The organism is Achromobacter sp. T5-5 (genome assembly GCF_055397965.1).
In genome coordinates this window covers 5,530,044-5,755,439 of record NZ_AP027919.1, presented here as the reverse complement: position 1 = coordinate 5,755,439, position 225,396 = coordinate 5,530,044, and the positions used below count along the sequence as shown (strand labels likewise).

Annotated in this window: 201 protein-coding genes, 2 tRNA genes and 1 pseudogene (1 of these 204 cut by a window edge); 125 read left to right on the top strand and 79 right to left on the bottom strand. The window is 67.0% G+C overall.

Going from position 1 to position 225,396, the window contains the following annotated elements:
- Nucleotides 1-136 precede the first annotated feature (136 nt).
- The gene (locus tag ACZ50Q_RS25955; protein ID WP_464079953.1) at nt 137-1,027 is read right to left on the bottom strand and encodes a cobalamin-binding protein; all 891 of its coding nucleotides are present in this window, start codon (nt 1,025-1,027) and stop codon (nt 137-139) included.
- 40 nt (nt 1,028-1,067) lie between these two features.
- A complete protein-coding gene (locus tag ACZ50Q_RS25950; protein WP_464079952.1) occupies nt 1,068-3,113 on the bottom strand; it encodes a TonB-dependent receptor in 2,046 nt (681 codons plus the stop codon).
- Nucleotides 3,114-3,564: 451 nt separating this feature from the next.
- On the opposite strand from ACZ50Q_RS25950, the gene metH reads away from it, so the two are divergent.
- Nucleotides 3,565-7,338: a methionine synthase gene (gene metH, locus ACZ50Q_RS25945; protein ID WP_464079951.1), complete on the top strand. Its 3,774-nt coding sequence runs from the start codon at nt 3,565-3,567 to the stop codon at nt 7,336-7,338.
- On the opposite strand, the gene iaaH is transcribed toward metH, so the two are convergent.
- Nucleotides 7,339-8,796 (bottom strand): indoleacetamide hydrolase, encoded by a 1,458-nt coding sequence (gene iaaH / locus ACZ50Q_RS25940; RefSeq protein WP_464079950.1) that lies wholly within the window; start codon nt 8,794-8,796, stop codon nt 7,339-7,341.
- Nucleotides 8,797-8,943: 147 nt separating this feature from the next.
- On the opposite strand from iaaH, the gene ACZ50Q_RS25935 reads away from it, so the two are divergent.
- From ACZ50Q_RS25935 to ACZ50Q_RS25920, 4 genes are read left to right on the top strand one after another with little or no spacing between them, the layout of a single operon-like run.
- On the top strand, nt 8,944-9,666 hold the full coding sequence (locus tag ACZ50Q_RS25935) for a FadR/GntR family transcriptional regulator (protein WP_464079949.1): 723 nt from the start codon (nt 8,944-8,946) through the stop codon (nt 9,664-9,666).
- Nucleotides 9,666-10,703: an L-idonate 5-dehydrogenase gene (locus ACZ50Q_RS25930; protein ID WP_464079948.1), complete on the top strand. Its 1,038-nt coding sequence runs from the start codon at nt 9,666-9,668 to the stop codon at nt 10,701-10,703. The genes ACZ50Q_RS25935 and ACZ50Q_RS25930 overlap by 1 nt, the downstream gene beginning before the upstream one ends.
- Before the next feature lie 51 nt (nt 10,704-10,754).
- On the top strand, nt 10,755-11,966 hold the full coding sequence (manD, locus tag ACZ50Q_RS25925) for a D-mannonate dehydratase ManD (protein ID WP_092579931.1): 1,212 nt from the start codon (nt 10,755-10,757) through the stop codon (nt 11,964-11,966).
- Nucleotides 11,954-13,504 carry a mannitol dehydrogenase family protein gene (locus ACZ50Q_RS25920; protein ID WP_464079947.1) on the top strand — a complete coding sequence of 517 codons (1,551 nt, stop codon included), beginning with the start codon at nt 11,954-11,956 and terminating at the stop codon, nt 13,502-13,504. Before manD ends, ACZ50Q_RS25920 begins: the two co-directional genes overlap by 13 nt.
- 1 nt (nt 13,505) lies before the next feature.
- Here the strand turns inward: ACZ50Q_RS25920 and ACZ50Q_RS25915 are convergent, their stop codons facing one another.
- Nucleotides 13,506-14,276, bottom strand: coding sequence for a class I SAM-dependent methyltransferase (locus ACZ50Q_RS25915; protein WP_464079946.1), 771 nt, complete (start codon nt 14,274-14,276; stop codon nt 13,506-13,508).
- 90 nt (nt 14,277-14,366) lie between these two features.
- On the opposite strand from ACZ50Q_RS25915, the gene ACZ50Q_RS25910 reads away from it, so the two are divergent.
- Nucleotides 14,367-15,191 (top strand): helix-turn-helix transcriptional regulator, encoded by an 825-nt coding sequence (locus tag ACZ50Q_RS25910; RefSeq protein ID WP_464079945.1) that lies wholly within the window; start codon nt 14,367-14,369, stop codon nt 15,189-15,191.
- Nucleotides 15,192-15,212: 21 nt separating this feature from the next.
- Here the strand turns inward: ACZ50Q_RS25910 and mutY are convergent, their stop codons facing one another.
- Complete coding sequence (gene mutY / locus ACZ50Q_RS25905) at nt 15,213-16,295, bottom strand: A/G-specific adenine glycosylase (protein ID WP_464079944.1); 1,083 nt, start codon at nt 16,293-16,295, stop codon at nt 15,213-15,215.
- 227 nt (nt 16,296-16,522) lie between these two features.
- Between mutY and ACZ50Q_RS25900 the strand changes: the two genes are divergently transcribed.
- The gene (locus ACZ50Q_RS25900; RefSeq protein WP_464079943.1) at nt 16,523-20,137 is read left to right on the top strand and encodes an indolepyruvate ferredoxin oxidoreductase family protein; all 3,615 of its coding nucleotides are present in this window, start codon (nt 16,523-16,525) and stop codon (nt 20,135-20,137) included.
- Nucleotides 20,138-20,167: 30 nt separating this feature from the next.
- On the opposite strand, the gene glpK is transcribed toward ACZ50Q_RS25900, so the two are convergent.
- On the bottom strand, nt 20,168-21,694 hold the full coding sequence (gene glpK, locus ACZ50Q_RS25895) for a glycerol kinase GlpK (protein ID WP_464079942.1): 1,527 nt from the start codon (nt 21,692-21,694) through the stop codon (nt 20,168-20,170).
- On the bottom strand, nt 21,681-23,135 hold the full coding sequence (locus ACZ50Q_RS25890) for a DHA2 family efflux MFS transporter permease subunit (RefSeq protein ID WP_464079941.1): 1,455 nt from the start codon (nt 23,133-23,135) through the stop codon (nt 21,681-21,683). Before ACZ50Q_RS25890 ends, glpK begins: the two co-directional genes overlap by 14 nt.
- Nucleotides 23,136-23,233: 98 nt before the next feature.
- On the opposite strand from ACZ50Q_RS25890, the gene ACZ50Q_RS25885 reads away from it, so the two are divergent.
- From ACZ50Q_RS25885 to ACZ50Q_RS25870, 4 genes are all read left to right on the top strand, one after another.
- Nucleotides 23,234-23,422 carry a DUF3460 family protein gene (locus ACZ50Q_RS25885; RefSeq protein WP_092579915.1) on the top strand — a complete coding sequence of 63 codons (189 nt, stop codon included), beginning with the start codon at nt 23,234-23,236 and terminating at the stop codon, nt 23,420-23,422.
- Nucleotides 23,423-23,438: 16 nt separating this feature from the next.
- On the top strand, nt 23,439-24,329 hold the full coding sequence (locus ACZ50Q_RS25880) for a segregation and condensation protein A (protein WP_076518667.1): 891 nt from the start codon (nt 23,439-23,441) through the stop codon (nt 24,327-24,329).
- A gap of 34 nt (nt 24,330-24,363) precedes the next feature.
- Nucleotides 24,364-25,218, top strand: coding sequence for a pantoate--beta-alanine ligase (gene panC / locus ACZ50Q_RS25875; RefSeq protein WP_464079940.1), 855 nt, complete (start codon nt 24,364-24,366; stop codon nt 25,216-25,218).
- A 130-nt stretch (nt 25,219-25,348) separates the two neighbouring features.
- Entirely contained in the window at nt 25,349-25,807 is a 459-nt protein-coding gene (locus ACZ50Q_RS25870; RefSeq protein WP_464079939.1) for a response regulator transcription factor, read from the top strand.
- Between the two features lie 83 nt (nt 25,808-25,890).
- On the opposite strand, the gene ACZ50Q_RS25865 is transcribed toward ACZ50Q_RS25870, so the two are convergent.
- Entirely contained in the window at nt 25,891-26,673 is a 783-nt protein-coding gene (locus ACZ50Q_RS25865; protein WP_092579909.1) for a copper resistance protein NlpE N-terminal domain-containing protein, read from the bottom strand.
- 202 nt (nt 26,674-26,875) lie between these two features.
- Between ACZ50Q_RS25865 and ACZ50Q_RS25860 the strand changes: the two genes are divergently transcribed.
- The 7 genes and pseudogenes from ACZ50Q_RS25860 to ACZ50Q_RS25830 all read left to right on the top strand — a co-directional run bounded on the left by ACZ50Q_RS25860 (nt 26,876) and on the right by ACZ50Q_RS25830 (nt 38,452).
- On the top strand, nt 26,876-27,724 hold the full coding sequence (locus ACZ50Q_RS25860) for a prepilin peptidase (RefSeq protein ID WP_464079938.1): 849 nt from the start codon (nt 26,876-26,878) through the stop codon (nt 27,722-27,724).
- Nucleotides 27,725-27,827: 103 nt separating this feature from the next.
- Nucleotides 27,828-28,521, top strand: a pseudogene (gene coaE, locus ACZ50Q_RS25855) (dephospho-CoA kinase).
- Entirely contained in the window at nt 28,518-29,270 is a 753-nt protein-coding gene (gene zapD / locus ACZ50Q_RS25850; protein ID WP_092579905.1) for a cell division protein ZapD, read from the top strand. Before coaE ends, zapD begins: the two are co-directional and overlap by 4 nt.
- 133 nt (nt 29,271-29,403) lie before the next feature.
- Complete coding sequence (locus tag ACZ50Q_RS25845) at nt 29,404-30,669, top strand: MdtA/MuxA family multidrug efflux RND transporter periplasmic adaptor subunit (RefSeq protein WP_464079937.1); 1,266 nt, start codon at nt 29,404-29,406, stop codon at nt 30,667-30,669.
- A 12-nt stretch (nt 30,670-30,681) separates the two neighbouring features.
- Complete coding sequence (locus ACZ50Q_RS25840; protein WP_464079936.1) at nt 30,682-33,780, top strand: MdtB/MuxB family multidrug efflux RND transporter permease subunit; 3,099 nt, start codon at nt 30,682-30,684, stop codon at nt 33,778-33,780.
- On the top strand, nt 33,777-36,890 hold the full coding sequence (locus tag ACZ50Q_RS25835) for a multidrug efflux RND transporter permease subunit (RefSeq protein ID WP_464079935.1): 3,114 nt from the start codon (nt 33,777-33,779) through the stop codon (nt 36,888-36,890). The genes ACZ50Q_RS25840 and ACZ50Q_RS25835 overlap by 4 nt, the downstream gene beginning before the upstream one ends.
- Nucleotides 36,887-38,452 (top strand): efflux transporter outer membrane subunit, encoded by a 1,566-nt coding sequence (locus ACZ50Q_RS25830; RefSeq protein WP_464079934.1) that lies wholly within the window; start codon nt 36,887-36,889, stop codon nt 38,450-38,452. Before ACZ50Q_RS25835 ends, ACZ50Q_RS25830 begins: the two co-directional genes overlap by 4 nt.
- A 75-nt stretch (nt 38,453-38,527) precedes the next feature.
- On the opposite strand, the gene ACZ50Q_RS25825 is transcribed toward ACZ50Q_RS25830, so the two are convergent.
- The gene (locus tag ACZ50Q_RS25825) at nt 38,528-39,946 is read right to left on the bottom strand and encodes an amidase (protein ID WP_464079933.1); all 1,419 of its coding nucleotides are present in this window, start codon (nt 39,944-39,946) and stop codon (nt 38,528-38,530) included.
- Nucleotides 39,947-40,008: 62 nt separating this feature from the next.
- Nucleotides 40,009-41,241: an amino acid ABC transporter substrate-binding protein gene (locus ACZ50Q_RS25820; protein WP_464079932.1), complete on the bottom strand. Its 1,233-nt coding sequence runs from the start codon at nt 41,239-41,241 to the stop codon at nt 40,009-40,011.
- Nucleotides 41,242-41,401: 160 nt separating this feature from the next.
- Here ACZ50Q_RS25820 and ACZ50Q_RS25815 point away from each other — a divergent pair, with 160 nt between their 5' ends.
- From ACZ50Q_RS25815 to ACZ50Q_RS25795, 5 genes are all read left to right on the top strand, one after another.
- Complete coding sequence (locus ACZ50Q_RS25815; RefSeq protein WP_464082039.1) at nt 41,402-42,286, top strand: LysR family transcriptional regulator; 885 nt, start codon at nt 41,402-41,404, stop codon at nt 42,284-42,286.
- An 89-nt stretch (nt 42,287-42,375) separates the two neighbouring features.
- Entirely contained in the window at nt 42,376-43,368 is a 993-nt protein-coding gene (locus tag ACZ50Q_RS25810) for a branched-chain amino acid ABC transporter permease (protein WP_346518490.1), read from the top strand.
- A gap of 9 nt (nt 43,369-43,377) precedes the next feature.
- Nucleotides 43,378-44,259, top strand: coding sequence for a branched-chain amino acid ABC transporter permease (locus tag ACZ50Q_RS25805; protein WP_464079931.1), 882 nt, complete (start codon nt 43,378-43,380; stop codon nt 44,257-44,259).
- Between the two features lie 10 nt (nt 44,260-44,269).
- Nucleotides 44,270-44,977, top strand: a complete 708-nt coding sequence (locus ACZ50Q_RS25800) for an ABC transporter ATP-binding protein (protein WP_346518492.1) — start codon at nt 44,270-44,272, stop codon at nt 44,975-44,977.
- A 1-nt stretch (nt 44,978) separates the two neighbouring features.
- Nucleotides 44,979-45,722, top strand: a complete 744-nt coding sequence (locus tag ACZ50Q_RS25795) for a branched-chain amino acid ABC transporter ATP-binding protein (RefSeq protein ID WP_464079930.1) — start codon at nt 44,979-44,981, stop codon at nt 45,720-45,722.
- 46 nt (nt 45,723-45,768) lie between these two features.
- On the opposite strand, the gene ACZ50Q_RS25790 is transcribed toward ACZ50Q_RS25795, so the two are convergent.
- The 4 genes from ACZ50Q_RS25790 to ACZ50Q_RS25775 all read right to left on the bottom strand — a co-directional run bounded on the left by ACZ50Q_RS25790 (nt 45,769) and on the right by ACZ50Q_RS25775 (nt 50,020).
- Nucleotides 45,769-46,731, bottom strand: coding sequence for a Nudix family hydrolase (locus tag ACZ50Q_RS25790; RefSeq protein WP_464079929.1), 963 nt, complete (start codon nt 46,729-46,731; stop codon nt 45,769-45,771).
- Complete coding sequence (locus tag ACZ50Q_RS25785; RefSeq protein WP_464079928.1) at nt 46,724-47,590, bottom strand: ATP-binding protein; 867 nt, start codon at nt 47,588-47,590, stop codon at nt 46,724-46,726. Before ACZ50Q_RS25785 ends, ACZ50Q_RS25790 begins: the two co-directional genes overlap by 8 nt.
- A 5-nt stretch (nt 47,591-47,595) precedes the next feature.
- Entirely contained in the window at nt 47,596-48,822 is a 1,227-nt protein-coding gene (argJ, locus tag ACZ50Q_RS25780; protein WP_464079927.1) for a bifunctional glutamate N-acetyltransferase/amino-acid acetyltransferase ArgJ, read from the bottom strand.
- Nucleotides 48,823-48,979: 157 nt separating this feature from the next.
- Nucleotides 48,980-50,020: a hypothetical protein gene (locus ACZ50Q_RS25775; RefSeq protein WP_464079926.1), complete on the bottom strand. Its 1,041-nt coding sequence runs from the start codon at nt 50,018-50,020 to the stop codon at nt 48,980-48,982.
- 78 nt (nt 50,021-50,098) lie between these two features.
- Between ACZ50Q_RS25775 and ACZ50Q_RS25770 the strand changes: the two genes are divergently transcribed.
- Entirely contained in the window at nt 50,099-50,332 is a 234-nt protein-coding gene (locus tag ACZ50Q_RS25770; RefSeq protein WP_464079925.1) for a hypothetical protein, read from the top strand.
- Nucleotides 50,304-51,851 (top strand): hypothetical protein, encoded by a 1,548-nt coding sequence (locus ACZ50Q_RS25765; protein WP_464079924.1) that lies wholly within the window; start codon nt 50,304-50,306, stop codon nt 51,849-51,851. Before ACZ50Q_RS25770 ends, ACZ50Q_RS25765 begins: the two co-directional genes overlap by 29 nt.
- Nucleotides 51,852-51,947: 96 nt before the next feature.
- Here the strand turns inward: ACZ50Q_RS25765 and ACZ50Q_RS25760 are convergent, their stop codons facing one another.
- Together ACZ50Q_RS25760 and ACZ50Q_RS25755 are read right to left on the bottom strand one after the other, a co-directional pair.
- Nucleotides 51,948-52,442: a MarR family winged helix-turn-helix transcriptional regulator gene (locus ACZ50Q_RS25760; protein WP_092579889.1), complete on the bottom strand. Its 495-nt coding sequence runs from the start codon at nt 52,440-52,442 to the stop codon at nt 51,948-51,950.
- A complete protein-coding gene (locus ACZ50Q_RS25755) occupies nt 52,435-53,355 on the bottom strand; it encodes an alpha/beta hydrolase (RefSeq protein ID WP_464079923.1) in 921 nt (306 codons plus the stop codon). Before ACZ50Q_RS25755 ends, ACZ50Q_RS25760 begins: the two co-directional genes overlap by 8 nt.
- A 338-nt stretch (nt 53,356-53,693) precedes the next feature.
- On the opposite strand from ACZ50Q_RS25755, the gene ACZ50Q_RS25750 reads away from it, so the two are divergent.
- From ACZ50Q_RS25750 to ACZ50Q_RS25670, 17 genes are all read left to right on the top strand, one after another.
- Nucleotides 53,694-54,857, top strand: coding sequence for an ABC transporter substrate-binding protein (locus ACZ50Q_RS25750; protein WP_464079922.1), 1,164 nt, complete (start codon nt 53,694-53,696; stop codon nt 54,855-54,857).
- A gap of 184 nt (nt 54,858-55,041) precedes the next feature.
- The gene (locus ACZ50Q_RS25745) at nt 55,042-55,962 is read left to right on the top strand and encodes a branched-chain amino acid ABC transporter permease (RefSeq protein ID WP_076518685.1); all 921 of its coding nucleotides are present in this window, start codon (nt 55,042-55,044) and stop codon (nt 55,960-55,962) included.
- Nucleotides 55,963-55,964: 2 nt separating this feature from the next.
- The gene (locus ACZ50Q_RS25740) at nt 55,965-56,927 is read left to right on the top strand and encodes a branched-chain amino acid ABC transporter permease (RefSeq protein ID WP_092579883.1); all 963 of its coding nucleotides are present in this window, start codon (nt 55,965-55,967) and stop codon (nt 56,925-56,927) included.
- Complete coding sequence (locus ACZ50Q_RS25735) at nt 56,924-57,721, top strand: ABC transporter ATP-binding protein (RefSeq protein WP_464079921.1); 798 nt, start codon at nt 56,924-56,926, stop codon at nt 57,719-57,721. The genes ACZ50Q_RS25740 and ACZ50Q_RS25735 overlap by 4 nt, the downstream gene beginning before the upstream one ends.
- Complete coding sequence (locus ACZ50Q_RS25730) at nt 57,721-58,425, top strand: ABC transporter ATP-binding protein (RefSeq protein WP_092579881.1); 705 nt, start codon at nt 57,721-57,723, stop codon at nt 58,423-58,425. The genes ACZ50Q_RS25735 and ACZ50Q_RS25730 overlap by 1 nt, the downstream gene beginning before the upstream one ends.
- Before the next feature lie 327 nt (nt 58,426-58,752).
- Entirely contained in the window at nt 58,753-60,738 is a 1,986-nt protein-coding gene (siaA, locus tag ACZ50Q_RS25725) for a biofilm regulation protein phosphatase SiaA (RefSeq protein ID WP_464079920.1), read from the top strand.
- 23 nt (nt 60,739-60,761) lie between these two features.
- Entirely contained in the window at nt 60,762-61,301 is a 540-nt protein-coding gene (gene siaB / locus ACZ50Q_RS25720) for a biofilm regulation protein kinase SiaB (RefSeq protein ID WP_076518690.1), read from the top strand.
- Between the two features lie 36 nt (nt 61,302-61,337).
- Nucleotides 61,338-61,712 carry a biofilm regulation phosphoprotein SiaC gene (siaC, locus tag ACZ50Q_RS25715; protein WP_464079919.1) on the top strand — a complete coding sequence of 125 codons (375 nt, stop codon included), beginning with the start codon at nt 61,338-61,340 and terminating at the stop codon, nt 61,710-61,712.
- Nucleotides 61,712-62,509 (top strand): biofilm regulation diguanylate cyclase SiaD, encoded by a 798-nt coding sequence (siaD, locus tag ACZ50Q_RS25710; protein WP_092579874.1) that lies wholly within the window; start codon nt 61,712-61,714, stop codon nt 62,507-62,509. Before siaC ends, siaD begins: the two co-directional genes overlap by 1 nt.
- A gap of 38 nt (nt 62,510-62,547) precedes the next feature.
- Nucleotides 62,548-65,124, top strand: coding sequence for a sensor domain-containing protein (locus ACZ50Q_RS25705; RefSeq protein WP_464079918.1), 2,577 nt, complete (start codon nt 62,548-62,550; stop codon nt 65,122-65,124).
- 1,205 nt (nt 65,125-66,329) lie between these two features.
- Nucleotides 66,330-68,681 (top strand): bifunctional salicylyl-CoA 5-hydroxylase/oxidoreductase, encoded by a 2,352-nt coding sequence (locus tag ACZ50Q_RS25700; protein ID WP_464079917.1) that lies wholly within the window; start codon nt 66,330-66,332, stop codon nt 68,679-68,681.
- Nucleotides 68,678-69,469 carry an SDR family NAD(P)-dependent oxidoreductase gene (locus ACZ50Q_RS25695; RefSeq protein WP_464079916.1) on the top strand — a complete coding sequence of 264 codons (792 nt, stop codon included), beginning with the start codon at nt 68,678-68,680 and terminating at the stop codon, nt 69,467-69,469. The genes ACZ50Q_RS25700 and ACZ50Q_RS25695 overlap by 4 nt, the downstream gene beginning before the upstream one ends.
- Before the next feature lie 42 nt (nt 69,470-69,511).
- Entirely contained in the window at nt 69,512-70,369 is an 858-nt protein-coding gene (locus ACZ50Q_RS25690) for an enoyl-CoA hydratase family protein (protein ID WP_464079915.1), read from the top strand.
- Between the two features lie 2 nt (nt 70,370-70,371).
- On the top strand, nt 70,372-71,541 hold the full coding sequence (locus tag ACZ50Q_RS25685; RefSeq protein WP_464079914.1) for an acyl-CoA dehydrogenase family protein: 1,170 nt from the start codon (nt 70,372-70,374) through the stop codon (nt 71,539-71,541).
- Nucleotides 71,542-71,604: 63 nt separating this feature from the next.
- Nucleotides 71,605-73,245, top strand: coding sequence for an AMP-binding protein (locus ACZ50Q_RS25680; RefSeq protein WP_092579864.1), 1,641 nt, complete (start codon nt 71,605-71,607; stop codon nt 73,243-73,245).
- 26 nt (nt 73,246-73,271) lie between these two features.
- Nucleotides 73,272-73,712, top strand: a complete 441-nt coding sequence (locus tag ACZ50Q_RS25675; RefSeq protein WP_092579862.1) for an acyl-CoA thioesterase — start codon at nt 73,272-73,274, stop codon at nt 73,710-73,712.
- Between the two features lie 48 nt (nt 73,713-73,760).
- On the top strand, nt 73,761-74,168 hold the full coding sequence (locus tag ACZ50Q_RS25670) for a RidA family protein (RefSeq protein WP_076518700.1): 408 nt from the start codon (nt 73,761-73,763) through the stop codon (nt 74,166-74,168).
- A gap of 114 nt (nt 74,169-74,282) precedes the next feature.
- Here ACZ50Q_RS25670 and ACZ50Q_RS25665 read toward each other — a convergent pair whose 3' ends face one another.
- Entirely contained in the window at nt 74,283-75,263 is a 981-nt protein-coding gene (locus ACZ50Q_RS25665) for an AraC family transcriptional regulator (RefSeq protein ID WP_092579860.1), read from the bottom strand.
- Nucleotides 75,264-75,556: 293 nt separating this feature from the next.
- Between ACZ50Q_RS25665 and ACZ50Q_RS25660 the strand changes: the two genes are divergently transcribed.
- The 6 genes from ACZ50Q_RS25660 to ACZ50Q_RS25635 are packed head-to-tail and all read left to right on the top strand — an operon-like array spanning nt 75,557 to nt 81,341.
- The gene (locus tag ACZ50Q_RS25660) at nt 75,557-76,735 is read left to right on the top strand and encodes an ABC transporter substrate-binding protein (protein WP_092579858.1); all 1,179 of its coding nucleotides are present in this window, start codon (nt 75,557-75,559) and stop codon (nt 76,733-76,735) included.
- A 32-nt stretch (nt 76,736-76,767) separates the two neighbouring features.
- Nucleotides 76,768-78,012 carry a dienelactone hydrolase family protein gene (locus tag ACZ50Q_RS25655; protein ID WP_464079913.1) on the top strand — a complete coding sequence of 415 codons (1,245 nt, stop codon included), beginning with the start codon at nt 76,768-76,770 and terminating at the stop codon, nt 78,010-78,012.
- Between the two features lie 9 nt (nt 78,013-78,021).
- Entirely contained in the window at nt 78,022-79,377 is a 1,356-nt protein-coding gene (locus ACZ50Q_RS25650) for an aromatic ring-hydroxylating dioxygenase subunit alpha (RefSeq protein ID WP_092579854.1), read from the top strand.
- On the top strand, nt 79,368-79,901 hold the full coding sequence (locus ACZ50Q_RS25645) for an aromatic-ring-hydroxylating dioxygenase subunit beta (protein WP_076518705.1): 534 nt from the start codon (nt 79,368-79,370) through the stop codon (nt 79,899-79,901). The genes ACZ50Q_RS25650 and ACZ50Q_RS25645 overlap by 10 nt, the downstream gene beginning before the upstream one ends.
- On the top strand, nt 79,898-80,509 hold the full coding sequence (locus tag ACZ50Q_RS25640; protein ID WP_464079912.1) for a cysteine hydrolase family protein: 612 nt from the start codon (nt 79,898-79,900) through the stop codon (nt 80,507-80,509). The genes ACZ50Q_RS25645 and ACZ50Q_RS25640 overlap by 4 nt, the downstream gene beginning before the upstream one ends.
- A gap of 13 nt (nt 80,510-80,522) precedes the next feature.
- Complete coding sequence (locus ACZ50Q_RS25635) at nt 80,523-81,341, top strand: SDR family oxidoreductase (protein WP_092579850.1); 819 nt, start codon at nt 80,523-80,525, stop codon at nt 81,339-81,341.
- A 32-nt stretch (nt 81,342-81,373) separates the two neighbouring features.
- Here the strand turns inward: ACZ50Q_RS25635 and ACZ50Q_RS25630 are convergent, their stop codons facing one another.
- Complete coding sequence (locus ACZ50Q_RS25630) at nt 81,374-83,170, bottom strand: DUF342 domain-containing protein (RefSeq protein ID WP_464079911.1); 1,797 nt, start codon at nt 83,168-83,170, stop codon at nt 81,374-81,376.
- Nucleotides 83,171-83,441: 271 nt separating this feature from the next.
- Between ACZ50Q_RS25630 and ACZ50Q_RS25625 the strand changes: the two genes are divergently transcribed.
- Nucleotides 83,442-84,194, top strand: a complete 753-nt coding sequence (locus ACZ50Q_RS25625) for a lytic transglycosylase domain-containing protein (RefSeq protein WP_092579846.1) — start codon at nt 83,442-83,444, stop codon at nt 84,192-84,194.
- A gap of 33 nt (nt 84,195-84,227) precedes the next feature.
- Here the strand turns inward: ACZ50Q_RS25625 and hemL are convergent, their stop codons facing one another.
- The 3 genes from hemL to ACZ50Q_RS25610 are packed head-to-tail and all read right to left on the bottom strand — an operon-like array spanning nt 84,228 to nt 86,997.
- Nucleotides 84,228-85,505, bottom strand: coding sequence for a glutamate-1-semialdehyde 2,1-aminomutase (hemL, locus tag ACZ50Q_RS25620; protein ID WP_076521920.1), 1,278 nt, complete (start codon nt 85,503-85,505; stop codon nt 84,228-84,230).
- Nucleotides 85,506-85,510: 5 nt separating this feature from the next.
- Nucleotides 85,511-86,176 (bottom strand): thiamine phosphate synthase, encoded by a 666-nt coding sequence (gene thiE, locus ACZ50Q_RS25615; RefSeq protein ID WP_092579844.1) that lies wholly within the window; start codon nt 86,174-86,176, stop codon nt 85,511-85,513.
- Nucleotides 86,173-86,997, bottom strand: coding sequence for a hydroxymethylpyrimidine/phosphomethylpyrimidine kinase (locus ACZ50Q_RS25610; protein ID WP_092579842.1), 825 nt, complete (start codon nt 86,995-86,997; stop codon nt 86,173-86,175). The genes thiE and ACZ50Q_RS25610 overlap by 4 nt, the downstream gene beginning before the upstream one ends.
- A gap of 139 nt (nt 86,998-87,136) precedes the next feature.
- Here ACZ50Q_RS25610 and ACZ50Q_RS25605 point away from each other — a divergent pair, with 139 nt between their 5' ends.
- The 6 genes from ACZ50Q_RS25605 to ACZ50Q_RS25580 all read left to right on the top strand — a co-directional run bounded on the left by ACZ50Q_RS25605 (nt 87,137) and on the right by ACZ50Q_RS25580 (nt 91,446).
- Nucleotides 87,137-87,301 (top strand): rubredoxin, encoded by a 165-nt coding sequence (locus tag ACZ50Q_RS25605; protein ID WP_003814980.1) that lies wholly within the window; start codon nt 87,137-87,139, stop codon nt 87,299-87,301.
- A 144-nt stretch (nt 87,302-87,445) separates the two neighbouring features.
- Entirely contained in the window at nt 87,446-88,033 is a 588-nt protein-coding gene (locus ACZ50Q_RS25600; protein ID WP_076518712.1) for a YqgE/AlgH family protein, read from the top strand.
- Nucleotides 88,026-88,427: a Holliday junction resolvase RuvX gene (ruvX, locus tag ACZ50Q_RS25595; RefSeq protein WP_076518713.1), complete on the top strand. Its 402-nt coding sequence runs from the start codon at nt 88,026-88,028 to the stop codon at nt 88,425-88,427. The genes ACZ50Q_RS25600 and ruvX overlap by 8 nt, the downstream gene beginning before the upstream one ends.
- Nucleotides 88,428-88,448: 21 nt before the next feature.
- Nucleotides 88,449-89,369: an aspartate carbamoyltransferase gene (locus ACZ50Q_RS25590; protein ID WP_464079910.1), complete on the top strand. Its 921-nt coding sequence runs from the start codon at nt 88,449-88,451 to the stop codon at nt 89,367-89,369.
- Nucleotides 89,366-90,709, top strand: coding sequence for a dihydroorotase (locus ACZ50Q_RS25585; protein ID WP_464079909.1), 1,344 nt, complete (start codon nt 89,366-89,368; stop codon nt 90,707-90,709). Before ACZ50Q_RS25590 ends, ACZ50Q_RS25585 begins: the two co-directional genes overlap by 4 nt.
- Entirely contained in the window at nt 90,706-91,446 is a 741-nt protein-coding gene (locus ACZ50Q_RS25580) for a lysophospholipid acyltransferase family protein (RefSeq protein ID WP_464079908.1), read from the top strand. Before ACZ50Q_RS25585 ends, ACZ50Q_RS25580 begins: the two co-directional genes overlap by 4 nt.
- A gap of 28 nt (nt 91,447-91,474) precedes the next feature.
- On the opposite strand, the gene ACZ50Q_RS25575 is transcribed toward ACZ50Q_RS25580, so the two are convergent.
- Nucleotides 91,475-92,368, bottom strand: coding sequence for a LysR family transcriptional regulator (locus ACZ50Q_RS25575; RefSeq protein WP_464079907.1), 894 nt, complete (start codon nt 92,366-92,368; stop codon nt 91,475-91,477).
- A 214-nt stretch (nt 92,369-92,582) separates the two neighbouring features.
- On the opposite strand from ACZ50Q_RS25575, the gene ACZ50Q_RS25570 reads away from it, so the two are divergent.
- Genes ACZ50Q_RS25570 through ACZ50Q_RS25545 form a run of 6 tightly spaced genes read left to right on the top strand, consistent with a single transcriptional unit; the run spans nt 92,583 to nt 97,521 of the window.
- On the top strand, nt 92,583-93,257 hold the full coding sequence (locus ACZ50Q_RS25570) for an RraA family protein (protein ID WP_464079906.1): 675 nt from the start codon (nt 92,583-92,585) through the stop codon (nt 93,255-93,257).
- Nucleotides 93,254-94,471, top strand: coding sequence for an aminotransferase class I/II-fold pyridoxal phosphate-dependent enzyme (locus tag ACZ50Q_RS25565; RefSeq protein WP_464079905.1), 1,218 nt, complete (start codon nt 93,254-93,256; stop codon nt 94,469-94,471). The genes ACZ50Q_RS25570 and ACZ50Q_RS25565 overlap by 4 nt, the downstream gene beginning before the upstream one ends.
- A 51-nt stretch (nt 94,472-94,522) precedes the next feature.
- On the top strand, nt 94,523-95,350 hold the full coding sequence (locus tag ACZ50Q_RS25560; RefSeq protein ID WP_076518720.1) for an ABC transporter substrate-binding protein: 828 nt from the start codon (nt 94,523-94,525) through the stop codon (nt 95,348-95,350).
- 28 nt (nt 95,351-95,378) lie between these two features.
- Nucleotides 95,379-96,080: an amino acid ABC transporter permease gene (locus ACZ50Q_RS25555; RefSeq protein WP_076518721.1), complete on the top strand. Its 702-nt coding sequence runs from the start codon at nt 95,379-95,381 to the stop codon at nt 96,078-96,080.
- A 2-nt stretch (nt 96,081-96,082) separates the two neighbouring features.
- The gene (locus tag ACZ50Q_RS25550; RefSeq protein WP_076518722.1) at nt 96,083-96,799 is read left to right on the top strand and encodes an amino acid ABC transporter permease; all 717 of its coding nucleotides are present in this window, start codon (nt 96,083-96,085) and stop codon (nt 96,797-96,799) included.
- Entirely contained in the window at nt 96,796-97,521 is a 726-nt protein-coding gene (locus tag ACZ50Q_RS25545; protein WP_464079904.1) for an amino acid ABC transporter ATP-binding protein, read from the top strand. The genes ACZ50Q_RS25550 and ACZ50Q_RS25545 overlap by 4 nt, the downstream gene beginning before the upstream one ends.
- Before the next feature lie 69 nt (nt 97,522-97,590).
- Here the strand turns inward: ACZ50Q_RS25545 and ACZ50Q_RS25540 are convergent, their stop codons facing one another.
- The 8 genes from ACZ50Q_RS25540 to mpl all read right to left on the bottom strand — a co-directional run bounded on the left by ACZ50Q_RS25540 (nt 97,591) and on the right by mpl (nt 106,292).
- Nucleotides 97,591-98,424, bottom strand: a complete 834-nt coding sequence (locus ACZ50Q_RS25540; protein WP_464079903.1) for a symmetrical bis(5'-nucleosyl)-tetraphosphatase — start codon at nt 98,422-98,424, stop codon at nt 97,591-97,593.
- A complete protein-coding gene (gene lptG, locus ACZ50Q_RS25535) occupies nt 98,421-99,599 on the bottom strand; it encodes an LPS export ABC transporter permease LptG (RefSeq protein ID WP_076518725.1) in 1,179 nt (392 codons plus the stop codon). Before lptG ends, ACZ50Q_RS25540 begins: the two co-directional genes overlap by 4 nt.
- A gap of 94 nt (nt 99,600-99,693) precedes the next feature.
- The gene (mtgA, locus tag ACZ50Q_RS25530; RefSeq protein ID WP_464079902.1) at nt 99,694-100,416 is read right to left on the bottom strand and encodes a monofunctional biosynthetic peptidoglycan transglycosylase; all 723 of its coding nucleotides are present in this window, start codon (nt 100,414-100,416) and stop codon (nt 99,694-99,696) included.
- 5 nt (nt 100,417-100,421) lie between these two features.
- Nucleotides 100,422-101,285 (bottom strand): shikimate dehydrogenase, encoded by an 864-nt coding sequence (gene aroE, locus ACZ50Q_RS25525; protein WP_092579828.1) that lies wholly within the window; start codon nt 101,283-101,285, stop codon nt 100,422-100,424.
- Nucleotides 101,282-102,154, bottom strand: coding sequence for a TonB family protein (locus ACZ50Q_RS25520; RefSeq protein ID WP_076521921.1), 873 nt, complete (start codon nt 102,152-102,154; stop codon nt 101,282-101,284). The genes aroE and ACZ50Q_RS25520 overlap by 4 nt, the downstream gene beginning before the upstream one ends.
- A gap of 96 nt (nt 102,155-102,250) precedes the next feature.
- Nucleotides 102,251-104,170: a ribonuclease catalytic domain-containing protein gene (locus tag ACZ50Q_RS25515; protein WP_464079901.1), complete on the bottom strand. Its 1,920-nt coding sequence runs from the start codon at nt 104,168-104,170 to the stop codon at nt 102,251-102,253.
- A gap of 75 nt (nt 104,171-104,245) precedes the next feature.
- On the bottom strand, nt 104,246-104,845 hold the full coding sequence (locus ACZ50Q_RS25510) for a YqiA/YcfP family alpha/beta fold hydrolase (RefSeq protein WP_464079900.1): 600 nt from the start codon (nt 104,843-104,845) through the stop codon (nt 104,246-104,248).
- 76 nt (nt 104,846-104,921) lie between these two features.
- On the bottom strand, nt 104,922-106,292 hold the full coding sequence (gene mpl, locus ACZ50Q_RS25505; RefSeq protein WP_464079899.1) for a UDP-N-acetylmuramate:L-alanyl-gamma-D-glutamyl-meso-diaminopimelate ligase: 1,371 nt from the start codon (nt 106,290-106,292) through the stop codon (nt 104,922-104,924).
- Nucleotides 106,293-106,389: 97 nt separating this feature from the next.
- Between mpl and ACZ50Q_RS25500 the strand changes: the two genes are divergently transcribed.
- From ACZ50Q_RS25500 to ACZ50Q_RS25440, 13 genes are all read left to right on the top strand, one after another.
- Nucleotides 106,390-106,923 carry a TlpA family protein disulfide reductase gene (locus ACZ50Q_RS25500; RefSeq protein WP_464079898.1) on the top strand — a complete coding sequence of 178 codons (534 nt, stop codon included), beginning with the start codon at nt 106,390-106,392 and terminating at the stop codon, nt 106,921-106,923.
- An 89-nt stretch (nt 106,924-107,012) separates the two neighbouring features.
- Nucleotides 107,013-107,447 carry a type II 3-dehydroquinate dehydratase gene (gene aroQ, locus ACZ50Q_RS25495; RefSeq protein WP_076518732.1) on the top strand — a complete coding sequence of 145 codons (435 nt, stop codon included), beginning with the start codon at nt 107,013-107,015 and terminating at the stop codon, nt 107,445-107,447.
- An 88-nt stretch (nt 107,448-107,535) separates the two neighbouring features.
- Nucleotides 107,536-107,994: an acetyl-CoA carboxylase biotin carboxyl carrier protein gene (accB, locus tag ACZ50Q_RS25490; RefSeq protein WP_076518733.1), complete on the top strand. Its 459-nt coding sequence runs from the start codon at nt 107,536-107,538 to the stop codon at nt 107,992-107,994.
- Nucleotides 107,995-108,003: 9 nt separating this feature from the next.
- The gene (gene accC, locus ACZ50Q_RS25485) at nt 108,004-109,350 is read left to right on the top strand and encodes an acetyl-CoA carboxylase biotin carboxylase subunit (RefSeq protein ID WP_464079897.1); all 1,347 of its coding nucleotides are present in this window, start codon (nt 108,004-108,006) and stop codon (nt 109,348-109,350) included.
- A gap of 111 nt (nt 109,351-109,461) precedes the next feature.
- On the top strand, nt 109,462-110,394 hold the full coding sequence (prmA, locus tag ACZ50Q_RS25480) for a 50S ribosomal protein L11 methyltransferase (protein ID WP_464079896.1): 933 nt from the start codon (nt 109,462-109,464) through the stop codon (nt 110,392-110,394).
- Between the two features lie 24 nt (nt 110,395-110,418).
- A complete protein-coding gene (locus tag ACZ50Q_RS25475; protein ID WP_464079895.1) occupies nt 110,419-111,747 on the top strand; it encodes a DUF3426 domain-containing protein in 1,329 nt (442 codons plus the stop codon).
- 12 nt (nt 111,748-111,759) lie between these two features.
- Nucleotides 111,760-112,701 carry a carbohydrate kinase family protein gene (locus ACZ50Q_RS25470; RefSeq protein WP_464079894.1) on the top strand — a complete coding sequence of 314 codons (942 nt, stop codon included), beginning with the start codon at nt 111,760-111,762 and terminating at the stop codon, nt 112,699-112,701.
- Nucleotides 112,702-112,918: 217 nt separating this feature from the next.
- On the top strand, nt 112,919-113,422 hold the full coding sequence (locus ACZ50Q_RS25465) for an outer membrane lipoprotein (RefSeq protein ID WP_076518737.1): 504 nt from the start codon (nt 112,919-112,921) through the stop codon (nt 113,420-113,422).
- 396 nt (nt 113,423-113,818) lie between these two features.
- Nucleotides 113,819-114,058 carry an acyl carrier protein gene (locus tag ACZ50Q_RS25460; RefSeq protein ID WP_008159625.1) on the top strand — a complete coding sequence of 80 codons (240 nt, stop codon included), beginning with the start codon at nt 113,819-113,821 and terminating at the stop codon, nt 114,056-114,058.
- On the top strand, nt 114,036-115,223 hold the full coding sequence (locus ACZ50Q_RS25455) for a D-alanyl-lipoteichoic acid biosynthesis protein DltD (RefSeq protein WP_076518738.1): 1,188 nt from the start codon (nt 114,036-114,038) through the stop codon (nt 115,221-115,223). The genes ACZ50Q_RS25460 and ACZ50Q_RS25455 overlap by 23 nt, the downstream gene beginning before the upstream one ends.
- Nucleotides 115,220-115,393 (top strand): hypothetical protein, encoded by a 174-nt coding sequence (locus ACZ50Q_RS25450; RefSeq protein ID WP_092579810.1) that lies wholly within the window; start codon nt 115,220-115,222, stop codon nt 115,391-115,393. The genes ACZ50Q_RS25455 and ACZ50Q_RS25450 overlap by 4 nt, the downstream gene beginning before the upstream one ends.
- Before the next feature lie 7 nt (nt 115,394-115,400).
- The gene (locus ACZ50Q_RS25445; RefSeq protein ID WP_076518739.1) at nt 115,401-116,528 is read left to right on the top strand and encodes an MBOAT family O-acyltransferase; all 1,128 of its coding nucleotides are present in this window, start codon (nt 115,401-115,403) and stop codon (nt 116,526-116,528) included.
- A gap of 16 nt (nt 116,529-116,544) precedes the next feature.
- Entirely contained in the window at nt 116,545-117,993 is a 1,449-nt protein-coding gene (locus ACZ50Q_RS25440) for a D-alanine--poly(phosphoribitol) ligase (protein WP_464079893.1), read from the top strand.
- 72 nt (nt 117,994-118,065) lie between these two features.
- Here the strand turns inward: ACZ50Q_RS25440 and ACZ50Q_RS25435 are convergent, their stop codons facing one another.
- From ACZ50Q_RS25435 to ACZ50Q_RS25415, 5 genes are all read right to left on the bottom strand, one after another.
- On the bottom strand, nt 118,066-118,626 hold the full coding sequence (locus tag ACZ50Q_RS25435) for a YggT family protein (RefSeq protein WP_464079892.1): 561 nt from the start codon (nt 118,624-118,626) through the stop codon (nt 118,066-118,068).
- A gap of 189 nt (nt 118,627-118,815) precedes the next feature.
- The gene (locus ACZ50Q_RS25430; RefSeq protein ID WP_092579804.1) at nt 118,816-119,523 is read right to left on the bottom strand and encodes a histone H1-like DNA-binding protein; all 708 of its coding nucleotides are present in this window, start codon (nt 119,521-119,523) and stop codon (nt 118,816-118,818) included.
- A 352-nt stretch (nt 119,524-119,875) separates the two neighbouring features.
- Nucleotides 119,876-121,075 carry a ribonucleotide-diphosphate reductase subunit beta gene (locus tag ACZ50Q_RS25425; RefSeq protein ID WP_076518742.1) on the bottom strand — a complete coding sequence of 400 codons (1,200 nt, stop codon included), beginning with the start codon at nt 121,073-121,075 and terminating at the stop codon, nt 119,876-119,878.
- Between the two features lie 20 nt (nt 121,076-121,095).
- Complete coding sequence (locus tag ACZ50Q_RS25420) at nt 121,096-124,023, bottom strand: ribonucleoside-diphosphate reductase subunit alpha (protein ID WP_092579802.1); 2,928 nt, start codon at nt 124,021-124,023, stop codon at nt 121,096-121,098.
- A 306-nt stretch (nt 124,024-124,329) separates the two neighbouring features.
- On the bottom strand, nt 124,330-127,836 hold the full coding sequence (locus tag ACZ50Q_RS25415; protein ID WP_464079891.1) for an indolepyruvate ferredoxin oxidoreductase family protein: 3,507 nt from the start codon (nt 127,834-127,836) through the stop codon (nt 124,330-124,332).
- Between the two features lie 129 nt (nt 127,837-127,965).
- On the opposite strand from ACZ50Q_RS25415, the gene ACZ50Q_RS25410 reads away from it, so the two are divergent.
- From ACZ50Q_RS25410 to ACZ50Q_RS25400, 3 genes are all read left to right on the top strand, one after another.
- A complete protein-coding gene (locus ACZ50Q_RS25410) occupies nt 127,966-128,415 on the top strand; it encodes an Lrp/AsnC family transcriptional regulator (protein WP_008159001.1) in 450 nt (149 codons plus the stop codon).
- A gap of 278 nt (nt 128,416-128,693) precedes the next feature.
- Entirely contained in the window at nt 128,694-129,200 is a 507-nt protein-coding gene (locus ACZ50Q_RS25405) for a hypothetical protein (protein ID WP_464079890.1), read from the top strand.
- 98 nt (nt 129,201-129,298) lie between these two features.
- Complete coding sequence (locus ACZ50Q_RS25400; protein ID WP_464079889.1) at nt 129,299-130,498, top strand: MFS transporter; 1,200 nt, start codon at nt 129,299-129,301, stop codon at nt 130,496-130,498.
- A 137-nt stretch (nt 130,499-130,635) separates the two neighbouring features.
- Here the strand turns inward: ACZ50Q_RS25400 and gltX are convergent, their stop codons facing one another.
- Entirely contained in the window at nt 130,636-132,042 is a 1,407-nt protein-coding gene (gene gltX / locus ACZ50Q_RS25395) for a glutamate--tRNA ligase (protein ID WP_464079888.1), read from the bottom strand.
- A 127-nt stretch (nt 132,043-132,169) separates the two neighbouring features.
- Between gltX and ACZ50Q_RS25390 the strand changes: the two genes are divergently transcribed.
- Nucleotides 132,170-134,611, top strand: a complete 2,442-nt coding sequence (locus ACZ50Q_RS25390) for a bifunctional acetate--CoA ligase family protein/GNAT family N-acetyltransferase (RefSeq protein WP_464079887.1) — start codon at nt 132,170-132,172, stop codon at nt 134,609-134,611.
- Between the two features lie 21 nt (nt 134,612-134,632).
- On the opposite strand, the gene ACZ50Q_RS25385 is transcribed toward ACZ50Q_RS25390, so the two are convergent.
- The 6 genes from ACZ50Q_RS25385 to yjgA all read right to left on the bottom strand — a co-directional run bounded on the left by ACZ50Q_RS25385 (nt 134,633) and on the right by yjgA (nt 139,657).
- A complete protein-coding gene (locus tag ACZ50Q_RS25385; protein ID WP_464079886.1) occupies nt 134,633-135,325 on the bottom strand; it encodes an isochorismatase family protein in 693 nt (230 codons plus the stop codon).
- 9 nt (nt 135,326-135,334) lie between these two features.
- Nucleotides 135,335-136,171 carry an ABC transporter permease gene (locus tag ACZ50Q_RS25380; protein ID WP_076518753.1) on the bottom strand — a complete coding sequence of 279 codons (837 nt, stop codon included), beginning with the start codon at nt 136,169-136,171 and terminating at the stop codon, nt 135,335-135,337.
- A gap of 3 nt (nt 136,172-136,174) precedes the next feature.
- The gene (locus ACZ50Q_RS25375) at nt 136,175-136,990 is read right to left on the bottom strand and encodes an ABC transporter ATP-binding protein (RefSeq protein ID WP_076518754.1); all 816 of its coding nucleotides are present in this window, start codon (nt 136,988-136,990) and stop codon (nt 136,175-136,177) included.
- Nucleotides 136,990-137,994, bottom strand: coding sequence for an ABC transporter substrate-binding protein (locus ACZ50Q_RS25370; RefSeq protein WP_092579790.1), 1,005 nt, complete (start codon nt 137,992-137,994; stop codon nt 136,990-136,992). The genes ACZ50Q_RS25375 and ACZ50Q_RS25370 overlap by 1 nt, the downstream gene beginning before the upstream one ends.
- 414 nt (nt 137,995-138,408) lie before the next feature.
- The gene (locus tag ACZ50Q_RS25365; RefSeq protein WP_464079885.1) at nt 138,409-139,086 is read right to left on the bottom strand and encodes an alpha/beta hydrolase; all 678 of its coding nucleotides are present in this window, start codon (nt 139,084-139,086) and stop codon (nt 138,409-138,411) included.
- A gap of 19 nt (nt 139,087-139,105) precedes the next feature.
- Nucleotides 139,106-139,657 carry a ribosome biogenesis factor YjgA gene (yjgA, locus tag ACZ50Q_RS25360; protein ID WP_092579786.1) on the bottom strand — a complete coding sequence of 184 codons (552 nt, stop codon included), beginning with the start codon at nt 139,655-139,657 and terminating at the stop codon, nt 139,106-139,108.
- Between the two features lie 58 nt (nt 139,658-139,715).
- On the opposite strand from yjgA, the gene pmbA reads away from it, so the two are divergent.
- The 12 genes from pmbA (at nt 139,716) to erpA (ending at nt 150,851) form a co-directional block, all read left to right on the top strand.
- The gene (pmbA, locus tag ACZ50Q_RS25355) at nt 139,716-141,080 is read left to right on the top strand and encodes a metalloprotease PmbA (protein WP_464079884.1); all 1,365 of its coding nucleotides are present in this window, start codon (nt 139,716-139,718) and stop codon (nt 141,078-141,080) included.
- 188 nt (nt 141,081-141,268) lie between these two features.
- Nucleotides 141,269-142,363 (top strand): type 2 periplasmic-binding domain-containing protein, encoded by a 1,095-nt coding sequence (locus tag ACZ50Q_RS25350; protein ID WP_464079883.1) that lies wholly within the window; start codon nt 141,269-141,271, stop codon nt 142,361-142,363.
- Between the two features lie 254 nt (nt 142,364-142,617).
- Nucleotides 142,618-143,772, top strand: coding sequence for an ABC transporter substrate-binding protein (locus ACZ50Q_RS25345; RefSeq protein ID WP_076518760.1), 1,155 nt, complete (start codon nt 142,618-142,620; stop codon nt 143,770-143,772).
- Between the two features lie 167 nt (nt 143,773-143,939).
- Nucleotides 143,940-144,821: a branched-chain amino acid ABC transporter permease gene (locus tag ACZ50Q_RS25340; protein ID WP_076518761.1), complete on the top strand. Its 882-nt coding sequence runs from the start codon at nt 143,940-143,942 to the stop codon at nt 144,819-144,821.
- 3 nt (nt 144,822-144,824) lie between these two features.
- The gene (locus ACZ50Q_RS25335; RefSeq protein WP_076518762.1) at nt 144,825-145,700 is read left to right on the top strand and encodes a branched-chain amino acid ABC transporter permease; all 876 of its coding nucleotides are present in this window, start codon (nt 144,825-144,827) and stop codon (nt 145,698-145,700) included.
- Nucleotides 145,693-146,481 carry an ABC transporter ATP-binding protein gene (locus ACZ50Q_RS25330; protein ID WP_092579778.1) on the top strand — a complete coding sequence of 263 codons (789 nt, stop codon included), beginning with the start codon at nt 145,693-145,695 and terminating at the stop codon, nt 146,479-146,481. Before ACZ50Q_RS25335 ends, ACZ50Q_RS25330 begins: the two co-directional genes overlap by 8 nt.
- A complete protein-coding gene (locus ACZ50Q_RS25325) occupies nt 146,478-147,188 on the top strand; it encodes an ABC transporter ATP-binding protein (protein WP_464079882.1) in 711 nt (236 codons plus the stop codon). The genes ACZ50Q_RS25330 and ACZ50Q_RS25325 overlap by 4 nt, the downstream gene beginning before the upstream one ends.
- Nucleotides 147,189-147,509: 321 nt before the next feature.
- The gene (gene rplM, locus ACZ50Q_RS25320) at nt 147,510-147,938 is read left to right on the top strand and encodes a 50S ribosomal protein L13 (protein WP_008163100.1); all 429 of its coding nucleotides are present in this window, start codon (nt 147,510-147,512) and stop codon (nt 147,936-147,938) included.
- 9 nt (nt 147,939-147,947) lie between these two features.
- Entirely contained in the window at nt 147,948-148,340 is a 393-nt protein-coding gene (gene rpsI / locus ACZ50Q_RS25315) for a 30S ribosomal protein S9 (RefSeq protein WP_008163098.1), read from the top strand.
- A 196-nt stretch (nt 148,341-148,536) separates the two neighbouring features.
- Nucleotides 148,537-149,601 carry an N-acetyl-gamma-glutamyl-phosphate reductase gene (gene argC, locus ACZ50Q_RS25310; protein WP_464079881.1) on the top strand — a complete coding sequence of 355 codons (1,065 nt, stop codon included), beginning with the start codon at nt 148,537-148,539 and terminating at the stop codon, nt 149,599-149,601.
- Nucleotides 149,602-149,643: 42 nt separating this feature from the next.
- Nucleotides 149,644-150,393 (top strand): DUF6776 family protein, encoded by a 750-nt coding sequence (locus tag ACZ50Q_RS25305; protein WP_464079880.1) that lies wholly within the window; start codon nt 149,644-149,646, stop codon nt 150,391-150,393.
- An 86-nt stretch (nt 150,394-150,479) separates the two neighbouring features.
- A complete protein-coding gene (gene erpA, locus ACZ50Q_RS25300) occupies nt 150,480-150,851 on the top strand; it encodes an iron-sulfur cluster insertion protein ErpA (RefSeq protein ID WP_006226695.1) in 372 nt (123 codons plus the stop codon).
- A gap of 87 nt (nt 150,852-150,938) precedes the next feature.
- On the opposite strand, the gene ACZ50Q_RS25295 is transcribed toward erpA, so the two are convergent.
- Nucleotides 150,939-152,018, bottom strand: coding sequence for an anhydro-N-acetylmuramic acid kinase (locus tag ACZ50Q_RS25295; protein ID WP_464082038.1), 1,080 nt, complete (start codon nt 152,016-152,018; stop codon nt 150,939-150,941).
- Between the two features lie 206 nt (nt 152,019-152,224).
- Nucleotides 152,225-153,634, bottom strand: a complete 1,410-nt coding sequence (locus ACZ50Q_RS25290) for a peptidoglycan DD-metalloendopeptidase family protein (protein ID WP_464079879.1) — start codon at nt 153,632-153,634, stop codon at nt 152,225-152,227.
- 258 nt (nt 153,635-153,892) lie between these two features.
- On the opposite strand from ACZ50Q_RS25290, the gene tyrS reads away from it, so the two are divergent.
- From tyrS to nrdR, 4 genes are all read left to right on the top strand, one after another.
- Nucleotides 153,893-155,122, top strand: a complete 1,230-nt coding sequence (gene tyrS / locus ACZ50Q_RS25285; protein ID WP_092579774.1) for a tyrosine--tRNA ligase — start codon at nt 153,893-153,895, stop codon at nt 155,120-155,122.
- A gap of 72 nt (nt 155,123-155,194) precedes the next feature.
- Nucleotides 155,195-155,848 (top strand): YbhB/YbcL family Raf kinase inhibitor-like protein, encoded by a 654-nt coding sequence (locus tag ACZ50Q_RS25280; protein WP_464079878.1) that lies wholly within the window; start codon nt 155,195-155,197, stop codon nt 155,846-155,848.
- A gap of 301 nt (nt 155,849-156,149) precedes the next feature.
- The gene (gene glyA, locus ACZ50Q_RS25275) at nt 156,150-157,400 is read left to right on the top strand and encodes a serine hydroxymethyltransferase (RefSeq protein WP_076518772.1); all 1,251 of its coding nucleotides are present in this window, start codon (nt 156,150-156,152) and stop codon (nt 157,398-157,400) included.
- 206 nt (nt 157,401-157,606) lie between these two features.
- Nucleotides 157,607-158,086, top strand: coding sequence for a transcriptional regulator NrdR (gene nrdR, locus ACZ50Q_RS25270; RefSeq protein WP_076518773.1), 480 nt, complete (start codon nt 157,607-157,609; stop codon nt 158,084-158,086).
- A gap of 39 nt (nt 158,087-158,125) precedes the next feature.
- On the opposite strand, the gene ACZ50Q_RS25265 is transcribed toward nrdR, so the two are convergent.
- On the bottom strand, nt 158,126-159,088 hold the full coding sequence (locus ACZ50Q_RS25265) for a GlxA family transcriptional regulator (protein ID WP_092579768.1): 963 nt from the start codon (nt 159,086-159,088) through the stop codon (nt 158,126-158,128).
- A 20-nt stretch (nt 159,089-159,108) separates the two neighbouring features.
- Nucleotides 159,109-159,672, bottom strand: coding sequence for a cysteine hydrolase family protein (locus tag ACZ50Q_RS25260; RefSeq protein WP_464079877.1), 564 nt, complete (start codon nt 159,670-159,672; stop codon nt 159,109-159,111).
- A gap of 179 nt (nt 159,673-159,851) precedes the next feature.
- Between ACZ50Q_RS25260 and ribD the strand changes: the two genes are divergently transcribed.
- From ribD to ACZ50Q_RS25235, 5 genes are all read left to right on the top strand, one after another.
- Nucleotides 159,852-161,003 carry a bifunctional diaminohydroxyphosphoribosylaminopyrimidine deaminase/5-amino-6-(5-phosphoribosylamino)uracil reductase RibD gene (ribD, locus tag ACZ50Q_RS25255; protein WP_464079876.1) on the top strand — a complete coding sequence of 384 codons (1,152 nt, stop codon included), beginning with the start codon at nt 159,852-159,854 and terminating at the stop codon, nt 161,001-161,003.
- A gap of 842 nt (nt 161,004-161,845) precedes the next feature.
- A complete protein-coding gene (locus tag ACZ50Q_RS25250; RefSeq protein WP_369825613.1) occupies nt 161,846-163,762 on the top strand; it encodes a PrkA family serine protein kinase in 1,917 nt (638 codons plus the stop codon).
- A gap of 12 nt (nt 163,763-163,774) precedes the next feature.
- The gene (locus ACZ50Q_RS25245) at nt 163,775-165,034 is read left to right on the top strand and encodes a YeaH/YhbH family protein (RefSeq protein WP_092579764.1); all 1,260 of its coding nucleotides are present in this window, start codon (nt 163,775-163,777) and stop codon (nt 165,032-165,034) included.
- Nucleotides 165,031-166,584 (top strand): SpoVR family protein, encoded by a 1,554-nt coding sequence (locus ACZ50Q_RS25240; protein ID WP_464079875.1) that lies wholly within the window; start codon nt 165,031-165,033, stop codon nt 166,582-166,584. The genes ACZ50Q_RS25245 and ACZ50Q_RS25240 overlap by 4 nt, the downstream gene beginning before the upstream one ends.
- 132 nt (nt 166,585-166,716) lie before the next feature.
- Nucleotides 166,717-166,807: transfer RNA gene (locus ACZ50Q_RS25235), tRNA-Ser, on the top strand.
- Nucleotides 166,808-166,908: 101 nt separating this feature from the next.
- On the opposite strand, the gene ACZ50Q_RS25230 is transcribed toward ACZ50Q_RS25235, so the two are convergent.
- The 6 genes from ACZ50Q_RS25230 to ACZ50Q_RS25205 all read right to left on the bottom strand — a co-directional run bounded on the left by ACZ50Q_RS25230 (nt 166,909) and on the right by ACZ50Q_RS25205 (nt 177,179).
- Entirely contained in the window at nt 166,909-167,904 is a 996-nt protein-coding gene (locus ACZ50Q_RS25230; RefSeq protein WP_464079874.1) for a hypothetical protein, read from the bottom strand.
- A 95-nt stretch (nt 167,905-167,999) separates the two neighbouring features.
- Entirely contained in the window at nt 168,000-168,443 is a 444-nt protein-coding gene (locus tag ACZ50Q_RS25225) for a hypothetical protein (RefSeq protein ID WP_464079873.1), read from the bottom strand.
- A gap of 173 nt (nt 168,444-168,616) precedes the next feature.
- Complete coding sequence (locus ACZ50Q_RS25220; protein WP_464079872.1) at nt 168,617-175,426, bottom strand: autotransporter outer membrane beta-barrel domain-containing protein; 6,810 nt, start codon at nt 175,424-175,426, stop codon at nt 168,617-168,619.
- Between the two features lie 169 nt (nt 175,427-175,595).
- Nucleotides 175,596-175,907, bottom strand: coding sequence for a hypothetical protein (locus ACZ50Q_RS25215; RefSeq protein ID WP_464079871.1), 312 nt, complete (start codon nt 175,905-175,907; stop codon nt 175,596-175,598).
- 97 nt (nt 175,908-176,004) lie between these two features.
- The gene (locus ACZ50Q_RS25210; protein ID WP_464079870.1) at nt 176,005-176,766 is read right to left on the bottom strand and encodes a polymorphic toxin type 44 domain-containing protein; all 762 of its coding nucleotides are present in this window, start codon (nt 176,764-176,766) and stop codon (nt 176,005-176,007) included.
- Nucleotides 176,767-176,951: 185 nt separating this feature from the next.
- Nucleotides 176,952-177,179, bottom strand: a complete 228-nt coding sequence (locus ACZ50Q_RS25205; RefSeq protein ID WP_464079869.1) for a hypothetical protein — start codon at nt 177,177-177,179, stop codon at nt 176,952-176,954.
- Between the two features lie 223 nt (nt 177,180-177,402).
- Between ACZ50Q_RS25205 and ACZ50Q_RS25200 the strand changes: the two genes are divergently transcribed.
- The 3 genes from ACZ50Q_RS25200 to ACZ50Q_RS25190 all read left to right on the top strand — a co-directional run bounded on the left by ACZ50Q_RS25200 (nt 177,403) and on the right by ACZ50Q_RS25190 (nt 180,366).
- Nucleotides 177,403-178,332: an NUDIX hydrolase gene (locus ACZ50Q_RS25200; protein ID WP_464079868.1), complete on the top strand. Its 930-nt coding sequence runs from the start codon at nt 177,403-177,405 to the stop codon at nt 178,330-178,332.
- Between the two features lie 82 nt (nt 178,333-178,414).
- Nucleotides 178,415-179,299 carry a carboxylating nicotinate-nucleotide diphosphorylase gene (gene nadC, locus ACZ50Q_RS25195; protein WP_464079867.1) on the top strand — a complete coding sequence of 295 codons (885 nt, stop codon included), beginning with the start codon at nt 178,415-178,417 and terminating at the stop codon, nt 179,297-179,299.
- Between the two features lie 80 nt (nt 179,300-179,379).
- Nucleotides 179,380-180,366, top strand: coding sequence for a tripartite tricarboxylate transporter substrate binding protein (locus ACZ50Q_RS25190; protein WP_464079866.1), 987 nt, complete (start codon nt 179,380-179,382; stop codon nt 180,364-180,366).
- Nucleotides 180,367-180,424: 58 nt separating this feature from the next.
- Here ACZ50Q_RS25190 and ACZ50Q_RS25185 read toward each other — a convergent pair whose 3' ends face one another.
- Entirely contained in the window at nt 180,425-181,102 is a 678-nt protein-coding gene (locus tag ACZ50Q_RS25185; RefSeq protein WP_464079865.1) for a tellurite resistance TerB family protein, read from the bottom strand.
- A gap of 183 nt (nt 181,103-181,285) precedes the next feature.
- Between ACZ50Q_RS25185 and ACZ50Q_RS25180 the strand changes: the two genes are divergently transcribed.
- Entirely contained in the window at nt 181,286-181,684 is a 399-nt protein-coding gene (locus tag ACZ50Q_RS25180; RefSeq protein ID WP_076518787.1) for an OsmC family protein, read from the top strand.
- Nucleotides 181,685-181,781: 97 nt separating this feature from the next.
- Here ACZ50Q_RS25180 and fabI read toward each other — a convergent pair whose 3' ends face one another.
- From fabI to gloB, 3 genes are all read right to left on the bottom strand, one after another.
- The gene (gene fabI / locus ACZ50Q_RS25175) at nt 181,782-182,567 is read right to left on the bottom strand and encodes an enoyl-ACP reductase FabI (protein ID WP_464079864.1); all 786 of its coding nucleotides are present in this window, start codon (nt 182,565-182,567) and stop codon (nt 181,782-181,784) included.
- A 117-nt stretch (nt 182,568-182,684) separates the two neighbouring features.
- Nucleotides 182,685-184,103, bottom strand: a complete 1,419-nt coding sequence (locus tag ACZ50Q_RS25170) for a transglycosylase SLT domain-containing protein (RefSeq protein ID WP_092579664.1) — start codon at nt 184,101-184,103, stop codon at nt 182,685-182,687.
- Between the two features lie 7 nt (nt 184,104-184,110).
- Nucleotides 184,111-184,932: a hydroxyacylglutathione hydrolase gene (gene gloB, locus ACZ50Q_RS25165; RefSeq protein WP_092579662.1), complete on the bottom strand. Its 822-nt coding sequence runs from the start codon at nt 184,930-184,932 to the stop codon at nt 184,111-184,113.
- Between the two features lie 19 nt (nt 184,933-184,951).
- Between gloB and ACZ50Q_RS25160 the strand changes: the two genes are divergently transcribed.
- The 7 genes from ACZ50Q_RS25160 (at nt 184,952) to ACZ50Q_RS25130 (ending at nt 192,000) form a co-directional block, all read left to right on the top strand.
- The gene (locus tag ACZ50Q_RS25160; protein ID WP_464079863.1) at nt 184,952-185,731 is read left to right on the top strand and encodes a class I SAM-dependent methyltransferase; all 780 of its coding nucleotides are present in this window, start codon (nt 184,952-184,954) and stop codon (nt 185,729-185,731) included.
- A gap of 80 nt (nt 185,732-185,811) precedes the next feature.
- Nucleotides 185,812-186,273, top strand: coding sequence for a ribonuclease HI (rnhA, locus tag ACZ50Q_RS25155; RefSeq protein WP_464079862.1), 462 nt, complete (start codon nt 185,812-185,814; stop codon nt 186,271-186,273).
- Between the two features lie 199 nt (nt 186,274-186,472).
- Nucleotides 186,473-187,549 (top strand): efflux RND transporter periplasmic adaptor subunit, encoded by a 1,077-nt coding sequence (locus ACZ50Q_RS25150; protein ID WP_092579656.1) that lies wholly within the window; start codon nt 186,473-186,475, stop codon nt 187,547-187,549.
- A 33-nt stretch (nt 187,550-187,582) separates the two neighbouring features.
- The gene (locus tag ACZ50Q_RS25145; RefSeq protein ID WP_464079861.1) at nt 187,583-190,681 is read left to right on the top strand and encodes an efflux RND transporter permease subunit; all 3,099 of its coding nucleotides are present in this window, start codon (nt 187,583-187,585) and stop codon (nt 190,679-190,681) included.
- Nucleotides 190,682-190,687: 6 nt separating this feature from the next.
- A complete protein-coding gene (gene dnaQ, locus ACZ50Q_RS25140) occupies nt 190,688-191,413 on the top strand; it encodes a DNA polymerase III subunit epsilon (RefSeq protein ID WP_464079860.1) in 726 nt (241 codons plus the stop codon).
- Nucleotides 191,414-191,473: 60 nt separating this feature from the next.
- Nucleotides 191,474-191,548: transfer RNA gene (locus ACZ50Q_RS25135), tRNA-Val, on the top strand.
- Nucleotides 191,549-191,832: 284 nt separating this feature from the next.
- Nucleotides 191,833-192,000: a hypothetical protein gene (locus tag ACZ50Q_RS25130; RefSeq protein ID WP_464079859.1), complete on the top strand. Its 168-nt coding sequence runs from the start codon at nt 191,833-191,835 to the stop codon at nt 191,998-192,000.
- A gap of 25 nt (nt 192,001-192,025) precedes the next feature.
- On the opposite strand, the gene ACZ50Q_RS25125 is transcribed toward ACZ50Q_RS25130, so the two are convergent.
- From ACZ50Q_RS25125 to ACZ50Q_RS25105, 5 genes are all read right to left on the bottom strand, one after another.
- Nucleotides 192,026-192,508 (bottom strand): YaiI/YqxD family protein, encoded by a 483-nt coding sequence (locus ACZ50Q_RS25125; RefSeq protein ID WP_464079858.1) that lies wholly within the window; start codon nt 192,506-192,508, stop codon nt 192,026-192,028.
- Between the two features lie 5 nt (nt 192,509-192,513).
- The gene (locus ACZ50Q_RS25120; protein WP_076518797.1) at nt 192,514-192,780 is read right to left on the bottom strand and encodes a hypothetical protein; all 267 of its coding nucleotides are present in this window, start codon (nt 192,778-192,780) and stop codon (nt 192,514-192,516) included.
- Between the two features lie 41 nt (nt 192,781-192,821).
- Nucleotides 192,822-194,318 (bottom strand): TAXI family TRAP transporter solute-binding subunit, encoded by a 1,497-nt coding sequence (locus ACZ50Q_RS25115; protein WP_464079857.1) that lies wholly within the window; start codon nt 194,316-194,318, stop codon nt 192,822-192,824.
- Between the two features lie 2 nt (nt 194,319-194,320).
- Nucleotides 194,321-195,529 (bottom strand): sodium/glutamate symporter, encoded by a 1,209-nt coding sequence (gene gltS / locus ACZ50Q_RS25110; RefSeq protein WP_464079856.1) that lies wholly within the window; start codon nt 195,527-195,529, stop codon nt 194,321-194,323.
- Nucleotides 195,530-195,670: 141 nt separating this feature from the next.
- On the bottom strand, nt 195,671-196,189 hold the full coding sequence (locus ACZ50Q_RS25105) for a GNAT family N-acetyltransferase (protein WP_464082037.1): 519 nt from the start codon (nt 196,187-196,189) through the stop codon (nt 195,671-195,673).
- 219 nt (nt 196,190-196,408) lie between these two features.
- On the opposite strand from ACZ50Q_RS25105, the gene ACZ50Q_RS25100 reads away from it, so the two are divergent.
- Nucleotides 196,409-197,455, top strand: a complete 1,047-nt coding sequence (locus ACZ50Q_RS25100) for a glycosyltransferase family 2 protein (RefSeq protein WP_092579640.1) — start codon at nt 196,409-196,411, stop codon at nt 197,453-197,455.
- Between the two features lie 2 nt (nt 197,456-197,457).
- A complete protein-coding gene (locus tag ACZ50Q_RS25095) occupies nt 197,458-199,041 on the top strand; it encodes an ArnT family glycosyltransferase (protein ID WP_464079855.1) in 1,584 nt (527 codons plus the stop codon).
- Here the strand turns inward: ACZ50Q_RS25095 and ACZ50Q_RS25090 are convergent.
- Entirely contained in the window at nt 199,001-199,396 is a 396-nt protein-coding gene (locus ACZ50Q_RS25090) for a GtrA family protein (protein ID WP_076518803.1), read from the bottom strand. The genes ACZ50Q_RS25095 and ACZ50Q_RS25090 overlap by 41 nt on opposite strands.
- Nucleotides 199,397-199,432: 36 nt before the next feature.
- Here ACZ50Q_RS25090 and ACZ50Q_RS25085 point away from each other — a divergent pair, with 36 nt between their 5' ends.
- Entirely contained in the window at nt 199,433-200,263 is an 831-nt protein-coding gene (locus ACZ50Q_RS25085) for a ChbG/HpnK family deacetylase (RefSeq protein ID WP_464079854.1), read from the top strand.
- Nucleotides 200,264-200,272: 9 nt separating this feature from the next.
- On the opposite strand, the gene ACZ50Q_RS25080 is transcribed toward ACZ50Q_RS25085, so the two are convergent.
- Nucleotides 200,273-201,136 carry a LysR family transcriptional regulator gene (locus ACZ50Q_RS25080; protein WP_076518805.1) on the bottom strand — a complete coding sequence of 288 codons (864 nt, stop codon included), beginning with the start codon at nt 201,134-201,136 and terminating at the stop codon, nt 200,273-200,275.
- A 110-nt stretch (nt 201,137-201,246) separates the two neighbouring features.
- On the opposite strand from ACZ50Q_RS25080, the gene ACZ50Q_RS25075 reads away from it, so the two are divergent.
- A complete protein-coding gene (locus tag ACZ50Q_RS25075) occupies nt 201,247-201,708 on the top strand; it encodes a multidrug/biocide efflux PACE transporter (protein WP_464079853.1) in 462 nt (153 codons plus the stop codon).
- 4 nt (nt 201,709-201,712) lie between these two features.
- Here ACZ50Q_RS25075 and ACZ50Q_RS25070 read toward each other — a convergent pair whose 3' ends face one another.
- Nucleotides 201,713-202,600 carry an alpha/beta hydrolase gene (locus ACZ50Q_RS25070; RefSeq protein WP_464079852.1) on the bottom strand — a complete coding sequence of 296 codons (888 nt, stop codon included), beginning with the start codon at nt 202,598-202,600 and terminating at the stop codon, nt 201,713-201,715.
- Nucleotides 202,601-202,716: 116 nt separating this feature from the next.
- Nucleotides 202,717-203,604: a LysR family transcriptional regulator gene (locus ACZ50Q_RS25065; protein ID WP_092579627.1), complete on the bottom strand. Its 888-nt coding sequence runs from the start codon at nt 203,602-203,604 to the stop codon at nt 202,717-202,719.
- A gap of 136 nt (nt 203,605-203,740) precedes the next feature.
- On the opposite strand from ACZ50Q_RS25065, the gene ACZ50Q_RS25060 reads away from it, so the two are divergent.
- Both ACZ50Q_RS25060 and ACZ50Q_RS25055 read left to right on the top strand, forming a co-directional pair.
- Entirely contained in the window at nt 203,741-204,145 is a 405-nt protein-coding gene (locus ACZ50Q_RS25060; protein WP_076518809.1) for a CidA/LrgA family protein, read from the top strand.
- The gene (locus ACZ50Q_RS25055; protein WP_464079851.1) at nt 204,135-204,827 is read left to right on the top strand and encodes an LrgB family protein; all 693 of its coding nucleotides are present in this window, start codon (nt 204,135-204,137) and stop codon (nt 204,825-204,827) included. The genes ACZ50Q_RS25060 and ACZ50Q_RS25055 overlap by 11 nt, the downstream gene beginning before the upstream one ends.
- 8 nt (nt 204,828-204,835) lie before the next feature.
- Here the strand turns inward: ACZ50Q_RS25055 and ACZ50Q_RS25050 are convergent, their stop codons facing one another.
- On the bottom strand, nt 204,836-205,480 hold the full coding sequence (locus ACZ50Q_RS25050) for a LysE family translocator (RefSeq protein WP_076518811.1): 645 nt from the start codon (nt 205,478-205,480) through the stop codon (nt 204,836-204,838).
- Nucleotides 205,477-206,400: a DMT family transporter gene (locus ACZ50Q_RS25045; protein ID WP_464079850.1), complete on the bottom strand. Its 924-nt coding sequence runs from the start codon at nt 206,398-206,400 to the stop codon at nt 205,477-205,479. The genes ACZ50Q_RS25050 and ACZ50Q_RS25045 overlap by 4 nt, the downstream gene beginning before the upstream one ends.
- A gap of 186 nt (nt 206,401-206,586) precedes the next feature.
- Between ACZ50Q_RS25045 and ACZ50Q_RS25040 the strand changes: the two genes are divergently transcribed.
- From ACZ50Q_RS25040 to fusA, 4 genes are all read left to right on the top strand, one after another.
- Nucleotides 206,587-208,002 carry an aminotransferase-like domain-containing protein gene (locus ACZ50Q_RS25040; protein WP_092580012.1) on the top strand — a complete coding sequence of 472 codons (1,416 nt, stop codon included), beginning with the start codon at nt 206,587-206,589 and terminating at the stop codon, nt 208,000-208,002.
- A 37-nt stretch (nt 208,003-208,039) separates the two neighbouring features.
- The gene (locus ACZ50Q_RS25035) at nt 208,040-208,384 is read left to right on the top strand and encodes a protein tyrosine phosphatase family protein (protein WP_076521927.1); all 345 of its coding nucleotides are present in this window, start codon (nt 208,040-208,042) and stop codon (nt 208,382-208,384) included.
- Between the two features lie 99 nt (nt 208,385-208,483).
- Entirely contained in the window at nt 208,484-208,948 is a 465-nt protein-coding gene (locus tag ACZ50Q_RS25030; RefSeq protein ID WP_076518813.1) for a universal stress protein, read from the top strand.
- Nucleotides 208,949-209,187: 239 nt separating this feature from the next.
- A complete protein-coding gene (fusA, locus tag ACZ50Q_RS25025; RefSeq protein ID WP_076518814.1) occupies nt 209,188-211,299 on the top strand; it encodes an elongation factor G in 2,112 nt (703 codons plus the stop codon).
- A 22-nt stretch (nt 211,300-211,321) separates the two neighbouring features.
- Here the strand turns inward: fusA and ACZ50Q_RS25020 are convergent, their stop codons facing one another.
- Nucleotides 211,322-212,266: a DMT family transporter gene (locus ACZ50Q_RS25020; RefSeq protein WP_464079849.1), complete on the bottom strand. Its 945-nt coding sequence runs from the start codon at nt 212,264-212,266 to the stop codon at nt 211,322-211,324.
- Nucleotides 212,267-212,511: 245 nt separating this feature from the next.
- Between ACZ50Q_RS25020 and ACZ50Q_RS25015 the strand changes: the two genes are divergently transcribed.
- Nucleotides 212,512-212,982, top strand: a complete 471-nt coding sequence (locus ACZ50Q_RS25015; RefSeq protein ID WP_092579617.1) for an Lrp/AsnC family transcriptional regulator — start codon at nt 212,512-212,514, stop codon at nt 212,980-212,982.
- A 10-nt stretch (nt 212,983-212,992) separates the two neighbouring features.
- On the opposite strand, the gene ACZ50Q_RS25010 is transcribed toward ACZ50Q_RS25015, so the two are convergent.
- Nucleotides 212,993-213,802: an alpha/beta fold hydrolase gene (locus ACZ50Q_RS25010; protein ID WP_464079848.1), complete on the bottom strand. Its 810-nt coding sequence runs from the start codon at nt 213,800-213,802 to the stop codon at nt 212,993-212,995.
- A gap of 141 nt (nt 213,803-213,943) precedes the next feature.
- Between ACZ50Q_RS25010 and ACZ50Q_RS25005 the strand changes: the two genes are divergently transcribed.
- Nucleotides 213,944-214,441 (top strand): YbaK/EbsC family protein, encoded by a 498-nt coding sequence (locus tag ACZ50Q_RS25005; RefSeq protein WP_464079847.1) that lies wholly within the window; start codon nt 213,944-213,946, stop codon nt 214,439-214,441.
- Between the two features lie 31 nt (nt 214,442-214,472).
- Here ACZ50Q_RS25005 and ACZ50Q_RS25000 read toward each other — a convergent pair whose 3' ends face one another.
- From ACZ50Q_RS25000 to ACZ50Q_RS24955, 10 genes are all read right to left on the bottom strand, one after another.
- The gene (locus ACZ50Q_RS25000; protein WP_464079846.1) at nt 214,473-215,285 is read right to left on the bottom strand and encodes an ABC transporter ATP-binding protein; all 813 of its coding nucleotides are present in this window, start codon (nt 215,283-215,285) and stop codon (nt 214,473-214,475) included.
- Complete coding sequence (locus ACZ50Q_RS24995) at nt 215,282-216,325, bottom strand: FecCD family ABC transporter permease (RefSeq protein WP_464079845.1); 1,044 nt, start codon at nt 216,323-216,325, stop codon at nt 215,282-215,284. Before ACZ50Q_RS24995 ends, ACZ50Q_RS25000 begins: the two co-directional genes overlap by 4 nt.
- A complete protein-coding gene (gene ybgF, locus ACZ50Q_RS24990; RefSeq protein WP_092579607.1) occupies nt 216,325-217,014 on the bottom strand; it encodes a tol-pal system protein YbgF in 690 nt (229 codons plus the stop codon). The genes ACZ50Q_RS24995 and ybgF overlap by 1 nt, the downstream gene beginning before the upstream one ends.
- An 85-nt stretch (nt 217,015-217,099) precedes the next feature.
- Nucleotides 217,100-217,600, bottom strand: a complete 501-nt coding sequence (pal, locus tag ACZ50Q_RS24985) for a peptidoglycan-associated lipoprotein Pal (RefSeq protein WP_076518821.1) — start codon at nt 217,598-217,600, stop codon at nt 217,100-217,102.
- A gap of 31 nt (nt 217,601-217,631) precedes the next feature.
- Complete coding sequence (gene tolB / locus ACZ50Q_RS24980) at nt 217,632-218,954, bottom strand: Tol-Pal system beta propeller repeat protein TolB (protein WP_076518822.1); 1,323 nt, start codon at nt 218,952-218,954, stop codon at nt 217,632-217,634.
- A gap of 16 nt (nt 218,955-218,970) precedes the next feature.
- A complete protein-coding gene (gene tolA / locus ACZ50Q_RS24975) occupies nt 218,971-220,143 on the bottom strand; it encodes a cell envelope integrity protein TolA (RefSeq protein WP_464079844.1) in 1,173 nt (390 codons plus the stop codon).
- 39 nt (nt 220,144-220,182) lie between these two features.
- A complete protein-coding gene (tolR, locus tag ACZ50Q_RS24970) occupies nt 220,183-220,644 on the bottom strand; it encodes a protein TolR (protein ID WP_076518824.1) in 462 nt (153 codons plus the stop codon).
- The gene (gene tolQ / locus ACZ50Q_RS24965; RefSeq protein WP_056327907.1) at nt 220,644-221,324 is read right to left on the bottom strand and encodes a protein TolQ; all 681 of its coding nucleotides are present in this window, start codon (nt 221,322-221,324) and stop codon (nt 220,644-220,646) included. Before tolQ ends, tolR begins: the two co-directional genes overlap by 1 nt.
- Nucleotides 221,325-221,326: 2 nt before the next feature.
- Nucleotides 221,327-221,749, bottom strand: coding sequence for a tol-pal system-associated acyl-CoA thioesterase (gene ybgC / locus ACZ50Q_RS24960; RefSeq protein WP_464079843.1), 423 nt, complete (start codon nt 221,747-221,749; stop codon nt 221,327-221,329).
- Between the two features lie 81 nt (nt 221,750-221,830).
- The gene (locus tag ACZ50Q_RS24955; protein ID WP_092579597.1) at nt 221,831-223,561 is read right to left on the bottom strand and encodes a proline--tRNA ligase; all 1,731 of its coding nucleotides are present in this window, start codon (nt 223,559-223,561) and stop codon (nt 221,831-221,833) included.
- Between the two features lie 65 nt (nt 223,562-223,626).
- Here ACZ50Q_RS24955 and ACZ50Q_RS24950 point away from each other — a divergent pair, with 65 nt between their 5' ends.
- The 3 genes in view from ACZ50Q_RS24950 to ACZ50Q_RS24940 are tightly spaced (each overlapping or abutting the next) and all read left to right on the top strand, a layout consistent with a single transcriptional unit that may run on beyond the window.
- Nucleotides 223,627-224,199: an RNA pyrophosphohydrolase gene (locus ACZ50Q_RS24950; protein WP_056327909.1), complete on the top strand. Its 573-nt coding sequence runs from the start codon at nt 223,627-223,629 to the stop codon at nt 224,197-224,199.
- Nucleotides 224,180-224,866, top strand: coding sequence for a response regulator (locus tag ACZ50Q_RS24945; RefSeq protein WP_076518827.1), 687 nt, complete (start codon nt 224,180-224,182; stop codon nt 224,864-224,866). Before ACZ50Q_RS24950 ends, ACZ50Q_RS24945 begins: the two co-directional genes overlap by 20 nt.
- Nucleotides 224,867-225,396 carry the 5' end (the start) of a sensor histidine kinase gene (locus tag ACZ50Q_RS24940; protein WP_231952249.1) on the top strand. It continues 1,003 nt past the right edge of the window, so only the first 530 of its 1,533 coding nucleotides appear in the window; it begins with the start codon at nt 224,867-224,869; its stop codon lies off the right edge, out of view.

Below are 225,396 nucleotides of genomic sequence, written 5' to 3'. Positions count from 1 at the left end.
GGTGCTTCAAAGGGCGGGCGCGCACGATGCGAGGCCCGCGGGGGACTGGCTGTTGGTGCACGAATGATAAAGCAGGACGCGCAAGGGCAGGACAGGCCCCCGCCCGGCGCGTTCCACTATTTGCGGATCGCGCGCGTCAGCGCACCCGGTCCAGGTCGGCGCAGAGGGACTCGGCCGCGTCGATCAGCCGCGGCCCGGGCCGGTACAGCGCGTCGGCGTCGATGCCGTAGACGTGGCCCTGGCGCGCCGCCGGCAGGCCCATCGCCTGCCATGCGGCCAGGTTCGCCCGCGTGTCTTCAGGCCCGGCAACGCCGGCCAGCACGACCTCGGGCCGCGCCGCGAGCACGCCTTCCAGGTTGACCTGCGGCGCCACGATGGACGCCTGGCCAAAGACGTTGACGCCGCCGCACAGGCGCAGCGCGTCGCTGACGATGCTGGCGTCGTTCAGCGTGTAGATGGGATTCAGGCCCGCCTGCACGAAGACGCGCACCGGCCGGCGGCCGGCATAGCGCGTCTTCAGGGCGTCCAGCCGGGCGCGCAGGTCGCGCGCGGCCGCGTTGGCCACGGTTTCGGTGCCGAACAGGACGCCCATGCGCTCCACCGCGCCAGGTATGGCCGCCAGCGTCAGGGGATCGCTGTAGAAGACCGGCACGCCCAGCTTGTCCATCACGCGCGCCAGCGGTTCGGCGGCGCCGGGCTGCCAGGCGATCAGCAGGTCGGGGCGGGCGGCCGCCACGCGTTCGGCGTCGGGCTGCGTGCCGTCGCCCAGGACGGGCAGCGCGCGGGCGGCGGGCGGATAGTCGCTGCCCCGCACGGTGCCCACGAGGAAGTCGCCCGCGCCGGCGGCGTAGGCCAGTTCGGTGGCGTGGGGCGCCAGCGTCACCGCGCGGCGCGCGGGCGATTCAAGCGCGACGTTGCGGCCGCGGTCATCCTGGACCTGGATGGCCGGCGCGCCGCGCGCGAGCGCCGGGCCGAGCGCCAGCATCAGCGCCAATCCGGCGGTCGTCAGGACGCGGTAGGAGGTCATGCGGCGGCTCCGTCGGGTTGGCGCAAGCGCCGGGCAGCAATCAATAGCGTAGCGTGAGCGACGCGTAGAAGTTGCGGCCGGGGGCGGGGTACAGGCTGTAGTTGGCGACCGGACCCAGCATTTCGAACGAGGCGTTGCCGCCGCGGATGCCGTACGTGGCGTACTGGCGGTCGAAGATGTTGTTCACGCCCACCGCGGCTTCGATGTTGCGGGTGAACTTGTACGCCAGCTTGGTGTTGAACAGCACGTACGCGTCCAACTGCTTGTCGAACTGGTTGGCCTGGTCGTTGTCCATGCGCGACTTGCCCACGTATTGCGCCGACACGTTCCACAGGAAGGCGTCAGTGGGGCGCCAGGTCACGCCGGCGTTGGCCAGCCACTTGGGCGCCAGCGGCACGGTCTTGCCCGCGAGGTCCACGCCGGCGTAGGTGCCGGAACGGAACTGCGCTTCCATCCAGGTCAGGTTGGCGTCCAGGGTAAGGCTGCTGGAGATGGCGGTGTGGCCTTCGAGCTCGATGCCCTGGCGGCGCGTCGGATCCAGGTTGGTGTTGGCGCCGGTGCCCGGTCCCCACAGGCCGTCGGCCAGCGGGTTGTACTGGATCTCGTTGGTCAGGTCATAGTGGAAGTACGACAGGCGCGCGCTGCTGGTGGCCGACTGCCAGGTGACGCCCAGTTCCTTGTCGATGGAGGTCTGGGGCGCCAGCGGCGACTGGACCGACAGCAGTTCGTCGGCGTTGGGCAGGCGGAAGCTGCGGCCGACCTTGCCGTACACGCCGAAGCCGCCGGACAGGTCCTGGCGCACGCCCAGTTGCCAGGCGGTCAGGTGATTGCTGCGATTGGACGGCGTGCCGGAGCCCGAGATCACGTCCAGGTCGTCGGACGCATACTGGCGGCGCACGCCCATCGTCACGTAGGTGCTGTCCGTGGCGCGGATCTGGCCTTCGGCGAACAGGCCGTACTGGTGCTGGCGCGACTGCCATTGCGACGGCTCGAAGTCGTAGTACGCGTTCTGGTCGGCGGTGGTCTTGGCTTCCTGCGCGTCGGCGCCGAAGACGATGCTGTGGCCGCCATTGATCGGCAGGCGGTAGCGCACGCTGGCGATGTTCTCTTCCAGCTTCTGGTCGCGCAGCGTGTCGCCGAAACCGTCGTAGGTCAGGCCGCTGAGCTTCTTTTCGCGGGTCGACAGGTCCGAGTACAGCACGCCGGCGCCGATGGCCTGTTCGAGCTGCAGGCCGAAGGTGGTGGTCGTGGTCTTGACGTAGTCGACGTCGTTCTTCGAGCCGCGCGGATCGTCCTGGTATTCGTTGACGCCGGTGAACGGGTTGATCGTGCGCGGGCCGGGCAGTTCCAGCTTCTGCGTGGTGGTGCGGCCGTACAGGCGGATCGAGCCGTCGTCGTGGCGGAACGTGATGCCGCCGCCGCCGCCTTCGCGGCGCTCGCCGCTGTTGTCGCGGTAGCCGTCGCTGTGCAGCGACTGCATGTAGGCGTCCACGCCCACCTTTTCATTGTTCATGGAGACGGCGGCGTCGTACTGGCGCAGGCCGTAGCTGCCGAAGGTGGCGGTGGCGCGGGCGGTCACCGGCTCCTTCGTGAAATCGGACTTGGTGATGATGTTGATCACGCCGCCGGTGGTGCCGCCGCCGTACTGCACGGAGCCGCTGCCGCGCACGATTTCGATGCGTTCGACCTGGTCCAGGGGCACCACGCCCAGGCTGGGCGCCGACAGGTCGTTGGTGTTCTGCTTGACGCCGTCGATGAGGATCAGCGTGTTGCTCGCGCCGGTGATGCCGAAGCCGCGCAGGTCCACGATGGCGTTGTCGCTGGAGCTGGTGGTGTTGATCAGGTTGATGCCGGCCTGCGTGGACAGCAGATCCTGCATCGTGCGGGCGCTGCTGGCCGCAATGTCCCGGGCGGTGATGACCGAAATCGACACCGGCAGCGTGCGGCCGTCGGTGGGCACGCGCTGGGCGGTGACGGTGATGCTGTCGAGCTCTTGCGGGGCGGGAGCGGTTTGCTGGGCGGCGGCGATGGCCGGAGCGGTACAGAGCAGGGCGCCGGCATAGCGCCGGATGGAGCGGACTTTCATCTACTTGACCTCGAAGCGACCCGCGACCCCGCAGGCCATTCACGATGGGGAGGATGCCCAGGCGCCGGGCGGGCCGTGAGGCCGCGTGGCGTGGGAGAGGCATCCTGACGAGCGAACTGGCCGGTATCGGGCTGCCATGGGCGCATCTGCGCGCATGGGGACCGTTGCGGGGGCAGCACAGGCTGGACATGGGGAGCTGCCGGGCGCCTTCTGGGCGGCGCGGCGGCCCCGGGGGGCGTCTTCCTGTTTCCCGTTTACCTTTCGCGCGCGGCGGGCAAGTGTTGCGTCCTTGCCCGGCCTGGTGCGCCGAAAGCACCGGTTCGGGGCCGAAACTGTATCACCGTGAGGCGCGCGAAGGCCCATTTTGTTACGATCAGGGCTTGTTTTTCCGGCGTTTTTCGCGTTTTAGCCACATCTGCGCTGCCGTGGCCAACCCCCTTTGGACCTGATCGTGTCGTATCCCCGCCTGCCGTACCCTCCCGAAGCCTATACCCGCGGCGGCGACTTTGCCCGCCTGCTGGGCAAGCGCATCCTGATCCTGGACGGCGCCATGGGCACCATGATCCAGCGCTACAAGCTGGGCGAAGCGGACTTCCGCGGCGAGCGCTTCGCCGACCACGGCAAGGACGTGAAGGGCAACAACGAGCTGCTGTCGCTGGTGCGCCCCGACGTCATCTCGGAAATCCACCGCCAGTACCTGGAAGCCGGCGCCGACGTCATCGAGACCAACACCTTCGGCGCCACCACCATCGCCCAGGGCGATTACGACCTGCCGGAACTGGCCTACGAACTGAACCTGGAGTCGGCCAAGCTGGCGCGCCAGGCCTGTGACGCCTACAGCACGCCCGACAAGCCGCGTTTCGTGGCCGGCGCGCTGGGCCCGCAGCCCAAGACGGCGTCCATTTCGCCGGACGTGAACGACCCGGGCGCGCGCAACGTCACCTTCGACGAGCTGCGCGTCGCTTACATCGAACAGCTCAACGGCCTGCTGGACGGCGGCATCGACATCGTCCTGATCGAAACCATCTTCGACACGCTGAACGCCAAGGCCGCCATCTTCGCCACCGAGGAAGTCTTCGAGCAGCGCGGCATCCGCCTGCCGGTGATGATCTCGGGCACCGTGACCGACGCGTCCGGCCGCATCCTGTCCGGCCAGACGGTCGAGGCCTTCTGGAACTCGGTGCGCCATGCGCGCCCGGTCACCATCGGCCTGAATTGCGCGCTGGGCGCCGCGCTGATGCGCCCCTACGTGGCCGAGCTGTCCAAGATCTGCGACACCTACGTCTGTGTGTATCCCAACGCCGGCCTGCCCAATCCCATGGCCGAGACGGGGTTTGACGAGACGCCGGCCGATACCTCGGCCCTGCTCGAGGAATTCGCGCGCGCCGGGCTGGTGAACATGTCGGGCGGCTGCTGCGGCACCACGCCGGACCACATCCGCGCGATTGCCGAGAAGGTCACGGCGCTGACGCCGCGCGTCGTGCCCGAAATTCCGGTCAAGACCCGGCTGTCGGGCCTGGAGGCCCTGAACATCGACGAGGACACGCTGTACGTCAACGTGGGTGAACGCACCAACGTGACGGGCAGCAAGATGTTCGCCCGCCTGATCCGCGAAGAGAAATACGACGAGGCGCTGGCCGTGGCCCGCCAGCAGGTCGAGAACGGCGCGCAGATCATCGACATCAACATGGACGAGGCCATGCTGGATTCGGTGGCCTGCATGCACCGGTTCCTGAACCTGATCGCCTCCGAGCCCGACATCGCGCGCGTGCCGGTCATGATCGACAGCTCCAAGTGGGAAGTCATCGAGACCGGCCTGAAGTGCGTGCAGGGCAAGGCCGTGGTGAACTCCATTTCCATGAAGGAAGGGCTGGAGCCCTTCCGCCATCATGCGCGCCTGTGCCGCCGCTACGGCGCCGCCGTGGTGGTGATGGCGTTCGACGAACTGGGCCAGGCCGACACGCTGGAGCGCCGCAAGGAAATCTGCGGCCGCGCCTACCAGATCCTGGTCGAGGAAGAGGGCTTCCCGCCCGAAGACATCATTTTCGACCCGAACGTCTTTGCGGTCGCCACCGGCATCGACGAGCACAACCACTACGCCGTGGACTTCATCGAAGGCACGCGCTGGATCCGCGAAAACCTGCCCTACGCCCGCATTTCCGGCGGCGTGTCCAACGTCAGCTTCTCGTTCCGCGGCAATGAGCCGATGCGCGAGGCCATCCACACCGTGTTCCTGTACTACGCGGTCAAGGAAGGCATGACGATGGGCATCGTCAACGCCGGCCAGCTGGGCGTGTACGCCGATCTGGATCCCAAGCTGCGCGACCTGGTGGAAGACGTGGTGCTGGACCGCGCCGAGCCGGTCGGCAAGACCGATCCCGACGACGAGCGCACGCCCACCGAACGCCTGGTGCAGTTTGCCGACACCGTGAAGGGCTCGGGCGCCAAGAAGGAAGAGGACCTGGCGTGGCGCAATGCCGACGTCGAGCAGCGCCTGTCGCACGCGCTGGTGCACGGCATCACCGCCTTCATCGTGGAAGACACGGAAGAGGTGCGCCAGAAGATCGCGGCGCGCGGCGGACGGCCCATCGAGGTGATCGAAGGCCCGTTGATGGACGGCATGAACGTCGTGGGCGACCTCTTCGGCGAAGGCAAGATGTTCCTGCCGCAGGTGGTGAAATCCGCGCGCGTCATGAAGCAGGCGGTGGCGCACCTGATTCCCTTCATCGAAGAAGAAAAGCGCCAGATCGCGGCGGCCGGCGGCGACGTGCGCGCCAAGGGCAAGATCGTCATCGCCACCGTCAAGGGCGACGTGCACGACATCGGCAAGAACATCGTGTCGGTGGTCCTGCAGTGCAACAACTTTGAAGTCGTGAACATGGGCGTGATGGTGCCCTGCGCGCAGATCCTGGAAAAGGCCAAGGAAGAGAACGCCGACATCGTCGGCCTGTCCGGCCTGATCACGCCCAGCCTGGAAGAGATGGCGTACGTGGCATCCGAGATGCAGCGCGACGAGTATTTCCGCAGCCGCAAGGTCCCCCTGATGATCGGCGGCGCGACCACCAGCCGCGTGCACACCGCCGTGAAGATCGCGCCCAACTATGAAGGCCCGGTCATCTACGTGCCGGACGCCAGCCGTTCGGTGGGCGTGGCCACCAACCTGATGTCGGACCAGTCGGAAGCGTACCTGGCCGAACTGGCCACGGAATACGAAGACGTGCGCCGTCGCCACGCCAACCGCAAGGCCACGCCCATCCTGCCGCTGGCCGAGGCGCGCGCCTCGCGTCCGGCGATCGACTGGGACAACTACACGCCGCCGCGCCCCAAGTTCATCGGCCGCCGCACCTTCAAGAGCTACGACCTGGCCGAGATCGCGAAGTACGTGGACTGGGGCCCGTTCTTCCAGACCTGGAGCCTGTTCGGCCCGTTCCCCGCCATCCTGGACGACAAGGTGGTGGGCGAGCAGGCGCGCAAGGTCTTTGCCGACGGCCAGGCCATGATGAAACGCATCGTCGAAGGCCGCTGGCTCACCGCCAACGGCGTCGTCGGCTTCTATCCGGCCAACAGCGTCAACGACGAAGACATCGAGGTCTACAAGGACGAGACCCGCAGCGAAGTGCTGTTCACGTACCGCAACCTGCGCCAGCAGGGCGCCAAGCGCGAAGGCGTCAGCAACAAGTCGCTGTCGGACTTCATCGCGCCCAAGTCCAGCGGCAAGCTCGATTACATCGGCATGTTCGCGGTCACGGCCGGCCTGGGCATCGAGAAGAAGGAAGCGGAATTCGAGAAGGCGCTGGACGACTATTCCAGCATCATGCTCAAGTCGCTGGCCGACCGGCTGGCCGAAGCCTTCGCGGAATGCCTGCACGCGCGCGTGCGCCAGGACCTGTGGGGCTACGCGCCCGACGAGGCCCTGTCCAACGAGGACATGATCGCCGAGAAGTACGTGGGCATCCGTCCGGCGCCCGGCTATCCGGCCTGCCCGGAACACGTGGTCAAGACCGACATGTTCCGCGTGCTGGACGGCGAGGACATCGGCATGATGCTGACCGACAGCTACGCCATGTACCCGGCGTCCAGCGTGTCGGGCTTTTACTTCAGCCACCCGCAGTCGCAGTACTTCAACGTCGGCATCATCGGCGAAGACCAGCTCGAAGACTACGCCCGCCGCAGCGGACGCAGCATCGAGGACCTGAAGCGCACGCTGGCGCCGAATCTGGGCTAGTCAGCGATCCGGCGCGGGGGGCGCGGCGATGCGCCCCAGTATCGATTCGATGGCCACGCCGATGGCGAGCACCTTGCGGTCCTCGCCCGGCAGGCCGTCGACCTCCAGCCCCACGGGCAGGCCCTGCGCGGACAGCCCGGCGGGCACGCTCAGGCCGGGCAGGCCCGCGTTGCTGCCGGGGTCCACGTTGCGCGCCAGTCGGGCAAAGGTCTCGAAACTGCTGGCCTCGGGCGCCGCGGCGGGCGGCGGGACCGGCACGGTCGGAAACAGCAGGCCGTCCAGCGCATGTTCCTTGAAGGCGCGGCGGTAGACGTCGATCAGTTCGCGGCGGCCGGTCGCGATGGCGCTTTGGTACAGCGGTTGCAGCGCCAGGATCTGCCCGTCGGGCGTGGGCAGCACGCCCGGCACGATCAGGTTGTCGAAGATGCCCTTCACGTCGGGGCTGGAAATCTGCGCCACCAACGCTTCGAAGCTCACCCCCACGTGGTAGCGCGCCAGATAGGCCGTCAGGTCGGGCTTCTGCTCGTACAGGCACAGCGGCATGCCCACGGCCGCGTTGGCGGCGGGCAGGTCGGGCATGTCCAGCTCCACCAGCGTCACGCCCGCCGCGCGCAGCCGATGCAACGCGTCCTGCGCGATCGCTTGCACCGCCGGGTCCAGATCGGCCCAGAAATAGCGGGCCAGGCCCAGCCGGATGTTCGCGGGCGGCAGGGGCGCCAGCGGCTGCGTCTGGCCGGTGAGCACCGCGTCCAGCAGCACGATGTCCGCCATGCCGTTGGCGATGGGGCCCGGCGTGTCGCGGGTATGCGAGATCGGGGTGATGCCTGCGCCGTCGTAGCGGCCCACGGTCGGGCGAAAACCGGCCGCGCCGTTCACCGAGGCCGGCAGGCGGACCGAGGCGCCGGTGTCCGTGCCCAGCGCGGCGGGCGCCAGTCGCGCGCCTACCGCCGCGCCGCTGCCGGATGACGACCCCCCGGCGATCAGGCGGGCATCGTAGGCGTTGCGCGTGCCGTCGCCGTGCGGGCCGGGGAAGGCCGTGTTGTAGCCGGACACGCCGAACGCCAGTTCATGCATGTTGGTCTTGCCCAGGATGACGGCGCCGGCTTCGCGCAGGCGCTGCACGACGGGCGCGTCCTGGGCCGGCCGGAAATCTTTGAGGGCCGGGGTTCCCGCCGTGTTCGGCAGGCCCGCGACGTGGATGTTGTCCTTGATCGCGATGGGCACGCCGCCCAGCGGACCCTTGCCGGGCGCCGCGTCGTAGGCGCGCGCCTGCGCCAGCGCGCCCTCGCGGTCGACGGTGATGAAGGCGTTCAGATCCTGGCGGGCGTCGATGCGGTCCAGGCACCCCTGCGTCACCGCAAGGCTGGTGAGGCGGCCCTCGCGGATCAGCGCCGCCGCTTCGGCGACGGTCAGGTCCGCCAGGGCGGACGGCAAGGGCAGGTCGGTCGTGCTGGGCATGGGATTTCCTGGGGCTGTCGGTCGACCCGTATCTATACAAGGTCGATGCCGTCGCTGTCGAGGGCGCACGCCGGGCCCATAGTGGTAAACCATGATGGTGGAAATTGGTGGACCAAATACGATTTGGTCTAACCAATTTGAGGCACCATGACGCTGCAACCGCTCACCAAGCCCGACGTCCCGGCCGCCCGGTCCGCGCCAGATCGCGGGTACGTCCGGCTGGCCGCCCAGATCCATGCGCTCGTGGCCCAGGGCGAATTCGCGGCGGGCCAGCGCCTGCCGGCCGAGCGCGCGCTGGCCGAACGCTTCGACGTCAGCCGCACGTCCGTGCGCGAGGCCATCATCGCGCTGGAGCTGCAGGGCGTGGTGGAAGTGCGCGGGGGCTCGGGCATCTATGTCTGCGAGCCCGGCGCCAACCGCCCGCCCGCCTTGCAGGAGCCGGGCGCCGGCCCCTTCGAACTGCTCCGCGCCCGCTGCCTGATCGAATCTGAGATCGCCGGGCTGGCGGCGTCCACGCGCAGCGACGCGGACCTGGACCGCATCTTCGAGGCGCTGACTGCCATGCGCGACCGCATGACGGACAAGGCCGCCAACGCCGAGGCCGACCGCCGGTTCCACCTGGGCATTGCGCAATCCACCGGCAACAGCGTGCTGCTGGCGACGGTGACGTCGATGTGGGACCAGGCTCAGGGACCGGTCTGGGAAAAGATCGAACAGCATTTCCATACACAGGCCTTGCGCCAGGCATCGCAGGCGGATCACCAGCGCATCTTCGGCGCGCTGGTGGCCCGCGACGCGCCCGGCGCCCGGCAGGCCATGCGCGATCACCTGGAACGGGTGATCGGCGAATTCGCGCAGGGGTGGCGCTGATGCTCAATTGCATGATCCACGGGGCGCAGGACCTGCGCCTGGACGAACAGGACCCGCAGCCGCTGGAGCCGTCGCAGGTGCGCGTCGGCATCAAGGCGGTCGGCATCTGCGGGTCGGACCTGCATTATTTCCGGCACGGCAGGGTGGGGGATTTCGTCATCCGCGAGCCGCTCACGCCGGGCCACGAAGCGTCCGGCCAGGTGCTGGAGGTGGGCGCGGCGGTCACGGCGGTCAAGCCGGGGGACCGCGTGGCGCTGGATCCGGCGCGCACCTGCGGCGTGTGCCGCTACTGCCGCCAGGGCGACGCCAATCACTGCGAATCCGTGCATTTCTTCGGCAGCGCCAGCCGCTATCCGCACATGCAGGGCGCGATGCGCGAAGAGGTCATCGTGCAGGAACGGCAGTGCGTGCCGGTGCCGGATTCCCTGTCTTTCGAGCTGGCCGCCTTTGCCGAGCCGCTGGCGGTCGCCCTGCACGCGGTGCGCAGCGCCGGGTCGCTGCTGGGCAGGACGGCCATGGTGGTCGGCGCCGGCCCCATCGGCGCGCTGATCGTGATGGCCGCGCGCCTGGCGGGCGCCAGCCACGTCATCGCCGTGGACATCGTGGACCAGACGCTCGCGGCGTGCGCCCGTGTGGGCGCGACGCGCACCATCAATGCGGCCGCGGACCCGGGTGCGCTGGATGAACTGGCCGCGGGCAAGGGCTCGGTGGACGCGTGCTTCGAGGCTTCCGGCAGCTACGCGGGCCTGGCGAGCTGCGTGCGCGCGGCGCGCCCGCGCGGCGTGGTCGTCACCGTCGGTACGCTGAGCGGCAGCAGCGAGGGCTGCCCGTTCAACCAGATCATGGTCAAGAGCCTGTCCTGCATCGGCAGCTTCCGCTTCGTGGACGAATACGCGATGGGCGTGGATTGCCTGGGCCGCGGCCTGCTCGACGTGTCGCCGCTGCTCACGGCGGCGATGCCGGTGGCGCGCGTGCATGACGCCTTTGCGCTGGCGGGCGACCGCCAGCAGGCGATGAAAGTGATGGTGACGTTCTGACCCGTCGGCCGCCGCGCGCGGCCATTCCCTCCATGTAGCCGGAAGTCCACGATGAAGATTACGAATGCACGCGTGATTGTCTGTTCTCCGGGCCGCAACTTCGTGACCCTGAAGATCGAAACCGACCAGGGCCTGACCGGCATCGGCGATGCGACGCTGAACGGACGCGAACTGGCGGTGGCCGCCTACCTGACCGAACATGTGATTCCCTGCCTGATCGGGCGCGATGCGCATCAGATCGAGGACATCTGGCAGTACCTGTACAAGGGCGCCTACTGGCGGCGCGGGCCGGTCACCATGACCGCCATCGGGGGCGTGGACACGGCGCTGTGGGACCTGAAGGCCAAGGCCGCCGGCCTGCCGCTGTACCAGTTGCTGGGCGGCAAGAGCCGCAGCGGCGTGATGGTCTATGGCCATGCCAACGGCTCGGACATCGAGCACACCGTCGACGAGGTGCTGCGCTACGCCGACATGGGCTACCGCGCCATTCGCGCGCAAAGCGGCGTGCCCGGGCTGGAAAAGGTGTATGGGGTGGGCCGCGGCGCCCTGTTCTACGAGCCCGCCGACGCCGACCTGCCCAGCGAGCACGACTGGTCCACCGAAAAATACCTGCGCCATGCGCCCCAGCTGTTCGAGCGCATCCGCGAGAAACTGGGCTTTGAACACCATCTGCTGCACGACGTGCACCACCGCCTGACGCCGATCGAGGCGGGCAGGCTGGGCAAATCGCTCGAGCCCTACAGCCTCTTCTGGATGGAAGACGCGACGCCTGCCGAGAACCAGGAAGCGTTCCGGCTGATCCGCCAGCACACCACCACGCCGCTGGCCGTGGGCGAGATCTTCAACACGATCTGGGACTGCAAGGACCTGGTGCAGAACCAGCTCATCGACTACATCCGCACCACCGTGGTCCACGCCGGCGGCATCACGCACCTGCGGCGCATCGCCGACCTGGCTTCGCTCTACCAGGTGCGCACCGGCTGCCATGGCGCCACCGACCTGTCGCCCGTCTGCATGGGCGCGGCGCTGCATTTCGACCTGTGGGTGCCGAACTTCGGCATCCAGGAATACATGCGCCATACCGAGGAGACGGACGCGGTGTTCCCGCACGCGTACACGTTCGACCAGGGAATGCTGTATCCAGGCGACGTGCCGGGGCATGGAGTGGAGATCGACGAGGCGCTGGCCGCCAAATATCCCTACCGGCGCGCCTATCTGCCGGTGAACCGGCTGCAGCACGACGGGACGCTATGGAACTGGTAGGCCAAGGCAGCCGCCTGGGCGCCGCCGCGCTGCCCGGCCTGCCCGCGCAGGTGGCGCATCCGGGCTATGACCGGTCGGCGCTCCGTACCGGCATCGTGCATCTGGGCCTGGGCGCGTTCGCGCGCGCGCATCTGGCGGCGGTGAACGACGCCGCCTTGCGCGCCGGGGCCGGTCCGGACTGGGGCGTCTGCGGCGTGTCCCTGCGCCACGCCGACACGCGCGACGCGCTGGCGCCGCAGGACGGCCTGTACACGCTGGCCTTGCGCGACGCGGATGGCGGCGGCGCGCCCCGGCAGCGCCTTGCCGTGATCGGCTGCCTGCGGGAGATGCTGGTGGCGCCCGAGCAACCCGGCGCCGTGCTGGAACGGATTGCCGCGCCGGACACGCGCATCGTCAGCCTGACGGTCACCGAGAAAGGCTATTGCCACGATCCGGCCAGCGGTCGGCTGGACCTGGCCCATCCCGACATTGCGCACGACCTTGCGCATCCGGCGTCGCCCCGCAGCGTGATCGGCTTCCTGGCATACGGCCTGCAGCGCCGCCGCGCGGCGGGCCGCGCGCCGCTGACGGTGATGTCGCTGGACAACCTGCCGGCCAACGGCCGCCTGCTGCGCGCGCTGGTGCTCGCGTTCGCGGCGCGGGTCGACGCGGCGCTGGCCGACTGGATCGCGTCGGCGTGCGCGTTTCCGTGCTCGATGGTCGACCGCATCGTGCCCCGCACGACCGACGCGGACCGGCACGACGTGGCGGCAACGCTGGGCGTGCGCGACGCCTGGCCGGTGATGGCGGAGCCCTATCTGGAATGGGTGGTCGAAGACGACTTCGTGGCGGGCCGGCCGGACTGGGCCGCGGGCGGGGCGCGCTTCGTGGCCGACGCCGCGCCCTTCGAAACGCTGAAGCTGCGCATGGTCAATGGCGCGCACTCCGCGCTGGCCTACCTGTCGGTGATGGCGGGCTGGGCCACCGTCGATGAGGCGATGGCCCAGCCCGCCATGCGGCGTTTCCTGAGCGAATTGATGCGGCAGGAGATCGAGCCGACGCTGCCGCCGCTGCCCGGGCTGGATCTGGCGCAGTATCGCCACGGGCTGTTGCAGCGGTTCGCCAACCCCGCGCTTCGCCACCAGACGCGGCAGATCGCTATGGACGGCTCGCAGAAGCTGCCGCAGCGCCTGCTGGGCACCGTGCGGGACCGGCTGGCGGCGCAGGCGCCGATCCCGGGGCTGGCGCTGGCGGTGGCGGGGTGGCTGCATTTCCTGCGCGGATCGGACCAGGCCGGACGGGCTTACGAGATCCAGGATCCGATGGCCGAGGCGCTGGCGGATCGGCGCGCGCGGGCGGACGAGGCGGCGCGTCAGGCGGGCGAGGGGCCGGCGGCGATGCTGGCGTGGGCGGGCGCGATGACGGGCCTGGAACCGGTGTTCGGCGACCTCGGCCAGGCGCCGCGCTTTGTGCAGGCGCTGGCGCAGGCCGCGCAGTCCCTGCGCAGCCTGGGCGTGGCGGGGACCCTGTCCGCCGGGTATCCGCCGCCGCCGGGTTGAATCAGGCCGGTTTTTTCACCACGATCGTCGCCGTGTCGCTGGTGAAGGAAGCGTCGTCGCGCACCTCGAAATGCGCGCGCACCACGTCCGGCGCAATCTCGAACATGTGGCGCAGGGCGGCTACCAGCGTGTCGGGCGTGCGCATGCGCGTGACCCAGGACTGGAATTCCAGCGGCAGGCGGCGCGGCGCCAGTTCCTGCAGCGTGAAGCCCGCCTCGGTCAGCATGCGGGTCCACTCGGCCACCGAGTAGTCGCGCACGTGCGAGGTATCGCGCAGCACTTCGATGGTCTGCAGCCAGGTGTCCAGCAGCGGCTCGCCCGGCGACACCACGTCGGCAAACACCGCGGTACCGCCCGGCTTGAGCACGCGGAAGGCTTCGCGCAGGCCGCGCCCGGCGTCCTGCCAGTGATGCGTGGAATAGCGCGACATCACCAGGTCGAACTCGCCGTCGCCGAACGGCAGGTACTCGGCCTTGCCCTGACAGGTGACCAGATTGCCGAACCCGCGCTTGGCGGCTTCGGCCGCGACCACGTCCAGCATCTGTTGCGACAGGTCGTAGGCGGTCACGTGCGGGACCTGCGGCGCGACGTGAAAGCTCACGTGGCCGCCGCCACAGCCCAGGTCCAGCACGCGCGCGCCGGGGTGCCGGCCGGCGATGGCGGCCATCTGCAGCAGGTCCTCGCCCTGCGCGTGGACGGCGCTGGTCAGGTAGGCGGCGGCGCGGGGGCTGAATTGGCGATCGACGGCGGCGTCGTGGGAACTGGCGGTCATGGGAAATCCTTGTTTCTGGCGTGCGGAAGGGGTGCAGGCGCTAAGATAGGCGGGCCCGTATACACGTACAAGCCCATTGCTTATCCTGGTATGACTACTTCCCCCCAGCCCGCCATTCCCGGCCAAGATGGCGCTCACCTGCGCCGGCACGCGCTGGGCGAGTTCGTGCGCAGCGCGCGCTCGCGCATCACGCCGCAGATGGCCGGCCTGCCCGAAGGCTCGCGCCGCCGCACGCCGGGGCTGCGGCGCGAAGAGGTGGCGCAGCTCTGCGGCATCAGCGTCACCTGGTACACCTGGATCGAGCAGGGCCGCGAGGTATCCGTGTCGCCGTCGGTGTGGTCGCGCATCGCGGGCGTGCTGCAACTGGCGCGCGCGGAGCGCGCCTACCTCTTCGACCTGGCCGACTGCGCCGATCCCCAGCATGCCCGCGACGACGCGGGCGGCGCGCCAGGGCCGCTGCAGGAATGCGTCAACGCGATCGACGCGCCGGCCTATGTGCTGGACCGCGCCTGGAACGTGCTGGCCTGCAACGCGCCGCTCATCGACCTGTTCGACAACTGGCCCGAGCGCGCCCCCGAGCCCAACCTGCTGCGCTACATCTTCCTGGATCCCGCCGCGCGCGAATTGGTGGTGGACTGGGACCAGCGCGCGCGCCGCGTGGTGGCGGAGTTCCGCGCCGACGCGGGCGCGCACCTGGACGAGCCGGCGGTGCTGTCGCTGCTGGACAGCCTGAGCCGCCAGAGCGTGGTGTTTTCACACTGGTGGACGCGCCATGCGGTGGTCGAGCGCGAAGGCGGCCTGCGCGAATTCCAGCATCCGCGGCGCGGCCGACTGGCGTATCAGCAGATCACGTTCCGGCTGGCGACGCATCCGGACTTGAAGCTGGTGATGCTGTTGAGCGGGGCGGGCGAGTGACCGTCGGCCGGTGTCTGACACCTAGGCCGCATCTTCCTCGCCGAACAAGCTGTCCTGCATCCCGGCGTCCACCAGCCCCTGCAACAGTTTCTTGACCGGCGCGGGCAGCGCCATGGTTCCCAGCTTGTGGGCCGGCACCCAGCGCTGCGGCAGCGCCGATTCACGCACGCCGACCGCCCGCACGGGCACGAGCCACGGGCGGATGTGCAGCCGGTAATGCGTGAACGTGTGCGCAAAGGCGGCCAGTTCGAAGCGCTGTTCGGGCTCCAGCCCCAGCGCGCGCGATGCGCTGTCGGGATCGCCCGCCACGTCGAATTCGGGCAGGCTCCACAGCCCGCCCCAGATGCCGGGCTCGGGACGCTGCTGCAGCAGGAAGGCGCCCCGGTGCCGCAGCACCAACATACAGGTCTCGCGTTCGGGAATGGCCTTGCGCGCCTTGGGCGTGGGCAGCTCGGCCTGGCGGCCCTCGCGCCGCGCGACGCAGGTGTCGGCCACCGGGCAGCGGTCGCACGCGGGCTTGCCGCGCGTGCAAAGCGTGGCGCCCAGGTCCATCAGCCCTTGCGTGTACGCCGCCATGTCGAGCCCCGGCGCGGCATCCACCTGCGCGTGCGCCAGCGCCCACAGGCGTTGCTCGACCTCGCGCTTGGCCGGATCGCCCGCGATGCCGAAGTGCCGGGTGAAGACGCGCTTGACGTTGCCGTCCAGGATGGGCGAACGCTCGCCATTCGAGAACGCCGCAATGGCCGCGGCCGTGGACCGGCCGATGCCGGGCAGGGTGGCGATGGCCTCGGCGGTAGGCGGAAAGCGTCCGTCCCAGTCGCGCACGATCTCCTGCGCGCAGCGGTGCAGGTTGCGGGCGCGCGCGTAGTAGCCCAGCCCGGCCCAGTACGGCATCACGTCTTCCTGCGAGGCGGCGGCCAGCGCCGCGACGTCCGGGAAGCGTTGCAGGAATCGTTCGTAATAGGGGATGACGGTGGCTACCTGCGTCTGCTGCAGCATGATCTCGGATAGCCAGATCCGGTAGGGATCCCGGGTGTTTTGCCAGGGGAGATCGTGGCGGCCGTGCTGGCGCTGCCAGGCGACGATGCGAAGGGCGAAGTCCATGCGGGCAATTATCGCATCGCCCTATTGCCCGGCCGGGGGCCAGCGGTTACAACCGAAAGGACCCGCGCCTGCCGGCCCCGTTTTCGGGGCGGCAGGCGCGGCCAGCGCGATTCGGCCCGAAGAAGCGCGAACGCATCAGGACTTCACTTTCACGGCCCTTGTTGGCCCGCGCGCGTTCTTTGGGGCGCCGCGAGAAGCTGGTGGGGGCATCAGAGCTTGGAGTAGACATGAATGCCCCCCTTACGCCCGCCGTCCGCGCGGCGCTCGAATCCGTCCAGCTCGACGACAAATACACCCGGGAATCCGGCCGCGCCTGGATGAGCGGCATCCATGCCCTGGTGCGCCTGCCCATGATGCAGCGGGTGCGCGACCTGCGGGCGGGCTTGAACACGGCCGGCTTCGTGTCGGGCTACCGGGGCTCGCCGCTGGGCGGCGTCGACCAGAACATGTGGAAGGCGGCCGCGCACCTGAAGGCGCACCACGTTGAGTTCCAGCCCGGCATCAACGAAGACCTGGCCGCCACCGCCGTGTGGGGCACGCAGCAGGTCAATCTGTTTCCCGGCGCGAAGTACGAAGGGGTCTACGGCATGTGGTACGGCAAGGGCCCGGGCGTGGACCGCTGCGGCGACGTCTTCAAGCACGCCAACGCGGCCGGCACCTCGCGCCACGGCGGCGTGCTGGTGGTGGCGGGCGACGATCACCCGGCCAAGTCCTCCACGCTGCCGCACCAGAGCGATCACATCCTCAAGGCCTGCATGATCCCGGTGCTGTTTCCGTCCAGCGTCCAGGAAGTGCTGGATTACGGCCTGCATGGCTGGGCGATGAGCCGCTATGCGGGCGTGTGGGTGGGCATGAAGTGCATCACCGACATCGTCGAGGTGTCGGCATCGGTCGATGTGGATCCGCATCGCGTGCGCATCGCGATGCCCGAGGATTTCCTGCTTCCGCCCGACGGCCTGAACATCCGGTTGCCCGATACGCCGCTGCAGCAGGAAGCGCGGCTGCTGGACTACAAGCTGTATGCCGCGCTGGCCTATGCCCGCGCCAACGGGCTGAACCGCGAACCCTGGCACGTGCCGCAGGCCGATGCGCGCTTCGGCATCATGACTTCGGGCAAGGCCTACCTGGATACGCGCCAGGCGCTGGCGGACCTGGGCCTGTCCGAAGACGTGTGCCGGCGCATCGGCCTGCGGCTGTTCAAGGTGGGCATGGTGTGGCCGCTGGAATCCGCGGGCACGCAGCAATTCGCCGAAGGGCTGGACGAGATCCTGGTGGTCGAGGAAAAGCGCCAGGTGCTGGAATACCAGTTGAAGGAAGAGCTGTTCAGCTGGATCGGCAGCGGCAAGAAGATTCCCCGCGTGGTGGGCAAGTTCGACGACAAGGACGGCGGCGAATGGTCGGTGCCGCAGGGCAACTGGCTGCTGCCCGCGCATTACGAGTTCTCGCCCGCCATGGTCGCCAAGGCGATCGCGGCGCGCCTGCTGCGCTTTGACCTGCCGGACGACGTGCGCGCGGGCATCGAGGCGCGGCTGGCATTCATCCGCGCGCGCGAGGAGGCTTTGGCGCGCCCGCGCGTCGTCGAAGAGCGCAAGCCCTGGTTCTGTTCGGGCTGTCCGCACAACACGTCGACGCGCCTGCCGGAGGGCTCGCGCGGCATGGCCGGCATCGGCTGCCACTACATGGTGAGGTGGATGGACCGCAGCACCGACGTCTACACGCAGATGGGCGGCGAGGGCGTGCCGTGGCTGGGCCAGGCGCCATTCACCACGGAAAAGCACGTCTTCGCAAACCTGGGCGACGGCACGTATTTCCATTCCGGACTGCTGGCGATACGCGCGGCCGTGGCGGCCAAGGCGCCCATCACCTACAAGATCCTCTTCAACGACGCGGTGGCCATGACGGGCGGGCAGCCCGTGGACGGCCCGATCAGCGTGCCGATGATCACGCGCCAGGTGGCGGCCGAGGGCATCGAGAAGATCGTGGTCGTGACCGACGATCCTGGCAAATACCTGGACGTGTCCGATCTGGCGCCGGGCGTGCCGGTGCGCCACCGCGACGAACTGGACGCGGTGATGCGCGAACTGCGCGAACATCCCGGCGTGTCGGTGCTGGTCTACGACCAGACCTGCGCGACCGAAAAACGCCGCCGCCGCAAGCGCGGCGCATATCCCGATCCGGCGCGGCGCGTGGTCATCAACGAACGGGTGTGCGAGGGCTGCGGCGACTGCTCCACGAAATCGAACTGCCTGTCCGTGGAGCCGCTGGAAACGGAGTTCGGGCGCAAGCGCAAGATCAACCAGTCCAGCTGCAACAAGGATTTCTCCTGTCTGAAGGGCTTTTGCCCGAGCCTGGTCACCGTTGAAGGCGGCAAGCTCAGAAAGCCGGCCGCGCTGGCGCAGGCGGGCGGCGCGCCCGACGAGGACGTGCCCCTGCCGCGTCTGCAGAACCTGGCGCAGCCCTATGGCGTTTTTATCGCGGGGGTGGGCGGCACGGGGGTGGTGACCATCGGCCAGCTACTGGGCATGGCCGCGCACCTGGAGGGCAAGGGCTGTTCGGTGCTGGACATGGCGGGGCTGGCGCAGAAGGGCGGCGCGGTGTTTTCGCACGTCGTGCTGGCCGGCACGCCCGATCACCTGCTGAACACGCGGGTGGCGATGGGCGAGGCCGATCTGTTGCTGGCCGGCGACCTGGTGGTGGCGACGAGTGCCGACGCGATGGCCAGGGTGAGCCCCGGCCGCACGCGCGTCCTGCTGAACAGCGAGACCGCGCCGACAGCGGCCTTCGTGTCCAACCCGTCCTGGACGCTGCCGGGGACCTCGCTGACGGCGGATCTGCGGGATGCCTGCGGCAAGGACAATCTGGACGCGGTGGATGCGGCGGCGATGGCGGTGGTGCTGCTGGGCGACGCCATCTATTCGAATCCGCTCATGATGGGCTATGCCTTCCAGAAGGGCTGGATTCCGCTGTCGCGCGAGGCGCTGTTGCGCGCGATCGAGCTGAACGGCCAGCAGGTGGCGGCCAATCTTGCCGCGTTTGCGTGGGGCCGGCGCGCGGCGTACGAGCCGGCGGCGGTGGCGCGCCTGATGGCCACGGGCGGGGTGCCGCCCGCGCCGCCGGAGGACATCATCGAGATCACGCGGCCGCGCGCGCCGGGCCCGGTGGTCGACCTGAAACAGCCCGCCGGGGAACTGGCGCAGGTGGTGGCGGTGCGTAAGGCGTTCCTGGCGCAGTATCAAAACGACGCCTACGCGAAGCAGTACACGGATCTGGTGGACAAGGTGGCGCATGCCGAGCGCGAGGCCACGGGCACCAGCCGGCTGGCGCTGGCGGTGGCGCGCTATTACTTCAAGCTGATGGCGTACAAGGACGAGTACGAGGTGGCCCGGCTGTATTCGGACGGCGAGTTCCTGAAGCGGGTGGGCGAGCAGTTCGAAGGGGACTGGAAGCTGCGCTTTCACCTGGCGCCGCCCGTGTTGGCGCGGCGCGACAAGGACGGGCATCTGGTGAAGCGGGCGTATGGGCCCGGGATGCTGAAGGTGTTCCGGGCGCTGGCCCGGATGCGGTTCCTGCGGGGGTCCCGGTTCGATCCGTTCGGCTATACGCAGGAGCGGCGGGCCGAGCGCGAACTGATCCGCGAGTACCGCGAGACGATGACGGCGATCCTGTCGAAGCTGAACCGGGGGAATCTGGATCGGGCGGTGGCGTTGGCCAGCGTGCCCGAAGAGATCCGGGGATACGGGCACGTCAAGGAGGCGTCGATGGCGCGGGCGGAGGCGATGCGGGAGGAGTTGTTGAAGGACTTCAGCGCAAGGGTGGTGGCGATCGGGGTGCGGGCGGCCTGATGGCCGCCGCCGCCCGTCTTCCCCCCGCCCCTACTTCCCCGCCCCTGCGGACCAGCCTTTCGACAGTTCCACCGCCTGGCGCCAGCGTTTCATGCGGGCGTCCCTGACGGACTGGGGCCAGGTAGGTTCGAACGTGCGTTCGGCGTGCCACTTCGAGGCGAATTCGTCCTGGCCGGACCAGAAGCCGACCGCCAGGCCCGCCAGGCCGGCCGCGCCCAGGGCGGTGGATTCGGGGACGCGGGGGCGCACGACCGGCACGCCCAGGATGTCGGCCTGCATCTGCATCAGGAGGTCGTTGCGGGCGGCGCCGCCGTCCACGCGCAGCTCGGTCAGCGCGATGCCGCTGTCGGCGTCCATGCAGGTCAGCAGTTCGGCGCTTTGCAGGGCGATGGATTCCAGCGTGGCGCGGGCGATGTGGGCGCGGGTCGTGCCGCGGGTCAGGCCCACCAGGGTGCCGCGGGCGTAGGGGTCCCAGTGCGGGGCGCCCAGGCCGGCGAAGGCGGGGACCATGAAGACGTCGTCGGTGTCCGAGACGCTGGCGGCCAGGGATTCGATGTCTTCGGACCGCTGGATGATGCCCAGGCCGTCGCGCAGCCATTGAACCGCGGCGCCGGCCACGAAGACGCCGCCTTCCAGCATGTAGGCGGGTTTCCATTTGTCCTGGCCGGGTTGGGGCAGGCCCCAGCCGACGGTGGACAGCAGGTTGTTCCTGGACTGGACGGGCTTGTCGCCGACGTTCATCAGCATGAAGCAGCCGGTGCCGTAGGTGTTCTTGGCCATGCCCGGCGTGAAGCAGGCCTGGCCGAACGTGGCGGCCTGCTGGTCGCCCGCGACGCCGGCGATGGGCACGGAGCCGCCCAGCCATTCGGGCAGGGCGTCGCCGACGATGGCGCTGCTGGGCGCGATCTGGGGCAGGACGCTGCGCGGGATGTCCAGCAGCGCCAGGATGTCGTCGTTCCAGTCCTGCGTGTGCAGGTCAAAGAGCATGGTGCGCGAGGCGTTGCTGGGGTCGGTGCTGTGGACGGCGCCGCCGGTCAGTTGCCAGATGAGCCAGGTGTCGACGGTACCGAAGGCCAGCTCGCCGCGTTCGGCCATGCGGCGCGCGCCGGGCACGTGCTCCAGCAGCCATGCCAGTTTGGTGCCCGAGAAATAGGCGTCGACGACCAGGCCGGTGCGCGCCTGCAGGAAGTCGCCGTGGCCGTCCTGGCGCAGCTTGTCGCACAGGGGCGCGGTGCGGCGGTCCTGCCAGACGATGGCGCGGGCCAGCGGGCGGCCGGTGGCGCGTTCCCAGATGAGGGTGGTTTCGCGCTGGTTGGTGATGCCGATGGCGGCGATGTCGGCCGCCGTGGCCCCGGCATTGCGCAGGGCCTCGCGGGCGACGTCGAGCTGGCTGTGCCAGATCTCGTTGGCATCGTGTTCGACCCAGCCCGGACGCGGGTAGTGCTGGCGGAATTCGCGTTGGCCGACGCCGCGGACCACGCAGTCGCGGTCGAACACGATGGCCCGGGAGCTGGTCGTGCCCTGGTCCAGGGCTAGGACAAATTCATTCGTCGTCACTGTTTTTCGCGCCGTTCAGGTGTGCCCCGGCCAGCGGGTCGAGGCGTCTAAAGGAGAAGGTCGATGCCATGCACAGCAGGCCGATGACGACAAAGCCCGCGACCACGTCGCTGACGGCCAGCGTTTCGGCGCCGCGCAATGACATGCTGATGTTCAGCGTGACCGCGGCCACCCCGACGCCCAAGGTGATGCCCAGTTGCTGCGCCATCGCCGAGAAGCTGCTGGCGCGGCTCATTTTGGAAGCGGGGATGTCGGCATAGGTTAGCGTATTTACCCCCGTGAACTGCAACGACCGGAAGAAGCCGCCCACCAGCAGGATGGCGATCATCAGCCACACCGGGGTGGCCGCATTGAAGGCGCCGCAGACGATGATGAAGGCGCCCGTCAGCAGCGCGTTCAGGGTCAGCACGCGCCGAAAGCCGAAGCGCTGCACGATGGGGGTGGCGACGAATTTCATCAGCAGCGCGCCGGCGGCGCTGGCGAAGGTGATGAGGCCGGCCGAAAACGGCGTGAGGCCGAAGCCCACCTGCAGCAGCATGGCCAGGAGGAACGGCGTGGCGCCCACGGCGAAGCGGCACAGGTTGCCGCCCAGGGTGGAGATGGCGAAAGTGGGGATCCGCATCAGGGACAGGTCGATGATGGGATGCTCGACGCGGCGGGCGTGCACGCCATAGAGCAGGCCGCAGACGATGCCCACGGCGATCAGGCCCAGCAGCAGGGGCAGCGGCATCACGTCGCGGCCGATGGCCTCGAAGCCGCTGACCAGCGTGGCCAGGCAGGTGGCGCTGAGCAGGAACCCGATCCAGTCCAGCCGGGGCGTCCCTGTTTCGCGGATCTCCGCGACAAAGCGCAGCACGAGGCAGATGCCCAGGATGCCGATCGGGATGTTGATCAGGAAAATCCAGTGCCACGACATATACGTGACCATGAAACCGCCCAGCGGCGGGCCGATCACGGGCCCCAGCAGCGCCGGAATCGACAGGAAGGACATGGCCTTGAGCAGGTCGTGCTTGGGAACGGTGCGCAGCAGGATGATCCGTCCGACCGGCACCATCATGGCGCCCGCCATGCCCTGGACGATGCGCGCCAGCACGAGCTGCGGCAGGTCCTGCGACAGGGCGCAGGCGACGGAACTGAGGGTGAACAGGCCGATCGCGGCGATGAACACCCGCCGGGCGCCGTAGCGGTCGGCCGCCCAGCCGCTGATGGGCACGAAGACGGCGACGGCCAGCAGGTACGAGGTGATGGCCACGTTGAGCCGCACCGGGGTGGATCCCAGCGCCCGGGCCATGGCGGGCAGGGCGGTCGCCACCACCGTGGCGTCCAGCATCTGCATGAAGAGGGCGCACCCGACAATGAAGGGGATCATGCGCGCCGCGCGTACCGCGTCCGGGGATGAAGGCGGGACGGGGCGGGCTGCGGCGGCGGATTCTGCGGGCATGTCGGAAGGCGGCGATGGGAGCCTGACGATTGTAACGCCGGGGATCGGGCCGCCGTGAAGTAAACTCGGGGCATCCGAAACCCACTGAAATTGGTGCCATGGCAACCAACTACGAATCCGAGATCACCCAGTTCCTGAAGGACTACAAGAAATCCCATCCTGGCACCGAAGAGCGCCAGCGCGAGGGACGCGCCCGCCTCTGGGACAAGCCGCAGGACCAGGAACTGCTCGAAGGCTTCCGCGCGGCCCGCGTGCCGCAACGGCCGTACGTGTATCAGGCAGACTGATACCCTTGCGGCAAACATGGTCCAGACCCCCTCGGTGCCGGGCGATGCCCTGGCCAAGCTAGTGGAACCGTCCGTCGACAGCACGCCCGACACCATCGACAGCGTGGCGTTCGCGCGCCTGTATGGCGAGCCGCTGTTCCAGATGCCGACGGACCTGTACATCCCGCCCGATGCGCTGGAAGTCTTCCTCGAAGCCTTCGAAGGGCCGCTGGACCTGTTGCTCTACCTGATCCGCAAGCAGAACTTCAACGTTCTGGACATCCCCATGGCGGATGTCACGCGGCAGTATCTGTCGTATGTGGACCAGATCCGCATCACCAACCTCGAACTGGCCGCCGAATACCTGCTGATGGCGGCCATGCTCATCGAAATCAAGTCGCGCATGCTGCTGCCGGTCAAGAAGACCGACACCGGCGAAGAGCCCGAGGATCCCCGCGCCGAACTGGTCCGCCGCCTGCTCGAATATGAGCAGATGAAGCTGGCCGCCCAGAAGCTCGACAAGCTGCCACAGCTGGGCCGCGATTTCGTCAGCAGCCAGGCCGTGGCCGACCTGAGCGTCGAGCGCGCGCTGCCCGACGTCAGCGTGGACGACCTGCGCGCGGCCTGGGCCGACATCATGAAGCGCGCCAAGCTGAACCAGCACCATCACATCACGCGCGAGCAGCTCTCGGTGCGCGATCACATGACGCACATCCTGCGCCGGCTGAACGACGTGCGTTTCATGGAGTTCGGCGACCTGTTCATGGAGCGCATCCGCGAGGGCGCGCCCGCGGCGGTCGTCGTCGTGCATTTCATCGCCATGCTGGAGCTGGCGCGCGAATCGTTGCTGGAGATCACGCAGGCGGAGCCGTATGCTCCGATCTACGTGCGCCTGGCCTACACCAGCGTGGCGGCGGTCGCGGCCTGATCCTATCGGGCTGCCACCCACCCCGGAGAGTCCCTTGAAAGTCGTACACACCATCCAGGAATTGCGGGATCACCTGCGCGGCCAGAACCGCGTGTCGTTCGTGCCCACCATGGGCAACCTGCACGAAGGCCACCTTGCGCTGATGAAGCTGGCGCGCCAGCACGGCGATCCCGTCGTCGCCAGCATTTTCGTGAACCGCCTGCAGTTCGGGCCGAACGAGGATTTCGACCAATATCCCCGCACGCTGGCCGCCGACATCGAAAAGCTCGAAGCGGCCCGCGACGTCTATGTGCTGTTCGCGCCCAACGAGCGCGAAATGTATCCCGAGCCGCAGAGCTACCGCGTGCAGCCCCCGGACGACCTGGGCGACATCCTGGAAGGCGAGTTCCGCCCCGGCTTTTTCGCGGGCGTCAGCACCGTCGTGCTCAAGCTGTTTTCCTGCGTGCAGCCGCGCGTGGCGGTCTTCGGCAAGAAGGACTACCAGCAGCTCATGGTGGTGCGCAACATGTGCCGCCAGTTCCAGCTGCCGGTCGAGGTGCTGGCCCACGAGACCGTGCGCGCGGCCGACGGCCTGGCGCTGTCGTCCCGCAACCGCTACCTGACCGACGCCGAGCGCGCCGAGGCGCCGGCCCTGTACGCCGAGCTGCAGGAGATCGGCCGCCGGCTGGCCGCGGGCGAACGCGACGCCGCCGCGCTGGAACGCGAAGCCGCCGACCGCCTGACGCGGCGCGGCTGGAAGGTGGATTACGTGGCCCTGCGCCGCCAGCGCGACCTCAAGCGCCCCGAGGCCGCCGACCTGCAGGCCGGCGAACCCGTCGTGGCGCTGGCCGCCGCCAAGCTGGGTTCCACGCGCCTGATCGACAATCTGGAACTGGCCTACACGGCCTGATTTCCCGGCCGAATTACCCGGCCCGCCGGGGAGGGGCGTTTTCATCCGCCCCTGTCAGAATTGCCAGCTTACGCATAGCGCGCTGGCGGCGCAGACTGCTTGCAATCCTCCGTTGCAAGCGAGTCGCCCCATGCTCTCTCCCCATCCAGATCTCGACACCGTCCTGTCCTCCCTGACCGCCCGCGAACGCCAGATCGTGGAGTACGTGGCGGCGGGCCGCGCCAACAAGGTCATCGCCATTGACCTGGGCATTTCCCTGCGCACGGTAGAGGCCCATCGGGCCCGCATCTTCGCCAAGCTCGACGCCCGCAACGCCATGCAGCTTGCCTGCCGCCTGTGCGCGCATGCCCGATCGGGCGCCTCGCCGGTGCCGGGGGCGCAACGCGCAGCCCACCACCCGCTGCCGCCGCCGGACCGACCGGCCCTGGATACCCGGGTCCTGCACGAGCCCGTCCGCGCCTACGACCCCTGTCCGCCTGCGCCGCCCGGTCCGCCTACGCCGCCCGGTTCGCCTGCACCGCCCGATTCACCTGCACCGTCGGGCCCGCAACGCGCAGGCGCGCATCCGCCCGAATGGAGCCCAAAATGAATCCGGGCCTGGCGAACATGGCGTCCGTCAGGCCCGGGCTATCTTGTGCCGGCAATGCGGCGGTCAGTTGTCGCGACGAGGCATCAAGGGCACTTGGGCGCCGGGGCGCTGGCCAATTCGTCGATCGGGTCCAGATCCGGCTGGCGGGTCAGGTTGTAATTCAGGTTGGGAGTCTGGCCGCCGATGGACCGCACGCGCAGCACGTTGTTGGCCGCGACCACGAATTCCACGCGGACGTTGCCCTGGCCGTCCATCAGGATGACGCGGGGCGGGCGTTCGTCGGTGGCGTCCCAGCAGCCCTGCTCGGATACCGGGGGCCCCTTCTTGGGGTCGTTGTCCAGGTAGGCCGTGCGGCCGCGCCAACGGCCGTTGGGCGCCAGGGTCAGCGTCACGCGCTGCGCCGTGCACTGCATGGCCGGCGAAAAACACGGCAGGGTGCCCATATAGGTCTGGGGCTGCGGCACCAGGCTGTGCGTGATGCCGCTTTGCGCCGGGGCGGGGGCCGCGGCCGCCGGGGCCGATGCGCCGCCGGAGCCGCCCGCGCCGGTGTCGGCGCCTTCGGGCATGGCCTGGCCGTCTTCGGTGGTCTGGCCGGCCGGGACGGCCTGCTGATTCTGGTTCTGTTGACGGCGCGCGTCGGGCTTGAGCTCGATCTGCACCTGCGACGGGGCGCGGATGACGCTGCGGTAACCCGCGCCGGAGCCCTGATACTGCGCGTCGGTGACGGTGCTTTCGGGGGGCAGGTCGTAATAGCCTTCGGCTTTCTGCTTGGCGCAGCCCGATACGCCTACCACGGTGCCCGCTAGCAGCAGCCCCATGACGCTGAGTTTGCGGGAGCGGGAAACGATGTCGACGCGCGCGGCCATGGCAGCTTATCCGTGAATTGAGTCTGTCTCCGATTTTACGCACTTATGCGAAGATTCGATACGTTCCCCTAAGCCGTTCCAGGATATCGCCGGCGCTTATGCACAAATTACGACATGGCCGCGGGCGGCCACTCATCCCTTGCGCCATCGCCGGCAAGGCGGATGGGCAGGCGCGTCCAAACCTGCAAACGGCGTGACCGCGATGTGGCAAGTCTTCGACATGCCTGCGGGCGTCTTCATCGGCGTGGCCGCGCTGGCCGGCCTGTTCGTCGGCAACTGGCTGACGGTGCTGACCCATCGGCTGCCACGCATGATGGAACGCGAATGGCAGGCGCAGTGTCTGGACGCCATGGGCAAGCCGCGGCCCGCGGACCGCTATGGCCTGCTGTCGCCGGCCTCGCATTGTCCTGCCTGCAAGGCGCCGGTCACCGGCGTGGGACGGATCCCGGTGCTGGGCTGGCTGCTGCTGCGCGGGCGGTGCGTTGCCTGCCACGCGCCCATCGGGTGGCGCTATCCCGCCATCGAACTCCTGAGCTGCGCGCTGTTCGCGGCCTGCGCGGTGCGCTTTGGCGCGACGCCGATCGCCCTGGCGGCCATGGGCCTGTCGGCGGCCTTGGTGGCGCTGGCCTGGATCGACCTGGAATCGACGCTGCTGCCCGACGTCCTGACCCAGCCGCTGCTGTGGGCGGGCCTGCTGGTCAATTTGTTCGGGGCGTTCACCAGCCTGCAGACCGCGGTGATCGGCGCGGTGGCCGGCTATCTGTTCCTGTGGGTTATCTTTCATGTGTTCCGTCTGCTGACCGGGCGCGAAGGCATGGGCCAGGGCGACTTCAAGCTGCTGGCGGCGCTGGGCGCATGGTTCGGCATCGAAGCCTTGCCCATGCTGCTGCTCAGCGCGTCGCTGGTGGGCGTGCTGATCGGCGGGGCGCTGACCCTGGCCGGCCGCGCCAGCCGCGGCCAGCCCTTGCCCTTCGGACCGTATCTGGCGTTGGCGGGCCTGGTCATGCTGCTGCTGGGCGGCGACCAGGGCGTGCTGGGGTTCATGCGTTAGACGTGAACCCGGCAGACGTGAACCCCGGCAGACGTGAACCGAATGGCCTGCGCGCCGGACTCGGCAAGGCAGCCGCCATCAACGCAAACTGAGGAAAGGCAGCATGTTCAAGATCGGTCTTACGGGCGGCATCGGATCGGGCAAATCCCGCGTGGCGGACCTGTTGGCGCAGTGGGGCGCGGCCCTGGTCGATACCGACGCGATCGCGCATGCGCTCACCGCCGCGGGGGGCGCCGCCATGCCGGCCATCGAACGCGAATTCGGTCCGCAGGCGCTGACGCCCGAGGGCGCGCTCGACCGCGCCTGGATGCGCGCGCAGGCGTTCGCCGACCCGCAGGTGCGACGGCGCCTGGAGGCCGTGCTGCATCCGGCCATCGGCCGCGAGACCGAGCGCCAGGCCGCCGCCGCGCGCGGATCGTATCTCGTCTTCGTGGTGCCGCTGCTGGTCGAGTCCCTGGACCGTTGGCGCTCGCGCGTGGATCGTATCTGCGTGGTCGATTGCGATCCCGATACGCAGGTGGCCCGGGTGCGTCAGCGCAGCGGGCTGACGGAGCCTGACATCCGGCGTATCATGGCGGCACAGGCTGCGCGGGCACGCCGGCTGGAGGTCGCCGATGACGTCATACTCAACGACGCCACGACAACGCCGGACCAGTTGCGCGCGCGGGCGTTGATCCTGCATGACCGCTGGCTGGCGCTGGCGGCCACGACGGGCCGGTAAGCCAGCGGCTGCCGGCACCCCTGAAAATTCTTGGCCCCGCCGGCCAACCACTGATAGGGCCTGTAAAACAGCGTGATCGTCTACGAATATCCCTTCAATGAGCGCATCCGTGCTTATCTGCGGCTGGAATACCTGTTCGACAGGCTGTTCTTCTTTGCTCGCGAGGGTGACTCACGCCAGCATCAGGTTGCCGTCACGTCACTGTTCGATCTGCTCGATGCGTGCGAACGCACCGACGTGAAGGGATCGGTGTTGCAAGACCTCGAACGCCAGCGCCTTGCGCTGGTCGGCCTGCGCGATCATCCCGGCGTGGCGCAGGACGCGCTCGAAAGCATGCTGCGCGATCTGGAAAGGGTGGCCGGCGCGCTGGCCGCGCCCGGCAAGACCGGCCAGTCGCTGCGCGAAAACGAATGGCTCACCAGCCTGCGCGGCCGGCTGTCGGTGCCGGGCAGCGCCACGCAGGTGGACATGCCTTCCTACTATGCCTGGCAGAACAAGTCCGAGGCCGCCCGGTGCGCGGACCTGCAGGCCTGGGTGTCGCCCTTCGTCCCGCTCTATGACGGCCTGACGCTGGCGCTGCGCCTGTTGCGCGAGTCCGGGCGCAAGACCGACATCGTCGCCGAGCAGGGCGCCTACCAGCAGATGCTGGGCGGCAAGCAGTTCCAGCTCCTGCGCGTTTGGGTGGATCCCACGCAAGGGGTCTTTCCCGAGATCAGCGCCAATAAGTACATGATCTGGATACGTTTTTCCACTCAGGATGGGGAGTTCAAGCCCCAGCAGGTGGCGCGCGACGTGCCTTTCGCGATGACCCTGTGCAGTTCGTAGGCGCAAGTTACGCACGGTTTCGCTGCCCGGATAGCTGTTGCGGGTAGTTTCAGCCTGAGGGCCCCGGGCGTCGAAACCGGGACGGTCTAGTAGACAATACGGCTTTCCTTCCGAGTGTGCCGGAACCGTTTCCATGTCCGATAGCCGTCCTGTATCCCCATCCGCCCGCTGGAGCCGCCGCCGCATCGTCGGCCTGGTCCTGCTGCTGCTCGTTGTTGCGGCAATCGCCTGGATGGTGCTGCGGCCTTCGGCCAAGCAGGGCGGGCCTGGCGGGCGCCCCGGCGGCAGGCCGCCCATGGCGGCCATGGCCAACATGCCTGTCCCGGTTCGTATCGCCACCGCCACCCAGCAGGACATCGACATCTTCCTGCGCTCGCTGGGCACCGTCACCGCCTACAACACCGTCACCGTCAGAAGCCGCGTCAGCGGCGAGCTGGTGGACGTTGCTTTCCAGGAGGGCCAGCAAGTCAAGGCCGGCGACCTGCTGGCGCAGGTCGATCCGCGCGCGTTCCAGGTCGCCCTGGACCAGGCCCGCGGCACGCAGATGCAGAACCTTGCGCAGCTTGAAAACGCCAAGCGCGACCTGCAGCGCTACCAGGCCCTGTACAAGCAGGACTCCATCGCCCGCCAGCAGGTCGATACCCAGGCCGCGCTGGTGCGCCAGTACGAGGGCGCGGTCAAGAGCGACCAGGCCAACGTCGACAACGCCAAGCTGCAGCTCGACTACGCGCGCATCACCGCGCCCATCAGCGGGCGGCTCGGCCTGCGCCAGGTCGACCGCGGCAACCTCGTGTCCAGCTCGGACACCAACGGCCTGGTGGTGATTACCCAGACCCAGCCGATTTCCGTAGTGTTCACGCTGCCTGAAACCCAGTTGCCCGACGTGCGCGCCGAACTGGCCGCCGGCAAGACGCTGGCGGTCGATGCCTATGACCGGGCCGACACCCGCCGCATTGCGACGGGCACCCTGGAAACGCTGGACAACCAGATCGACGTCGCGACCGGGACGCTCAAGCTCAAGGCCCGGTTCGACAATACCGACGACGCGCTTTTTCCGAACCAGTTCGTCAACGTGCGGCTGCACGTCCTGACCCGCAAGAACGTGACCGCCATCCCGACGGCGGCCGTCCAGCAGGGCTCGGCCGGCGCGTTCGTGTTCCTGGTGCAGCCCGACGACACGATCGCGGTGCGCCAGGTGAAGCTGGGCGCCATCAACAGCGGCATGGTCGCCGTCAATGAAGGTCTGCAGCCGGGCGACCGCGTCGTCACCGAAGGCACCGACCGCCTGCGCGCGGGCGCCAAGGTGGAAATCGTGGGCGGCGCCCAGGTCATTCCCGCCACCCGCGACAAGACGCTGGGCGCGGGCGCGCCGGCCGGCACCACGCCCGCCTCCAAATAAGCCGAGAACGCCGTGAGCCCGTCGCGCCTTTTCATCCTGCGCCCCGTGGCCACCACGCTGTCCATGGTGGCCATCCTGATCGCGGGCCTCATCGCCTACCGGTTCCTGCCCGTTTCCGCATTGCCGGAAGTGGACTACCCGACGATCCAGGTCGTGACGCTGTACCCCGGGGCCAGTCCCGACGTGATGACCTCCCTGGTCACCTCGCCCCTGGAGCGGCAGTTCGGCCAGATGCCCGGCCTGAACCAGATGTCGTCCACCAGTTCGGGCGGCGCGTCGGTCATCACGCTGCAGTTCAACCTGACCCTGCCGCTGGACGTGGCCGAGCAGCAGGTGCAGGCGGCGATCAACGCCGCCTCGAACCTGCTGCCGTCCGACCTGCCGGTGCCGCCCACCTACAACAAGGTCAACCCCGCGGACGCGGCCGTGCTGACGCTGGCGATCACCTCGCCCACCATGCCGCTGCCGCAGGTTCGCGATCTGGTCGACACGCGCGTCGCGCAGAAGCTGTCGCAGATTCCCGGCGTGGGCCTGGTCAGCGTGGCGGGCGGCCAGCGGCCGGCCGTGCGGGTCCAGGTGAACCCGCAGGCGCTGGCGGCCAATGGCCTGTCGCTGTCGGACCTGCGCACCGCCATCGTCGGCGCCAACGTCAACCAGCCCAAGGGCAACCTGGACGGGCCGCAGCGCTCCACCACCATCAACGCCAATGACCAGCTCAAGTCGCCCACCGACTACAACAGCCTGATCATCGCGTACAAGAACGGCGCGCCGCTGCGCCTGGCCGACGTGGCGCGCGCCGTCGAAGGCGCGGAAGACACCCGGCAGGCCGCGTGGGCTGGCGACAAGCCCGCCATTCTGCTGAACATCCAGCGCCAGCCGGGGGCCAACGTGATCGACGTGGTCGACCGCATCCAGGCGCTGATGCCGCAACTGCGCGCCGCGCTGCCGGCCACGCTGGACGTGGCCGTGGTGTCCGACCGCACCCAGACCATCCGCGACTCCGTCGCCGACGTGCAGTTCGAGATGCTGCTGGCGGTGGGGCTGGTGGTCATGGTGACCTTCATCTTCCTGCGCAGCCTGACGGCCACGCTGATCCCCAGCGTCGTCGTGCCGCTGTCTTTGGTGGGCACGTTCGGGATCATGTATCTGGCGGGCTTTTCCATCAACAACCTGACGCTGATGGCGCTGACGATCGCCACGGGCTTCGTGGTGGACGACGCCATCGTCATGATCGAAAACATCGCGCGCCACATCGAGGAAGGCGAGAAGCCGATGCAGGCCGCGCTCAAGGGCGCCTCGCAGATCGGCTTCACGCTGATCTCGCTGACCCTGTCGCTGATCGCCGTGCTGATCCCGCTGCTCTTCATGACGGAGGTCGTGGGCCGCCTGTTCCGCGAATTCGCGATCACGCTGGCGGTGGCCATCCTGATTTCGCTGGTGGTGTCGCTGACCCTCACCCCCATGATGTGCGCGCGCCTGCTGCGCCCGGAATCCGAGACCCGGCACGGACGCTTTCACCAGGCCACGGGCGCCTTCATCGACCGCGTCATCGCCGCGTATGACCGCATGCTGCAGGTCGTGCTGCGCCACCAGACGCTGACCCTGGTGGTGGCGGTGGCCACGTTCGCGTTGACCGTGCTGCTGTACCTCGTGGTGCCCAAGGGCTTTTTCCCGCAGCAGGACACCGGTCTCATCCAGGCCATCACGCAGGCGCCGCAGTCCATCTCCTTTGCCGCCATGTCCGAGCGCCAGCAGGCCGCCGCTCGTCTGGTGCTGGAAGATCCCGACGTGCAGGCCGTGTCGTCGTTCATTGGCGTGGACGGCAGCAACGCCACGCTCAGCGCCGGCCGCATGCAGATCGCGCTGAAACCCCAGGCCGAGCGCAGCAGCGACCTGCGCGCCGTGATGGCCCGGCTGCAGGAGACCCTGAACCGCCAGGACGGCCTGACCGTCTACATGCAGCCGGTGCAGGACCTGACCATCGAAGACCGGGTTAGCCGCACGCAGTATCAGATGACCTTGTCCAATCCGGACCTCAAGGTCCTGAGCGAATGGACGCCCAAGCTGGTCGACCGCCTGCGCAGCGTGCCCGGGCTGATGGACGTCACCGACGACCTGCAGGACGACGGCCTGCAGACCTGGGTCGAGATCGACCGCGACGCGGCCTCGCGCCTGGGCATCACGGCCGCCGTCATCGACGAGGCGCTCTACAACGCCTTCGGGCAGCGGCTGATTTCCACGATCTTCACGCAGTCCAACCAGTACCGGGTGGTGCTGGAGGTGCAGCCGCAGTTCCAGATGTCGCCCAGCGCGCTGGGCCAGATCCACGTGCCCACGTCCTCGGGGGCGCAGGTGCCGCTGTCGTCCGTGGCGCACATCAGCGAAGGCAGGACGGTGCTGGCCGTCAACCGGCTCGACCAGTTCCCCATGGTGACGGTGTCGTTCAACCTGGCGCCGGGCGCGTCGCTGTCCGATGCCGTGCAGAACATCGTGGCGGCCGAGGCCGAGATCGGCATGCCGGCCGGGGTGGAAACGCGCTTCCAGGGCGCGGCGCTGGCGTTCCAGAATTCGCTGTCCAGCACGCTGTGGCTGATCCTGGCCGCCGTGGTCACGATGTACATCGTGCTGGGCGTGCTGTACGAAAGCTACATCCATCCCATCACCATCCTGTCCACGCTGCCGTCCGCGGGCGTGGGGGCGCTGCTGGCGCTGCTGATCAGCGGCACCGAGCTCGACATGATCGGCATCATCGGGATCATCTTGCTGATCGGCATCGTCAAGAAAAACGCCATCATGATGATCGACTTCGCGCTGGACGCCGAGCGCAAGCGCGGCCTGTCGCCCCGCGAGGCCATCCACGAGGCCGCGCTGCTGCGCTTTCGGCCTATCCTGATGACCACGCTGGCCGCGCTGTTCGGCGCCTTGCCGCTGATGCTGTCCACCGGCACGGGCGCTGAATTGCGCCAGCCGCTGGGCCTGGTCATGGTGGGCGGCCTGCTGCTGTCGCAAGTGCTGACGCTGTTCACCACGCCGGTCATCTACCTGATGTTCGACCGCATGTCCCGCCGCTGGCGCGGCGCCGCGTCGGCGCCCGCCGGAGACGCCCGATGATCCTGTCGGCCCCGTTCATCGTCCGGCCGGTGGCGACCACGCTGCTGAGCCTGGCGGTCGTGATGGCCGGCATGCTGGCGTTTTTCCTGTTGCCGGTGGCCCCGCTGCCGCAGGTCGACATCCCCACCATTTCCGTGTCGGCCAGCCTGCCCGGCGCCAGCCCCGAGACCATGGCGTCCAGCGTCGCCACGCCGCTGGAGCGGTCGCTGGGCAGCATCGCGGGCGTCACCGAAATGACGTCGCGCAGCTCGCAGGGCTCCACCCGCATCACGCTGCAGTTCGACCTGTCGCGCGACATCAACGGCGCCGCGCGCGACGTGCAGGCGGCCATCAACGCGGCGCGCTCGCTGCTGCCCACCGGCCTGCGCAGCAATCCCACGTATCACAAGTCCAATCCGTCCGACGCGCCGATCATGACCCTGGCGCTGACGTCCGGCACGCTCAGCCAGGGCCAGCTCTACGACCTGGCCTCCACCATCGTGGCGCAGAAGCTCTCGCAGGTGGACGGCGTGGGCGAAGTCACGGTCGGCGGCAGTTCGCTGCCCGCCGTGCGTGTCACGGTGTTGCCTGGGGCGCTGGCCAACCAGGGCGTGTCGCTGGACGAGCTGCGCGCCACGCTGGCCAATGCCAATGCCAACCGGCCCAAGGGCGTGCTCGAGAACGACCGCTACCACTGGCAGATCATGGTCAGCGACCAGCTCAGCCGGGCCGAGCAATACCGGCCGCTGATCGTGGCCTGGCGCGACGGCAGGCCGGTGCGCGTATCCGACGTGGCCAGGGTCGAGGACTCGGTCGAAGACCTCTACCAGACCGGCTTCTACAACGACCGCAACGCCATCCTGATGGTCGTGCGGCGGCAGGCGGACGCCAACATCATCGAAGCCGTGGACGCCGTGCGCGCGCAGCTTCCGGTGCTGCAGGCGCTGATGCCGGCCGACGTCAGCATGACGGTCGCGCAGGACCGTACCCCCAGCATCCGCGCGTCGCTCCACGAGGCCGAGCTGACGCTCGTCATCGCCGTGGGACTGGTGGTGCTGGTGGTGCTGCTGTTCCTGCGCCGCTGGCGGGCGGCCATCATCCCCAGCGTGGCGGTGCCGGTGTCGCTGATCGGCACGTTCTGCATCATGTACCTGTGCGGCTACACGCTGAACACCATCTCGCTCATGGCCCTGATCGTGGCCACGGGCTTCGTGGTGGACGACGCCATCGTGGTGCTCGAAAACATCATGCGGCACGTCGAGCGCGGCATGTCGCCGATGCGCGCCGCGCTGCGCGGTTCGCGCGAGGTGGGCTTCACGGTGCTGTCGATGAGCCTGTCGCTGGTGGCGGTGTTCATCCCCATCCTGCTGATGGGCGGCGTGGTCGGACGCCTGTTCCGCGAGTTCGCCGTGACCCTGTCGGCCGCCATCCTGGTGTCGCTGGTGGTGTCGCTGACGCTCACGCCCATGATGTGCGCGCGCCTGCTGCGCCCGGAGCCCAAGGATGAGAAGCCGCAGGGCCGCCTGGCGCGCTGGTCCGAGCGCGCCTTCGAGTCCATGCAGGACGGCTATCGCATGTCGCTGGGCTGGGCGCTGGCGCACGGCCGCCTGATGATGCTGACCCTGGCGGTCGCCGTAGGCCTGAACATCTACCTGTACACCGTGGTGCCCAAGGGCTTCTTCCCGCAGCAGGACACCGGCCAGCTCCTGGGATTTTTCCGCGTGGACCAGGGCACGTCGTTCCAGGCCACGGTGCCCAAGCTGGAGGCGCTGCGCAAGGTGGTGCTGGCCGACCCGGCCGTGCAGAGCATGACGGGCTACGCGGGCGGACGCGGCGGCAGCAACAGCAGCTTCATGCAGATCCAGCTCAAGCCCCTGGAAGAACGCAAGGTGTCGGCCGACGTGGTCATCAACCGCCTGCGCGCCAAGCTGCAGAACATGGCGGGCGCGCGCATGTTCCTGGTGTCGCAGCAGGACATCCGCATCGGCGGACGCCAGAGCCAGGGGTCCTACGACTACACCCTGATGTCCGGCGACCTGCAACTGCTGCGCACCTGGATGCCCAAGGTGCAGCAGGCCATGGCCACAATCCCGGAGATCACCGACGTCGACGCCGACGTCGAGGACCGCGGCCGTGAGATCAACCTGGTCATCGACCGGGAAGCCGCGACGCGGCTGGGCATCAGCATGGCCACCATCTCCACGGTGCTGAACAATTCGTTCAGCCAGCGCCAGGTGTCGGTCATGTATGGGCCGCTCAACCAGTACCACGTGGTGCTGGGCGTGGACCCGAAGTTCGCGCAGGACATCCAATCGCTGCGCCAGGTCGAGGTCATCACGGCGGACGGCGCGCGCGTGCCGCTGTCGGCGTTCACCAAGCTCGAAAACGCCAACGCGCCGCTCAGCGTCAGTCACCAGGGCCTGTTCGTGGCCGACACCATCTCGTTCAGCCTCGCGCCCGGCGTGTCGCTGGGGCAGGCGACGGCCGCCATCGACAACGCCGTGGCCCGCATCGGCCTGCCGTCCGACCAGATCCAGGCGGGCTTCCAGGGCACCGCCGCCGCGCTGCAGGAAACGCTGGCGCAGCAGCCCTGGCTGATCCTGGCCGCGCTGGTCACCATGTACATCGTGCTGGGCATCCTGTACGAGAGCTTCGTCCATCCGCTCACCATCCTGTCCACCCTGCCGTCGGCGGGCCTGGGCGCGCTGCTCGCGCTGCTGCTGGTGCGCTACGACTTCACGCTGATCGCGCTGATCGGGGTGTTCCTCCTGATCGGCATCGTCAAGAAGAACGCCATCATGATGGTGGACTTTGCGCTGGACGCCGAGCGCCACCACGGCATGACGCCGCGCGACGCCATCTTCCAGGCGTGCCTGACGCGCTTTCGCCCCATCATGATGACGACCATGGCGGCCATCTTCGGCGCGCTGCCGCTGGTGCTGGCCACCGGCGCGGGCGTCGAGATGCGCCAGCCGCTGGGCATTACCATCGTGGGCGGTCTGGTGCTGAGCCAGATCCTGACGCTGTACACCACGCCCGTGGTCTATCTTTACCTGGACCGCTTCCGCCTGTGGGCCGCGCGCCGGCGCGCTTCGCGGGGCGGGAAATCCGCTTCCATCGAACACACATGATCCGTACCAAGCCGTTTCACCACGCCTGCCTTCCCCGCGCCGCGGCCACGATTGCGCTGTGCGCGCTGCTGGGCGCCTGCGCGGTCGGGCCCGACTACCAGCGCCCGGCGCTGGACGTGGGCGCCGCCTACAAGGAAGGCCAGGTCGAAGTGCCCGGCTGGAAACCGGCGCAGCCGCGCGACCAGGCCGAGCGCGGCGAGTGGTGGAAAGTCTATGACGACCCCGTCCTGAACGGGCTGATGGACCGGCTGAACGCGTCCAACCAGACCATCGCCCAGGCCGAGGCCAACTACCGCCAGGCGCTGGGACTGGTGCGCGGCGCGCGCTCGGGCTTTTATCCCACCGTCGGGGCAGGGGCGGGGATGACGCGCGCGGGCAGCGGCGGCCAGAGCGGCTCGTCGTCCGGATCGGGCAGCAGCGTGTACAACCAGTATTCGGTCACGGGCAGCGTGAGCTGGGAGCTGGACCTCTGGGGCCGCGTGCGCCGCAGCGTCGAATCCTCGGAAGCCAGCGCGGCCGCCAGCCTGGCCGACCTGGGCGCGACCCGCTTGAGCGCGCAGGCGGCGCTGGCCCAGACCTATCTGCAATTGCGCGTGCTGGACGAGCAGAAGCGCCTGCTGGACGCGACCGTGGCCGCCTATGAAAAGTCCTTGCAGCTCACGCAGAACCGCTACGAGGTCGGCGTTGCGGGCCAGGCCGACGTGGCCGTGGCGCGCACGCAGCTCGAAAGCACGCGCGCGCAATCCATCGACCTGGACTGGCAGCGCGGGCAGTACGAGCATGCGATCGCCGTGCTGATGGGCCAGGCGCCGTCGCAGTTCAGCCTGCCGCCGGCGGTCTTCGCGCTGAAGCTGCCGCAGATACCGGTCGGCCTGCCGTCCGAGCTGCTGGAGCGCCGTCCCGACGTGGCGGCCGCAGAGCGCCGCGCCGCCGCCGCCAATGCGCAGATCGGCGTGGCGCAGTCCGCCTGGTTCCCGAGCCTGATCCTGTCGGCCGACGGCGGTTTTCGCAATGGCGAGTTCGCCGAGCTGCTGACCGCGCCCGCGCGCTTCTGGTCCCTGGGCCCGGCGCTGGCCTTGACGATCTTCGACGGCGGCGCGCGCGAGGCCCAGGTCGAACAGGCCCGCGCGTCGTACGACGCGCAGGCGGCGGCCTACCGCCAGGCGGCCCTGACCGGCCTGCGCGAGGTCGAGGACTACCTGATCCAGCTACGCGTGATGGAACAGGAGCAGATCGTGCAGCGCCGCGCGCTGGAATCGGCGCGCGAATCGCTGCGCCTGATCCAGAACCAGTACAAGGCCGGCCTGGTCGACTACCTGAGCGTGGCCGTGGTGGACGCCACGGCGCTCAACAGCGAACGCAACGCCCTGAGCCTGCTGGGCGACCGGCTGCTGGCCAGCGTCAACCTGATCGTCGCGCTGGGCGGCGGGTGGGAAGGCCTGCCGGCGGAGCAGACCGCGCGCGCGGACGCGGCGCAGACCCCGGGGCCGCAGGCTTCCGGGTCGCAGAGTCTCCCGGCCCAGTCCCCCCCGGCCCAGTCCGCCGCGCCCCGGTCTCCCTAGTTGCGGCGGTCAAGGCTCCGCACGGGCATCCCGATGCGCTGACGCCAGGCCGCCGGCCGTGCGATCCGCGCCGTCCTACAGTCCGACCGCCTTCAAGTCCGGCCGCTGGCGGTGCCAGTCGGTCACGGCCTGGAACGCCATGCCGATCCTGCCGAGCACGCCTTCGTCATTGGGCTTGCCCAGCAATTGCACGCCCAGCGGCAGGCCGTTAGCGGTGAAACCCGCGGGCAGGGCCAGGCCGGATGCATTGACGTAGTTGCCGGCGCGCGTGAAGGCGGCCAGCGGCGTGGCCGCCTCGTCGACCTCTTCCAGCCTGCGCGCGCCGAAGGGCGCGCTGGGGGTGAGCACCGCGTCGAAATCACTCATCCAGTCCAGCCAATCCCGGCGCGCCTGCGCGTGCGCCTGCAGCGCGGCGATGTAGTCCGCGGCCGACAGGCCCTTGCCCGACAGCACGCGGGCGCGCACGTACTGGCCGATGGGCTGGGCGGAATCTTCGATGTAGCCGCGGTGGACGGCATAGGCCTCGGCGGCGATGATCTGGCCGTTGCGCTGCATCATCTCGCGGAAATCGAAGGGGAAGGGCGTCTCGGACACATCGGCACCCAGGCCGGCCAGCACGCGGCGCGCGTCGTCCAGCGCGGACAGCGCGTCGGCGTCCACGGCGATTGGATGCTGGGATGAGGGCATCAGCGCAATGCGCACGCCACGCAGCGGTTGCGCGCCATTGGCGAGTTCGCGGTACCGGAAGGCAGGTATCCCCAGCGTCAGCGGATCGTGCGCGTCGGGGCCCGCCATCAGGGCGGTAAGCAGCATCGCGTCGCGGGTGTCGCGCGTCAGCGGGCCGATGGTGTCCAGCGTGGTCGACAGCGCCACCGCCCCGTGCAGGCTGATCAGCCCGCGCGTCGTCTTGAGTCCGGTAACGCCGTTCAGGGCCGCGGGTATCCGCACCGAACCGCCCGTGTCCGAACCCAGCGCGGCGGGCGCCAGTCCAGCAGCCACGGCTACGCCGGATCCGCTGGACGAGCCGCCCGGAACACGCCGCTGCCGCAGATCCCAGGGATTGCGCGGCGTGCCCATGACGGGGTTCGTGCCCCAGCCGCCGAATGCGAATTCGACCATGTGGGTCTTGCCCAATATCACCATGCCCGCATCCAGCAGGCGCGCGACGGCGGTCGAGGTCACGCCGCTGCGGCGATCGCGCCAGGCCTCGGATCCGGCCGTGGTGACCTGGCCCTGGATCTCGCACAGATCCTTCACCGCCACCGGCACGCCGTCCAGCGGGCTGAGCAGGCCGTACCCGGCGCGGCGGCGCGCATCGGCGGCCTCGGCCAGGCGCAGGGCCCCGGCGCTGTCCACGCTGACATAAGCGCCCAGCGCAGGATTCGCCTGGTCGATGCGGTCCAGGAAGTGGCGCGTCAATTCCACCGAGCTGTAGAGGCCCTTGGCCAGGCCGTCCGCCAGTTCGCCCAGCGTGGCAAATGCAATTTCAGACATGTTTTCCTCGGGTTGATGTGCCGGCCGCGCATGCGGCGCACGGCCGGCTGCGCTACGTGCTGCTAGCGCTTGTTCCAGTCAGGGGTGGGGTAAACAGGTTTCGCGGTAGCGACGTCCGCCGGCCATACGGGCACCATGCCCTTGCCGGGCAGCAGTTGCACCACCGGGAACGGCATCAGCAGTTGCTTGCCGGTGTCGTCGATGGCATAGGGGCCGGCCATGACCGTGAGCTTGCCCGACAGGTCCAGCGACGCCTGCTTGAGCGCCGCGGCGTCCGTGGTGGCGGCCTTCTTCACGACCTCTTCCGTGATCGCGCCCGCGCCGTAGGCCAGGGCCGTCTGGAAATCGGGCGGGAACTCGGCCTTGGGGAAGCGCTGGTCGTAGGCAGCCGCGAACTGCTCGCGGCTCATGCCCGCGTTCACGTTCCAGTTGATCGCCGGGTGATAGTTGGTATGGCTGTAGATGTAGTTGGCGTCTGCGCCAATGGCCTGGAACTGGGGCGTCGACGCGTACACCATGAAGACGTACGGGAAGTTGATGTCCAGCTGCTTCATCTGGCGCGTCATGCTGATCAGGTCGCCCTCATAGGACGTCGGCACCAAAGCCTCGGCGCCCGCCGCGCGCGCCTTCTGCAGGATCGTGCTGAAGTCCTTCTGGCCCTTTGGGTACTTCTCGAACATCACGACCTGCATGCCGTTCTTGGTCGCCTGTTCGCGGCCGCCTTCGGCCAGGCCCGCCGGGAACGGTTCGTCGGAATACAGCAGCGCCACTTTCTTGACGCCCTGGTTGGCAGCCAGTTCCATGTTGGCGCGCAGCATGGCGGACACCGGCATCTGGGTGCCGGACACCATGTTTTTGAAACCCTGCTTGTAGAGATCGTCGCTGGCGGCCGACCACACCATCATGTACTTGCCCAGCCGTTCGGTCACCGTGGCGGCCGCAGCCGTCAGCGTGGAGCCGAAGGGCGCAAACACCAGATCGACTTTTTCATCGACAATCAGGCGTTCGTAGACGCGGGTGACCATCTGCTTGTCGCTGCGGTCATCCAGCTTGACCAGCTCGACGGGGTATTTCCTGCCCTTGATGTCGATGCCGCCGCGGCGGTTGACGTCGTCCACCCACAGCTCCACGCCGCGCACGCCGGATTGCGACGCGAGAGCGAAGCTGCCGGTGGACGAGACGGTCATGCCCACGCGGATCTTGTCCGAGTTCTGGGCGGCGCCCGTGGCGGGGGCCAGGACGGCGATGGCCATGGCCAGTGCCGGCAAACGGAACAACCAGGATTTAACGTACATGGGATGTCTCCAATCGTTATAGATTCTGGGCCCTCTTCCTGCCGCGTAGCAGGGATCGATAACCCGGTATTGGGCAATAATTGCCCAATACGCGACACAGCGTATAACAAATAGGCATGGAGCGCACGCCTTGAATAAATTGAACTATCGTCAGACCGAAATGCTGTGGGCCATCGTCATGGCCGGCTCGATCAGTGGTGCGGCCCGTCTCTTGAATATTTCGCAGCCGGCGGTCAGCCGGATGTTGGCCCACACCGAAAAAGCCATGGCCGTGACGCTGTTCGAGCGGGTTCGCGGGCGGCTTCGTCCAACCCCGCAAGTGCATAGCCTGTTTGAGGAAATCGAGAAAACCCAGCGCATGATGCAGCGGGTCAACGACCTTGCCGATGCGTTGTCCGAGCACGGCACGGGCGTGCTGCGCCTGGCCTCCATTCCCAGCCTGGCGCAGTTTCTGGTGCCTCGCGCCGTGGCCCGTTTCCAGCAGCAGCATCCCGAACTGCTGCTGCGCCTGAACACCTCGGTCCTGCCCAGCCTGATCACCGATGTGCTGCAGGGCGAAGCCGAGCTGGGGCTGGTGGTGATGCAGGCCGATCATCCCTTCCTGACCTCCCAGCCTCTGCATGTAGGGCGCATGGTGGCGGCCATTCCCAAGGCCCACCCGCTGGCGGGCCGGGATTCCGTCAGCCTGGCGGATCTCTCGCCGCATCCTCATATCGTGGTCGGAACTCGCATGCCGTTCGGCATGCTGGTGCTGGGCGCTTTCGAGCAGGCCGGGTTGCCCTGCAGGATGTGCGCCGATGTCCCGTGGAGTCAGCTTGCGTGCGCGCTGGTCAATGCCGGGGTGGGCATCGCCATCGTGGATGAATTCACGGTCATGCAAAACACCATGCCGGATGTCGTGATCGTGCCGCTGCAGGAGTGCATTCCCCTGAATATCTCGGCCGTCTATGCCAGCAACCGGGAACCGTCGCAGATCGCCATGCAGTTCATCAAGGAGCTGCGCGAGGTTCTGGCGGAGGCATTTCCTGCTGCCGATAAGGGTTAATCCTTAACTTGCAGTTATGGTTTGAACTGTTCATAATCGCCTCCAAATAGAGCGGCCATCCACCCCGAGACGGCCCGGAGGAAGACATCATGAGCAGCAGTCCCGCCCTGGCGGCGGGCGCGGCTTCGCATCGCGCGCAGGATCTGCGCGCAGTGCGGTTGCGCACCCGCATCGCAGTGACCCTCTTTGCCGCTCTGGCGGCTGGCCTGGCCGTGATTCCCATGGCGACCTCGAACATCTCGTTCGCGTTCTACCTGATGCTGTGGATCACCATGGCCAGCGCCATGAACATCTGCGTGGGATTCACCGGCTATCTGCCGTTCGGATACGTGGTGTTCTACGGCGTGGGCTCCTACGCCACCGGCATCTGCTACAAAATCCTGGGCTGGCCCATCCTGCCGTCGCTGCTCGCAGCAGGCGGGACTGGCGTGGCGATCGCGCTGCTGCTGGCGCCGACGCTACGCCTGCGCGGTGTGTATTTCGGGATCGTGAGCCTGGCGCTCGCCACCATCGTCAAGCTGGTCATTTCCAACCTGCCGCAGTCGTTCACGGGCGGCAGCATGGGCATCATCCTGTCCAACGCCAACAATCCCACGCACAGCTATTACGCGATGCTGATCGTCATGGGCGCGACGCTGGCCACCGTTACCTGGCTCTCCGTGTCGCGGCTGGGCCGCGCGCTCAAGGCCATTCGCGATGACGACGGCGCGGCCGCGTGCGTGGGCATCCACGTTCCCAATACCCGCCTGAAGGCCTGGCTGCTGGCCGCCCTGTTCCCGGCGCTGGCCGGCGGCATCGAGGCCTGGTACACCAACGTCGTCGACCCGGAGTACGCCTTCCACGTGCTGATCACGGCAAAGAGCATCATCTATGCCATGGCGGGCGGCTTCGGCACCATCCTCGGGCCCGTGGTCGGGACGCTGGCGCTGCTGGGCGTCGACCACCTGATCTGGCAGAAATTCCCCGTGGTGAACCTGCTGCTGCTGGGCCTCATCATCGTGTTGCTGATGCTGTTCCTGCCGCGCGGCATCGTGGGCAGCCTGATCAAACGCAAGCCGCAATTGCGCCGCTACATCGCCTGAGGAACCGCCATGACCGGACTGCTTATCCAAGGCCTGATCAACGGCCTGATCCTGGGGGCCATCTACGGCCTGATCGGCGTGGGACTCAACGTCGTCTTCGGCGTGCTGCGCGTGGTCAATTTCGCGCATGGCGAGTTCCTGGTGCTGGGCGCCTATTTCGCCTTCTTTCTGCTGGAGTACGCGGGCGTCAATCCGCTGGTGGCGCTGCCGCTGGCGTTCGCCGCGTTCTTCCTGGCCGGCTACCTGCTTTATTTCGTGCTGATCCCCAGGCTTTCCAAGGCGGACGACCCCGAGATCAGCTCGCTGCTGCTGATGTTCGGCGTGTCGATCATGCTGGGCGCGCTGATGCTGCTGGCGTTCGATGCCGATGCCCGCTCGCTGCCTTATGAGATCGAGCCCGTCTTCCTGAAGTTCGGTCCGGTGCTGATCCCCACGGTGCGCCTGGTGGCGCTGGTCATTGCGCTGGCGATCATCGCGGCGCTGACGGTGTTCCTGTACCGCACGCAACTGGGCCGCGCGCTGCGCGCCATCATCATGAACCGCGATGCGGTCCGCATCGTGGGCATCAACGCCGAGCGCCTGTCGGCCGTGGCTTTCGGCCTGGGCGTGGGCCTGGCCGCGGCCAGCGGCGTGCTGGTCGCCATGGTGTTTCCCGCATTCTCGCCCTTCATGGGCAACGACTACACGCTGATCGGCTTCATCGTCATCGTGCTGGGCGGGCTGGGGCATCCGGTGGGAGCCCTCGTGGGCGCGCTGCTGTTCGGCGTCACCGAGCAGGTGTCGGTGGTGTTCTTCAATCCCTCCATCGCCACCATCTGCGGTTTTGCGCTGATGGTAGCCATGATCTTCTTCCGGCCCAGCGGCCTGTTCGGCCGCCAGGCCCTGCGCTAGGGGAACGCGCATGCTGAAAGTCACGAATCTCAAGAAGCGCTTCGGCGGCCTGGTGGCGCTGCAAGGCGTGGACATGCACGTGCCGCGGGGCTCGATCCTCGGCATCATCGGCATGAACGGGTCGGGCAAGACCACGATGCTCAACTGCATCAACGGCATCTACACCCCGGACGAAGGCAGCATCGAGCTCGACGGCAAAGAGATTGGCGGGCGCCAGATCCACGAGGTGGCCCGGCTCGGCGTTGGACGCACCTTCCAGGTGCCCCGCATATTCCGCCAGCTGACGCTGCTGGACAATCTGGAGGTCGCCCAGCAGCAGACTGGCCGCGGCGCCGAAGAGCGCTACGCGCAATCCGAATACTGGCTGCACAAGGTGGAACTGCACCGTCTGCGGCACAACTATGCCGAGGAACTCTCGGGCGGCCAGCAAAAGCTGGTGGAGCTGGCGCGGATCATGGTCGCGCGGCCCAAGGTCGTGCTGCTGGACGAGCCGTTCGCGGGCGTCAACCCGGCGCTCGCGCAGCTTCTGATCTCGGTCATCCGCGAACTGCCGACCGAGCACGATTGTTCGGTGGTGCTGGTGTCGCACGACCTCACATCCATCTATCAGCTGTCCCACCACATCATCGTCATGAACGAAGGCGCCATCCTGAGCCAGGGCAACGCCGATCACGTGCGCGCCGACCCGCGGGTGGTCGAAGCCTATCTGGGAGCCTGACATGAACACCGCGATACTCGCGCTGGAAGACGTGACCGTCGCCTATCACGGCGACATCACCATCTTGAACCGCATCAACGTCCAGGCGCGCGAGGGCAAGGTCACCGGCGTGATCGGCCCCAACGGCGCCGGCAAGTCCACGGTGCTCAAGACCCTGTTCGGCTTTCTGCCGCCGCGCACCGGCCGCATCACCCTGCGCGGCAAGGACATCAGCGCGCAGCCCTCGCATGAGCGCGCCAACCACGGCGTGGCTTTCGTCCCGCAGCATCGCAGCCTGTTCGGCGAACTGTCCGTGCACGACAACCTGCTGCTGGGCTGCTGGCCGTTTCGTGGCGACAAGGCGCGCGTGCGCCGGCGCATCGATTCGGTCTATGACCGCTTTCCCATCCTGGCGCAGAAGCGCGACGATCCCGTGTCCAGCATGAGCGGCGGCCAGCAGCGTTTTGTCGAATTCGGCCGGGCGCTGCTCATCGAGCCCTCGGTGATCCTGCTTGATGAACCCACGGCGATGCTGGCGCCCAAGATCTCCAAGGAGATCTATGCGCTGATCCGCGGCTTTGCCGACGAAGGCATGACCGTGGTTCTGGTGGACCAGAACGTGCGGCGCTGCGCCGAAGTGTCCGACTACATGTACATCCTGGAACTGGGGCGCAACAAGGCGGAAGGCTCGCGCGAGGCGTTCGCGGAAGAGGGCGGCGGCCTGCGCGAGATGGTCGCCTCGTGGATGGACTACAAGATCGACTGAAGCAAGGCGGGCGGGACGCGCGGCGCCCGCCCTGCCGGAAACGGCATCAGATGACGCCGCGTATTCCGGCGATGCCGTGCGCGCCGTGCCGCAGCGCCTGCGAAACCGTCTGCGTGGATTGCCCGCCCAGCGCGAACACCGGAATGCCGGCGTCGCGGTTGCCTTCGACGAAACCGTCCCAGCCCAGGGTCGGCGCGCCGGGATGGCTGGGCGTATCCAGCACGGGGCCGAGCACGGCGAAGTCCGCGCCCAGTTCGCGGGCATGGACCACCTGCGCGTTGTCGTGCGCGGACACGCCGACCAGGGCGGTCTTGGGCAGTTCGGGACGCGCGGACAGGCGCAGGGCGTCCGCCGTGCGCAGGTGCACGCCGTCGGCCTCATTCCACCAGGCGACGGGATGGATGCTGTTGACCAGCACGCGCGCGCCGGCGGCGCGGCAGCGTTTCAGCACCTGTTGCAGCACTTCGTGCAGCGAGCTGGCGCCCACGCCGTCCGGCCATTGCGGCTCGCGGAACTGCACCAGCCGCACGCCGCGAGCCAGCGCCGCGTCAAGCCGGCCCAGGAACGGCGCGATGCCCGCGCGCGAGCCGATGGCGCTGATGCCGTAGGTGGTGGGCAACTGCAGCCAGCGCAGCGGAGGAAGGGTGGCGGGCAACAGATCTCCCACCGATGCCGCGTTGGCGGGGTCCACCCACTCCAGGCGCTGGTTCTCCAGGCTTTGCGGGTCGCCTTCCCAGCCGGTCACGTGGCAGAACGCCAGCCGCACGGTGGTGTGCGGGTAGGCGTGGACATAGGTGACCCAGGGGCGCGATTGCGTGACGCGGATGCCGATTTCTTCCTGCAGTTCGCGCGCCAGCGCCTGCAGCACCGTTTCGCCGGGTTCGAGCTTGCCGCCGGGCAGCTCCCACCAGCCCGACCAGGGCTTGCCTTCGGGGCGCTGGCCCAGCAGCAGCTTGCCGTCGGGGCGCAGGATCAGGCCGGCGGCGACGTCGACGATCTTCTCAGACATGGCGGGCCGCCCAGTCGCGCGCGAATTGATAGGCCACGCGGCCCGAGCGCGAGCCGCGCTCGATCGTCCATTGCAGCGCCTCGGTGCGCGACGGCTCGATGTGCGCCTCGGGGCAGCCCAGTTCGCGCAGCCAGTGGTACACGATGTCCAGGTAGTCGTCCTGCTTGAACGGATAGAACGACAGCCACAGGCCGAAGCGCTCGGACAGCGAGATTTTTTCCTCGACGGTTTCGCCGGGGTGGATCTCGCCGTCGGGCTGGTGCTTGGCCTGCAGGTTTTCGCTCATGTATTCCGGCATCAGGTGGCGCCGGTTGGACGTGGCGTAGATCAGCACGTTGTCGCCCGAGGCCGACACCGAGCCGTCCAGCACCGACTTGAGCGCCTTGTAGCCGGGCTCGCCTTCCTCGAACGACAGGTCGTCGCAGAACACGATGAAGCGCTCGGGCCGCGCGGCGACCAGTTCGACGATGTCGGCCAGGTCGCCGAGGTCGGACTTGTCGACTTCGATCAGGCGCAAGCCGCGGTCGCCGTAGGCGGCCAGCATGGCCTTGACCAGCGAACTCTTGCCCGTGCCGCGCGCGCCGGTCATGAGCACGTTATTGGCGGGCTTCTTTTCAAGGAACTGCAGCGTGTTGCGGTCGATGGTGGCCTTCTGGCGCTCGATGTGCTGCAGGTCCTGCATGTCGATGCGCGCCACGTGGCGCACGGCGTCCAGCCAGCCGCGCGCGCCGCGCTTGCGCCAGCGGAACGCGTGGGCCGTCCAGTCGATCTCGGGCGGGGCCGGCGGCAGGAAGGCTTCCAGTTGCGCCAGCACGCGCTCGGCGCGCTGGATGAGGGTGGTGAACTCGGTGGCCGTCATGTCGATCAGGAGCGGTAGTCGGCGTTGATCGACACGTATTCGTGGGAGAAGTCGCAGGTGTAGACGGTGTCGCTCACCTGGCCGCGGCCCAGCGCGATGCGCACCGAGATCTCGGCCTGCTTCATGACGCGCTGGCCGTCGGCTTCCTGGTAGTCGGGGTTGCGGCCGCCGTTCTTGGCCACCAGCACGTCGTCCAGCCACAGGCGGATGTTGGACACGTCCAGGTCGTCGATGCCGGCGTAGCCGACGGCGGCCAGGATGCGGCCCAGGTTGGGGTCCGAGGCAAAGAAGGCGGTCTTGACCAGCGGCGAGTGCGCCACGGCGTACGCGACCTTCAGGGCCTCTTCGGTGGTGCCGGCTTCTTCGACGCGGATGGTCATGAACTTGGTGGCGCCTTCGGCGTCGCGCACGATCTTGGTGGCCAGATCCAGCGCGGCGGCCGTCAGGGCTTCGCGCACGGCGGCGTAGGCGGCATCCGATTCGCTGTCGATGTTGACGCCCGACTTGCCGGTGGCGGCGATGATGAAGGAGTCATTGGTGGAGGTGTCGCCATCGACCGTAATGCGGTTGAACGAGGCGTCGGCGATTTCCACGGCCAGCTTGCGCAGCAGGGGCTGGGCGATGCCGGCGTCGGTGGCCAGGAAGCTCAGCATGGTGGCCATGTTGGGCCGGATCATGCCGGCGCCCTTGCTGATGCCGGTGAAGGTGACCGTCTTGCCGCCGATCTGGACCTGGGCCGAGGAGATCTTGGGCAGCGTGTCGGTGGTCATGATGCCGTGGGCGGCGCTGGACCAGTGGTCGGCGGCCAGGTCGGCGATGGCGGCGGGCAGGCCGGCGACCAGGCGGTCCAGGGGCAGCGGTTCCAGGATGACGCCGGTGGAGAACGGCAGGATCTGCGCGGCCGGCACGCCCAGCAGCTTGCCCAGCGCGTCGCAGGTGTCCTTGGCCTTTTGCAGGCCCTCTTCGCCGGTGCCGGCGTTGGCGTTGCCCGTGTTGATGACCAGCGCGCTGATCGGGCCGCCGGCGGCCAGGTGGGCCTGGCAGACCTGCACGGGGGCGGCGCAGAAGCGGTTGCGCGTGAAGACGCCCGCCACGCTGGTGCCTTCGGCCAGGCGGAACACCGTCAGGTCGCGCCGGTTGGCCTTGCGGATGCCGGCCTCGGTGACGCCGATTTCTACGCCGGCAACAGGAAAAATTTCGGACTCGGAGGGGATCTGCAGATTAACGGCCATGACTTCGTCTCTTGGAGTGAGCGGGACGGAACCGCCGCCAGGCACGGCGGCGTGCGGGAAAGCTTCGTATTATCCCACCGGATCCGGGGGCGGGGGCCGGCCCCCTCGGCAACCCGAGGGGAGCCGCGTCCGGCCCGCGTGCGGGCCGATGGCCGCGTCAGGGGCCGATGCGCATCGCGGCCACGTCCAGCACCCCGGCTTCCCGGTTGCTCAGCACGCTGCGCACCGTGCCGTCGGGCGCCTGGAGCACGGACTTGCCCGCCGGAACGTCTTCGCCGCCGGCACGGCGCGCCGAGCGCCCGCGCGAGGGCGAGAACAGCAGGTCGCCCGGCTGCGCGCCCTGCAGGCGGGGGCTGGCCGCCAGCACGCGCGTGCCGGGCGGATAGGTCATCTCGCCCAGCACGGTGTCGCGAGCCGCGAGACCTTCGAATCCCAGCATCCGGCGCTGGCCGTCCAGTTGCAGGTCGACCTTCAGCAGCGGAATCTGCGCCACCGTCATGGAATCGCTGCCCTCGGTGCGCAGCAGCCAGCGCGGGGCCGTGCCGGTCTTGTCTATCGGGGTGCCGCGGGCGGCCGCCTCGACTTTCAGCCAGGCGCCGGCGGGCACCGGCTGCTGGTCCAGCGTATTGCCGACGGCGAGGTGGCAGCTGGAGAACTGGGGATGGCCGTCATGCAGCACGAATTCGATGCGATGGCCGTGGGCGCAGAGCCAGCCCTCCAGCGCCTGGTCGCGGGCGATCTCGGCCGACAGCGTTTCGGGCTGCTTGGCGGTGGCGGGGTAGCGGAACAGCCGCGTGGCCGCGACGCCCTGGATCAGCGCGGGATGGGCGTCGGGAAAGACCGCCCGGTCGAACGAGGCCAGGTCGCCCGGCGCGCCCAGGCGCAGCGTGGTGCCGGCGGGCATTTCCACCCCCGCCAGTTGCGTGGGCTGGGCCAGCACCGTCTTGCGGGCGTCGTCGGCCTGCGCGTCTTGCCGGGCCGCGAACCACTGGCTGAATTGCTGATAGGGAAAGAGGGCGCCGACGACGGCCAGCAGGGCCATCAGCAGGGGGCCCGCGCGCCGGTGGTCGGCCAGCCATTCGCGCGCGCCGCGCGAGGTGGCCAACACGGCCAGCCAGGTCAGCAGCGTGGAGAGGCAGGCCAGCGAGACCGCCATCAGCACGTAGAAATTACCGCCAGGTAAGGAAACCGGAATCATGGCGGCAATTATGCGGCATTACCGGCCCATCCGCCGCACGCCTGCGCGCGCGCCGCGCCCGCTTTGCGCAGGCTGTCCGTGACCCTGCCGGAACCGGATTCGGCGCGCCTGATGCTGCACCGCGTCGTGCCGCGGCACGGCGCGAAGAAGGCTTGTCCGGTGTACGGGAAAGATCTACAACAAAAATCGCCACGGCCTGCGCACGTGCAGGAGCTGTTCTCGCTATTTCGTCAACGCCGCGGTGGCCACGGCATGGCGCCTGCCTCCAACAAGGAGAATGTCGATGAAGCGCAGAACTTTCCTGACCGGTAGTGCCACATCCGTTGCAGCGCTATCCGCGCGGCCGGTCCTGGCGCACTACGAAACCCCCGTCAATGCACCGCCTGCCCCCGGAGAACTGGCGGCCACCGCAGCCCGCCTGCGTGCGCAATTCATGAAGGACTTCGAACCCGCCTACGTGGAAAACGTCATCATCCCGCATTTCCTGGTCAGCGTTTTCGAGGGCGAGCGGTCGTTTCTTCCCATGATCGATCTTGCGCTTTCCAAGGAGAACGCGCTGCCGAACGATCTGTGGGGGCTCTTGAGCCAGACCTGGCGGCCGGCGCCCGCCGATGGCGTGACGGTATTTCTGCAGGGGCTGGAGAAGCGAGGTCCCGACAATCGTCGCAAGCGCATCTACATGTCGGCGGTGACCCCCGATCTCTACCGCGAAAAATACGGCGACAAGGTCAAGGGCTTTTTCGACGGCTTCCTGTCCGACTCCAATGCGGGGCGGCCCTTGATGCGCAAATACCTGGACTCGTTCTGGGACCTGTATTGGGACCTGCACCTTGGCGTCTCGCACGACCAGATCCCCCAGCGCGTTCGCCAGATAGGCGAAAGCTTCAATACGGTCCTGGCCTATCGCGATCCCACGCAGCGCATCGTCTACGAGAATTACATGACGGTGCGTTCGCACCTGGACTTCCTGAAAGCGTGGATCGACGAACGACTGGCCGATATCGCGTCAGGCAAGACGAAAGCGCCGGAAAAGACATTCGCCTGGTACTGGATGAAGAACGGCGAGGACAGTCCCTACTTCAATCGCAAAGACGTGGTTTTCGAGTGCTTCCACAATTTCGTCGCGTTCAGCCAGTGGGGCAATACCCTTTACAACATCATGCTCCGGCTCGCTGCCGATGTCGGAGACCCGACCGTCAAGACCGCCTTCGGCAAGGTGATGCAGGGCGAGCCCGACAATGCGCGGGGCGCGCCGTTCGCCCCGCTCGAGGCATTCGTGATGGAGCTTTTCAGGCTGATTTCCCCGAATGGCGGCAGCATTTCCGCGCTGGGTGAAACGCGGACGCCGCAGTTCGATCGGCACGGTTACATCGTCAGTCCGCATACGTCGACAAGCCTCGACCCGGTGCATTGGACGAACCCCGACAAATTCGATCCCTCGCGGTATGCGACCGCGCCCACCAGTTCGGACATCGACGAGGCGCGGGCCAAGCAGATCGGCTTTGCCAAGTGTCCCTTCGATCTGACGTCGTTCAAGGTCAAGGACGGCCGCGCGGTGTCGCTGGACAACAGCGGGTTTGGGACGGTTTTCGGGGTCGCGGATGGCAAGCCGATGCCGGTCTGTGACTACGCGGGCTTCGCGCCCTTTGGCTTTGGATACCGCCGTTGCCCCGGCGAGCAACTGACGATCCAGGCCTTCGAGGACTTTCTGCGCAAGGTCTGGAAGGACAAGATCGAGTTCAAGAAGCTCAATATCGCCAATCCGGAGCCGCTGCCCATCGGCCCCACCACCGTCATTGGCGACGATATCGGCTTTCAGCGGGCGGCATGATCGACGCGCCGGGCCGGCCGCGGGGCGCAAGCCGCCGGCGGCCGGCGGCCCGGCGCATGCGGCATCCGGCATCCAGCATCCGGCCCCGCGCCGCGATCACTCCTTGTCGGATTTCGACCGGGTGGCGACCACCTGCAGCTTCAGTTCGCCCAGCGCCTGGAACAAGGCGTTGCGGCTGCCCTCGGGCAGGTCGGCGAACATGGATTTGACCCAGTTTTCATGGGCCCGCGCCATGCGCGCGAAGCTCTTCTTGCCTTGCGGCGTCAACTTGATCAGCGAGCTGCGGCGGTCGGACTCCACCTTGGTCCGCACCACCAGGCCTTCCTTTTCCAGCTGGTCGGTAATGCCGGTGATATTGCCGTTGGTCACCATCATGTGGCGCGACAGCTCGCCCATCTTCATGCCTTTGGGTGCGCGCTGCAATTGCGCCATCAGGTCGAAGCGGGGGAGGGTGGTGTCGAATTCGTTGCGCAGGCGGCTGCGGATCTCGCCTTCGATGAGATTGGCGCAGGTCAGCATGCGCAGCCACAGGCGCAGCGCGTGGTGGTCGTCGGGCGCGGCGCGCGATTCCAGGTCGGGAGTGTCAGTCATGGCTCGGAAGATTACCGGGAATGCGTGGGCTGGAGGGCGCCAGACCCATCTGTTCGAAGATGGCCAGGGTCAGCGGGCTGGTCGGATCGTTGAGCGTCAGGACGATATCAAAATGGTTGGTGCCTGGCATCGGGACATACCTGCCGGGAAAGCCGCGCTCGCGCCATGCGGCGAGATAATCGTCGCTCTGGCGCTTGAATTCGTCGGTCTCGGATTCGCCGTAGCTGACGATCAGCGGGCAGCCATTTGGCGGCAAGTGCAGCGCCGGGCTGTTGCGGATGGCGTCCGCCTCGCTCATGCGCATCCATTCGTTGATGTGGGTATGCACCAGCGGGCGCAGGTCGAACAGGCCCGACAGGGGCGCCGCGCCGCGGACCACGCCGGGGGGGACGTCGTAGCTGGCATGCCAGCCGCCGGCCAGCAGCGCGCCGACCAGGTGGCCGCCCGCCGAGCTGCCGCAAACGTGGATGCGCGCCGGGTCGCCGCCGTATTCGGCGATGTGGCGGTACACCCAGGCCAGCGCGCGCCGGTTCTGGTCCACGATGCGGTCCAGGGTAACGGCCGGCGCCAGCGAATAATTCACCGACACGACCACGGCGCCCGCCTGCGTGAATGCCGGCGCCATGCCGCTGGATTCGTTTTTGGAGAGGAGCCGCCAGTAGCCGCCGTGGATGAACACGAAGACGGGCGCGCCGGGCTTGCCGGGCGCGCCGCCCGCGGCTGGAAATATGTCCAGCAGCTCGTCGGGATGATCGCCGAACGGCACGTCCAGCGCGCAGTCCAGCGTGCGGCGCGCGGTGGCGCTGTCGTCGGCGTATTTCTTGAGTATCGGCTGGATGTCGGGTACTGTCGCGCGAGCGTTGTACTGGACGTCCAGTTCGGCGCGGTCGTAGTTGCGGTAGAGAGTGACCATGGCGGTAGGTTCGTGGTTCGGGCTCGCGGGCTGGGGTTGCCGGGGAAGGCTTGCACATTAACGCGTTTGGACCAGAAATCTCGGACCAAAGACCGTTAGTAAAAACCCTTCGGTAAAAACCCTAGACTTGTTTTGCCGAATACTTTAAACCTAAACTATGAACCACGCCAGCGTTCCCCCTGCTGCATGACGGGACCGCGGCGTTGCAGGCAAAGTACCTTGCCCGCACCGGCCTGACGGCGGCGCAAAGGCGCCGGCCGGCCGGGCATAGAAGTCGTTCGCATCGCACCTTCAAAAAGAACACCCTCTGCGCGGGCTCGCGCACGGAGCACACCACCATGCGTTTGATCACTTCCTTCCTGGCTGCCGCCGCCCTGGTTCCGGCAATGGCCTGCGCCGATACCATCAAGGTCGGCATCGCCAACGACATTTCGGGCCCGTTCTCGGCGCTGGGCGCCGAGGCCCGCGACGGCTTCAACCTGGCCATCAAGCAGTTGGGCGGCAAGCTGGGCGGACAGCCCGCGGAATTCCTCCAGACCGACATGGGCGGCAATCCGGATCAGGCCCGCCAACTGGTCACGCGCTACATCCAGCGCGAGAAAGTCGATTTCTTCACGGGCCCCATCGGCTCGAACGTGGCCCTGGCCGTCGGCCCGGCGCTGTTCGCCGCCAAGGTGCCCTACCTGTCCAACAACCCCGGCCCCAGCCAGTTCGCCGGCGCGCAGTGCAACAACTACTGGTTCGGCACGTCGTACCAGAACGACGCCTTCCACGAAGCGGCGGGCAAGGTCGCGGCCGACCGCGGCTTCAAGAAGATGTTCATCATGGCCCCGGACTATCCGGCCGGCAAGGATGCGCTGACCGGCTTCAAGCGCGGCTACAAGACCGCGCCGGGCGACGAGGTCTACACCAAGCTCGGCCAGATCGACTACGCCGCCGAAATCGCGCAGATCCGTGCGGCCAAGCCGGACGCCGTCTACATCTTCCTGCCGGGCGGCATGGGCATCAACTTCGTCAAGCAGTTCGTGTCCGCCGGCCTGTCGCAAAGCGTCAAGCTGATCGGCCCGGGCTTTTCGGCCGACGAAGACGTGATCCAGGCCGTGGGCGACCCCATGCTGGGCATGTACAACACGGCGCAATGGGCGCATGACCTGGACGTGCCGCAGAACAAGGTCTTCGTCGACGCCTTCCGCAAGGAATACAACGGCCGCTACCCGTCGGTCTACGCCGCCCAGGCGTACGACGTGATCATGGCCATGGATGCGGCCGTCAAGCAGGCCGGCGGCAAGGCCTCGGACCGCGACGCCATCGTGAAGGCGCTCGAAAAGGCCGATTACCCGTCGGTGCGCGGCAGCTTCACCTACGGCAAGAACCACTACCCCATCCAGGCCTACTACCTGCGCGTCGTCGAAAAGGACGGCAGCGGCCGCATCACCAACAAGCTGGTGGGCAAGGTCTTCGACAAGTACCAGGACGTCTACGTCGGCGACTGCAAGATGTGACCCCCCCGAAGCGCTGCGCGCTTCCCCCCAGGGGGCGTCGCAGCGGACCGGCAAAGCCGGATCCGCGCGACCCCGCTTGGGGGCGGCGGCTCGTGCGCGGGGGTGATGTGCCGCTGATGCAGATTCAGATGGCTTTGGTGACCGGCGCTCGTCTTCGGCGACGCGCGGCAAGGGGGATGTTTTCATGACGTTTACGCTGATCGTCGAGCAATTGCTGAACGGTCTGCAGTTTGGGTTGATGTTGTTTCTGATCGCGGCCGGGCTGACCCTGGTGTTCGGCATCATGGACATCATGAATCTGGCTCACGGCTCGCTCTACATGGCAGGCGCCTATGTCGCCGCCGAAACGATGCAACGCACGGGTTCGTTCACCGCCGCCGTTCTGGTGGCCGCGGTCGCCACCGGACTGGTGGGCGTCGTGCTGGAACTCTCCCTGATACGCCGCCTGGCGCTGCGCGACCACCTGGCCCAGGTGCTGGGCACCTACGCCGTCATCCTCATCGCCAATGACCTGGTCAAGATGATCTGGGGCCCGGCGCCGGTCATGCTGAACATGCCCGCGATGCTGTCCGGCCCCGTGCGCCTGCTGCCCGACCTGATGTACCCCGCCTACCGCCTGATGATCATCGTCTTCGGCGTGGCCGCGGCCGTGGGCCTGTACTGGTTCGTGACGCGGACCCGCGCCGGCGTGCTGGTGCGCGCGGGCGCCTCCAACCGCCAGATGGCCACCCTGATGGGCGTGCGCGTGCCGCTGCTGTTCCTGGGCGTGTTCGTGCTGGGCGCCATGCTGGCCGCGGTGGCCGGCGCGCTGCTGGGGCCGATCACCTCGGTGCAGGTGGGCATGGGCGAGGAAATCCTGATCCTGGTGCTGGTGTGCATCGTCATCGGCGGCATCGGGTCGATCCGCGGCGCCTTCGTCGGCGCACTGCTGGTGGGCATGGTCGACACCGCGGGACGGGCCTTCCTGCCGATGCTGCTGCGCCAGGTGTTTTCTCCGGCCGTGGCCTCCAGCGTCGGTCCGACGCTCGCGGCCATCGCCATTTACGTATTGATGGCGGCAGTGCTGGTGTTCCGGCCCTCTGGCCTCTTTCCGGCGCGGGGCTGACCATGAGAACCAAACTCTGGACCGTGGTCCTGCTGGCGGCGTTGGCGGTGTTCCCGCTGGTGGCGCCGATGCTGGGCCTGGACTTCTACATTTCCTTCGTGCGGCGCGTGCTGATCTACGCGCTGGCCGCGACCAGCCTGAACCTGATCCTGGGCTACGGCGGCATGGTGGCGCTGGGCCACGCGGCGTTCTTCGGCGCGGGCGCCTATGCGGTGGGCATCCTGGCCATGTCGGGCGTCACGTCGGCGCTCGTCTCCTGGCCCGTGGCGATGCTGCTGGCGGGCGTGCTGGCCTGCATCACGGGGGCGATCTCGCTGCGCACCCGCGGCGTGTACTTCATCATGATCACGCTGGCGTTCGCGCAGATGCTGTTCTACATCTTCATCTCGCTGCGCCAGTACGGGGGCGAAGACGGGCTGAACCTGCCTGGCTACTCCAGCCTGCCCGGCATCGACCTGGCCAATGACGTCAGCTTCTATTACCTGGTGCTGGTGCTTTTCGCGCTGCTGATGTGGGTCTTTGGCCGCGTCGTCGCGTCGCGCTTCGGCATGGCGCTGCAGGGTATCCGCGAGAACGAATCGCGCATGGAATCCATGGGATATCCGGTCTACCGCATCAAGCTCATGGCCTTCACGCTGAGCGGCGCGGCGGCCGGGCTGGCGGGCGCGCTGCTGGCCAACCACAACCTCTTCATCTCTCCCAGCCTGATGCACTGGACCCAGTCGGCCAACCTGCTGATCATGGTGCTGGTGGGCGGCATCGGCCTGCGCTATGGCGGCGTGGCCGGCGCGGTCGTGATGCTGACGCTGGAAGAAGTGCTGCGCCTGTGGACCGAATACTGGCACCTGCCCCTGGGCGTGCTGCTGCTGTGCGTGGTGTTCGGCGCGCCGCGCGGCCTGGTCGGCCTTTTCGGGCCGCTGTTCAGCGGGCGCGCTGCCCCGCAATCCGGCAAGGTGGGCTCATGAGCAATCCGATGAATGCCACGACCCGCGCCGCGGGCGGCGGAAAGCACGCCCTGCAGGCGCGCGGACTGGTGCGCCGCTTTGGCGCGCTGGTGGCGACCGACAATGTATCGCTGTCGCTGGAGCCAGGCGAGATCCATGCCCTGATCGGCCCCAACGGCGCGGGCAAGTCCACCCTGATCCACCTGCTGTCGGGCACGCTGGCCGCCGACTCGGGGACGCTGGAGGTCGACGGCCGCGACGTCACCGCCATGAACGCCCACCAGCGCGTGGCGGCGGGCATGTCGCGGTCCTACCAGATCACCAATATCTTCAAGCAGTCCAGCGTGCTGGATAACCTGGTGCTGGCCGTCCAGGCCCATGCCGGCAGCAGCTTCCGCTTCTGGAAGCCCCGCGCGGCGGAATCCGCGCTGTATGAACAGGCGCGCGAGCTGGCCCGGGAATGCGCCATCGACGCCAGCCTGCTCGGCCGGGCGGCGGGCACCCTGCCGCACGGCGAGCAGCGCAAGGTGGAATTCGCGCTGGCGCTGGCCGCGCGGCCCAAGGTGCTGCTGCTGGACGAACCCATGGCCGGCATGGGGCCGGATGAGACCGTCCGCCTGACCGAACTGATCGAATCCATGCGGGGACGCGCCGCGATGCTGCTGGTTGAACATGACATGCAGGCGGTGTTCCGCCTTGCTGACCGCCTGTCGGTGCTGGTGTACGGCCGGGTGATCGCCTCGGGCACCCCGGACGAGATCCGCGCCAATCCGGAAGTGCGCCAGGCCTACCTGGGCGACGAGGAGACCGCGTGATGCTGACCATCGAATCGGCCAAGAGCGGCTACGGCGCCAGCCAGGTGCTGTTCGGCGTGGACCTGGAAATCGGCGCGGGGCAGGTGGTGACCCTGCTGGGCCGCAACGGCATGGGCAAGACCACGCTGCTGCGCACCCTGTTCGGCCAGTTGCCGCTGCGCGGCGGCAAGATCCACTTCGCGGGCCAGGACATCAGCGGCTGGAGTTCCGACCGCATTGCGCGGGCCGGCGTGGCCATCGTGCCCGAAGGGCGCCAGTGCTTTCCCAACCTGACGGTGCGCGAGCACCTGACGGCGTTCGTGGCGGCGCGCAATCCGGATATCGGCGAACCCTGGACGCCCGATCGCGTGTTCGAACTCTTTCCCCGGCTGGCCGAGCGGGCCCGCAACATGGGCAACCAGTTGTCGGGCGGCGAACAGCAGATGCTGGCCATCGGCCGCGCGCTGGTCACCAACCCCCGCCTGCTGATCCTGGACGAGGCCACCGAGGGGCTGGCGCCGAAGATCCGGGAAGAAATCTGGAACTGCCTGGCGCGGCTGCGGCAGGCGGGCCAGACCATCCTGGTCATCGACAAATATGTCGAAAGGTTGCTCAGCCTGGCGGACCGCCACGTCATCCTGGAACGGGGCAAGGTGGTCTGGACCGGCGATTCGGCGTCGCTCGACGCCGACCGCGGCCTCTGGGAACGCTACCTGGGCGTGTAGCGGGGGTGTTATGAGGTGTAGTAATTAAGCCGCAACCCGGCCCCGAAGTCGTAACAGGCCATGACATAAATCGCAATAAATCAAGATATATATTGCTTGCGTGCAACTTAAGGTGTCTCGAACGCATCCAGACGTTTGCACCTGTATCAATAAACCCCACTGCCATCTACACTAGCCGCGCCGGTATGCCATGGGTGCGCCGGCCATCAGGCTCATGGCTCATAAGGCGGGGCACAAGCACGGGCAGCGCGCCTTTACGGCCAGCGCGGCAGCCTGTGTCCCCTTTTTCGCGCGTGACAACGCATCAGGCTGTCAGGAAGACTTTGCATGGCGAAATGGGGTTTGCGCAGGAAATCATTAATGGCGCTGCTGTTGGCGTGCCTGGTCGCCCTGGCGCCGGCCGCGCTGATCGGCTGGCAGGTGCTCGATGGCGTGCGCGAGCACTTCGGCCGCGCCTTTGCCGACAATTTCACGCAGCTCAACCGCCAGCGCGTGCTGGCGCCGGTGTCGCGCGAACTGGCGCTGTCGCAGCGCCTGGCCGACAGCGAGGTCACGCGCCGCTGGCTGCGCAATGAAAACGATCCTGCCGCGCGCGAGCTGTTCTTCCGCGAGGCCGACGGTTACCGTCGCGATCTGCTGGGCGGCGCCTACTTCATTGCCAGCGCAACCTCCGGCAATTACTACTTCAATGACGACAAGCCCCTGTCCGAGGCGCCGCGCTATACGCTGAGCCCCAGCGCGGCCGACGACGGCTGGTTCTACGCCACGCTCAAGTCGCCCGCACGCTACAACATCAACGTCAATCCCGACCTCAAGCTCAAGACCACCAAGGTCTGGATCAACGTGCAGATCCGCGATGGCGACAAGGTCATGGGCCTGACCGGCGCCGGTCTGGACGTGGGCGGCTTCCTGAAGGAATTCGTCAACAGCGGGCAGCCCGGCGTCACGCCCATCATCGTGGACGAAGCGGGCGCGATCCAGGCGCACATGAACCCCGCGCTGATCGCCTACAACTCCGGCGCGTCCGGGGCCGGCGGCAAGGGCACGGTGTTCAACCTGCTGGACGGAGGCGAGGGGCGCGCCGAACTGCTGTCCGCCATGCACGCCGCCCAGGCGGACCCGCAGTCCGTGCAGTCGGCCTGGGTGAAGATGGACGGCGTGCGCCAGCTCGCGGCCGTGGCGTACATGCCGGAACTGCACTGGCACGTGATGACCGTGGTCGACCTGGGCGCGGCCCGCGTGCTGGACACCGGCTGGCTGTGGCCGGCCGCGATCGGCCTGGTGGTGCTGTTCGCCGCCATGCTGCTGTGCTTTGGCTTTGCCATCGAACGCCTGATGCTGCGACCCTTGCGGCGCCTGCAGCAGTCGGCCCGCGCCATCGCCAACGGCAGCTACGACGTGCGCCTGCCGCCGGGCGGCCAGGACGAGATCGGCGACCTGAGCCGCGCGTTCGGCGTCATGGCCGACAAGGTGCGCAAGCACACGGCCGAACTGGAGACCAAGGTGCGCGAGCGCACCTCGGAACTGGAGGACGCCAACCGGGCGATGGCTGCGGCGCACAAGAAAATCGACGATTCCATCGACTACGCCAGCCTGATCCAGCGCGCGATCCTGCCGGACCGCCAGCTCACCCAATCGCTTGGCGCCCACCATTTCGTGCTGTGGAAGCCGCGCGACGTGGTCGGCGGCGATTTCTACGTGTTCCGCTCGGACGGCGCCAATTGCCTGCTGGGCATCATGGATTGCGCGGGCCACGGCGTGCCCGGCGCGCTGATGACGATGCTGGCGCGCGCCGCGATCGACCTGGCGATCACGGAAGTCGGACCGGGCGATCCCGCCGGCATTCTGACGCGCACCGACAACGCCATCCGCGCCATGCTTGCGGACGCGCAATTGCCCCGGGCCCTGGCCACCAACACTGATGCGGGGCTGGTATATATTGACCGCCAAGCCGGGAGCTTGCTGTACGCAGGCGCCAAGATCAGCCTGTACGCAAGCGACGGCGAAAGCCTGCGCGAAGTGCCCGGCGGCAAGCGCGCACTGGGCGACAAGCGTATGGGGGTTTACGAGAACATAGCTTTGCAGATGGAGCCGGGCTGGACGTATTACCTGGCCACCGACGGTTTCCTCGACCAGGCGGGCGGCGAGCATGGGTTCGGCTTTGGCAACACGCGCTTTGCCGAAATGCTCAAGACGCACGCGCGCCGGCCGTTAACCGAACAGGCGGCGGCGTTCAGCCAGGCGCTCGCCGAGTACCAAGGTGGCCGGCCCCAGCGCGACGACATCACCTTGCTGTCTTTCCGTTTCGAATAATCGTTATCAAGGCGGTACCCTCCATGAATGCCTCCGATCTCTACGCGTTGGGCGCGCGATTCGACCAGAACCGGACCCTGCTGTGTTTCAACGGGCCGATCTCCCGCAGCCTGATCGAGGAAATTGGCAATGCGCTGAAGAACTACCTGAACGCAGAGCATGTCCGGCCCGCCGAAGCGATGGACGTGTTCTCGGTCTACATCGAGATGATCCAGAACATCCGCCAGTATGCCGCGCTGAACGGCGACGTGGATGCCTCGGCCACGGTGGTGATCGGCCGCCGCGACGAGAGCCGCTACGTGGTGTCGGCGGGGAATCTGGTCGATGCGCAAGACGGCCACAGCCTGGTCGCCCGCATCCAGGAACTGGCCGCGCTGGACAAGGCGGCCCTGAAGGCCGAGTACAAGGCACAGCTCCACAAGCCGCGCACGCAGGGCGTGGCGTCGGGCGCGGGGCTGGGTCTCATCGACATTGCGCGCCGCGCCGGCGCTCCGCTGGAAGCCAGCCTGACCCCCGCCGCGCAGCCGGGCAAGGCCTTCTTCAGCCTGAGCGTCGTGGTCTGAGGGCGTGCGCTCAAAGGATTATTTTCGGAGTATTTGATGAAAGACCTGAACATTCCCGGGACCCAGTCCACGCCCGCCATCGCCGCCGACGCTGCCGCCGGCGTGCTGGCGATGCGCGGCGACTCCTACCCCGAGAATTCCTTCGAACTGTTCGGCCCGGTCATTGAATGGGTCGAGACCTATGTGCAGGCCAGCGACGTGCCGCTGAAGCTGGAGCTGGAACTGCTGTACCTGAACACCAGCAGCATCAAGTCCGTCATGGACATCTTCGACGTGCTGGAGGCCGCGCACCGCAAGGGCCGCGAGGTCGGCGTGACCTGGTTCTACGACATGCGCAATGAGCGCGTCGGCGAACTGGCCGAAGAATTCAAGGAAGACTGCACCTTCCCGTTTTCGGTGGTTGGCCGATAATGAAGCCGGGCGCCGCCGAACTCGATCAGCGTATCACCGCATTGCTGGCGGACCCGGCCCATGCCGGCCATCCGCTGCGCGAAGCGCTGGAAGCGCTCTGGCGGCACACCGAAGAGCAGATGGCGCGCATCCAGCGCGTGACCCAGCTTTCGGACGCCTACCAGAGCATGGCGCACGAGCGCGAACTGGGCCTGTGCGACCAGTTCGACCGCCAGCTGCGCCGCCTGACCCGTATCGCGCGGATCTCGGATCACTACCAGAATATGATGCGCGACCTGAATCGCGCCCTCGAGGAAACCTCCAGCCGCGACCCCCTGACCGGCCTCTTGAACCGGCGCGCGCTGATGGAGATGATCAAGCAGGAAGTCCAGCGCGCCGCGCGCAGCGGCGACAGCTTCGTCGTCGCCATGCTGGACGTGGATCACTTCAAGGCGGTCAATGACCGGTTCGGCCACGAAACCGGCGACCGCGCGCTGGTCGAGCTGGCCGGCGTGCTGGGCGAGAGCCTGCGCGAATACGACTTGTGCGGCCGTTGGGGCGGCGAGGAGTTCCTCGTGCTGCTGCCCCAGACGCAGCCGGAAGCGGCCCAGGCGGTCATGGACCGGCTGGTCAGCGACGTGCGCGGGCTGGCGGTCACGGCCGGGGACGACGTCCTGCGGCTGACGGTCAGCATCGGCATGGCATATCACCAGTTGGGCGAAACTTTCTCAGAGACGCTCAGCCGGGCGGATCAGGCGTTGTATCTGGCCAAGCAGGACGGACGCGATCGCGTCGCGCTTGGTTTTCCGAGGCGCTAATGAAACCGGAACAGCTGTTATCCGGGTTGGAGCCCCTTATGCTTGATTCTCATCTTGGCGGTTCGGACACGAACCCCCAGGGCACTGCTTGGCATGTGGGCAATTATCTGACGTCGATGGATCGGGCGCTGCTGCTGTTCGACTTCGACGCGACCGGCTCCTTGTTGAACGGCAATACCAATTTCCTGGCCGCGGTGGGCTACACCCGCGAAGAGGCCCAGGCGCTGCGCCACGACATGCTGTGCGACAGCATGGACGAAGGCAAGGGCACGGGCAGCGGCGAACAGGTCTGGGCCCGGCTGCGCCGCGGCCAGCATTTTTCCGGCACCTGCCGATACCGCAAGAAGGACGGCAGCTTTCTTTGGATCGAGGCCACCTATCTGCCGCTGACGGACGACGCGGGCGATATCGCCCGCGTGTCGGTGATTTCGCGCAAGTCGATCGCGGATGCCGAGCGGCAGGAGGAGATCCGTCTGCTGATGCTGGGCATCAACGAGACGGGCAACGCGGTGGCCGTTTCCGGCTGCGACGGGCGGATCGTCTACGTCAACGATGGCTTCCAGCGCATGCTGGGCTTTTCGCGCGGCGATGCCCTGCACCAGGATCTGGGCGAGCTGCTGTCCGGCGGCCGCCCCGATGGCGGCACGCGCGAGGAACTCCACCGGCGCGTCGCCTGTCGCGAGGGCTATCACAAGGACGTGCTGGTCTACGACCGCGGCGGCAAGCCGCTGTGGGTGTCGGTCATGGCCAACTCGGTGTTCGACGAGCGCGGGACGCTGGTCAACATCGTGGACGTGCTGACGGACATTACGCCGACCAAGGTGCACGAGGTGCTGCAGCGCCGGGTGTTGCAGGCGATGGTGAACGAGGCCTCGGTGGTCGAGGTTATGAATATGGTGTGCCGCGAGGTCGAGCGCCTGGCGCCCGAAGTGGCGGCCTCGGTGGTGCGCGTGGACGACGCGGGCCTCTTGCGGCCGCTGGCGGCGCCCAGTCTGCCGCAAGCCTATTCGGACGCGCTGGAAGGCGTGGCGATCGGCCCGCAGGTGGGCGCGTGCGGCACCAGCGCGTTTCTGGGGCGGCCGGTGATCGTGCCGGATATCGCGACGGATCCGTTGTGGGACGATTACCGCCATCTGCCGCTGCCCGAGGAATACAAGGCCTGCTGGTCGTCGCCGATCAAGTCGAGCGACGGCCGGGTGATCGGCACGTTTGCCTTCTATTTCCGCGAACGCCGGCTGCCGGACGATTTCCATCACCGCCTGGTGGATGTGTGCGTGTATCTGTGCGCGCTGGCGCTGGAGCGCGAGGAAGCCCGCGCCCGCATCCGCCAGCTTGCGTTCTATGACGAGCTGACGGGGCTGCCCAACCGCAATCTGCTGCTGGCGCAGGCCGAGCAGGCCATCGCGCGCGCCGAGCCGGAGCGCAAGCGGGTGGCGGTGCTGTTCCTGGATCTGGACCGCTTCAAGCAGGTCAACGATACGCTGGGCCACCCGATCGGCGACGCGCTGCTGCGCGACGTGGCGCAGCGCCTGCGCCGGCTGGCGCGCGCGACCGATATCGTGGGCCGCCTGTCGGGCGACGAGTTCGTGATGCTGATGCCGGAGTTCGAGCACGGCCGCCTGACCGCGGCCGCCGAACATATCCTGGTGGCGCTGGCGCAGCCTTTCTCGGTGGGAGGCATCACGCTGAATCCGTCGGTCAGCATCGGCATCAGCGTGTTCCCGGAAAACGGCCGCGACATGGATACGCTGCTGCGCCATGCCGACATGGCGATGTACCAGGCGAAGACGGCAGGGCGCAACCGCATTTCGTTCTTCAGCGCGGAAATGAACCGCCAGGCGCAGGAGCGGCTGGCGCTGGAGGCAGCCCTGCGCGATGCGCTGGAGGCCAAGGCGTTGCGCCTGCATTACCAGCCGCAGGTGGGGCTGAGGAACGGCAGCCTGTATGGGGTCGAGGCGCTGGCCCGCTGGCGCCATCCGACGCTGGGCGACATTTCGCCGGCGCGCTTCGTGCCGCTGGCTGAAGAATGCGGCCTGATCGGCGACCTGGGCGACTGGGCGCTGCGCGAGGCCTGCTCGCAACTGGCGATCTGGCGCAACAACGGCCTGCGGGTGCCGTCGGTGTCGGTGAACCTGTCGGCGACGAATTTCCACAACCTGAACCTGCCGCGGATGATCGCGGCGACGCTGGCCGAATTCGGGCTGGCGCCGGCGGATCTGATGCTGGAGATCACCGAGGGCGTGGTGCTGGACGCGACGGCGGGCACGCTGCGCACGATCGCGGAGCTGCATCGGTTGGGCGTACGCCTTTCGATGGACGACTTTGGGACGGGGTATTCCAGCCTGGGCCATTTGCGCCGGCTCATCGTGGATGAACTGAAGCTGGATCGCAGCTTTGTGCAGGGGCTGGAGAGCGATGATGCTGCCCGGGCGCTGACGAGCGCGGTGATCCGGATCGGGGAGAGCTTGAGCCTGCCGGTGGTTGCGGAAGGTGTCGAGAATGAGGAGCAGCGGCGGTTCCTGATCGAACAAGGGTGCGCGGCGGGGCAGGGGTTCCTGTTTTCACCGCCGTTGCCGGCGGGGGATCTGGAGGAATGGCTGCGGGCTCGGGGGTAGTCGCGGGGTTGGGCTTGTCGTGTCTTCGCCTCTTGGGGATTTGAGTTCTTGAGGCGTCCGGCACGGTGGCGACGCGGGGCGCGCGGGGCCACGATTGCGGTCCGGAGCCTTCGCTCCGGACTGCCCTAGGCGGGCCCCCCCGTCGTCATCCTCGTCCCCGCCTGCGGCGGCTCCTACGGATTCCCTCGGGCTTATCGACGCCCCGCGCACCCCGCGCCGCCACCGCACCGGACTCGAGCAATTGACAGTGTCAGGCCGTTGGGCAGGTCAGCGTGCTTGGCATTTTTGCGGCGAGACTTTCGGACCCGGAGCATCTTGCGGTGCCCGTCCCCGGTCGGCCGCGCGGGCGGCCTTCGGGGACTTACGCGGCGTCTTGCGTTGTGGTGATGACGCTTCGCGAGTAGGGGGGATGGAGTCTGGGTTCTTGTCGAGATCAGCGTTCAGACACCTCGGAGCAGCTCGCCACTAATCGCCACTTGAACCCAAGTCCCCGCTGGGCGGCGCGCGTCCAGGCCGGCAAACTGTAGCAGGCCGTCATCGCGCGCCGCCCATCACCTTCCCCCCTCGGTGATGCTGGACCCATTAGCACCCCCATCCCCGCCAGCGCGCAAGCGCCCACCCCTCCGACGCCCCACAACGCGTATGCCGATCGTGGCCGCCCGCGCGGCCGCGACTCGGCGGGCCCCGCAAGAATCGTCCCCGACCACGGGTCTAGCAGCGCCGCAAACCGGCACATCGCAGCTCCTCGGTGCGGGCGGCAGGGTCGCGAGCGCCGTCGATGCGCCCGAGGGAATCCGTAGGAGTCGCCGAAGGCGAGGACGAGGATGACAACGGGGCAGTCCGGAGCGAAGGCTCCGGACCGCAATCGTGGGCGCTCGCGGCCCTGCCGTCCGCGCCGAGGGGCGGATCAAGAACTCAAAAAACGCGCCGCAACACGCGCTGCAACGTAAGCATCCCACCCCAAAACCGATCCTGCCACCGCTACGAATCCCACGCAGCGTCCGATCAAACGACATCCTCCATCCGCCTCCAAGAGCAATCCCCCAATCGTCCCCCTTTAACTCCGTCCTAAATACTTTCCCTCATTTGCACACCCACAACTTCGGGTATATATTTCAAGCCTAAACTATCCAGACCTAAATATCTGCGGCTTGCGCTCCAGCATCAACGAGCGACTGTCGCGTACCCTTGGAGCGTATACGGCAATGAAGATAGTCTGCATCGGCGGCGGTCCCGCCGGCCTGTATTTCGGTCTGCTGATGAAACTGCAGAATCCCGCCAACGAAGTCACCGTCATCGAGCGCAACCGCCCGTACGACACCTTCGGCTGGGGCGTCGTGTTCTCCGACGCCACCATGCAGAACCTGCGCGAGGCCGATCCGGTCTCCGCCCAGACCATCGGCGATGCCTTCAACCATTGGGATGACATCGACATCCATTTCAAGGGACGCAGCATCCGCACCAGCGGCCACGGCTTCATCGGCATCGGCCGCAAGAAGCTGCTCAACATCCTGCAGGCCCGCTGCGAAGACGTCGGCGTGAAGCTGGTGTTCGAAAACTTCGTCCAGGACGACCAGGCCATCGCCCGCGAATACGACGCCGACCTCGTCATCGCCTCGGACGGCATCAACAGCCAGGTCCGCACCCGGTACGCCGACACCTTCCATCCCGACATCGATCAGCGCCGCTGCCGCTTCGTGTGGCTGGGCACCAAAAAGGTCTTCGATGCGTTCACGTTCGCCTTCGTGCAGACCGAGCACGGCTGGTTCCAGGCGCACGCCTACCGCTACGAAGACGGCATGTCCACGTTCATCGTCGAAACGCCCGAAGAAACCTGGCAGGCCGCCGGCATCGAGCAAATGAGCCAGGAAGAGGGCATTGCCTACTGCGAAAAGCTGTTCGCGCCCTGGCTGGACGGCAACAAGCTCATCAGCAATGCCTCGCACCTGCGCGGTTCGGCCATCTGGATCCGCTTCCCGCGCGTCATCTGCAACACCTGGGTCCACTGGAACAACCTGGACACCGCGCGCGGCATGCGCCGCGTGCCGGTCGTGCTGATGGGCGACGCCGCGCATACCGCGCACTTCTCCATCGGCTCCGGCACCAAGCTGGCGCTCGAAGACGCCATCGAACTGGCGCGCTGCCTGAGCGGCGCGGAAGGCAGCGTCGAGGCCGGCCTGCACCACTACGAAGAAGTGCGCAGCGTCGAAGTCCTGAAGATCCAGAACGCCGCGCGCAACTCCACCGAATGGTTCGAGAACGTCGAGCGCTACGCCGACCTGGATCCCGAGCAGTTCGCCTACTCGCTGCTGACCCGTTCGCAGCGCATCTCGCACGAGAACCTGCGCCTGCGCGATCCAGCCTGGCTCGAAGGCTTCGAGCGCTGGATCGCCGAGCGCGCCGGTGCGGGCACTCCCGAGGGCCGGCGTCCGGCCATTCCGATGCTCACCCCCTACCAGGTGCGCGGCGTGCGGCTCAAAAACCGCATCCTGGTGTCGCCCATGGCCATGTATTCCTGCACCGACGGCGTGCCGGGCGATTTTCACCTGGTTCACCTGGGCGCCCGCGCCATGGGCGGGGCCGGGCTGGTCATGGTGGAAATGACCTGCGTGTCCCCCGACGGCCGCATCACCCCGGGGTGCCCGGGCCTGTGGAACGACGAGCAGCAGCAGGCGTTCGCGCGCATCGTGAACTTCGTGCACGGCAACAGCGACGCGCGTATCGGCATGCAGCTTGGCCACGCCGGCCGCAAGGGGTCCACGCAGCTCGGCTGGCAGAAGATCGATCATCCGCTGCCCGAGGGCAACTGGCCGCTGATGTCGGCCTCGGCCCTGCCGTACATCGAAGGCGTGTCGCAGACGCCGCGCGCCATGACGCGCGCCGACATGGACCAGGTGCGCGACAACTTCGTGGCCGCCGCCCGCCGCGCCGCGGCCGCCGGCTTCGACTGGCTGGAGCTGCACTGCGCCCACGGCTATCTGCTGTCCAGCTTCATTTCGCCGCTCACCAACCATCGCGACGACGAGTACGGCGGCAGCCTGGAGAACCGCCTGCGCTTCCCGCTCGAGGTCTTCCACGCCGTGCGCGCGGTCTGGCCCGAGGACAAGCCCATGTCGGTGCGGATCTCCGCCCACGACTGGGTGGAAGGCGGCATCACGCCGGACGATGCGGTCGAGATCGCGCGCCACTTCAAGGCCGCGGGCGCCGATATGATCGACTGCTCGTCGGGCCAGGTCAGCAAGGAAGAAAAGCCCATCTACGGCCGCATGTTCCAGACGCCGTTCGCCGACCGGGTCCGCAACGAGGCCGGCATTCCGACGATTGCGGTGGGCGCCATCTTCGAAGCCGATCACGCCAACGGCATCATCGCCTCGGGCCGCGCCGACCTCTGCGCGCTGGCACGTCCCCATTTGGCCGACGCCTCCTGGACGCTGCGCGAAGCGGCCCGGGTGGGCTATGTTGATGTTTCCTGGCCGAGCCAGTATTTCGCCGGCAAGCGCCAGCTTGAAACCAACTTTGAACGCGCCGCCGCCATGGCGCAACTGGATATCAAATGAACGCACAACCGCACCCGCTCGCCGGGCGTCATGCCCTGGTGACGGGCGGCGCCCGCGGCATCGGCCTGGCCAGCGCGCGGGCGCTGCTGCAGCGCGGCGCGCGCGTCACGCTGCTGGGCCGCGACGGCGGCGCGCTGGACGTCGCGACCGACGAACTGGCCCGGCTGGGCCAGGTGCAGGCCGTCAGCGCGGACATCGCCGACGAGGCCTCGGTGCGCGCCGCCTTTGCGCAGGCCGAGACCGAGTTCGGCCCCGTGCTGATCCTGGTGAACAACGCCGGGCAGGCGGTCAGCCAGCGCTTTGACCGCACCGACGCCGCGCTCTGGAACCAGATGCTGGCCGTCAACCTGACCGGCACTTTCCACTGCATCCAGGCGGCATTGCCCGGGATGCTGCAGGAAAAATGGGGCCGCGTGATCAACGTCGCCAGCACCGCGGGCCTGATCGGCTACGGGTATGTAAGCGCCTACTGCGCCGCCAAGCACGGCGTCATCGGCCTGACCCGTTCGCTGGCGCTGGAAACCGCCCAGAAGGGCGTGACCGTCAACGCGGTCTGCCCGGGCTACACCGAGACCGACATCGTGCGCGGCGCGGTCGCCAATATCGTCGAAAAGACCGGCATGACGCCGGAAGCCGCCCGCCTCAAGCTGGCCGAGCGCAATCCGCAGGGCCGCCTGGTGCAGCCCGAGGAAGTGGCCGAGACGGTCGCGTGGCTGGCCCTGCCGGCGTCCGCCTCCGTCAATGGCCAGGCGATCGCCGTGGACGGCGGCGAAGTGATGACCGGCTGAAGCCGGCAAGCCACCCACCCTGCATTCACGAACGGAGACACCATGAGCACCCAGCCCGAAGAGCACACCATGAAGCACCACAAGCGTCCCCTCGCCGGCTACCAGGCGAAGACGTTCCTGTGGCAGGTGTCGGACGACGGCAAGATCGGCACCATCACGCTGAACCGTCCCGAGCGCAAGAATCCGCTGACTTTCGATTCGTACGCGGAATTGCGCGATCTCTTCCGTTCGCTGGTGTATGCCACCGACGTCAAGGTGATCGTGGTGACGGGCGCGGGCGGCAACTTCTGCTCGGGCGGCGACGTGCATGAAATCATCGGCCCGCTCACGAAGATGAGCATGCCGGAACTGCTGGACTTCACCCGCATGACGGGCGACCTGGTCAAGGCCATGCGCGCTTGCCCGCAGCCCATCGTGGCGGCGGTGGACGGCGTGTGCGCCGGGGCGGGCGCGATGGTGGCGCTGGCCTCGGACATGCGCCTGGGCACGCCCGCCGCGCGCACGGCGTTTCTCTTCACCCGCGTGGGCCTGGCGGGCGCCGACATGGGCGCGTGCACGCTGCTGCCGCGCATGATCGGCCAGGGCCGCGCCTCCGAACTGCTGTACACGGGCCGCGCGATGACGGCCGAAGAGGGCGCCAACTGGGGCTTTTTCAATGCGCTGCACGACTCCGGCAAGCTGCTGGAAGCCGCCCAGACGCTCGCGGCGCAGCTTGCCGCCGGCCCGACGTTCGCCCACGGCGTCACCAAGAAGCTGCTGCACCAGGAATGGAACATGGGCGTGGACGAGGCCATCGAGGCCGAAGCCGAGGCCCAGGCCATCTGCATGCAGACGCGCGATTTCCATCGCGCCTACGAGGCCTTCGTGGCCAAGCAGAAGCCCGTCTTCGAGGGGAATTGACGATGCGCGACGCAAGCTGGCTGGACTGGCCCTTTTTCGACGACACGCACCGCAAGCTGGCGCATGAGGTCGACGCCTGGTGCGAAAAATCGCTGGGCGACGTCGACCATCACGACGCCGACGCGGCCTGCAAAAAGCTGGTCCGCGCCATGGGCGAGGCCGGCTGGCTGCGCTACGCGGTGGCGGGCGGCCCGGACGGGGCGTGGGGCGGCGCGCTGCCCGAGGTGGATTCCCGCGCCGTGTGCATCCTGCGCGAAACCTTTGCGCGCCATGAAGGCCTGGCGGACTTTGCGTTTGCGATGCAGGGCCTGGGCAGCGGCGCGATTTCGCTGATGGGTTCGGATGCGCTGCGCCAGCATTATCTGCCGCGCGTGGCGCGCGGCGAGGCGATCGCGGCCTTTGCGCTGTCCGAGCCCGATGCGGGCTCCGACGTGGCCGCGCTGGCGTGCGAGGCGCGGCTGGACGGCGATCACTACGTGCTCAACGGCGTCAAGACCTGGATCTCCAACGGCGGCATCGCCGACTTCTACTGCGTGTTCGCGCGCACCGGCGAAGCGCCGGGCGCGCGCGGCATCAGCGCGTTCGTGGTGGATGCCGGCACGCCGGGCTTCGAGGTCGCCGAGCGCATCGAACTGATCGCGCCGCACCCGCTGGCGACCATCACCTTCGACAACTGCCGCATTCCCGCCACGCACCGGCTGGGGGATGCGGGCCAGGGCTTCAAGCTGGCCATGATGACGCTGGACATCTTCCGCGCGTCGGTGGCGGCGGCGGCGCTGGGGTTTGCGCGCCGCGCGCTGGACGAGGGCCTGGCGCGCGCCAAGTCCCGCCGCATGTTCGGCCAGACGCTGGCCGACCTGCAATTGACGCAAGCGGCGCTGGGCGACATGGCCACGGCCATCGACGCCTCGGCGCTGCTGACGTACCGCGCCGCGTGGATGCGCGACGTGCGCAAGCTGCGCACCACGCGCGAAGCCGCGATGGCCAAGATGACGGCCACCGAATCGGCGCAGACCGTGATCGACCGGGCATTGCAGATGTTCGGCGGCGCGGGCGTGGTGTCGGGGATGCCGGTGGAGAAGCTTTACAGGGAAATCAGAGCGCTGCGTATCTACGAAGGCGCCACGGAAGTGCAGAAATTGATCATCGCCCGTGAATTGCTGAAGGCGTAAAGGGGCCACCGAGCGCCTGCCTTCGCAACGTAAACCGCATCGCACTAGCCAAGGGGAATTTTCATGGAAGTATCCGCCCACATCGACACCTTCGCCCGGGACAACCTGCCCCCGGGCGATCAATGGCCAGAGTTCCTGCTGGACGGCCCCGACGTGGCCTATCCCAAGCGTTTCAATTGCGCCGTGGAGCTGGTGGACGCCATGGTGGACCGCGGCCACGGCGACCGCGTGGCCCTGCGCTGGCGCCAGGACGGCAAGCCGGCCTCGATGACCTACCGCGAGCTGGCCGCGCTGACCAACCGCATCGCGCACGTCCTGACCGAGGACATGAAGCTGGTGCCGGGCAACCGCCTGCTGCTGCGCGGTCCGAACAATCCGATGATGGCCGCGTCCTGGCTGGCCGCGATCAAGGCGGGCCTGGTGACCGTGCCGACGATGCCGCTGCTGCGTTCCAAGGAGCTGAAGCAGATCATCGAGAAGGCGCAGATCCAGGCCGTGCTGTGCGATGTGCGGCTCAAGGACGAGGCGCAGTTCTGCGCGCAGCCGGATCACGAGCATCATTGCGCCGACCTGGCGCAGATCATGTATTTCAATGACACCGCGCCGGATGCGCTGGACACGCTGGCGGCGGGCAAGTCCGATACCTTCCAGGCCTGCGACACCGCGTCCGATGACGTCTGCCTGATCGCGTTCACCAGCGGCACCACGGGCTCGCCCAAGGGCTGCATGCACTTTCACCGCGACGTGCTGGCGATGTGCGACCTGTTTCCCAAGCATGTGATCAAGCCGGGGCCGGACGATATTTTCTGCGGCACGCCGCCGCTGGCTTTTACCTTTGGCCTGGGCGGGCTGTTGTGCTTTCCCCTGCGCGTGGGCGCGAGCACGGTGCTGTCCGAGAAGCTGTCGCCGGAAAGCCTGCTGGAACTGATCCAGGACTTCCGCGCCACCATCGTGTTCACCGCGCCAACCTTCTACCGCCAGATGGCGGCGCAGGTGGGCAAGTTCGACCTGTCATCGCTGAAGAAAAGCGTATCCGCCGGCGAGGCCTTGCCCGATGCGACGCGCCAGCTCTGGAAGGAGGCGACGGGGATCGAGATGATCGACGGGATCGGCGGCACGGAGATGATCCACGTGTTCGTATCCAGCCCGCCGGACGAAGTGCGCCGCGGCGCGATCGGCCGCGTGGTGCCGGGTTATGTGGCCCAGATCGTGGACGATGACATGAAGCCCGTGCCCAACGGCACGGTGGGCCGCCTGGCGATCAAGGGGCCGACGGGCTGCCGTTACCTGGCCGACGAGCGTCAGCGCCGGTTCGTGCAGCAAGGCTGGAACCTGCCGGGCGATACGTTCGTGCAGGACGACGACGGCTATCTGTTCTATCAGGCGCGCAATGACGACATGATCGTCTCGGCGGGCTACAACATCGCCGGTCCCGAGGTCGAGGACGCGCTGCTGCGCCATGAGGCCGTGGCGGAATGCGGCGTGGTGGGCGCGATGGACGACGAACGTGGCCAGTTGGTGAAGGCGTTCGTGGTGCTCAAGCCGGGCTACGCGCCCAGCGCCGAGCTGGTGGCGCAGATGCAGGCGTTCGTGAAGGCCAGCATCGCGCCGTACAAGTATCCGCGCGCAATCGAATTCGTGGCGACGTTGCCGCGCACCGAGACCGGCAAGCTGCAGCGCTTTGCGCTGCGCAAGATGGCGTGAGCAGGAAAAGGCATCAAGGAAACATCATGGCAGCACCCCATCCGGCAGCACCCTTTGAGAGTCAGGTAGAAGTCCGCTTTCGTCACTGCGATCCGGCGGGCATCGTGTTCTACCCGCGCTACTTCGAGATGATCAATGATTTTGTCGAGGAGTGGTTCGACAAGGGCATGGGGCTGCCGTTTCACGCACTGCACGTCGAACGGCACATCGGCACGCCGATGGCGTCGGTGACGTGCGATTTCAGCGCGCCCAGCCGCTGGCACGAGAAGCTGCGCCAGACGCTGGCGGTGCAGCGTATTGGCGGCGCGTCTTTCAAGGCGCTGGTGCGCTTCGAGGGGCCGGACGGCCAGTTGCGGTTGTCGGCGACGCTGACGATCGTGACGGTGGACCTGCGGACGATGAAGTCGATGCCGCTGCCCGCGGATCTGCGGGAGCGCATGCAGGAATATCTGGCAACCGCGGCATAAGCGGACGCCGCCCTGTCTTTGTTTATTTGATCATTAGGATGAGACGTTATGAAAATTCTGCAACCGCCGGATTGGATGGCGCCCCGGGGCTATTCGAATGGTGTGCTCACCGAGATGCAGGTGGGCAGCAAGCTGGTGTTCGTGGGCGGACAGGTGGGGTGGAACGGGCAGCAGCAGTTCGAATCGGATGACCTGGCGGACCAGGTCCGTCAGACGCTGCTGAACATCGTCCAGATCCTGGCCGAAGGCGGTGCGAAGCCCGAGCATATCGTGCGAATGACCTGGTATGTGACGGACAAGGACGCGTACGTGGCGGCGTATCCGGCCATCGGCAAGCACTACCGTGAATTGATCGGCCGGCATTTCCCCGCGATGACGGCGGTGGAGGTTGCCGATCTGGTGGAGGATCGCGCAAAGGTTGAGATCGAGGTCACTGCGGTGGTGCCTGCGCAGTAGGATTTCTCGATTTGACGGGGTATCGAAGGTTCGCCGCTTTTGCTGTCCGGCCGGCACCGGATGGCGGAGGCGGCGGGCCTTCGGTGCTTTGGGGGGCTCTTCACCGCCGAATCCTCACCCCCCCATGCGCCGCGTCTCTCTCGGCAGTTCGCCGAACCGCTCCCGGTAATACTCCGAAAACCGCCCCAGATGTCCAAACCCCACGCTTAGCGCGACCTCCGTCACGCTTGCGTCCGGCTGGGCCTTCAGGCGGCTTCGCGCCGCGTCCAGCCGGAAGGCGCGCAGCGCGTTCATGGGCGTGGTGTTGCGGTGTTCCTGGAACAGCCGGGTCAGCGCGGTGACGCTGGCGCCCGCGTGGCGGGCGATGTCGTTCAGGGTCAGCGGCGCGCCCAGGCGGTCGCGCATGTAGGACTCGGCCACGCACAGGCGGCGCGGGATGGCCTCGGCGGACGGGGTCTGCCAGGTGTTGGGCTGGTTGTAGAGCAGATGCAAAACCAGCGTGTCTTCCAGGTGCTCCAGCCACGCGGCGGGCGGGCGGCGGGCGCCGTCGTCCAGGGTGGGCAGCAGGTGGATCAGGCTGGCCATCATGCTGCGCCACGCCGCGCCAATGGGGGTGTCCAGGCGCAGGGCGGGGCTGAAGTCCAGCGGGCGGGTGGCGGCTTCGCCGAAGGCGCGCTGGCCCATGGCTTCGAGCTTGCCGCGAGGAATCTTCAGCAGCAGTTGTTCGCAGCCCGCTTCCCAGTGCAGCCGCAGCCGGCGGTTGGGGGCGATGACCGCGGCGCAATCGGGGTCGGCGTTGATGCCTTCGTCGCCGCATTCGATGCGGGCGCGGCCGCGTAGCGGCACCTGGACCAGCATGAAGTCCTGGAGGCGGTCGGGTTCGATGTGGACTTCGGCGCCGTAGCGCAGCGTACAGAGGGTCAGGGAGCCGAAGCGGCCCCGGTTCAGTTCGGCGTCCACGCGGCCGCCTTTCCAGGTGAGGCGGTGGTCCTTGAGGGCTTCGGACACGCGCGCGCGGGTCTCGTCTTGCTGCGTGGAGCTGAAGACGCGCCGTGTCAGCAAGGGCGCCAGCTCAAGTCGGGACCAGCCGTGCATGGAAGCCTCCGGGACGGGACCGATCCCGTATCTTGGGCCAGCGTAATTTAAACGGGCCGCATTGGGAATTAAGTGAATCCCGGATAAGCGTGGCGGTATTCGGATAGAACGCGGCAGGCCGCGGGCCTAATCTTGCCTGCAAGGCGCCGCGGACGGTGTGCGGGCCTGTGTGGCAATGAAGGCGCCGCGGCGCGTAAGCTGGGCGGCTTGGATCGGCGGCATGCGTGTACCGACGGCAGACGGGATCTGTCAGCTTTCCGCCGGCGCGGCTGGCGGCGAATACGGGGTGGCACATGAATCGGAATCGATGGAGCCGGCGTGCGCTGGCGGCGCTGGTTTGCCTGACGGCGGCGGCGGGCGCGTCGGCGGCGGACAAGGTGAAGGTCGGGTTGCTGACGACGCTGTCCGGGCCCGGCGCGGCGCTGGGCAACGAGATCCGCGATGGCTTCAACCTGGCGCTGCAGCATACGGGCGGCAAGCTGGGCGGGGTGCCGGCGGAAGTGGTGGTGGCCGACGACCAGCAGAAGGCCGATACCGGGCGCCAGGCGGTCGAACGGCTGCTCAAGCGCGACCGCGTGGACGTGATGACGGGCATCGTGTTTTCGAATGTGCTGCTGCCGGTGATGCCCGCGATCCTGCAATCGGACACGATCTATCTCAGCACCAACACGGGGCCAGAGAACTACGCGGGCGCGGGCTGTAACCCGAATTTCTTCGCGGTGGCCTGGCAGAACGAGGACATCCCGGCCGCCATGGGCAAGTACGCGGCGGACCAGGGCTACAAGCGCGTGGCGCTCATCGCGCCGGACTACCCGGGCGGCCGCGAGTCGCTCAACGGCTTCAAGCGCCTGTACAAGGGCGGCGTGGCCGAGGAAATCTACACCCAGCTCGGCCAACTGGACTACGGCGTGGAGATCACGCGGTTGCGCGCCAGCAAGCCCGATGCGGTGTTCTTTTTCCTGCCGGGCGGCATGGGCGTGAACTTCATCAAGCAGTTCAATGGCGCGGGCCTGTCCCAGGACATCGCGCTGCTGGCGCCCGGCTTTTCCGGGGACGAGGACACGATCGCGGCGGTGGGCGCGCCGATCAAGGGGCTGCGCAATACGGCGCAGTGGGCCGCTGATCTGGACAACCCCGCCAACCGCAAGTTCGTCGAAGACTTCAAGAAGACCTACAACCGCAGCCCGTCGCTGTATGCCTCGCAGGGCTACGACGCAGCGATGCTGCTGGACAGCGCGGTGCGCCAGACGGGCGGCAAGCTGGACGCCGAGGCGCTGCGCCCGGCGTTGCGGCGGGCGGACTTCAAGTCGGTGCGCGGCGATTTCAAGTTCAACCGCAACCAGTATCCGGTCCAGAACTATTACCTGCGCGTCGTCGAGGCGGACGCCAGCGGCAAGCTGCACAACAAGCTGTCGGGAACGGTGCTGACGCAATACCAGGATCCCTTCGCCGCCGCGTGCCAGATGAAGTAGGCCGCCGGCGCTTCGCAATTCAGGAGATACGCATGATTGATCGCATTACGACGCGCGAGGTGACGATCGCCTCGCACGATGGCAAGTCCTTTGGCGCCTATCTGGCGGTGCCGGCCTCGGGCCGCGGTCCGGGCCTGGTGCTGTGCCAGGAGATTTTCGGCGTCAACGACTTCATGCGCCGCAGCGCGCAGTTGCTGGCCGAGGAAGGGTATGTGGTGCTGGTGCCGGACCTGTTCTGGCGCCAGCAGCCCGGCATCCAGCTCACGGACGGCCCCGCGGACATGCCGCGCGCCTTCGAGCTGTACAAGGGCTTTGACGTGGACCTGGGCGTGAAGGACATCGCGGCCACGCTCGCCGCGCTGCGGGCCCTGCCTGAACAGGAAGGCGGCGCGGGCGTGCTGGGCTATTGCCTGGGCGGCAAGCTGGCCTATCTGGCGGCGTGCCGCACGGACGCGGACGTGGCGGTGGGCTATTACGGCGTGGGCATCGAGGACAGCCTGGACGAAGCCGCCAGCCTGCGCGGCCGGCTGGTGCTGCACATCGCGGAGCAGGACGGGTTCTGTCCGCCCGAGGCCCGCCAGCGCATCCTGGCGGCGCTGGGCGGCAAGCCGGGCGTGGAACTCTACGTGTATCCGGGCGTGGACCATGCGTTCGCGCGCACGGGCGGTGAACACTACGACAAGCCCTCGGCGCTGATGGCGCACCAGCGCAGCATGGCGGCGCTGCAGCGCACGATCGGGCCGGAGTTCGACTATTCCTACCTGTGGGACAAGCACTGCGAATACGAATTCGGCACGCGCGACGTGGCCGCGACCATGGCGACGATGGTGGCCGAGCCCTACGTGAACCACATCCCCACGATGACGGGCGGCGTGGGCCACAAGGAGCTGTCGCGCTTCTACCAGCATCATTTCGTCAACAGCAATCCGCCCGACACGCGGCTGGTGCCGCTGTCGCGCACGGTGGGTGCGACGCAGATCGTCGACGAGCTGCTGTTCTGCTTCACCCACACGACCGAGATCGACTGGATGCTGCCCGGCGTGGCGCCCACGGGCAAATACGTGGAGATCCCGCTGGTGGCCATCGTCAAGTTCCGCGGCGACAAGCTCTATCACGAGCACATCTATTGGGACCAGGCCAGCGTGCTGGTGCAGGTGGGCCTGCTGGACCCCAAGGGCCTGCCCACGGCCGGGCGCGAGACCGCGGCCAAGCTGCTGGACGAGACCCTGCCTTCCAACACGCTGATGGCGCGCTGGAAGGACAGCGAGAACAAGTAGGGAGACGACATGCCTTATACCGACGAGCAACTTGCGTCCCTGGTGCGCGGCGACAGCGTGCACCGGGACATCTACACCGATCCGGCCATCTTCGACCTGGAAATGCAGCGCATCTATGGCCGCGCCTGGATCTACGTGGGCCATGAAAGCCAGGTGCCCAAGACGGGCGACTATCACACCACGCGCCTGGGCGACCAGGACGTGCTGATGGTGCGCGCCGCCGACGGCCGCGTGCACGTGCTGTACAACCGCTGTCCGCACAAGGGCGCGAAGGTGGTGGCCGATGGCGAAGGCTGCGCCGGCAAGTTTTTCCGCTGCCCGTATCACGCCTGGACCTTCAAGCTGGACGGCAGCCACCTGGGCGTGCCGCTCAAGCAGGGGCTGGAGGGCACGTCCTACGATCCGGCCGATCCGTCGTTTTCCATGCGCCGCCTGCCACGCGTGGACAGCTACCGCGGCTTTGTCTTCGCCAGCCAGGCCAGCGAGGGCCAGGCGCTGGAGGACTTTTTGGGCGGCGTGCGTTCGTCCATCGACAACCTGTGCGACCGGTCGCCGGTGGGCGAGGTCGAGGTGGCGGGCGGCGTCTTCCGCGTGATGCAGCGGTCGAACTGGAAGGTCTTCTACGAAAACCTGCACGACACCATGCACGCCCGCGTCACGCATGAATCGTCCTATGCGGCCGCGCGCGACGAAGCCAAGGAAATGGGCGAGATGCCGCTCGAGCTGCACATCATGGACGGCAACGGCGAGCCCTACGAGTTCTGGGAAAAGCTGGAGCTGCGCGCCTACGACAACGGCCACGGCTACATGGAAGGCATCTTCAACCCGGGCGCCGCCGAACGCGATCCCGTGTCGCGCGCGCACTTCGAATCGCTGACCGCCGCGTATGGCGAGCAGCGTGCTCGCGAGATCCTGGGCATGAACCGCCACAACACCGTCATCTATGGCAGCGGTTCTCCCCACACCGTGTTCCAGCAGTTCCGGGTGATCCGCCCGGTGGCGGTGGACCGGACGCTGATCGAGATCCAGACGTTCCGCTGCAAGGGCGCGCCCGAGGGCGTGTTCAAGCGCGCCATGCTGTACGCCAACGTCATCAACTCGCCGTCGTCCAACGTCATGCCGGACGACATCGAACTCTACAACCGCTGCCAGGAAGGCAACGCGACGCGCGGCGGCGACTGGGTCAGCATGCACCGCTATCACGGCACTGACCGCGTCGACGCCGACGGCATGGTGTCCGTGAACGGCACCAGCGAATTGCCCATGCGCAATCAGTTCCGCGCCTGGAAGGCGTACATGGAGGACGGCGCGGGCACGGTTACCGCGCCCGCCGCGGCCAACAAGGGAGACGGCGCATGCTGCTAGATCTTGATTTCGACGTCAGCACGGCGGACCTCGCGCCGGCGGACGTGCCGGTTGATACCCACCATCGCATCGCCCAGTTCCTGTACCAGGAGGCGCGCCTGCTGGACGAGCGCCGCTATGACGACTGGCAGGCGCTGTGGACGCAGGACGGCATGTACTGGATGCCGCGCAAGCCCGGCCAGGAAAGTCCCTACGATTACATCTCGCTGTTCTGGGAAGACCGCATGCTGCGCGACGTGCGCATCCGGCGCCTGGAGCATCCGCGCAACTGGTCGCAACAGCCGCCCACGCGCAGCGCGCGGCTGGTGGGCGGGGTGCAGGTCGAGGGCGTGGACGCGGGCGGCAACCTGGTGGTCCATTCCGTCTTCCAGATGACCGAATGGCGCAAGCGCCAGCCGCGCCAGCTGGCGGGCCGCTATACCCACAAGCTGGCCGCCGAGGGCGACGGCTGGCGCATCCGCATGAAGCGCGTGGATCTCGTCAACTGCGACGATGCGCATGACGCCTTCGAGGTGTTCGTGTGACGGGCACGGACGCCGCGGTGCTGGCGCTGCACTACCAGAACGACGTCCTGCATCCGGACGGCAAGATCCGCGTCGGGCTGGATGCCGACGGCGCTGCACGCCAGCGCCTGCTGGACAACGCCGCGGCCTTGCTGGCGGGCGCGCGCGCGCAGGCGCTGCCCATCGTGCACGTGCGCATCGCGTTCCGCCCCGACTATGCGGATCTGCTGCCCAATTGCCAGATTTTCCGCAGCGTGGCGGCGATTGGCGCGGTGCCGGAGGGGCAGTGGGGCAGCGCGTTCTACGAGGGGCTGCAGCCGCTGGCGGGCAGTGCGCGCGAGTTCGTCGTCAAGCACACGCGCATCAGCGCGTTCTATGGCACGCCGCTTGAGGAAACCCTGCGGCTGCTGGGCGCGCGTCGGCTGGTGGTGGCCGGCGTGGCGACGCATTCGGTGGTGGAGGGGACGGTGCGCCATGCGGCCGACATCGGCTTTTCCGTGATGGTCGCGCAGGACGCCTGCGCGTCCGCCGACCCCGCGGTGCATGCGGCGTCGCTGGCCAGCATGCGGCTGATCGCGCAGACGGGCACGGTGGACGAGGCGCTGCGCTGGGCCGCCGCGCCGAACTGACAAAGGAATATTCATGGATTTCTCAGGCTTTCCCGGGCTGGCGGGCAAGACCGCCATCGTCACCGGCAGCACCCAGGGGCTGGGCGCGGATATCGCGCGCGGGTTCGCGGCGGCGGGCGCCAATGTGGTGCTGGTCGGGCGCAATGCCGAGGCCGGCGAGGCCCTGGCCCGGGCGCTGGGCGAACGGGCCCTGTACTGCGAAACCGACATCGGCCAGGACGGCCAGATCCAGGCCTGCATCGACGCCGCGCGGGCGCGCTTCGGCCGGCTCGATATCCTGGTCAACAACGCCTGCCAGTATGCGGATCGCGGACTGGCGTCCTCGCGCGAGGAATGGCATCGCACGCTGGATACGAACCTGGTGTCGGCGGCGATCTTCACGCAGCTGGCCGCGCCATTTCTGCCGCGCGGCGGCGTGGTGGTGAACATGGGCAGCACGGGCGGCAAGTTCGGCGCCGCCGGGCGGGCGCTATACCCGGCGTCCAAGGCCGCGTTGCTGCAGATCACCAAGAACTTCGCGGTGGAGCTGGCGCCGGCAGGCGTGCGCGTGCTGGCCGTGTCGCCCGCCTGGACGTGGTCGCCGTCGGTGGAGCAGTTGTCGGGCGGGTCGCGCGCGGCCGCCGATGCCGTGGGCGCGCATTTCCATCCGCTGGGGCGGGTGGGGTCCGGTGAAGAGATCGCCGCCGCGGTGTGCTTCGCGTGTTCCGACGCCGCGTCGTGGATGACCGGTGTGGACATCCCGGTGGACGGCGGATTTTCGGTGCTGGGACCGGACCGCGGCATCTCGCCGCGGGTGTGGTTCAAGGAGCTGATGCCCGGCGACGGGGCGTGATGGCGTAAATGTCAGACGCCGCTGCCCAGGCTTCAGCGGATGACGATCTCGCCTTCTTCCAGCCCGGCCTTGCCGCCCACCTGGTCTTCCAGGAATTCCTGCATCTTGTTGCCCAGCTGGATCTTCGTGCCGCTACAGAAGCGCCGCGTGGCGGCAATGGTGGCGTTCTGCTGCGGCAGCAGGTCGCGCGCAAGCTGGGCTTCCTCGGTTTCCAGCGCCGCCAGGTCGCTGATGAGCTTGGTGTGCGTGTTGCGCGCGCGCTCGACCACGTCGCCAGTGGCGCGCTGGGGGTTGGCCTGCAGGAACATCAGCAACTGTTCCAGCTTGGCCTTGTCCTCGTTCATCTTCAGGCGCTTGCGGGTCAGCGCCGAGCGCTTGATGTCGGCGTGCGGATCCAGGCCGGCCTGCACCAGCGTCGGGATGCCCGCCGGCGACCCGATGGTGCCGGCGCGCACCGCCAGCAGGGCGCGCGTCTCGCCGCCCGTGATGGCGCTTTGCTGCGTATTGGGCGGACCGACGTTCACGCTGCCGCCGGCGGCGATGTTGCTCTGGCGGATTTCGCGCTCGACGTCGATGTCCTGGCCCGCGCTGATGACGGCGTTCTCGATGAACTTCGCGCGCAGCGTGCCGCCACAGACGATGTGCGCGGTGCGCGGCGTGGCGGTGGCGTCGTGCAGGGCTTCGGCCATGCCGATGATGCCGCCCTTGACCGTGACGCTGCCGCCGGCCTCGACCAGCGCGGCTTCGATGGTGCCGTTGACCACCACGTCGCCCGTGACGCGCACTTCCATCGTGGCGGCGATGTCGCCGCGCACCTGCAGCGACCCCTCGAACGTGATGTTGCCGGTGGACAGGTTGACGGCGTCCACCTCGACCATCGGGTTCACCTGCACGCCGTGGGTGATCAGCGTGGGCGTGCCGGCGATGGCGGCGCGCAGCAGCAGCGGATCCTCCGGGTCGACCTCGACGCCCGACAGCTCCTTGGAGAAGGGCGTGTCGGGCAGTTCGTCGGGCAGCACGGCCTCGCCCAGCACATTGGTGCCGTCCACGCCCGGCAGCGGCGGAACGCGGCGCATGAGCGGGGTGCCGGGCGACACCAGCAGCAGGCTGCCCAGGTCGCGGTAATCCACCTGGGCCAGTTCGTCGATGTCCTCGGCGCGGGGCTTGAGGCGGTCCAGCAGGCTTTCGAAGCGGGTTGGCGTGCCGCGCGTGGGCGGCGTGCCTTGCGCGGCAATGATGGTCTCGGCGCGACCGAGCGCGACGGCCTCGGCCAGCGCGGCGTCCAGCACGCCATGGACGATGCCCTGGTCGGCCAGCGCCTGGCGCACCGCCTCGAGCGTGACGGGCTTGCCGCCCTTGGGCGGGTGCAGCGTCAGCGTCGCGGCCATGCGCGTCGCGTTCAGTTCGATGTCGAAGCTGCCGTCCACGACCTGGCCGACGGGGCTTTGCACGGGGTCGGTGGCCGTGCGGCACAGGTCGATGAAGGCCAGGATGGCGTGGTTGTCCAGGGCCTCCGCGCCCCAGCCTTGGGCGGCGGCGGCGGCGACCAGGATGTCCCAGGTCGGCAGCTCGGTGTTGGCAGGCGGGGCCTCGTCTTCGTCGGCGACGGCGATGTCGGCGTCGTGTTCGCCGGGCTGTTCGAGGGGCTGGACGAGGGTTTGGGCGAGGGGGCTTTCAGCGTGTTCAGGGGCGTGTCCGCCGCCCTCCATGGGCGCGGCGCCCGCGGCCGGCTGGGCGTCGTCGGCCGGGCGGGGTGGCGGCGTATAGACAGCCGTCAGGACGTTGGTGTCGGCATCCAGCAGCAACTGGAGCATGTTTTCTGCGCCCATTTCACCCTCTCTCCGGTCCCGGCACGAACGGCCAGGTTCAATCATTTAGTAATTGAACGAAATATTACGTCATATTCCGACCCGGCATGAAGGTTACTGCGCAGTAGGGCCAAATTTCTCCGCCTGATGGCCTAGTGATGTCCCCGTTTTTCCCCGGGACGCGGCCGCGCCGGCGCGGTCTAGGGCATCGGCAGGAAAGACAAAACCGGGATGGCGCAAGCAGCATAGGGGCTCGCCAACGCGTCGCAGGACGCCGCCGGAGCCCCGTCCCATGTCCCAACCACCCACTCCCCTCCTTTCGGCCACGCGCGCCCTCCTGGCGCGCGCCGGCGGGATGGCGGCGGTGGCGGCGCTGGCGACGGGCGCTCTGGCGCTGGCGACCTCCGCGACGGCCCAGGCGGCCGAGACCTACCGCTACAAGGATCCGTTCGGCGTGTGGCGGTCGATGAAGGTGCCTGCCGGCACCGGCAAATACTACAAGCGCGCGCAGGCGCGCACCGCGGTGCGCACGGGCGCCGAAAAGCTGTGCCTGACCTGTGAGCCCGAAGCCGGCGACGGCGCGCGCCGCCAGACCCGCGCGCCCGCCGAGCCGGCGCTGCGCTGGAGCACGGTCAAGCCGACGACCAAGCATGACAATCTGATCGCCCGCGCCGCGCTGGACTCCGGCGTGGATCAGGCGCTGCTGACCGCGATCATCGCCATCGAGTCGGGCTTTCGCAGCGATGCGCGTTCGCCCAAGGGGGCGCTGGGACTGATGCAGCTCATGCCGGCCACGGCCGCGCCGCTGCTGTCGGTGGATGATGTGGAGCGGGCGCTGGTGGATCCGGCGACCAACGTGCAGGCCGGCTCGCGCCATCTGCGCCGGCTGATCGACCGGTATCCCGGCCGCCTGGACCTGGCGCTGGCCGCCTACAACGCGGGCGAGGGGGCCGTGCGCAAGTACGACGCGGTGCCGCCCTATGCGGAAACCCAGGCCTACGTGAAGAACGTGACCGCCCTGTACGAGCAGTACAAGGCGCCGTGAAGGGAGCGGGCGGGGGCGCCGCTCCCGGCGGACTCAAAGGCCCGCGAACACCTTTTCCGCGATGTCCAGCGTGGCCTGGATGACGGCGTCGTCGTGCGTGGCCGACACGAAGCCCGCTTCGAAGGCGGACGGCGCGAAATGCACGCCGTTCTCCAGCATGGCGTGGAAGAAGCGGTTGAACGCCGCCGTGTCGCACGCCGAGACCTGCGCAAACGAGGCCGGCACCGAGTCGCTGAAATAGATGCCGAACATGCCGCCCACCGAATCCGCCGAGAACGGCAGGCCGGCCTTGCGGGCGCGCGCCTGCAGGCCCTGGGCGAGCTTGGCGGTCTGGGCCGACAGCGTTTCGTAGAAGCCCGGCGCGGCAATCAGGCGCAGCGTCGCCAGGCCCGCGGCCACGGCCACCGGATTGCCCGACAGCGTGCCGGCCTGGTAGACGCCGCCCAGCGGCGCGATGTGCTTCATGACCTCGGCGCTGCCGCCGAAGGCGCCCACCGGCATGCCGCCGCCGATCACCTTGGCCAGCGTGGTGATGTCGGGCTTGACGCCGGTCAGGCCCTGCACGCCTTGCGGTCCGACGCGAAAGCCCGTCATGACCTCGTCGAAGATCAGCAGCGCGCCGTGCTGCGTGCAGACCTCGCGCAGCCCTTCCAGGAAGCCGGGCGCCGGCTTGATGAGGTTCATGTTGCCGGCAACCGGCTCCACGATGATGCAGGCGATGTCGGCGCCGTGCTGGGCAAAGGCCTCGCGCACCGCGTCCAGGTTGTTGTATTCCAGGGTCAGCGTGTGCGAGACGAATTCCGGGGGCACACCGGCCGAGCTGGGATTGCCGAAGGTCAAGAGGCCCGAGCCGGCCTTGACCAGCAGGCTGTCGGAATGGCCGTGGTAACAGCCTTCGAACTTGACGATCTTGGCGCGGCCGGTGGCGCCGCGCGCCAGGCGGATGGCCGTCATGGTGGCCTCGGTGCCGGAGCTGACCAGGCGCACCTGTTCCAGCGAGGGCAGGCGCGAGATCAGCACTTCGGCCAGCTCGATTTCGGCTTCGGTGGGGGCGCCGAAGGACAGGCCGTTGACGGCAGCTTCCTGAACCGCGCGCACGACTTCAGGATGCGAATGGCCCAGGATGGCGGGGCCCCAGGAGCCCACGTAGTCGATGTACTGCTTGTCTTCCGCGTCCCACACGTACGGACCCTGCGCGCGCTTGATGAAACGCGGCGTGCCGCCCACGGAGCGGAAGGCGCGCACGGGCGAGTTGACGCCGCCGGGGATGCTGCGGCAGGCGCGTTCGAATAGCTGAGCGTTACTGGACATGGCGATCAAGGCTTGCGGTGGAAGTTGGGAGAATAGGGCGCCGAGCAGGCTGCGGCGGCAGCCCGGATGCTGGGCGCTTCGAACAGGGCGGTGATGACGGCGATGGAATCGGCGCCGGCCTGGACCACCAGCGGGGCGTTGGCGGGCGTGATGCCGCCGATGGCGACCACGGCGGGACGCGGCGCGTCGCGCTCGTCCGCGAGGCGGCGGGCCTCGGTCAGGACGGACAGCGGCGCGCGCACCGTGTCGGGCTTGACCGTGGACGCGAACATGGCGCCGAACGCGATGTAATCGGCGCCGCCGTCCAGCAATTCGCGCGCGCGCGCCAGGTCGTCGTAGCTGGAGCCGCCCAGGATCAGGTCGGGACCGGCTTCGCGGCGGATGTGCGCAAGGCTTTCATCGTCACGGCCGACGTGGGCGCCATCGGCGCCGACCTCCAGCGCAAGGCGCCAGTCGTCATTGATGAGGAACACCACGCCCAGTTCGCGGCACAGCGGCGCCAGCGCGCGGGCCTGCGCGGCGCGCACCGCGTCGGGCACCTGCTTGCGGCGCAGTTGCAGCGCCCGCATGCCGCCCGCGGCGGCATCGCGCACGGCTTGCAGCAGGCGGTCGGTGTCGTCCCATTCGGGCGTCACGCCATACAGGCCGGCGGGAAATCGTAGCGGTTTCATTGGGGCAGGATCCGGTTGGGGATGCGCCGGCCCATGCCCGGCAGGAAACTGGCCGCCACCGACGCGTCGGCGTGCGCCAGGCCCTGCCGCACCGCCTCGGGCATCTCCAGGCCGCGCGCCAGCATGGCGGTGATCGCGGTGGCCGCCAGCCCGCCGGCGTCGCCGTTGCGATCCGGGGGTGTCTGCCAGGGCCAGGTATGCGTCTGGCCGCCGGGGCCGAGCAGCACGTTGGCGAAGTGGCCGGGACGCTGGGGGCTGCCCAGCACCAGGACCCATTCCGCGCCGGCGGCCACCAGCGCATGCATGGGTGTCGGTGCGTCCCCGATATCAATGTCGCCGTCGGCATGCCATTGCGCCAGGCGCAGGTGCTCGATGACCAGCAGATCGGTCTGCGGCAGCACCAGTTCCAGGGTCGCGGCCAGCAGGTCGTCGGCTTCGTCCTCGTCGGCCGCGTCGGCGGGCAACTGGGCGCGCTGGCCCAGGTGCAGCACCAGCGGCACCTGGCTGTAGTCGGCGGCGACCTGCGCGGCCACGCTGGCCGTTTCCGCGGTGTATAGTCCGCCCACCTTGATGGCCTGCACCGACATGTCTTCGAGCAGGCAGCGCGCCTGGTCGTCCAGCAGGTCGGGCGAGACGGGGTGGATTTCTTCGATGCCGGCGGTGTCCTGCACGGTCAGCGCGGTCACGGCCGCCAGGCCATGACAGCCGAGGCGGGCGCAGGTGACGGCGTCTGCGGGCAGTCCATCCGATCCGGAAGGATCGAGCGGGCCGAAGACCAAAACGAGAGGGGGAGTAACGGGGGCCACTTGACTGCGCTTGATCGGGGGCTCCCCGGATCATTTGGCATGAATCAGGGGAACCCCTATTGGGTTTCGGTAAGATTGTCCCCATTCTAATGGAAGCCCCCCACCTTTGCCCCGCCGCGGGCTCGCCGGTGGGGAATTGATGTAAGAGAGAACTATGCGTACTTGGATGTGTCTGATTTGTGGCTGGGTCTATGACGAAGAGGCCGGCCTGCCCGACGAGGGCATTGCTCCCGGCACCCGCTGGGAAGACGTGCCGCCCAATTGGGTCTGTCCCGAATGCGGCGCCCGCAAAGAGGACTTTGAGCTGATGGAAATCTGAAGCCGTTCCGCCGACATATTCCGCCAGGGCCCGTAAGATGGGTCATGCCCCATCCCTCGTAACCGTCGGAGTGCCGTCCGGCCTGCCGGGTCGCGCGCGCGATCGCTCCAACGGTTCATCCAGACTACCCATGAAGGGGTTGCCATGACGGAAAAGCACCACGAAGACGCCACGACACAGGCGGCCAATTTCGCCAATCAGTTCCTGATCGCCATGCCGGGCATGGTGGAAGGAAGCCTGGCTGGCTCCGTCATCTACGTGTGCGAACACACCGAACGCGGCGCGCTGGGCCTGGTCATCAACCGGCCCACCGACCTGACCCTTGGCACGCTGTTCGAGCGTATCGACCTGACGCTGGAAATCGGACCGGTGAAGGACACGTTCGTCTTTTTCGGCGGACCGGTCCAGACGGATCGCGGGTTCGTGCTGCACGCGCCCGCCGGCGACTACAGCTCCAGCATCAAGCTGGGCGACATGGCGCTGACCACCTCGCGCGACGTGCTGCAGGCCGTGGCCGACGGCAACGGGCCTGCGCGCATGTTGGTCACCCTGGGTTATGCCGGCTGGGGCGCGGGCCAGCTTGAAAGCGAGATGGGCCAGAACGCCTGGTTGAGCGTGGGCGCGGACGCCCACATCATCTTCGAGGTGCCGCCCGAGGAACGCTATCCCGCCGCGCTCAAGCTGCTGGGCATCGATCCCGTCATGCTGGCCGGCGACGCGGGCCATGCCTGAAGAAACGCTGCTGGCCTTCGACTTCGGCGAGAAGAAGATCGGCATTGCCATCGGCAACACGCTGACGCGCCAGGCGCGCCCGCTCGAAATCATTTTCAGCGAGGTCCGCGATGCCCGCTTCGGCCGCATCGCGGCGCTGCTGCAGGAATGGCAGCCGCACCGCGTCGTGGTCGGGCTGGCGCTGGACGCCGAGGGCGGCGAGCAGCCCGCCACGGCCCGCTGCCGGCGGTTTGCCAACCAGCTTCATGGCCGCTTCGGCGTTGCCGTCGAACTCGTGGACGAACGCGGCTCCAGCATGGAGGCGCAGCGCCTGCTGGGCACGCACGCCGCCGACGATGCGATGGCCGCGGCGGTTATCCTGCAACGTTATCTCGATGCCTTGCCCGCGGCGTGATGGCCGCGGCCTGTCCTGCCCATGCTCAATCCGCAACTTGATCGCCGCGGCGAACTCACGCATCTGCTGACCACCGAGGGCCTGCCGCGCCGTCACGTCGAACGGCTGCTGGAGATGGCGCGCGCGCAGGCGTGCGCCGGCGATGCGACGCCGCATGCGGCGTCGGGCATGCCGGTGTTCCTGTGCCTGCCCGACGCGCACGCCGCCGACCGCGACGCCTACGCCGCCGCCGCGGCCAGCCTGTCGATGCTGCCGGTGCCGCTGCAGGCAGGCGCCGACGAGGCGCTCGCCGAAACAGTCGGCGCGCTCGCCCCGGGCGTGCTGGTGCTGCGCCACGCCCAGAGCGGCGCGGCCCACTGCGCCGCCGCGCATGCCGCGCCCGGCCTGCATGTGCTCAATGCGGGCGACGGCCGGCACGCCGATCCCGTGCCTGCGCTGGCGCTGGTGCAGGCCATCCTCGATATCAAGCCCGACCTCACCCGCCTCGTCGTGACCCTGTTGGGCGACATCCGCCATTCGCGCCTGGCGCGGTCCGCCATCCATCTGCTGACCACGCTGGGCGTGCCCGAAGTGCGGGTTGCGGCGCCGCGCACGCTGCTGCCCGAGGGCCTGCCTCAACTGGGTGTGCGCGCGTGCGCGACCCTGCAGGAAAGCCTGCGCGACGCGGATGTGGTCATCGCGCTGCCGCTGAACGTTGAAGACATCAGCGGCGCGCAACTGCCATCCGCCCGGGAGTACGCCTGCACCCACGGACTGACGCCGGCTGCGCTGGCGCTCGCCAGGCCTGACGTCATGGTGTTGCCCGCCGGCCGGCTGGCGCCCGGCGTGGAAGTGGACGGCGACATCGCGGCCGGGCTGGAGCCTGTCGAGGCCCGCCTCGCGGCGCTGGAGCAGCCGCTGCGCGCCGCCGTCCTGCGCGTGCTCGCCGGAGACCTGGCATGAGGCTGCACATCGCCAACGGCCGCCTGATCGATCCCGCGAACGGCGTGGATGGCCAGCATGATCTCTACCTCGCGCAAGGCCGCGTCGTCGCGGTGGGCGCGGCGCCCGACGGATTCCAGGCCGACCGCCGCATCGACGCCAGCGGTCTGGCGGTGCTGCCGGGCCTGATCGACCTGTCGGCGCGCGTCGCGCAAGCGGGGCATGTGGGGCATGTGGGGCATGCGGGCCAGATTGGGCATACGGGCCATACAGGCCAAGCGGGCTTTGCGCCCGCCGAGTTGCGCGCGGCGTTGGCCGGCGGCGTGACGCGGCTGGTGCTGCCGCCCGACGCCGATGGCCCACCCGACGAGCCCGGCAAGGTCGAGGCGCTGATGCGCCATGCCCAGTCCGGGCAATGCGCGATCCACCCGCTGGGCGCCATGACCGTGGGGCTGGCCGGCGAGACGCTGACGGAAATGGCGCTGCTGGCGCAGGCGGGCTGCATCGCCTTCTCGCAGGGCGAATCCGGCGTTGCCGATACGCGGGTGCTGTGGGGCGCGATGCACTACGCCAGCGGCCTGGGCCAGGCGCTGTGGCTGCGTCCGCAGGACGCCTGGCTGGCACGCGAGACCGTGGCGGCCAGCGGTCCCTACGCCGCGCGCCTGGGCCTCGAAGGCCTGCCCGCGCAGGCGGAGACGGTGGCGCTGCACACGATCTTCGAATTGCAGCGCGCGACGGGCGCGCGCGTGCATCTGGCGCGCCTGTCCACGGCGGCGGGGCTGGATCTGCTGCGCGCGGCCCGGCGCGAGGGCCTGCCGGTCACGGCCGACGTGTCCGCCAACAGCCTGCACCTGACCGATGTGGACATCGGCTTTTTCGACACGAATCATCGCCTCAATCCGCCGCTGCGCGGCCAGCGCGACCGCGACGCGATCCAGGCTGCCCTGGCCGACGGCGTGGTCGATGCCCTGTGTTCGGACCATACGCCGGTCGATGCGCGCGGCAAGGCCGCGCCGTTCGCGTCCGCCACGCCCGGCGCGACCGGACTGGAGCTGCTGCTGTCGCTGGCCCTGAAGTGGGCGCGCGACAGCCGCCGGCCCATCGGCGAAGCCCTTGCGCGCGTGACCTTGGGCCCGGCCGCCGTGCTGGCCGCCGTCGCGCCGCGCATCGGGCCTTGCGGCCACCTGGGCGTGGACGCCCCGGCCGATCTGTGCCTGGCGGACCTGGACGCCGAATGGATGGTCATGCCCGGCGCGTTGCAGAGCCGCGGCGTCCATACACCTTTCGCAGGTATGATGCTGCCCGGCCGGGTACGCGCCACCGTGGTCGGTGGCGAGCCGGCCTGGGAGACTCCAGTTTGAAGCTGCTGCGCTTTGTCCTACGGCTGAGCCTTGTCCTGCCCCTGATCGTTTTCGGCCTGCTCTGCGTGGGCCTGGCCTATCCCCTGATGCGCCCCTCGGCCCGCGCGCGGCTGAACCGCCGCTGGTCGCGCTGGCTGATGGCGGCCTGTGGACTGAAGGTCTACTTCAAGGGCGAGCCGCGCCTGGAAGGCCCGGTGCTGCTGGTGGCGAACCACGTCTCGTGGATCGACATCTTCGTGCTCAATTCGGCCCGTGCAACGTCGTTCGTGGCCAAGAGCGAAATCCGCGCCTGGCCCGTGATCGGGTGGCTGGTCGCCGGCGCGGGCACGCTGTTCATCGAACGCGGCCAACGCCACGCCGTGCATGCGATGGGCGAATCGATGCAGGTCCGCTTCAAGCAGGGCGACGCCGTCGGCCTGTTCCCGGAGGGCACGACGAGCGAAGGCTTCGATCTGCTGCCCTTTCACGCCAGCCTGTTCGAGCCCGCCCGCGCGGCCGCCGTGGAGATCCAGCCGGTCGCGCTGCGATTCCTGCAGCACGGCAAGCGCAGCGGCTATGCGGCATTCGTCGGCGAGGAGTCGCTGGTGGCCAATCTCTGGCGCGTGCTGGGCGTGACGGGGTTGGCCGTTGAAGTCGTCTTCCTGCCGCCGCTGCCCGCGCGTCATCCGGACGGCAGCCTGCCCACGCGGCTCGAGCTGTCGCACCAGGCCAGGGACGCGATTCTGAGCGTGCTCTGAGTCTGCCACCCGGGCGCCCCGGCCCGGACTACCGCCACCCCGCTGAAAATTCACAGCAGCTCTCGGCCAGTTCCGCCACGCTTTCGCAAAACGCCACGTCGGCGTCGCGGCGGAACATCGCGCTGTAGACCGATTGGGGCGGCGCGACGCTGGTCCGCGCAATCACCAGTTGCCTGGCGGCGACCATGTCGGCGAAGTAGTCGCGCGGCAGGCAACTGACGCCGAAGCCGGCGGCCGTCAGGCCCGCCATGGCGATCAGGCTGTTGATGGTGAAGATGTTGCTGGCGGCCGTGTGGGGCCGCAGCCAGCCGTCGTAGATCATGTTCAGTCCGGACTCGCGGCTCTGGCGCAAGAGCGGCAGCCGGGCGATGTCGGCGGGCGTGTAGATGCGGCTGGCGTCGATCAGGTCGGGGCTGCCCATCCACGCGAATTCCAGGCGCTGCAGCGCCACGACCTGCAGGTTCGGTTCGGCGAATTCCCCATGCAGGAAAGCCATGTCCAATTGTCCCGCCTGCAACCGCTTGAGCAGGTCGGCGCCCAGGTCGATGTGCGGTTCCAGCGTGATGCGCGGATAGTGGGCGCGCAGCAGGCGGATCAGGGCGGGCAGCCAGGTCATCGCCGTGATTTCGGTGATGCCGAAACGGAAGGTGCCCGTCAGCGTGTGCTGCCCCTTCAGCCGCGCAAGCAGGCGGTCCCGGTGACCCAGCATCTGTTCGGCCAGCGCATAGATTTCGTGGCCGCGCGCCGTGAGCTCGGCGCGGTATCCGGATCGGTCGAAAAGCGCGATGTCGAAGTCGGCTTCCAGCTCCTGGATGCGCTTGGTGATCGCCGATTGCGTGGTGTGCAGCTTTTGCGCCGAGGCCGAAAACGTGCCCAGCCGCACTGTCCAGTACAAGGCCTCGATTTGCTTGAAAGTCAGCATGCGCAGGTGCCGCAGGAGGGGTTGTTCATTCCGAAATTTCCATTAAGGGGTAACCCCTATATTCCAAAAATAGATGAAGTTCGCTGAAATTTAATCCCTTTTTCGGAACCGCAAAAGCTCGCACCATTCGGTCTGACTCATTTCTGGCCGTCCGTACACCCGGCTTGGCACCCCGGGGAACGGCAGGCTTTCGACTCAGGACTCGCAGACCGTCATGGCTTCCATTTCCACCGGCGCACGCATATTGCCGGCATCCCCCGTCGCTCCCGCTTCCATCCTCGAAGCGCTTGCCGGCATCGTCACCCCGCATCTGAGCGACAACCTCGCGCGCCGCGAAGGCATCACCGGCCTGCGCCGCTACAGCGGCGGCGGCAAGCTGGTGGGCACCGCGCTCACCGTCAAGACCCGGCCCGGCGACAACCTGCTGATCTATAAGGCCATGATGCAGATCGAGCCGGGCCACGTCCTGGTGATCGACGCGGGCGGCGAGCTGTCCAATGCCGTGCTCGGCGAAATCATGAAGCGCTACCTGCAGATCCACGGCTGCGCAGGCGTCGTCGTCGACGGCGCCATCCGCGATGTCGCGGCCTTCGAGGCCGACAGCTTCCCGTGCTATGCGCGCGGCCACATCCATCGCGGTCCCTACAAGGACGGCCCGGGCGAGGTCAATGTGCCGGTTTCGATCGGCGGGCAGGTGATCCAGCCCGGCGACATCCTGGTGGGCGACGAGGACGGGCTGGTGAGCTTTGCGCCATCGGACGCCGAGGCGCTGATTGCCGCGGCGCGCGCCCATGCCGACAAGGAAGCGCGCATCATGGCCGAAATCGCCACCGGCGCAAAGACGCAGAGCTGGATGCAGGCTGCCTTTGCCGCGAAGGGGCTGGCATGAACGCCGCCGCAAGCGAATTCCTGGCCGAACGGGCCCGCGCCATCAAGCCGTCGCCCAGCATGATGGCCAAGAGCCGGGTGGACCAGTTGCGCGCGCAGGGTCGCGACATCATCGACTTCACGGTGGGCGAACCGGACCTGCCCACGCCCGGCCATATCGTCCAGGCCGGCATCGACGCGCTCAACAGCGGCGATATCCGCTACACCTCGTCCGTGGGCGCCCGGCCCTTGCTGGAGGCCGTGCGCGCCAAGTTCCAGCACGAAAACGGCCTGGCGTACGGGCTGGATGAACTCATCGTCGGCGTGGGCGCCAAGCAGCTGATCTTCACGGCGCTGGCCGCCACGGTGCAAGCGGGCGACGAAGTCATCATTCCCGCGCCGTACTGGGTGTCCTATCCCGACATGGTGTTGGTCAACGACGGCACGCCGGTGGTGGTGGCCTGCCCGGAATCCGACGGGTTCAAGCTGACGCCGGCCGCGCTGGAACGCGCCATCACCCCGCGCACGAAGTGGGTGCTGTTGAACACGCCAAGCAACCCCACCGGCGCGATGTACGACGCGGACGAACTGCGCGCGCTTGCGCAGGTGCTGGCGCGGCATCCGCAGGTCTGGCTCATGACCGACGAGATCTATGAGCACCTGGCCTACGGCGGGGCGCGCCATATGTCGCCCGCCGCCGTGTCGCCCGAGCTGGCCGCGCGCACGCTGACGATCAACGGCGTGTCCAAGGCGTATGCAATGACCGGCTGGCGCCTTGGCTACGCGGGCGGCCCCAAGCCGCTCATCAAGGCGATGGCCACGCTGATCTCGCAAAGCACGAGCTGCGTCAGCGCGATCAGCCAGTCGGCCGCGCGCGTCGCGTTGTCGGCCGACCAGCAATGCGTGCATGACGCCACCGCCCTGTTCCACGCACGGCGCGACCGCATCGTGGCCCTGCTCAACGAGGTGCCGGGCATCCGCTGCCCGGTCCCGCAAGGCGCGTTCTACGTCTACCCGTCGGTCGAGGGCCTGCTCGGCCGGCGCACGCCGTCCGGCCGCACGCTGCAAAGCGACCTGGACGTGGTGATGTTCCTGCTGGACGAGGCGGGCGTGGCCGCGCTGGACGGCGCCGCCTATGGCTTGTCGCCGTACCTGCGGCTGAGCTTCGCGACCTCGATGGAGAACATCGAAGAGGGCTGCCGCCGCATTCGCCAAGCCTGCGCCGCGCTGACCTGAACCCCCGATTTTTTCGGTAGTACCCAGACCTATATTCCAAAGGGAAATCGCATGAAAACCGTTATCTCCTCCTTGGTGGCCGCCGTCGGCCTGGCCGCCACGCTCGCGCCTGCCGCCCACGCCGACACGCTGCAGGACATCAAGGCGCGGGGCAAGTTCATCTGCGGCACCATGGGGACGGCCGAGCCGTTCAGCTTCCAGGATCCGAAGACCCGCGGCATCGTCGGCTATGAAGTCGACGTGTGCCAGGCCCTGGCCGACAGCCTGGGCGTGCCGCTCGAACTCAAGCTGATCGCCGTCGAGGCCCGCATCCCCGAGCTGATCGCCGGCCGCGTGGACGTGGTGGCCGCCAACCTGGGCTGGTCGCCGGAGCGCGCCAAGCAGATCGACTATTCGCACCAGCATTTCGTGAGCCTGCAGAAGGTGCTGTCGCGCGCATCGGACAAGGACCTGAAGGCGCCGGCGGACCTGGCCGGCAAGCGGGTCAGCGCGGTGCGCGGCTCGTCGTCCGAGCAAGGCGCGCGCAAGCACATCCCCAATGTCGAACCCGTCACGTTCAAGGATCCCAGCGGCGCCTTCCTGGCCCTGCAGCAGGGCAAGGTGAGCGGCTTCGTCGGGTCGGAGCTGATGCTGGTCAAGCTGCAGAACCAGGCCGCCTCCAGCGCGGTCCCGGTCAAGATCCTGGAGCCGGCGCTCTTCGTCGAGCCGTGGGGCGTGGGCGTGCGCAAGGGCGACACGGCCATGCTGAACCAGGTGAACAAGGTGCTGGACGGCATGGAGGCATCCGGCCAGGCCGCCAAGACCTTCGACAAGTGGTTCGGCGCGGGCACGCAGTTCAACATCAAGCGCGACTTCCGCATCGAAGCCATCAAGGGTTGACGCGCCGCGCGTGCTGGAGCCTGGTTCGATGCATTACATCTTCGACTTCAGCGCCATTTTCCAGGGCGAGTATCCGGACTGGCTGCTCAGGGGGTTGATCACCACCCTGGCGCTGGCCGGGCTGGCCTGGATCCTGGCGTTCTTCGTGGGCAGCCTGCTGGCGGTGATCCGCCTGACGGGCTCGCCCATCGCCAATGGGGTGGTCGCGACGTATGTCGCGTTCCACCGCAACGTGCCCATGCTGGTGCACATTCTGTTCTGGTATTTCGGCGTTCCGGCGCTGCTGCCGCAAGGCGTGACCGACTGGCTCAACAGCCACGGCAGCGAATTCATCCTGTCCTGCATCGCGATCGGGCTGGTGATGTCGGCCTATGTCTGCGAAGACCTGCGCAGCGCGGTGCGCGGCATCCCGCCGGGGCAGGTCGAGGCGTCGCGCGCCCTGGGCCTGAGCTTTCTGAAGACGATGCGCAAGGTCATCCTGCCGCAGGCGTTCCGCATCGCGATTCCGCCGTTGCTCAACCAGACCCTGCTGCTGCTCAAGAACACCAGCCTGGCGATGGCCATCGGCGTGACCGAGCTGACGGCGGCCGCGCGCGAGATCGAGAACAACACGTTCCGCACCTTCGAGGCCTATGCCGTGGTGACGGTGATCTACCTCGTGCTGTCGTTCCTGATCATGGGCGGCGGCGCGATCCTGCAACGACGCTACCGTCCGCTGGGAGTGCGCTGACCATGTGGGACATCCTCAAAGACAATTGGCTGCTGCTCCTGATCGGCCAGTATCCGCATGGCCCCATCGGGGGCCTGGCGGCCACCCTGGGCCTGGCCGCGGTCAGCCTGGCCCTGGCGCTGCCATGCGGCGTGTTGCTGGCGCTGGGCCGCATCAGTCCCTACCGGATCTTCTACTGGCCGTCCTCGGCCGTGGTCTATCTGGTGCGCGGGCTGCCGCTGCTGATGTTCATTTTCTGGGCGTACTTCTTCGTGCCGCTCATCATCGGCCGTCCCGTCGCGGGCACGACCACCATGGTGGTCGCGCTGGTCTGCTACGAAAGCGCCTATCTGGCCGAGATCATCCGCGCCGGCATCCAGGCCCTGCCGCCCGGCCAGCAGGAGGCCAGCCGGGCGCTGGGCCTGTCGTACCTGCAGACCATGCGACGGGTCATCCTGCCGCAGGCGCTCTACAACATGCTGCCCAGCATGCTGAGCCAGTTCGTGTCCACGGTGAAGGAAACGTCGCTGGCGTACGTGATCAGCGTGCAGGAGCTGACCTATGCCGCCAACCAGATCAACAGCGTGCTGCTGACCAAGCCTTTCGAGGTCTTCGGGCTGCTGGCGCTGACCTATTTCGTCCTGAATTTTGGCCTGAGTTCCCTGGTGCACCTGACCGAACGCCGTATCGGCAGGCGGCGCGCCGGACTTGCGCCCATGCAAAAAGTGGTGCCCACATGATCCGATTTTCCGAAGTGCAGAAGTGGTACGGCGAGTATCAGGCGCTGGCCGATGTGACCGCGCAGGTCGCCCAGGGCGAGGTCGTGGTGGTGTGCGGGCCTTCGGGCTCGGGCAAGTCCACCCTGATCCGCACGGTGAACCGGCTCGAGCCCATCCAGAAGGGCGTGATCGAGGTCGACGGCAAGGACATCTATGGCAGCGACGTCCATCTGGACACGCTGCGCAGCCACATCGGCTTCGTGTTCCAGCAATTCAACCTCTTTCCGCACCTGTCCGTCATCGAGAACCTGATGCTGGCGCCGCTGCAGCTCAAGCGCGCGCGCCGTCCCGAGGCCCGCGACCGGGCCATGCAACTGCTGGAGCGCGTGGGCCTGGCGCACAAGGCGCAGGCCTATCCGGCCCAGTTATCGGGCGGCCAGCAGCAGCGCGTGGCCATCGCCCGCGCGCTGGCGATGAGCCCGCCGGTCATGCTGTTCGACGAGCCGACCAGCGCGCTGGACCCGGAAATGGTGGGCGAGGTGCTGCAGGTGATGAAAGGCCTGGCGAAGGACGGCATGACGATGGTGTGCGTCACGCACGAAATGGGCTTCGCGCGGGAGGTGGCGGACCGCGTGTGGTTCATGGACGCGGGGCGCATCGTCGAAACCGGCACGCCGGAAGACTTTTTCACGCGGCCCCAGACGGCCCGGGCGCAGAAGTTCCTGGCCGAAATCCGCCACTGAGGGGGCGGGCGGCCGGCACGTGTCAGGGGGTGCAGCGGGTGCGGGGCGGCGTGCCGCCCCGCGATAGGCTCATTCGGCCAGCGGATCCTGGAACTGCGAGCATTTCACCTGCACCAGCTTGCGATCCTGCAGCCGCAAGGCCGTCAGGGACCCGCCCCACACGCAGCCGGTGTCCAGGCAGATCACATCCGGCCGCTGCAGCAGCCCCAGCGTCGACCAATGCCCGAACACCGTCGTCACGTCGCGCGTCGCGCGGTTGGGCACGTCGAACCAGGGCACCAGCCCGGGCGGCCAGGCGCCCGGCGTCACCTTGGTGGCGAACTCCATGTGGCCGTTGGGCGTGCACAGCCGCATCCGCGTCAGCGCGTTGATGATCACGCGCATCCGCTTGCCGCCCTTGTGGTCTTCCTTCCAGGTGGCCGGCTCGTTGCCGTACATCTTTTGCAGCGCCTTCTGCCAATTGGGACCGCGCAGCGCGTCCTGGACTTCGCCGGCCAGGGACAGCGTCTTGGCGACGTCCCATTTGGCCAGCGTGCCCGCGTGGACCAGCAGGTGGTTCTGCTCGAAATGCGCCAGCGGACGCGCGCGCAGCCAGTTGATCAGGTCGGCCGCGTCCGGCGCCCGCAGGATGGGCTCCAGCGTGTCGGACTTTGACGGCTTGCGTACGCCCGCGGCCGTGGCCAGCAGGTGCAGGTCATGGTTGCCCAGCACCACCGTCGCGCGGTCGCCCAGGTCGATGATGCGGCGCAGCGTGTCGAGCGATTGCGGGCCGCGGTTGACCAGGTCGCCGGCAAACCAGAAGCGCGACAAGGGGTCCCCGACCAGGTCGGGGTGGGACAGCAAGCGATCCAGCGGCGAGCAGCAGCCCTGCACGTCGCCGATCATCCAGATACTGCCGTTCATGCGGGACTCTTGCTCCAAGGCCAACGTTGCTGGAAGAGACGGGTAATGGTGTGACGGTATTCCATGTAGCTCATGGCGCCCAGCGCCAGCGCCATGGCGCCCAGGTTCGGCCCCAGGGCGGTCAGCCAGGGCGGCCACTTGCCCAGCATGCCGACGTTCAGCGCCAACTGGTTCAGCATGAAAAAGCCCACGCCCAGCAGGATGCCCACGAAGACCTTGGCGCCGACGCCGCCGCGGCGCGTCTGCATCAGGCCGATGGGCGCGGCGATGGTGATCATCACCAGCAGGGTAAAGGGGTAGGCCAGCTTGCGCCACAGGGCGACGACCTGGCGGCCGTATTGCAGCTGGTTGTCGCGCAGGTAGTCCACGTAGTCGAGCAGCGTGATGATCGACATGCGCTCGGGGGTCAGCACGCGCGCCAGCAGGCGCTCGGCGCTGAGCGTGGTGTCGATGGAGCGTTCGGGCAGCTTCACGACCGTGGCGGGCGGGTTCTTGGGCGGACGCGCATTGGCCAGCGCCGAGGCGGCCTCATTGTCCAGGCGCGTCTCGGCCACGTCCTTGAGCACCAGGTCGCCGCGCGTGAACGTGCCCGTGGGCGCGGTGGACAGCGCCGACAGCGTCAGGTCCTTCTTGAATTCGTAGAGGGTCACGCCGGCCACCTGGCCGTCGCCCTTGAGTTCGGCGATGTTGATGATGCGGGTGCCGCCGTTGGCGGTGGGTTCCTTGAACCAGTAACCGCTCTTGAGGCGGTCGCCGCCGGCCTTGCCGCGGAACATCAGGTTGGCCTCGCCGGTCTTGATTTCGGCCCAGGGCGTGACGTATTCGGACAACAGGCCCGCGCCGATCATCAGCGGGATCGTGACGACCCACAGCATGCGCAAGAGGCGCATGCCGCTGACCCCCGATACGCGCAGGATCACCAGTTCGTTGCGCTGGGCCAGGCCCGCGAGCGCCAGGATGGCGCCGATCAGGAGCCCGATGGGCAGAAGGTCGTAGAGCCGGGTGGGGATCGCCAGCGCCTGCATGTACAGCAGGGCCATCATGGAGAACTTGTCGCCCACGTTGTCCAGGTCGTCCACCAGGGCAAAGAACGTGAAAAGGCCCAGCAGGGCCAGGAGGACCACTGCGCAAGAGCGATAGACCTCGCGGGCCAGGTAGCGACGTGCGGTACGCATGGGGAAAAGGGGAGTGAAGCGCGTAAACGTGAAAGCTTAACAAATCCCGCCGGCCGGGTAGGGCGCAATAGGACCGATTTGTCCGGTTTCCCTTTCAGGGAATGTCAACCATCTGCATCCGGCGGGTCAACACCCCGACCCGGGAGTTCAGGTAGTTGGATCGGCGGTGGCTGTCGTAGAAGCGCGGATTGGGCAGCATGGCCGCCAGCCGGGCCGACTGGCTCGTGCCCAGATTGGCGGCGGTGGTATTGAAATAATGCTTGGCGGCGGCCTGGGCACCGAACACGCCCACGCCCCATTCGGCGACGTTCAGGTAGAGCTCCAGGATCCGTTCCTTGCTCATCACATGCTCGATCATATAGGCCAATACCAGTTCCTGGCCTTTGCGCAGGTAGCTGCGCGAGCCGGACAGGAACAGGTTCTTGGCCAGTTGCTGGGTAATGGTCGAGCCGCCGCGCATCTTGGAGCGTCCCGCCTCGAGCTGCTTCTGGTTGTACTCCCAGGCCTTGCGGATGGCGTCCCATTCGACCCCCTCGTGGCCCGTGAAATTGGAATCCTCCGAGGCGACCACGGCGCGCTTGAGCGACCGGCTGATCTTGTCGTAGGGGACCCATTCGTACTTCAGCTCGATGGCCGGGTCATCCTTGCGCAGGCGCGACAGTTCTTCGCGCATGATCGCGCTGCTGCCGGGGTCGCGGTAGTTGTACCAGACCACCTGGGCGAACAGCCAGAACTGGTACAGCAGGATCGCGCACACCAGCGCCATCAGCAGGCCGGTGGTGATCCGGAACCAATTGCGGCCAGTGCGCGTCGCCATGCCGCTCAGCGTCCCGCCGCCAGGGCCTCGCGCAGCGCCGCCAGCACCGGCGCCGGGTCCGGGCGCACGCCGTGCCAGAGGGTGAAGCTTTCGGCGGCCTGGCCGACCAGCATGCCCAGCCCGTCCGCCGTCAGCGCCGCGCCGTCGGCCTGGGCCTGGCGCATGAACGCGGTCGGCTGCGCGCCGTACATCATGTCGTAGGCCGCGGCGCCGTCGGCGTACAGGCCGGACGGCAGGTCGGGGGCCGCGTCCTGCAGGCCGCTCGCGGTGGCGTTGATGACCAGGTTCCAGCCGCCGGGCACGGCGGCGTCCGCCAGCGCGCCCGCGTCCACCCGGGTTTGCGGCGACACGCCGCTTGCGCGCCAGGCGGCGGCCAGCTCCTCGGCGCGGGCCGCGGTGCGGTTCACGATGCGGATGCGGGCGCAGCCGGCCTCGGCCAGGGGCTGCAGCACGCCGCGCGCCGCGCCGCCGGCGCCCACCAGCAGCACGGCGGCGCCGGAAAGGCGCACGCCCAGCCGCAACAGATCGTTCACCAGGCCCACGCCGTCGGTATTGCAGCCGTGCCAGGCGCCGTCGCGCCAGGACAGGGTGTTGACGGCGCCCGCCAGCCGCGCGCGCGGCGACAAGTGGGCAGCCGCCAGCGCATACGCTTCCTGCTTGAAGGGCACCGTGACATTCAGGCCCACGCCGCCGTCGGCTACGAACGCGGCGACCGCGTCGGCAAAACCGTCCACCGGCGCCAGCAGGCGCTCATAGCGCAGCGGCTTGCCGGTCTGCCGCGAAAACAGGTCGTGGATCTGGGGCGAGCGGCTGTGCGCGATGGGATTGCCGATGACGGCGTAGCGGGCTTGGGAAATCGCCTCGGTCATGGGGCCTGTGTTTCCAGAGTGTCGTTGACGAAATGCCAGGTGCGGGTGATGACCAGCACGTCCGTATCGCGGGCGATATCGGGAGGGAAGGGCGGAAAGGGCGCGGCAAGCTGGACGATGCGGCGCGCCGCCTGGTTCAGGACCGCGTGCGGGGACGGCTGGTCGATCTCGACGTCGGCGATGCTGCCGTCGGCGCGCACCGACACCGTGATGCGCAGCGACCCGTAGATGCGGCCGCGCGCCTCGTCGGGGTAATGCTGGGTGCCGACCGTTTCGATCCGGGTGCGCCAGGCGTCCAGGTACGCGGCGTAGCGCGACGCCTCGGCGGAGGGCGCGACGAACTGCTTGCGCGGCTCGGCGCTGTACTGCTGGACCCGCGCCGCCAGCGCCGCGATCTGGGCATTCTGGATGACGCTGGCCTGGTCCTGGGCGTCCTGGCCCACGTCGGCGCCGTCGGGCCACGGGTTGACCGCCTGGCGCTCGGGGCCGGCATTGTGCGGCGAGCGCAACTGGGTCATCAGCCGGGCCTGCTCGGCCTCCAACTGCACCTGGCGCTGGCGCATGGCCTCCAGCACGATGGTCTCGGCGGAGGAGCCGGTCTGGGGCAGCGGGGTGGTGGACAGGCCGCGTTCGGCGTTGCCGCCGCCCGTCATCTGGTTTTGCGCCACGGTGCGCGGCGTTTCAGGCGGGGTCTCGCTGCGGGCGTTGAGCAGCACGACCTCCAGGCTGGTCACGGGCGGGCGCGTCGGCGCGGGCGAACTGAAGCGCCACGCCAGCGCGCCGGCGTGCACCAACAGCGAGATCGCGATGCCGATGCGCAGGTAGTGCTGGGCGGGGGCGCCCAGCCACCAGAGGTAACGGCTCAGCATGGAGGGAGATTCGGCGCGTTGCACGAACGCATTGTAAGGCGAGTCCCGACCCGCCGCGTGGTCCGTCCGAAGGCTGTAACAGCTCGGCCGGATGGACTAGGCGTCGGGTGCCGGGGCATCCGCCGCCGTCTCGTCCTTCACCTGGCCCACGTACCGGCAATCCAGCTCCAGCGTCAGCTCGTCCGCCCCGAGGATGTCGATCTCCACCGCGGTTCCGCGCTCCAGTTCGGGCATGCCGCCGACGCGGGTGACCAGCGGGGCGTTCGCAAAGCGCACCAGGTCTTCGCGCAGGACGTGGGCAACCGTGCGGGTCACGCCGTTCTGCTTGAGCCACCGCAGGCACCAGTAGCGCTCCATCGCGCTCTGGAACTCGGCCCAGGCCGCGTACTGCGCGTCAAACGCGCCGATGATCGCGAACAGGTCCGCGTCGCGCGGCTTGAAGGGGGCGATCAGCCGGGCCGATACGCCATGTTCCACGGCGGCGATCAGCTGCCATTGGTTGACCAGGTCGACATAGCGGCGCAGCGGGGACGTGCTCCAGGCGTACTGGGGCACGCCGATGGCCTCGTGCGGCAGCGCCTGCGTGCTCATGCGCACGCGGCCCGCCTGTTGCGAGCGGTAGATGCCCGGCACGCCGTGCTGGTTCAGCAGGCCGCCCCAGAGGTTATTGGCCAGGATCATGTATTCGGCCACCATGCGGTCCAGCGGCGCGTTGCGCTGGCGCGGGACGAGGCGCACCGGGGTGTCGGGGTCGTCGGGGTTGCCGTCCAGGTAGAAGCTGTATTCCACCCGCGAATTGTTTTCCGGCTTGCCGCGCACGTTTTCGCGCTGGGCGGACAGGGCCTGCGCCAGCTTCCACAGCGGACGCAGCCAGTGGCCGTAGGGCAGGTCGGCCGACGGGTCGGCGAGGCTGGCTTCCGTGACCTGGCTGTCCAGCATGTTGTGGCGCAGGTTTTCGCGCACGACGATGCGTTCCAGGCGCGTTTCCGATTCGAGGATCTCGCCGGTCTCGGGGTTGGCGACGACATACAGCGAGAGCGCGGGCACGGCGCGCCCGGCGTCCAGGGAGAACGCCTGGATGACGCTGTCCGGCTGCATCGGGATCTTGTCCCCGGGCATGTAGACGGTGGACAGGCGGGCGCGGGCCAGCTTGTCGAACTCGCTGTCGCGGGTGACGGACAGGCCGGGAGCGGCCACGTGGATGCCGACGCGCACGCGGCCGTCGGGCAGGGTGGACACGGACAGCGCGTCGTCGATTTCCGTGGTCGTGACGTCGTCCACCGAGTAGATTTCCGCGTCCGACAACGGCAATTCCTGGGCGACGGGCGGCAGTTCCAGGTCGGGGAAGGCCAGGCCGCGCGGGAAGTTGACCGCCAGGAAGCGGCGCTTGTGCAGGGCCAGCGCATGCGGCCAGGCGCCCAGGTCGAGCAGCAGTCGGTCCGGGGTCTTGCCAAGCTTGGCGCAGGCGGCATCCAGCGCCTTCCATTGCTGCGAATTCTTGTCCGGGCGCACCAGCAGCGACTCGGCCACCTGGGCGATCGCCTCGGGCAGCCGGCCCGCGGCCATTTCGTCGACCCATTCCTGTTGCTGTTCGGCCTGGCGCTGCTTCTTTTCCAGGGCGGCCAGGGCGGCGGCCAGGATGTCGGGCGGAGCCGGACGATAGCGGCCCTTGCCGCGGCGATGGAAGTACGCCGGCGCGCCGTGCAGCCGCATCAGCAGGGCGGCCTGTTCGACGGGCGTGGGGGCGTGGCCGAAATAGTCGGCAGCCAGGGCGGGGGAATCGAATTCCTCTTGCGGCGCGCATTCCCACAGGAACTGCAGGTCCAGCGTCTCGGCGGTGGCCGCCGCCTGGCTCATCAGCGTCGCCGGGTCGGGCGCGGTGAAGGTGAACAGGGTGTTGGCGCGCTTGATCTTGCTGCGCTTGCCCGACTCCGACTCCACCTGAAGGCTGGCGTCGGTCTCGGACAGGATATGGCCGGCCTTGAAGCTGCCGTCGTCTTCGTAAAACACATACATGGTGGGAATCGTCCTGGGCGGCGCACGGGCGCCGCCTTGCGCAGCTCTATGGGTGTTGAAATTCGATACTGATTATCAAGGGCGTACCGGTTCGCCGGCCAGGGCGAAATCCAGCACTTCGGGCATCCATGTCGCGAAATCGGAAAGCCCGTGGTCGCTGCCCTGCACGATACGCTGGCGACAGCCGGCGTACCGATCGCGCATTTCCTGCCAATCCAGCACTTCGTCGCCGGTGGCGGCGACCAGGAAGTAGCGGTCGGGTTGCGTGATGCGCGGGGCATGGATGGCGGCCAGTTCGTCGACGTACTCGGGCAAAAAAACGAACGGCGCGCCGGAATGATACATGTGGTGCTCGCCGACCTGGGTGGCAAGGTCTCGCGCGGCGTGGACCGCCGGGTTCAGCAGCACGGCCTTGCAGCCCAGCTGCTCGGCGATCCAGGTGGCATAGAAACCGCCCAGCGAGGAACCGATCACGGTCAGTTCGCGGGGCGAGGTGGCGCTGGCCAGGCGGTCGCGCGCCATGCCCAGCGCAAGGGCGATGGCTTCGCGCGGGCTGGCGGGCAACTGCGGGCAGGACCACGCGTGCGTCAGTCCCCGCGCCGCCATGGCGTCGGCCATCATGCGGGCCTTGAAGGACTCGGGCGAAGAGCGGAAACCGTGTAGATAAAGGATCATGTTTGCTGTTTCCGTCTGCGTTGGGGAATCCAGGAGTCCGGGAGCCCGCCTGCCGGGCAGTGGCCGGGCGCGGCGCTCAGGCCCGCGCCCGCAGCGCCTCCAGCAGCTTGCCATGGATGCCGCCGAAGCCGCCATTGCTCATGACCAGCACCTGATCGCCCGGACGGGCGGCGCCGGCCACGGCGTCCACCAGCGCGTCCATGTCATCGTAACTGCAAGCCCGGTCGCCCAGGGGCGCCAGCACTTCGTCCGGGTTCCAGCCCAGCGCGTGCTTGCCCGAGCGGGCGCCAAAGCAGAACACCAGGTCGGCGTCGGCCAGGGCCTGCGGCAGCCGGGCGGCCATGGCGCCAAGCTTCATCGTATTGGAACGGGGCTCCAGCACGGCCAGGATGCGGGCCGGCCCGACCTGGCGGCGCAGGCCTTCCAGCGTGGTGGCGATGGCCGTGGGATGGTGGGCGAAATCGTCATAGACCTTGACGCCATTGACCGTCCCGCGCAGTTCCATGCGGCGCTTGACGCCGCCGAAGCGGCTGAGGGCCTCGATGCCCTGTTCGGCAGGCACCCCGATGTGCTCGGCCGCGGCCAGGGCCGCCAGAGCGTTCATGCGGTTGTGTTCGCCGGTGAGCGTCCAGCGCACCGTGCCGGCGGGGCGTCCCGCGCGGACCACCTCGAAGGCGCCGTCGGCGTCCGGCGCGCCCGCCTGCCATAGTCCATCGGCGCCGAACGTGACGGTATCGGACCAGCAACCGCGCGCAATGACGCGGTCGAGCGCCTCGGATTGGGCCGGGCGGATGATGCGTCCAGAACCGGGGATCGTGCGCACCAGGTGGTGGAATTGCGTTTCGATTGCGGCCAGATCGGGGAAGATGTCGGCGTGATCGTATTCGAGGTTGTTCAGGATGGCCGTGCGGGGCCGGTAATGCACGAATTTCGAGCGCTTGTCGAAGAAGGCCGTGTCGTATTCGTCCGCTTCGATCACGAAGGGACGGCGCGCCGGGTCATAGCGCGCCGATACCTGCAGGTCCTGCGCCACGCCGCCAATCAGGAAGTTGGGGGTCATGCCGGCGGCTTCCAGCACCCAGGCCAGCATCGAGCTGGTGGTCGTCTTGCCGTGCGTGCCCGCCACGGCCAGGACGTGCGCGCCCGGCAGGATGTTGTCGCCCAGCCATTGGGGGCCCGACACGTAGCGGGCGCCCGATTCCAGGATGGCTTCCATCAGCGGATTGCCGCGGCTCACGACGTTGCCGATGACGTAAAGGTCAGGCTTGAGCGCCAATTGCTCCGCGCCGAAGCCTTCGATCAGGTCGATCCCCTGTTCGGACAGCTGCGTGCTCATCGGCGGGTACACGCCCGCGTCGCAGCCGGTGACTTTGTGGCCGGCCGCCCGCGCGATCAGCGCCAGGCCGCCCATGAACGTGCCGCAGATGCCAAGAATGTGCAGGTGCATTGATAATTCTCCTGCCCTGCATTGTATATATAGAGGCAAGACAAGCCGGCGCCACGCCCGTGCGGCGTAAAACGGCGGCAACGGTTATCATCGCGCCATGAATCGACGCCTACTTCTCTCCGCCGCCGTCGCGGTCGCCGCCACTGTCGCGGGCGGCCTGACCCTGCTGGGACGCAAGGACAAAAGCCCCGCGGCCGGGGCCGATGCCGGCGATCCGGTTGCCGCGCTGATGCAGATGCAACTGCCGGACCTGGACGGCGCCTCGCATTCCCTGGCCGGCTGGAAAGGCCAGCCGATGGTGGTCAATTTCTGGGCAACCTGGTGCGCGCCCTGCGTCAAGGAAATGCCGGAACTGGATGCCCTGCAGAAAAAATACCCGCATGTCCGCTTTGTCGGTATCGGCGTGGATTCTGCCGCCAACATGCAAAAATTTGTCCAGAAAGTCCGGGTTTCCTACCCGTTGTGGGTGATCGGGCCGGGCGCCATCGACACCCTGCGCAAGCTGGGCAATCCTAGCGGTGGCCTGCCATTTACCATTGTTTTCAACGCAGATGGCGGAATTAACCGGAAGATATTGGGTGAAATCCAGCCTGATGACCTGGATAGCACCCTTGCCGGCTTGAAGGCGTAAGTCTGTTGGACAAATAATAGGAATTGGCGTAAAAAGCTGGTTTATCGGCTGTTTTGCCAACAATTGGCAATCCACTCATTGGCAAGCGCATGGCGCAAAACATACTGGTATTGCATGGCCCGAACCTGAACCTGCTTGGCACCCGGGAACCTCATATCTACGGCAGTCTCACCCTTGCCCAGATCAATGAGCGTCTCGAACTGCTCGCAGGCGAATTGGGCGCCACGCTGACTGCGTGGCAAAGCAACCACGAAGGTGCGCTGGTTGACCGCATCCAGGCGGCCCGGCAAGACGGCACAGACTTCATCATCATCAACGCAGCGGCATATACACACACCAGCGTCGCCATCCGCGACGCCCTGGCCGGGGTCGCGATCCCATTTATTGAAGTACATTTGTCCAATCTGTATAAGCGAGAGCCGTTCAGGCATCACTCTTATCTGTCCGACCTGGCGCTGGGCCTGATCAGCGGCCTGGGCGCGGATGGCTACGAGGCGGCGCTGCGTTACGCAGTGCGGCACTGATCTCGCAACAACACCACCGCTTTTACATCTTATACGGCGCGAACCCGACGCTGGGACGACGCCGACACTATCTCGGGAAGCAGCTTCTATGGATCTTCGAAAACTCAAAACCCTCATCGACCTGGTCGCTGAATCGGGCATCGCCGAGCTGGAAATCACCGAAGGCGAAGGCAAGGTGAGAATCGTCAAGTTCTCGCAGACGCTGCAGCCGGTGGCCTACCACCAGCCCGAAGCCGGCGTGCCCTCGGCGCCCGTGGCGCCGGCCGCTGCGGCGCCTGCCGCTCCGGCAGCGCCCGCCGCCCCGGTCATCCAGGGCCATGTCGTGAAGGCGCCGATGGTGGGCACGTTCTACCGCTCGCCGAACCCGGGCGCCGCCCCGTTCGTCGACGTGGGCGCCACCGTCAAGGAAGGCGATCCGCTGTGCATCATTGAAGCCATGAAGCTGCTCAATGAAATCGAAGCCGACAAGGCCGGCGTCATCAAAGAAATCCTGGTCGAAAACGGCGAGCCCGTCGAGTACGGTCAACCCCTGTTCGTCATTGGCTGATAGCTGAACATGTTCGAAAAAATCCTGATCGCCAATCGGGGCGAAATCGCCCTGCGCATTCAGCGCGCCTGCCGCGAGCTGGGCATCAAAACCGTGGTCGTTCACTCCGAGGCCGACCGCGAAGCCAAGTACGTGCGCCTTGCCGATGAATCCGTGTGCATCGGGCCCGCGCCGTCGCGTGAAAGCTACCTGAACATGCCGGCCATCATCTCGGCCGCCGAAGTCACGGATTCCGAGGCAATCCACCCGGGTTACGGGTTCCTGTCCGAAAATGCCGACTTCGCCGATCGCGTCGAGAAGAGCGGTTTCGTGTTCATCGGCCCGCGTCCCGACACGATTCGCCTGATGGGCGACAAGGTCAGCGCCAAGCGCGCCATGATCGAAGCCGGCGTGCCGGTGGTGCCGGGTTCGGAAGGCGCGTTGCCCGACGATCCGCAGGAAATCATTCGCATTGCGCGCGAAGTGGGCTATCCCGTCATCATCAAGGCCGCGGGCGGCGGCGGTGGCCGCGGCATGCGCGTGGTGTACACCGAGGCCGCGCTGCTGAACGCCGTCACGATGACGCGTTCCGAAGCGGGCGCCGCGTTCAACAACCCGGAAGTCTATATGGAGAAGTTCCTTGAGAACCCGCGCCATATCGAAATCCAGGTGCTGGCCGATGGCGGCCGCAACGCCGTCTGGCTGGGCGAGCGCGACTGCTCCATGCAGCGCCGCCACCAGAAGGTCATCGAGGAAGCGCCCGCGCCGGGCGTCGCGCGCCGCCTGATCGAACGCATCGGCGACCGCTGCGCCGACGCCTGCCGCAAGATGGGTTATCGCGGCGCCGGCACGTTCGAGTTTCTGTATGAAAACGGCGAGTTCTATTTCATCGAAATGAACACCCGCATCCAGGTGGAACACCCGGTGACCGAGCTGATCACCGGCGTCGACCTGGTGCAGCAGCAGATCCTGATCGCCGCCGGCGAAAAGTTCACCCTGCGCCAGCGCGACATCTCGTTCAAGGGCCACGCGATCGAATGCCGCATCAACGCGGAAGATCCGTTCCGTTTCGTGCCCAGCCCGGGCCGCATCACCAACTGGCATACGCCGGGCGGTCCCGGCGTGCGTATCGATTCGCACGCGTTCAACGGCTATTTCGTGCCGCCGAACTATGATTCGATGATCGCCAAGGTCATCACCTACGGCGATACGCGAGACCAGGCGCTGGCCCGCATGCGCACGGCGCTGTCGGAAATGGTGGTGGAAGGCATTTCCACCAACATTCCGCTGCACCGCGAAATGCTGCAGGACGCCCGCTTCATCGAAGGCGGCACCAGCATCCACTATCTGGAACACAAGTTGGCGCAGCGTCCCTGACCAGCTTTGGGGCCTTGCGGGGCCCCTTTTGCGTTTTGCCTTGTTGAAGTTTTGAGGTCGAGCGGGCCGCGGCGCATGTCGCGGCCCGTTGACCAGATGGAAGAGAAAATCATGCGTGAACTCGTGCTGCAATGCTCGGAGGCGCAGGCCGAAGCCCTGTCGGACGCTTTGCTCGAGGCGGGCGTGCTGTCGGTCTCCGTCGAAGACGCAGACTTCGGCACCGACGTCGAACGCCCCTTGTTCGGCGAGCCCGGCACCGAGCCCGACGTCCAGGCCTGGGACCGCAACCGCGTCGTCGCGTTGCTGCCCGACGGCGCCGATCCCGCGCAGATCATGGAAGAAGCGGCCCAGGTCGGCGAGCTCGACCCGGCGGTCTTTGACGGCTGGACCCTGCGCGACGTGCCGGACGCCGATTGGGTGCGCCTGACGCAGTCGCAGTTCGGCCCCATCCACATCGCCGAGCGTCTCTGGATCGTCCCGAGCTGGCATCGCGACAATCCCGACGTGCCGGGCCTGGATGCGGCGGCCGTTCCCGACCAGGCCGGCGCCATCCACATCGAACTGGACCCGGGCCTGGCCTTCGGCACCGGCAGCCATCCCACCACGCACCTGTGCCTGGCCTGGCTGGAAGCCGAGCTGCCCGCCGGCGCCACGGTGCTGGACTATGGCTGCGGCTCCGGCATCCTGGCCATCGCGGCGCGCAAGCTGGGCGCCGGTCCCACGCAGGCGGTCGACATCGACGCGCAGGCGGTGCAGAGTACGGCGTTCAACGCCGAGGTCAACAAGGTCGAGCTGCAGGCCATGTTGCCCGACGCCCTGGCCGACGGCACCTTCGAGGTGGTCGTCGCCAACATCCTGTCCAATCCGCTGAAGGTGCTCGCGCCCATGCTGGCCGGCCGCGTCGCCGCCGGCGGGCACCTGGTGTTGTCGGGAGTGCTGGAACGCCAGGCCGAAGAGGTCGCGGCCGCTTACGCGCCCTGGATCGCCATGTCGGTCTGGCGCGCGCGCGACGGCTGGGTCTGCCTGCACGGCCGCAAGCCCTGATCCACGGCCGCAGGATCCCGCATCATGGCTCTGACCACCCGCTGCCCGCAGTGCGGCACCTCGTTCAAGGTGGTGCCTGACCAGCTCCGGGTCCGCAACGGGCTGGTGCGCTGCGGCGCCTGCTCGACCGTGTTCGATGGGCGCGCCTGCCTGGTTTCCGCGCCGGGAGCGCCCGTCGCCCCGACGCCGCCGGCCAGCGCGCCGTTGCCGTCCTCCGCCGCGGCAGTCGCCGCGCCCGTGCTGGCGCCGCCTGTCGCGCCCTCGCGCGTCGCCTCGGCGGCCCCTGAACCCCACGTCGAACCGCGCGTGATCCTGCCTTGGGAAGACGAGCCCGCGATTCCCGCGGCGCCCGCGATCGCTCCTGCACCCGCGATCCCGCCTGCGCCCGTGATCCCGCCCGCGCCCGTGATCCCGCCCGCCGTGCTGCGCGGCCGCGATGACATCCGGCGCCGCGCGGAACCGGACAATACCCTCCCCGAAGACGACCTGGACGAAGACGCGGACTACGCCGACGACGACGAACCGTTCCTGCGTGATCCCGAGCCGCGGCGCGCCGCCCAAGCCGCGCCGGTCGCACCGATCGCACCCATCGCGCCCGCGGCACGCCCTGCCGGCTATCGCAGCGAGCCCATCGTCGCTGCGCGGGCGGCCGAACCGGCCATCGACTGGAACGCGCCCCGCGACCTCGACGACGTGCGCGACGCCGAGCGCGACGACGAATACGAAAACGAAGACGACTTCGACCACGGCGGCGCCCATGAGCCGGTCTTGGGCGATACGCGCACGCGCTATTCCAGCGCCACGGACGTCGGCCGCACGCCGCCCGAGTTCCTGGACCAGGACCGCATCGAGCGCAGCGGCCTGCTGCGCAAGCTCTGGGGCTATGCGTGCCTCATCGGCCTGATCGCGCTGGGCCTGCAACTGCTGTACGTGTACCGCACCGACATCGCCAATTCCGTGCCGGCGCTGCGGCCGGTCCTGGAGGCCGTCTGCAAGCCCCTGGACTGCACCGTGGGCTATGCGCGCCGCCGCGACCTCATCAGCATTTCTTCGTCGTCGCTGCAGCCGCCCGCGGGCGCCGCCGCGATCGACGACGGGCGCACCCGGCTGGTGCTGACCGTGATGCTGCACAACCGCCACGACAAGCCCCAGCATTGGCCGGCGCTGGTGCTGGAATTGAACGACCTGTCGGACACGGTGGTCGTGCGCAAGGTGCTCAGGCCCGAGGACTACCTCACCCCGCAGCAGCTCGGCGGCCCATTCGGTCCGCAGGCCGCGTTGAAGATTTCCGTCCCCATCGAAGTGACCGGCGTTCAGGTCAATGGCTACCAACTCGACAAGTTTTTTCCGTAAAGGATGACAAGCATGGCAACCCCTGTTCTGGTCTGCGGTTCGATGGCGTTCGACACCATTGCGGTGTTCGAAGGCCGCTTCAAAGAGCACATTCTTGCCGACCGCATGCACTCGCTGAGCGTGTCGTTCCTGGTGCCCAGCATGCGCAAGGAATACGGCGGCTGCTCGGGCAACATCGCCTACAACATGAACCTGCTCGGCGGCGCGCCGGTGCCGGTTGCGACGGTCGGCGAAGACGCGGGCGAGTACATGCAGCGCCTGTCGGACCTGGGCATCGACGTCAGCCGCGTCAAGGTCATCCCCGACACCTTCACCGCGCAGTGCTTCATCACGACCGACCTGGACGACAACCAGATCACCGCCTTCCATCCGGGCGCCATGTCCTTCGCCGCGCAGAACGACCTGAGCGACGCCGACGCCGCCTGGGCCATCGTGGCGCCGGACGCGAAGGAGGGCATGTTTGCCCACGCCGAGCGCCTGCACAAGCGCGGCATCCCCTTCATCTTCGACCTCGGCCAGGCCATGCCGCTGTTCGATGGCGCCGACCTCGAGCGCATGCTCAAGCTGGCGCAGGCGCTGACCGTCAACGATTACGAAGCGGGCGTGGTCGAGCAGCGCACCGGCCGCAGCGTCGCCGACATCGCGCGAAGCCTGCAGGCCGTGGTGGTGACGCGCGGCGCCGAGGGCGCCACGCTGCACACCGAAGGCAGGACCATCCAGATCGAACCCGTGCGCGCGTCGCAGGTGGTGGACCCCACGGGCTGCGGCGATGCGCAGCGCGGCGGGCTGCTGCATGGCCTGACCAGCGGCTGGAACTGGGAAGACAGTTGCCGCCTGGGCAACGTGATGGGCGCGATCAAGATTGCCTCGCGCGGCCCGCAGAATCATGCCCCCACGCGCGCCGAGATCGACGCCGTGCTGCACGCCACCTACGGCATCCATCTGCCCGCCTGACCGGCGCGGGGTGTTCCGGGATTTTCGGGAACCGCGACGCAACGCCGGGGTCGAACCGGCAGCGCAACTTCAAGAGGCAACGGGCTGTAGCCCGTTGTTGCTTGCCGCAGTTTGCAGCTTCTGGCGGAGCGTTTCAGTCTGTTGCTGTCCCGCTTGCCGGCCTTTTTGGGCGGAGTATGATCAATCTCCGTCGGCAGTGCCCGAACGAGGAGTCCAAATGAATCATATAAAGTCTTTTTCCCTGGTGACGCCGCGCACTGGCCGCTGGTTGGCCGTCGCGGCCGTTGTGACATCGGTGGCGGTCCTTGGCGGTTGCGCAAACCCCAGCGCTTCCAGCGGCGTGTACAGCTATGACCAGGCGCAACGCGAACAGATCGTCCGTACCGGCACGGTCACCGGCGTGCGTCCGATCGTCATCCAGAATGACAAATCCAGCGGCGTCGGCATGGTGGCCGGCGGCGCGTTGGGCGGTGTGGCAGGCAACGCGATCGGGGGCGGCACGGGCCGCACCATCGCCACGGTGGGCGGCGTCATTCTCGGCGCCCTGGCCGGCAACGCCGTGGAAAACCGCGCCCAGAAGAACTCCGGCCTGGAAATCACGGTGCGCCTGGACAACGGCGAAACCCGCGTGGTCGCCCAGGAAGCGGATGTGCCCATCAGCGTGGGCCAGCGCGTGCAGGTCATCAGCGGCGCCGGTCCCACCCGCGTCACGCCGATGTAATCTTCCCCCCCCTTCCCGAAAAGCCCGCATGCGCGGGCTTTTTTTTCGTCACGACGCGGCTGGGGCGTCGCCGAAGCGGGGCGGATGCGGCGCGTTCCCTAAACGTAAAAATGTGTCGCTCGGCCACAACGCGGCGCCCCGGGATTTACCCGAAGGCGTTACCTTTCCGAGCCTTTTCTCGCCATTTCAACCATAAGTTTCATGGCGATTCCACGGCCGAAGTGCAATGATTGCGACGGCGCGGCAGCCCGGATTTAATGTAACCACCTGCATCCGAACGCCGCGTTGGCTGGCTGGAATTTTTCAGTTTGGTTTCAGCTCTTTTCTGTATCCTCGTCGCCTGAATCCCGGGGCGGGGGATGGTTTGCCGAAAGGCGACGTTAGGCTGCACTACCTATGCACACCGAGCAAGAACTCCACACCAAGATCGGCGAGATCGTCGAGTCGATCGTCATGAAGAAAGTCACCCCCGACACGCAACTGATTGCCACCGGCCTGGTCGATTCGCTCGCCGCCGTGGACATCACGCTGGCTGTCGAGTCCGAGTACGGATGCAGCATTCCGGCTCCCGAAATCGCAGAGCACCTTCAGTCGGTCCGCGTGTTAGCCGGCTATGTCGCTGCCCATACTTCGTAATACCCGCTTCCTGTCGCACGCCGCCGCGGCAGCGACGGCCGTGGCGTTGGCGGTGGCCGCGTATTGCGGCGCGGACGACCTGCTTTCCCGCGTCGTCAATCCCGCGTCCTCGCGCTCCGCCGTGGCGGCCGACAAGAGCAATTACCTGCCCAACCTCGGCCCGGACTGGGGCACCCAGCACGTCAACCTGAACCGCCTGGGCAATGCCCTGAGCGATGGCACGCTGGTGGTCCTTGGTTCGTCCGAACTCTCCAGCCACGACCTGCGCTTCGTTCCCTACCGCTTCTTCCCGCAAGAGCTGAAGGTGCCCACGCTCGCCTACGGGCACGCGATGTTCCAGTCCTATGGCATCGTCAGCGTGCTGGAATCGGTGGCCGATTCGCTCACGCCCAATACGCGGCTGGTGATCATGCTGTCGCCGGCCTGGTTCGCGTCCGGCGGCCAGCTTCCGCGCAGCGCCTTCGCCGAACACGTCACGGGCCCGGTCTGGGACCGGCTGTGGGACCAGCCCAGCACGCGCGAGCAGATGCAGAACTGGATCAGCGACAACGCGAACTGGGGACTGCTGTGGCTCATCGCCAATGGCCAGGTCTCCGAACTCAAGGACAAGCTGGCGCTCTGGTGGGAGGCCCGCAAGGAGCCGGCCCCCGACAAGCCGCGCAGCAAGCTGTCCGTCCCCGCGCATCGCTATGTGTCGTGGCCCAAGTCCGCCCGCCTGGATAGCGGGCAGTGGTCCAGGATCACGCACGAGGCGCGCGAGGTCGAGCGCACCCTGGGCGGCAACAACCCCTACGACGTGCGCGACGACTACTACAAGCAGTACCTCGCGCCGCTGTACTCGCCCGCGCGCAACGAATTCGCCGACGTCGATCCGATCACCCGCACCGAACTCGGCGACCTCTCTCGCGTGATGGCCTTGCTGCAAAAGCGCAAGGTCAAGGCGTACTTCGTGATCCAGCCGTTCAACCCCAAGCTCATCCTGGACGTCGAACGGTTCGATCCGGTGGTGGACGCCATCACCGGCATGTGCACGCGCTATCAGATGGGGTGCCTGGACCTCTACAGCATTCCCTTTGAACCAGGGATGTTGCGCGACGACATGCACCTGGCCGAACTTGGCTGGGCCATGGCCGACCAAGGCATTGCGGAGTACTTTTCCCGATGAAATTCTTTCGTAAAGACCCTGCCCGCAATGCGGGCGCGCCGTGGGCGCGCCGCTTCTTCTGGCATCTGTGCCTGTACCTGGGCGTGATCCTCGTGTTCGTGCTGCAGGCGCAGCCCACGACGGGCAGCGGCGGGCCGATCAAGGTCGAATTCCAATACCAGCAGTTCTGAGCGCGCCATGGAACTGTTCGCAAGCTTGAGCTTCTTCGGCGGCGCCCTGTTCGGCGGCCTGGGCCTGGTCGCGTACCGGTCGTCCGGCATGCCGCTGCGCATCGGGTATCGCCACATCATTGGCGTCATCTGCCTGGGTGTGTGGATGGCGGTGTTTTGGGCGCGGCCCTATCAGCCCATCGCGCTGCTCGCCATCTCGGGCGGCGCGCTGTGGGCGATGCGCCGCAACTACATCCCGACCTGGCTGGCCGTGATCATCACCATGACGCCGCTCTTGCTGGTCAAGACGGGGGTGTCGCATCTGGGCGCCATGCTCGGGCTGTCGTTCGCCACCTTCCGCGCCATCGACGTGCTGCTGTTCGCGCCGCGCAACGAGCGCGTCTCGCCGCTCGATTACTTCATCTATCTGTTTTTCCCGCTGACGCTGCTGGCCGGTCCCATGTACCGCTGGCGCGCTTTCCAGGCCGACCTGAAGCGCGGCTATGAAGGCGTCAACCTGAACACCTGGCTGACCGGGCTGGAGCTCATCATGGTGGGCGTGATCCAGAAGTTCGGCCTGGCCGAGCTGGTCTGGCGGTACGGCCTGGCGACGCTGGATGCGCACGACTATTCGTTCACCGGGGTGGCGCTGAACGCGTCGCTCTACAGCGCCTATCTGTTCTTCGATTTCGCGGGCTATTCGACGATGGCGATCGGGATCGGCATGCTGTTCGGCTTTACCCTGCCGATCAACTTCCGCAATCCGCTGGCGACCCTCAATCCGCAGGATTTCTGGCGGCGTTGGCACATCAGCCTGTCGGAATGGCTGCGCGACGTCGTGTTCATGCCCATCTACAAGGCCCTGAGCAAGACCCGGTTCTTCGGCCGGCATCGCCTGGCCGCGCAGAACATCGGCATCTTCGCGACCCTGCTGGCCATGGGCGTGTGGAACGGCCTGTCGCTGCACTACATCGTCAGCGGCCTGATGTTCGGCCTGTATTCGGTGGGGCACAACCTGCTGATCAACGCCGCGCGCACCCGGCCGGCCCTGCAGGCGCTGCTGGCGCGTCCCGTCATGCGCTTTCTCGGGCGCGTGCTCACCCTGATCCTGGCCGCGCTGGCGCTGTACGTCTTCAGCGGCCGCAGCCCCATCTGACGCCGGGAGCATCGGCATGCGTTTCGACTTGAAGTCCTTCCAGTTCGTCGACGACGAACGCGCGAGCGACGCGCTGGCCGTGGCCGCCGCGGACCGCAGCCTGACCTGGGCGCAGTTGCGCGCCGAATCCCACGCCTGGGCCGACGCGGCGCGCGCGCACGGGGTGGCGCCCGACGTGCCGGTGGCGATCTACGGGCACAAGGAGGCCGCGTTCTTCGTCGCCATGGTCGGCGCGCTCCTCATCGGCGCCCCGTTCGTGCCCGTGGACACCATCTATCCGCCGGAACGCCTGCGCCGCATCGCCGAAATCGTGCGCCCGGCCGCCGTGTTCGACGCCGCGACCGGCCGTTTCACGCCGGGCGAGGGCGCCATGCTGGAGGAGCGGGGCCTGGCCTACGTGATGTTCACCTCCGGCAGCACGGGTGATCCCAAGGGCGTGCAGATCGGCCGCGAAAGCGTCGGCCTGCTCGGCGACTGGATGCTGGGCAGCTTCGGGCTGGGCGATGCGCCCGTCTTCATGAACCAGGCGCCGTTCAGCTTCGACCTGTCCATGTACGAGGTCTTCGCCACGCTGGCGTCGGGCGGCAGCTGCGTGCTCAATGCGCGCGAGCAGATCGCCGCGCCCGGCCCGTGGATGGACCGGCTGGCCAGCCACGGCATTACCGTGTGGGTGTCCACGCCCTCGTTTGCGCATCAGCAGTTGGCCAACCGCGACTTCTCGCCGGCGACCTTGCCTACGCTGCGCACCTTCCTGTTCTGCGGCGAACCGCTGCCGGCGGCGCTGGCCAAAAAGTTGCGCCAGCGCTTTCCGGACGCCTCCATTCTCAACACCTACGGGCCGACCGAGGCCACGGTGGCGACCACCTGGATCGAAGTCACCGACGCGGTGCTGGCGGCGTACGACCCGCTGCCCGTCGGACGCGCCAAGCCCGACAGCGTGCTGCTGGTGGATGAAGGCGAAATCTGCATCGTGGGCGACCACGTGATGCGCGGCTACCTGAATCGCGCCGACCTGAACGCGGCCAAGCTCTACACCTATGCCGACGGCCGCCGTGCGTTCCGCACGGGGGACCTGGGGCAGATGGAAGCGGGCGGGCTGCTGTTCTGCCGCGGCCGGATGGACGACCAGATCAAGCTCAACGGCTACCGCATCGAGCTGGCCGAGATCGACGAGGCGCTGCATGGCCTGCCGGGCGTGCAGGGCAGCGCCTGCGCGGTGCTGCGCCGGCCTGACGGCACGGCGGTGCGCCTGATTGGATTCGTGACCGGCGTGGACGCGTTGGGCGCCGAGGCGGCGCTGCTGGCGCCGGACGCGCTGTCCGGCTGGAAGGAGCAGCTGGCCGGGCGCCTGCCCCCCTACATGGTGCCGTCCGAGCTGGTGGCATGCGCGGCCTTGCCCATGTCGAACAACCACAAGATCGATCGCAAGAAGCTGATCGAGATCTATAGCGCGATTCCGGTGTAGACCGGGATGGACCCGCCGGGCGCGATAACGCCCGACGGGCGCGGGACGCCGAGACTCAGGCGCGCCGCGCGATCACACGCCCATCATGCCGTAGCTCAGGCGGGCCAGGACCATCAGCAGGATCTGGGCCGCGATCAGGAGAATGAGCGGGGAGAAGTCGATCGAGGTCCGCGGCAGGACGCGGCGGATGGGGTCGAGCAGCGGGGCGGTCAGCGACTGCAGCAGCGGCATCATGGGCGCCATCGGGTTGACCCACGACAGCACGGCCTGGATCAGCGTCAGCCAGACCACCAGGTTGAGCGCCCACTTCGCGGCCATGATCAGGGCCGAGCCCATGGCGGCGGGCAGCAGGGCGACGGGAATCAGCGCGCCGATGGCCACCAGCCACAGCAGCACCAGATAGACCAGCGCGGCAAGCCATGCGCAGACCAGGCTGGTCCAGTCGATCTTGTTGCCGGCGGGGATGATCTTGCGCAGCGGCATCACCAGCCAGTTGGTCGCCCCGTAGATCGCGCGCGCCAACGGATTGAAGGGGTGCAGCCGTATCGCGTGCATCCAGGCGCGGGCAATCAGCGCCGCGCCGAACAGCGTGAACACGATTTCGAGAAGGAAGCGGAAGATTTCACCGAGCATGGACGCGTTCACCCCAAAAAAGAGGAATCAATTGTCGCACGGCCAGACGTAAAAATTGCGCGCGTCCCTAGTACGGGATGCCTGGTGCAGGACTCCGCCTTTTGGATGGGACGAAGCGGGGGAAGACAAAAAAGCCGCCCGGCAAATACCAGGCGGCTCTGAGGAAGCTAATGCTTCGGCGTGTCCGGATTAGGGACGACCGCCCGTCGGGAAGGGCCACGACGCGGCGGGGTTCAGCGCGGTCTTCGCGCCCGGGGCGGCAGCCGTGGTGGGCGGCGTGGCGGGCTTCTTCGGAGCGGCCTTCTTTGCAGCAGGCTTCTTCGCGGCGGCAGGCTTCTTGGCGGCAACAGCCGGCTTGGCAGCGGGAGCCTTCTTGGCAGCCGGGGCCTTCTTGGCGACGGCCTTCTTGGCAACCGCCTTCTTGGCGGCCGGGGCCTTCTTGGCTACGGCTTTCTTGGCAACGGCCTTCTTGGCTGCCGGGGCCTTCTTGGCGACGGCCTTCTTGGCTACCGCTTTCTTGGCAACGGCCTTCTTGGCGACGGCCTTCTTGGCAACCGCTTTCTTGGCGACGGCCTTCTTGGCTACGGCCTTCTTGGCGACAGCTTTCTTGGCGACGACCTTCTTGGCGACTGCCTTCTTGGCAACGGCCTTCTTGGCGGCCGGGGCCTTCTTGGCGACGGCCTTCTTGGCTACCGCTTTCTTGGCGACGACCTTCTTGGCGGCCGGCTTCTTGGCGGCAACCTTCTTCACGGCCGGCTTCTTGGCGGCTGCGACTTTCTTCACGGCGACTTTCTTGACGGCAGCTTTCTTGGCCGGTGCGGCCTTCTTCGCTACTGCCTTCTTCGCGGCGGGTTTCTTGGCCGCTGCTTTCTTTACGGCTTTCTTGGCTGTTGCCATGGTCATGCTCCTTAGGTTCAGGGGTCCCAGAACTTAAACCCGTGCCCCGACCCGCCCGACAAGGCGGATCGTGCCCGGGCTATTCATCGGCGCATGCCGCTGTTCTGTGCGAGCAACAGCTACGACGGTTTGCGCTAATGAATTCGGCACAGCCATTTGATATGGCCCCCGCTCCTTTGGCGCGAGCCATTTCAAATGGCGCCGATCGGCGCCTGATCACAGGCAGCCGACCGCTTGTTCTACGTGTTCGAAGACACCCTGACCAAGGAGATTGCCATCAAGCCTGTCGCGAACGCGACGTCCATCCGGTGGGGATTGGACGTGCCCGCGCCGGGCTCGATGGCGAACTGCATTACTCCCAGCTCAGCGTGCCACCGGTTTGGTATTCGATCACGCGAGTTTCAAAAAAGTTGCGTTCCTTTTTTAGGTCGATCATTTCCGCCATCCACGGGAAGGGATTTTCTTCCTGCGGGTACAGCGGTTCGATACCGATTTGCTGGCAACGACGGTTCGCGATGAAGCGCAGGTAGGATTTGAACATGGGTGCGTTCAAGCCCAACACGCCGCGCGGCATCGTGTCTTCGGCGTAAGCGTATTCGAGTTCGACCGCTTTGCGGAAGAGTTCTCGAATTTCTTCGCGGAATTCCGGCGTCCACAGATGCGGATTTTCCAGTTTGACGGTGTTGATGAGATCGATGCCGAAGTTGCAGTGCATGGATTCATCGCGAAGGATGTACATGTACTGCTCGGCTGCGCCGGTCATCTTGTTCTGGCGGCCAAGCGCCAGGATCTGCGTGAAGCCAACGTAGAAGAACAGGCCTTCCATCAGGCAAGCGAAGACGATCAGGGACTTGAGCAGCGTCTGGTCGGCTTCGGGCGTGCCCGTCTTGAAGTTGGGATCCGCGATCGCGTCGATGAACGGGATCAGGAACTCGTCTTTGGCGCGGATGGACGGCACTTCGTTGTAAGCGTTGAAGATCTCGGCTTCGTCCAGGTCCAGGCTTTCGACGATGTATTGATAGGCGTGCGTGTGGATGGCTTCCTCGAAGGCCTGGCGCAGCAGGAACTGGCGGCATTCGGGAGCCGTGATGTGGCGGTAGGTGCCCAGCACGATGTTGTTGGCGGCCAGCGAGTCGGCGGTCACGAAGAAGCCGAGGTTGCGCTTGACGATGCGGCGCTCGTCCTCTGTGAGCCCGTTGGGGTTCTTCCAGAGGGCGATGTCGCGCGACATGTTGATCTCTTGCGGCATCCAGTGGTTGGCGCAAGTGGCCAGGTACTTTTCCCACGCCCACTTGTACTTGAAGGGCACAAGCTGGTTGACGTCGGTCTGGCCATTGATGATGCGCTTGTCGGCAACCTTGACGCGCTGCGAGGTTGCCGCGCCGCTGGCGGCCAGCCCGGCCGCGTGTTCAGGCGCGGCGGGCGTGGGCATGGCGGAGTCGCCGAACACACCCGTCGCCGCCCGGACTTCGGGCGCAGCCTGGCCGCCCGCCGCGGGCGCGGCAGGTTGTGCAGGTTGCGTGGCGATGGTGTCGTCGTCCCAATTAATCATGATTCATTCTCCGGAGGCGGTTATTGGCAGGCTTCGCACTCTTCGAAGCCGGGGTCGCCCGGCCGCATGGTGCAAACCGCCCCGAGAACTTCGGGTTCCGGCAAAACAGGTGCTGCGGCAACGGCGGAGGCAGTGGACACGCCACCGGCGCTGACGGCGTTCAGTTCGCCGCCGCGTCCCGTGGACTTCTCGGCGCTGGTGGCGCCCAGGGTGCGCAGGTAGTACGTGGTCTTCAGGCCACGCGTCCATGCCAGCTTGTAGGTGTCGTCCAGTTTCTTGCCCGATGCGCCAGCCATGTAGATGTTCAACGACTGGGCTTGATCGATCCACTTCTGGCGGCGCGACGCGCATTCAACCAGCCAGCTCGGTTCGACTTCGAACGCGGTGGCGTAGAGTTCGCGGAGTTCGGAAGGTACGCGATCGATGCGGGACAGGCTGCCGTCGAAGTACTTGAGGTCGGCGACCATGACTTCGTCCCAGAGACCGAGTTTCTTCAGGTCACGCACGAGGTAATCGTTAACGACCGTGAACTCGCCGGAGAGATTCGATTTGACGTACAAGTTCTGGAAAGTGGGTTCGATGCACGCAGATACGCCAATGATATTGGAAATAGTGGCGGTTGGGGCGATTGCGATGCAATTGGAGTTGCGCATGCCATGTTCTTTGATGCGCGCGCGCAACGTATCCCAATCGAGCGTGCTCGATTCATCGACGTCGACGTGACCACCACGTTCATCACGCAGCATCTTCAACGTGTCTTGCGGCAAGATGCCGCGCGACCACAGCGAGCCTTCGTACGATTGATAGCGGCCGCGTTCTTCGGCGAGCAGGCTCGATGCGTAGTACGCGTGATAGCACACGGCTTCCATCGAACGATCGGCGAATTCGACGGCGGCTTGCGATGCGTAAGGCACGCGCATCATCTGCAGGCAGTCCTGGAAGCCCATGATGCCCATGCCCACCGGACGATGGCGCGCGTTGGAATTGCGGGCCTTGTCGACGGCGTAGTAGTTGATGTCGATCACGTTGTCGAGCATGCGCATGGCGATGCTCACGGTGCGCTTGATCTTGTCGTGGTCGAGTTCGAAACCGCCGCCGGCAGCCGGCTTCATGTGTGCGACCAGGTTCACGGAACCCAGATTGCAAACCGCGATTTCAGATTCGTTGGTGTTCAGCGTGATCTCGGTGCACAGGTTCGAGCTGTGGACGACGCCCACGTGCTGCTGCGGCGAACGGATGTTGCACGGATCCTTGAACGTGATCCACGGGTGGCCGGTTTCGAACAGCATCGACAGCATCTTGCGCCACAGCGTCAGCGCCGGCATCTTCTTGAAGAGCTTCAGTTCGCCGCTGGCGACGCGGGCTTCGTAGCCCACGTAGGCTTCTTCGAAGGCGCGGCCAACCTTGTCGTGCAGGTCGGGGCAGTCGGACGGCGAGAACAGCGTCCATTCACCGCCTTCCATGACGCGCTTCATGAACAGGTCGGGAATCCAGTTCGCCGTGTTCATGTCGTGCGTGCGGCGGCGTTCGTCGCCGGTGTTCTTGCGCAGTTCCAGGAATTCTTCGATGTCCAAGTGCCACGTTTCGAGGTACGTGCAGACCGCACCCTTGCGCTTGCCACCCTGGTTCACCGCGACGGCGGTGTCGTTGACGACCTTCAGGAACGGGACGACGCCCTGGCTTTCGCCGTTGGTGCCCTTGATGTGGCTGCGCAGCGCGCGGACCGGGGTCCAGTCGTTGCCCAGGCCGCCGGCGTACTTGGCCAGCAGCGCGTTTTCCTTGATGGCGTCGTAGATGCCTTCCAGGTCGTCGGAGACGGTGGTCAGGTAGCACGACGACAGCTGCGAGTGCAGCGTGCCCGAGTTGAACAGCGTGGGCGTGGAGCTCATGAAGTCGAACGAGGACAGGATCTCGTAGAACTCGATGGCGCGCGCTTCGCGGTCGGTCTCGCGCAGCGCCAGGCCCATGGCCACGCGCATGAAGAAGACCTGCGGCAGTTCGATGCGGGTGCCGCGGATGTGCAGGAAGTAGCGGTCGTACAGCGTCTGCAGGCCGAGGTAGCCGAATTGCAGGTCGCGCTTGGCGTTCAGCGCCTTGCCCAGCTTGGTCAGGTCATAGTTGGCCAGTTCGGGCGACAGCAGGCCGCCTTCGATGCCGCGGGCGATGAACGTGGGGAAGTATTCGGCGTAGCGCGTGGCCATGCCGTCCTGCGAGACTTCTTCGCCCAGGACTTCCTTGCGGATCGTGTGCAGCAGCAGGCGAGCGGTGACCTGGCTGTAGGCCGGGTCCTTTTCCACCTGGGCGCGCGCCGACAGGATGGCCGACTTGTAGACTTCGTCGACGGGGATGCCGTCGTACAGGTTCTTGACCGTTTCCTTCAGGATGGCTTCGGCGTCGATGAATTCCGACAGGCCTTCGCCGGCCGCCACGATGGTGGCGCGCAGTTCGGCCACGTCCAGCGGGCGGCGCACGCCGCCATCGGTGACGTTCAACACGTGTTCCTGCGGCGCGGCGGTCTTCTGCTGGCCTTCGGCGGCCGCGGCGGCGGCGCGCTCCTGGGTGCGCTTTTCGCGGTACAGGACATAGGCGCGCGCGACGTCATGCTCGCCCGAGCGCATCAGCGCCAGTTCGACCTGGTCCTGGATGTCTTCGATGTGGAAGGTGCCGCCGTTCGGGCGGTTGCGCACCAGCGCGTTGACGGCCTGGGCGGTCAGCGTTTCGACCAGCTCACGCACACGGGCGGAGGCAGCGCCTTGTCCGCCATTGACGGCCAGGAAGGCCTTGGTCATGGCGATGGCGATCTTGCTGGGCTCAAAGCCGACCACCGAGCCATTGCGGCGGATGATGTTGTAGCTGGCCCATTGCCCGCCATTGGCGTCGGCAGGGGAATCGGATTGAGAGGGCGGCACGGCCGAAGGCCGGGTCACAGAGGCGATCGTAGTCTGCATGGAAGCTCCTGTGCGAAAAAGCGCGTAGATAGCGACATGACGACGTCATGTCAGGTACGAAATGGGAATCTTGTAATGGGGGTCGCAACGTCCGGACAGGCTAGTCCGTAAGGCGTGGCCGGCGGGAATCAGCGCTTAGGCGACCACAATATGTAGTGTAGCACCCCTCGTTGGCCACTAATTCTAGTGATCGAGGTTTACAGGGACAAGAAGAAGATAAGACGGATCCCACAAAAGATTGTAACCAAATGCACTAGGCGCGCCCCGCAAGGCGCGCCCAGGTCAGTGACCACTCAGACCGGCTGTTTATGCGGTTTTCCGCAGGGGGATGGCGTGCGGGGCCGGTGCTGTATAGCTCTGCATGAGCCGGGCCAAATCGGTCCGGTACTTCTCGACGTTCGCGGCCTTGATGTGGCCGAAACCGCGAATGTTTTCTGCCAGGGCGGCGATTGTAGCCGCTTGCGCGAGCTTGTCCTGGGTCAGCCCCGCAAGCAGTTGTTCAATGGTCTGGCGGTACTCCCGCACCAGCGCGCGTTCCATCCTGCGTTCGGCGGTGTGGCCGAACGGATCGAACCAGGTGCCGCGCAAGCCCTTCAGCCGCGTCAGCACTTTCAATGCCGACATGGTGCGCGGGCCCAGCGTCATCTTGCGCGGCACGCCGGTGCGCGGGTCCTTGCGGGCGAAGATGGGCGGCGCCATGTGAAAGCGCAGGCTGTAGTCGCCCTCGAACTGGCCCTGAAGCTGGGCCTTGAACGCGTCGCCGGTATAGAGGCGCGCCACCTCGTATTCGTCCTTGTAGGCCATCAGCTTGTACAGGCCGCGCGCCACCGCCATCGCCAGCCTCGGCGTCTTGGCGTCGGGTGCGAGCTCCCGTTCGCGGGCGGCGACGGCCTCGACCACGTCCTGGTATGCGCGGGCGTAGGCCGCGTCCTGATAGGCCGTGAGGTCCTCGATGCGGCGGGCCACGGCGCGTTCGAAGGTTTCGGGGACGTGCAGCTGCACGACCTGCGCGCGCGGGCGCAACGCGCCTTCCAGCGCCTCGGGGCGATGCGCGGCGAGCCGGCCGCTGTCGAAGGCGGCGCGGTTGGCCGCGACCGCCACGCCGTTCAGCTCGATGGCGCGGTAGATGGCGGCCTGCGAGAGCGGCACGCCGCCGCGCTGCCAGGCGTAGCCGAGCATGAACATGTTGGACAGGATGCTGTCGCCGAACAGCGCGAGTGCAGCTTCATGCGCGTCGATCGCGGCCGTGTGCGCCTCGCCGGCCGCATGCCGGATCTTGGCCAGCAGCGCCTCGGGGCGCATCGCGGCGTCGGGGTTGCGGGTGAACTCCGACACCGGCGCGACGTAGGTGTTGACCGTGACCTTGGTGTGGCCGTGGCGCAGGGCGCCCAGCGAGTCGGGCGCCACGGCGGCCACCGGATCGCACAGGATGGCGGCGTCGGCCTGCTGCCAGTCCAGGCGCACGGGGCCGGGGGACGCGCCCGCGGGGGCGAGGCGGATGTGGCTGACGACCGTGCCGCCCTTCTGCGCCAGGCCGGTCAGGTCCAGCACCGCGGCCGACAGGCCTTCCAGGTGCGCGGCCATGGACACGATGGCGCCGATGGTGATGACGCCGGTGCCGCCCATGCCGGCGACCAGGAGGCGGTAGGGATGGTCGGGCGAGGGCGTGTCCGGCTGCGGCAGCTCGCCGATCAGTCGCTGCAGGCGTTCCTGGTCGGCCTTGGGCGCCGCGCTCTTTCTGGGCTTGCCGCCCATCACCGACACGAAGCTGGGGCAGAAGCCCTCCGCGCACGAGTAGTCCTTGTTGCAGCTGGATTGATCGATCGCGCGCTTGCGGCCGTAAGGCGTTTCGAGCGGCACGACGGACAGGCAGTTGGACTGCACGCCGCAATCGCCGCAGCCCTCGCAGACGGCGCTATTGATCAGCATGCGGCGCGCCGGGTCCGGAAACTGGTTCTTCTTGCGGCGGCGGCGCTTTTCGGCGGCGCAGGTCTGGTCGTGGATCAGCACCGTCACGCCGGGGATCTCGCGCAGTTCGCGCTGCAGCGCGTCCAGCTCGCGGCGGTGGTGGACCTTGATGCCGGGGCCCAGGTCCACGCCCTGGTATTTCTCGGGCTCGTCGGTCGTGACCACGATGCGCGCCACGTTCTCGCCGCGCAGTTGCTGGCAGATCTGCGGCACGGAGATCGGGCCGTCGACCGGCTGGCCGCCCGTCATCGCGACCGCATCGTTGAAGAGGATCTTGTACGTGATGTTGGCACGCGCCGCGACAGCCTGGCGGATGGCGAGGTACCCGGAGTGGTAGTACGTGCCTTCGCCCATGTTCTGGAAGATGTGCGGCATTTTCGTGTAGCGGGACAGGCCGATCCAGTCGACGCCTTCGCCGCCCATCTGCGTGAGGCCGCCCGTGTCGCGGTCCATCCACGCCGCCATGTAGTGGCACCCCACGCCGGACAGCGCCTGGCTGCCTTCGGGCACCTTGGTCGACGTGCTGTGCGGACAGCCCGAACAGAAGTAGGGACGGCGGCGCATGCCGTCCGCGTCGTTGGATAGCGGGGCCTGGCATGCGAAGGCCGACAGGTCGCGCCCGACGGGCAGGCCGGCGGCGCGCGAGAGCCAGCCGGCCAGCGGCGCGGCCAGCAGCGACGGACGCAACTGGCCGGCCGACGGCACCATCGGCTCGCCGTCCAGTCCCTTCTTGCCCACGACCGTCGGCCGGTCCGGCAGGTTGAACAGCATGTCCTTGATCTGGCTTTCGACCACCGCGCCTTTTTCTTCGATGACCAGGATGTGCGACAGCCCGCGCGCGAATTCCAGCAGGCGGCCGGCGTCCATCGGCCAGGTCAGGCCCGGCTTGTAGATCCGGACCGGCGCATTCGCCGTAACCGTGTCCACGCCCAGGCGCGCCAGCGCTTCCATGGTGTCCAGGTGCGCCTTGCCCACCGTGACGATGCCCACCGTCGCCTTGGGCGCCGGACAGATCAGCTTGTCGATGCTGTGGCGGCGCGCGAAGGCGGCGACCGCCTGCAGGCGCAGGTTCATGCGCGTCTCGACGGCCAGCGACAGGAAGTCGCGCGCCGAATACTCCAGCGACTCGGGCGGCAGGTCCGGGTCCGCGGGCATGGTGTAGGACTGGATCGGGGCGGGCGTGAACGAGTGGCCGCTTTCGATGGTCTCGGATACGGCCTTGAACGCGACCCACGCGCCCGAATGGCGCGACAGCGCCCAGCCCCACAGGGCGAACGTTTCGTATTCGTCGATGGAGGTCGGATGCACGATGGGCATCTGCCAGCCGATCAGCGAAGCTTCGCTGGCGTGCGGAATCGAGGAGGAGACCGCGGTGTGGTCGTCGCCCACCACCACCAGCACCCCGCCGTTGCGCGAGGCGCCGGCGGCATTGCCGTGATGCAGCGCGTCGCCGGCGCGGTCCACGCCGGGTCCCTTGCCGTACCACATGGCGAATACGCCATCGACGTTGCGGTCGGCGCGCACGCCGGCCTGCTGCGTGCCCATGACGGCGGTGGCCGCCATGTCTTCATTGATGCCGGGCAGGAAGGTGATCTGGTTGGCGTCCAGCGCCTTCTGCGCCTTCCACATGGCCATGTCCACCCCGCCCAGCGGCGACCCGCGGTAGCCCGACACGAAGCCGGCGGTGTTCAGGCCGCGTTCGCGGTCCACCCGGCGCTGCGTGAGCATGATGCGCACCAGGGCCTGGGTGCCGGTCAGGAAGATGCGGCCGGACTCCCGGGTGAGGTTGTCGGCAAGCTGGTACTCAAGGTCGAGCTGGGGGGCGGCGGCGGGGGTACCGTCCATGGCGAATCTCCTGGTGGTTGGCACCATGATAGGTTCGCGAGGGATCAGGTTTATTGCGTTATCGGATCGTGCTATCCCTATAATTCGCAATGAATATTTCGTTTTTCATAAAAACCAGGAGACAGACAGATGGACAAGACCGATATCGGCATCCTCAAGGCCCTGCAGGAGGACGGACGGGCCTCCGCGCAACAGCTTTCCGAGAAGGTCGGGCTGTCGGCCGCGCCGGTGTGGCGGCGGGTGAAGGCCATGGAGGCGAGCGGCGTGATCCAGGGCTACAGCGCCCAGGTCGACCGCAGCAAGGTGGGGCTGGGCTGCATGTTTGCGCAGATCAGCCTGGAGCGGCATTCGGCCAACACGGTCGAGAACTTCGAGCGGTCGGTGCGCGACGCGCCCGAGATCCTGGAGTGCTATGCGGTGACCGGCGACTCGGATTTCCTGCTGAAGATCCTGGTGGAGAGCCCGGAAGCCTATGACCGCTTCCTGCACCGGTTCCTGTTCAACATGCCCGGCATCCGCCAGACGCGCACCATCGTGGCGCTGCGCGAGATCAAGCACGAGCAGCGGCTGCCGCTGTAAGGCGGGGCGCACGCGGCATCTATATATATAGAGACCACGCGCGCGGCACGGGCGCGGACGGTCCGGCTACGCGCCTCGCTGTCGCTTGAAACCAACGCATTTTTGCGCTTTCCGCACCGATTCCGGGCGCGCTCGCGGGAACACTGTTGCGCAAATGCACACGGCGCGGATCCTCGTTGATTCTTCGCAGGCGGCTATTTAGAGTGCGTGAAGTTCGTTGCGCCTGGTACGCGCCGGTGTGATCGGCGCGGCGCGTCGGCGGACGTGTTGAGGAAGTCATGAGCAGTGTGTTTTTGCGTACGGCAGGCGTCGCCTGCGCCATCGTGATCCTGGCCGGCTGCGCTGCCCGCAAGCCAGCCGCCATCACCGAAGCCTCGCCCGAGGAACCGGCCAAGCCGGTGGCCTGTGTGCCCGCCAAGGCGGGCGATCCGATGATCGGCACCTGGTTGTCCAATTCGCGCCCGCGCGACGTGGCCGGTGATATGCAATCGCTGATCGTGCTGTCGGCCGACGGCACCATGTCCTACGAATCCCTGCTCAAGATCGGGCGCAAGACGCGTCCCGCGCTGCGCGAGACGGGCTGCTGGAGCGTGGCCGACGGCATCACCACGATGCGCACCACCAAATCGGCCGGCGAGCCGGTCGATCCCGATGATCCGATCTACGTGAACCGCTACCGCGTCGAGAAGGTCGAGCCGACCAGGCTGGCGCTGCGCGAAATCCGGAAGGGCGGCGCCTTGCTGACCGCCCGCCGCATGCCCGCGGGCTATCGACTCGCCTACTGACCGTTGCGCCGGGCGGACAATTCGCCCGGCGGTCGCGCCACGATGGCCGCGCTGCGGTAAGGTGCGGGCTTCGACATTCGCCCCGCCGCCGGTTACCCATGCCCGCCATGTCCTCCGAAGCACGCGCGATCGCGCTGCTTGCCCTGGCCGCCTTCGTCAGCGCCAGCGCTTTCCGTATCTGTGATCCCATGCTGCCGCAATTGGCGGCGGAATTCGGCACCACCACCGGACAGGCCGCCCGCGCGGTCACGGCGTTTGCCGTGGCCTATGGCGTGCTGCAGATGTTCTTCGGTCCGGTGGGGGACCGCTATGGCAAGTACCGCGTCGTCAGCGTCGCGACGGTGGCCTGCGCGCTGGGCAGCGCGGGCGCGGTCATGGCCGGGTCGCTCGATATGCTGGTGTTCTGCCGCGCGCTGTCGGGCGCGGCCGGCGCGGGTATCGTGCCCCTGTCCATGGCCTGGATCGGCGACAACGTGCCGTACGAACGCCGGCAGGCGACGCTGGCGCGCTTTCTGACCGGGACCATTCTGGGCATGTCCGCCGGCCAGCTGGCGGGCGGCCTGTTCGCCGACACGGTGGGCTGGCGCTGGGCGTTCGCCGCGCTGGTGGCTGGCTACCTCATCGTGGGCGTGCTGCTGCACCTGGAAGTGCGGCGCCAGCGCGCGGCGGGCTTTGCCCAGGTCGATCCCGGCGCGGTGCGTCAGGGTTTCATCGCCCAGGCCCGGCTGGTGCTGGGCGCGCCGTGGGCGCGGGTCGTGCTGGCGACGGTGTTCGTCGAAGGGCTGCTGGTGTTCGGCGCGCTGGCTTTCGCTCCCTCGTACCTGCATGCGCGTTTCGACATCTCGCTGACCGCCGCCGGCGCGCTGGTCGCGGTCTACGCCGTGGGCGGGCTGATCTACACGGTCGTCGCCGGCCGCATCCTAAAGCGTCTCGGCGAGCGCGGCCTGGCCATCGCGGGCGGGCTGGTGCTGGGCGTGGCGTTCCTGTCGTACCTGCTGGGGCCGGTCTGGATGTGGAGCCTGTTGGCCAGCGTGCTGGCCGGCTTTGGCTACTACCTGCTGCACGCCACGCTGCAGACGAACGCGACGCAGATGGTGCCGTCCGCGCGCGGCACGGCGGTGGCGTGGTTCGCGTCCTGCCTCTTCATGGGGCAGGCGGCCGGCGTGGCGCTGGCGGGGGCGGTGGTGGACGAGATCGGCGCCGGCGCGCTGTTCGGCGGCTCGGCCGTGCTGCTGCCGCTGCTGGGCGCGTTCTTTGCGCGGGCGCTGAAGGCGAGGGCGGCGCTGCAGCGATCCTGAGAGTTCCCGCCCGCCTGAAAACAGAAAGGGCCTTGATCATCCGCGGATGATCAAGGCCCTTTGTCTTAGGCGTCAGAGGCCGGGGGGCAGGCTATTGCTGCATGGGCCGTCGCTCGCAGGTGTCAGACACCTTGGGTTCAGATGGCGGCCAGGCGCTTGAGCACGGTTTCCTTGCCCAGCAGCGCCAGCACCGCGTCCACGGCCGGCGTCTGCGTCTGGCCGGTGACCGCCACGCGCAGCGGGATGGCCAGTTGCGGCATCTTCAGGCCACGGTCGGCCAGCACGGCCTTGATGAGGGCGGACAGGGCCTCGCGGGTCCAGTCGGCATCCTGGGCTCGTTGCGCGAAGTCGGCCAGGGCCTCGCGGGCCGGCGCGGTCAGGTGCTGCTCGGCCAGGTCGGCCGGCGCGCCTTTGAACTCACCGCAGAAAAGCATGGCGCCATCGGCCAGCTGCTCCAGGGTTTCGGCGCGGTCTTTCAGGAGGCCCATGACGCCCGGCAGGTCGATCTTCTCGGGGTAACCGCCGCGCGCCGCGATGCGCGTCGCCACGCGCTCGGCCAGCTCGGCGTTGTCCATCTGCTTGATGTAGTGGGCGTTGACCCAGTTCAGCTTCTTGGGGTCCCACTGCGAGGCCGACTTGGACAGGTGCTTGGTGTCGAACCAGGACACCAGCTGTTCGCGCGAGAAGATCTCGTCGTCGCCGTGGCTCCAGCCCAGGCGGGCCAGGTAGTTGATCATGGCCTCGGGCAGGTAGCCCTCGTTGTCGTACTCCATGACGTTGACCGCGCCGTGGCGCTTGGACAGCTTTTCGCCGTCCGGGCCCAGGATCATGGGCACGTGGCCGTATTCGGGCAGGGTGGCGCCCAGCGCGCGCAGGATGTTGATCTGGCGGGGCGTGTTGTTGACGTGGTCGTCGCCGCGCAGGACGTGGGTGATGCCCATGTCCCAGTCGTCGACCACCACGCAGAAGTTGTAGGTGGGCGTGCCGTCGGGGCGCGCGATGATCAGGTCGTCCAGCTCGGTGTTGTCGAAGCTGATGGTGCCCTTGACCATGTCGTTCCAGGACGTGGCGCCTTCCTGCGGATTCTTGAAGCGCACGACGGGCTTTCTGCCTTCGGGGATGGCGGGCAGGGTCTTGCCGGGTTCCGGGCGCCAGGTGCCGTCATAGCGCGGCTTGTCGCCGCGGGCGCGGGCGGCCTCGCGCATGGCCTCGACTTCCTCGGGCGAGCTGTAGCAGTGGTAGGCGGTGCCGGCGGCCAGCATCTGGGCCACGACCTCGCGGTACCGGTCCATGCGCTGCATCTGGTAGAACGGGCCCTCGTCGGGCTGCATGCCCAGCCAGTCCATGCTGTCCAGGATGGCCTGCACCGCTTCCGGCGTGGAGCGCTCGACGTCCGTGTCCTCGATGCGCAGCACGAAGGTGCCCTTGTGATGGCGCGCGAAGGCCCAGGAGAACAGCGCGGTGCGCGCGCCGCCCAGGTGCAGGAAACCCGTGGGCGAAGGCGCGAAGCGGGTACGAATGGGAGTAGGGGCGTTGGAGGTCATAGGTGGCAATGTTAGCGGCTGCGGCGCCACAATATGGCGTCGGGCAGTGTCCTCATCAAGCGGACAGCGGGCTTGTCTTGATACGATGAACGGTATTTTAGATTAGTGTGAACAGGCCGCCCTCCCTATGCTGAGACACGCTCTTGCGCCCATGTTCGAACCCGGCTCGCTGGTCATCGTGGCCGACAGGCCCCTGCCCGCGGCAAGTTCCCTGTCTCCCGCCCTGAAGGCGAAGACCACGGTCCTGGCCGTCGAGCCCGGCGCGGCGCCCGATCTGCCGGAGACCCTGCAGGGGCTGGCCGCGGGTGAACGGCCCGACCTGGCCCTGGTTTGCGTATCGCCCGCCGTCCTGCCGGAAACACTGCGCCGCCTGTCGCCGCTTTCGCCCCGCGCGGTGATCCTGCTGCCCCACGAACTGCCCGACCCGTACCCGCGCGGCACGCTGGCGCTGTGCCGGGCCTGGGCCGAGGAAAACCGCTGCGAACTGCTGGGCCCGCGCTCCTTCGGCGCGCAGCGGCCGCACGCCGGCCTGAACTTCAGCCAGCACCCGGTGCTGGCGCGCGCCGGCCGCGTGGCGCTGGTGGCGCAGTCGCGCTCCATCATGGCTGCCGTCATGGACTGGGCAGAAGACGTGCACATCGGCTTTTCCACCGCCGTGTCGCTGGGCGACGAGGCCGTGGTGGGACTGCCCAAGCTGCTGGACTACCTGGCGAGCGATCCACGCACGGACAGCATCGTCCTCTACCTCGAAGATGTCGGGCCCGCCCGCGAGTTCATGAGCACGCTGCGGGCCGCGGCCAGCATCAAGCCTGTCATCGTGCTCAAGGCGGGCCGATCCGATGCCGACAGCAGCGACGCCATTTTCGACGCGGCGCTGCGCCGGGCCGGCGCGGTGCGCGTGCGCTACTTCGTGCAGCTCTTCTCGGCCGTGAAGGTGCTGGGCTACACGCGCCGTCCCAAGGGCCGCCGCGTGGCGCTGATCTCCAATGGCAGCGGACCTCCGCAGCTCGCCATGGACCTGATCGGCCCCGACGCCGCCGTGCTGCGCGCGGACCTGGCGCCCGCCACGCAGCGTGCGCTGGCCGGGATGCTGGAGCCCGACGCCGCCACCGCCAATCCCGTCATCACCTACCTGCCCATGACGCCCGAGCGCATCCGCGCCATGCTGGAGGCCGTGCTGGACGATGCCGGCGTGGACGGGGTGCTGGTGCTGCTGGCGCCCGATGCGCTGGCCGACATGCCGGCCGTGGCGCGCGAACTGGCACAGATCGCCCCGTCGGCCAAGAAGCCCGTGGTGACCTGTTTCATGGGCGATGCCGGCATGCGTCCGCTGCGGCGCATGCTGGACGACGCGGGCACGTCCGCGTTCCGTACGCCCGAGTCGGCCGCCGACGCCTTTGGCGTGCTGGCGTCCCATCACTACAACCAGCAGTTGCTGCTGCAGACGCAGCCGCCCGAGCCCGCGGGCCACGTGCCGGACCTGGCGGCCGCGCGCGAAATCGTCGCGCGCGCGCGCGCCGACGGCCGGCGTGAACTGAACACCTCCGAAATCCGCACCCTGCTTGCCCTGTTCTATGTGCCGCTGAGCGATGCGCCGGCCAGCGTGGCGCCCATCGAACCCGAGTCCCGGCCCATGGCGATCCGCGTGCGGCGCGATCCGAAGTTCGGCCCGGTGATCCGCTTCGGCGCGGGCGGGCCGGACGCCGTGCTGTCGCTGGCGGAGCGCGCCATGGACCTGCCGCCGCTCAACGGCTACCTGGCGCGCCAGCTCATCGAGCGCAGCCGGCTGTGGCGCCGCGTGCTGGCGCCGCGGGTCGGCCACATGGCCGCCGAGGCGCTGCAGCAGGCGCTGGTGCTGGTGTCCGAGCTGGTCTCGGAACTGCCCGACATCGAATCCCTGGACATCGATCCGCTCTACGCGGGCGAAACCCATCTGCGCGCCGGCGGCCTGCGCATGACGCTGACCGAGACCCCCGGCTGCGAATCGCCGCAGACCGCCGGTTATCCGCACATGGCGATCCACCCGTATCCGGCGCGGCTGGTGCAGGTGCGCCGCTTCGCCGACGGCATCCCCTGGGTGCTGCGGCCCATCCGCCCCGAAGATGGCGAAGCCCTGCAGGAGTTCATCCGGGGCCTGTCGGAGCGGTCGCGCTACATGCGCTTCGTGTCCATGATGCGCGAGCTCACGCCGCGCATGGTGTCGCGCTACACGCAGGTGGACTATCACCGGGAACTTGCCCTGGTGGCGGCCACCCAGGTGCCCAACCCGGCCAATCGCGGCCATCCGCGCGAGGTCCTGGTCGGGTTCGCCCATTACCTGCGCAATCCGGACGGCCGCGGCGCGGAATACGCGCTCGTGATCGGCGACGACTGGCAGCGGCGCGGCCTTGGCCGCCAGCTCATGACGGCGCTGATCGACGCCGCGCGCGAGCAGGGCCTGGAATACATCGACGGACTGGTGCTGTCGACCAACCGGCCGATGCTGGCGCTGATGACCCGCCTGGGCTTCACCAACGATCCGGACCCCGAGGATCCGACCATGCGCCGGGTCTGGCTGAACCTGGCCTGATCGCCGGTCAGGCCAGAAGATTCAGGCGGTCTTGCGCGACGGCTGCGCGGGCTTGAGCCGCGCGGCCGCCTCGTCCACCGTCAGCACGTCGCCAAAGAACAGCATCCATCCGTGCAGGGCGTGTTCGTGCTCGGCCGGCGTCACCGCGGCCAGCGCGTCGTCGACCATGATGGTGCGGAAATCCCGCATCATCGCGTCGCGCGCCGTGGATTCGCAGCACACGTTGGTGACGGTCCCGGCGATGAGCAGCGTGTCCACGCCCAGGCCGCGCAAGACCGGCTCCAGTTCCGACGATCCCGGCGCCATTGCGCTGTAGAACCGCTTGACGACGCGCAGGTCGCCGGCCTGCGCCTGCAGGTCCGGATGCAGCGCAAAGCCCGGCGAGTCGCGGCGCAGCGTCTCCAGGCGGCGGGCGCTGCGCTCGGGCGTCAGCATCACGCCGTGATGGTGCGACCAGAACACGTCCGCGTTGTCGGAGGCCGTCTGCACCCACACCACGACCCCGCCCGCGTCGCGCACGGCGGCGCACAGCCGATTGATGGGGTCGATGATCTCGCGCGCCGGGGCGCATTCGCCCTGGTAGCCCGGAAGCGTGAAGTACTGCTGCATGTCGATCACCACCACCGCGGTGCGGGCGCCGGGCAGTTCGTCGTAGGGATGCAGGCAGCCCTGGCGGGCCACGACGCGATCCTTCACCCACTGGGGAAATTCCATGCTGCCTCCTTAGCCGTAGCGCCGCGCCACGGCGGACTCGACGCGGTAGATGATCAGGTACATGACGCTGGAGATCAGCGCCAGCATGACGATGGCCGTCATGACGATGTTCAGCTTGAACACCTGGCTGCCGTTCATGATGAGAAAGCCCAGCCCCGAATCCGCCGACTGGAACTCGCCCACGATAACGCCCACCAGCGCCAGGCCGATGTTCATCTTGACGGCGGCGATCAGCGTGGGGACGCTGCCCGGCAGCACCACCTTGGTCAGCACCTGCCAGCGGCTCGCGCCAAAGGTGTGGGCGAGCTTCACCTTGTTCAGGTCGATGCCGCGAAAGCCCGCGTAAATCACCATGATGGTCACGAACACGGCAATCGCCACCGCCATGCCGTACACCGCGTAATCCGAGCCCAGCCAGAGGTAGAAGATGGGCACGAAGGCGATCTTGGGCATGGCGTTGGCCACCACCAGGAACGGGTCCAGCACCTTGTAGAGGAAGTCGGACCACCACAGCGCCGCCGCCACGACGATGCCGATCGCCATGCTGAGCGCAAAGCCCACCAACGTGGCGGACAACGTCGTCATGATGTGCTTGCCCAGGCTGCCGTGGTTCCACAGTTCGATGAATGTGGGCCACAGCGCGCTCGGGTAGCTGGTCAGCAACGGGTTCAGGACGTGCATGCGCGGCAGGATTTCCCAGGCGCACAGAAACACCGCCAGCAGCAAGGCTTGGGCCACCCGGATATTGCGGCGGCGCGCGCGGTCGCGGCGCAGGTAGTCGAGGTATTTTTCGCTGGGGCCGGGCACGGCGCGCAGCGGGACGGTATTGGCAATCGGCGCGTTCATGGCTCAGCCCTCCACGTGGACGTCCAGCTCGTCCCAGAGCTGTTTGAAATAGGTGTTGAACTCCGGCCGCGAGCGCGCCTGGAAGGGCGTGGGCCGGACCTGGCCGTCGCCGTAGTGGATGCGGTACTGGCTCTTGAGCCGCCCGGGCCGGCGCGACAGCACGATCACGCGGTCCGTCATGGCGATGGCCTCGCCGATGTCGTGCGTGACCAGCACCACGGTCTTGCCTTCGCGGCGCAGGATATCCACGACTTCGTCGGAGATCGCCAGCCGCGTCTGCGAATCCAGCGCCGAGAACGGTTCGTCCAGCAGGATCACGTCGGGCTCGGTCACGAGCGTGCGCGCCAACGCCGCGCGTTGCCGCATCCCGCCCGAAAGCTGGCGCGGCGTGTGCGACAGGAACGCGCCCAGGCCGCACTTTTCAAGCAGGTGCACGGCGCGCGCCTCGCTGCGCGCGTCGCGCCGTCCCTGGATCTCCGCGCCCAGCATCACGTTGTCCAGGATGGTGCGCCATTCGAAGAGGTAGTCCTGCTGCAGCATGTAGCCAATGCGCGCATTCGGCTTGGTCACTGCCTGCCCGTCGACCAGCACCGCGCCCGAGGTGGGCGGAATCAGGCCGGCGATCAGGGACAGCAGGGTGCTCTTGCCGCAGCCGCTTTGTCCGATCAGGCTGACGAATTCGCCCGGCGCCAGGCTGAAGGACACGTTCGACAGCGCCTCGGTCTCGCCGTCGGGCGTGAAGTACGACAGACAGACGTCGCGCAGTTCGATCTTGGCCGTGGCGGCCGCCGGCTTGAGGTTGTGGATGGCGGCTCCCATCATTGCGCCTTCTTGGCAAAGTCGGCGATCACCACGTCCTCGTACTTCACGCGGGCGCTGTCCTTCATGACCGCGCTGGCGATCAGCATGTCCTGCAGCTGCGTCATCGCTTGCGCCGTCACCAGCGGCGTGGTCTTCCAGATCTGGTATTGCTTGTAGCGCTCGATGGCCTCGGTCACCGCGGCCTGGTCCATGCCGGGAAAGAAGGTCATGATCTGCGGCGCCAGCGTGGCGGCGGGCGTGTCCTTCACGTATTTTTCCGCGCGCGCCACCACGTCGGTCCAGGCCTGGATCACCTTGGGGTTGTCGCGGATGTACTTGTCCGTGGCGGTAAAGACCGTGTAGTCCACCTGGCCGACTTCATGGCCCACGGAGGCCACGATGTGCCCCTTGCCGTTGCGCACCAGTTCGCCGGCCTCGGGCTCCAGGAAGATGCCGTATTCGCCCTGGCCCGCCATCCAGGCGCCGGCGCGCGCCGGGATGCCGATGTTGTTCAGCAGCTTCACGTCCTTTTGGGGATCCAGTCCATGCTTGCGCAGCGCCGTCTCCAGGAACACGATCGGATTGGAGCCGGGACGAAAGCCGATGACTTCCTTGCCCTTGAGCATGGACCAGTCGAACTTGTCGACCGGCTTGCGCGACAGGAGGAAAAAGCCGTCGGTGGCGGTCAGCCCGGCAAAGATCTTGGGCTTGACCGGGGATTCGCTGTTCTGGACATAGATGGACGCTTCCGGCCCGATGAGCACGATGTCCGCGCTGCCCGACAGCAGGGCGGTCATGCCTTTGTCGGTGCCTTGCGAGGTCTTCATGGACACGTCCAGGCCGGCGTCCTTGAAATAGCCCTGCGACAGCGCGACGTATTTGGGCACGTACAGGATGGAGCGCACCACCTCTTCGTAGCGCACCTTGACGGGGGGATTCAGGGCTTCGGCCTGGGCGGCCACGGGGGCAAGCAGCGCGAGCAGCGCCGCGCCTGCCAGGCGGGGCAAGGGCAAGGTCTTCACGGGACTTTCTCCTGCGTCTTGAATGCCACGCCGGACAATCGGCGCAACATGGCCAATGGGGGGATCGACTGCAATTCGACTGCGACTCGACTGCAACGTGACAGCAAAATCAGGGGAAGCCCGAACGGGGAGGTCCCAGGCCGGTAAGGCTTGGATCGAATACTATATTCAAGACAAGCGGGCGACAAGCATTTTGCGATTGGCGTTTTTCTCTATGGACGCGCGTCGCCGATGCCTAGAAAATTCAAGGCTGGAATACCGTCTGGTATACAAAATAAGGTTTTGAGCGTTTCCGGGTGCGCCTCCCATCGTAGGCGCGGAAGGGCCCCGCGCCCATCGGCCAGGAACACGGGCCGCGCCTTGCGCGCCGCCCGCCATCGTCCCTAGGCCGTGTCCTGCATCCCGCTTGCCGCGTCAGGCCAGCACGTCATTCAGGAATGCCGAAATGTCCGCCACTTCCTCGGCGCAGACCGAGTGGGGCATCGGGTACGTGCGCCAGCGCACGTCGTAGCCCAGGCGCTTCAATTCGGCCAAGGACGCCTCGGCGCGCGCCAGCGACACCACCGGGTCGTACTGGCCGTGCGCCATGAAGATGGGCGTCGCATCGTTCGCGTGCTGGCGTTCGGCTTCGGCGCTGTCCACCAGGGGCAGGTAGCCCGACAGCGCCATCATGCCCGCCAGCTTCTCGGTCAGGCGCAAGCCGGTGTGCAGCGTCATGGCGCTGCCTTGCGAAAAACCGGCCAGCACGATGTTCGACGTGGGGATGCCGCGGGCGTTTTCACGCGCGATCAGCTTGTGGATGGCGGCTTCCGAGGCGCGGATGCCTTGGGCGTCTTCGACGCGCACCAGGTCCATCACCAGGATGTCGTACCACGAGCGCATCGCCATGCCGTTGTTGATGGTCACGCGCTGCACCGGGGCGTTCGGGAACACGAAGCGCACCCCGAGTCCGGCGGGCAGACGCAGTTCCGGCACGATGGGCGCGAAATCGTTGCCGTCCGCGCCCAGGCCGTGCAGCCAGATCACGGCGTGCGTGGGATTGGGGGCGGTTTCGATCTCGATGCAGTCGAGCAGGTCGGTCGGTGCGGTCATGGACGGGCGGCGGTGGATATCAGAGGGTGAGGGTCTTGAGCGCCTGGAACAGGGCGCGGTAGTGCTTTTTCTGCGGTTCCTGGCCTTGCAGCAGCGACGCGTTGGCGAGCTTTTCCTTGCGGGCGGCCCGGATCAGCGTGCGCAATTGCTGCACGTCGGCCTGCGGATTGTTGCTCAAGAGGCGGGTGAGGGCGTCGTCGTCATCCAGGAGGCGGTCGCGCAGCGCTTCCAGCCGGTGCATGGCGGCGGTTTCCTCGCGCGAACCGTTTTCCCAGATGTCGAGCTGCCGGCGGATGTCGTCGGCCGGCGCATCGCGCATCAACTTGCCCACGAAGTGGACCTGGCGGCGCAGGCCTTCGCGGCCGGTGGTGCGCTGCGCCATGCGGATCGCTTCGTACAGGCGTTCTTCAAGGGGTAACTGCTTCAGACGTTCGGGCGACAGGGCGATCAATTGCTTGCCCAGGTCCAGCAGGGCGTGCATTTCACGCTTGACCTGGGACTTGCTGGGACGGTCGTAGCCGTTTTCGTCGTAGCCGTCGTCGACGGAATCTTCTTGGGGATGGGAATTCATGGAAAACTGCGCAATGACAGACTTGGCTATGATAACCGTCTCTGCAAATTGGACTGCAATGGTTAAAACCTCCTCATCCTTGCCGCTGGCGGCGAATCACGCGCGTTTTTCCGAACTCGTCGAGCAAACCCTGGCCTACGCGCGCCAGATCGGCGCCTCCGACGCCGCGGCGGAAGTCTCCGAAAGCCTGGGACTGTCCGTCTCGGTACGCAAGAACGACATCGAAACCGTAGAGCAGACGCGCGACCGCTCGCTGGACCTGACGGTCTACGCGGGCCAGAGCCGCGGCTCCGCTTCGACCTCCGACTTCTCCGAGGCCGCGCTGCGCCAGACCGTCGAAGCCGCCTGGCACATCGCCCGCCACACCGCCGCCGATCCGGCCGCCGGCCTGCCCGACGCCGACCAGCTGGCCACCGAATTCCCCGACCTGGATCTGCACCGCGCCTGGACCGTCACCACCGAGGAAGCCGCCGAGCTGGCGCTGCGGGCCGAGCGCGCCGCGCGCGAGGTCGATCCGCGCATCACCAATACCGACGGCGCCAGCGTCGGCACCTACGAAGGCCAGTTCGTGATGGGCAACACGCGTGGCTTCCTGGGCGGCTATCCGTATTCCCGCCACAGCCTGTCCGTGGCGCCCATCGCCGGGCGTGGCAACGGCATGCAGCGCGACTACTGGTATTCGTCGGAACGCGATCCCGCCAAGCTGGCCTCGCCCGAGGCCATCGGCCGCTATGCCGCCGAACGCACGCTGTCGCGCCTGTCGGCCCGCCGCGTGCGCACCGGCAAGTTCCCCGTCCTGTTCGAGGCGCCGCTGGCGCTGGGCCTGGTCGGCGCGCTGACGCAGGCCGTCAACGGCGGCGCCCTGTACCGCAAGGCGAGCTTCCTGGTCGATTCGCTGGGCAAGCCCATCTTCCCCAAACACATCAACCTGGTCGAAGACCCGCACATCCGCGGCGCCATGGGCAGTTCGCCCTTCGACGACGAAGGCGTGCGCACGCGCCGCCGCAACGTGGTGTCGGCGGGCGTCCTGGAAGGCTATTTCCTGTCGTCCTACACGGCACGCAAGCTGGGCATGGCCACCACGGGCAACGCCGGCGGCTCGCACAACCTGGTCTTCAGCTCCACGCAGACGCGCCGCGGCGACGATTTCGAAGCCATGCTCAAGAAGCTGGGCACGGGTTTTCTCGTCACCGAGCTGATCGGGCAGGGCGTCAACTACGTCACGGGCGACTACTCGCGCGGCGCGTTTGGCTACTGGGTCGAAAACGGCCAGATCCAGCACGCGGTCCAGGAAGTCACCATCGCCGGCAACCTGGCCGACATGTTCCAGCAGATCGTCGCGGTAGGCGCGGACACCATCTCGCGCGGCACCAAGACCACCGGCTCCATCCTCATCGAGCAGATGGCCATCGCCGGGATCTGATCCCGTGCGTGGGCGGCGCGCAATGCGCCGCCCGCGGGCTTTGCAACCGCTCCGCCATCCACTTTGCACTCCCCCTTGCAATCCCTTACCGGCTCGGGATTTCCTCTAGCCGTCCCGGCCATGGCCAGCGTGTAATATCCGGCGGGTATTGCTCGAAGTCCCAGTTGTCGGTGTAAAGGAGCAAAGTGATGCAACGACGTTCATTCTTGAAGCGCGCCGGCCTGGGCGCCGTCGCCGGCGCCGCCGTCAGCACGCCCGCGCTGGCGCAGGACATGCCGTCGGTGAGCTGGCGCCTTTCCTCCGGCTTTCCCGCGGCCCTCGATCTGCGCGTGGGGGCGGCCGAGAATTTCTGCAAGTTCGTCGCCGAAACCACGGGCGGCAAATTCAATATCCGTCATTTCCCCGACGGCGAAGTCGTCGCCGCGGCCGACCTGATGCAGGCCGTCTCCGCCCGGAAGGTGGAATGCGGCCATGTGTCCTCGCGCCGCTACTACGCCAAGAATGCGGCCTTCTGCTTCGATGCGGCCGTGCCCTTCGGCCTGAATGCGCGCCAGATGAACGCCTGGATGAGCGATGGCGAGGGCCTGCGGCTGACGCGCGAGCTCTTCAAACCCGAAAAGATCATCAATTTCCCCTTGGGCAATACCGGCGCGCAGATGGGCGGTTGGTACACCCGGGAAATCAAGCGCACTGGCGACCTGAAAGACCTGAAGATGCAGGTCGACGGCCTGGCCGCCGACGTGCTGGCCCGCCTGGGCGTCGCGCCGCAGCAGGCGGATGCGGCCAAGCTGGCCGAGGCGTTTGAAAAAGACGGCCTGCAGGCCGTGGCGGGGGCGGGCGCTTACGACGACGCCAAACTCGGTTTGAATAAGGTAGCTAAGTATTACTACGCACCCGGCTGGTGGGCGGGCGGTGAACAGCTATCGCTCTATATCAATGAAACGGCCTGGAACGAGCTTCCCAAGCATTACCAGGCCGTGGTGCAGGCCGCGGCCCTGGCCGCGCACGCGGCAGCGACCGCCCGGTACGACGCGCTGAACCCGCCGGCGCTGGCCCAATTGACGGCAAGTGGCGCCCAGGTGCGCGCTTTTTCGCGTTCGATCATGGACGCGGCGTTCGAGGCCACGCAGCAGGTGTACAAGGATTTGGGCGCCAAAGACCCCGGATTCAAGGCAATGCACGATAGTTACATGGGCTTTCGCGACAGCGAGATGCCGTGGTTTCGCCTGACCGAGAACGCTTATGGCCAGTATCTGGGCGTGGCGCTGTCGGCCAGGAGTTAGGAGGAAGCCGGTGCCGAATGGCATTCGGTGAGCAATAGGGTTTTTGCTAGTAACCACACGTTTTTTACAAAAAAATGGGCGGTTTAGAGGCTTTTGTTGAACGGCATTCGAGTTTCGGCCTGATACAAAGGAGTAATATCCCGGGTCTTGACGCGCAAACTTGCGGCCTTTAGGCGGCATAGACGTCAATCCGGCAGGATTACATCAGCCCGGATTACCAATATTCCGAGACAGACTTTAAGGTGGTAACAACCATGCAATCCAAGACCAAAAAGCTGCTGGCCGCGCTGATCGCTGCCGGTGTCATCCCGGCTGCCCACGCTGCCGACATCAAGCTGGGCGTGGCGGAAGCCCTGTCCGGCGGCGCTGCCCAGTACGGCGTCTCGATCCGCAACGGCTTCCAGCTCGCGGCCGACGAGATCAACGCCGCCGGCGGCATCAACGGCAACAAGATCGTGCTCGTGGTCGAGGACGAACAAGGCAAGAAAGAAGAAGCCATCAACGTCTTCAAGAAGCTGATCTTCAAGGACCAGGTCCTGATGGTCTTCGGTCCCACGCTGTCGAACTCGGCCCAGGCCGCCGATCCGATCGCGCAGGCCGCCAAGACGGTTGTCTTCGGCACCTCCAACACCGCCGACGGCATCACCTCCATCGGCAACTTCGTGTTCCGCAACTCGGTCACCGAAGCCGACGTGCTGCCCGCCACCATCTCCACCGTCAAGGCCAAGACCGGCCTGAAGAACGTGGCCGTGCTGTACGGCAACGACGACGTGTTCACCAAGAGCGGTTACGACAACTTCAAGAAGGCCCTGGCAGACCAGAAGATCCCGGTCACCACGACCGAAACGTTCGCCAAGGGCGACGTGGACTTCAAGGCCCAGCTCACCAAGATCAAGGGCACCAACCCCGACGCCATCGTGCTGTCCGCACTGCTGGCCGAAGGCGCCCCGATCATGGTCCAGGCCCGCCAGCTCGGCCTGAACGTGCCGGTCATCGGCGGCAACGGCATGAACTCGGTCAAGATCTTCGACCTGGCCCCCGGCGGCGCGTCGAACAATCTGTGGATCGGCAGCCCGTGGTCGATCGAGAACAAGGCCCCCGAGAACGTCAAGTTCATCGACGCCTACAAGGCCAAGTTCACCAACGCTCCCGACCAGTTCGCGGCGCAGTCCTATGACGCCATGTACATCGTCGCCCAGGCGCTGAAGAACACCAAGATCTCCGGCGAACTGACCAAGGACCGCGCTGCCCTGCGCGACGCCCTGCCGTCCGTGACCTGGACCGGCGCCACCGGCCCGTTCAAGTTCCGCCAGGCCACCGACCGCGCCGGCAAGCCCGCCGGCTACGACGCCGACCAGGCGCCGATCGTCAGCGTGACCAAAGACGGCAAGTACGTCATCGAGAAGTAAGCAGTACGCATCCCCGCGCGGGGGGATGCGCCTTGCGGACGGCCTCCCGGCCGCCTGCAAGGCGCTTTTTATCGCAGGGCCGTCGCAAGTAAATAGCTTCCCCGAAAGCAGAAAGACCTCGCTGTGGGCACGGCGAGGGGGCCCTATCAGATCTGGAAAGTCCCATCATGTTCGAACAACAATTCGTCAATGCCTTGTCGCTGGGCTGTGTGTATGCACTGTTCGCGCTCGGCTTCACGCTGATCTTCGGCGTGCTCGGGGTGATCAACCTGGCGCATGGCGCCGTGTTCATGGTTGGCGCCTACGCAGCACTGGTCGTGGTCGAGCAGTTCAGCCTGCCGCTGTGGGCGGCGCTGATGGTCGCGTTCTTCGTCGCCGGCTTTACCGGGGTCATCATCGACTACCTGGTGCTCAAGCCGCTGCGCAAGCGCAACGCGCCCCACCTGATTCCCATGATCGCCACCATTGGCGTGGGCATCATCCTGAATAACGGCGCCCAAGGCATCTTCGGCGCGAGCAACCTGCGCTTCCCGCATGGCACCGTGCCCGAGGAAGTCATCGAGGTCGCGGGCCTGCACCTGACCGTCATCGAACTGGGGATCATCTTCCTGTCGTTCGCGCTGATGGCCGTGCTGATGTATGTCATGCGCCGCACGCAATTCGGACGCGCCCTGCGCGCCATCGCTGAATCGCCCAAGGCCGCCTGGCTGCTGGGGATCAACGTCGAAAAGCTCTTCATCACCACCTCGTTTGCCGCGGCCGCCCTGGGCGGCGTGGCCGGCGTGCTGATCGGGCTGTACTCGAACGCGCTCTTCCCCCTGATGGGCCAGCCGATGCTGCACAAGGGCATCGCGGTCATCATCCTGGGCGGCATGGGAGACATCCGCGGCGCCATGCTGGGCGGTCTGTTCCTGGGCTTTGCCGAGGTGCTGTCCGTGGCTTACATCGGCTCCACCATGCGCGACGCGGTGGCTTTCGGCCTGCTGTTCCTGATCCTGCTGGTGCGCCCGCAAGGTCTGTTCGGCAAAGTGGTTCAACGCAAGGCTTAAGGTATGAGCGGATTCGAAAATTTCTGGGCCATTTACGGCAACCTGGTGCTCACCCTCGGCACCAACGCACTGCTGGCCCTCTCCATCTGGCTGACGCTGGCCTGCGGCATGCTGGCCATGGCCAATGCCGCCTTCATGGGCATCGGGGCGTACGCCGCCGCGCTGCTTACCATGAACTACGACGCGCCGTTCGCGGTGGCGCTGGCTGGCGGCATGGCCGCGCCCGCGCTGGTGGCGGCGCTGATCGGCCTGCCGACCCTGCGGCTGTCCGGTGTCTATCTGGCCATGGCGACGCTGGGCTTCGGTGAAGTGGTCCGCGTGACCATCCTGAACACCGAGTCCGTCACCGGCGGCGCGCTGGGCTTGAACGGCATTCCGCAGTTGACGCAGTGGTGGCATGTGCTGCTGGCCGTGATCATCGTGCTGTTCGTGCTGTGGCGCGTGCGCGCGTCCAAGATCGGCCGTTCCTTTGACGCCATCCGTGGCGACGAAACGGCAGCCGGCATGATGGGCATCGACGTGCGCGCCAACAAGATGCTGGCCTTTGTGGCCGGCGCGGTGATCGCCGGCCTGGCCGGCGCGCTGAATGCGCACCTGACTTTCTTTATCGGTCCCAACGAATACGGATTCGACCGCGGCGTCGAAATCCTGACGATGGCGATCCTGGGCGGCATCGGCGGCCTGGCCGGCCCCGTGCTGGGCAGCTTCATCATTACGGTGCTGCCCGAATTGCTGCGCGGATTCGCGGATCTGCGCCTGGTCGCGAATGGAGTGATCCTGGTGGTGATTGTGTTGTTCCTGCCGCAAGGCATCTGGGATCCGGCGCGTTTCAAGCGCTGGACGCGTCAAGGACGCCAGGGAGGGAAGCGCCATGCTTGAGCTGTCTTCCGTTTCCAAGAGCTTTGGCGGTCTGCATGTGCTGCATGACGTCAGCCTGTCCGTGCCCGAAGGCGCGATCTTCGGCCTGATCGGCCCCAACGGCGCCGGCAAGACCACGGTGTTCAACCTGATCACCGGGCTGTTGCCGCCCAGCGGCGGCACCATCACGTTCCAGGGCGAAAGCGTGCTGCGCAAGAAGCCGCACAGCATCACGCGCATGGGCATTGCCCGCACCTTCCAGAACATCCGTCTCTTCAAGGAGATGACGCTGCTGGAAAACGTCGTCGTGGGCGCCTACCGCCACATGAACTACGGTTTCCCCAGCCTGCTGCTGGGCCTGCCCGGCTTTCGCGAGCACGAGCAGCGCGCCCGCGAGCGCGCCCACGAACTGCTGACGTGGATGCGCCTGGATCACAAGGCCAACGACCTGGCGGACAACCTGTCCTACGGCGAACAGCGCCGCCTGGAGCTGGCGCGCGCGCTGGCCACCGAGCCCAAGCTGCTGCTGCTGGACGAGCCCGTCGCCGGCATGAACACCGGCGAACGCGCCGAACTCATGCGCGAAATCCTGGCGATCCGCGACCGCGGCTACACGATCCTCATGATCGAGCACGACATGCGCTTCGTCATGGGCTTGTGCGAACGCATCGCGGTGCTGAACTTCGGCAAGATCATCGCCTGCGGCGGTCCCGAGGACATCCGCAACAATGAGCAGGTCATCGAGGCCTACCTGGGCCGCGAAGACGACGAAGACACCGAACAAGCGGAGGCCGCAAAATGAGCGCCATGCTGGAAGTCCGCGGGCTCGAGGTCAACTACGGCCATATCGAAGCCGTGCGCGGCATCGACCTGGACCTGAACGCCAACGAAATCACCGCCCTGGTCGGCGCCAACGGCGCCGGCAAGTCGACCACGCTGCTCGCGCTGTCGGGCCTGCTGCCCAAGGCGCGCGGCCGCATCCTCTTCGAAGGCGAAGACGTCACCAACCTGGCGCCGAACCAACTGGTCGCGCGCGGCATCGTGCAGGTGCCCGAGGGCCGGGCGATCCTCACCACCATGACGGTGCTGGAAAACCTGGAACTGGGCGCCTACCGCCGCGGCCTGAAAAACGTCGCCACCGACCTGGAATACGTGTTCAACCTGTTCCCGCGCCTGAAAGAGCGCATCAGCGGCATGGCCGGCAACCTGTCGGGCGGCGAACAGCAGATGCTGGCCATCGGCCGCGCCCTGATGGCCAAGCCGCGCCTCTTGCTGCTGGACGAACCGTCGATGGGCCTGGCGCCGATCGTCGTCCAGGAGATCTTCCGTTCGCTGCGCGCCATCAACGCCGACGGCCTCACGCTGTTCCTGGTCGAGCAGAACGTGCGCCAGGCGCTCAAGATCGCCCAGCACGGTTACGTGCTCGAAAACGGCGCGATGGCGCTGACGGGCACCGGCCGCGAACTGCTGGGCCACCCGCGGGTCCTGGAAGCGTACCTGGGTGCCTGACGGGGTGGGGACCTTATGCGTCCCCTGATGAACCTTACGGCTGCCGCCCTGCGGCGGTCAGCCGCCAGCCGCTTGAATTCCCCTCGCTTGCCCAATTTTTGAGCATCCGTGTTAGAATTTCAGGCTTTCCTCATTTTGACCTTTGCACGGGCGGATTCATAACGCTTAGGCGGAGGGCGATTTAGAGGCTTGAAACTTCAGGGTTTTCCAAGGCGGTCTTTCTGTTCTTGGGAAAATTCACCCGGGTTTTACGCCTAGTCTGGGAAAGAACCACTGGCAGGATGTTCCGGCCAGAGCAAATTTTTATTCTTAGGAACCATCATGAAGACCTTTGTGGCCAAGCCGCATGAAGTCCAACGTGACTGGTTTGTGATCGACGCCAAGGGCAAAGTCCTCGGTCGTGTGGCCAGCGAAGTCGCACGTCGTCTGCGTGGCAAGCACAAACCTGAATTCACGCCTCACGTTGATACCGGTGACTACATCGTCATCATCAACGCGTCCGATATCGTCGTTACCGGCGCCAAGGCGAAGGACAAGAAGTACTTCCGCCACACGACGTACCCGGGCGGTATCCGTGAAACGAACTTCGAGAAAATGCAAGAGCGTTTTCCCGGCCGTGCCATTCAGAAGGCCGTCAAGGGCATGCTGCCCAAGGGTCCTCTGGGCTACGCCATGATCAAGAAGCTGAAGGTCTATGCCGGTGCCGAGCACCCGCACACCGCCCAGCAGCCCAAGACGCTGGATATCTAAGGAAACGCCATGATCGGTAACTGGAATTACGGAACCGGCCGTCGCAAAACTTCGGTGGCTCGCGTTTTCATCAAGAAGGGCACTGGCAAGATCGTCGTCAACGGCAAGCCCGTCGACGAGTTCTTCGCTCGTGAAACCGGCCGCATGGTCGTGCGCCAGCCGCTGGAACTGACCGGCCATCTGGAATCGTTCGACATCAAGGTCAACGTGCACGGCGGCGGTGAAACCGGCCAGGCCGGCGCGATCCGTCACGGCATCACGCGTGCCCTGATCGATTACGACGCCACGCTGAAGCCGTCGCTGTCGCAAGCTGGCTTCGTGACCCGCGATGCCCGTGAAGTCGAACGTAAGAAGGTCGGCTTCCGCAAGGCGCGTCGTCGCAAGCAGTTCAGCAAGCGTTAATGCCCTGCAAAAAGCCCGCTTCGGCGGGCTTTTTGTTTTTGGGCCGGCCATGTCCTGTCGCTGCCGGCCCTGCGCGGAACTCCGCGCCACCCGCCCGGTCGGAAAAAAGGATTGCAGTGCCAATTCAGGCACGCCGGTGCAATACCCTGTTTCCCGAGCGATACAATCGTTATTCGTTCTCCGAAGAGCATTCATCATGGCCCAAGCATCGAATACCCGCATCAAGGTTGGCATCGTCGGCGGCACCGGCTATACCGGCGTCGAACTGCTGCGTTTGCTGTCGCAGCATCCCAACGTGGAACTGACTGCCATCACGTCCCGCAAGGAAGACGGCCTGCCCGTCGCCGACATGTATCCCAACCTGCGCGGCCGTGTGAAGCTTGCCTTCTCCGCCCCGGAAAAGGCCTCGTTGACCGACTGCGATGTCGTATTCTTCGCCACGCCTCACGGGGTGGCCATGGCGCAAGCCCAGGAACTGATCGCCGCGGGCACCCGCGTCATCGACCTGGCTGCCGACTTCCGTCTGCAGGACATTCCCACGTTCGAACGCTGGTACAAGATCCCCCACACCTGCCCTGACATCCTGGCCGAATCGCAATATGGCCTGGTCGAGCTGAACCGCGAAGCCATCTCCAAGGCGCGCGTCATCGGCAACCCCGGCTGCTACCCGACCACGGTGCTCCTGGGTCTGGCGCCCTTGCTCGAAGGCGGCAAGGCGCTCGTCGATGCGCAAACCCTCATCGCCGACTGCAAGTCGGGTGTCTCGGGCGCCGGCCGCAAGGCAGAGGTGGGTTCGCTGTTCTCCGAAGCGTCCGACAACTTCAAGGCCTACGGCGTGGCCGGCCATCGCCACCACCCCGAAATCACCGCGCAGCTTGAAAAGCTGGCCGGCGGCAAGGTGGGGCTGACGTTCGTGCCGCATCTGGTGCCGATGATCCGCGGCATGTTTTCCACCATCTATGCCCGCATCCAGCCTGAAGCCCGCGATACCGACTTCCAGGCCTTGTTCGAGGCCCGCTATGCGGATGAACCTTTCGTCGACGTCATGCCCGCCGGCAGCCATCCCGAAACGCGTTCGGTGCGCGGCTCGAACAACCTGCGCATCGCGCTCAGCCGCCCGGGCAACGGCGACCTGCTGATCGTCATGGTGGCGCAGGACAACCTGGTCAAGGGCGCCGCCGGCCAGGCTGTGCAGAACATGAACCTGATGTTCGGCATCCCCGAAACAGTCGGCCTGGACCAGGTCGCCATCCTGCCGTAAGGCCCCGGCGGCCAGCCTGGCTGGCCGCCTTCTTTGCGCTTCATGTCCGTAGATCCTTCCGCCCGTCCCCAGCCGCGTGCCACGCATGGCGCTTTTGCGCGCCTGGTCGCGATGCTGCTGCTGGGCGCGTTGCTGGGAGGCGCCGCGGGATTCTTCCATGCGCGCGCGCTCTATCGTCCGCAGGACGCCATCGTCATCAGCGCCCAACAGGCAGAGGCGCAGGACGAAGCCATGCGCCAACAGGCTACGCAGCTGCGCTACATCCGGGGGCAGCTGGATACCGCCGATGGCGAACTCGTCATCGAGCGGTCGGCCCGCCAAGAGCTCGAAACCCAGCTCCGCGCTGCGCAGGCCGAGGTCGGCCGCGTGCGTGACCAGCTTGCGTTCTACGAGCAACTGCTGCCGCCCGGCCCTGAGGGCTCGGTGGACATCCGCGGTGTGCAGATCGATCGCGAGGGCGGTGGCCTGCGCTACAAAGTGCTGCTGATGCGCAGCGGCCGCAATGGCGCCACGCCTTTCGCGGGCGCGTTGCGGTTCCAGGCAACCGGTGTGCTCAAGGGCGAAACCGTCACGGTGGATTTGGCGCCCATGCAGGTCAGGGCCGAGACAGGGCCCGTCGCCTCGACGGGCGAGAACCTCGCGGCGGCGTCGCTGGCCCTGCAGTTCGACCAATATCAGCGCAGCCAGGGTCTCCTGGCCGTGCCCGACGGATTTGTCCCCGAAAGCGTCACCGTCAGCGTCCTCGAGGGCGAAACCGTCCGCGCCACCCGCAGCGTCAAACTGGAACTTTGAGTCTGGTCAAGCCCTGCGCTATAGTGACACTATACGAGCGGCGACGCCGCTCACTGAAATATGGCCGTATCGGCCAGGAGTGAACCATGAATGCAGTGACCGAAACCGTCGACCTGCAGGCCGCGCCGCCTGTGCCCCTGGTGTTTACCGACTCGGCTGCCGCCAAAGTGAAAGACCTGTTGGCCGAAGAAGGCAACCCCGAGCTCAAGCTGCGCGTGTTCGTGCAGGGTGGGGGCTGTTCCGGCTTCCAGTACGGTTTCACGTTCGACGAAGTCGTGAACGAAGACGACACCGTGCTGGACAAGGCTGGCGTCCAGTTGCTCGTTGACCCGATGAGCTTCCAATACCTGGTCGGCGCCGAGATCGATTACAAGGAAGACCTGGAAGGCGCGCAGTTCGTCATCCGCAATCCCAACGCCAGCACCACCTGCGGCTGCGGTTCTTCGTTTTCGGTGTAATCGCCGGGCACGAAAGACAAAAACCCTTCGGCTTGCCGAAGGGTTTTTTGTTTGAGGCGCGGCATTACCACCGGTGGTGGGGGGGCGTCAGGCGGGATACAGCGCGCCCAGCAGCCTCGCACCGCGCGCGCCCGTGACGCTCGGCAGGCCCGCGGGCTGGCCCGTGACGAATGCCTGCGCCAGCCACGCGAACGCCAGCGCTTCCACCTGCTGGGCCGGCACGCCCAGGGCGTCGGTCGCCTGCACCGGGCGCTGCAGGCAGTAAGCCAGTTCCTGCATCAGTCCCGCGTTGTAGGCGCCGCCGCCGCACACAAACACTTCCTGCGTTCCTGCGGCGGCCGCGTCGATGGCGTTGGCGACTGTCCTCGCGGTCAGGCGCTGCAAGGTGGCCTGGACGTCCTGAGGGGCGGGAGCCGGCCCGTCGAACGCAGCCAGGCGTGCGTCCAGCCATTTCATATTGAAGAGATCCCGGCCTGTGGACTTGGGCGGGGGCAGGCCGAACCAGGGCTCGCTCGCGATGAGCTGCTCGAGCAGGGGCGCCACCACCTGGCCCGTCGCAGCCCAGCGGCCGCCCGCGTCATAGGGCCGACCCAGGTGGCGCTGGCACCAGCCATCCAGGAACACGTTGGCAGGGCCGGTATCGAAGCCGCGCGGGGGTTGTCCGGGCACCAGCAGCGTCACGTTGGCAATGCCCCCCAGGTTCAGCACGGCGCGGCCGTGGTCGCTGCCGAACACGGCCGCGTGAAAGGGCGGCACCAGGGGCGCGCCTTGGCCGCCCGCGGCCAGGTCGCGGCTGCGGAAGTCCGCCACCACGTCTATGTCGGTCAGCTCGGCCAGCAGCGCTGGCGCGTTGAGCTGCAGCGTGTAGCCGAGGTCGGGGCGATGCCGGACGGTCTGGCCGTGCGCGCCGATGGCGGTCACGTCGTGCGCGGCGACATTCGCATCCTTGAGCAGGGCCGACACCGCCTGCGCGTACACCCGGACCAGCGCATTGGCCGCGAGCGCGGCGCGGGCCAGCTCGTCGTCCCCGGAAGTATTGAGAACCAGCAACTCGCGGCGCAGATTCTCGGGCATGGGCAGGCTGGCGCTGGCCAGCACCTGCGGCGGCCCTCCTTGCGTCAGCCGGGCCAGCACGCCGTCGACGCCGTCGACGCTGGTTCCCGACATCAATCCGATGAAGAGCGTGCCGGTGTCGTGCTGCAAAGGCTTGATGTCTTTCACGGGCGCCTCGAAATAAAAAAGGCGGCCGTCGCATGTCGCGCCGCCGCCGCGCCCGTCGCGCGGGCCTGGTGCCCGTCAAGGGCCTGACTGCTTGAACGGTCCGCCCTGCCTTGTGCGGACCGCCCTGTGCTGGAGTGCTGCCTGGGCCAGCCTTAGCGGCTGGCCACGTTCGTCACTGCGTCGGGCAGCGTCTGCTGGAACTGCGTCAGCAACAGGATCTGCTGCTTGTACGGCGCCACCGCGTCGTTGAACGCGCGGACTTCCGCGGGTTCGAGGGCGCGGGCCACGGGCAGGTCCACGGACAGCGGGTCGATGGGCTGATTGTCCACGCGGAATTCGTAGTGCAGGTGCGGACCCGTGGCCCAGCCGGTGGATCCGACATAACCCAGCAACTGACCCTGCGAGACCTTCGCGCCCTTGGTGATGCCCTGGGCGATGCGGCTCTGGTGCGCGTACAGCGTCGAATACTTGCCGTGGTGCTTGATGATGACCACGTTGCCGTAGCCGTTCTGCCAGCCCGAGAATTCGACCGTGCCGTCGGCGGTGGAGTGGATCGGCGTGCCGGAGGGGGCGGCGTAATCCACGCCCTTGTGTCCCGTCCAGGTCTTGTGGATGGGATGCATGCGCATGCCGAAGGTCGAGCTGATCCGGCTGAACTTCAGGGCGGTGCGCAGGAACGCGCCACGCAGGCTGGTGCCGTCGAAGTCGTAGTAGGAACCGGTCTTGTCGTCGCGGCTGAACCAGACGGCGTTGTAGGTCTTGCCGCCGTTGATGAACTCCAGGGCCAGCACGCGGCCCGCGCCGGCGTAGCGGCCGTCATGGGAACGCACTTCATAGACGACGCGGAACTGGTCGCCCTGGCGCAGGTCGCGCAGGAAGTCGATCTTGGCGCTCAGGATGTCGGCCATCTGCATGGTGACCGAGTCCGGGATGCCAGCCGAGTCCGTGGCGCCGAAGAGCGAGGACTTGATGGTGCCGACGGCCACGCGGGTCTGGCGGTCGGTGCTTTCCGTGATTTCCTCGGCCTTGTAGCTGTCGCCGGCCGGCGCGACGTGCAGCATGCGCGTCACGACCTGCCCGTCGGATTCATTGCCGGGCGTGTGGATGTAGCGCAGCCAGATCAGGTTGCCCTGTTCGTCCGTGGCGGCCTGCACCGAGCGGCCCGGATACAGCTTGTAGATGCTGCGGGCGCTGGCGTCGTGCGTCAGGAAGGACTGCAGATTGGGCGCGTCCAGCTCCAGGCGCTGCAGCACGGCCGACAGCGTGTCGCCCGGACGGATGCGGGTTTCGCTGATGTAGGGGGCGGCGCTGGGGCTGCTGACTTCGACTTGCTCGGCGGTCAGCGGCAGAATGCTCTGGATGACGCGCGAGGGAGGGAGTTCGGTGCGGTCGGGTTGCTGCACCATGCCGAGAGCGGCGGCGCCAGCGAAAAGACCAATTGCGGTGACGAGAAGAGTGCGGCGGAAAAGTCCCGAGCGATGGGGCTTGGGCTCGACGGGCGCAAATACGGCAGCGACTTTGCGCTTGAGGCCACTCGCCAGTTCGTGGAGGCCACGATTCATCGTGAAAATACCCTCTCAGGTGGCTTGAGCTCGCAGGGTGCGTGACACGAACGGCCCTGGCGTGCAACGGATTCCGGAGCAAGGGCTGGCGCGGATGCGCATCTTGTGAACAATAGATGGTAGAGCGAACGCAACTGCGTATATATGACAGTTGCGTATGATTAGGCCGGTATCCTAGCCGATTCGGCTAGAATTTTCGATAGTTTTCGTCACTTTTTACACCTTTTTGTCGGCTGAAGCCGCATTGGTCCCCCTGTCATGTCACCCACCGAAGCCCCCATCACTCCTGAAGTCGAAGCCGATCTGCGTATAGCCAAGCGCGGCTGCGATGAACTGCTGGTCGAGTCCGAGTTTGCGCGCAAGCTGGCCAAGAGCCGCGCCACGGGCGTGCCCCTGCGCATCAAGCTCGGGCTGGACCCCACCGCGCCGGACATCCACCTGGGACACACGGTGGTGCTGAACAAGATGCGCCAGCTCCAGGACCTGGGGCACAACGTCATCTTCCTGATCGGCGATTTCACCTCCACCATCGGCGACCCCAGTGGCCGCAACAGCACGCGCCCGCCGCTCACGCGCGAGCAGATCGAAGAAAACGCCAAGACCTATTACGCGCAGGCCAGCCTGGTGCTGGATCCGGCCCGCACCGAGATCCGTTACAACTCCGAGTGGTGCGATCCCCTGGGCGCGCGCGGGCTGATCCAGCTCGCCTCCCGCTACACGGTGGCCCGCATGATGGAGCGCGAGGACTTCACCAAGCGGTTCAAGGGCGGCATCCCCATTTCGGTGCATGAATTCCTGTATCCGCTGATGCAGGGCTATGACTCGGTCGCGCTGAAGTCCGATCTGGAGCTGGGGGGCACCGATCAGAAGTTCAACCTGCTGGTGGGCCGGGAACTGCAAAAAGAATATGGACAGGAGCCGCAGTGCATCCTGACGATGCCGCTGCTCGTCGGCACGGACGGCGTAGAGAAAATGTCCAAGTCCAAGGGCAACTACATCGGCATTTCGGAGTCGCCCGATTCCATGTTCGGCAAGCTCATGTCGATTTCCGACACGCTGATGTGGCGTTACTTCGAACTGTTGTCCTTCCGCTCGCTGGAGGACATCGCCGCGCTCAAGCAGGAAATCGACGGCGGCCGCAATCCGCGCGATGCGAAGGTCATGCTGGCGCAGGAGATCATTGCGCGCTTTCATTCCGCCAAGGCGGCGGACGATGCGCTGGCCTCGTTCGAGGCGCGTTTCCGGGACGGCGCCATCCCCGAGGACATCCCCGAGGTCAACCTCGGCGGCGCGCCGGTGGGCATCCTGAAGCTGCTGCGCGAGGCCGGCCTGGTCGCATCCGGCTCGGAGGCCCAGCGCAACGTGGAGCAGGGCGGGGTCCGCGTCAATGGCGATCGCGTGGAAGACAAATCGTTGCAATTGCCGGCCGGGACTTACGTCGTTCAGGTGGGCAAGCGCAAGTTCGCGCGTGTTAAGTTGAACCCGTAATAGCGAAGTTTTGATACGCTGAAGGTACACACAGGGCCTGGGCGCCCTTTGCGGCACTTATAGGAGCACGACATGGAACTTTCGAGTTTGTCATTTTCCGATCACGAGTCGATTCCCGAGCGCTATGCATTCGGCAGGATCGATGCGCAATCGCACGTCGCGCTGGCAGACAACTTCAATCCGCAGTTTTCCTGGGACAACGTTCCGGACGGCACGCAGTCGTTTGCCTTGCTCTGCCATGATCCCGACGTGCCTTCGCGCCCCGACGACGTCAACCAGGAAGGCCGCGAAGTGCCTGCCGACCTGCCCCGCGTCGATTTCTTCCACTGGGTGCTGGTGGACTTGCCCGCCGACCTGCGCGAGATCGACGAAGGCGCGTTCTCCAACGGCATCACGCCGCGCGGCAAGGGCGGCCCCCTGGCGCCCATGGACGCGCGGCAGGGCATCAACTCCTATTCGTCATGGTTCGCCAACGACCACGACATGAGCGGCGAGTATTTCGGCTATGACGGCCCATGCCCGCCCTGGAACGATGCCCTGGTCCATCGCTACATCTTCACGCTGTATGCGCTGGACGTGCCCAGCCTGAACCTGCAGGGTTCCTTCACCGGCGAAGACGCGCTGCGCGCCATCCAGAAGCACGTGCTGGCACAGGCGTCGCTGACGGGGACCTATACGCTCAATCCCCGGCTGGCGCCCAAGCAAATCGGGGCCACGTCGGCCTGACGTCGACGGGCATGTACGCAGGGCCGCCTGGTGCGGCCCTTTTTCATTTCCGGCGTCCGCGGCGCGGGCCAAGGCCGGCGCGGGCAGCCTTTGCATGAAACTTTCTCAAGTCGTCATGAGGGGCGTTTCCGGGGCTGCCGGGATGGCGTGGTTTTCGCGCCCGTCCGGGGCAATTTGGGCAAGAACCCGCAATTTTGGCGGCATTTGATTCCGCGCGACGGGGTAAACTACACAGCAATCTCCGGGTTTACCCACCCGACGCCGTTTTCTCATTTCATACCGCCTCAGGAAACCCCCCGTCATGTTTGACCGCAACCTCACCTTGTCCAAGGCTGACCCGGACGTTTGGGCCGCCATCCAGAAGGAAGACCAGCGCCAGGAACAGCACATCGAGCTGATCGCTTCGGAGAACTACGCCAGCCCGGCCGTCATGGAAGCCCAGGGCACGCAGCTCACGAACAAGTACGCCGAAGGCTACCCGGGCAAGCGCTACTACGGGGGTTGCGAATACGTGGACGTGGTCGAACAGCTGGCCATCGACCGCCTGAAGCAGATCTTCGGCGCCGAAGCCGCCAACGTGCAGCCCAACTCGGGTTCGCAGGCGAACCAGGGCGTGTACATGGCCGTCCTCAAGCCGGGCGACACCGTGCTGGGCATGAGCCTGGCCGAAGGCGGTCACCTGACGCACGGCGCGTCGGTCAACGCCTCGGGCAAGCTGTACAACTTCATCTCGTACGGCCTGGACGAAAACGAAGTCCTGAACTACGACCAGGTCGAGCAGCTGGCCAAGGAACACAAGCCCAAGCTGATCGTGGCGGGCGCGTCGGCCTATGCCCTGCACATCGACTTCGAACGTATGGCGCGCATCGCCCGTGAAAACGGCGCGCTGTTCATGGTCGACATCGCCCACTACGCGGGTCTGGTCGCCGGCGGCGCCTACCCCAACCCGGTTCCGCACGCCGATTTCGTCACGTCGACCACGCACAAGTCGCTGCGCGGTCCGCGCGGCGGCGTCATCATGATGAAGGCCGAACACGAGAAGATCATCAATTCGGCGATCTTCCCGGGCATCCAGGGCGGTCCGCTGATGCACGTCATCGCCGGCAAGGCCGTGGCGTTCAAGGAAGCGCTGGAACCCGAGTTCAAGGACTACGCGCAGCAAGTCGTCAAGAACGCCAAGGTGCTGGCCGACACGCTGGTCAAGCGCGGCCTGCGCATCGTCTCCGGCCGCACCGAAAGCCACGTCATGCTGGTGGACCTGCGTTCCAAGGGCATCACGGGCAAGGAAGCCGAAGCGGTGCTGGGCCAGGCCCACATCACGGTCAACAAGAACGCCATCCCGAACGATCCGGAAAAGCCCTTCGTGACCAGCGGCATCCGCCTGGGCACGCCGGCCATGACCACCCGCGGCTTCACCGAAGCCGATGCCGAGCTGACCGCCAACCTGATCGCCGACGTGCTGGACAACCCGCGCGACGAGGCCAACATCGCTGCCGTGCGCGCCAAGGTCAATGAACTGACCTCGCGCCTGCCGGTGTACGGCAAGAAGTAATCCGCGGGCGCGGGCGGCGCTCGCGCATCCCGGGTTACAGAAGGAAGAGGGACGGCCCCGCAAGGCGCCGTCCCTTGGTTTTTTACAGGCAGGGGATGCGCGCCGGCAGTGACGGAATCGTCCATCCTGGCGCTTGGCATCGGTCCCGTCGTTACAATATGCTCAATTATTGCCTCCAGCGCCTCCTGCGCGTTTAGGGATCACACATGCGGTGTCCATTTTGTGGCCATGCCGAAACGCAGGTCGTCGACAGCCGGGTCTCGGAAGAGGGCGACGCCATCCGCCGCCGTCGCCGCTGCCTGTCCTGTGACAAGCGGTTCACCACCTACGAGCGGGTGGAGCTTGCCATGCCTTCGATCGTCAAGCGCAATGGCAGCCGCAGCGAATACGATCCCGTGAAGCTGCGCGCCAGCCTGAGCCTCGCGCTGCGCAAGCGCCCGGTCAGCACCGAGGACGTGGATGCGGCCGTCGCGCGGATCGAAGAGCAACTGCTTGCCAGCGGCCAGCGCGAAGTCCCGTCCGAGCATATCGGCGAGCTCGTCATGAACGAATTGCGCAAGCTCGACAAGGTCGCCTACGTGCGGTTTGCCTCGGTCTACAAAAGCTTCGAAGACATCGGCGAATTCGTCGAGGCCATCCGCGAGATGCAGGGCCCGCTGCTGCCGGGCAAGCTGCGCAAGGAATAGCGTGCGGGGCGCCGATCCCAACGGCGCCCCGCGAGGCTGCTATTGCAGCGCCGCCCCGCGCATCGAGCCGGGCGTCAGCGGCTGGAATTTGCGCCACACGCGGCGCATATGCTGCGCCGAGCCGAATCCCGATTTCTCCGCCACGCGCTCCAGGTCCAGCCGGGTGTCGCGCAGCAGGTCGCGCGCCAGCGCGACCCGGATCTGATACAGATAGTCCATGGGCGTGCAGCCCGCGTGCTCGCGGAACAGGCGGGTCAGGTGGCGCGGGCTGGTGTGCGCCTGGTCCGCCAGGGTCCGGGCCGACCACGGCGCGGCGGGGTCGCGGATGACCGCGTCCTGGACCCGGTGGACGCCGGGATGCATATGGCTGCGATGGTCCAGCCAGGGCGACAGCGCCGAATCGGAACCGGCGCGACGCTGGTAGACGACCATGTCTCGCGCCGCCTCGCTGGCGACGCGCGGGCCGCAATGGCGGGCCACCATGTGCAGCGCCAGGTCGATGCCGGCCGTGATGCCCGCGCTGCTGACCAGGTTGCCGTCCTCGACGAAGATGCGGTTGTCCAGCACGCGCGCGGTCGGGTCGATGGCGGCAAGCTGCGCCAGGCAGGTGTGGTGCGTGGTGCATTCGCGCTGCCGCGTCAGGCCGGCGGCCGCGGCGAACAGCGCGCCCGCGCAGACCGTCATCAGGGTGAACCCGTCCGCGGGGTGGCGCACGGCCAGCCAGTCCACGATGGCGCGTGCGTCGTCGTCGTCCAGCCGCGTGTGCTTGCCCACCACGCCGGAAAGAATCACCAGCGCGTTGCGGGGCAGGCGGGCGGGCAGGGCTTGAACGTGCGCCAGGTGCAGGCCCGGAATGCCGCTCTCGACGTCCCGGGAGGGGCCGCAGAAATGCTGTTCGAACGTGCCCGGACAAAGCTTGTTGGCGACGCGGAACGCCTCGGCCGGCCCGGCCAGGTCCAGCAGGACGATGCCGCGCGGCACCACGAAATGCACCGGGATCATCTGCGCCTCCCGCCCGGCAGCTATGCCGCCAGCGCGTCGGCGGCGCGCACGATGCGGGCAAAGCGGCCTTGCAGGACCAATTCGGTCCGGTCGCGGATCTCGGCCGGCGTGTAGTGCCGGCCGGACGGGCTTTGCATGGCGAAGGTCAGCGTGGCGTCGGTGGGGAACGTCACCTTGAAACCGGCGTCGCTGGCGTGGCGCGAGGTGGTTTCGCAGCACTGTTCGGTGCGGATGCCGGCCACGATGACGCCTTCGATCCCGTGCTTGACCAGCCAGTCGTGCAGCGAGGCGCCAGCTTCGTCCTTGGCGTACAGCGCGGAATGGACTGTTTTGTGGAACACGGCCGAGGGCGAAATCCGCAATTCCTGAAGCGTCCTGACGTGGCCGGACGCCAGGGAAAACGGATTGGCGGGATCGTCGGACGGGCTGGTATGGAACACCTGCAGCACCGGCATATCCTGCGCGGCAGCCCCATCGATCAGGGACTGGATTTGCGAAACAAAGGCCGGATACTCGGATGCGTCCCAAAACGGACGGTGACGGAAGGATTCCTGTACGTCGATGACGATCAATGTCTGTTTCATTTCCGGGCCTCCTGGCCTAGGTTTTCAAGGGGTATGGCGCTATTTTTACTCTGATCCCGCGCCGGCGCGAGCGCGATCCAAGACGGCTGGCGGCCCAAAACGGACATCGCCATGCGGCCACGCCGGCTCGTGCGTCCCCAATGACCGGGGGCGCGCACCGCGGACATACAATCCCTGGCATGGACATTTCCCCCGACACCGACGACCTCTACTGGATGCGGCGCGCCCTGGCGCTGGCGCAGACCGTCATGGCCACCACGGCCCCCAACCCCCGGGTCGGCTGCGTCATCGTGCGCGACGGCCGCGTGCTTGGCGAAGGCGCGACCCAGCCGCCGGGCGGTCCGCACGCCGAAATCTCCGCGCTGCGCGACGCGCAGGCGCGCGGCGAATCGGTCGCCGGTTCCACGCTGTACGTCACCCTGGAGCCCTGCAGCCATTTTGGCCGCACCCCGCCCTGCGTGGATGCGGTGCTGGCGGCGCGGCCGGCGCGCGTGGTGGTCGCCATGGGAGACCCGAATCCGCTGGTCAACGGACAGGGTCTGGCGCGCCTGCGCGACGCCGGAATCGGGGTGACGACGGGAATCTGCCGCGAAGAGGCGCTTGCCGTGAATGCCGGATTCATCTCACGCATGAGCCGGGGGCTGCCTTGGGTGTGGATGAAGATGGCCGCGTCGCTGGACGGCCGCAGCGCGCTGCATAACGGCATGTCGCAATGGATCACGGGCCCCGAGGCCCGGGCCGACGGCCACCGCTGGCGGGCGCGCAGTTGCGTCGTCCTGACCGGCATGGGCACCGTCCTGAAGGACGATCCCCGGCTGAACGTGCGCGACGTCGATACGCCGCGGCAGCCGCGCAAGGCCGTGGTGGACGGCCGTTTCGAGATCCCCGAGACCGCCCGGCTGTTCGATGGCGGGCCCGTCATCGTGTTCACCGCCCGCGAGGATGCCGCAAAGGCCGCGCGCCTGGCGGACAGGAACGCGCGGGTGGTCTGCCTGCCGGGCGTGGAGCCTGGCCGGGTCGACCTGCCAGCGATGATGCGCTGGATGGCCCAGGAACAGTTCAACGAGGTGCACGTCGAGGCCGGTGCGGGCCTGAGCGGCGCGCTGGTGTCCGCCGGGTGCGTGGACGAACTGCTGTTGTACCTGGCGCCGGTGCTGCTGGGCGACGCGGCGGGCATGGTGCGCCTGCCGATGCTCGAACACCTGGACGCCGCGCGACGCTACGAATTTACCGATATTGCGCGCGTGGGCGCTGATTTGTGCGTGCGCGCGCGCGTGGCCGGCACGTGGCGCCAGTTGATGGATAGCGTCGCGCTGCCTGCGCTGTCGTAGCGGTTCGGTTGCGACGCGCCGCCTGCATTGCGCGCGCTGCTTCACGCACACGAATTAATTCTTCATGCGCATGCGGCCTTTGCGCATCGCCCGCGCGCGTTGCCAAGATGGCTGTTAGCACTCCGCAAGCACGGCTGCCAATGCTTCGCAAGCCGCGTGCAGCCTGCGTCTACGCGTCGCGCGCGGTTCGTGGCGGCATACATGATGTGCGCCAACCGCAGACGCGCGCACGCCATCCGCGGTGGTGCGCGGCGCTGCGCTGAAACGCGAGCGCGCAAATGAATTGCCACAAAACGGTCAATTGGGCTTAGCATAGGTGCATGACTTGGCGCTACGCGCTCACGGACCACCGCACAGCCGCCGCGCGCCCTCGTCACCACGGATTCCCGTGCCGCGATCGGCGCAGTTCATCACCGACAGGCACGCTACTGAACGAAGACGCAAAGCGCCGTTCAGGCCGTCCGCCGCGATCGCATGGCGGGCGTAGCCGGGTTTGTTCCCGGCCCATAAGAATCCACCGGATATCGCTCATTTCGTCGTTTCATTGCCGACCATTTCATGTGCGGCTGCGTCAGGCACGCTATATGCGGCCTTATGCTGAAGACGAACGAGTGAACTTGCTCACGTTGGTTGCAATCCTGGCGGAACTTGTATCCGTAGGCGGCAGCCTAAACAGAAAGGGTCCGATCCTGCTTATGGTTGATGTGTGGCGAAAGCAACATAAAAACCCGCTGAAAATGCTTGTCGCAAGATTGTCTAGGAAAGCGCAGGCGCTGAGGCACAATGGGCATGTAGGGACGTATTGAATTTTTCGCGTGTTGTAGGAGGTTTCCGTGCAAAACATCGTCGAAGGCTTCAAGTCGCAGTATGCAAGAGAGCAGGAATCAGAGCTCTCGCTCGAAGAGTATCTGAACCTCGCCAAGCGCGATCCCATGGCCTACGCCAGCCCTGCTGAGCGCATGCTGGCCGCGATCGGCGAACCTGAGATCGTGGATACGCGCAACGACCCACGTCTTTCCCGTTTGTTTTCCAACCGGACCATCCGGCGCTATCCCGCGTTCCAGGAGTTCTACGGCATGGAGGACGTGATCGGACAGATCGTCGCGTTCTTCAAGCACGCCGCTCAGGGGCTGGAAGAACGCAAGCAGATCCTGTATCTGCTCGGACCGGTTGGGGGCGGCAAGTCCTCCATTGCGGAGCGGCTCAAGGCGCTGATGGAGAAGTTTCCGATCTATGCCTTGAAAGGATCGCCGGTGAACGAATCGCCGCTCGGGCTGTTCCATCCCGAACGGTTCGGCGACATGCTCGAAAAGGAATACGGCATTCCTCGGCGCTACCTGACCGGCATCATGTCGCCGTGGGCGGTCAAGCGGCTCAAGGAGTTCGACGGCGACATCTCCAAGTTCCGCGTCGTGCGCCTGAATCCTTCCGTGCTGCGCCAGATCGCCATCGCCAAGACGGAACCGGGCGACGAGAACAACCAGGACATCTCCTCGCTGGTCGGCAAGGTCGACATCCGCAAGCTCGACCGCCATTCGCAGGACGACCCGGACGCCTACAGCTATTCCGGCGGCCTGTGCCTGGCCAACCAGGGCCTGCTCGAGTTCGTGGAAATGTTCAAGGCCCCGATCAAGATGCTGCATCCGCTGCTGACGGCCACCCAGGAAGGCAACTTCAAGGGCACGGAAGGCTTCTCGGCCATCCCGTTCAACGGCACGATCCTGGCCCACTCCAACGAGTCGGAGTGGCAGACCTTCCGCAACAACAAGCACAACGAAGCGTTCCTTGACCGTATCTATATCGTCAAGGTGCCTTACTGCCTGCAGGTGTCCGAAGAGGTCCGCATCTACGAGAAGCTGCTGCATCACAGCTCGCTGTCCGAAGCGCCGTGCGCGCCCGGAACGCTGGACATGATGGCGCAGTTCTCGGTGCTGACGCGCTTGAAGGAACCCGAGAATTCCAGCATCTACTCCAAGCTGCGGGTCTACGACGGCGAAAGCCTGAAGGACGTCGACCCCAAGGCCAAGGCGCTGCAGGAATACAAGGATTACGCCGGCACCGATGAAGGCATGACCGGGGTCTCGACGCGCTTCGCGTACAAGATCCTGTCCAGCGTCTTCAACTACGACCAGACGGAAGTGGCCGCCAACCCCGTGCACCTCATGTACGTGCTGGAGCAACGGATCGGCCGCGAAGACTATCCCGACGAAATCCGCCGGCGCTACCTGGAGTTCATCAAGGGCTTCCTCGCGCCGCGCTACGCGGAATTCATCGGCAAGGAAATCCAGACGGCCTACCTGGAGTCGTACTCCGAATATGGTCAGAACATCTTCGACCGCTACGTGACGTTTGCCGACTGCTGGATCCAGGACGAGGAATTCCGCGATCCCGAAACCGGCGAAAGCTTCGACCGCAGCGCGCTGAACGACGAGCTGGAAAAGATCGAGAAGCCCGCGGGCATCGCCAACCCCAAGGATTTCCGCAACGAGATCGTGAACTTCGTGCTGCGGGCGCGCGCCAACAACAACGGGCGCAATCCCAACTGGACCAGCTATGAAAAGCTGCGCGAAGTGATCGAGAAGAAGATGTTCTCGAACACGGAAGACCTGCTGCCGGTGATTTCGTTCAATGCCAAGGCCTCGGCCGAGGACAAGTCGAAACACCAGAGCTTCGTCGACCGGATGGTGGAGAAGGGCTACACGGAAAAGCAGGTCAGGCTGCTGTGCGAGTGGTATCTCCGTGTGAGGAAGTCATCCTGAGCGAGGTGAATCATGAATTCACTGATCGATCGGCGTCTTAACGGCCGCAACAAAAGCGCCGTTAACCGGGAACGCTTTTTACGGCGTTACAAGGACCAGATCCGCAAGGCGGTGCACGGGATGATCCGTGACCGCTCGATCCAGGACATGGATCAAGGCGGTGAAATCAACCTGCCTGCCCGCGATATCTCCGAGCCGACCTTCCGGCACGGCGCGGGCGGCGACCGCGAGCTGGTGCATCCCGGCAACCGCGAGTTCGCCAAGGGCGATACCTTCGACCGGCCGCAGGGCGGGCAGGGCGATGGCGGGTCCGAACCCGGAGAGGGCGAATCGGTGGATCAGTTCACCTTCAGCCTGTCGCGGGCCGAATTCCTGAACCTCTTTTTCGAGGATCTGGAGCTGCCTCACCTGGCGCGCAACCAGCTTGGCGAAGTCAGCCAGAAGAAGTGGCAGCGCGCCGGCTACACCACGACCGGGTCGCCCAGCACGCTGAGCATCAGCCGCACGCTCAAGTCTTCCCTGGCGCGGCGGGTGTCGCTCAGCGTGAAGGCGCGGGCCGACCTGGAAGACGCCGAACACGCCCTGCAAGAGGCCCGGGCTGCGGGGGCGTCCGCCGCCCGGATCCAGGAGCTCGAACAGGAAGTCGAGGATTGCCGCGAGCGGCTTGCCCGCGTCCCGTTCCTGGATGACCTGGACCTTCGCTATCGCAACCGGGTATCGGTGGCCATCCCCATGGCGCGCGCGGTCATGTTCTGCCTGATGGACGTGTCCGGCTCCATGGACGAGGGCAAGAAAGACCTGGCCAAGCGCTTCTTCACGCTGCTGTACCTGTTCCTGTCGCGCAAGTACGAACACGTGGACTTGGTCTTCATCCGTCATACCGACAACGCCGAGGAAGTGGACGAGCACACCTTCTTCTACGACCCCAAGAGCGGCGGCACCATCGTGCTGTCCGCGCTGGAGTTGATGCGCGAGATCCTGGAAAAGCGGTATCCGCCGGCCGCGTGGAACGTGTATGCGGCCCAGGCCAGCGACGGCGACTCGTTCGGCGCCGACGCGGGCAAGAGCGCGCGCTTTCTGGCCGAACACCTGCTGCCGTCCACGCGGTACTTTGCCTATATTGAAATCCCCGACTCGCAGGAGGCGCGCAAGAGCAGCCTGTGGGCGGAATATGAACAGAAGCTGGAGCCGCATTTCGTCATGCGGCGCATCTGCGATCGCGGCGAGATCTTCCCCGTGTTCCACGACCTGTTCAAGAAGGAGGCCGCATGAATTCCAACATGGGTGCTCTCGTAGAGCCGGAATCGGCCGGCGGCGCCCGGCCGATCTCCCAGGGGTCCGAATGGACGTTCGAACTGATCCAGTCCTATGACGACGCGATTTCCCAGATCGCGCGCGAGTACGGGCTGGACACCTATCCGAATCAGATCGAGGTGATCACCTCGGAGCAGATGCTGGACGCCTACGCGTCGGCCGGCCTGCCCATCGGCTATCCGCACTGGTCCTACGGCAAGGAATTCATCCGCAACGAGCAGTTCTACCGCCGCGGCATGCAGGGGCTGGCCTACGAAATCGTCATCAACTCCAACCCTTGCATCGCCTATCTCATGGAAGAGAACTCCATGGCGATGCAGGCGCTGGTGATTGCGCATGCCTGCTACGGGCACAACTCGTTCTTCAAGGGCAATTACCTCTTCCAGCAATGGACCGACGCCGATGGCGTGCTGGACTACCTGGTGTTCGCGCGCAAATACGTGATGGCCTGCGAAGACCGTTACGGCATCGATGCCGTGGAAGCGCTGCTGGACTCCTGCCATGCGCTGTCGCATCACGGCGTGGACCGCTACAAGCGTCCCGCGCCGGTCTCGTACAAGGAAGAAGCCGCGCGCCAGGCCGAGCGCGAGGAGCATGCGCGCCTGCAATACAACGACCTGTGGCGCACGCTCCCCCGGATGGAAGCGGACAAGGACATGCGCACCGAGGCGTCGGTGTTTCCGCCGGAGCCCGAAGAGAACCTGCTGTACTTCATCGAAAAGTACTCGCCCAAGCTCGCGCCGTGGCAGAAGGAACTGGTGCGCATCGTCCGCAAGGTCGCGCAGTATTTCTACCCGCAGACCCAGACCAAGGTCATGAACGAAGGCTGGGCCACGTTCTGGCACTACACCATCCTGAACCGCCTGCATGAAAAAGGCCTGGTGAACGACGGCTTCATGATGGAGTTCCTGCAAAGCCACACCAACGTCGTCAGCCAGCGCGGCTTTGACGAGCGCGGCTACGGCGGCATCAACCCCTACGCGCTGGGTTTCGCGATGATGTCGGACATCCGCCGCATCTGCGAGGCCCCCACGCCGGAAGACCAGAAGTGGTTCCCGGACATCGCGGGCGGGGATTGGCTGAAGACGCTGGACTTCGCCATGCGCAACTTCAAGGACGAGTCCTTCATCTCGCAGTACCTGTCCCCGCGACTCATCCGGGAATTCCGCTTCTTCGCCATCTCGGACCACCAGGCCAACCCAAAGCTCGAAGTGGCCGCGATCCACGACGACGAAGGCTATCGCGACATCCGCCGCCTGCTCGCCGCGCAGCACAACCGCGACAACCAGGTGCCGGACATCCAGGTCGTCCGCTTCAACCGCGACACCGACCGCTCGCTGGTGCTGCGTCACCTGAAAAGCCGCGGCCGGCCGCTGGCGGGCGAGGATGCCGAACAGGTCATGAAGCATCTTGCCCGCCTGTGGGGATTCCGCGTCCGGCTGGAAGAAACCGAACCGGACGGCACGATCAGCTCCTACCGGGAGCAGGACCCGCCCGCGTCGAAGTAAGGCGCAGGCAGGGGAAGGGACGCGGGTAGTGCGTCCCTTTTTCTTTGCCCGCTTGCTGTGGGCGCGCGGCTTCTGCTAGAATCGCGGATTCGCATTTTCTGCAGCGCCGAAATAGTGCTCGAAATTGCAGTAGGACAGGTGGCCGAGTGGTTGAAGGCGCACGCCTGGAAAGCGTGTATACGTCAAAAGCGTATCGGGGGTTCGAATCCCCCTCTGTCCGCCAAGGATGTAAGCCCCTGAATTCGTAGAGAATTCAGGGGCTTTTTTGTTGGTGCGCGGGGCATATGTCTTGCCTCGTCGAAGGTCGGTACGGCCTACGCCACCTCAGTCCGGGTCGGTAAAACGCGCAAAAAAACCGTGCCGGATTTCAGTGCGCTCGATCCGGGCTCCTGGGCCGATGTACACGTCTATGCGGCTGAATGGTTCGGTGACATGCAGCACTTCTCGCCGCAAAATGGGAAATGAAAGAATCACCTGCATGTGGGCACGCGGGTTCATGGCGGTCGAGGTGTAATCGGATTTACCCGGCGCCAGTTCGCTCTTCGTGATGGTCCCATCGCTATAGAGGTAGAAGACAAGGGACTCCGTGGCTCGCGACGAGTAATGCAGCGCCACGATGGGGCTGCAAAGCCACATGAAGAGGATCCATGAAAGGAAACACACCCAGATCGCCCGGCATATCCAACTCAGGTACCGCATTTTCATTTGGCCTGACTTCCATTGCAGGCATGTACCCGCTTTGAGCTGCATCAACCTGTGCTTCAGACGTTCCCACGCGCTTTTCGGCCGGGGCTTCGGAATGGGAAGCCGAAACTCGCTTATTTGAATCTTCATGAGCGTGCCGTCTGATGCGAGTCCAAGCGCCAGTGTGGGCGAGATGATGCGCCAATGGTCTGCGGGGCCCCAACTCAGACAGACGATGCCTTGTTGCGGGTCGTATTGTTCCTCTTGTATGGGCTGGCACTTGGCGTGACCACCTTCGTCAAACAGGGCTTCAAGATATGGCTCCGCAACGTCGCCTTGTGCCGGCGCTATTGGCTGCAAAGTCCAGGTGGCAGGACTGGCCAGCAAGTAGACTTCAACGAGTCGTTTGCGATCATCGAGATCCAGCGTCAGCGGCCCCGCATCAACGATCCAAATGGGTTCGGGCTCCGGCCACTGGCGGTCAAGGAAGTCTCGAAGCGGGTACGCCGGCTTATCCGCTTGATCCGCCGCGACAGGATATTCAATCGTGCAGCTCAGAATGCCGCCTTCAGGGTCCCAGGATGCCTGCGAAAGTGCGAGGGCTGTCGCAGGTCTTGGATCAATTCGGATCGGCATACCGTGACAATTCGTAGAGAATTCAGGGGCTTTATTGTTGATGCGCGGTGGGCGTACGCTTTGCGTCGCCGAACATCGACAAGGCTTGGCCAACCTCAGTCCGGGTCGGTAAAACGCGCAAAAAAATCGTGTCGGATTTCAGTGCGCTCGATCCGGGCTCCTGGGCCGATATACACGTCTATCCGGCTGAATGGTTTCGTGACTTCCAGTACATCTCGGCTGGCCACTGGAAACGAGAGCGTGACCCACATGTCGGAAGGCGGATTCATGGCGGTCGTGATGAATGTAGAGTCGCCCGGCGTCAGGACGCGCTTCGTATTGCTTGACTCGGTATCCAAAAAGTAGCCGATGGGCTCTGTGGCTTCCGCGGAATAGTGCAACGCCACGACGGGGCTGCAGAGCCACATGAACAGGATCCACACAAGAAAGCAAACCCAGATTGCTCGGCTTGCCCACTTCAGGTAGCTCACTATCATTCTCTGCCTGGCGCCCGCATCCAGAATACGGTTTCCCGCCCCGATGATTTCCCTTCCCTGCATGCCTGGCTCCTGTGACAGCCAGAGTCTGCGCAGCGCGGGGACGGCGAACAATCAGCGAAGTCTGAAATTTGCGCGGGAAGATTAAGAGTCTGCGTGGGGCGCAACGATGCGCGAATGGCCAGCGGCGCCCCAACTCAGACAGACGATGCCTTGTTCAGGGTCTTATTCTGTCCTCAAAACGGCATCATGACCTTCACCGAAGCCCGATGACTTTGTGTGCGGGACGCTAACTCGCCGTCGTACTGCAAGCGGAAATCGATGCCGCCTGCATTCGATACTTGCAGGCCAGCGCCCAGACGGCCGATGACGTTGTCCATGGGCAGCGAGGTCTCGAACGAACCGCTCCCGGCGGGCGCGCCCTGCAGCGCGGCCTTTACGGTGTATTCGTCCTTGGACAGCAGGGTGACGCCGCCGTACACATACGGCCGCATGATGGCGCCGTTCTCCAGCGGAACCTTGCCGCCGAATTCCAGCGTGGGCGACAGGCCCATGACGAACTGGTCGCTGCTTTCCACATCCAGGTGCATAGCGTTGTCCGATTCGGAATACCCGGGTGAACGGGAATAAAGCGCATCGACGTCGACGAAGGGCTTCAGGTAGTACTGTGACGACGCGAAGGTGCGCGCCACGCGCAGCCGCAGCCCGGCGCCGTATACGTCCACGTCCGCGTTGGCCCGGCTTTCCAGGCCCGGAATGCGGATGCTGCGATCGATGTCGTATTGGCCGTAGCCGCCTCCGAGCGCCGCGGAGAAGGTCCAGGGGCCGGCTTCGCGCTTGACGACCACGCCGAGGTAGCCGCTGTCGCCGTTGCCGCTGACACGGCCGTCATCGCCCCGCATGCGGGTGTTTTCATACGCTGCCGAACCGCCCACGAACCAGCCCGGGCGGACCTGCCGCTGGCCGCCGAATTGGTAGGTGACCCCGTCGAACGAGAAGCCCGACACGCCGTTGCCGCTGTCCTGGTTGGTGTTGATGCCAGAGATCTGGCCCCACAGGCAGTCCTGTTCGCCGGTCAGCGCATCGACGCCCTGGAATGCCGGGCACGACATCATGCCGCCGGCAAAGCGTGCCATGCCCACTTGCATCTGGGCCGCAGGGGCGACGGCGACGCCGGGCGACAAATCCGACAACTGGCCGGAATAGGCTGACGCGCTTTGGCGCGATGCCATGTCCAGTGCTGCGAACAAGGTCGCCATGGCGCTGTTGCCGCCCAGGTCCCATGCGCGTTGCATATGGTTGGCTACGGAGCGCGGGTTGGACGACAGGTTCATCGACGGCGAGGCGAAGTTTGCGTTGGCTGCGCGGATGCGGACGTTCCGGTCGGCAAGCGTGGCCTCGTAGTCGATCACGGGGCTGTCGAAAGCGCGCGGCGTGCCCTGGATGTCGCCCGCCAGTGTGGCGACCGTGACTTCATGGTTGGGCAGCAGGGTGATGGGACGTGCGTTGATCTGGCCGTCCAGGCGTGTGTCGCCTTGCACGATCATGCGGGGCGCTTGCAGCTTATCGAAGTCCACGTCGGCCAGCAGAAAGCCGCTGGATTGCAGATCGAAGTGGCCGCTGACGGTGAGCGTGTCGAACGCGCCCGGCGTGCCGATGACCACTGTGCCGGCGTTGTTGATGTTGGCCTGGTACTGCGTGGCATGGCTCAGTGTGCCGCTGGCGGCGTTATCGACGTCGCACGCAACGCCGCCAGCGCCGTTGTCGCATTCGATGTTGCCGAATACCGTGCCGGCGTTGCGGACGGTCAGGCGGCCGCCTGTGGCGACGCTGGCAACACGCGCGTTGTCGCCGTATTGGTTCAGGGTGGCGCCATCGTAGCGGATGGCCGCATTGCCGGTGGCCCCGCCGGCCGTCGAGATGACGCCGAATTCATTGATGGTCAGGCTGTTCTGGTTGTCGCCGACGATCCATACGCCATAGGCATTGGATCCCGAACCCCCCGTCACCGTGCCATTGACAGTGACCGATACCTGGCCCGCGCCTTGCGGCCCGGCGCTCTGCGCGAATATGCCGGTCGAGCCGCTGCCGGTAGCGGCTATCGTGCCATTCTGCGTCACCGTGACCGTGCTGCCGACGCCCGTGCCGTCGCTGGCGCTGGTGCTGCCGGCAAAGCCGCCGTTGGCATCGCCCCCCAGCCCGCCGCCGCCGCCAATGGATTGCGCCACCACGCCGAAGGCATTGGCCCCGCTGGTGGAGACAGTGCCGTTGGTGGTGACGTTGACCACGCCGCCGCTGCCATTGCTGCTGGTTTCGTTGCCGCCCGAGGCGGACCAACCGGAAGTCCCCAGCTGAATGCCTCGTGAGGTATCCCCAGCAATGCCGCCGCCGCCGCCGATGGACTGCGCCACGATCGCATGGGACCCCGCGCCGGTCGTGCCGATGTGGCTTTCGCTGTCGTTGATGTTGACGGTGACCGCTACACCGTCACCGGCCGCGCCGCCGCGCCCGCCCAGCAGGACGCTGGTCAGGTTGTCGGCGTCGCCAGCGCCGCCCACGCCACCGCCGCCGCCGATCGACTGCGCCAGCACGCCATAGGAGCGGTCGCCAGCGGTATTGGCGCTGATGCCCAGGGTCGCGTTGACGGTTCCGCCATTGCCGGACGCCCCCGCGGTGCCCCCGACCGACAGGGACACGGCATGGCTGCCGTCTTCCAGGTCTTCCGAGTCGCTGTTGCCTGCGCCGCCGGTGCCGCCACCGCCGCCAATCGACTGCATGGCCAGGGCGGGCGCTTCGTCGCCCGTCGTCGACACGTTCAGCCAGCCCTGCAACTGCGAGGGCTGAATATCGCCGCCATTGCCGCTGGCGCCGCCGGAGCCGCCGAAGGCACCGCCGATCGTGATGCTGCCCTTGGCCTGGTCGGAGCCGTCGCCGCCCTGGCCGCCGCCGCCGCCAATGGATTGCAGCAACATGCCATAGGCTTGGTAGCCCGCGGTGACGATGCTGTTGCCGTGCGAGCCGGGTAGGTAGTAGTTCACGGTTCCGCCGTTGCCCGCGGCGCCGCCACGGCCTCCGACGCCCAGCGTGATGTTGGCCTGGACGTCGCTGCCCGAGGCGCTCGATGAGCCCCCGGAGCCGCCGCCCCCGCCGATCGACTGGGCCACGATGCCATCGGCCCAGTCGCCGCTGGTCTGGATCTTGCCGCCGAAACTCAGGTCGACTTCGCCGCCATTGCCGCCCGTTCCGCCCGAGGCGCCCACGCCAACCGTGAATGCATAGCTGTGGCCTTCGTCACTGCCAGACGATTCGCCGTCGTCGGACTCGCCCAGGCGTTCCAGAATGGGATTGGACGATGCGTCCGCACCCACCGACCCGCCCAAGCCGCCGCCGCCGCCAACGGACTGCAGCAACATGCCGTCGGCATCGCCGCCTTCTGTGCGAATCGCGCCGTTCATGACCGCCGTCACTTTGCTGCCCACCGCACCCGACCCGCCCGTGGCGCCCAGGTTGATCTGCACTTTTGCATCTGCGTCGCCCGGGTCGTCCCCGGCATCCTCGCCGCCCGATCTGCCGGCCGACAGGCCGATGGTGCCACCCTGCGATACCCCGCCGCCACCGCCGATGGACTGTGCGACGACGCCGCGCGATCCGGATCCCAGGGTGCGGATCACAAAGTTCGGGTTGACCGTCACATCCACTTCACCGCCCAGGCCGCCGCCACCGCCTGAGCCGCCCAGCGACATGGTCAGGTCCACATTGGTCATGCCGCCATTCGAGAAAGCGTTGCTGCTGCCTACGCCGCCATTGCCGCCGCCGCCGCCGATGGATTGCGCCACCACGCCATTGGCATAGTGACCATACGTGATGATGGTCGATTGCAGCGACGGGTTGGCGGGAGGCGGCAGCGTAAGCGAGGAGGGCATGGCCGCGGCGGCGCTGTTGGCGTCCCCGAGGCTGACGCTGACCGCGCCGCCGGCGCCGCCTCCCGCGCCGGTCCCTCCCAAGGCCATGCCGACCGTGGCCGAGATGGAGTCGCCGTCGCCCAGCGTGGCCGCCAGCGAGGACGAATCGCCGCCATTGCCGCCGCCGCCGCCAATGGACTGCGCCACCACGGCATGCGAGCCGTCGCCGAGGGTGGCCACCGAAGACTTTTCGTTCAGCACGACTTGAGTCACGCAGCCGCTGTTGTCCGACCTGCACGCGTTGCTGCCGGTGCCGCCGCCGCCGCCAACGGTGGCCTCGAGATTCAGGGCTACCGACGATCCTTCTCCCGTGGGCACGGCCAGCACCAGATCCTTGGCGCTCACACTGCCGCCGTTGCCGCCGCCACCGCCGATGGTCTGCGCCAGCACGCCAAACGAATCATTCGGGGCATAGGTGGCGGCGTCGATGCTGGCGCTGTCGTAGGCCATGCCGGTGCCAATGTAGGAATTGCTCAACGTGATGGTCGTCGAATTGCCGCCGCCTCCGCCACCGCCGCTGCCGCCCATCACCAGCGCGGCATTGACCCCCAGAGTGGCATCGGCATAGCTGGAGTCCCCGCCGTTGCCGCCGCCGCCGCCAATGGACTGCGCCAGTACGCCGATGGCATGCGCGCCGGCCGTGCTGACTTGCAGGTCGTGGTAGTTGACCTCGACCGTGCCGGCGTCGCTTCCTTTGCTGCCGCTGCCGCCCAGTTGCAGGGCGGCGACAGAGGCGAAGCTGACATTCTTGACGCTGCCGCCATTGCCGCCGCCGCCCCCGATGCTTTGCGCCACCAGGCCGGACGCGTAGTCGCCCTGGCTCATGATGCTGGCGGCATTGGATGAGCTCCAACCGTCACAAGCGCCGTTGTTGGTCAGGCACACCGAACCGCCGTCTCCGCCACCGCTGCCGCTGCCGCCGATCGCCACGGAAACGCCCACGGACGCGGTGAACGTGTCTCCGCCATTGCCGCCGCCGCCGCCAATCGACTGTGCCAGCACGCCCAGGCCGAAATTGCCCGAGGTTCGGATCGTGCCCAGATCGCGCACGTTGACGCTGCCGCCGGTGCCGCCGCCCGCGCCGCTGCCGCCGACGCCAAGCACGCCGATGCTGTCGCCGCCACTGCCGCCGCCGCCGCCGATGGACTGCGCCACGATGCCGATGGCCGCATTGCTCGCCGTGGTGATGGCGCCGGTGTTGCTCACGACGACGCTGCCGCCCGCGGATCCGGTGGCGCCCGCCGAGTCGCCTCCTACGCTGAGCAGACCCGTCGCGCTACCCGACGCCCCGCCGCCGCCGCCGATGGATTGCGCCACCATGCCGTGCGAGTTGTAGCCCGACGTGGTGATCGAGCCGTTATTGGTCATGGTCACCGTGCCGGCCGTGCCGCCGCCGGCTCCGTCGCCGCCCAGCGCCACCAGGCTCGACGTGTCCGCGCCGCCCGCGCCGCCGCTGCCGGCAATGGATTGCCCCAGCACGCCGTAAGCGTGATCGCCTGTCGTTGTGATGGCGCCCGCGGTGGTGGCCGTGACGGAGGCCGCGTCGCCACCGTTGCCGCCGTTGCCGCCCTGGCCCCCCAGCACGGACACGAAGTCGCTGCCCGTGCCACCGCCGCCGCCGATGGACTGGGCGATGATGCCCGAGGAATACATGCCTGACGTCGAGATGACGCTGCTGCCTTGCGTGGTCAAGGTAACGGTGCCGGCGTCACCGCCGAATCCGCCGCCGCCGCCTTGTCCGGCCAGGGCCGATCCATTGCCGCCGTCTCCGCCCTGGCCGCCCAGGCTTTGCGCGGCAATCGCGGGCAGGCTGTCGCCGCGGGTGGTCACGCTGGCGCCGGAGTACAGGTTTACCGTCACGGCGCCGCCTTTGCCGCCGTTGCCGCCCGAGTGGTCTTTGGTGGGGCCCTTGCCGCCCTTGCCGCCCACGGCCCGCGCGGCAATGCCCGCGCCTTCGACCGCCACGCTGGCGTTGGAGCCGGCTACGTCCACCAGCACGCTGCCGTAGGCGTCCACGGTAACCTTCTGGGTCCACGTGTCGCCATCGCCGCCGCCGTTGCCGCCATTGTCACTGTTGTCGGGGTCATTGGGGTTCGCGCTGACGCCGGCGCCGCCAACGCTTTCCGCGTTGATGCCGAAGATCTTGCTGCCCTGGTCCACCTGCCAGTAACTGCTGGTCGTGCCGTGATGGGTCACCTGCACGGTTCCGCCGGTGCCGGCGTTGCCGTTGTAGTCGCCTCCGGTCGCGCCGATGGAACGTGCGGAAAGCGCCGCGCCGTTGCCGTAGGTCTTGAGACGCGAGTCGCTGCTGCCCAGATTGACGGTGCCGCTGTCGGTGATGGTGACGGTGCTGGCATTGCCGCCGTCTCCACCGACCTGGTCGCCGTAGTTCAAGGCGGGGTCGTTCTGATCGCCGCCCATGCCGCCCACGGCCACGGCGTTGATGCCGTAAAGACCCCGCGCATCCGCGATGGGTACCGTGCCGTACACGGTGAGCACGCCGGAGTTCGTCACCGACACCGCCTCTCCCAAGCCGCCGTGACCGCCGTTTGAATCGTTGTTGTCGTTGTACTGGTCGCCCAAGCCCCCCTGGGACATTGCGGTGATCAGGCTGTTGAAAGAACCCGTGCCTGTGCCGCTGAGCGTGATGTTGGCGCTATTCCAGACGATGATCTGGCCACTGTTGCCCGCCGTGCCTTCGTCGATGCCCTGGCCGCCGACCGATACCCCCGTCACGACACCTTGTTTGAACTCTTCATCGAAGATGGGGTACTGCCACACTTGCGTGGCGGAATCGACGCCGAAGTTGCCCGCCGCCGTAATCGAGACGGTCGGTCCGCTGTCGCCGTCCTTTTCGCCGCTCTTATCCTCGCCCGCGTCGCCTTCGCACACCGAATAGGCGTAGCCGTAATTGCCAGCGGGAATGTTCTGGGTCGGATTGCCAAGGCATTGATAGCCGGCCTGAGCGCCACCGGGCAGACCCAGCGCACAAGCCCCCAGCGCAGACAGGATTGCAACCCTCAAACTACCCTGGTGGGAAAGCATGCCGGGCGTGGCGCGTCGTCGCGCGGGAGTCTGGGTCATGTTGCTTGTCTCGCTCTTTTTGTGTTGTCGCGCTGTCCAAGGAAGAACAATCCGCGGACAGGGCCATCAAAAGAAAACGATTTTCTTGTTTCAACTAGCAACACCCAAGCGGTTTTCGACGAAATGGCGGATTTGATCGACGAGATTGCCCGTTTCGGACTAGTACTGCTTACTTATGCCACTGGTCGTGGAAACGGGGGGCGGAGAAACGGGCAAAGAAGCCATGCCGGATTTCCGTGCGTTCGATCCGGGCTGCGGGGCCGATGTACACGTCTATGCGGCTGAATGGTTCGGTGATGTGAAGCACGTCTCTGCTGGCGACGGGAAAGGAGAGCGTGACCCACATGTCAGGGGGCGGGTTCATGGCGGTAGGAATGAATGCCGACTGACCCGGCGATAACTCGCGCTTCGTAACGCTGAACTCAGTGTCCAAAAAAAAACCGATGGTCTCGTCGGCTTTCGGGGAATAGTGCAACGCCACGATCGGTCTGCAGAGCCACATGAACAGGAACCAAACCAGGAAACAAACCCAGAGACCGCGACATATCAGTTTCAGACAGCGCATCTCGGTAGATTCCCTACTTTGCGGCGCAGCGATGCGCCCGTTTCGCCTGGCGTCCATGCGTGCCCCAAGGCAGCGGTGCTGTATCAATCATTTGAAGCAGCTTTTCAACAGTCAACGCGTGAGGGGGAGCATTGCGGAGGAGCTCAGCGCCAAGTCTGATTGAGCGATGATCCTGAATATCGTCAGCGCTGGCGGGCCATGGTCCCAGTTCCGGGTTGTCATGCTGTGGTTGAGCGTTCCAGCGATTGTGCAGATACTGCGCCAAGCCAGCGCCATTAATCATTTCTAGTGCGCTGAACCCCAGGGCAACCCCGACGTAACCGTAATGGATGTTGGACCAAATATCGTAGAAGTATTCATAGTCACGGTACTTGTGCCAACCGCGCTCCAACTCGGTCGGGAATTTTTCCTTCAAAACGCGCTTATGATCCCACGGGCGCCCCGGCGCGACGCGCTCGGTCCACAGGGCATACGCCGCCGCCTTCTGCCCCGCCGCTATTCCGTAGTAATCGGGCGGCCCACCGATGCGGCCATACCAAGGCTGTCTGCGCCATTGCTCGAGCCACTCGTCCGGATCGGCCGAATTTGCCGCCGCGATCTTTCGGCCTTCGATGGTGAAGGGGTTGGTCTTCATTTCCCGGACCATGTACTGCGCAATGGGCACGACGCTATCGGCGTGCTCGCAAACAATGCTTCGTGGACCGTCCGTGCGGCGCGGCGCCGCGCCCGCATCCAGAATACGTTTGCCCGCTTCGATGATTTCCTTTCGCTGCATGCCTGGCTCCTGTGACCGCCAGAGTCTGCGGAGCGCACGGAAGGCGAACAATCAGCGAAGTCTGAAATTCAGGGGGAAGCGTGAGAGGCTGCGTGGGGCGCGACCCAGCGGGTGTGGAGGCGAAGGATGGCCCGCCGTCCTGACGGTGCGGGACACGCGTCAGGAGGCGGTGGTCGTGGGCGGCGTCAGCCCTTGCGGTTTTCGTAGGACGTATCCAGCACATCGTCCTCGGGGGTGATGATGCCGGGTTCGCCGGGTTCCGCGATGGCGCGGCCGCGCCGCGGCATGCCGGCGACGACTTTGCTCTGGTCCGGCATCGGCAGCACCTCGGTGCCCTTGCGCGGATCGGCGCTGGGCTTGTCCGCGTCGGCAGGCTTGGGCGCAAGATTGGGGTCAGGGGCGGTTTTCAACATGGCGATCCCTCCGTGTGTGGGCGTCCCAGGATGGCGACGCGCCTTGAGTCCAATTCCATCTTAGGACCAGCGCGCGGTCTCATGGCCGATTGGGTTGTCACGATTGCAAGGGGCTGTTGCAGCACTCCGTCCTTATAATTCCTGGCGCCGCGCGGCGGCTTTTCGCGGCGGCCTTCCCAGCGCGGCTTCCCGCCGCCTTTCATCTCCAGATCCTGCGCCTACCTTGACCGAACCCGTCGAACGCTCCGTCCATGCTGAACTCGTTGCCGTGCTGGTCGCCGTGACCCACGGCGAACCGCGCGTGTTGACGACCGACGATGCGCGCGCCTTGCCGGCGGGGCCGTTCGAACAGTCCCACCGGTCGCTGCAGGCGGGCCTGCGCGCTTGGGTGGAGACGCAGACCCATCATCCGCTGGGCTATGTCGAGCAGCTCTACACCTTCGCCGATGGCGACCGTTCGGACGAGTCCGGTGTCCGGGTCATGTCGGTCAGCTATCTGGGCCTGACGCGGGAAGCGGGCGAGACCGGTGTCGCGCAAGTGGGGTGGCAGGACTGGTATCGCTACTTTCCATGGGAAGACCGGCGCACCGGCACGCCTGCGCTTGTCGAGGACGTGATCGTGCCCCGGCTGTCCGCCTGGTGCGAAGACAGCGCCGATGACGCCGTGCGTGCGCGCCGCCGCCAACGCGCCGCCATCACCTTCGGGCTGGACGGCGCGTCCTGGAACGAAGACATGGTGCTGCAGCGCTATGAGCTGCTGTTCGAGGCCGGGCTGGTGCCCGAAGCCGTGCGGCGCAGCGGCGGCGAGGCCGCGCTGCCCGGGCAGCCGATGCGGCACGACCATCGGCGCATCCTGGCCACCGGCATCGCCCGCCTGCGGGCCAAGATCAAGTACCGGCCGGTGGTGTTCGAATTGATGCCCGAGGAATTCACGCTGTTGCAGCTGCAGATGGCGGTGGAAGCCTTGGCGGGCCGCGGCCTGCACAAGCAGAATTTCCGCCGCTTCATCGAGCAGCAGGATCTGGTGGAGGAGACCGGCGCCATGGCGACCGGCACCGCCGGGCGTCCCGCCAAGCTGTTCCGGTTCCGGCGCGACGTGCTGCTGGAACGCGCCATCGCGGGCAGCAAACTGCCGTTGTCGCGCGCGCTTTGACGCTTGACAAGGCTTATGCTCGTCTTTAGCATAAGTGTTGCGCAATGTTTGCGCGCCTTTTTTTAACTTCAAAATACTCAAAATGAGCATTAAAGCCGCCACGCCCGCCGCGATCGACCGCCTGCCTGTTCCGCCGCTGCCGGACGTCATGCTGGAGCCGCTGGTGCGCGCGGCGCTGCTGGAAGACCTGGGCCGCGCCGGTGACCTGACGACGGACGCCATCGTCCCGGCCGACGCCACCGCCGAGACGCGACTGGTCGCGCGTCAGGAAGGGGTGCTCGCCGGCCTGGACCTGGCCCGCCTGGCGTTTCGCGTGATGGACCCGCGCATCGAATTCACGGTGTCGCGCCGCGACGGCAGCGACCTGGCGCCGGGAATGGAGATCGCGCGCATCCACGGCAACGCCCGCGCCATGCTCAGCGCCGAGCGCGTCGCGCTCAACTTCCTGTGTCACCTGAGCGGCGTGGCGACCGCGACGGCTTCCATCGCGCGCGCCATCGCTGGTCATGGCGCGCGGGTCACGTGCACGCGCAAGACCATGCCGGGCCTGCGCGCCGTGCAGAAGTACGCGGTGCGGGTGGGCGGCGGCAGCAATCACCGCCACGGGCTGGATGACGCCGTGCTCATCAAGGACAACCACATCGCACTGGCCGGGGGCGTGGCGACGGCCGTCGAGCGCGCGCGCGCCGGCGTCGGGCACATGGTCAAGATCGAACTGGAGGTGGACACGCTGGAGCAGCTTGAAGTGGCGCTGGCGCTGGGCGTGGACGTGGTGCTGCTGGACAACATGAGCCTGGACGACCTGCGCCGCGCCGTCGCCATGGCGCGTGGCCGGGCCATCACCGAAGCGTCGGGCCGTATTACGCCGGAAACCGCGGCTGCGGTGGCCGCCACCGGCGTGGACCAGATCGCCGTGGGCTGGCTGACCCATAGCGCCAAGGTGCTCGACATCGGCCTGGACGCCTGAGTCCTTCCGCCGGCCATGCCGGCTTCGCTCAATCTGCGGCAAGGGCCAGCGCCCGCGCCGCGACTTCATCGGTTGGCATCATGAAACGTCTGCTGCTCACGTCCCTTACCCTGCTTGCGCTGTCGTTGACCGCCTGCGGCAATCCCCCGTCGGGCGAAGCGCCGGCTGATGCCGCGTTTCCGTCGCACCCGATCACCATCGTGGTGACGTTCCCGCCTGGCGGCGGCACCGACCTGCTGGCCCGCCGCATCGGCGCCAGCCTGCAGGAATCGCTGGGCCAGCCGGTGATCGTGGAGAACCGCCCGGGCGCCAGCGGCAACATCGGCGCGCGCATCGTCGCCGAGTCGCCGCCCGACGGCTACACGCTGCTGATGGTGAACAGTTCGTTTGCGATCAATCCGGGCGTCTACCGCAATCTGGGCTTTTCGCCCAAGCAGGATTTTTCCGCGGTCATCAATGTGGCCTTCGTGCCGTCGGTGTTCGTCGTGCCGGCGGCGTCGCGGCTGCGCAATCTCGATGACGCGCTGGCGGCGGCCGCGCCTGGCGCGCCGCTGCCCTTCGCCTCTTGCGGCAACGGCACGCCGCAGCATCTGGCGGGCGAGATGCTGGCCCGGGCAACCGGCGCTGTGCTTCAGCATGTGCCGTACAAAGGGTGCGGTCCCGCCCTGACGGACGTGGCGGCCGGGCAGGTGGGCATGGGCGTGGTGACGGCATCGAGCGCCGCGCCGCTCATCGCGGCGGGCAAGCTGCGTGCGCTGGCGGTGACTTCGCCCGCGCGGTCGCCGCTGCTGCCGACCGTGCCGACGGTGGCCGAGCAGGGCGTATCCGGCTATGCGCTGGACCAGTGGCACGGTCTGCTGACGCCAGCGGCGACGCCGCCCGCGGTGGTCGACAAGCTCAACGCGGCGGTGGCAAGAATCGTGCGGCGGCCGGACATGCAAGCGTCTCTGCGCGAGCAGGGCTTCACGCCCGCCAGCAGCACGCCGCGCGAATTCCAGCAGATGATCGCGGCGGACATCGACCGCTACACCGCGCTGACGGAGGCGATCGGCCTGCGGGCAGACTGAGGCGGCATTGCCGCGGCGGGGGATCAGGCCGCTGCGCGGCGGCTCGGTCCGGCCGGCTTCAGGCAGCCGCCTTGGCGTGCGACTCCAGTTTCTCTTTCAGGCCCGGTTCCAGCTTGAGCTGGCGCGCCAGTTCATCGAGGTAGGCGCGTTCCATGTAGCTTTCCTCGTCCACGACGAGCAGGCTGGCCAGGTACATTTCGGCCGCCATCTCGGGCGTCTTGGCCGACTGCGCAATCACGCCGGGATCCAGCGGACGCGACAGCTCAGCCTCGAGCCAGCGGCGGTCTTGGGTGTCGGACGACAGCTTGGCCAGTTCGGTTTCCAGGAGGGCCTTTTCCTCGGGGCCGATGTGGCCGTCGGCCTTGGCCGCGCCGATCATGGCGGTGAGGACCGCATTGCTGTGCTGTTCGGCTTCGGGCGCCGGCAGGCGGTCCAGCGTCTGGGGCGGGGCGGCGGGCGCGCCGGCCTGGCTGCGTTGCCAGTCGCCGTAGGCGCGATACGCCAGCGCGCCCAGCGCGGCCATGCCGCCGTACATCGCGACCTTGCCGCCGATCTTTCGGGCCTTCTTGCTGCCCAGCAGCAGGCCGAGCGCGCCGGCGCCCAGGGCGCCGCCGCCCAGTCCGGTCAGGAAGGACGACCCCTTGCCGCCGGTGGCGTTCTGCACGCGGTTCGTGGTGTCGGAAAGCAGGCCTTGTCCGGACTGCAGCAGTTGATCGAGTAATTGCCGGGCGCTCATGCGGCCTCCTGTAAACGTTCAGTCAGCCTTATCGGACCGGGCCGGCGGCGTTAAGTTCAGCTTTTCGTCAGCGAGCGGATCCGGCCCCGCAAAGCCGCGCGCAAGTGCTACAACCGTCTTCTGGTGCCGGTCGTCCGGTCTTGCGGCCGACCATGGCAACCCCCACCACAGGAGAACAGCCCCATGAGCATCCGCGTGCGCCAGAATGCGCCCCAGACCCTGCAATTCACCGCGACGGCCGAAGGCCACGACCTGCCGCTGGACATGCCGCAGCCCCAGGGCGAGGGTCCCGATCCGCATGATTACTTCGACACCGCGCTGGGCGGCTGCAAGGCGATGACGGTGATGGTCTACGCGCAGCGCAAGGGCCTGCCGCTGGAGTCGATCGGGGTGGAGGTGGTGCGAGACGCCAGCGAGGAGCGCCGCGGCGTGTACAGGCTAACCGCGAAGCTGACGCTGCACGGTGAGCTGTCCGACGCCCAGATCGACGAGTTGCTGGCCGTGGCGGAGAAGTGTCCGATCCACAAGCTGATGACGGCGGTGGACGTGCAGGTGTCCACGCTGATCGTGCGGCAGGATTGACAGGCCGGGTGGACGGCCCGGCTGAAACGCGGCGGGCAATCCCCGCGATTCGGGGGTAGATCGCCCGCGGCAGGGCGGCGCGCCGCCCCTTGCGTGCTTACTCTTCCATGCCCGGGACGATGGTCGAGAACCCGCCGTCCACGTGGGTGATTTCGCCCGTGACGCCGGCGGCCAGGTCCGACAGCATGAAGGCGGCGACGTTGCCGACGTCTTCGATGGTGATATTGCGGCGCAGCGGGGCCTGGCTTTCCACGAACTTCAGGATGGCCGAGAAGTCCTTGATGCCGCTGGCGGCCAGGGTCTTGATCGGGCCGGCGGAGATGCCGTTGGCGCGGATGCCGCGCGGGCCCAGCGCCGAGGCCAGGTAACGCACGCTGGCTTCGAGGGATGCCTTGGCCAGGCCCATCGTGTTGTAGTTGGGGACCACGCGCTCGGCGCCCAGATACGTCAGCGTCAGCACGGAGCCGTTGCGGCCTTCCATGAGGGGCAGGGCGGCCTTGGCCATGGCGGCGAAGCTGTAGGCGGAGATGTCGTGGGCGATGCGAAAGCCCTCGCGCGACAGGCCGTCCAGGAAATTGCCGGCGATGGCTTCGCGCGGGGCGAAGCCGATGGAATGGACCAGGCCGTCCAGGCCGTCCCACTGCTTGCCGAGTTCGGCGAAGGCGCCTTCGATCTGGCTGTCTTCGGCCACGTCGCAGGGCAGCACGATGTTGCTGCCGAAGTCGGCGGCGAATTCGCTCACGCGGTCCTTGAAGCGATCACCCACATAGGTGAACGCCAGTTCGGCGCCCTGCTGGTGACAGGCGCGCGCGATGCCGTAGGCGATGGAACGGTTGGAAAGCACCCCGGTGACCAGGATGCGCTTGCCGGCAAGAAAGCCCATAGATGTGTCCTTTGATTTTTTCCCTTCTGGAGACCGCCTATTTTAGGGAATTTGGCGGTCCAGCGGGCGTACCGGCGCGGCGCCGGTCTGGGGCGCCGCGCCATCCCGGGCGGGGTGTCAGCCGCGGGCGTTCGTGCCCGGCACGCGAAGCTGCGTGCCGATCTTCAGGGCGCTGCCCTTGATGTTGTTGAGCGCGCGCAGCGCGTCGACGGTGGTGCCGTACTGCTTGGCCAGCGAGAACAGGGTGTCGCCCTGGCGGACCTTGTGGCTGCGCACGTTGGGACGGGCGCTGGCGACGCGGGCGGCGGGCGCCTGCGCCACGCGGCCGCGCGGCGCGGCGGCCTTGTTGTCCTGCGGTGCCGAATCCAGCGCACCCACCGGGGCGGCCAGCGAGGCGATCTGCACGCCGCCCGTGCCGGGGTCGCCCGGCACCAGCAGCGCCTGGCCATTGGCCGATTTCTGGCGCCGGCTGATGTCGTTGGTCTCGCGCAGGGTGGCCTCGGACACGCCGAAACGCTTGGCGATGGATGCGTAGGACTCGCCGCGGCGCGTGTGGTAGACCTTCCAGGCGGTCAGGTCGCCCTTGTAATTGGTGAGATTCGCGTTGAAGATTTCGACGCGGTCGGCCGGCAGCAGCAGGGTGGGGCCGTGGTCGCCGCGGATGACCGGGCGGTTGAAGGACGGGTTCAGGGCCTTGAATTCGTCCAGCGGCATTTCGGCGAGCTTGGCGGCGATTTCCAGGTCGATGTCGCTGTTCTTCTGCACCGTCACGAAGTAGGGCGTATTGCCCACGGGCGGCAGCGCCACCGCATACTTTTGCGGGTCGGCGATGATGTTCTTGATGGCCTGCAGCTTGGGCACGTAGTTCCGGGTCTCGTCCGGCATGTTCAGCGACAGGTAGTCGGTGTTCAGGCCGGCGGCCTCGTTCTTGGCCATGGCGCGCTGCACCGAGCCTTCGCCCCAGTTGTAGGAGGCCAGGGCCAGGTACCAGTCGCCCTGCATTTCAAACAGCTTTTCCAGGTAGTCCAGCGCCGCGTTGGTCGAGGCGATGGGATCGCGGCGCTCGTCGCGCCACCAGTCCTGCTTCAGGTTGAAATGCTGGCCAGTGGCCGGCACGAACTGCCACAGCCCCGACGCCTGCGCGCGCGACAGCGCGGTCGGGTTGTACGCGCTTTCCACGAAGGGCAGCAGCGCCAGTTCGGTGGGCAGGCCGCGGCGATTGATTTCATCGACGATGAAATACAGGTATTTTCCGGCGCGTTCGGCCATGCGCTGCACCGACTCGGGGTGGGACGCGTAGTAGTCGGTCCACTGCTGCGAGAGGTCGGTGTTCAGGTTGGGGATGGCGAAACCGCGGCGGATGCGGTCCCAGGCGTCGACCGGCGGGTTGGTCAGGTCGACCGTCCGGGACGTGTCCCGGGCGATATAACGGCCTTGGGAATTGGTGGTGAGGTTCTTGCTATCGGGGGCTTTGGTTCCTGCGCAACCGGCGAGGACTGCCAGCATGAGCGGCAGAAGGAGTCGGGATAGATTCATCAGGTTGTCACTTGAAATCGTTCTTCCATTCACGAAGGGAGGCAAAGACCTCTACCGGCGTATTCTGGGTGCGTCCGGCCCGGCTTGCGGCGGCCTGGACGACGTCGGGCTGCTGCGTGCGCAGGAACGGATTGGTCGCGCGTTCCTGCCCAATGGTCGAAGGAAGCGTGGGGTGACCATCCGCGCGTAGTTGCTGGGCCCGCAGGTGCCACGATTGCAGGTCGCGGTTGGCCGGTTCGACGGCCAACGCCCAGCGAAGGTTCGCTAGAGTGTACTCGTGTGCGCAAAAAACTTTTGTATCCGCCGGTAAAGCGGAAAATTTTTCCAAGGAATCAAACATTTGCGAGGGAGTGCCCTCGAAAAGCCGACCACAGCCGCCGGCAAACAGCGTGTCGCCACAGAACAGCGCGGGCTCGACGCCGGCCGCGCGGCCGACATAGGCGATGTGCCCGGCCGTGTGGCCCGGAACGTCCAGCACGCGCAGATCCAGGTCCAGTTCCGGCAGGGTCACGCGGTCGCCTTCGACGAGGGCAACATCGCAGCGCGGGAGCTTTTCGCGTGCGGGCCCATATACGGTGATGCCCTCGATGCGGGACAATTCCGGTACGCCGCCCACATGGTCGCCATGGTGGTGCGTGAGTAGAATGGCGCGCAGCTTCAAGCCTTGCTGATCCAGGAACCGCAGCACCGGGCCGGCATCGCCGGGGTCCACGACTGCCGCCAGGCCGTCGCGGACGATGGCCCAGATGTAGTTGTCGGAGAAGGCTGGCAAAGGCAAGACCGCGGCGTTGCGCTCGCGGCCGCCTGCGGGGGCGGTCAAGGCTTGCATGGGATTCGAAGGAATAAACGTGGCAGAAGAAACTCCGCCGATTGTAGAACTGGCCGAATGGTTCCAGACGCCGCCGGGCCAGTACGTGCTGGCCTGGGAGCGCGCCCAGTTCGACGCGGCCGTCGCGGACGTCTTCGGATATTACGCCTGGCAGGTCGGCCTGGCCGACATGAACCTGCTGCGCGCCAACCGGATGCCGTTCAAGGGCTACGTGGGCACCGAAGCCCCCCAGCAGGAAAGCATGGCCGGCTGGCAGTCGCGGGCGGTCGTCGCCCAGCCCGAGGCCCTGCCGTTCGAATCGCAGAGCGTGGACCTGCTGATCCTGCCGCACACCTTCGAATGCACGTCCGAGCCCCACAACGTGCTGCGGGAGGTCGAGCGCGTGCTGGTGCCGGAGGGCCGCGTGGTCATTTCCGGGTTCAATCCCTGGAGCATGTGGGGCGCGCGCACCCGGATGCCGGGCATGGAGCCCTGGCTGCCGCAGCCGCCGTCGTCCCAGGTATCGCCGGCGCGGCTGAAAGACTGGTTCAAGCTGCTGTCGCTGGAGGTCGATCAGAGCCAGTTCGGCTGCTACGCGCCCGCCTGCCGCAGCGAAAGATGGTTGCAGCGCTGGAGCTTCCTGGAATCGGCCGGCGCCCGCTGGTGGAGCCTGGGCGGGGCGGTGTACATGGTGTCGGCGGTCAAGCGCGTGGCCGGCATGCGTATCATCGGGCCGGCCTGGAAGACCAAACCCAAGCGCGCGCGCGCCGCGTCGGTGGTGGTCAACCGCCACGCGGACGACGGTTTCGACCCCTCTTGAGCGGTCAAGCCCGCATCACATTGCAAGCACAAGCATAAGCACAAGCCCAAGCCCAAGCACAAGGACAAGCACGCAGCACCATGCAGGACAGCAAATCGAACGAGCAGAAAGTGGAAATGTGGACCGACGGCGCCTGCAAGGGCAATCCCGGTCCTGGCGGATGGGGCGTGCTGATGCGCGCCGGGGCGCACGAAAAAACGCTGCACGGCGGCGAACTCCAGACCACCAATAACCGGATGGAACTGCTGGCGGTCATCGAGGGCCTGCGCGCGCTCAAGCGCCCCTGTGCCGTCACGATCCACACCGACTCCCAATATGTCATGAAAGGCATGACCGAGTGGCTGGCGAACTGGAAGCGGCGCGGCTGGATCACTTCCGACAAAAAGCCGGTGAAGAACGCCGAGCTCTGGCAGGCGCTGGACGAACAGGTGCAGCGCCACCAGGTGGCCTGGCGCTGGGTCCGCGGCCACGCGGGCGATCCCGGCAACGAGCGCGCCGACGAACTCGCCAATCTGGGCGTCCAGGCCGCCCGGCGCGGCTGAGCGCGGGCGACCCCGCCCCGCGGGCATCAGGACATACCCTCGAATCGGCCCCCCGGGCGGATTAAGTTCTTTCATCGGGCTTCAGGATTGTTCCAGTATGTAAATTCGGGTGCTAAAGTGCCAACCCTCAATCCAGTTCCTGCGGCGTCGTCCGAGTGGGGTATGCCCGGCCCGCGCCGCATCACCGCCACATTCGCGCATGAAAAAAGCAGTACTGCTGGCCGCGGTTGCGGCAGGGTTGGCCGCGGGGGCCGCGCTCGGCGTTTTTGTGCCGCGCTGGCTGGCGCCGCCCGCCCCGACCGCCCAGGCCGTTTCCAAACCCGCTCCCGCCGCTCCGGCCCGGGTGGCCGTTGCCGCTGTCCAGGAAGTCCCCTTTGCGCGCGGGCTGTCGGCCGTCGGCAGCCTGCGTTCCGATGAGTCGGTCGTCCTGCGGCCGGAAGTGGCCGGGCGCATCCAGTCCATCGAATTCAAGGAAGGCCAGCCCGTCAAGCAGGGCCAGCTCCTGATACGCCTGGATGACTCCGTGCCGCGCGCGGAACTGGCGCAGGCGCGCGCCAACCTGACGCTGGCGCAAAGCCATTACCGCCGCGCCGTGGAACTGCAGGGCAAGGGCTTCGTCAGCCAGCAGGCGCGCGACGAGTCGGCCAGCACGCTCAAGGTCCAGGAAGCCGCCGTGGCGCTGGCGCAGGCGCGGCTGGACAAGATGACCATCTCCGCCCCGTTCGCCGGCATCGTCGGCCTGCGCAGCGTGTCGGTCGGCGATTACGTGAACCAGGGCCAGGACCTGGCGCCGCTCGAAGCGATCGACCCCCTGAAGGTGGACTTTCGCGTGCCCGAGATGTATCTGAGCAAAGTGGGCGTGGGCCAGCAGTTGACCTTGCGCCTGGACGCGCTGCCCGGGCAGGAACGCCGGGGGCTGGTGTACGCCGTGAGCCCGCTGGTCGACGCGGGCGGCAGGTCCATCCTGCTGCGCGCCACCGTGGCAAACCAGGACGGCGTGCTGCGGCCCGGCATGTTCGCCCGGGTGCAACTGCTCTTTAGCGAGGACAAGGCGCTGGTCGCGCCCGAGGCCGCGCTATCGCCGTCGGGCGAAACGCAGTACGTTTACCGGGTCGAGAACGGGGTGGCGAAGCGGCGCGAAGTGACGATCGGCGAACGGCGCGAGGGCCGCGTCGAGATCCTGACCGGCGTGGCCGCCAATGACATGCTGGTGGTCTCGGGCCTGCAGCGCGTGACGGATGGCGCGTCCGTCACCATCGTGGGCAACGGCTCGTAGCGCCGGCCCCTCCACACTTTCAGCGGTAGCGCCATGCGTATCTCGGAAACCTGTATCAAGCGGCCGGTGTTCGCGTCGGTCCTGTCGCTGGTCATCGTGCTGATCGGCCTGATCTCGTATTCGCGCCTGACGGTGCGCGAATACCCCAAGATCGACGAGCCCATCGTGTCGGTGGACACCACCTACAAGGGCGCGTCGCCCGAGGTGATCGAATCGCAGGTGACCAAGCCGCTGGAAGACCAGTTGGCGGGCATCGAGGGCGTGGACGTCATGACCTCGCGCAGCCGTTCCGAACGCAGCCTCATCAACATCAAGTTCAACCTGTCGCGCGATCCGGATGCCGCGGCGGCCGAAGTGCGCGACAAGGTGTCGCGCGCGCGGCGCTTCCTGCCCGACGAAATCGACGAGCCCATCATCGGCAAGGTCGAGGCGGACTCCCAGCCCATCATCTACATCGCGGTGGAGTCGGGTTCTTTTTCGGCGATCCAGACGTCCGACTACATCAACCGCTATATCAAGACGCGCCTGTCGGTGTTGCCGGGCGCGGCGGAAGTGCGTGTCTTTGGCGAGCGCCTGCCGTCCATGCGCATCTACGTGGACCGCGACAAGCTGGCGGCCTACGGCCTGACGGTGCAGGACGTGGAGGCCGCGCTGCGCAGCCAGAACGTGGAAATTCCGGCGGGCCGCATCGAATCGCGCGCCCGGGAATTCTCGGTGGTCTCGGCGACCGACTTGCAGACCCCCGCCCAGTTCGAGGACGTGATCGTCGCCAACGTGAAGGGATACCCGGTGCGGCTGCGGGACGTGTCCAAGGTGGAGATCGCCGCCGCCAATGACCGGATCCTGTCGCGCTTTAACGGCAAGCCGGCCATCAATATCGGGGTCACGCGGCAGTCGACCGCCAACCCGCTCGAGCTCTCCAAGGCGGCGCGCGAGGAAGTGGCGCGGCTGAACGAAACCCTGCCCGCCGGCATGAAGCTGAACATCGCCTACGACTCGTCGGTGTTCATCGAGCGTTCCATCGATTCCGTGTTCCACACCATTCTCGAAGCCATTGTCCTGGTGGTGCTGGTGATCTTCTTTTTCCTGCGCAATCTGCGCGCCAGCATCATTCCCATCGTCACCATTCCGGTGTCGCTGGTGGGCGCCTGCGCCCTGATGTACCTGTTCGGCTTTTCGATCAACACGCTGACGCTGCTGGCCATGGTGCTGGCGATCGGGCTGGTGGTGGACGATGCCATCGTGGTGCTGGAGAACATCTACCGCCACATCGAGGACGGCATGCCGCGCAAGGAAGCGGCGCTGCGGGGGTCGAAGGAAATCGGCTTCGCGGTGGTCGCCATGACCATGACGCTGGTCACCGTATATGCGCCGCTGGCCTTCGCCACGGGCCGCACGGGCCGGCTGTTCATCGAATTCGCGCTGGCGCTGGCGGGCGCGGTGCTGGTGTCCGGCTTCGTGGCGCTGACGCTCACGCCCATGATGTGTTCGGTGCTGCTGCGGCACGAGAGCAGCCACAGCCGCTGGTACAACCTGATCGAAGGCTGGCTCAACGCCATGAGCAATGGCTACCGGCGCATGCTGGGTGCGTCGCTGCGGCATCGCTGGGTGGTGGTGGTGATCGGGCTGGCCGTGGCGGCGGGTAGCGGCGTGCTGTTCAAGGTGGTCAAGAGCGAACTGGCGCCGGTCGAGGACCGCGGCGTGGTGTTCGGCATCGTCAATTCCCCCGAGGGCGCCACGCTGAACTACACGCTGGACAGCATGCTGGGCATCGAAAAATTCTATGCCGACATCCCCGAGGCCAGCGGCAGCCAGGTCACCGTGGGCTTTCCGACGGTCACGGACGGTACCGCGATCCTGCGCCTCAAGCCCTGGGAAGAGCGCGAGCGCAAGCAGCAGGCCATCACCCAGCAATTGCAGCCGCAATTCGCGTCGCTGCCGGGCGTACGCGCCTTCCCGACCAATCCGCCGTCGCTGGGCCAGTCGGCGCGCTCCAAGCCGGTGGAATTCATCATCATGAGCCAGGCCTCGTATGAAGAGCTGTCGCGGCTGACCGGCATCTTCCTGGCCGAACTGCGCAAGTATCCGGGGCTCCTGAATCTGGACACCGACCTGCGCCTGAACACGCCCGAGCTGCGCGTGCGGGTGGACCGCGACAAGATGGCCGACGTGGGCGCCAACGTGGACGTCGTGGGCCGCACGCTCGAATCCATGCTGGGCGGCCGCCAGGTCACCCGCTACAAGGACGAAGGCGAACAATACGATGTGATCGTGCAGGTGACGCCGCGCGACCGCGCCAATCCCACCGATATCTCGGGCATCTACGTGCGCGCGCGCGACGGCAGCATGGTCCAGCTGGACAACCTGCTGGGCGTGCACGAAGGCGTGTCGCCGCAGTCGCTCAATCACTTCAACCGCCTGCGCGCCGTGAAGATCGACGCGGCGGTCGCGCCCGGCTACGCGCTGGGCGAAGTCCTGGAACACATGCACCAGGTGGCGCGCGAGGTCCTGCCCAACACCATCATCACGGACCTGGACGGCCAGTCGCGCGAGTTCCGCGATTCGTCGGGCAGCATCTACCTGGTCTTCGCGATGGCGCTGGCCTTCATCTACCTGGTGCTGGCCGCGCAGTTCGAGAGCTGGCGCAATCCATTCATCATCATGCTGTCCGTGCCGCTGTCCATGACCGGCGCGCTGCTGGCGCTGTGGCTGACGGGCGGCACGCTGTCGATCTATAGCCAGATCGGCCTCATCACGCTGGTCGGGCTGATCACCAAGCACGGCATCCTCATCGTGGAATTCACCAACCAGCTCCGCGACGAGGGCAGGGAACTGTACGAAGCCGTGGTCGAAGCCAGCGTGCTGCGCCTGCGCCCCATCCTGATGACGACCGGCGCCATGGTGCTGGGCACGGTGCCGCTGGCGCTGTCGACCGGGGCGGGGGCCGAATCGCGCCAGCAGATCGGCTGGGTTCTGGTCGGCGGGCTGATGCTGGGTACACTACTGACCTTGTTCGTCGTGCCGGTGGCCTACACGCTGATTGCCGCCGCACGCAAGAAGCCAGGCAAGACCGGCAGCGAAGCGCCTCATGCGCACACGCCGCCCGCCTCGCAGCCCCAAGCGTCGGAATAGTGAGTTATGCGCCAGATCATCTTTGACACGGAAACCACCGGACTGGACCCTGCCCAGGGTCATCGCATCGTCGAAATCGGTTGCGTGGAGATCGTCAACCGCACGGCGACGGGCAACAACCTGCACATCTACCTGAACCCGGACCGCGACAGCGATCCCGAGGCGCTGGCGGTGCACGGCCTGACCACCGAATTCCTGTCGGACAAGCCGCGCTTTGCCGAGATCGCCGACGAATTCGTCACCTTCATCCAGGGCGCCGAACTGATCGCGCACAACGCCGCGTTCGACGTCAAGTTCTTCAACGCCGAGCTCGCGAAGATCGGCCGCGGCCCGATCACCGATTTCTGCGAAACCGTCACCGATTCGCTGCTGCACGCGCGCTCGCTGTTCCCCGGCAAGCGCAATTCGCTGGACGCGCTGTGCGACCGCTTCGGCATTTCGAACGCGCACCGCACGCTGCACGGCGCATTGCTCGACTCCCAGCTTCTGGCGGAAGTCTGGCTGGCGATGACGCGGGGCCAGGACGCGCTGCTGATCGACGTGGACGACAACGCCGGCGCCAGCAGCGGCGGCGTGGTGCTGGCCAGGTTCGACGCGTCCGGCCTGCCGGTGCTGCAGGCCAGCGCCGAAGAACTGGCCGAGCACGACGCCTATCTCGCCGCCCTGGACAAGGCCGTGAGCGGCGAGTGCGTGTGGCGCAAGCTCGAAGCGCCCGTGGCCGCGCCTGCTTGAAGTTTTTAAGGGGCGGCTTGCACGCGTATAAAAATCCGTGCTATTATTTCGCCTCTTTCGGGGTGGTTAGCTCAGTGGTAGAGCACTGCCTTCACACGGCAGGGGTCACTGGTTCGAACCCAGTACTACCCACCAAAGACCTTCCAAGGCTATCTGGCCTTTGAAGCGCCCCAGAGAAGCAATGCCCGTATCGCACAAAGATTTATCGCGGCGCCGACATTGTTTTTTGGGCAGTAAGCAAAAAGCCAACCTTCATCGGTTGGCTTTTTTGTTTTTGATTCATTACTCTTTCCCTGATCTGCCGCAAACCGGCGCTATCCGGTTGCGCCAAACCTGTTCGACGCCTGTCTATCATCAGTAAAGCGGCAATCGGTCGCCAAGATCGGTCGCCAAGATTGACCGCATAACAGGAGAACGCCATGAGTCCGCATGCCAATACCATGCTCATCATCATCGTCACCGGCGTGGCGCTCATGTTGATCGGCTTCGGGTTCCGGGATCGCAATCTTGGCATGACCCTGATGGGTTTGGGTCTGGTCACCGCGATCGGCGCGATCCTGTACAAGGCGTACATCACCTTTTACTGACCGCGGCGGCGGCGGGCTTTGCGCGTTATTGCGGCGGCTGCGTCCGTTGCTGCGCCTGCTGCCGGGCAACCCGCGCCAGCAGGGTGTCGAGCTGGTTCGCAAACGCCTTGCGGTCGGCCTGGCTGAAGGTTGCCGGGCCGCCCGTGTCCACGCCGCTGGCGCGCAGTTCTTCCATCATGTCCCGCAGCGCCAGCCGTTCCCGGATGGTTTCCGGCGAATAGCGTTCACCGCGCGGGTTGAGCGCCATCGCGCCTTTTTCCAGCACCTGTGCGGCCAGCGGGATGTCGCCGGTGATGACCAGATGGCCTTCCTGCACGCGCTCCGCGATGTGCGCGTCCGCCACGTCGAAGCCGCGCGGCACCTGCACGGCCCGGATCAGCGGCGACGGCGGCGTGTAGAGCGCCTGGTTGGCCACCAGCGTCAAAGGCACCTGCCAGCGCTGCGCGGCGCGGTACAGGATGTCCTTGATGACGGCGGGGCAGGCGTCCGCGTCGACCCAGATATGCATCGCGCTTACGCGCCCAGCGCCGTCTGCAGCGCCTCGGCCACGATGTCGTTGGTGGATACGCCGCGCTCGGCTGCGGCGGCGCGCAGCTTGTCGGCCTGCGCCTGGGACAGTTTCAGCGGAAACGGCACCAGGCCGGCGGCCTGGTCGAGCTTGCGCTGTTCGCGGCGGTCGGGCGCCTGCGAAGCGGCGCCAAAGCGGTCCGGCGTGGCGGCCTGCTTGAGCTGGCCGGCCAGCTTGAGGGCCTGGTTCTTTTGGAGGTCGAATTTGTTCATCGGAATTCCTGAAATGGAGCGCCATCATAAGCGCAACGGCCTCATTGCGGCTTGGCGTGCTCCAGGGCGGCGATGCCTTCCTCGGCGCCGTCGTGCAGGGGCACGCTCAGGCCGAGCCGGGCGGTGGCCACGGACACCTGCGATCCCTGGGTCGAGCCGGCCGCCAGCAGGTCCTGCCCGGCCTGGTACACGGCGCGCACCACCACCAGCGCTTCGTCGCGCGTCAGGTCAGTGGTGGTCAGCATCAGCGCGGCCATGCCCACGGTGGGAATGCCTTCCGGCTGGTTGGGATACGTGCCCGCCGCGATGTCCAGCGGCATCAGCACGCTGTCGCCGGATGTCAGGGTCTTGATGGCGCCCCGGTCCAGGGGCAGCAGCTTGAGTTGCGCCGGAATCAGCGCGTCCCGCAGCGGCGTGGCCGGCACGCCGATCACCTGGGCGGCGGCGTCCACCGCGCCGGAGCGCAGGAGCGGCAGGGCCGCGATGAACGGGGTGTCCGACACCTGATAATCGCGGCCGGCCTGCAGTCCGTGCGCGGCCAGCACGGTTTCCAGGGTGGCCCGCACCGCCGAGCCCTCCGGACCCAGCGCGATCGTCTTGCCCTTCAGGTCCGCCACGCCGCGCAGCGCCGGGTCGTCACGCACGACGATGTGGACCATTTCCGGATACAGGCTGCCCAGCGCGCGCAGGCTGGTGAACGGGCCTTGCCCCGCGAACGGGCCCTTGCCCTCGTAAGCCATCCGGGCCGTGTCGGCCTGCGCCAGTCCCACCACGGCGTCGCCGCTGCGCAGCAGCGCGATGTTGTCGGCGCCGCCGCCGGTGATCAGGGGCGACACGCGAATCTGGCGCGCGCGCGCCACCTCGCTCAGGGCGCGGGCAAAGGCCAGGTATTCGCCGCGGTCCGGGCCGCCGGCCAGGGGATAGCCTTGCTGCAACCGGGCCAGCCGGCCGTTGATGCGGGCCACCGAGCGCTCCAGTTCCTGCTGCACCACGTGTTGCGCGGTGCTGGACGCGCTGTAGGTCACCGAATGCGTGATCTGGTCCAGCGTGTCCAGGAGCTGGCGCGTCACCGGGGGCGGCGCGCCCGTGTCCAGCGAGGGCGCTTCGGCGGCCTTGAACCCGGCAGGCGTCACAAGCCGCCAGTCGCCTTCTTCTTTGCGGTAAATGGCGCTGGCGTGGGCGACGATGCGATCGCCGGCCTGGTTGCCGCCGGATTTCACGCCGCTGATGCTGCGGGGGCCGGCGCCCAGCAGCGTCACCAGCGAGGCCGCGCCAGGCTGGTCCCACGCGCCCAGCGAGACATCGCGCGCAAGCTCCAGTTCGACGTCGAAATAGACCACGCGCCGGGTTTCGCCGGCCGGCGCGGTGCTGTCGGATGCCGACCCCATGCGCCGGAGGTCGGCGATGCGGAACAGGCCCTGCCCATAGGTGGCGTCCAGGCTGCGCTCGACGTCGGCGCGCAGCGCGTCTGCGTCCGGCGCGCGGCTGCAGGCGGCAAGCAGCACGCACAGCAGGGCGATCAGCAGTCTCTTGAACATGGCTAAATCCCTCCCACGAAAGGCAAGGAGATCAGCGTGCTCAGGATGATCACGTTCAGGATGTCGATCAGGAACGCGCCGGTGACCGGGACCACGATGAAGGCTTCGGGGGCGGGACCGTGGCGGCGCGTCAGCGCCTGCATGTTGGCGATGGCGGTGGCGGTCGCGCCCAGCGCGAAGCCGCAGAACGCCGCGGACATGATCGCGGCCTCGTAGTCGCGCTTGAGCATCCGGAACACGACCCAGGCGGCGTACAGCGCGCAGAACAGCGTCTGCACCACCAGCATCAACGCCAGCGGACCGGCCAGGCGGGCGACGCTTGAAAGGTCCAGCGTCATCATCGTCATGCCCAGGAACAGCGACAGCGAGATCGTGCCGATGATGTCGGTGGCGCGGTCGTCCAGCCGGATGCCGACGAGCGGCCCGGCGTTGCGGATCACCACGCCCGTGGCCAGGCACCACAGGAAATTGGGCAGGCTGACCGGAGCGTCTTCCACCAGGGCAGCCAGGAAGCCGCCCACCACCAGGCAGACGAAGGCCGCGGTCAGGGACAGGATGAACGTCCCGGGCGTGGGCGGCGTTTGCGCCTCGTCCTGGTCGACGGCCTGTTGCCCTTCGGCCGCCTTCTGATCCAGGCCGCCCGACACCTTGTGCCGGCGCATGATCCATTCCGCGACCGGTCCGCCGACGACGCCGCCCAGCACCAATCCCAGCGTGGCGGCCGTCATGGCCAGCGGCATCACGTCCTGGATGTTGTTGAAGTCGGCAAAGCGCGTCGCGTAGGCCGCGCCGGTGCCATGGCCGCCCACCAGCGTGATCGTGCCGCCCAGGAGGCCCATGAGCGGATGCATGTCCAGGAGCCATGCCATGCCCAGCCCCACCGCATTCTGCAGCACCAGGAAAGGGATCAGCGCCAGCAGGAAGGCGATGAGCCGGGGGCCGCCCTTGGCCAGCAGCTTGAGGTTGGCCGTCAGGCCGATGCACCCGAAGAACAGCAGCAGCAGCGTGGGTTTGATGCTGGTCTCGAGCGAGACGGCAAGGCCGCCCCAGGTCGACAGCAGGTAGGCCAGCACCGCAAACAGCAGGCCCCCCACGATGGGATCGGGGATGCTGTAGCGACCCAGGATGCCGATCCGCGTGGTCATGACCCGTCCGACGACGAGCACCAGGCAGCAGGCGAGGAAAGATTGGACGGGCGAAAGGGAGATCATACGAACCTTCGCGCCCCGTCGGGGCGCAGCAAGTCAGGCTATCCAAACCATTTGCTGCCGCATCGCTCGCGGACTGTGAACCTATCTTACGACCAGCCAAGCCCCGCTGTACACGGGAAAGGCGCGACGCCTGTTGTCGCGCTACGCGCCGGCGCGCGCCAAGGGAAAGGCGCGTGACATGTAACTGGCGCCCGGTCCGTAGCCGGCCAGCTTGCCAGCCAGCCCGGCGGCGCCGGCCGTAACCGGCGCATAGCCATGGCGCAGCCAATAGCCCGTTGCGCCGGGCAGCGACACCAGGCTCGCGCGCGCCAGGCCGCGCTGCATCGCCCGATCGGCGGCCGTGCGCACCAGCGCCTGGCCCACGCCCAGGCCTTGCGCCGCCGGCACGACCGCGCAGTCATGCAGGAACCAATGATCGGCCTGCGCCGGCAGCGAAGCCAGCGGTTCGTCCAGGGCAGGCGGCAGTCCGGCGTCCCAGGGATAGGAAATCAGATAGCCCAGCAAGCCGCCGGACGTATTCGCCCCGTCCGGCCGGGCGACCCAGCAATAGTGCGGCGCGAGGGCGAGGCGGTTCAGGAAGAAGTCCGCGCCTTCCAGCAGGAAGCGCGGATAGGCGAGGGTCTGGGCCTGGAGGATGGCGTCGACGTCGCTGGCCAGCATGGGACGGACTTGGTATTGCATGACGATCCGAAGACAGGAAACAGAAAACAGAAAACAGAAGACAGAAGACAGATAACAGCAATTGGCCCGCCATTTTAATGACCGGCCTTGATTACCAGCCTTGATGACCGGCCCGGCAATCGCATTTCATGAAAATTCGACGAGGCCCTGCGCATACTGCATCGCATCCCGCAGCGCATTTCGTGTTTTCAGAGTCTCATGCATATCCAGTTCCGGTCCGACCCGCCAGCGCCGCAGGTGCTGGCCAAATCGTTGCCCTTGAGATCGGTATGGCCGCCGCAGGCGGCCGACGTTCCGTACGACACCCGCGTCACCTGCGTGATCCCCTGCCTGAACGAGTGCGAGAACCTGCGCGTGCTGCTGCCGCTGCTGCGCAATCGGCTGAGCGCGCTGTGCACCAGTTGGGAAATCATCGTCGCCGACGACGGCAGCACGGACGGCACGGAGGCGTTGATGGCCGAGTGGACCGAGCACGACGGGTTCCGCCATGTGCAGCTATCGCGCAATTTCGGCAAGGAGGCCGCGCTGAGCGCCGGCCTGCAAGCGGCCAGCGGCCAAGTGGTGATCTGCCTGGACGCCGACCTGCAGCATCCGCCGGCCCTGATCGAACAGATGCTGGCGCGCTGGGCGGCCGGCGCCGAAATGGTTTACGCCGTGCGCCAGGACCGCGCCGATGAATCCTGGCTCAAGCGCTCGGGCGCGCGCTGGTTCTATACGCTGCTCAGCAACGCGCGCGGCGTGCAGGTGCCGCCGCATGCCGGGGACTTCAGGCTGATGGACCGGGGCGTGGTCGACGCGCTGATCGCGCTGCCCGAACGCACCCGCTTCATGAAGGGCTTGTACGCCTGGGTGGGCTTCAAGGGCGAGGCGCTGCCGTACACCCCGGATGCGCGCATGCATGGGACCAGCCAGTTCAGCCGGCTGCGCCTCTTCCGGCTGGCGCTGGACGGCCTGACCGCGTTCACGACGTGGCCGCTGCGCATGGTCAGCCTGGTCGGCGTCGCGTTCGCCGTGCTGGCGCTGGCCTATGCGGCGTTTCTCGTGGGCGATTATCTGATGTCGGGCAATGCGGTCTCCGGGTGGACGACCATCGTCACGGCGGTGCTTTTCTTTGCGGGCGTCAACCTGATTTCCCTGGGCGTGGTGGGCGAATACGTGGCGCGCATCTTCGACGAGGTCAAGGGCCGGCCGTTGTTCGTGGTGCGGCGAAGCCGCGGCCGCCCCGCAGGCAAGGCGCAGGGCTGAACATGGCGGATCTCATCAAGCCGGCGCGCTCCGAATGGGCCCCGCCGGCGGGCCGGCTCTTGCTGGCCGCCGGGTTCTGGCTGGCGTGGCTGGCTTGGCTGCGCCCGTTGACGCTGCCCGACGAAGGCCGCTATGCCGGCGTGGCCTGGGACATGCTGCGCAGCGGCTCGCACGCGGTGCCGCTCCTGGACGGCATGCCGTACTTCCATAAGCCGCCGCTCTATTACTGGCTGACCGAATTGTCGTTTTCGGTGTTCGGGGTGCATGCGTGGGCGGCCCGGGTGCCGTCGCTGCTGGCCGCCTGGGGGGGCGCCTGCGGGCTGTATGTCTTCGTGCGGCGCCATCGCGGCGCGGCCACCGCCAGCCTGACGCTGCTCATCCTTTGCACCCTGCCGTTCTTCTACGGCGGCGCGCAATTCGCCAATCTGGACATGCTGGTCGCGGGACTCATCACGCTATGCGTGCTGGCGGCGGTGGAGGCCGCGCTGCGGGCCGGACGCGGCGAGCCCCAGCGGGGGATGGCCATGGCCGCCGCCGCGCTTGCCGCGCTGGCGGTGCTGGCCAAAGGGCTGATCGGCCTGGTGCTGCCGGGCGCCATCCTGCTGGTCTGGCTGGCCTGGGAAAGGCGCTGGCGCGGCCTGGCGGCGCTGGTCCGGCCGTCGGCGCTGCTGACGTTCCTGGCGATCGTGGCGCCGTGGTTCGTGCTGATGCAGATCCGGTATCCCGGCTTCTATGACTATTTCTTCGTCTACCAGCACTTCCAGCGCTTTGCCGCCGGCGGCTTCAACAATGCCCAGGCGTGGTGGTTTTATCTGCCGGTGCTGGCTGGACTGAGCCTGCCGTGGTCCCTGTGGGCGGGCGGCATGTTTCGCCGCGCGTTCTGGGCCGAGGGGCCGGCGCGCGCCCTGCGGCGGCTGGCGGCCGTCTGGTTCGGGGTGGTGGTGCTGTTTTTCTCGATGCCGCATTCCAAGCTGATCGGCTACGTGCTGCCCGCGCTGGCGCCGCTGGCGTATCTGCTGGCGGAAGTCATCCTGGCGGCGGGACGCGGCCAAGATGACGCGCAGACGCCGCGGCTGGCGCGCCTGAGCGCGGGCGTCGCCGGCGCAATCTGCGTCATCGCCGTCGCCGTGGCCGCCAACCATGGACGCGGCAGCGCCGCGCCGCTGGCGCAGGTTGTGCGCGAACAGGCCAGGCCGCAGGACACCTTCGTGTCGCTGCACGCGTATCCGTTCGACCTGGCGCTGTACACGCGCGCGCCCCGGCCCACCTGGGTGGTGGACGACTGGCTCAATCCCGAAGTGCCCGTGCGCGACAACTGGCGCAAGGAACTGTACGACGCCGCGAAGTTCGATCCGGTCACCGGCGAAGAGGTGCTGGTCAGCGCCGCGCAATTCTATGCCCGGCTGTGCGCCGCGCCAGAGGGCGCGCGGTTCTGGATCTGGGGCAATCATGCGGATGGCGAGGTCTACGCGCCGCTGCAGGGCGTCAAGCCCGTGGTCGCGAGCGTGCGGCACGCGATGTGGCGCGTGGAAGCGGACGCGGCGCTCAGGCGGCGGGTCTGTGCCGGAACGCCCACAGCCGGCTAGCGACGAAGGTCGCGAACGCCAGGCCGATCAGGATCAGGGCGAGCAGCGTGTCGTAGGGCAGCGTGGTGGCATGCAGCAGCCAGGCGTAGGCGGATTCGTTGATCGCAAAGCCGATGGCTGAAATCAGAAAGAAACGACGGGCCGCGACGGTCCAGGGTATGGGCGAATGTCGAAACGTGAGCCGGTAGTGGCCGCCGAAGGACACGGCGAAGGCGATCAGCCAGCCGATCAGGTTGGCCGCCAGCGGCGGGGCGCCGAAAGCTTCGACGCAGCCCACGGCAACGCCCCAGTGCGTTGCCGCCGCCGCGCAGCCGACGGCAATGAACAGGCTGATCTGCCGGATGAGGGCGCGCATGAGGGATGGGTCGGACAGGAAACGAAAGGGGCGTCGATGAGCAAACGCGTCGTGGTGTGCGGTGACGATTTTGGCATGAATGCCGACGTCGATGCGGGCATGATCGCGCTGGCCGGCATGCGGCGCATCAGCGCCGTGAGCTGCCTGACTTTGGGCCCCACGTTCGCGGCCAATGCGCCGAGGCTGGCGGCGCTGGACGTGGACATCGGCCTGCATGTGAATTTTTCGGAAACCTTGGACCCGCACGGCGACGCCATGCCCGCGCTGGGCGCGCTGATCCTGAAGGCCTACGCGGGGCTGCTCGACACGGCCTGGATCGACGCGCAGCTTGCGCGGCAGATGGATGCCTTCGAAGCCGCATTCGGCCGCGCGCCGGATTATGTCGACGGGCATCAGCACGTGCATCAGCTTCCCGGCATCCGCGGGCGCATCCTGGACCTCCTTGCGCGGCGCTACGGGACGCGCACGCCCTGGCTGCGCCAGACCGCGCCCGGCATGCTGTGCGGCATTCCGCTGAAAGAATCGCTCAAGGCGCGCGTGATCGGCGCGCTGGGGGCGCGCGCGCTGGCGCGCGAGGCCCGTTCGAGCGGCGTGCGAACCAACCGCCGCCTGCTGGGCGTCTATGCGTTCGGTGGCGGTCGGCGGCGCTTTGCGCATCTGCTGCAGACCTGGCTGTTCAACGCGCGCGACGGCGATCTCGTGATGTGCCATCCCGCGCAGGGCGACGGGCCCGGCGATGCGCTGGCCCGCCAGCGGCGCGCCGAGTTCGAGGTGCTGTCCAGCCCCAGGCTGGGTGAGTGGCTGACGGCCAATGGCGTGCGCATCACGCGCCTGGCGTCGGCCGCGCGCGGACTCCGCGCGGATTGAGGCGGCCGGCTATGGCTGCGTGAGACTTTGCAGCAGCCATGCGCCCGCCGGCCCGAGCGCGCGGCGCGTGGACCATACCGCGTCGACGTGGATGTGGCGCGGCCATCCGGGCGCCTTCAGCTCCACGAGCTGATCGCCGCCGAATCGCTGGATCATCCAGCGCGGCAATTCCGTCCAGCCAAAGCCCAGGCTGGCCATTTCCAGCAGCATCAGGTAGCCGGGCGCCGACCACGTGGAACGCGCCGGCGTCGCTTCTTTGTCATCAAGCTCAAAGGTGCTCAGGCGCAGTTCGCGTGCGGCCTTCAGGTGGTCGGCCGTGACGGATGCCAGTTGGGCGAGGGGATGGGACCGCCCCACGCAGAGGACGATCTCGGACCCCTCGGCCAGACAGGCGTGCGCCACGTCCGGCGGATAGCTTTCCTGCGCCGCCATCAGGCCCACGTGCGCGCGGCCCTGCTGCACCAGCGCCACGACGTCCTCGTATTCGGCGATCAGGCATTCGAAGCGCAGCGACGGATAGCGCGCATCGATCTGGCTGAGCATGGCTTCGAAGGTGCTCGACTGGAACGTGTCGGACAGCACGACCGTGAGCCGGGGCTCCAGCCCCTCGGCCAACTGGCTGGCGCTGCGGTTCAGGCGATCGTTCGCGGCCAGCACCTGCATCGCCTGCCCGAGCAGCACCTTGCCGGCCGGGGTGAGCGCGGGCTGGCGCTGGCTGCGGTCGAACAGCGCCACGTTCAGGTCCACCTCCAGGTTGGCGATGGTCTCGCTGATGGTCGACTGGCTTTTGCCCAGCTTGCGGGCGGCGGCCGAGAACGAGCCTTCGGCGGCCACCTGGGCGAAGGCGGCCAGGGATTCGAGGGAATGGCGCACGGGATGTCCGGTCGGAGTTGTATCGGTTTTTCCGATGAATAGCATCTTTATCGTAACGGAAGTGTCGCAGACAATGCCGTCATTCCGTAGCAACCGACCGCAGGTGGGTCATGACGCAAGCCAAGAAAACCCTCAAGGAACGCTTTCTCCACGCCTTTCTGTTTGAAATCATCGCCATCGGCCTGTGCGCCCCGGTGGCGGCCTGGGCGATGGGCAAGTCCCTGTTTGAAATGGGCGTGCTCACCGCCGTGATCGCCTGGATCGCCCTGGTCTGGAACATGATCTACAACGCCGGCTTCGACCGGATCGAGAACCGCCTGGGCTGGAAGCGCACCTTGCGCGTCCGCGTGGTGCATGCGTTCGGTTTCGAGTCCGGCCTGATCCTGATCGTGATCCCGCTGGCGGCGTGGTGGCTGGGCATCAGCCTGTGGGAAGCCTTTGTGCTGGACATCGCGCTGGTGCTGTTCTACCTGCCCTACGCGTTTTTCTACAACCTTGCGTATGACCGCGCCCGGCCCCGGGTGATCGGATGGCTGGCGCGCCGCGACGACGCCGCGGCCGCCCGGGCATGAAAACCTAGCCCTTCTTGCGCTGGTACGCCTGGCTGGCGTCCCGCATGAAGGTCTTGACGGCGGTTTCGTATTGCGTGCCGCTCCGGAAGGCGCCCGAGTGCGAGGCGCCTTCGATCTTGACCAGCCGTTTCAGGTCCGGCGCCACGTTGCGGGCGGCGGCAAAGAGCTCGTCGCTCATGGTGTGGGGCACCACGCGGTCGGCGGTGCCGTGCATGAACAGCATGGGCGTGTGCAGTTGCGCCAGCTTGTCCACCGAGGCGAACGGCTGGGTCACCAGCAGGCTGGCGCCGGGCACCTTGCCCCAGCGCAGCGTCGCCAGCATCGCACCGATGCTGGTAAAGCTGGACTCGACGATCAGCCCCGCGAAATCCGGCTGTTCCGGGCGCGAGGCCAGGTCGATCGCAATCGCGCCGCCCAGGCTGTGTCCGTACACGAAGCGGCGCTCGGGATCGGGCTGCAGCCGCGCCAGCTCCTTCAGCCCTGCCATGGCGTCTTCGAGCGCGCTTTCTTCGGAGGGCAGCCGCGGCGAGGACGCACCGAAGCCGCGATAGTCGATGGCCAGCATCGAATAGCCCATGCGGCTCCAGCCATCGATGCGAAAGGCGCTGCCGTTCAGGTTCCAGCGTGCGCCGTGCAGGTACAGCACGGTGGGCGCACCCGCCTTCGGACTTTGCAGATACCACGCGCGCACCTTGTCGCCGTTGTCCAGCGTCAGGTCGTACACCTGCGTGCCGGCGGCGGGCTCGCGCCACCAGGTCTGCGGTTCGGATTGCGGGGAAAAGATGGTCTGGCGCTGCCAGGAGTCCAGTTGCGTGCAGCCCACGACGCTGCCGGTGGCGAGCAGGGCGGCGACGAACAGTCGGCGGGCGGAAAATCGGGGCAGGGCGGGCATGAATGGTCTGACCCTGGAAGTCAGGCTGGGTTCCGGCATCAGCATAACTCGGCGCGGCCGGCGAAGGGGCGGCCGACGGGGTGCGGCCTGCCAGGTGCGGCGTGCGTGCCTCGTCCCTACGCCGCCGCGGGGTGGACCTCGCGCGTCAGCGCCAGCCACGCCTGGGCGGCGTGCGACAGGTAGCCCCCGCGCCGCCACACCAGCACCATTTCCCAATCCGTCCCCGCGTCGCGCAACGGCACGCGGGCCACCCCGGCGTGCTGCGCCTCGTTGGCCGTGATGCGCGGCAGGAACGCCACGCCGAGCCCGGCGGCCACCAGCGCCACGATGAAATCGATCTGGCCGCTGCGCGCCGCGATGGCGGGGGAGAAGCCCGCGCGGTGGCATGCATCCTGGATGATGCGGTTCAGGGCGAAGCCCGTTTCGAACAGGACGAAGGGCGATTCACGCAGGTCGTGCAACTGCACGGATTGCGCCCGCGCGAGCGGGTGGTCGGACGGCATCAGCGCCACCAGCGGTTCGCGCGCCACGGGCTGCCAGTCGACGTTGTCGGGCACGGGCTGCAGCGACGCCGCCAGTTCGATGTCGCCCGCCATCACCATCTCTTCCAGCCGGCGGCTGCCATGTTCCACGAGGCTGATCTCGATGCGCGGATAGCGGCTGCGAAAGCGCGCGAACATCGGCGCGAACAAGGAACTGCTGCCCAGCGGCGGCAGGCCCAGCCGCAGCACGCCCCGCTTCAGGCCCTTCAGGTCGTCCAGTTCCGCATGCAGGTCGTCGCGTTCGGCCAACATGGTCAGCGCGCGCCGGTACACGATCTCGCCGGCGGCCGTCAGCCGCGGGGGCTGCGCCTGGCGGTCCAGCAGGGGCATGCCGAGCTCGTCCTCCAGTTGGCGCACCGCCTTGCTGACCGTGGGCTGCGTGGCATGGATGACGTTGGCCGCCTGGGTAAAGCCGCCCTGGCGGACGACTTCGACCAGGGCTCGCAGGGTGCGCAGTTCCATGGGTATGCCAATGTGGAATGGGGTGGATTCTTCGAATTCATTTTATCTATGGCATGGGCGGGCGTAAAACGTATTACGCAAACCGCAAACACAAAACCCGGCGCCAGGCGCTGGACCCCGTTCTGTCCCATGTCCCATGTCCCATTTCCGCCCCACCGTCCGCCTGCGCAGCGCCCTGCGCCGCAGCCGCCTGCTGCAGATCGCGCTGATCGTCCTTTTTTCCCTGCTGGGCCAGGCCCTGGCAGCGGCCAGCGGCCTGCCCGTGCCCGGCGGCGTCGTCGGCATGGCGCTGGTGCTGCTATTGCTGGCCACGCGCCGGCTGCGCGTGCGCAATGTCCAGCGCGGCGCGAGCTGGCTGCTGGGCGAAATGCTGCTGTTCTTCGTGCCCGCGGTGATGTCGCTGCTGGACCACCGCGAATTCCTGGGCGTGCTCGGCCTGAAACTGCTGGCTGTCATTCTGCTGGGCACCGCGCTCGTCATGGCAGGCACGGCGCTGACCATCGACCTGTGCTATCGCTGGATGCATCGCCATGTCGGCTGAGTTCAATCTGCTGTTCTGGCCGGCGGCCACGGTCGCGGCCTACGTGTGCGCGCGCCTTTTCTACCGTCGCCATGCCTACTGGTGGACCTCCACCCTGGTCGTCGCGCCCGCGCTCCTGCTGGCGCTGGCGATCGCGCTGCATACCGGCTATCGCGACTACATGGCCGGTTCGCACTGGCTGATGGCCATGCTGGGCCCGGTCATCGTGGCGTTCGCGCTGCCGCTCTACGAGCAGCGCGCGCTGATCCGGCGCTATTGGCCGGTGCTGGCGGCGGGCGTCGCGGTGGGCAGCGGCATCGCGGGGGGCAGCGCGTGGCTCCTGGGCAGCTTATTGGACCTGCCGCCCGACCTGCGGCTCAGCCTCCTGCCGCGGTCGGTGGCCACGCCATTCGCCGTGACGGTCTCGTCCCACGTGGGCGGCGTGCCTGACCTGACCGCTGTGTTCGTCATCGTCACGGGCGTTTTCGGCGCGGCCATTGGCCAGTTCATGTGCCGCCGGCTTGCGCTGCGCTCGGCGTTGGCGCGCGGGGCGCTGTTCGGCATGGGCGCGCACGGGGCGGGCACGGCCAAGGCCCGCGAGCTGGCGGCCGAGGAGGGCGCGGTCGCGGGCCTGGTGATGGTGATGGCGGGCCTGTTCAATGTGCTGGTCACGCCGGCGGTGGTGGCCGGCCTGCTGGCCTGAACGGCCCGTCAGTGCAGCAGTTCCAGCACGACCGGATACAGCGAGGCGACCAGCAGCAAGGCCATGCCCACATTGAAGGCGCGGATCGCGGCGGGGCGATGCAGCACGCGGCGCAGCGCCGTGCCGAACGTCACCCAGATCCCGATGCTGGGCAGGTTGACGATGCCGCAGACCACGGTCGCGATCACCAGATTGGCGAAAAAGCCGTTCTGGGGCGTGTAGGTCGCCACCACGCCCACCGCCATCACCCAGGCTTTGGGATTGACCCACTGGAAGGCGGCCGCCTGCAAAAAGGTGAACGGCTTGCCGCGCGCCTCGCCCTCGTCCAGGGGGCCCGAGTTTGCGATCTTCCAGGCCAGGTAGAGCAGGTAGGCCGCGCCGGCGTACTTCAGTACGGAGTAAAGGGCGGGGGTCTGCTGGAAGACCGAGCCCAGGCCGATGCCGACCAGGAAGATCATCAGCGTGAAGCCCAGGTTCACGCCCAGCAGATGCGGCAGGCTGCGCCGGAATCCGAAGTTCAGGCCCGACGACGCCAGCATGACGTTGTTGGGGCCGGGCGTGATGGAGCTGACCAGCGCGAACAGCGCCAGGGGACCCAGCAGGGAAAGCGAGGCCAGCGGGATATCGGCCCAGTTGGCGGGGAACAGATTCATTTCGGGGTCCTTACGATGGCGCGGCGTCCGCCGGCAATAACGGCGATCACGGCCGCGGCAAACAGGTACGTGGCCGCCTCCACCGTTTCGCCAAACAGCAAGCCAGCCGCCACCACGGTGAGAAAGGGCTGCAGCAATTGCACTTGTCCCACCCGGGCGATGCCGCCGGCGGCCAGCCCGCGATACCAGGCGAAAAATCCCAGGAACATCGAGCCGAACGCGAGGTAGGCGCAGGCGGCCATCACGGACGAGCTGGGCCAGTGGGGCTGTTGCGCGGCCATCCAGGCCACCGGGCCGGCCACCAGGGGGGCGCTGATCGCCAGCGCCCAGCATATGGTGCGCCAGCCGCCCAGCGTGCGCGAGGCCCGCGCGCCTTCGGCGTAACCCAGGCCGCCCAGCACCACGGCCACGAGCAGCCACAGGTAACCCGCCGTCAGCGTGCCTTCACCTTGGCGCAGGGCATAGGCCGTGACCAGCGCGGCGCCCAAGACGGCCCAGGCCCAGAAGGCGGCCGACGGCCGTTCGCCGCTGCGCAGGGCGGCAAAGGCGGCGGTGGACAGCGGCAGCAGGCCATTGAACACCGCGCCCTGCGACGCCGGCACCGTCTGCATCGCCAGCGACGACGCCAGCGGCCAGCCGACGACGATGCCCAGGGCGGCCAGGATGACGCCCGGCCACTCCTGGCGGTTGGGCCGGCGGCTGCGGGTCAGCCACAGCAGGGCGATGGCGGGCAGGGCGGCGATCAGGGCGCGGCCCAGGCCCACCAGAAGGGGCGCCAGTTCGGCCACCGCCAGTCGCGTCATGGGCAGCGTCAGCGAAAACACCAGCACGCCCAGGAAACCGTAGCCGTATCCTTCCCATAGGGAAGACGGGACGGCGGGAGAGGCCGTGGGCGTGGGGTAAAGCGCGGGACGGGTCATGACGGCACCGGGGAAAAATGAGTGCATCGCGCCGCCCACGGTTGCGGGCGCGCGGCATTGCTGTCACTCTACGCATAGCTATCGGTACAGTACCGGTACACAATGGCATGTCACTTTAATCACTGGCCTGGTCGAAACTCCATGACAGTTGCTCCGCCTTCCTCGTCTTCCATGCCCTGGCAACCCGTGCGCCAGGCCGATGCCACGCTCGTGGCGCAACTGGCCGACGGCCTGGCCCGCCGCATCGACGAGCAGGGCCTGCGGCCGGGCACGCGCCTGCCGTCCATCCGCAAGATGGCCGAACAGTCCGGCGTCAGCCGCTTCACCGTGGTCGAGGCCTACGACCGGCTGGTGGCGCGCGGACTGGTCCAGTCGCGCCGGGGCGCGGGCTTTTTCGTGAAGGCGCGCAGCGGCCCGCTGACGGCGGTGGCCGCCGCCGCGCCCAGTACGCTAGCGCCGCCGGCCCGGGTGGACATCGCCTGGCTGCTGCGCAGCATGTTCCGCGAATCGAACGCCCCGGGCATGCCGGGCGGCGCGGGCCTGTTGCCCGCGGACTGGCTGGATCCGGACATGGTGGCGGGCGCGGTGCGCGCGGTGGGACGCTCGGTGCGCGCCAACCTCGTCAGCTACGGCAGCCCCCAGGGCTTCGCGCCGCTGCGCCAGCAGATCGCCGCAATCCTGCAGAACGAGGGCGTGCCGGCGCACCCCGAGCTCAACCTTCTTACGACCAACGGCGTCACCCACGGGCTGGACCTGATTGCGCGGCACCTGGTCAAGCCGGGCGACACCGTCCTGGTCGAGGATCCGGCCTGGTTCGTGATTTTCGGCCGGCTGGCCGCCTTTGGCGCCCGCCTGATCGGCGTGCCGCGCGGGCCGGACGGCCCCGACCTCGGCCTGCTCGAGCAACTGGCCGCGCAGCACAAACCGCGCCTCTTCATCATCAATGGCTCGGTCCACAATCCCACCGGCCACACCCTGTCGGCGGGCGCCGCCTATGGCATCCTGCGCATCGCCGAGCGGCACGATTTCATGGTGGTCGAAGACGACACATACGGCGAGCTGCATCCGGGCGGCGCCATCAAGCTGGCCGCGCTGGACCGCCTGAACCGCGTCATTTTCGTGGGCGGCTATTCCAAGATGCTGGCGGCCAGCCTGCGCGTGGGCTATGTGGCCGCCAACCCCGAACTGCTCCAGAAGCTGGCGGACCTGAAGATGCTGGCCGGCCTGACCTCACCCGAACTGGGCGAGCGCGTCGTGCACCGCGTGCTCATGGAAGGGCAGTACAGGCGCCATATCGAACGCGTGCGGCTGCGCGTCGACGACGCGCGCCAGCGCTGCATGAAGGGGCTGCAGAAACTGGGCCTGACGGTGCCGCACGAGCCGCACGCGGGCATGTTCGTCTGGGCCGATTGCGGGCGGGACTCGGAGGTGCTGGCCCGCGCCGCCGCCGACCGCGGCATGCTGCTCGCGCCCGGCACGCTGTTCTCGCCGTCGCAGGCGCCGTCCACCATGCTGCGCTTCTCGGTCTCCATCGCGGACCATCGGGGCATCTGGGCCGAACTGGAAAAACTCTTCGCGCAAAACGGGTCCTACAATCAATAATATGCAGCTGTCTCGCCAAGTCATCGAAGGAAACGTCATGTCCACACCCATCAAGCCCCTGACCCAGAACTTTGCCGTCGCTCCGCAACTGGGGCCCGACGACATGGCCGACGTGGCCGCCGCCGGCTACAAAAGCGTCATCATCAACCGCCCCGATTTCGAAGGCGGTCCGGACCAGCCCACCGCCGCCGACGTCTCGCGCGCCGCGCAGGCCGCCGGCCTGCAGATCGAATACCAGCCCGTCGTGGGCAGCGCCATGACCGCTGCCGACGTTGCGCGCTTCGCTGAACTCCTGCGCACCCTGCCGGGCCCCGTGCTGGCATACTGCCGCACTGGCACCCGCTGCACGAACCTGTTCGCGGCTGCGCAGCAGTTGGGATAAACCCGGCATTGACCCTCGTCAAGCCCGCTGGTTCGGCCTGATGTGAACCCCGCGGCTTTCCGGTAGCATAAAGATTCCTCCAAAACAGGAGCAGGCAAGATGTTCAAGAAGATCCTGATTCCCACCGACGGTTCCCCGCTCTCGGCGCAAGCCGCCAACGCAGGCATCTGCTTCGCGCGCTCGGTCGGCGCCGAAGTTGTCGGCCTCTACGTGACGCAGCCGTTCGCGGCCACGATCGGTTTTGACGGCATGGCCGCGGCCTATGCCATTACCGACGAAGACTACGAAAAGGCCTCCGCCGAGCAAGCCGACAAGTATCTCAAGCAGATCCGCGACCGCGCCGACACCGCAGGCGTCAAGGCCGATACGCGCGCCGTGTCCAATTTCAACGTCGCCGACGGCATCGTGCAGGCCGCCACCGACACCGGCTGCGACCTGATCTTCATCGGCAGCCACGGCCGCAGCGGGCTGTCGCGCCTCTTGCTGGGTAGCGTCACCGCCAAGGTGCTGTCGCTGGCCACCACCGCCGTGCTCGTGTATCGGGTCAAGGAAGAAAAGAAGTAATTTGCGCCGTCCTGGCGCGCACCGCGCGCCCTTGGCATGCGCCACAGCCCCTCGCAAGAGGGGCTTTTTCATGGGCGCGCCATCGGCCGAGACGTTTGTCCATACCTTGGTCATACCTTGGTATGCCCCGGGCAAACCCATGGACCCGCCAAACCCGCTCCGGAAGGCCGTCGCAGGCTTGTATCTTGCCGCATGGCGCGTAATATTTACGCATCTGCATCCAACCGTAGGAAGAGGCCATGACCCGCAAGACGCGCATCGATCTCTATCGCAATATCGGCATCAGCGCCCATATTGACGCCGGCAAGACGACGACCACCGAGCGCATCCTCTTCTACACCGGCATCACCCACAAGATCGGCGAAGTCCACGACGGCGCCGCGGTGATGGACTGGATGGAGCAGGAGCAGGAACGCGGCATCACCATCACGTCGGCCGCCACCACCGCCTTCTGGAAAGGCATGGCGGGCAACTACCCCGAACACCGCATCAACATCATCGACACGCCGGGCCACGTCGACTTCACCATCGAAGTCGAACGCTCCATGCGCGTGCTCGACGGCGCCGTCATGGTCTACGACGCGGTCGGCGGCGTGCAGCCGCAATCCGAGACCGTCTGGCGCCAGGCCAACAAGTACAAGGTGCCGCGCCTGGCCTTCGTCAACAAGATGGACCGCGTGGGCGCGGACTTTCTGCGCGTGCACCGCCAGATCGCCGAACGCCTGAAGGGCGACGCCGTGCCCATCCAGTTGCCGGTGGGCGCCGAAGACCATTTCGAGGGCGTGATCGACCTGGTCAAAATGAAGGCCATCATCTGGGACGAGGCCAGCCAGGGCGTGAAGTTCCAGTACGAGGACATCCCGGCGTCGATGCAGGCGCAGGCGCAGGAATGGCACGACAAGATGGTCGAGAAGGCCGCCGAGGCCAATGAAACCCTGCTGGAAAAGTACCTTTCCGGCGAACCCCTCACCGAGGCGGAAATCAAGGAAGGCCTGCGCGCCCGCACCATCGCCAACGAGATCGTGCCGATGTTGTGCGGCAGTGCCTTCAAGAACAAGGGCGTTCAGGCCATGCTGGACGCCGTCATCGACTACATGCCTTCGCCGGTGGACGTGCCCGCCATCAAGGGACACGACCCGCGCGACAACGAAATCGAGCGCCACCCGGCCGACAACGAGCCGTTCTCCGCGCTCGCCTTCAAGATCATGACGGACCCGTTCGTCGGGCAGCTCGTGTTCTTCCGCGTCTATTCCGGCGTGGTGAAGTCCGGCGACTCGGTCTACAACCCGATCAAGGAAAAGAAAGAGCGCCTGGGCCGCATCCTGCAGATGCACGCCAACGAGCGGCGCGAAATCACCGAGGTCTACGCGGGCGACATCGCCGCGGCCGTCGGCATCAAGGACGTCACCACGGGCGACACGCTGACCGATCCGTCGCACATCATCATCCTGGAACGCATGGTGTTCCCGGAACCCGTGATCTCGCAGGCGGTGGAACCCAAGACCAAGGCCGACCAGGAAAAAATGGGCATCGCGCTGGGCCGGCTGGCGCAGGAAGATCCGTCGTTCCGCGTGCGCACCGACGAAGAATCCGGCCAGACCATCATCTCGGGCATGGGCGAGTTGCACCTGGAAATCCTGGTCGACCGCATGAAGCGCGAGTTCAACGTCGAAGCCACGGTCGGCAAGCCGCAGGTGGCGTACCGCGAAACCATCCGCAAGGCCTGCAACGAGGTCGAAGGCAAGTTCGTCAAGCAGTCGGGTGGCCGTGGCCAGTACGGCCACGTGGTGCTCAAGCTGGAACCGCAGGAGCCGGGCAAGGGTTATGAATTTGTCGATGCCATCAAGGGCGGCGTGGTGCCGCGCGAATTCATCCCGGCCGTGGACAAGGGCATCCGCGAGGCGCTCAACGCCGGCGTGCTGGCGGGCTATCCGGTCGTGGACGTGAAGGCGACGCTGTTCTTCGGTTCGTATCACGACGTGGACTCGAACGAAAACGCCTTCAAGATGGCGGGCTCCATGGCATTCAAGGAGGGCATGCGCCGCGCCGATCCGGTGCTGCTCGAGCCCATGATGCAGGTCGAGGTGGAAACGCCCGAGGACTTCACCGGCAACGTCATGGGCGACCTGTCCTCGCGCCGGGGCATGGTGCAGGGCATGGAAGACATCGCGGGCGGCGGCGGCAAGGTGGTGCGCGCCGAGGTGCCGCTGGCCGAGATGTTCGGCTACTCGACGTCCCTGCGCTCGCTGACGCAGGGCCGCGCGACCTACACGATGGAGTTCAAGCACTACGCCGAAGCGCCGCGCCAGGTGGCGCAGGAAGTGATGGCGGCCCAGGGCATGGGCCGCTGATCGCGGCAATCCGGCCGCGATCTCAGGCGGCGGCCGGGGCCGCCGCCTGGCGCATCCGCGACGATGCCAGCTTGACGCCCAGCAGGATCATCGCGAAGCCGACCCCATGGAACAGCTGGGGCGCTTCGCCCAGCAGCGGCCAGGCCAGCAACGCGGCGTAGACCGGCACCAGGAACATCGACAGGCCCGCGGTTGCCGGGCCGGCCCGGCTGATCAGCCGGCCATAGACGTAATACGCGCCCAGGCTGGGCACCACCGCCAGGAACAGCAGCACGGCCGCCAGGCGCGGGTCCGTCCAGGGCGGCGCCATGCCGGTCGCGGCTTCGATGCCGGCAAAAGGCGCCAGCGCCACCGCGCCGCCCAGCATCATCGCGGCCAGCCGCGCCCGGTCTGGAACCGCCGGCAACGTCATGCGCTTTTGCAGCACCGTATACAGCGCCCAGCCCGTCGCCGCCAGCAGCACCCACAGGTCGCCCTGTCCGAACGCCAGCCGCGCCAGCGCCTGGGCGTCGCCGCGCGTCAGCACCACCAGCACGCCGCCCAGCGCCAGCACCAGCCCGGCCGCGCGCTGCGCCGGCAGGGGTTGGCGCCAGATCACCGCTTCCAGCAGCGCCACCAGCAGCGGGCTGCACGAAAAAATCAACGCGATATTGGTGGCGCTGGTGGTCTGGGCGCCGATGTACTGGGGCGCGACGGCCACGCCCATGCCGAGCACCGCCAGCGGCAGCAGCGCGGGCAGGCCGCGCCACAACGCCCGCCGATGTGCGATCAGGGCGGGCGCGGCAATGGGCAGGAGGATCAGCAGGGCGATCAGCCAGCGGCCGAAGGCGAGGAAGACAGGGGGGAGGCCGGCGTCGTGGGCCCAGCGGGCCGCCACCATATTCGAGGCGAATAGCGCGGGGGCCGTGAAAAGCATGGCGGTGCCGGCCAGGCCGAGGCCGGTTCTTGCGGTTGCTGCGTGCGACATGGTTTCCATCCGCGCGGATCGCGCGCGGGCTGCTGCGTTGGAATTGCCGGCGCGGCCGCCGGGTTGTGCCGCAGCGGATGGCGCCGAAATCGGACGGGCGGGATAGATGCCCGTCTTGCAGGAAAGTCTACGGGCTGCGGCGCAAAATAGGTTTCCTGTTTTCCGCCGATTCACGGTGAAACGGAAAATATCCTTCCGGTAAACTTCGTCGCAGCAGGGATTTTGCCCCCTGATAGCCGAAAACCATGCCCACACTGCCCAAAATCGACGACACCGACCGCAAGATCCTGCGCGCCCTGCGCGCGGACGGTCGGCTGACGAACCTCAAATTGGCCGAAACGGTCGGGCTGTCGCCCACGCCCTGCTGGAACCGCGTCAAAGCGCTGGAAGAGGCGGGGGTGATCGAAGGCTATGCCGCGCTGCTGAACCAGAAGGCGCTCGGGCTGCCGGACACGGTCATGATCGAAGTCACGCTGGAACATCACGACGACGACACGCTGGCGCGCTTTGGCGAAGAGATCAGCCGTCTGCCGGAAGTGGTGGAGGCGTTCCTGGTGACGGGCGAGTACGACTACCTCATCAAGGTCGCCGTGGCCGGCACGGAAGGGTACGAGGAGTTCCTGCGCAAGCGGCTGTACAAGCTGCGCGGCGTGCGGCACAGCCGCTCGACCTTCGTGCTGCGCCGCCTGAAGCACACGCCGTCGGTCGAGCCCTGACCGGCGCGGATCAGCCGCCGATGAATTCCTGGATGGCGCCGTTGAAGGCGCGGGGATTGCCCAGGTTCATGCCGTGCGAAGAACCCGCGATGTCCACGCGATGGGCCTGCGGCAGCCACTGCGCCAGGGCGTCCAGCACGGCCGGGTAGGGCGCGGGGCTCAGCGCGCCGCCGATCAGCAGGACTGGCAGCGTCAGGCTGCCGATCTGCGCCGGGCCCAGCGTCTGCGGCCGCTCGTCCACCTGGCCGAAAAGCGTGCCCACGTTGTCGCGCACCATGTCCTTGAACCAGGGCACCATGCGCTGCCAGGTGTTGGGGCCGGTCACGGTGTCCACGAACAGCGCCAGCCCTTCCTCGACCTCGCCCTGGCGGATGAGCGCCAGGGCGCGCTGGCGAAAGCCGCCGCGCTCGTCGCCGCCACCGGGCAGCGGCAGGCCGGGGTCGGCCAGCGTCAGGCTGCGCAGCGCGTCCGGCTGGCGCAGGGCGGCTTCCAGCGCGACGCGGCCGCCGCGCGAATGGCCCACCAGGTGGGCCGAGCTGCCCGCTACCTTGTCGATGAACTCCAGCACGTCGCTGGCGTGCTGGTCGATCGAAAAGCCGCCGCCTTCGCCGTCCCAGGTCTCGGGCCAGTACCGGCGCAGGCACACCGCCAGCACCCGGAACGAGCGGCCCAGCGGCGCCATCTGCGATTTCCAGTAACGGCTGTCGGACAGGGAGCCGTGCACCAGCACCAGCGGGGTGCCGCTGCCGTACTCGGTGTAGGACATGGCGTAACCGCCGATGGAGGCGGTTTGCAGAGGCAGGACGGGTTCGGAACGCATGAAGAGTGGGACGTGAAGCCAGGTCCGCATTCTAGCCCGGCAGGGCGGCGGGGCGGGATCGCCGGACGCTGATAAACTCGTCTGCGGTCCGCCGGCGCAGCCCGCCCGCGCGCCCGGTTCATTTCAACGGAGTTCGTATCGATGTCGCCTGAATCCATCGCCGCCCTGCCGGAATCCGCCCAGCGCGTCGCCCGCCTGCTGGTGGAAATGGGGCATGACAAGCCCGTGGTGGTGCTGCCCCAGACCGGCAAGACCTCGGCGGAAGCGGCCGCGGGGCTGGGCTGCGAAGTCGCCCAGATCGCCAAGTCCATCATTTTCCGGCGCGCCACCGACGACGCGCCGGTGCTGGTCATCGCCAGCGGCGCCAACCGCGTGGATGAAGCCAAGGTGGCGGCGCAGGTCGGCGCGCTGGCCAAGGCCGACGCGCGCTTCGTGCGCGACATGACCGGCTACGCGATCGGCGGCGTCTGCCCCATCGGCCACGCGGTCAAGCCCGTGATGCTGCTGGACGCGGACCTGTTCAACTACGACAGCCTGTGGGCCGCCGCGGGCCATCCGCATACCGTGTTCAATCTGACGCCCGCGCAGTTGGCGGACATGACTGGCGCGCCGGTCGCCGACGTGGCGCTGCGCGGCTGAGCATCCCGCCCCGGACCGCCCGCGGCGGCGATCAGCCCGGGTGTTCTTCCAGCCCGTCGATCAGCACCTGCCGGCGGCCTTTCGAACACGCCTCCACCCGCGCCTGCACGCCATAGACGGCCGCCAGCGCCTGCGGCGTGATGACGTCGGCCGGCGATCCCGCGGCGTGCAGCCGCCCCGCATGGATCATCACGGCCTGGTCCGCGTGCTGCAGCGCCACGTTCAGGTCGTGCAGCACGATGAGGCTGATGAGCCCATGCTCGCGCGTTTCCTGCCGCAGCAGCCGCATGACATGGAACTGGTAATTCAGGTCCAGGGCGGACAGCGGCTCGTCCAGCAGCAGCACGCGCGGATGGCGAATCAGCGCCTGCGCCAGGCCCACCAGTTGCTTCTGCCCGCCGGACAGCGCGTCCAGGTAATGCAGCGCCAGATGCGCGATGCCCAGCCGCGCCAGCAGCCGGTCGATGGCGGGCAGGTCCACCGGCGGCGCCGCCGCATCGCTGGCGCGAGCCGCCACCAGCACCGACTCGAACACCCGCAGGTGCACGGCCGCCGGCAGGCTCTGGGGCAGGTACACCACGTGGCGGGCGCGCTCGCCGTGATCCAGCCGGGTCAGGTCCAGCCCGTCCAGCGTCGCCGCGCCCGCACGGGGCCGCAGCAGGCCGGCCAGGGTCTTGAGCAAGGTCGATTTGCCGCTGCCGTTCGGGCCAAGCAGCGCCGTGACCTCGCCGGCAGCCAGCGCCGGAACCGACAGGCCGCGCAGCACGTCCTCGCCGCCATAACCGGCGGTGAGCGACTGCACCGTCAATCCGGCGTGTGAATTCGCGTCGACGGGCCCGGTCATGGCAATTGCCTGCGCAGCACGACGGACACGAAAAACGGAATCCCGACCAGGGCGGTGACGATGCCCACGGGCACCACCACGCCGGGCATGAGATTCTTGGACGCAATCGACGCCAGCGACAGGATCACGGCGCCCACGAGCGCGCTGCCCGGCAGATAGAAGCGGTGGTCTTCGCCGAACAGCCGGCGCGCGATATGCGGCGCCACCAGTCCGATGAAGCCGATCGTGCCGACAAAGGCGACCGCCAGGGCCGACAGCAGGCTCACGCGCGCGAGCGCCGACACGCGCAGGCGGCGCACGTCCACGCCGAAACTGGCGGCGCGGTCCTCGCCCAGCCGCAAGGCCGTCAGCTTCCAGGACTGCCGCATGGCCAGCGGCAGCGCCAGGGCGAACGCAAGCGCCATCACGCCGACCGTCGTCCAGCTTGATCGCGCCAGGCTTCCCATCGTCCAGAACACCAGGTTCTGCAGGGCTTCGGCGCTGGCCGTGAACTGCACCAGCGACACCAGCGCATTGAAGGTAAACACCATGGCGATGCCGAACAGCACCACGCCCGACGTGTTCATGCCGCCCCACCGGGCGACCGCGTCCAGCAGCAACGCCGCCAGCAGGGCGAACAGGAAGGCGTTGGCCGCGATCAGCCAGGCAGCGGGGACGCCCGGCAGGCCCAGTTGCAGCACGATGGCCAGCGATGCGCCGAACGCCGCCGCCGACGACACGCCCAGCGTGAACGGACTGGCGAGCGGGTTATTCAGGATGGTCTGCATTTCGGCGCCGGCCAGCCCGAGCGCCATGCCCACCAGGGCGGCCATCAGGGCCGAAGGCAGGCGGATGTCCCAGACGATCACGCGGTATGTGGCGTCGGCGTCGGCCGGCCGGACGAAGGTCTGCCAGAGTTCACGCCAGGGCAGGCCGGAGGGGCCGACGGTGAAGTCGATCAGCAGCGCAAACAGAATCGCCGCCAGCAGCAGGGCAAGAAGCCCCGCCCGGCGGCGAAGGATGTGGCGGTATGCGCCGGCCGCGCTGGCGGCTTGGCGCATTACTGCAGCAGTTGGAGCCGGCTCTTGGCCGTGGTGGCGGCCGGCGTGGTCGGATAGTCGCGGACGATGCGCTGCAGGGTGGCCTTGGCGCCCGCGCGGTTGTTCAGTTCGATCTGGCTGCCGGCGATGATCAGCAGCGCATCGGGCGCACGGGCGTTATCCGGCGAATTCTGCACCATGGCATTCAGTTGCTCGATGGTGCCCTTGAAATCCTTCAGCGCATAGCGGCTGCTGCCCTGGTAGAACTGGGCGCTGGGGGCGAGCTGGCTGTTGGGATAGAGCGCGGTAAAGGCGGCCAGCGATTCGGCCGCATCCTTGTACTGCCCCTTGCGAAAGAGGTCCATCGCGCCGTCATAGGCGCTCTGTTCCTGCGGATCGCCGGCTGACGCGCCCGGAGGATTCGCGTTGCCCGGCGCGGCGCCCGGCCGGCTGCTGGGCTGCTGGCGCGACACCAGTTCGAGCTGGTCGCGCAACTGGGCGATTTCCTGTTGCAAAGCCTGGATCTGATCGGCCAGCTGCAACCTGGCGCGCTGGTTTTGCTCGTTCTGCTTCTGCACCTGCTGACGCAGATCCAGGATGGCCTTGCGGGCTTCATCGTCGGAAAAAGCGTGAGCGGGCGCCGTCAGGGCGGCAAGCGCCAGGCCGGTGGCCATGATCAGGGGACGCAGGGACAGAACGTAATCGCGCATGAATATTCCCGGGTATAAAAACAAACGTCGGGACGGCCGGCTGGCCGTCCCGACGCGTGGTAGGGCTCCAGACTAAGCGAAAAGCTTAACGCAGATAGTTGATATCGGCGCGGCGGTTTTCGGCAAAGTCGGCTTCAGACGTACCCGTCGAGCGCGGCTTTTCCTTGCCGAAGCTGATGGTTTCGATCTGGTTGTCGCTGACGCCCAGCAGGGTCATCATGCGACGCACTGCGTCGGCACGACGCTGGCCCAGGGCCAGGTTGTACTCGGCACCGCCGCGTTCGTCGGTGTTGCCTTCGATCTTGATCTTTTGCTGTTGGTGCGCAGCCAGATACTTGGCATGGGTTTCGACCAGGCCACGGTATTGGTCCGACACGGTATAGCTGTCGAAATCAAAGTACACCGAGCGCTGTTGCGCCAGGATGCTTTGGGGGTTGAAGGGATCAAGGATCTGGCCGGAGGCCGAGGATCCTTGGCCAGCGCCTCCGCCCTGACCCGCTTTATCGTCGAGAGGGACGGAGCTGCAAGCCGCCAGGGTGGCGGCCAGAGCGGCGATGGTTAGGCTTTTGGCAATGCGCGACTTCATGATAGTTCCTTTGCAAAGAGAGTCACACGTGTTATCGGGTAAATGGGCCCCAAGTCGGTTCACGTATTTCCCCGTTCAGTACCGAAAGCGTCTGTCGTACGCGTCCATCGCTCGAGACACCTGCAAGCACGCTACGGCCATTTTGGATGGCTGCGTAGAGGACTTGCATGCCATTGGGCGCAAAGCTCGGCGACTGATCGTCACGACCATCAGTCAGCAAAGTCTCGGCGCCAGTGGACAAGTTCAAGGATGCGATTCGAAACGCGCCGTCTCGTCTTGCAACGTACAGCAGCGTCGATCCGTCGGGGGAAATTCGGGGTGAGATGTTGTAACCACCATTAAACGTGAGACGGCGGGCCTCGCCGCCTGTCGAGCCGGTCTGGTAGATCTGCGGCCCGCCGCTGCGGTCACTCGTAAAGATAATGGAAGCCCCATCGGGCGTAAAGCTCGGTTCGGTGTCAATGCCAGGAGAACGCGTAACTCGGGTCGGATTCGAGCCGTCCGCTGCATTAACGACGTAAATTTGCGACAAACCATCACGCGTCAGGGCGACCGCCAGCTTGCTGCCATCGGGCGACCAGCCGGGTGCGCTGTTGTTACCCTTGAAGTTGGCAACGGGGGCGCGGGCACTGGTGGCCAATGTGTGCACGTAGACGACAGGTTTGCCGGATTCGAAGCTCACATAGGCCAACTTGGAGCCATCGGGCGACCAGGACGGCGAGATGATCGGCTCGCGCGAGCGCAGCGCAACCTGGGGATTCTGGCCGTCGGCGTCAGCCACCTGCAGTTCGTAGGTGGAGCCCTTCTTCAGCACATACGCGATACGCGTCGAGAACACGCCGCGAACGCCGGTGATCTTCTCGTAGATGCGGTCTGCGATCTGGTGGGCAACACGGCGCAGTTCCTGCTCGGTGCCCGAGAACGCCACGCCGTCCAGTTGCGACTTCTTGACCGTGTCGGCCAGGCGATAGCGCACGTCGTAGCGGCCGTCTGCGCCGCGGGTGATGCTGCCGTAGGCGATGAAGTCCGCGCCCTTGCCGCGCCAGTCGTCGTGGGCGATCGGGGAGTCCACGTTCAGGCCGGAGCCCGCGGCGTTGATCAGGCGGAACTGTCCAGTGCGGGTGAGGTCGGCGCGGATGACTTCGGCCAGCGCGCGGCCATGGGTGTCGTCGACGGCAAAGTCCGCGATGGCCACGGGGTATTGGGTAGCGCCGGTGCCGGAGATATCGACACGCAACTGGGCATGGGCAGGCTTCATGGCGATCAGCAAGGCTAGGGCCGCCATCAGCAGCGCGATGCCGTACGCTCTCCAGAGCGTGGCGGGGGGCACTCGTCGACTATAAGCGGGAGTCATGTTCGTCAATCTCCTGTCAGTCATACATTCTGTAGACAACGTCAATAATGGGTTCGTAGCGGCCCGTCGAGGGCTTCGGGAACGGGTTGCAACGGCGGATGCCCGTCTCGACCGCGCGGTCGAAGCCGGCGTTGCCAGAAGAACTGGTCAACGTGACGCCATTCACCTTCCCGTCAGAGCCTAACTGTACCCGGTATTGTGCCGTCGGATTTCCGGAGCCGCTGCGGGGCGGAGGCGGATAAGCCACCCCGGGTTGCACGCAGGCGCGGACCTTGGCGCCATAGCCGCTGTCGCGTCCGCCGCCCGCCTGGTTGCGGTCGGCAGTGCCCCCGGGGATGCCCGCGGCGCCCAGGGCGTCGTTGCGGAATGCATCCTTCAGGGCCTTGTCCGCGGCGGCCTTCTTCGCGGCGGCAGCCTTCTCGGCGGCGGCTTTTTCGGCAGCAGCCTTTTCAGCAGCAGCAGCCTTCTCGGCGGCGGCCTTCTCGGCAGCGGCCTTTTCGGCAGCCGCCTTTTTGGCAGCTTCTTCCTTGGCCTTTTTCTCGGCAGCCGCCTTCTCAGCGGCCGCCTTCTCGGCGGCGGCCTTTTCAGCGGCGGCTTTCTCGGCGGCAGCCTTTTCGGCAGCCGCCTTCTGGGCAGCGGCCTTCTCGGCAGCGGCTTTTTCCGCGGCAGCCTTCTCGGCGGCCTGGCGTTCCTGCTCCAGGCGCTTCTTTTCCTTCAGTTCGGCCTGCTTGCGCTCTTCTTCGAGACGCGCCTTTTCCTTGGCGGCCTCGGCGGCCTCGCGCGCCTTCTCTTCCTGCTCGCGCTTCTTCTTGGCCTCCTGGATGGCGATCTCGGGATCGACCTCCTCGGTCTTGGCCTGGACTTGCGGCTCGGGTTCGGGCGGGGGCGGGGGAGGCGGCGGCGGGGGCGGTTCGGGCGCCTTTTCGGGCTCCGGCTCGGGCTGCGGCTTCGGTTGGGGTTTGGGCGGTTCGGGCTGCGGCGTGGGCGGCGGCGACACGGGCGAATTGCCGTCCGCCCAGAGTTCGACCTGGACGGGGCCAGGGTTCTCGGTGTGCCAGTTCACGCCAAAGATCAGGGCGACCAGCAGCAGCAGGTGCACCGCCACGGCCAGAATGAGCGAATTCCGGTTGTCGTTGTTGGGCGGGGTGGCCGGCGGGCCGCTGCGGTGTCGAATTATGGGTGGCGTCATGTGCGGTGCATGCCGGCCGGGCCGGCGGGTGGCGGCGCGTTAGCGTTTCTTGGCGGGAGCGGGCTGTTGGGCGGCTGCGGCGGACTGGTCCACCAGCAGGCCCAGGCGGGTGATCCCGTTGGTGCGCAGCTCGTCCATGACCTTTACGACCGTCTCGTAGGGCACCTTGCCGTCGGCGGCGATGACCACCGGGGTTTCCGCGGTAATGCGCGAACGCACTTGCGCCACCAGTTCGGTGCGCGCGATGTCCTGCAGGGTGGCGCCGGCTTCGCGCATGCGCAGCGCGATCTTGCCGTCTTCGGAAATCTGGACTTCCAGCGGTTTGACCGGCACGTCGGAGGCGGCGCCCACCGACGGAAGCTGGATCAGCCCGGGCGTGATCAGGGGCGCCGTCACCATGAAGATGACCAGCAGCACCAGCATCACGTCGATGTACGGCACCACGTTGATGTCGGCCTTCATGCGGCGGCCGGACCTGCCGCGCGAGCTTACCGAGGGCATTAGCGCACCTGCCGTTGCAGAATGTTCAGGAATTCATCGACGAAGCTGTCAAAGCGGATCGAAATGCGGTCGATGTCATTCGTGAAGCGGTTGTAGGCAACCACGGCCGGGATGGCGGCGAACAGGCCGATCGCCGTGGCGATCAGCGCTTCGGCGATGCCGGGGGCCACCGAGGCCAGCGTGGCCTGCTGCATGTTCGACAGGCCGATGAAGGCGTGCATGATCCCCCAGACCGTGCCCAGGAGACCGATGTAGGGGGACACCGAACCGGCGGACGCCAGGAAGTTCAGGTGGGATTCCAGCGCGTCCATTTCGCGCTGGTAGGCGGCGCGCATGGCGCGGCGCGGGCCGTCCAGCACCGCGGTGGCGTCGCCACTGGCGTTGCCGCGGCGGGCCTTCAGGAATTCGGTCATGCCGGCATCGAAGATGCGGGCGAGGGCGCCCTGTTCGTCGCGGCGCGAGGCCACGGCCTGCTGCAGCATGGACAGGTCGCCGCCCGACCAGAAGTCGTCTTCGAAGCGGCGCGTCTGGTCATGGGCCCGCTTGATGGCCATGCGCTTGGCGAAGATGTAGGTCCAGGACATGATCGAAATGCCCAACAGCATCAGCATGATGAGCTGGACCGGCACGCTGGCGTGCGAAATCAGCGAAAGCAACGACATGTCGTTGGTGACTTGCATGGTTATTCCTGAATGAATTCCAGTTTTGCGCGAACGTCGGCCGGCAGTTCCGCCGGCCGCATGTGGATGGCATCGACGCAACAGACTTGGATGTTGCCTTCGGCAAGCAGTTCCCCGTCGCGTTCCGCACGCTGCGCGAAGTGTATCGAAGCGCGGCCCAGTTTGGTGACTCGGCTGCGTATGGTAAGCAAATCGTCCAGCCTGGCCGGTTTGCGGTAGGACATGTCCAGGGCGCGGACGACGAAGAGCCGTTGCTCGCTGGCGGCCAGTCCGGATTGGTTCACTCCCAGATCGCGCAGCCATTCTGTGCGGGCGCGCTCCAGGAATTTCAAGTAGTTGGCATAGAAAACCACCCCGCCTGCATCCGTGTCCTCATAGTAGACGCGGACTTGCAGGGTGGATTCGGCAGACTTCGAATGGGTCACGATACAGGGTGATGAAAAGGCGGGTCGGGACGCAGGGAAGTCCGTAGCTACTATAGGGTATGTCTGGCGTTCAGGCCGGGTTCAAAGCGTGTCGAGTTTCGTCAGCACGGCTTCAAGCGCGGACTCTACCGGAATCTTGGCCGCTTCGGTTTCCCGCCGGGCCTGCAATTCCACCACACCATCGTTCAGGCCGCGTTCTCCAACTGTTACACGCAGCGGCGCGCCGATCAGTTCCCACTCGGCGAACATGACGCCGGGACGGGCATCGCGGTCGTCAAGCATCACATCCACGCCGCGCGCGAGCAGCGATTCGTAGAGTTTCTGCGCGGTGTCACGCACCGTTTCACTTTTGCCCCAGCCCACCGGGCAGATCACGACCTCGAAAGGCGCGATCGCGCGGGGCCAGATGATGCCGCGCGCGTCGTGGTTCTGCTCGATGGCGGCGCCCACGATACGGGTCACGCCGATGCCGTAGCAGCCCATTTCCAGGACGGCGGGCTTGCCGGTTTCGTCCAGGAAGGTGGCCTTCAGGGCTTCGGAGTACTTCTTGCCCAGGTAGAAGACGTGGCCCACTTCGATGCCGCGCTGGATCGACAGCGTGCCCTTGCCGTCCGGCGAGGGATCGCCCGCGACGACGTTGCGCAGGTCGGCCACCTGTTCCGGTTCGGGCAGATCGCGGCCCCAGTTCACGCCCTGGGTGTGGAAATCTTCGCGGTTGGCGCCGCAGACGAAGTCGGCCATGTTCGCGACGGTGCGGTCGGCGATCACGTGGACGGGCTTGGCCGTCTTGACCGGGCCCAGGTAGCCGGGCTTGCAGCCGAAATGCTCGACGATCTCGGCTTCGGTGGCGAAACGGAAGCCCGACAGCCCGGGCAGCTTGCCCGCCTTGATCTCGTTCAGTTCGTGGTCGCCGCGCAGGAGCAGCAGCCAGATGTCGACCTTGCCCTTTTCGCCATCGGTGGCCAGGACGATCGACTTGATCGTGCGCTCCAGCGGGATGCCCAGCAGCTTGGCGACGTCTTCGCACTTGGCGGCGCCCGGCGTCGGGACGTCTTCCATGGCCTGCGCGGCCGCGGCGCGGGTGGGGTACAGGCTGGGGGCTTCGGCCAGCTCGATGTTGGCGGCGTAGTCCGAATCCGCGTTGTAGACCAGCAGGTCCTCGCCCGTGTCGGCGATGACCTGGAATTCATGGCTGCGCGTGCCGCCGATGGAGCCCGTGTCGGCCGCCACCGCGCGGAACTCAAGTCCCAGGCGGCCGAAAATCTTCATATAGGCGCTGAACATGGTGTCGTAGCTGCGCTGCGCGCCCGCTTCGTCGCGGTCGAAGGAGTAGGCGTCCTTCATGGTGAATTCGCGGCCGCGCATCAGGCCGAAGCGGGGACGGCGCTCATCCCGGAACTTGGTCTGAATGTGATAGAAGTTCAGCGGAAGCTGGCGGTAGCTGTGGATTTCATTGCGGGCGATGTCCGTGATGACCTCTTCGGACGTGGGCTGCAGCACGAAATCGCGCTGGTGCCGGTCCTTGATGCGCAGCAGTTCCGCTCCGTATTGCTCCCAGCGCCCCGATTCCTGCCACAGCTCGGCCGGCTGCACCACCGGCATCAGCAGCTCGATGGCGCCTGCGGCGTTCATTTCTTCCCGGATGATCGCCTCGACCTTGCGGATGATCTTCAGGCCCAGGGGCATGTAAGTGTAGATGCCGCCCGCGAGCTTGCGGATCATCCCGGCGCGGGTCATCAGCTGGTGGCTGGCGACTTCCGCTTCGGAAGGGGCTTCTTTGAGGGTGTTGATGTGGTAGTTGGATGCGCGCATGTTTAAAGGTGGCAGCAGATACGTATAATCGACCGTAATTGTATTGAATTCGGTGGGGGTGGCCCATGCTTGACCGCGAAGGCTACCGCCCCAATGTCGGCATCATTCTCGTCAACACTAGAAACGAGGTCTTTTGGGGCAAGCGTATCAGGGAACATGCATGGCAGTTCCCCCAGGGCGGCATCAAGTACGGCGAAAGCCCGGTGCAGGCCATGTATCGCGAACTCCATGAAGAGGTGGGCTTGAAGCCCGAGCATGTCCGTATTTTGGGGCGTACACGCGATTGGTTACGTTATAACGTGCCCGATCACTTTGTCCGGCGTGAGTGGCGTGGCCACTATAAAGGACAAAAGCAGATTTGGTTCTTGTTGCGCCTGGTGGGACGTGACAGCGACGTTTGCCTGCGCGCGACGCAGCATCCGGAATTCGACGCCTGGCGCTGGAGCCAGTACTGGGTTCCGCTGGATGCCGTCATCGAGTTCAAGCGAGACGTCTATACCCAGGCGTTGAACGAGTTGTCAGCCATCCTCTTTCGGCGCCATCACGAGACCCGCTACCTGCGCCAACGGGTGCACGGTCAGCGAGCAGCAGAGAATTTGCCCGAAGGAACGGACGGTCATGCGCATATTGTTGGTTGAAGACGAACGGGACATGGCGTCCTGGCTGATGCGCGCGCTCGCCCAGAGCGGGTTCGTCCCCGATCACGCGGCGGACGCGCGCACGGCCGAAGCCTTCATGGCCGGCACCGAGTACGACGCCATCGTCATGGACCTGCGCCTGCCCGACAAGCACGGCCTGGTCGTCCTGCGCGAAATGCGCAACCGTGACGACCGCACGCCCGTCCTCCTGCTGACGGCGCAGGGCGCCCTTCAGGACCGGGTCCGCGGCCTGAACCTGGGCGCGGACGATTTCCTGACCAAGCCCTTCGCGCTGGAAGAACTGGAAGCCCGCCTGACGGCGCTGGTGCGGCGCAGCCGCGGCCGCCAGCATCCGCGCCTGCAGTGCGGCTCGCTGTCCTACGACAGCGAAAGCCGCGCCTTCACCCTGGACGGATCCCTGCTGTTCCTGACCCCGCGCGAACACGCCGCCCTGGCGGCGCTGCTGACGCGCAGCGGCTATCCGGTGGACAAGGCGCACTTGTTCGGCAAGGTCTTCACGCATGACAGCGAAGCCAATCCAGACGCGATCGAAGTCGTGCTGCATCGCCTGCGCAAAAAGCTGGCCGGCAGCGACGTGCGCATCGTGACGGTGCGCGGACTGGGCTACATGCTGGAAGGCGTCGCCAGCGAGTCCGCGGAACCCTAGGTGAGCCTGCGGATACCCGGATTGCCGCGCGTCGGCATCCGCGCGCTGCTGATCATCCTGCTGCTGCCGGGCGTGGTGGTGCTGCTGGTCATCGACAGCCTGAACGACTATCGCACCCTGTCGGAAATCACCAACGAAGCCTACGACAGCGCGCTGGTGGAACCGGCGCGCGTGCTGGAGAGCAGCCTGGAATTCACGCCGGACGGCAACCTGCAGGTGGCCACGCCGCTGTATGCGCAGGTCATGCTGGAATCCCGGGCGGGCCTGCGCAAGTATTTCCGCATCGAGGAAATCGATCCTCCCTTGCCCGACGACGCACCCGTGCCCGTGACCCAGGGCAAGACCTTGCTGGGCATGCCGGAGATGCCGCGTCCGCCGTCCTGGCCGCGCTCGAACGGCCAGCCCATCTTTTACGACGGCGTGTATCGCAACGATCCGGTGCGGGTCGTGTCCGTGGTGCGCGATCTCTATTACCAGGGCCAGCATCGGCAGGTGCTGGTCGTCGTGGCCGAAAGCACCGGCAAGCGCAT

What these genes read in the sequence shown, in the direction of transcription:
- ACZ50Q_RS25955 (WP_464079953.1), bottom strand. Translation starts at nt 1,027, where the DNA reads ATGACCTCCTACCGCGTCCTGACGACCGCCGGATTGGCGCTGATGCTG.
- ACZ50Q_RS25950 (WP_464079952.1), bottom strand. Translation starts at nt 3,113, where the DNA reads ATGAAAGTCCGCTCCATCCGGCGCTATGCCGGCGCCCTGCTCTGTACC.
- iaaH (WP_464079950.1), bottom strand. Translation starts at nt 8,796, where the DNA reads ATGCCCAGCACGACCGACCTGCCCTTGCCGTCCGCCCTGGCGGACCTG.
- ACZ50Q_RS25935 (WP_464079949.1), top strand. Translation starts at nt 8,944, where the DNA reads ATGACGCTGCAACCGCTCACCAAGCCCGACGTCCCGGCCGCCCGGTCC.
- ACZ50Q_RS25930 (WP_464079948.1), top strand. Translation starts at nt 9,666, where the DNA reads ATGCTCAATTGCATGATCCACGGGGCGCAGGACCTGCGCCTGGACGAA.
- manD (WP_092579931.1), top strand. Translation starts at nt 10,755, where the DNA reads ATGAAGATTACGAATGCACGCGTGATTGTCTGTTCTCCGGGCCGCAAC.
- ACZ50Q_RS25920 (WP_464079947.1), top strand. Translation starts at nt 11,954, where the DNA reads ATGGAACTGGTAGGCCAAGGCAGCCGCCTGGGCGCCGCCGCGCTGCCC.
- ACZ50Q_RS25915 (WP_464079946.1), bottom strand. Translation starts at nt 14,276, where the DNA reads ATGACCGCCAGTTCCCACGACGCCGCCGTCGATCGCCAATTCAGCCCC.
- ACZ50Q_RS25910 (WP_464079945.1), top strand. Translation starts at nt 14,367, where the DNA reads ATGACTACTTCCCCCCAGCCCGCCATTCCCGGCCAAGATGGCGCTCAC.
- mutY (WP_464079944.1), bottom strand. Translation starts at nt 16,295, where the DNA reads ATGGACTTCGCCCTTCGCATCGTCGCCTGGCAGCGCCAGCACGGCCGC.
- ACZ50Q_RS25900 (WP_464079943.1), top strand. Translation starts at nt 16,523, where the DNA reads ATGAATGCCCCCCTTACGCCCGCCGTCCGCGCGGCGCTCGAATCCGTC.
- ACZ50Q_RS25890 (WP_464079941.1), bottom strand. Translation starts at nt 23,135, where the DNA reads ATGCCCGCAGAATCCGCCGCCGCAGCCCGCCCCGTCCCGCCTTCATCC.
- ACZ50Q_RS25885 (WP_092579915.1), top strand. Translation starts at nt 23,234, where the DNA reads ATGGCAACCAACTACGAATCCGAGATCACCCAGTTCCTGAAGGACTAC.
- ACZ50Q_RS25880 (WP_076518667.1), top strand. Translation starts at nt 23,439, where the DNA reads ATGGTCCAGACCCCCTCGGTGCCGGGCGATGCCCTGGCCAAGCTAGTG.
- ACZ50Q_RS25870 (WP_464079939.1), top strand. Translation starts at nt 25,349, where the DNA reads ATGCTCTCTCCCCATCCAGATCTCGACACCGTCCTGTCCTCCCTGACC.
- ACZ50Q_RS25865 (WP_092579909.1), bottom strand. Translation starts at nt 26,673, where the DNA reads ATGGCCGCGCGCGTCGACATCGTTTCCCGCTCCCGCAAACTCAGCGTC.
- ACZ50Q_RS25860 (WP_464079938.1), top strand. Translation starts at nt 26,876, where the DNA reads ATGTGGCAAGTCTTCGACATGCCTGCGGGCGTCTTCATCGGCGTGGCC.
- ACZ50Q_RS25845 (WP_464079937.1), top strand. Translation starts at nt 29,404, where the DNA reads ATGTCCGATAGCCGTCCTGTATCCCCATCCGCCCGCTGGAGCCGCCGC.
- ACZ50Q_RS25835 (WP_464079935.1), top strand. Translation starts at nt 33,777, where the DNA reads ATGATCCTGTCGGCCCCGTTCATCGTCCGGCCGGTGGCGACCACGCTG.
- ACZ50Q_RS25830 (WP_464079934.1), top strand. Translation starts at nt 36,887, where the DNA reads ATGATCCGTACCAAGCCGTTTCACCACGCCTGCCTTCCCCGCGCCGCG.
- ACZ50Q_RS25825 (WP_464079933.1), bottom strand. Translation starts at nt 39,946, where the DNA reads ATGTCTGAAATTGCATTTGCCACGCTGGGCGAACTGGCGGACGGCCTG.
- ACZ50Q_RS25820 (WP_464079932.1), bottom strand. Translation starts at nt 41,241, where the DNA reads ATGTACGTTAAATCCTGGTTGTTCCGTTTGCCGGCACTGGCCATGGCC.
- ACZ50Q_RS25815 (WP_464082039.1), top strand. Translation starts at nt 41,402, where the DNA reads ATGCTGTGGGCCATCGTCATGGCCGGCTCGATCAGTGGTGCGGCCCGT.
- ACZ50Q_RS25810 (WP_346518490.1), top strand. Translation starts at nt 42,376, where the DNA reads ATGAGCAGCAGTCCCGCCCTGGCGGCGGGCGCGGCTTCGCATCGCGCG.
- ACZ50Q_RS25805 (WP_464079931.1), top strand. Translation starts at nt 43,378, where the DNA reads ATGACCGGACTGCTTATCCAAGGCCTGATCAACGGCCTGATCCTGGGG.
- ACZ50Q_RS25800 (WP_346518492.1), top strand. Translation starts at nt 44,270, where the DNA reads ATGCTGAAAGTCACGAATCTCAAGAAGCGCTTCGGCGGCCTGGTGGCG.
- ACZ50Q_RS25795 (WP_464079930.1), top strand. Translation starts at nt 44,979, where the DNA reads ATGAACACCGCGATACTCGCGCTGGAAGACGTGACCGTCGCCTATCAC.
- ACZ50Q_RS25790 (WP_464079929.1), bottom strand. Translation starts at nt 46,731, where the DNA reads ATGTCTGAGAAGATCGTCGACGTCGCCGCCGGCCTGATCCTGCGCCCC.
- ACZ50Q_RS25785 (WP_464079928.1), bottom strand. Translation starts at nt 47,590, where the DNA reads ATGACGGCCACCGAGTTCACCACCCTCATCCAGCGCGCCGAGCGCGTG.
- argJ (WP_464079927.1), bottom strand. Translation starts at nt 48,822, where the DNA reads ATGGCCGTTAATCTGCAGATCCCCTCCGAGTCCGAAATTTTTCCTGTT.
- ACZ50Q_RS25775 (WP_464079926.1), bottom strand. Translation starts at nt 50,020, where the DNA reads ATGATTCCGGTTTCCTTACCTGGCGGTAATTTCTACGTGCTGATGGCG.
- ACZ50Q_RS25765 (WP_464079924.1), top strand. Translation starts at nt 50,304, where the DNA reads ATGAAGCGCAGAACTTTCCTGACCGGTAGTGCCACATCCGTTGCAGCG.
- ACZ50Q_RS25760 (WP_092579889.1), bottom strand. Translation starts at nt 52,442, where the DNA reads ATGACTGACACTCCCGACCTGGAATCGCGCGCCGCGCCCGACGACCAC.
- ACZ50Q_RS25755 (WP_464079923.1), bottom strand. Translation starts at nt 53,355, where the DNA reads ATGGTCACTCTCTACCGCAACTACGACCGCGCCGAACTGGACGTCCAG.
- ACZ50Q_RS25750 (WP_464079922.1), top strand. Translation starts at nt 53,694, where the DNA reads ATGCGTTTGATCACTTCCTTCCTGGCTGCCGCCGCCCTGGTTCCGGCA.
- ACZ50Q_RS25745 (WP_076518685.1), top strand. Translation starts at nt 55,042, where the DNA reads ATGACGTTTACGCTGATCGTCGAGCAATTGCTGAACGGTCTGCAGTTT.
- ACZ50Q_RS25740 (WP_092579883.1), top strand. Translation starts at nt 55,965, where the DNA reads ATGAGAACCAAACTCTGGACCGTGGTCCTGCTGGCGGCGTTGGCGGTG.
- ACZ50Q_RS25735 (WP_464079921.1), top strand. Translation starts at nt 56,924, where the DNA reads ATGAGCAATCCGATGAATGCCACGACCCGCGCCGCGGGCGGCGGAAAG.
- ACZ50Q_RS25730 (WP_092579881.1), top strand. Translation starts at nt 57,721, where the DNA reads ATGCTGACCATCGAATCGGCCAAGAGCGGCTACGGCGCCAGCCAGGTG.
- siaA (WP_464079920.1), top strand. Translation starts at nt 58,753, where the DNA reads ATGGCGAAATGGGGTTTGCGCAGGAAATCATTAATGGCGCTGCTGTTG.
- siaB (WP_076518690.1), top strand. Translation starts at nt 60,762, where the DNA reads ATGAATGCCTCCGATCTCTACGCGTTGGGCGCGCGATTCGACCAGAAC.
- siaC (WP_464079919.1), top strand. Translation starts at nt 61,338, where the DNA reads ATGAAAGACCTGAACATTCCCGGGACCCAGTCCACGCCCGCCATCGCC.
- siaD (WP_092579874.1), top strand. Translation starts at nt 61,712, where the DNA reads ATGAAGCCGGGCGCCGCCGAACTCGATCAGCGTATCACCGCATTGCTG.
- ACZ50Q_RS25705 (WP_464079918.1), top strand. Translation starts at nt 62,548, where the DNA reads ATGCTTGATTCTCATCTTGGCGGTTCGGACACGAACCCCCAGGGCACT.
- ACZ50Q_RS25700 (WP_464079917.1), top strand. Translation starts at nt 66,330, where the DNA reads ATGAAGATAGTCTGCATCGGCGGCGGTCCCGCCGGCCTGTATTTCGGT.
- ACZ50Q_RS25695 (WP_464079916.1), top strand. Translation starts at nt 68,678, where the DNA reads ATGAACGCACAACCGCACCCGCTCGCCGGGCGTCATGCCCTGGTGACG.
- ACZ50Q_RS25690 (WP_464079915.1), top strand. Translation starts at nt 69,512, where the DNA reads ATGAGCACCCAGCCCGAAGAGCACACCATGAAGCACCACAAGCGTCCC.
- ACZ50Q_RS25685 (WP_464079914.1), top strand. Translation starts at nt 70,372, where the DNA reads ATGCGCGACGCAAGCTGGCTGGACTGGCCCTTTTTCGACGACACGCAC.
- ACZ50Q_RS25680 (WP_092579864.1), top strand. Translation starts at nt 71,605, where the DNA reads ATGGAAGTATCCGCCCACATCGACACCTTCGCCCGGGACAACCTGCCC.
- ACZ50Q_RS25675 (WP_092579862.1), top strand. Translation starts at nt 73,272, where the DNA reads ATGGCAGCACCCCATCCGGCAGCACCCTTTGAGAGTCAGGTAGAAGTC.
- ACZ50Q_RS25670 (WP_076518700.1), top strand. Translation starts at nt 73,761, where the DNA reads ATGAAAATTCTGCAACCGCCGGATTGGATGGCGCCCCGGGGCTATTCG.
- ACZ50Q_RS25665 (WP_092579860.1), bottom strand. Translation starts at nt 75,263, where the DNA reads ATGCACGGCTGGTCCCGACTTGAGCTGGCGCCCTTGCTGACACGGCGC.
- ACZ50Q_RS25660 (WP_092579858.1), top strand. Translation starts at nt 75,557, where the DNA reads ATGAATCGGAATCGATGGAGCCGGCGTGCGCTGGCGGCGCTGGTTTGC.
- ACZ50Q_RS25655 (WP_464079913.1), top strand. Translation starts at nt 76,768, where the DNA reads ATGATTGATCGCATTACGACGCGCGAGGTGACGATCGCCTCGCACGAT.
- ACZ50Q_RS25650 (WP_092579854.1), top strand. Translation starts at nt 78,022, where the DNA reads ATGCCTTATACCGACGAGCAACTTGCGTCCCTGGTGCGCGGCGACAGC.
- ACZ50Q_RS25645 (WP_076518705.1), top strand. Translation starts at nt 79,368, where the DNA reads ATGCTGCTAGATCTTGATTTCGACGTCAGCACGGCGGACCTCGCGCCG.
- ACZ50Q_RS25635 (WP_092579850.1), top strand. Translation starts at nt 80,523, where the DNA reads ATGGATTTCTCAGGCTTTCCCGGGCTGGCGGGCAAGACCGCCATCGTC.
- ACZ50Q_RS25630 (WP_464079911.1), bottom strand. Translation starts at nt 83,170, where the DNA reads ATGGGCGCAGAAAACATGCTCCAGTTGCTGCTGGATGCCGACACCAAC.
- ACZ50Q_RS25625 (WP_092579846.1), top strand. Translation starts at nt 83,442, where the DNA reads ATGTCCCAACCACCCACTCCCCTCCTTTCGGCCACGCGCGCCCTCCTG.
- hemL (WP_076521920.1), bottom strand. Translation starts at nt 85,505, where the DNA reads ATGTCCAGTAACGCTCAGCTATTCGAACGCGCCTGCCGCAGCATCCCC.
- thiE (WP_092579844.1), bottom strand. Translation starts at nt 86,176, where the DNA reads ATGAAACCGCTACGATTTCCCGCCGGCCTGTATGGCGTGACGCCCGAA.
- ACZ50Q_RS25605 (WP_003814980.1), top strand. Translation starts at nt 87,137, where the DNA reads ATGCGTACTTGGATGTGTCTGATTTGTGGCTGGGTCTATGACGAAGAG.
- ACZ50Q_RS25600 (WP_076518712.1), top strand. Translation starts at nt 87,446, where the DNA reads ATGACGGAAAAGCACCACGAAGACGCCACGACACAGGCGGCCAATTTC.
- ruvX (WP_076518713.1), top strand. Translation starts at nt 88,026, where the DNA reads ATGCCTGAAGAAACGCTGCTGGCCTTCGACTTCGGCGAGAAGAAGATC.
- ACZ50Q_RS25590 (WP_464079910.1), top strand. Translation starts at nt 88,449, where the DNA reads ATGCTCAATCCGCAACTTGATCGCCGCGGCGAACTCACGCATCTGCTG.
- ACZ50Q_RS25585 (WP_464079909.1), top strand. Translation starts at nt 89,366, where the DNA reads ATGAGGCTGCACATCGCCAACGGCCGCCTGATCGATCCCGCGAACGGC.
- ACZ50Q_RS25575 (WP_464079907.1), bottom strand. Translation starts at nt 92,368, where the DNA reads ATGCTGACTTTCAAGCAAATCGAGGCCTTGTACTGGACAGTGCGGCTG.
- ACZ50Q_RS25570 (WP_464079906.1), top strand. Translation starts at nt 92,583, where the DNA reads ATGGCTTCCATTTCCACCGGCGCACGCATATTGCCGGCATCCCCCGTC.
- ACZ50Q_RS25565 (WP_464079905.1), top strand. Translation starts at nt 93,254, where the DNA reads ATGAACGCCGCCGCAAGCGAATTCCTGGCCGAACGGGCCCGCGCCATC.
- ACZ50Q_RS25560 (WP_076518720.1), top strand. Translation starts at nt 94,523, where the DNA reads ATGAAAACCGTTATCTCCTCCTTGGTGGCCGCCGTCGGCCTGGCCGCC.
- ACZ50Q_RS25555 (WP_076518721.1), top strand. Translation starts at nt 95,379, where the DNA reads ATGCATTACATCTTCGACTTCAGCGCCATTTTCCAGGGCGAGTATCCG.
- ACZ50Q_RS25550 (WP_076518722.1), top strand. Translation starts at nt 96,083, where the DNA reads ATGTGGGACATCCTCAAAGACAATTGGCTGCTGCTCCTGATCGGCCAG.
- ACZ50Q_RS25545 (WP_464079904.1), top strand. Translation starts at nt 96,796, where the DNA reads ATGATCCGATTTTCCGAAGTGCAGAAGTGGTACGGCGAGTATCAGGCG.
- ACZ50Q_RS25540 (WP_464079903.1), bottom strand. Translation starts at nt 98,424, where the DNA reads ATGAACGGCAGTATCTGGATGATCGGCGACGTGCAGGGCTGCTGCTCG.
- lptG (WP_076518725.1), bottom strand. Translation starts at nt 99,599, where the DNA reads ATGCGTACCGCACGTCGCTACCTGGCCCGCGAGGTCTATCGCTCTTGC.
- mtgA (WP_464079902.1), bottom strand. Translation starts at nt 100,416, where the DNA reads ATGGCGACGCGCACTGGCCGCAATTGGTTCCGGATCACCACCGGCCTG.
- aroE (WP_092579828.1), bottom strand. Translation starts at nt 101,285, where the DNA reads ATGACCGAGGCGATTTCCCAAGCCCGCTACGCCGTCATCGGCAATCCC.
- ACZ50Q_RS25520 (WP_076521921.1), bottom strand. Translation starts at nt 102,154, where the DNA reads ATGCTGAGCCGTTACCTCTGGTGGCTGGGCGCCCCCGCCCAGCACTAC.
- ACZ50Q_RS25515 (WP_464079901.1), bottom strand. Translation starts at nt 104,170, where the DNA reads ATGTATGTGTTTTACGAAGACGACGGCAGCTTCAAGGCCGGCCATATC.
- ACZ50Q_RS25510 (WP_464079900.1), bottom strand. Translation starts at nt 104,845, where the DNA reads ATGATCCTTTATCTACACGGTTTCCGCTCTTCGCCCGAGTCCTTCAAG.
- mpl (WP_464079899.1), bottom strand. Translation starts at nt 106,292, where the DNA reads ATGCACCTGCACATTCTTGGCATCTGCGGCACGTTCATGGGCGGCCTG.
- ACZ50Q_RS25500 (WP_464079898.1), top strand. Translation starts at nt 106,390, where the DNA reads ATGAATCGACGCCTACTTCTCTCCGCCGCCGTCGCGGTCGCCGCCACT.
- aroQ (WP_076518732.1), top strand. Translation starts at nt 107,013, where the DNA reads ATGGCGCAAAACATACTGGTATTGCATGGCCCGAACCTGAACCTGCTT.
- accB (WP_076518733.1), top strand. Translation starts at nt 107,536, where the DNA reads ATGGATCTTCGAAAACTCAAAACCCTCATCGACCTGGTCGCTGAATCG.
- accC (WP_464079897.1), top strand. Translation starts at nt 108,004, where the DNA reads ATGTTCGAAAAAATCCTGATCGCCAATCGGGGCGAAATCGCCCTGCGC.
- prmA (WP_464079896.1), top strand. Translation starts at nt 109,462, where the DNA reads ATGCGTGAACTCGTGCTGCAATGCTCGGAGGCGCAGGCCGAAGCCCTG.
- ACZ50Q_RS25475 (WP_464079895.1), top strand. Translation starts at nt 110,419, where the DNA reads ATGGCTCTGACCACCCGCTGCCCGCAGTGCGGCACCTCGTTCAAGGTG.
- ACZ50Q_RS25470 (WP_464079894.1), top strand. Translation starts at nt 111,760, where the DNA reads ATGGCAACCCCTGTTCTGGTCTGCGGTTCGATGGCGTTCGACACCATT.
- ACZ50Q_RS25465 (WP_076518737.1), top strand. Translation starts at nt 112,919, where the DNA reads ATGAATCATATAAAGTCTTTTTCCCTGGTGACGCCGCGCACTGGCCGC.
- ACZ50Q_RS25460 (WP_008159625.1), top strand. Translation starts at nt 113,819, where the DNA reads ATGCACACCGAGCAAGAACTCCACACCAAGATCGGCGAGATCGTCGAG.
- ACZ50Q_RS25455 (WP_076518738.1), top strand. Translation starts at nt 114,036, where the DNA reads ATGTCGCTGCCCATACTTCGTAATACCCGCTTCCTGTCGCACGCCGCC.
- ACZ50Q_RS25450 (WP_092579810.1), top strand. Translation starts at nt 115,220, where the DNA reads ATGAAATTCTTTCGTAAAGACCCTGCCCGCAATGCGGGCGCGCCGTGG.
- ACZ50Q_RS25445 (WP_076518739.1), top strand. Translation starts at nt 115,401, where the DNA reads ATGGAACTGTTCGCAAGCTTGAGCTTCTTCGGCGGCGCCCTGTTCGGC.
- ACZ50Q_RS25440 (WP_464079893.1), top strand. Translation starts at nt 116,545, where the DNA reads ATGCGTTTCGACTTGAAGTCCTTCCAGTTCGTCGACGACGAACGCGCG.
- ACZ50Q_RS25435 (WP_464079892.1), bottom strand. Translation starts at nt 118,626, where the DNA reads ATGCTCGGTGAAATCTTCCGCTTCCTTCTCGAAATCGTGTTCACGCTG.
- ACZ50Q_RS25430 (WP_092579804.1), bottom strand. Translation starts at nt 119,523, where the DNA reads ATGGCAACAGCCAAGAAAGCCGTAAAGAAAGCAGCGGCCAAGAAACCC.
- ACZ50Q_RS25425 (WP_076518742.1), bottom strand. Translation starts at nt 121,075, where the DNA reads ATGATTAATTGGGACGACGACACCATCGCCACGCAACCTGCACAACCT.
- ACZ50Q_RS25420 (WP_092579802.1), bottom strand. Translation starts at nt 124,023, where the DNA reads ATGCAGACTACGATCGCCTCTGTGACCCGGCCTTCGGCCGTGCCGCCC.
- ACZ50Q_RS25415 (WP_464079891.1), bottom strand. Translation starts at nt 127,836, where the DNA reads ATGGACGGTACCCCCGCCGCCGCCCCCCAGCTCGACCTTGAGTACCAG.
- ACZ50Q_RS25410 (WP_008159001.1), top strand. Translation starts at nt 127,966, where the DNA reads ATGGACAAGACCGATATCGGCATCCTCAAGGCCCTGCAGGAGGACGGA.
- ACZ50Q_RS25405 (WP_464079890.1), top strand. Translation starts at nt 128,694, where the DNA reads ATGAGCAGTGTGTTTTTGCGTACGGCAGGCGTCGCCTGCGCCATCGTG.
- ACZ50Q_RS25400 (WP_464079889.1), top strand. Translation starts at nt 129,299, where the DNA reads ATGCCCGCCATGTCCTCCGAAGCACGCGCGATCGCGCTGCTTGCCCTG.
- gltX (WP_464079888.1), bottom strand. Translation starts at nt 132,042, where the DNA reads ATGACCTCCAACGCCCCTACTCCCATTCGTACCCGCTTCGCGCCTTCG.
- ACZ50Q_RS25390 (WP_464079887.1), top strand. Translation starts at nt 132,170, where the DNA reads ATGCTGAGACACGCTCTTGCGCCCATGTTCGAACCCGGCTCGCTGGTC.
- ACZ50Q_RS25385 (WP_464079886.1), bottom strand. Translation starts at nt 135,325, where the DNA reads ATGGAATTTCCCCAGTGGGTGAAGGATCGCGTCGTGGCCCGCCAGGGC.
- ACZ50Q_RS25380 (WP_076518753.1), bottom strand. Translation starts at nt 136,171, where the DNA reads ATGAACGCGCCGATTGCCAATACCGTCCCGCTGCGCGCCGTGCCCGGC.
- ACZ50Q_RS25375 (WP_076518754.1), bottom strand. Translation starts at nt 136,990, where the DNA reads ATGGGAGCCGCCATCCACAACCTCAAGCCGGCGGCCGCCACGGCCAAG.
- ACZ50Q_RS25365 (WP_464079885.1), bottom strand. Translation starts at nt 139,086, where the DNA reads ATGACCGCACCGACCGACCTGCTCGACTGCATCGAGATCGAAACCGCC.
- yjgA (WP_092579786.1), bottom strand. Translation starts at nt 139,657, where the DNA reads ATGAATTCCCATCCCCAAGAAGATTCCGTCGACGACGGCTACGACGAA.
- pmbA (WP_464079884.1), top strand. Translation starts at nt 139,716, where the DNA reads ATGGTTAAAACCTCCTCATCCTTGCCGCTGGCGGCGAATCACGCGCGT.
- ACZ50Q_RS25350 (WP_464079883.1), top strand. Translation starts at nt 141,269, where the DNA reads ATGCAACGACGTTCATTCTTGAAGCGCGCCGGCCTGGGCGCCGTCGCC.
- ACZ50Q_RS25345 (WP_076518760.1), top strand. Translation starts at nt 142,618, where the DNA reads ATGCAATCCAAGACCAAAAAGCTGCTGGCCGCGCTGATCGCTGCCGGT.
- ACZ50Q_RS25340 (WP_076518761.1), top strand. Translation starts at nt 143,940, where the DNA reads ATGTTCGAACAACAATTCGTCAATGCCTTGTCGCTGGGCTGTGTGTAT.
- ACZ50Q_RS25335 (WP_076518762.1), top strand. Translation starts at nt 144,825, where the DNA reads ATGAGCGGATTCGAAAATTTCTGGGCCATTTACGGCAACCTGGTGCTC.
- ACZ50Q_RS25330 (WP_092579778.1), top strand. Translation starts at nt 145,693, where the DNA reads ATGCTTGAGCTGTCTTCCGTTTCCAAGAGCTTTGGCGGTCTGCATGTG.
- ACZ50Q_RS25325 (WP_464079882.1), top strand. Translation starts at nt 146,478, where the DNA reads ATGAGCGCCATGCTGGAAGTCCGCGGGCTCGAGGTCAACTACGGCCAT.
- rplM (WP_008163100.1), top strand. Translation starts at nt 147,510, where the DNA reads ATGAAGACCTTTGTGGCCAAGCCGCATGAAGTCCAACGTGACTGGTTT.
- rpsI (WP_008163098.1), top strand. Translation starts at nt 147,948, where the DNA reads ATGATCGGTAACTGGAATTACGGAACCGGCCGTCGCAAAACTTCGGTG.
- argC (WP_464079881.1), top strand. Translation starts at nt 148,537, where the DNA reads ATGGCCCAAGCATCGAATACCCGCATCAAGGTTGGCATCGTCGGCGGC.
- ACZ50Q_RS25305 (WP_464079880.1), top strand. Translation starts at nt 149,644, where the DNA reads ATGTCCGTAGATCCTTCCGCCCGTCCCCAGCCGCGTGCCACGCATGGC.
- erpA (WP_006226695.1), top strand. Translation starts at nt 150,480, where the DNA reads ATGAATGCAGTGACCGAAACCGTCGACCTGCAGGCCGCGCCGCCTGTG.
- ACZ50Q_RS25295 (WP_464082038.1), bottom strand. Translation starts at nt 152,018, where the DNA reads ATGTCGGGAACCAGCGTCGACGGCGTCGACGGCGTGCTGGCCCGGCTG.
- ACZ50Q_RS25290 (WP_464079879.1), bottom strand. Translation starts at nt 153,634, where the DNA reads ATGAATCGTGGCCTCCACGAACTGGCGAGTGGCCTCAAGCGCAAAGTC.
- tyrS (WP_092579774.1), top strand. Translation starts at nt 153,893, where the DNA reads ATGTCACCCACCGAAGCCCCCATCACTCCTGAAGTCGAAGCCGATCTG.
- ACZ50Q_RS25280 (WP_464079878.1), top strand. Translation starts at nt 155,195, where the DNA reads ATGGAACTTTCGAGTTTGTCATTTTCCGATCACGAGTCGATTCCCGAG.
- glyA (WP_076518772.1), top strand. Translation starts at nt 156,150, where the DNA reads ATGTTTGACCGCAACCTCACCTTGTCCAAGGCTGACCCGGACGTTTGG.
- nrdR (WP_076518773.1), top strand. Translation starts at nt 157,607, where the DNA reads ATGCGGTGTCCATTTTGTGGCCATGCCGAAACGCAGGTCGTCGACAGC.
- ACZ50Q_RS25265 (WP_092579768.1), bottom strand. Translation starts at nt 159,088, where the DNA reads ATGATCCCGGTGCATTTCGTGGTGCCGCGCGGCATCGTCCTGCTGGAC.
- ACZ50Q_RS25260 (WP_464079877.1), bottom strand. Translation starts at nt 159,672, where the DNA reads ATGAAACAGACATTGATCGTCATCGACGTACAGGAATCCTTCCGTCAC.
- ribD (WP_464079876.1), top strand. Translation starts at nt 159,852, where the DNA reads ATGGACATTTCCCCCGACACCGACGACCTCTACTGGATGCGGCGCGCC.
- ACZ50Q_RS25245 (WP_092579764.1), top strand. Translation starts at nt 163,775, where the DNA reads ATGAATTCACTGATCGATCGGCGTCTTAACGGCCGCAACAAAAGCGCC.
- ACZ50Q_RS25240 (WP_464079875.1), top strand. Translation starts at nt 165,031, where the DNA reads ATGAATTCCAACATGGGTGCTCTCGTAGAGCCGGAATCGGCCGGCGGC.
- ACZ50Q_RS25230 (WP_464079874.1), bottom strand. Translation starts at nt 167,904, where the DNA reads ATGCCGATCCGAATTGATCCAAGACCTGCGACAGCCCTCGCACTTTCG.
- ACZ50Q_RS25225 (WP_464079873.1), bottom strand. Translation starts at nt 168,443, where the DNA reads ATGCAGGGAAGGGAAATCATCGGGGCGGGAAACCGTATTCTGGATGCG.
- ACZ50Q_RS25220 (WP_464079872.1), bottom strand. Translation starts at nt 175,426, where the DNA reads ATGACCCAGACTCCCGCGCGACGACGCGCCACGCCCGGCATGCTTTCC.
- ACZ50Q_RS25210 (WP_464079870.1), bottom strand. Translation starts at nt 176,766, where the DNA reads ATGCAGCGAAAGGAAATCATCGAAGCGGGCAAACGTATTCTGGATGCG.
- ACZ50Q_RS25205 (WP_464079869.1), bottom strand. Translation starts at nt 177,179, where the DNA reads ATGTTGAAAACCGCCCCTGACCCCAATCTTGCGCCCAAGCCTGCCGAC.
- nadC (WP_464079867.1), top strand. Translation starts at nt 178,415, where the DNA reads ATGAGCATTAAAGCCGCCACGCCCGCCGCGATCGACCGCCTGCCTGTT.
- ACZ50Q_RS25190 (WP_464079866.1), top strand. Translation starts at nt 179,380, where the DNA reads ATGAAACGTCTGCTGCTCACGTCCCTTACCCTGCTTGCGCTGTCGTTG.
- ACZ50Q_RS25185 (WP_464079865.1), bottom strand. Translation starts at nt 181,102, where the DNA reads ATGAGCGCCCGGCAATTACTCGATCAACTGCTGCAGTCCGGACAAGGC.
- ACZ50Q_RS25180 (WP_076518787.1), top strand. Translation starts at nt 181,286, where the DNA reads ATGAGCATCCGCGTGCGCCAGAATGCGCCCCAGACCCTGCAATTCACC.
- fabI (WP_464079864.1), bottom strand. Translation starts at nt 182,567, where the DNA reads ATGGGCTTTCTTGCCGGCAAGCGCATCCTGGTCACCGGGGTGCTTTCC.
- ACZ50Q_RS25170 (WP_092579664.1), bottom strand. Translation starts at nt 184,103, where the DNA reads ATGAATCTATCCCGACTCCTTCTGCCGCTCATGCTGGCAGTCCTCGCC.
- gloB (WP_092579662.1), bottom strand. Translation starts at nt 184,932, where the DNA reads ATGCAAGCCTTGACCGCCCCCGCAGGCGGCCGCGAGCGCAACGCCGCG.
- rnhA (WP_464079862.1), top strand. Translation starts at nt 185,812, where the DNA reads ATGCAGGACAGCAAATCGAACGAGCAGAAAGTGGAAATGTGGACCGAC.
- ACZ50Q_RS25150 (WP_092579656.1), top strand. Translation starts at nt 186,473, where the DNA reads ATGAAAAAAGCAGTACTGCTGGCCGCGGTTGCGGCAGGGTTGGCCGCG.
- ACZ50Q_RS25145 (WP_464079861.1), top strand. Translation starts at nt 187,583, where the DNA reads ATGCGTATCTCGGAAACCTGTATCAAGCGGCCGGTGTTCGCGTCGGTC.
- dnaQ (WP_464079860.1), top strand. Translation starts at nt 190,688, where the DNA reads ATGCGCCAGATCATCTTTGACACGGAAACCACCGGACTGGACCCTGCC.
- ACZ50Q_RS25130 (WP_464079859.1), top strand. Translation starts at nt 191,833, where the DNA reads ATGAGTCCGCATGCCAATACCATGCTCATCATCATCGTCACCGGCGTG.
- ACZ50Q_RS25125 (WP_464079858.1), bottom strand. Translation starts at nt 192,508, where the DNA reads ATGCATATCTGGGTCGACGCGGACGCCTGCCCCGCCGTCATCAAGGAC.
- ACZ50Q_RS25120 (WP_076518797.1), bottom strand. Translation starts at nt 192,780, where the DNA reads ATGAACAAATTCGACCTCCAAAAGAACCAGGCCCTCAAGCTGGCCGGC.
- ACZ50Q_RS25115 (WP_464079857.1), bottom strand. Translation starts at nt 194,318, where the DNA reads ATGTTCAAGAGACTGCTGATCGCCCTGCTGTGCGTGCTGCTTGCCGCC.
- gltS (WP_464079856.1), bottom strand. Translation starts at nt 195,529, where the DNA reads ATGATCTCCCTTTCGCCCGTCCAATCTTTCCTCGCCTGCTGCCTGGTG.
- ACZ50Q_RS25105 (WP_464082037.1), bottom strand. Translation starts at nt 196,189, where the DNA reads ATGCTGGCCAGCGACGTCGACGCCATCCTCCAGGCCCAGACCCTCGCC.
- ACZ50Q_RS25100 (WP_092579640.1), top strand. Translation starts at nt 196,409, where the DNA reads ATGCATATCCAGTTCCGGTCCGACCCGCCAGCGCCGCAGGTGCTGGCC.
- ACZ50Q_RS25095 (WP_464079855.1), top strand. Translation starts at nt 197,458, where the DNA reads ATGGCGGATCTCATCAAGCCGGCGCGCTCCGAATGGGCCCCGCCGGCG.
- ACZ50Q_RS25090 (WP_076518803.1), bottom strand. Translation starts at nt 199,396, where the DNA reads ATGCGCGCCCTCATCCGGCAGATCAGCCTGTTCATTGCCGTCGGCTGC.
- ACZ50Q_RS25085 (WP_464079854.1), top strand. Translation starts at nt 199,433, where the DNA reads ATGAGCAAACGCGTCGTGGTGTGCGGTGACGATTTTGGCATGAATGCC.
- ACZ50Q_RS25075 (WP_464079853.1), top strand. Translation starts at nt 201,247, where the DNA reads ATGACGCAAGCCAAGAAAACCCTCAAGGAACGCTTTCTCCACGCCTTT.
- ACZ50Q_RS25070 (WP_464079852.1), bottom strand. Translation starts at nt 202,600, where the DNA reads ATGCCCGCCCTGCCCCGATTTTCCGCCCGCCGACTGTTCGTCGCCGCC.
- ACZ50Q_RS25065 (WP_092579627.1), bottom strand. Translation starts at nt 203,604, where the DNA reads ATGGAACTGCGCACCCTGCGAGCCCTGGTCGAAGTCGTCCGCCAGGGC.
- ACZ50Q_RS25060 (WP_076518809.1), top strand. Translation starts at nt 203,741, where the DNA reads ATGTCCCATTTCCGCCCCACCGTCCGCCTGCGCAGCGCCCTGCGCCGC.
- ACZ50Q_RS25055 (WP_464079851.1), top strand. Translation starts at nt 204,135, where the DNA reads ATGTCGGCTGAGTTCAATCTGCTGTTCTGGCCGGCGGCCACGGTCGCG.
- ACZ50Q_RS25050 (WP_076518811.1), bottom strand. Translation starts at nt 205,480, where the DNA reads ATGAATCTGTTCCCCGCCAACTGGGCCGATATCCCGCTGGCCTCGCTT.
- ACZ50Q_RS25045 (WP_464079850.1), bottom strand. Translation starts at nt 206,400, where the DNA reads ATGACCCGTCCCGCGCTTTACCCCACGCCCACGGCCTCTCCCGCCGTC.
- ACZ50Q_RS25035 (WP_076521927.1), top strand. Translation starts at nt 208,040, where the DNA reads ATGTCCACACCCATCAAGCCCCTGACCCAGAACTTTGCCGTCGCTCCG.
- ACZ50Q_RS25030 (WP_076518813.1), top strand. Translation starts at nt 208,484, where the DNA reads ATGTTCAAGAAGATCCTGATTCCCACCGACGGTTCCCCGCTCTCGGCG.
- fusA (WP_076518814.1), top strand. Translation starts at nt 209,188, where the DNA reads ATGACCCGCAAGACGCGCATCGATCTCTATCGCAATATCGGCATCAGC.
- ACZ50Q_RS25020 (WP_464079849.1), bottom strand. Translation starts at nt 212,266, where the DNA reads ATGTCGCACGCAGCAACCGCAAGAACCGGCCTCGGCCTGGCCGGCACC.
- ACZ50Q_RS25015 (WP_092579617.1), top strand. Translation starts at nt 212,512, where the DNA reads ATGCCCACACTGCCCAAAATCGACGACACCGACCGCAAGATCCTGCGC.
- ACZ50Q_RS25010 (WP_464079848.1), bottom strand. Translation starts at nt 213,802, where the DNA reads ATGCGTTCCGAACCCGTCCTGCCTCTGCAAACCGCCTCCATCGGCGGT.
- ACZ50Q_RS25005 (WP_464079847.1), top strand. Translation starts at nt 213,944, where the DNA reads ATGTCGCCTGAATCCATCGCCGCCCTGCCGGAATCCGCCCAGCGCGTC.
- ACZ50Q_RS25000 (WP_464079846.1), bottom strand. Translation starts at nt 215,285, where the DNA reads ATGACCGGGCCCGTCGACGCGAATTCACACGCCGGATTGACGGTGCAG.
- ACZ50Q_RS24995 (WP_464079845.1), bottom strand. Translation starts at nt 216,325, where the DNA reads ATGCGCCAAGCCGCCAGCGCGGCCGGCGCATACCGCCACATCCTTCGC.
- ybgF (WP_092579607.1), bottom strand. Translation starts at nt 217,014, where the DNA reads ATGCGCGATTACGTTCTGTCCCTGCGTCCCCTGATCATGGCCACCGGC.
- pal (WP_076518821.1), bottom strand. Translation starts at nt 217,600, where the DNA reads ATGAAGTCGCGCATTGCCAAAAGCCTAACCATCGCCGCTCTGGCCGCC.
- tolB (WP_076518822.1), bottom strand. Translation starts at nt 218,954, where the DNA reads ATGACTCCCGCTTATAGTCGACGAGTGCCCCCCGCCACGCTCTGGAGA.
- tolA (WP_464079844.1), bottom strand. Translation starts at nt 220,143, where the DNA reads ATGACGCCACCCATAATTCGACACCGCAGCGGCCCGCCGGCCACCCCG.
- tolR (WP_076518824.1), bottom strand. Translation starts at nt 220,644, where the DNA reads ATGCCCTCGGTAAGCTCGCGCGGCAGGTCCGGCCGCCGCATGAAGGCC.
- tolQ (WP_056327907.1), bottom strand. Translation starts at nt 221,324, where the DNA reads ATGCAAGTCACCAACGACATGTCGTTGCTTTCGCTGATTTCGCACGCC.
- ACZ50Q_RS24955 (WP_092579597.1), bottom strand. Translation starts at nt 223,561, where the DNA reads ATGCGCGCATCCAACTACCACATCAACACCCTCAAAGAAGCCCCTTCC.
- ACZ50Q_RS24950 (WP_056327909.1), top strand. Translation starts at nt 223,627, where the DNA reads ATGCTTGACCGCGAAGGCTACCGCCCCAATGTCGGCATCATTCTCGTC.
- ACZ50Q_RS24945 (WP_076518827.1), top strand. Translation starts at nt 224,180, where the DNA reads ATGCGCATATTGTTGGTTGAAGACGAACGGGACATGGCGTCCTGGCTG.